The organism is Ochrobactrum sp. P6BSIII (assembly GCF_014138065.1).
Classification (GTDB): Bacteria; Pseudomonadota; Alphaproteobacteria; order Rhizobiales; family Rhizobiaceae; genus Brucella.
Genome location: NZ_JACGXB010000002.1, coordinates 230,686 through 445,656 on the forward strand (window position 1 = coordinate 230,686; position 214,971 = coordinate 445,656).

The window sequence follows — 214,971 nt, forward strand, 5'->3', positions numbered from 1 at the left end:
AGGTCAATTGCCGTCAGCCTTATCGCCAGTGCCGCATCATGCCGTTTCTGACTGATCTGGAAGAGGTGCGCGATACGGCGGATATTGATCGCGAAGCGTTGCTGCGCGCCTTCCGGGATTATCTCGAAGCGCATAATCTGGAAGCCGACTGGGAGAGCATCGCCCGCGCCGGAAACGAAACGCTCGTCAATGCGCTGTCGATCATGTCGCCTTTTGGCCCAGCGGAGAAACAGGCGCTGCTGGAGGCCCCCGATCTCAAGACACGCGCTGCGACGCTGATCGCCATTACGGAAATGGTGCTGGCGAGAGTAAAAGACGACGATTACGGATCGCGCCTGCAATGATCCGGAGGATATGAAATGGTGAATGAAACAACTGATACCGGCAGCATTGATGTGCGCCTTCTTGAGCTGCTGGTCTGCCCGCTGACCAAAGGTCCGCTGGAATATGACGCAGAGCATAGCGAGCTGATTTCACGTAAGGCAAAGCTTGCCTATCCGGTGCGCGGCGGCATTCCGATCATGCTGCCATCCGAAGCACGGACGCTGGTGGACTGACCGTCCCGTTGGTTATTTAATTTCTGCACAGGCCCTGATCTTTTTCATAAGTTTCATGCCTGCTGATTGTTGCCTGCCACGCAACGGGGCTCTATAACCCTCCCGGAACTTTGAAAAACAATTTCGGAAGACGCCCGGTTTTTCGTGATTGTGCATTGAAAAACAGAGGCTTGGCATTATGGCAACCAGAAAACTTCTTCTCCTGCCCGGCGATGGCATCGGTCCCGAGGCCATGGCGGAAGTCCGCAAGATCATCGCTTACCTCAATTCGGACCTCAAGCTCGGCTTTGAAACCGAGGAAGGTCTGGTTGGCGGCTGCGCTTATGACGCGCATGGTCAGGCGATTTCGGATGCCGATATGGAGAAGGCGCTGGCTGCTGATGCCACGCTGTTTGGCGCTGTTGGCGGCCCGAAGTGGGATAGCGTGCCTTATGAAGTGCGCCCGGAAGCTGGTCTTCTGCGTCTGCGTAAGGACATGCAGCTTTACGCAAACTTGCGTCCGGCTATCTGCTACCCGGCGCTCGCACATTCCTCTTCGCTGAAGCCGGAAGTGATCGAAGGCCTCGACATTCTGATTCTGCGCGAATTGACCGGTGGCGTCTACTTCGGCGAGCCGAAGGAAATCATCGATCTCGGCAATGGTCAGAAGCGCGGCATCGACACGCAGGTTTATGACACCTACGAAATCGAACGCATCACCGATGTGGCTTTCGAGCTGGCGCGCACGCGCCGCAACAAGGTCACCTCGATGGAAAAGCGCAATGTGATGAAGTCGGGCGTGCTCTGGAATCAGGTCGTTACGGCACGTCACAAGGAAAAGCATTCCGATGTGGAACTGGAGCATATGCTGGCCGATGCTGGCGGCATGCAGCTCGTTCGCTGGCCGAAGCAGTTCGACGTCATCGTGACCGACAACCTGTTCGGCGACATGCTGTCGGACGTTGCTGCCATGCTGACCGGTTCGCTCGGCATGCTGCCATCGGCTTCGCTTGGCGCAGTCGATGCCAAGACCGGCAAGCGCAAGGCGCTTTACGAGCCGGTACACGGTTCGGCACCGGATATCGCTGGCAAGGGCATTGCTAACCCGATCGCCATGATCGCTTCGCTTGCCATGTGCCTGCGTTATTCGTTCAATCTGGTGGCCGAAGCTGATCGTCTGGAAGCTGCGATTGCCGGTGTTCTCGACGATGGCATCCGCACGGCTGACATCTGGTCGGAAGGCACGACCAAGGTTGGCACCACCGAAATGGGTGATGCGATCCTCGCCAAGTTCAAGGCGCTTTCGGCTTAATCACCAGCCGATAAGATGCTAATTGGAAAGCCCGCTGGACAATACCGGCGGGCTTTTCTTTTCGGAAATAGATGCCCGATTTGAGGCTGTAATTTGCGGATGGACGGATAAGAATGCGTGTCATGTTGTTCACGCTCCCAAACCAAGACAAACTCTACGACGCGCTGCTGGCCCGCGATGTCTCTTATGAGGGCAGGGCCTATGTTGGTGTCGTCTCGACCGGCATTTTTTGCCGCCTGACTTGCCCTGCGCGGAAACCGCGCCGGGAAAACTGCCGCTTTTTCGCTTCCGTTGCTGAATGCATGGCGGATGGCTTCCGCGCCTGCAAAAGGTGTCATCCGCTGCAACCTGCCGCCGAAGCGGAGCCTTCCATCAAGAGGCTGCTTGACGCTTTGGAGGCCGATCCCGAACGCCGCTGGAGCGAGGACGATGTCGCGCGGATGGGGCTTGACCTCTCCACAGTGCGGCGCAGCTTCCGACGGCATTTTGGCATGACATTTCTGGAAATGGCGCGGCAGGAACGCCTGCGCCATGGCTTTCAGGCTTTGGCCGACGGAGGCCGGGTCATCGACGCACAGATCGATGCGGGTTTTGAATCGCCGGAAGCGTTTCGTAGCGCCTTTGCCCGCATTCTCGGTCTTCCACCGGCAAAGTTGCGTGGTGACGGCCTGTTGCGCGCTGATTGGATCAAGTCACCGCTTGGTACGATGATCGCCATTTGCGATGCGAAAAATCTGCATCTGCTGGAATTTGCAGACCGCAAGGCGCTCTCCGCCGAGTTGAAAAAACTCTATGCTACCTGCCGCGGTGATATCGGCATCGGCCGCTTCGGCACGCATGATCTGGTCGAGCGACAGCTGAACGCTTTTTTTGAAGGCAAATCGCCGACGTTCGACTTGCCGATGGTGTTACATGGCAGCGCTTTCACGCAGGCCGTGTGGCGTGAACTTCAGACAATTGGGGCAGGGGAAACGCGCAGCTATAGCGAGCTTGCGCAGGCTATCGACAAGCCGCTCGCCGTCAGGGCGGTTGCGCGTGCCAATGGGGCGAACCAGATCGCCATTATCATCCCGTGTCATCGTGTGATCGGTGCCGATGGCTCTTTGACCGGTTATGGCGGTGGTCTCTGGCGCAAACAGAAACTGATCGAAATTGAAGCGCAATATCGCTGAAATTCTATATGCAGACGCGAAAACGCCGCCCTTTCGGGGCGGCGTTTCACATTGTTGATGTCGCAGAACTAGTCGAGCTTGTGCAGGTCGACGCCTTTGGTTTCCTTGACGAAGATCATGCCGATCACGAAGGTGATGGAAGCGATGACAATCGGGTACCAGAGACCATAGTAAATGTCGCCCTTCGCCGCGCTGAGTGCGAATACACCAGCCGGAAGCAGACCGCCGAACCAACCGTTGCCGATATGATAAGGCAGCGACATGCCGGTGTAGCGGATGCGGGTCGGGAACATTTCCACCAGGATTGCAGCAATCGGACCATAGACCATCGTCACATAGATGACGAGGATGGTCAGGATCGCAATCGTCATGACCCAGTTCACCTTGGCTGGGTCTGCCACCATCTTGAATGCACCTGCATTCGGGATGGTGTAGACGGCCTGATCGGCGCTGACGCCGAGACCTTCGGCTTCAGTCTGGGTCAGGAGCTTCTGCTTCACCAGATCGGCAGCAGGAACCATTGCCTTGTCGCCAGCGCGGACGGCATCAGCATTGAGCTGAAGTTCCGGATTGGCGGTCAGGAAGGCGTCAAGCTTGCTGTCTGGCACCTTTGCAGGATCGCGCACCAGCGGGAAACCAGCCTTCTGGAGAGCGAGGTTCACACCATGCGCCAGTTCAGTCTGCTTGGCGGCAGCACCTGCACCAGCCTGAATGGCGTCGAAGGACGTGATCGTTGCATCGCCGATGGTGACGGTTGCAGGCGTGCCAGCCGCAGCGGTCTGCACGACCTCATAAGGCACCGAGCTTTTTGCGAGGAAGCTGGTCGCGACATCGCAGGAGCTGGTGAACTTGGACGTGCCCGTGGCGTTGAACTGGAAGTTACAATCGCCAGGTGCTGCAGTGACAGTTGCCTTGATGGTCTGTTCAGCCTGTGCCAGAGCCGGATTGGCGGCATTGGTCAGAGCCTTGAACAGCGGAAAGTAGGTCACGGCAGCCAGAAGCAGACCGGCCATGATGATCGGCTTGCGACCGATCTTGTCCGACAGCCAGCCAAAGAAGACGAAACCGCCGGTGCCGAGCAGAAGGGCGATGGCCACCATGATGTTGGCCGACTGGTTTTCCACCTTCAGAACGTTCTGAAGGAAGAACAGCGCATAGAACTGGCCGCAATACCAGACCACGGCCTGACCGGCAGTGAGGCCGAACAGCGCGATAAGCGCGATCTTGGCATTTTTCCACTGGCCGAAAGCTTCGGAAAGCGGCGCCTTCGAGGTCTTGCCTTCTTCTTTCATGCGCTTGAACGCAGGCGACTCGCTCATCTGCATGCGGATCCAGACGGAAATGCCCAGCAGAAGGATCGAGACGAGGAAAGGAATACGCCAGCCCCAGGCTGCGAAGGCTTCCTTGCTCATGACCGTCTGGATGCCGAGAATGACCAGCAGCGATAGGAACAGACCGAGCGTTGCAGTGGTCTGAATCCACGAGGTGAAGAAGCCGCGACGATTATTTGGAGCGTGTTCCGCGACATAAGTGGCCGCACCGCCATATTCGCCGCCAAGCGCGAGACCCTGCAGCATACGCAGCGCGATCAGGATGATCGGAGCCAGAATGCCAAGCGTGGACGAGCCGGGCAGAAGGCCGACCAGAAAGGTCGATGCGCCCATGATGACGATGGTCACGAGGAAGGTATATTTGCGTCCGACGAGATCGCCAAGGCGACCAAAGACAAGCGCACCGAACGGGCGCACCAGAAAGCCCGCTGCAAAAGCCAGCAGGACGAAGATATTGCGCGTTGCTTCTGGATATTCGTTGAAAAAGGCTGCGCCGATAAAGGAAGCGAGCGTTCCGTAAAGATAAAAGTCGTACCATTCAAAAACGGTACCAAGCGACGATGCAAAGATGACTTTGCGTTCTTCGCCCGTCATTTTCTGCGTGCCGACGTCGGCACTTGACGAGACTGCCATTAATCTGTCCTCCCAAACAGAGCCCATGATGGGTAATGTAAGACTGCGCTTCATTCGCCGTACAAATGGAACCAGTCTGATGCGCCAACTTGTCTCCCAACAAGAGGGCGCTCTCCTCACCAAATTATGATGAACCTAAAAAGGAGATTCGGGCAGTAGTCTTTAGTATGAGACAAAAACGACAGCTTGACGCCGGTCATGGTTACTTGCGGCGCAAAAAAATACAGGGCGGGAGCGGTGGAGAATTGACTCCATTTATAAAGCGCGTAAAAGCAATCCCGAACGAAGGAGAAATCGCGTGGATCGCGTTACCGTAGCGTCAGTTTCGTCTGGAACTGCCGGCATCATTGCCGGGGCAGCACGCATGCCTTCGATTACCAAAAAACTCACGGCCATCACTAAAACGACCACGAAAACGGTCTGATTCCCTTGGCCTGCTCGCCCTCTCCCCGGGTCTGGCCCGGGGACGGATAACCCGCGTGGCCTGCGGGGTTCCGGATCTGGAAGCGGAGAGGGACAGGAGACGAAAAATGGGTTTCAAGGTAGCAGTTGTCGGCGCCACCGGTAATGTCGGGCGCGAAATGCTCAATATTCTCGAAGAACGCGGTTTCCCGGCTGATGAAGTTGTTGCGCTCGCATCGCGCCGCAGCCAGGGTACGGAAGTGTCCTATGGCGACAAGACGCTGAAGGTTCGCGCGCTCGACACTTACGATTTCTCCGATACGGACATCTGCCTGATGTCGGCTGGCGGCACGATTTCGCAGGAATGGTCGCCAAAGATCGGCAAGCAGGGCTGCGTCGTCATCGATAATTCGTCGGCCTGGCGCTATGACATGGACGTGCCGCTGATCGTTCCGGAGGTCAATCCGGACGCCATCACGGGTTTCACCAAGAAGAACATCATTGCCAACCCGAACTGCTCGACCGCGCAGCTCGTCGTTGCTCTGAAGCCGCTGCATGACGCTGCCAAGATCAAGCGCGTCGTCGTTTCGACCTACCAGTCGGTTTCCGGCGCGGGCAAGGAAGGCATGGACGAACTGTTCGAACAGTCGCGCGCTGTTTTCGTGGCTGACCCTGTCACGGCGAAGAAGTTCACCAAGCGCATCGCGTTCAACGTGATCCCGCATATCGATGTCTTCATGGAAGACGGCTACACCAAGGAAGAATGGAAGATGGTGGCCGAAACCAAGAAGATGCTTGATCCGAAGATCAAGCTGACGGCAACTGCAGTTCGCGTTCCGGTTTTCATCGGTCACTCGGAAGCTGTGAATATCGAATTCGAAAACCCGCTGTCGCCGGAAGAAGCCCGTGAAATCCTGCGCGAAGCGCCGGGTTGCCAGGTTATCGATAAGCGCGAAGACGGCGGCTACATCACGCCATATGAATCCGCTGGCGAAGACGCGACCTATATCAGCCGTATCCGTGAAGACATCACGGTTGAAAACGGTCTGGCCATGTGGATTGTCTCGGACAATCTGCGCAAGGGCGCAGCGCTCAACACGATCCAGATCGCAGAGCTGCTCGTCGCTCGCGACCTGATCAAGCCGAAGGCACTTGCTGCCTGATAGCCCTGCTATCTTGTGAAATGCGAAAGCGCCGGGAAACCGGCGCTTTTCTTTTAGGGTGATCTGTTAGCGCTCCACGCTGTCGGCCAGATTGCTGCGAATGTCGAGCAGACGGGAGCGCAACTCCTTCAAGTCATCGACCGGCTGACCGAGCGCACAGAAGATCTGATCCGGCACAGTCTCGGCCGCCTTGTGCAATTCGAGGCCTTCTTCGGTGAGCGTGATGCGCACTTGCCGTTCATCCCGTGGGTCGCGGCGGCGCGTGATGCGGCCTGCCGTTTCCAGCCTTTTCAGAAGCGGCGTCAGGGTGCCGGAATCGAGATTGAGCTTCGCGCCAATTTCTGAAACGGTCTGATCGTCCTTTTCCCAAAGCACCAGCATCACCAGAAACTGCGGATAGGTCAGGTCCAGCTTGCTCAGGATTGGCTGGTAGGCGCGCGTCAGGGCGTTCGCGGTCGAATAGATCGCAAAGCAGACCATGTTCGAAAGTTTGAGAAATGAGTCCTGTGTCATGCGCCAATTCCTTCAAACGCCGTTTTCGCGCTTAGCTTTCTTATCATAAGTCATGCGCAATTGCATTGTGCATCACATAATTGTGAGAAATGGTTTCGCAAAATTAGATTGCGCGCAATTTAATTTTCGATAGCTTGTGTTTGAAGATGAATTCAACTGAAGGAGAAACCGAATGCCTATTCTGTACACCACCCAGTCGACAGCAACCGGCGGACGTACCGGCAGCGCCAAGACCGCAGATGGACGCCTCAGTGTTGTGCTCGACACGCCGAAGGAGCTCGGCGGTCAGGGCGGCGAGGGCACCAATCCTGAGCAGCTTTTCGCATCTGGTTATGCAGCATGCTTCCTTGGCGCGTTGAAGTTCGTGGCTTCCAAGGAGAAGGTTGCCATTGCAGCCGACAGCACGGTCACCGCCACTGTCGGTATCGGTCCGCGCGAAGATGGCACCGGTTTCGGCCTTGATGTTGCGCTTGAAGTGGCGCTTCCGGGTGTCGAAAAGGCAAAAGCGGAAGAGCTGGTGCAGGCCGCTCACATCGTTTGCCCCTATTCGCATGCCACGCGCGGCAATATCGACGTGCGTTTGAGCGTCGCCTGACGCCAAACAAAAAGGCGCCCGATGAGGGCGCCTTTTTCAATTGATATCCACCGAGCGTTATTCGGCCTGGGCTTCGATTGCTTCCATGTCGTCGTCCGACAGGCCGAAGTGATGGCCTATCTCGTGAATAAGCACATGGGTGATGATATCGCCCAGCGTTTCCTCATTTTCGGACCAGTAATCGAGAATGGCGCGCCGATAGAGCGTGATGCGGTTCGGACCTTCGCCGGTTTGCAAGCTGAAACGCTCGCCTATGCCACGACCTTCAAAAAGGCCGAGCAGGTCGAACGGCGTATCCAGCCCCATATCTTCGATAATCTGGTCTTCAGGAAAATCGGCGATCTGAATGACAATGTCGCCGCACAACGCGCGAAACTCCTGCGGCAGATGCGCAAGAGCTTCAATCGCGATGGATTCAACTTCGTCCAGCGAGGGCGAGAAACGTCCCGCCCAGTCGCCGCTTTGATCTTCTCGGGCCATTCCAGCCAATCGTGTCCTATTCAATTGCTCAGGCCACCGGGCTTAAAGGCCGCGTAAAACGCAGTGTGTGTCATCAGGCCCAGGGACGCAGTTCGGCGCGCTTGGCTTCGAACGTGTCGATGCTCTTCGCCTTTTCCATGGTCAGGCCGATATCGTCCAGACCGTTGAGCAGGCAGTGGCGCTTGAAATCGTCGAGGTCGAAGGAAATCGTGCCGCCGTCAGGGCCATGGATTTCCTTTGCGTCGAGATCGACCGTGAGGGTGGCGTTGGCGCCGCGCGAAGCGTCGTCCATCAGCTTGTCGAGATCTTCCTGGCTGACCTTGATCGGCAGAATGCCGTTCTTGAAGCAGTTATTGTAGAAGATGTCGGCGAAAGAGGTCGAGATCACGCAACGAATGCCGAAATCGAGCAGAGCCCAAGGGGCGTGCTCGCGCGAGGAGCCGCAACCGAAATTATCGCCAGCGACCAGAATCTGGGCGTTGCGATAGCCGGGCTTGTTCAGAACGAAATCAGGGTTTTCGGAACCGTCTTCGTTGAAGCGCATTTCCGCAAACAGACCCTTGCTCAGGCCCGTGCGCTTGATCGTCTTCAGGTAATCCTTCGGAATGATCATATCCGTGTCGATGTTGACGATCGGCAGGGGAGCGGCGACGCCGGTGAGCTTGGTGAACTTATCCATGTCCTGAACCTGTCGGTTGGCTATTAGCTATATTGCGAACTGGTTTACATCAGCATTGCCGAGAGTCAACGTTTCAGGCCAAAACTGCCCAATAGGTCGCAACCTGCGGCGGATTTATCGAACCATCCAGACCGTTTCAAGGCGGTGCAGATGGTTCGACTGTTGATTGATGCGCATAATCCTGTCGGAAAAGCGCGTCAACCTTTCTGAATCGTGCGCTGCAAATGCCGCATCCGCAATTATTGGACGTTCAATACCACGCCGCCACTCTCGCTGCCGGTCAAACGGCGGGACTTTCCGTCGCTGCCGACAACAATCGTAAAGCGTCTGCGGCGCATCGACATGTTCGGGGAAACGGCAACATCAATCGCCGGGTCGAACTGCAATGTGATCCGCCACAGATCGGGCTTGATGGTTTCCTCAACGCCGATAATGCGAGCGTCGAAGGGCGTGGTGTGAAACATGCCGGAGGTGCGCTGGCCGACACGATAGGGTGCAGTGTCGTCCTGCACGGCAACCGGCGCGGCTTCCGCCTTGCCGCCGGTGGCGGCAAGTGTGTTCCAGTCACGCGTGCCCGACTGGCGGGCCACGAGATCGAGCGCCTTGCCGTGGCTGATGGTAATACCTTCCTCGCTCAAAGCTTGCCGTAAACGGCGAGCCTGATGCTTGAAGTCAATAGTAGTGTGCCCAGCGGTCATAGCTGTGGTCATTGTTTTCGCTCCTGATTGTGAGCGGCGTTTTCATGAACGGGTGCCCGCATTGCCGTTTCTGCCGTCACTGGACAGGAACGTGTAGTCTGAATGCTTTACCGTGGCTTGAAACCTGCGGGCGGCTGGCGCATTCAACCGAAGGCTGGAAAATAGGCGGGCAGCGCCCGGATTTCAAGTCCCTGCTTTGGAGGGATGCTTAACCGGTGTCCGAGGCTTGCACCGTGCCGCGGTTCCGTGCACAAATCGGCTATGAAAACAATCGCTCGTCCTCGTCGTTCCGTTCTGTTTGTCCCGGCTGCCAATCCGCGCGCGCTCGAAAAATCGCTGACGCTCGCAGCCGATTGTGTGATCTATGATCTGGAAGATTCCGTTGCGCCTGAGGCAAAGCAATCCGCGCGCGAGGCTTTGGCTGCGCATTTTTTGGCCCATCCGAAACCAGTCTTCGAGCGGATTATTCGTGTCAATTCCGGCGAGACGCCATGGGGCAAGGATGATGTGGCAGCGGCGGCTGACATGGGCGCCGACGCCATTCTTCTGCCGAAAGTCGAGCGCCCTCAGGACATTATCGATGCAGCGAACCGGCTTGATCGCAAGGATGCCGATCCATCTGTCGGCGTTTGGGCGATGATCGAAACCCCACGCGGCATTCTCAATGCAGATGAGATTGCCATGCTGGGCCATCGCTCGGCAGTGCGGCTCGCCTGTTTCGTTGTCGGCCCGAATGATATTGCGCGCGAAACCGGTGTTCGCCCGCAAGCCGGACGTCCTTATCTTGTGCCATGGCTGATGCAGATCATTCTCGCGGCACGTGCGGGCGGGTTTACCGTGCTTGATGGCGTCTTCAACGATTTCCGCGATCAGGTTGGGTTCGAAGCCGAGTGTTTGCAGGGTGCCGCGATGGGCTTCGACGGCAAGACGCTGATTCATCCAGGCCAGATCGAGGCAGCCAATCGCGCCTTCTCGCCAACGGACGAGGAAGTAGCGCATGCGCGAGCCGTCGTGGCGCTGTTTGCACAACCGGAAAATGCGGATAAGGGCGTTGTGTCACTCGATGGCCATATGGTTGAACGCCTGCATCTGGAAATGGCCGAACGGCTGCTCGCGAAAGCATTTCCAGCAAAAGCGTGATAACAAAGAACTAAAGCGGGCTTGAACGCTTAACAAAGGAAGACTGACTATGAAGCTCTATCGTTTCATCACCGGACCGGATGATTCCGCATTTTGTCATCGTGTTACGGCGGCGCTCAACAAGGGTTGGCAGCTCTATGGCTCGCCGACTTATGCTTTCAACGCGGCAACAGGCGTGATGCAGTGCGGCCAGCCGGTCGTGAAGGAAGTCGACGGCGTTGACTATACGCCGGATATCAAGCTCGGCGAATACTGATGGCTGTCCGCCGCATCGTTGCCAATATCGCCACGGATGACCCGGCTGCGGCCAAGCGGTTCTATGGCGAGGTTCTGGGCCTCGATGTGGTGATGGATCACGGCTGGATCATTACCTATGCAGCCGATGCGCAAGCGCGCGTGCAGATCGCATTCGCGACCGAAGGCGGCTCGGGGACCCCGGTGCCCGATCTCTCCATTGAGGTGGACGATGTGGACGCCACGCTGGAGCGTTGCGTTAAAGCCGGGTTTGCAATCGAATACGGTCCGGCTGACGAGGAATGGGGCATGCGCCGTTTCTTCGTCCGTGATCCCTATGGGCGGCTGGTCAATATTCTCAGCCATATGCAATAAAAAAGGCCGGTTTCCCGGCCTTTTTCTTTAGTTCAATCCGCGCTTTTCAATCATCGCATCCGGTGTCGGCATCTTGCCCCGGAAAGCCTTGTACAGGTCTTCCGGGTCGCGACTGCCGCCAGCGGCATAGATGTGCTGCTTCAGCTTGGCTGCGAGTTCCGGATTGAAGACGTCGCCGGTTTCCTCGAAGGCCGAGAACGCATCCGCATCCAGCACTTCCGACCACATGTAGGAATAGTAACCGGCGGAGTAGCCGTCGCCGGAGAACACATGCGTGAAATGCGGCGTGCGGTGGCGCATGATGATCGCATCAGGCATGGACAGCTTTTCGAGCGTCTTTGCCTCGAAGGAAAGAGGGTCGGCGATTTTCTCATTGCCGGTATGGAAAGCCATATCGACCAGAGCAGACGCGGTGAACTCAACCGTGTTGAAACCGGCATTGAACGAACGCGCTGCCAGAACCTTATCGAGCAGAGCCTTGGGCATTGCTTCACCAGTGCGGTAATGCACGGCATATTTTTCCAGAACGGCAGGCACGGTCAGCCAGTGTTCGTAAAGCTGAGACGGCAGTTCCACGAAGTCGCGTGATACGGCGGTGCCGGAAACGGCAGGCCAGGTCACATCCGACAGAAGTCCGTGCAGCGCATGGCCGAACTCGTGGAACAGCGTGCGGGCATCGTCGAGCGACAGAAGAGCCGGTTCGCCTGCCTTGGGCTTGGCGAAATTCATCACATTGTAGATGATTGGCTTCTGGCCGCCGTCGAGCTTGTGGCTGGATTGCAGCGCGCTCATCCACGCGCCGGAACGCTTCGATGTCCGGGCGAAATAATCGCCGAGGAACAGACCGCGTTCGCTGCCATCCGGGTTGAAAACCTGAAACACGCGCACGTCGGGATGCCATGCGGCAATGCCCTTCTTTTCTTCGAAGCGAACGCCGAAGAGGCGGGTGGCGACATCGAAACAGGCTTCGATGATCTTTTCCAGTTGCAGGTAAGCCTTCAATTCGGCCTCATCGAAGGCAAAGCGTTCGGCACGCAGCTTTTCAGCGTAAAAACGCCAGTCCCATGGCGCGACCTTGTGATTGCTGCCATCGGCGGCGATCAGGCGCTCAAGCTCGGCCTGTTCTTCGGCGGCCTTTGCGCGCGCCTTGTCCCAGACCGGTTCCAGCAGGTCCATGACGGCCTTTGGCGTTTTGGCCATGGTGTCATCCAGCTTGTAGGCTGCGAAATTGGCGTAGCCGAGCAGATGGGCCTTGCGCTCGCGCAGTTCGACCATCTCGCGCACGATCTCACGATTATCGGACTCATTGCCGTTTTCGCCACGCTTCGCCCAGGCATTGAAGGCCTGTTCGCGCAAGGCGCGGTTTTGCGAGAAGGTGAGGAACGGTTCGACGATGGAGCGCGACAGCGTGACGGCATAAGCATCCGGCTTGCCGCGTTCAGCTGCGGCGCTCTGCATCGCGTTTTTCAGAAAATCCGGCAGTCCGGCAAGATCGGCTTCATCAGTGATGAATAGCGCCCAGCTCGACTCGTCTTTCAGCACATTCTGGCCGAAGCGCGCGCCAAGACCGGCCAGCTTTTCGTTGATGCCAGCCAGTTCAGCCTTGCCCGCATCATCGAGCTTTGCGCCGGACCGAACAAAGCCCTTCCAGGTCTTTTCCAGAACGCGTTTGGTTTCCGTGTCGAGATTCAGCATGTTGCGATTGTCGTAGAGCGCGTCGATGCGGGCGAACAATGCCGGGTCCATCATGATGCGCGAATAATGGCGCGACATTTTTGGCGCAATTTCGCGCTCCAGCGCCTGAATTGCATCGTTGCTATGGGCGCCAGCACGCATCCAGAAAATGGCCGACACGTGGTCTAGCGCCTTGCCCGTTAACTGCAGGGCTTTCAGCGTGTTTTCAATCGTCGCTTCGCCAGTTGCCTGGGTGATGGCTTCCACTTCGGCAAGGTCGGATGCAAGCGTTGCATCGAAAGCAGGCGCGAAATCCTCGTCTTTGAATGCGGTGAAATCCGGCAGGCCCAGCGGTCCGTTCCAGTCTGTGAGCGCGTGATTATAGGTGGACTTGTCGGACATCATGTAACTCCGGATCAAAATGAATTCGATCATCCAGACTTAAGGTCTCACTGCCGGGCGGGCAAGGGTGTTCGACCGGCTTTTACGGTTCAGGCTGGAGATGACAACGTTTGTCGCTTTGCCTGCAAAAACCTTTCGACTTCCTCTGTGTGGGGCTTGACTTTAGGGGCGACCAAGCGCACATCACGCTGGCTGTCCGCAATCTCTTTACGGCAGCAATCTTCAACCGGAGTTTTATTCTCTTATGCCCAGCGACAGTCACAGTCGATTGTGTCAGCCGTCAAGGTAGCCGTGTACTGATCGCTTGAGGTCAGCTTGCACGATCTGCCTTTGACGGCGGATCGACGGAAAGGCAAGCTTATGACCGACAACAACTTCTCTCCGGAAGTGCTCGATGTCGCCGACCTCCCGGCGGCTGCAATTGCTGCACGTATCGCCGATATGCATACGGGCGATGCCGTTGAGCTATTGAACGAGCTCGAAGATGATGACGCAATCTCCGTCTTCGGACAGCTCACCCATGAAGATGCCATCCGCCTGCTTGATCAGCCGGAACTGCATCGTACTGCCGAAATTGTAGCGGCGCTTGCGCCGGGGCTTGCGAGCCTCCTTTTGGACGGCATGTCAGCCGACCGCTCGACGGACGTGTTTCAGGAACTCGACGAGAGTGACCGTGCGCGGCTGTTCGCCATTCTGGCCCCGGAAACCAAGACCAATCTGAAAAAACTCATGGGCTACCCGCCGAATACGGCCGGTTCGCTCATGACGACCGAATTCATCGCGGTGCCGTCGAACTGGAATGTGGCCGAGACGCTCGACCACATTCGCAAGGTCGAACGCACGCGCGAAACCGTTTACGCGATCTATGTTGTCGATCCGAAGACGCGCGCTCTGGAGGGCGTGGTCAGCTTGCGCCGCCTGATCATCCGCCAGCCGGAAGAGCCGATTCTGTCGATTGTCCGCGATGAAGAGCCGATCACCATTTCGCCGCTTACCAGCCGCGAAGATGTCGCGCGTCTGTTCCGCAAGCACGACCTTCTGGCCGTGCCTGTCGTGGATGAAAGCCGCCATATCATCGGCATTGTGACCGTTGACGACGTGCTCGACGCCATCACCGAAGATGCCAGTGAAGACGCCTATCGTTTCGGTGGTATGGAGGCGCTGGACAAGCCTTATATGCGCATCGGCTTTGGCGAGATGCTGAAGAAGCGCGCTGGCTGGCTGGGTGTTCTGTTTCTGGGCGAAATGCTGACGGCAAGCGCCATGCAGCATTTCGAAATGGAACTGGAAAAGGCGCTCGTTCTGACGCTGTTCATACCGCTCATCATGTCGTCAGGCGGCAATTCCGGTTCGCAGGCAACCTCGCTGATCATCCGTGCGCTTGCGTTGCAGGAAGTGAAGCTCAAGGATTGGTGGCGCGTTGCGCTGCGCGAACTGCCTACGGGCCTCGCTCTCGGCAGTTTCCTCGGCTTCATCGGCATTGTCCGCATCGCTGTCTGGCAGATGATCGGCATTTATGATTATGGCGAACACTGGATGCTGGTCGCTCTGACGGTTGGCATGGCGCTTGTCTGTATCGTGATGTTCGGTTCTTTAACCGGTTCAATGCTGCCCTTTGCGCTAAAACGGCTTGGATTCGATCCGGCCAGCGCGTCAGCGCCTTTCGTGGCGACATTGGTCGATGTGACGGGTCTGGTCATCTATTTCAGCGTCGCCATCGTCATTCTTTCCGGCACTTTGTTGTGACGCCCAGCGCCGACATGGCGCTGATACTGACAAAAAACTGACAGAATGACGGTGTAAAAACGCCGCTAAACAACGGTTTTTCGCGAGAAATAAGGGGCAGTGTCGCGCTGCCCCTTTCTAAAACGCAAAAAAACCTGTAAGAGCGCCGCATTGATTTTCCGCGCGGGTCTGTTGGCGCGGCTCCCAACTCATATAGAAGTGATCTCCATATGGAATTGCGTAATATCGCTATTATCGCACACGTCGATCATGGCAAAACAACACTGGTCGATGAACTCCTGAAGCAGTCTGGCTCGTTCCGCGACAACCAGCGCGTCGCAGAACGCATGATGGATTCCAACGACATCGAAAAGGAACGCGGGATCACCATTCTCGCCAAGGCGACCTCGGTTGTCTGGAAGAATACCCGTATCAACATCGTCGACACGCCGGGCCACGCCGACTTTGGCGGTGAAGTTGAGCGTATCCTCTCGATGGTGGACGGCGCTATCGTTCTCGTTGACGCCGCTGAAGGCCCGATGCCGCAGACGAAGTTCGTCGTTGGCAAGGCGCTGAAGGTTGGTCTGCGTCCGATCGTAGCGATCAACAAGATTGACCGTCCAGATGGCCGCCATGAAGAAGTCATCAACGAAGTCTTCGACCTTTTCGCCAATCTCGACGCGACCGACGAACAGCTTGACTTCCCGATCCTGTACGGCTCTGGCCGTAACGGCTGGATGGCGCTGAACCCGGAAGGTCCGAAGGACGAAGGTCTGGCTCCGTTGTTCGATCTCGTGCTCAAGCACGTTCCGGCGCCAAAGGTTGCCGAAGGCCCGTTCCGCATGATCGGTACGATCCTCGAAGCTGACCCGTTCCTGGGCCGCATCATCACCGGTCGTATTCATTCGGGCTCGATCAAGTCTAACCAGGCCGTCAAGGTTCTGGGTCAGGACGGTTCGCTGCTCGAAACCGGCCGTATTTCCAAGATCCTCGCATTCCGCGGCATCGAGCGTCAGCCGATTGACGAAGCACAGGCAGGCGACATCGTCGCTATTGCCGGTCTTTCCAAAGGTACCGTCGCCGACACGTTCTGCGATCCTTCGGTCAGCGAGCCTCTGGCAGCTCAGCCAATCGACCCGCCAACCGTGACCATGTCCTTCATCGTCAACGACAGCCCTTATGCGGGCACCGAAGGCGACAAGGTGACGAGCCGCGTTATTCGTGACCGTCTGCTCAAGGAAGCTGAAGGCAACGTTGCGCTCAAGATCGAAGAATCGAACGAAAAAGATTCGTTCTTCGTTTCCGGTCGTGGTGAATTGCAGCTTGCAGTTCTGATCGAAAACATGCGTCGCGAAGGCTTCGAGCTTGGCGTTTCGCGTCCACGCGTCGTCATGAAAGACGGCGAAAACGGCGAAAAGCTTGAGCCGGTCGAAGAAGTCGTCATCGACGTCGATGAAGAATATTCGGGCACCGTTGTTCAGAAGATGTCTGAGCGCAAGGCCGAAATGGTCGAGCTGCGCCCTTCGGGCGGCAACCGCGTTCGTATGGTGTTCTACGCTCCGACCCGTGGCCTGATCGGCTATCAGTCGGAACTGCTGACCGATACGCGCGGCACGGCGATCATGAACCGTCTGTTCCACGACTATCAGCCATATAAGGGCGAAATCTCTGGCCGTAACAACGGCGTTTTGATTTCCAACGACCAGGGTGAAGCTGTTGCTTACGCACTGTTCAACCTGGAAGATCGCGGCCCGATGATCATCGACGCTGGCGTCAAGGTCTATCAGGGCATGCTGATTGGCATCCATAGCCGCGACAACGATCTGGAAGTCAACGTGCTCAAGGGCAAGAAGCTCACCAACATCCGCGCCGCTGGCAAGGATGAAGCTGTGAAGCTCACCCCGCCGATCAAGATGACGCTGGAACGCGCGCTGTCGTGGATTCAGGACGACGAGCTGGTTGAAGTGACGCCGAAGTCGATCCGTCTTCGCAAGCTCTATCTCGACCCGAATGAGCGCAAGCGCTTCGAAAAGAGCGGCAAGGCAAGCGTTGCCTGATTGCTCTCGAAATCAAATAGAAAGCGGCGCCTTCAGGCGCCGTTTTTGTTTGCACGCTTAACGTGAATTTCAACTCTTTCGCCGATCATGTCGTTTGATTGGGGGCGCTGATGATATTCTCGCGTTATGAGCGTTTTGTTCTGACCGTCGTTGCGGCTCTTGGCGCAATCGACCTCATACTCATTGCGGTAAAGGGTATTCGCGTGGACTGGGCAGGCTACTGCATGCTCAGTCTGATCGGCCTTGGCACCATCATGCTTGGCCTGTTCTATCGTTTGGTCAGACATGATGCGCGTATTTCGGAAACGCTCATTCTGACGGCGGGCTTCATATTGTTCACTCTGGTCGGTTCGGTCTTCAACTATATGTTGCTGCCGATCCATTTCCCGCGAATTGACGATTTCTGGGTGAGTGTTGACCAGCTGTTGGGTTATCACTGGCCAAGTCTGGTCCTGTTCTTTTCCGAACGGCCCGGCTTCGCGAAGCTTCTGAAGATCGTTTATTTCACGTCTCTGCCGCAACTGGTCATCGTGGTGCTTCTGCTCGGCTTTACCGGACAATCCCGCAAGCTTGCGCATTTTCTCATCACCGGGATGGTTGGCGCGCTGCTTTGCATGGTGGTATGGGCGTTATTCCCGTCATTCGGAGCATCCGCCGTTTCGACGCTGCCCGCGAATGTCGAGGCAAAGCTTGGTCTTCCCGTTGGCCCGACCTACGCCGCAGAACTTGTTCGTCTTTCGATACAAGGTGTCGACTATCTGTCGCCAGCCAATGTGCTCGGCCTCATAGGCTTTCCATCATTCCATACCGTAATGGCGGTCATGTCGGTGTTCTTCACATGGCAGATCGTGTGGCTGCGCTTGCCCGTACTGGCCCTGAATATGCTGATGGTGCCCGCATTGCTTTTGCACGGCGGACACCATTTGAGCGACTTCCTCGGCGGGGTGGCCGTATTCGCCGTCGCCTGCCTTGCTGCCGGTTATGTTGTCAACGCTCTCCACGACGATAAGGCTGCATCAGCGCCTGCGGAACACGTGCGCGTCGCGCCATGACGATCAGCGCGATAATCGACATGATGTAAGGGATCATGAGGAAAAGCTGGTAGGGCACAGCCTTGCCATAAACCGTTTGCAAGCGAAGCTGAAACGCATCGAACAGCGCGAACAGCAATGCGCCCAGCAACGCGCGGGCAGGCTTCCACGATGCGAAGACGACAAGCGCGATACAGACCCAGCCGCGTCCCTGCATCATGGTCGGGAAGAACGAATTGAACGCCGAAAGCGTCAGAAACGCTCCACCCACCGCCATCAAGGCGCTGCCGAACATGATCGTGAAAATGCGCACGCGGATTGGGTTGATACCCTGCGCTTCCGCAGCATGGGGGTTCTCGCCCGTCATGCGGATGGCAAGGCCAAGCGGCGTGCGGAAAAGCACATAGCCAAGCAGCAGTGCGAGCGGAATGGCCAGCCACGTCAGTGCAGTCTGTGTGCCCAATACCTGCCCGAGGAAAGGCACATCGGCGAGGAAAGACGGATTCACCGGCTGGAATGGCGTGATTGTCGGCGGCGTTGAAGACAGCGGCACCAGCAGGCGGAACAGGAAATAGCTGAGGCTGGAGGCAAACAGCGTGATGCCGAGGCCGACCACGTGCTGCGACAGGCCAAGCGGGACGGTGAGGGCTGCGTGAAGCAGGCCGAACAATGCGCCGGAAGCGGCAGCCGCAAGAACGCCCACCCACAGGTCCGCTCCGTTAAAGACGGTCAGCCAGCCGATCATCGCGCCAAAGGTCATAATGCCTTCGATGCCGAGATTAAGCACGCCTGCGCGTTCGCAATAGAGCGCGCCGAGCGTGCCGAAGATCAGCGGTGTTGCAATGCGCAGGACCGAGACCCAGAGGCCCGCGGAGAGCAGGATATCCATCAACTCGTTCATCGGGCGATCCTGTATTGGGTGAAGAACAAGGCGACGAGCATCGTCAGGAGCGACAGCGCCACGGTCACATCGGCAATGAAGCTCGGAATGCCGATGGCGCGGCTCATGCCGTCTGCGCCGACGAACATGGCGGCGGCAAACAGCGCCGAGAAGATCGCGCCAATCGGGTTCAGATTGGCAAGCATGGCAACAATGATGCCGGAATAGCCGAAGCCGGGTGAAAGGTCGGTCGTGACGTAGCCTTTCACGCCCATGACCTGAATTGCGCCCGCAAGGCCTGCCAGTCCGCCGGAAATGCAGGCAACCTTGATGAGTGTGCGACCGAGCGGAACGCCTGCAAAGCGTGCCGCGCCCGGATTGATACCGGCGGCTTTGGTTTCGAGACCGAACACGGTGCGCTTCTGCACATAGGCGATGATCAGCGCCAGCGCGATGGCAATCAGGATGCCGATATGCAGCCGCATACCCGTCATGATTTTCGGTAGCACGGCAGCATCAGGCACCGGTTCAGACTGCGGCCAGCCAAAGGCCAGCGGGTCTTTCATTGGACCTTCGATCATCATGGAAACGAACAGCACTGCGACAAAGTTGAGAAGCAGGGTTGTCACCACTTCATCAACGCCGAAGCGCAGGCGAAGCCCGAGCGGAATGAGCAGGAAGATCATGCCCGCAATCGCGCCGACAATCAGCAGCAGTGGAATGAGGAGAGGAGCAGGCAGTTGCAATTGCGTGCCCATGGCCACCACCGCCAGTGCGCCCATATAGAACTGCCCTTCGGCGCCGATGTTCCAGAGCTTGGAGCGGAAGGCGACAGCGGCGGCAAGACCGGTCAGCATCAGCGGTGTGGCGCGTGTCAGCGTTTCACTGATCGAAAGCTTGTTGCCAAATGCACCGATGGCGATCTGGCGGAAGGACTCCAGAACCGGTGCACCGGCGGCGGCAATCAACAGGCCTGCCAGCACAAATGCAGTTAGAACCGCGAGGATTGGTGCAGTGGCGACCAACGCCATGGGCCGGGTTTCGCGTCGTTCAATACGCATCAATTCAGCCCCTTCGTGGTATTTGTCTGCCATTCGCCGGCCATCATGAGGCCCAGTCTCTGCGCATTGGCTTCCTCTGCGTCGATGGGTGGGGAGAGGCGGCCTTTAACAATCGCTTGAACACGATCCGCCAAGCCGATGATTTCATCCAGATCTTCAGAAATCAGCAGAACGGCAGCACCCTTGGCGCGTGCTTCCAGAATGCGGGTGTGGATTGCCGCGACAGCACCTTCATCCAGTCCACGTGTCGGCTGCGCTGCAATGAGAATGCGCGGCGCTGTCTCCAGATTGCGGCCCAGAATGAGCTTCTGCATATTGCCGCCAGAAAGGAGGCGAATACGACTGTCCGGCGTGCCGCCGCGCACATCGAAATCCTTGATGATGCGATCAGTGAATTCGCGCGCCGCAGTGCGATTGACGAGAAGGCCGCTCGAGAATTTTGGATCGCGAACGCGCTCCAGAATGGCATTTTCCCACAAGGTCAGGTCGCCAATCGCGCCTTCGGCATTCCGGTCTTCCGGGATGCGCCCGACGCCTTCCGCCACAAAGCGGCGGGGATCGAATTTGGTGACGGTTTGCCCGAACATGACAAGCGCGCCGCTTGCTGGCTGGCTCAGCCCCGAAACCAACCGGCCCAAGGCGGCCTGACCATTGCCGGACACGCCGATGATGCCCAATGTTTCACCGGCACGAACCTGAAAATTCAGTTCCGAAAGACGGGCAATTCCGTCTTCCACAACTGTGACATTGCTGGCTTCCAGCAAGGTCTCACCGGGCGTTGCAGCCGCGCGGGCAGGGCGCGAAACGCGCCGCCCCACCATCAGTTCTGCCAGTTCTTCCTTAGAAGTTTCGGAAGCCTTGCGCTCGGCGACAAGCTTGCCACCGCGCAGCACGATCACCCGGTCGGCAGCCGACATAACTTCATGCAGCTTATGCGAAATGAAGATCAGCGACAGGCCTTGCCGCGCCATTTCCTTGAGTGTCGCGAACAGGCCTTCGGCTTCCTGTGTCGTCAAAACGGCGGTCGGTTCATCGAGGATCAGCACATCCGCATCGTTATAGAGCGCTTTCAGAATTTCCACGCGCTGCTGTTCGCCGACCGAAAGATCGCCAAGCCGCACATCCGGATCGACCTTGAGGCCGAAACGCTCTGCAATCTGCGCGATCTTGGCCCGTGCTGCGCCATGCGAGGATTTGAGCTTCCAGAGGCTTTCGGTGCCGGTGATGATGTTTTCCAGAACCGTGAGGTTGGGTGCGAGCGTGAAATGCTGGTGCACCATGCCAACGCCCGCATCAATGGCCGCACGCGGCTTGCCTTGCGGGATTTCAACGCCTTTCACGAAGACGCGCCCCTCATCCGGCACATAATGGCCGAACAGGATGTTCATCAATGTGGTTTTGCCCGCGCCGTTTTCGCCGAGAAAAGCGAGGATTTCGCCACGCTCCAGCTTCAGCGAAATATCGTCATTCGCGGTCAGCGCACCAAAGCGCTTGGTGATGTTTTGCAGTTCAAGAACTGTCGTTGTCATTGGTTTAACCCCGCAACGGGAAATTTATGCTGCCAGCGACCATCCTCCTCCAGCCGCTGACCGGCGTTCAGAAGAAGCCTGTCAGCGCCCATCGGCGCGATCAGCTGCACAGCGACCGGCATCCCGTCGGCATCTTCTCCGAATGGCAGAGAAAGCGCCGGGAAACCCGAAATATTGGCAAGCGCCGCATAGGGTGCAAACTCGTTCATCTTCCGCCATTGCATGTCCACATCGCTATGGTTCATCGGAAACGAGCCCAATGGCAAGGGCGCTCTGGACAGCATAGGGGTTATCAGCACATCAATATCGCGGAAAATTTGCCAGAGCATATGCGAAGCGCTGACAGCACCGTTCATCGCACGATAGAGTGCGGCCGCGTCTAGCCCGCGTCCTCGCTCTGCAACGGCGCGAGTCAACGGTTCCAGCTTCTCCTGATCGATCGCCAGAAAGTCGATTGCTGCGGCAAGATTGACGGAAATGATCCGGTCGAACGCCCGCGCACTCGAAGCCACAAGCGGGCTTAAATCCTGCGCTGGGATTTCGCGGATTGCATGGCCTTGCGCCTCCAGAAAACGGGCGGCATCGGTCACAGCCTGCATACGTTCCGCGGTAACGGGATAGGCGGCAAGGTCTTCGGTGACAAAGCCGATGCGCAGACGCTCTGGCATTTCCCCAGTGCTCATTGCCGGATCTGGCAGGAAGCCTTCGGTTTTGCCTTCGACGAGCGGAAGCAGCGTCCTGGCATCGCGGATCGAGCGGCACAATGCGAACTCACTGGCAATGCCCGCGAGATAATTGCCGAAATGCGGTCCTGCGGGCATGGCGCCACGGCTCGGTTTCAGGCCGACCAGACCGCAGGTAGCGGCTGGCACGCGGATCGAGCCGCCTGCATCGGTCGCATGCGCAATGCTGACAATTCCGGCTGCGACGGCTGCGGCCGCACCACCGGATGAGCCAGCAGGCGAAAGTGCTTCATCGAATGGGTGGCGGGCCTGAGGGCCGCTTGCCGGTTCGCTGGCGAGCGCAAGGCCAAATTCGGGCACGGTGGTTGTGCCGAAGAAGTTGAGACCCGCTTTGCGCAGGCGGCTGCCAAGCTCGGAATCCATTTGCGGCGATGCGTTTTCGAAAGCGCGCGAGCCAAGCCGGATTGGCAGGCCGGCGCAGGGGCCGCCCAGATCCTTGAACAGCGATGGGACGCCTGCAAAAGGCGCTTTGTCCGCATCGGCGTCAAAGGTTGCGGCATTGGTGCGGCCAAGTTCAAGGTCGAGATATGCGATGGCGCCCAGAGGGCGCCATTTATCTGCGGCTTCAAGGGCGGCATCCATGGCCTCTCGTGCGCTTAAAACGCCTCCGGCAATCGCTTGCGCGAGCGCTGTTGCGTCCTGTTGCTTGCTATCGAATGCCACTTTATGCCGCCCTGTTATGCTGCTGTCTTACTTTGGTTCAGCCGGGTTCGGCTCGACCTTGAAGGTGCCAGCCTTGATCTCGGCGCGGCGCGCCTCCATCTTGGCTTCGGCTTCTGCCGGTGCGACACCCTTGACGTAGACGATGTCGTTGCCGCCTTCCTTCATCAGGCTGAACGGCGTGTAGTCCTTGCCGGTCGGCTGCGCAGCCTTCACATCTGCAATCGCTGCATTAAGGATCGGGCGGAAGTACCACATTGCATTGGCAAAAACCGTATCCGGGTACCGCGGCGTATAGTCGATCAGCGAGCCGATTGCCTTGATGCCACGTTCCTTGGCGGCGTCGGCGGTGCCGATGCGTTCGCCGAACAGAATGTCCGCGCCGGAATCGATTGCTGCGAGACCTGCTTCACGGGCCTTCGGCGGATCGAAGAAGGTGCCGATGAAGGACGCGATGAATTTTGCATCCGGGCGGGTTTCCTTCACGCCTTCCTGGAAGGCGTTGATCAGCATGTTGACTTCCGGGATCGGCACAGCGCCGACCGAGCCGAAGGTGCCCGACTTGCTCATCGAGCCTGCGAGCATGCCTGCAAGATAGGCTGCTTCGAAGTTCCAGGTACCGAACACGCCGAAATTGTCGCCCTGCGGCTTGCCGGAGGAGCCCATGATGAAAGTCGTCTGCGGATAATCGCCTGCAACCTGACGCGCTTCGCGTTCGACGGCATAGGATTCACCGACAATGAGCTTGATGCCCTGTTCGGCATATTCACGCATGGCGCGAGGATAGTCGCTCGCCGAAACGCCTTCGGAGAAGACATATTCGATGATGCCTTCGTCATTGGCCTGCTTCAGCGCTTCGTGCAGGCGCGAGTTCCAGGCGTTTTCAACTGGCGAGGCATGAATGCCTGCAACCTTAAGCTTTTCGTCGGCTGCGAACACGCGGGTGGAAATCGCAGTTGCGCCGAGAGCCGCAGACATTGCAAGAATGTCGCGGCGGGTAAAGTTCGATAGTTTGGCCATTTGGACCCCTCATTAAGGTGGTGTTTGTGCGTGCATTCCATGCGCGACGGATTGCCCTGCGCCCCGATCAGGAGGAGCATGAGCAATGTCTCGTATTTCCGACTTATCTGCCTTTAATTCAAGCGCTTTTATCGGTCGCTTGAAAAACAGGCACTGGTTTGTCGTTACTTCGTGTTTAATCAGCCGATCGGTGCGTAATCGGCCCCATCGACCGAAGACGGACGGCCTTCGAGATTGAGCGCACTGACACGCTGGGGCGTTTCCGCAATGATCTTGCCGCGCTTCACGACCGTCAGGCGGTTTGCCTTGAGGCGCAGCGCTTCCAACGGGTCGCGCGCCTGCAGGACGACGAAGTCTGCATTGCAGCCCTTTTCAAGACCGTAGCCTTCCAGACCGAGCGCTTTGGCCGAATTGACGGTGAGGGAATTGAAGACCTGCTTCTTGCCTTCGATGGACGTCATCTGTGCAACATGGACCGCCATATGCCCCACTTCCAGCATATCGCCGGAGCCCATCGAGTACCATGGGTCCATAACGCAATCATGACCGAAGGCGACGTTGACGCCAGCTGCCATCAGCTCCGGCACGCGGGTCATGCCGCGACGCTTCGGATAGGTGTCGGCGCGGCCCTGCAAGGTGATGTTGATGAGCGGGTTCGGTATGGCGTTCATCTGCGCTTCCGCGATCAGCGGAATGAGTTTGGAAACGTAGTAATTATCCATGGAATGCATGGATGTGAGATGCGAACCGGAGACGCGGCCCTGAAGGCCGAAACGCACAGTCTGGGCGGCCAGCGTTTCCACATGACGCGACATTGGATCGTCGGTTTCGTCGCAGTGAATATCGACCGGCAGGCCGCGTTCGGCTGCAATGCGGCACAGCTCTTCCAGCGATGCAGCGCCGTCAGCCATGGTGCGCTCGAAATGCGGAATGCCGCCGACGATATCGAGGCCCATATCGAGCGAGCGGTTGACAAGATCGACCGCGCCCGGAGAGCGATAATAGCCGTCCTGCGGAAAGGCGACGAGTTGCAGGTCGATGTAAGGCTTTACCTTCTCGCGAACTTCGATCATCGCCTCAGCAGTGAGAAGACGCGGATCGCTAACATCGACATGGCTGCGAATGGCCAGCAGGCCCTGGCTGACGGCCAGGTCGCAATAGCGCAAGGCGCGCTCGACCATGGCTTCAACGGTCAGCATGGGCTTCAGCTCGCCCCAAAGTGCAATCCCTTCCAGAAGCGTGCCGGAACGGTTGAGGCGCGGCAGACCGAGCGACAGGGTTGCATCCATGTGGAAATGCGGGTCGACGAAAGGCGGTGTTACGAGACGGTTGGAAGCGTCGATTTCCTTGGCAGCCTGATGCTCGCCCTTTGACGGTACGATATCGGCAATCTTGCCGTCCTTGACCAGAATGTCCTGCTTCTCGCGACCATCAGGGAGATTAGCGTTTCTCACAATCAAATCGAACATAGGCAGGCCTCTTAAGTCATTGCGGGAAGATCAAGGCTGTTAAAAAAACAGCACATTTCTAAAATGCCTTATACCCTCCGCGCTGTGGGCGCAATGGTGAGCAATGCGTAAGGGGTCGTCATCTACACAGGAACATGATAGGCCGCAAAATCATAGTTGCAGGATTGCCATGTTCACGATCAGTCGCGTCGAAACCTATAGTCAGGAAATCAAGAAAAGTCGGTTTCTGGCCATTGCTGCGCCTGTTGCAAGCGAGCAGGCGGCGAAGGATTTTCTGAGTGAGCATTCGGACCTTGCAGCCAACCATAATTGCTGGGCATGGCGCATGGGGCAGAACTATCGTTTCAGCGATGATGGCGAGCCGAGCGGCACGGCGGGCAAGCCGATCCTGCAAGCGATTGACGGTCAGCAGCTCGACAATATTGCGGTGGTGGTGACGCGTTGGTTCGGCGGTATTCTGCTTGGCAGCGGCGGCTTGATGCGCGCTTATGGCGGCACTGCCGCGACCTGTTTGCGGCAGGCAGAAAAGACCGAGGTGATCCCGATGATCGGCTTTGCCTTCGCCTGCGATTTTTCTGACCATGCGCTTTTGAAGGCACGGCTGACTGCTGTGGACCATGTCGCAATAGCGCAGGAGAATTTTACCGGCAACGGCGTGGAAATAACGGGCGCAATGCCCATTGCAGCACAGGATGATCTCTCGCGGCTTGTAACGGATCTGACGCGCGGCAAATCCGTCATCAAATTTGACGATTAAAAAGCAAAATGGCCGATCACTGGATCGGCCATTTTATCGTTGTTAAAGCAATCCGCCCTTGGACGAATATTGCTGGCGCTTGTTCTCATACATCAAAAGATCGGCGCGCTTGGCAACGGCTTCGAGCGTTTCGCCCGGCGTGGTGGTTGCTGTGCCGATGGATAGGTTGAGCTGCAGCTGTGAATAATACTGGTTGTTGATTTCGACCAGCCGCTTGATGTCTTCCACCATGGCTTCCGCGCCGCGCTCGTCCACATAGGGCAGCACGATTGCGAACTCGTCGCCGCCGATACGTGCGGCATGGCCGGGCAACTTGACGGCTTCGTTCAGCACTTCGCCAATACGGCGCAGCAATCCGTCACCCGACGCATGTCCCCACAGATCATTGGCCGACTTGAGGCCATTCAGATCGATGATGATGATGGAAACGGGCAGGTGGCCCTTGCGCTCCAGCCGGTTGAGTTCATCCACGTAGAATGCGCGGTTGTGCAGTTTGGTCAGCACGTCGTGCTTACCGAGATATTCCAGATAGGCTTCCGCCTTCTTGCGAGCGGTGATGTCCGTCAGCGCAACCTGCACCAGTGACCAGTCGTTTTCATGGCCGGGCAGGACGGAGAATTGCAACAGAACATGGCGTTCGGTGCCATCCAGCGCGTAGTTGATCACTTCGCGACGCTGGAACAGGATGCCGTTCCAAAGGTCAATCAGCTGTTCGCGGAAATGCGCTTCCATTTCACCGCGCAGAATCTGCGGTAGTGATTGCAGCAGTGTCGGCTTGTCGGGAGCCAGGAACAACTCAAGCGTTTCATTGTTGATTTCCAGCACGCGAATTTCGCTCATGCACTGACGCACGAATTCGGGGTGAACATCAGTGAAGACGCGGAAATCGACAATGCCGCGCTGGCGCACATCGTCCATCAGTTCCTTGATACGGCTGAAATCTTCAACCCACAGCGAAACCGGAGAATGCTCGAACAGGCCTTGCGCATGGCGCTTGTGACGATCCTGCTCACGCATCGCGTTTTCGCGAGTCGTCACATCCTCGATCGACAGCAGGACACGGTCCCAGCTATGCTCATGACCGGGCAGAATGCGACCCTTGAGCTGGATATCGATGCGCCGGCCTTCCAGCGAATAGTTGATCGTGTTGCTGTAGAACGTATCGGAACCGTTCCAGAGCTGCACCATCTCATCAATATGTGGCTCCAGCATATCTTCACGGAACACGCGTTCCAGATTGCTGACCAGATGGTCAATGTCGTTCGCTTCAAAGAGCGAGAGGGTTTTGCGATTGACGGCCAGAACCCGGATATGGCTTGTGCAGATGCGAAGACGACTGGTGTCTTCCGTCAGAAAAGCCTTGAGGTCAGTAATGCCTTCTGACCGCCATGTGTCGAACTGCTTGCGAAGACCGCTATAGTCTTCAAGCCAAAGGGAAATAGGAGCCAGATCGAAGATGCTGGCTTTGTCGTTCACGGCGGTCTCGATATTCATTAGGTTCCCGCTTTTAACGCCACGCTTTTGAGTGAGGCGGCAATAAAATATCAGGGGCGCCTTATATTATGAAAGAGTTGTCTAGACCAGCGGCTTTCAAGACACAGCGAAGCAATATTTATGACATCAAATAAGAAAATGCCGTTCCTTTGTGAATGGAGGCGGTTTTGTCTTCTGGCTGACTTTTCGATGGGAAGAGCGCCATCTGCTTAAAAGACGTGCGGTTTGTGCATTGGCGCTTATTGAAATTCACTATCGCCATCACCATTCTGGCTTTTGCGCATTATTCCACGCAAAGCGTGACCAATATCCTTGGCGGTGAGCAAAGTTTTTATGAGGTGTCTTGAATGAAGACCTGGAAACGGATCCATGAAACGTATTGAATTGATCATTGAGAACATCATTCTGGCCTCGCGCTGGCTATTGGTGGTTTTCTATCTGGGCCTTGCCATTGCGCTGGCGATTTATGCTGTATCCTTCGCGGGTAAGCTGTTCGACTTCGCCACCAAAGTCACGTCGCTGAACGACACCGATACGATCCTGAAAATACTGGGGTTGATCGATGCTGCGCTGATTGCCAGCCTTTTGGTGATGGTCGTCATCTCCGGCTATGAGAATTTTGTCAGCCGCTTTGATCAGGCAGGCGACGAGGTGCACTGGCTGGGCACGATCGATGCCGGTTCGCTGAAGATCAAGGTCGCATCGACAATCGTGGCCATCTCGTCGATCCATCTGTTGCAAATATTCCTGAATGCCACGACCTATACATCGAACCAGCTGATGTGGTTCACGATTATCCATCTGGCCTTCGTCGTGTCGGCGCTGTTTCTTGCCTATATCGACAAGCTCACGGCCAAGGACAAGAACAAGGGCGATACGAAAGGCAAGATCGAGCCCAATATCTAACCAGTCCTTGCGGCTATCAAAGAATTGGAAAAGCCCGGCAATGCCGGGCTTTCTATTTTTCTCTGCACTAATAAAGGGAATTTGATCCCAATCAATGAAATCAAGCCGCTGGCATGGGTTGATAGCGCCGGGACGTGTTCCATATCGCCATTGGGATGCGTTGCATTGCCATTCATCAATCACTCAGGAAAGGATGAATCATGTCGGCTAACACCAAGGTTGCGCTCGTTACCGGTGCGGCACAGGGCATCGGTCGGGGTATTGCCCTTCGGCTGGCCAAGGATGGTTTCGATATCGCTCTGGTTGACCTCAAGGCGGACAAGCTCGCCGCTGTCAAAAAAGAGGTTGAAGCTTTGGGCCGCAAGGCGTCGACGTTCTCGGCCGATGTCAGCAAGCGCGACGATGTTTACGCCGCTATCGATCATGCGGAAAAGGAACTGGGCGGCTTTGACGTGATCGTCAACAATGCCGGTATCGCGCAGGTTCAGCCGATTGCGGATGTGAAGCCGGAAGAAGTTGAGCGTATTTTCCGCATCAATGTCGACGGCGTGCTCTGGGGTATTCAGGCTGCGGCCGCCAAGTTCAAGGCGCGCAAGCAGAAGGGCAAGATCATCAACGCCTCGTCCATTGCTGGTCACGACGGCTTTGCCATGCTCGGCGTTTATTCCGCGACGAAATTCGCCGTGCGTGCGCTGACGCAGGCCGCGGCCAAGGAATATGCAAGTGCGGGCATTACCGTGAACGCTTATTGCCCCGGCATCGTCGGCACCGATATGTGGGTGGAAATCGACGAGCGTTTCTCCGAGATTACCGGCGCGCCGAAAGGTGAGACCTACAAGAAATATGTCGACGGCATTGCGCTCGGTCGCGCCCAGACGCCGGATGATGTGGCATCCCTCGTTTCCTTCCTGGCAAGCGCGGATTCCGATTACATCACGGGTCAGGCCATCCTGACGGACGGCGGTATCGTTTATCGCTGATCGCAACGACCGAGGATATCCCGCGCTTGTCTGCGCGGGGTATCTGTCATTTACCAGATTATGGCCTGTGTTAGACTGATCGTCCTCAAAGGAAAGGGCTGACCATGACACGTCTGACGGCAAAGGACTTCCCGCAGGAACTGCTCGAACTTTACGATTACTACGCGCACGGCAAGATCAGCAAACGCGAGTTTCTTGACCGGGCCGCAAAGTTTGCCATCGGTACGATGACGGCAACCGCCATTCTGGCTTCGCTTAGCCCCAATTACGCCATGGCGCAGCAGGTCGAGTTCACCGATCCCGATATTCTGCCTGAATATATCACCTATCCCTCGCCGGAAGGGAACGGCAATGTGCGCGCCTATCTCGTGCGCCCAGCCAAGGTGCAAGGCAAGGTTCCGGCAGTCGTGGTGGTACACGAGAATCGTGGCCTCAATCCCTATATCGAGGATGTGGCGCGTCGCGTTGCAAAGGCTGGCTTCATTGCGCTCGCGCCAGATGGTCTCACATCGGTTGGCGGCTATCCCGGCAATGACGAAAAGGGCCGCGAGTTACAACAGCAGGTTGACCCGACCAAGCTGATGAATGACTTTTTCGCTGCCGTCGATTTCATGATGAAAAGCGATCTGACCACCGGAAAGGTCGGGATCACCGGCTTCTGCTATGGCGGTGGTGTTGCAAATGCGGCTGCGGTCGCATTTCCGGAACTGGCTGCCGCCGTGCCGTTCTATGGTCGCCAGCCGCCGGTTGGCGAGGTTCCGCGCATCAAGGCGCCGCTTCTGCTTCATTATGCAGAGCTGGATAAGGGGATCAATGAAGGCTGGCCCGCTTATGAAGAAGCGTTGAAAAAGAACGGCAAGACCTACGAGGCCTATATCTATCCGGGCGTCAATCACGGCTTCCACAATGATTCCACGCCGCGTTATGACGAGGCTGCGGCCAAGCTTGCCTGGGACAGAACAATAGCCTGGTTCAAGCGCTATCTGGCGTGATCAGGATTTGGACCTGATTGCCTTGACGGCATGGACGATGCCGACAATGACGATCCCGATCAGAATGGCGAGCACGGCCTGCAGGAAAGAGGTTGCGATCCATTCGAGCACACCGGCAAAGCTGCTGCCTTCGGTTGGTAGATGGGCGACGATGTTGTGGATGAATTCCTCGATGCTGTGAATGCCGATTGATGCCAGTCCGTGCACGATAATGCTGCCGCCAACCCAGAGCATGGCGACAGTGCCAACGGTGCTGAGTACCTTGAGCACGACTGGCATGCCCGCAACCAAGCCTTTGCCGAGACGTTTGCCGAAACCGGTATGGGCATTGCGGGCAAGCGCAACACCCATGTCATCGATTTTGACGATAAAGCCGACAACGCCATAGACGGCGAAGGTGATCAGCACTGCGACACAGGCAAGGATTGCTGCTTGTGTGTAGATATTCGAAGGGGGCAGACCTGCGAGTGTGAGGGCCATGATTTCGGCCGACAGGATGAAGTCTGTCCTGATTGCGCCGCTCACGGTCGTTGCTTCAATTTCCTTCGGAGTGGAGGCCTTGGTCTCGGTGTTTTCCTCATCCTTATGGGGAATGAAGAACTCAACCAGCTTTTCAGTGCCTTCGAAGGCAAGATAGGCGCCGCCGATCATCAGAAGCGGCATGATGAGGCCGGGTGCGAAATAGCTGAGGATCAGCGCCAGCGGCAGCAGAAAAATCAGCTTGTTGCGCAGCGATCCTTTGGTGATTTTCCAGATCACCGGCAATTCGCGTTCCGGCTTAAGGCCGACAACATATTTCGGGGTCACTGCCGTATCGTCGATCACAATGCCTGCGGCCTTGGCGCTGGCCTTAGCGGTTTGTCCTGCCACATCATCCAAAGAGGCCGCCGCCATTTTTGCGATTGCTGCCACGTCATCGAGAAGTGCAAACAAGCCGGACGCCATGGAGGGCCTTTCTTTGTCATTGCGATAGAGACTAGAGTGGTTCCGGTCAAAACGGAATCGTGAAACCGCTCTATCTATTTGTTTTTACGCATTGTCCTACGCAAAACCGCTACGCACTTTTGCTGGAAATGCTCTAGCTAAACTTTCTAACGCCCCGGCGTCCATACCCTAATAGTCGGGGCTGTCTATTGTATTCTATCTGGAAACAATCTGTGTATGATTGTCAATATATCCAGATGCATTTCGATCATTATATCTTGCTGCAACACAACAGGAGAGATCGCCATGCTTAATCAGATCAAAGGCCTCCATCACGTCACATCGCTGGCAGCAGATGCCCGTTCGAACAACAAGTTCTTTACGAATGTGCTGGGACTGCGCCGCGTCAAGAAAACCGTGAACTTCGATGATCCGAGTGTTTATCACCTTTATTACGGCGATGAAGTCGGCACACCGGGTACGGTCATGACCTATTTCCCGTTCCCCGGTATCCAGCGCGGTCGCGATGGTACGGGTGAGGTTGGCACGACTGTGTTTGCTGTACCGCAAGGTTCGCTTGGCTTCTGGAAGGATCGCTTCGCGCAGTCTGCCGTAAAGGTCGAATCGGAAGATGAAGCTTTCGGCGAAAAGCGCGTCTTCTTCCGCGGCCCAGACGGTGACAGTTTCGCTCTGGTTGAGGTGAAGGACGATCCACGTGAGCCTTGGGCGCATGAAGGCATCGATGCCGACCATGCCATTCGCGGCTTTCATTCGGTCTCAATGCGTTTGCGTGACGAGGGTGCAACTTCGGAACTGCTCAAATATATGGGCTATCAGAAGCTGGATGCGAAGGACGGCATTACCCGCCTCATCATGCCGGAAGGCAACGGGGCCGGCGTAATCGATCTTCAGACCTTGCCTTCTGTCGGACGCAACCAGCAAGGAGCAGGTTCGGTTCATCACGTCGCCTTCGCGGTTGAAAATCGCGAAAAGCAGCTCGAAGTCCGCAAGGCGCTGATGGATACCGGCTATAATGTCACGCCGGTGATCGATCGCGATTATTTCTGGGCGATCTACTTCCGGACCCCGGGCGGTGTCTTGTTCGAAGTGGCAACCAACGAACCCGGCTTTGATCGCGACGAGGATACCGCACATCTGGGCGAAGCTCTGAAGCTGCCGTCGCAGCACCAGCATCTTCGTGCTTATCTCGAAGAACATCTCGACAAGATTTAAGCACGCTTGAGGAGACCAATAATGACCAATCAGACCTACGTGCACCGGCTGAAGGCCGGTGCGGTCGGAGCGCCGCTGTTCATTGTCTTTCATGGCACGGGCGGTGATGAAAACCAGTTTTTCGGTTTGGCTGAACAGCTTTTGCCGGAGGCGACAATCGTCTCTCCGCGCGGTGACGTGTCGGAATTTGGTGCGGCCCGCTTTTTCCGTCGGACGGGCGAGGGTGTCTACGATATGCAGGATCTTGCCCGCGCTACGGACAAGATGGCCGGGTATATTGCCGCTCTGGTCGAAGAATATAAGCCGTCGGAAGTGATTGCCCTTGGCTATTCCAACGGGGCCAATATCATGGCCAATCTCCTGATCGAGAAGGGCAGGATATTCGACAAGGCGGTGCTTCTGCATCCGCTGATCCCATTTAAACCGGCAGATAATCCGGGTTTGGAAGGCACGCAAATCCTGATAACGGCTGGCCGTATGGACCCCATCTGCCCGCCGGATTTCACAGAGGCGCTGGCGCGCTATTTTGAAAGCCAGAAGGCAGGCGTCAATCTTGTCTGGCATCCGGGCGGACATGAACTGCGCCAGACCGAACTGACCGCTGTTCAGGAATTTCTCGGTTGATATCGATCACCGCCATTCGTCAGGATGGCGGTGATTTTTGCATTCAGGCAACTCCAGATGCCGCACTTGATTTTATCAATATACATTATATGTAAGTGTATATTGAATTTGGAGTTGCCTGATGAATATGGTCACGGACACCAGTCCCGACATGTCGCGCCACCAGATGGAAGATCGCGCAGGCGAAGTCGCCGAATTGCTGCGCACCCTGTCGCATCCAGCCCGTCTGATGCTGGCCTGTGCGCTGGCGGAAAAAGAATATTCGGTTGGCGAACTGGAACAGGGGCTGGGCATTCGTCAACCAACCTTGTCGCAGCAACTCGGTGTGCTGCGCGAATCCGGCATCGTCGAGACCCGGCGTGAAGCCAAGCAGATTTTCTATCGCCTGACGGAAACCAAGGCGGCGCAGCTCATCGAGGCGCTGTATGGTATCTTCTGTCATGACGCGCCGAAGGGAGCTTTGTCATGGTGACCTATCTCCAGTCGCTGGCGGGCGGCATGTTGCTCGGTGCAGCCGCAATTTTCCTTCTGATCTTCAACGGCCGTATCGCTGGTATCAGCGGTATCGTCGGCCGGTTGCTGAACGGAAGCCAAGCCGCGCTCAATGCAACATTCGTTCTTGGCCTCATTCTTGGACCTGTGGTCTATGCCGCGTTTTTCGGAAGCTTTCCTGCCACAACTATTGCCGCTTTCTGGCCGGTCATCATCGTGGCGGGTCTTCTGGTTGGTATCGGAACGCGTATGGGCTCCGGCTGCACATCCGGCCACGGTATCCTCGGCATGGCGCGCTTTTCCAAACGCTCTATCGCCGCGACGATCACCTTTCTGGTTACAGGCGTTGTTGCGGCAACCCTCGCGGGAGTTCTGCTATGAACAGATTTGCTTATTACCGCCTCGCGGCAGCACTTTTTGCAGGCGCACTGTTCGGGTTCGGATTGTCTCTATCGGGCATGATCGACCCGTCACGCGTGCAGGGCTTTCTGAACATAGCCAGCGGTCACTGGGACCCCAGCCTTGCATTCGTGCTCGGCGGCGCGCTGCTGGTTGCCATTCCGGGCGTAATGCTGCAACGCAAGCTGGCAAAGCCGGTACTGGACGACAGTTTTCACCTGCCTGAAAAGACACAGATCGACCGGCCTCTGCTGGTTGGCTCGGCGCTGTTCGGTCTTGGCTGGGGATTGGCGGGGTTCTGCCCCGGACCTGCGGTCTCGGCCTTGTCTATCGGCTTGCCGCAGGTCTGGTTGTTTGTCGCTGCCATGGCGGCAGGCATGATCATTCACGACAAGGTATTGAAGAGCTAAAGCCCGCGCGCGATTACCAGTCGCTGAACTTCGCTCGTGCCTTCATAAATCTGGCAGACGCGCACATCCCGATAGATGCGCTCAACGGGATAATCGGCAAGGTAGCCATAACCGCCGTGAATCTGGATTGCGGCGGAGCAGACTTCCTCCGCCATTTCCGACGCCACAAGCTTGCCCATAGACGCTTCCGTCAGGCAAGGCTTGCCCGCTTCGCGCAAGGCTGCGGCGTGCAGAACCATCTGGCGCGCCGTTTCAATCTTCGTAGCCATATCGGCAAGGCGGAACGCAATGGCCTGATGCTCGGCAATCGGCTTGCCGAACGTGATGCGTTCCTTGGCGTAGTCGCGGGCTGTCTCGAAAGCGGCACGCGCCATGCCGACTGCTTGCGCGGCAATGCCGATGCGCCCGCCTTCAAGATTGGCAAGTGCAATTTTATAGCCTTCGCCTTCCGCTCCCAGCCTGTTTTCCACCGGCACCCGCATATTGGTGAAAGCCAGTGCACAGGTGTCGGACGAATGCTGGCCGAGCTTGTGTTCGACCGACATGACCTCGTAGCCCGGCGTGTCGGTTGGCGCGATAAAGGCCGAAATGCCCTTTTTGCCAGCCGCCGGGTCGGTGACAGCAAAAACAATCACTACACTGCCATTTTTGCCGGAGGTGATGAATTGTTTGGAACCGTCGATCACATAGTGATCGCCGTCAAGCCGCGCGCGGGTTTTCAGGGCCGACGCGTCGGACCCGGCCTGCGGCTCCGTCAATGCAAAACCGCCAATCCATTCACCCGATGCCATCTTGGGCAGGAAGCGGCGCTTCTGGTCTTCTGTTCCGAAACGCAGGATTGGCGCGCAGCCGACCGAGGAATGCACCGAAACGATGGTCGAGCAAGCGCCGTCGCCTGCCGCGATTTCTTCCAGAGCCAGCGCATAAGCCACCATGCCGAGGTCGGAGCCGCCCCATTCTTCCGGCACAAGCATGCCGAGAAAACCTAGTTCGCCCATTTCGGTCAGTTCCGCGCGCGGGAAGGCATGTTCCCGGTCACGCTGGGCAGCACCCGGCGCAAGACGCTCCTGCGCGAAATCGCGGACTGCGTCGCGGATCTGCTCCTGCGTATCGGTCAGAAGCATCACACGATCCTTTCAATGCCGATGGAAGTGGCTTCGCCGCCGCCAAGGCAGATGCCAGCCACGCCGCGCTTCAGACCATGCGTTTCCAGTGCGGCAAGCAGTGTCACCAGAATGCGTGCGCCTGAAGCGCCGATGGGGTGCCCAAGCGCGCAAGCGCCACCATGGATATTGACCTTGTCATGTGGCAGATCGAGATCGCGCATGGCCGCCATGGCGACAACCGCGAAAGCCTCGTTGATCTCGAACAGATCGACATCCTTGAGGTTCCAGCCGATCTTGTCCGAAAGCTTGTTGATTGCACCGATAGGCGCAGTGGCAAAAAGGTTCGGCTTGTCGGCATAGGTCGCATGGCCGACCAGCACCGCGCGTGGCGTGAGGCCGCGTTTTTCCGCTTCCGACGCACGCATCAGCACGAGTGCTGCAGCGCCATCGGAAATCGATGACGAATTGGCCGCTGTTACCGTGCCGCCGTCGCGGAAGGCAGGGCGCAGTGAAGGGATCTTGTCGATCTTCGCCTTGCCGGGCTGTTCATCAACTGAAACCTGAACCTCGGCGCGACCGGATTTCACGGTGACGGGGGTGATCTCTGCCGCAAACAGACCGTCCTTGATAGCCTTCTGGGCACGGGTCAGCGATGCAATGGCGAATTCGTCCTGCGCTTCACGGGTGAACTGGTAGGCTTCTGCACAATCTTCCGCAAAAGTGCCCATCAGGCGGCCCTTGTCATAGGCGTCTTCAAGCCCGTCGAGGAACATATGATCCAGAATCTGGCCATGGCCCATGCGATAGCCGCCACGAGCCTTGGGCAGCAGATAGGGCGCGTTGGTCATGCTTTCCATGCCGCCCGAAACGATTACATCTGCCGAACCAGCCAGCAGAAGATCATGCGCCAGCATGGTTGCCTTCATGCCCGAGCCGCACATTTTGTTGACGGTGGTGGCGCCTGTCGAAAGGGGCAGACCGGCCTTGATCGAAGCCTGACGCGCCGGGGCCTGTCCCTGACCGGCAGGCAGGACACAACCCATGAACACTTCTTCGACGGCTTCCGCGGCTAGACCGGCACCTGCCAGCGCACCGCTGATGGCGGCCGCGCCGAGATCGGTCGCCAGTGCGCCGGAAAAGTCGCCCTGAAAGCCGCCCATAGGCGTGCGGGTTGCGCCGACAATAACAATAGGATCGCTGTTGGACATGATCGTTCCTCGCTTCCTGATGATGTGTTTATTTCGCAGCCATGCGCAGCGCACCGTCGAGACGGATGACTTCGCCGTTGAGCATTTGGTTTTCCGCAATGTGGCGCACGAGTGCTGCATATTCCGCCGGGCGTCCAAGACGCGACGGGAACGGCACCGATGCGCCGAGCGCGTCCTGCACTTCCTGCGGCATGCCTGCCATCATCGGCGTTTCGAAGATGCCAGGCGCAATCGTCATGACACGGATGCCATGGCGCGCCAGTTCACGCGCGACGGGCAGGGTCATGGCTGCAACGCCGCCTTTCGAGGCGGAATAGGCTGCTTGTCCGATCTGGCCGTCAAAGGCGGCAACCGAGGCGGTGTTGATGATCAACCCGCGTTCGCCGCCATCGCCCGGTTCATTCTTCGCCATGGCTTCGGCTGCGAGCCGCAGCATGTTGAACGTGCCGATCAGATTGATCGAAATGGTGCGCGCGAAACTGTCGAATTTGTGCGGGCCTTCGCGGCCCAGTACCTTTTCGCCTGGCGCAACGCCTGCGCAATTGACGAGCGCATCGATACGGCCAAAGGCCTTGAGCGCGGCGGCGATGGCTGCCTGTCCATCCGCTTCGCTCGTAACGTCGGTGCGCTGGAAAAGCGCGGATGCGCCAAGCGCTTTCGCCGCCGCTTCACCGGCCTCAGCATTGACATCGAGAAGTGCGACCTTGCCGCCAGCTTCGACAACCATCTTGGCCACAGCCGCGCCGAGGCCGGAACCTGCGCCGGTGATCAGAAATACCCGATCTTGAATCTGCATAATTTTACCTCAGGCTTTTGTCTGTTGCTGTTTGTCGATTTCCGCCTTGCGCAGCAGAAAGCGCTGGATTTTCCCGCTTGGCGTCTTCGGCAGTTCGCTGACGAAATCGATCTCGCGCGGATAGGCATGGGCCGAAAGCCGCTTCTTCACATGTTGCGCCAGCTCTTCGGCAAGCGCGGGCGTGCCCACATGGCCGGGCGCGAGAATGACGAATGCCTTGACGATTTCCGTGCGCTGCGGATCGGGAACACCGACGACCGCCGCCTCGTTGACCGCCGGGTGCTCAAGCAGGGCGCTTTCCACGTCGAACGGTCCGATGCGATAACCGGATGAGGTGATGACATCATCGGCACGGCCAATGAAGCTGACGGAACCGTCGTCTTCGAATTCCACTGTATCGCCGGTGCGATAATAGCCGTCCGCAATGGCTGGCGTTTCCTGTTTGTAGTAGCCGGAAAACCAGAGCAGTGGCGATTTTGCGATATCGATGGACAGGATACCTGGCTGGTTGGGGCCGAGTTCATGTCCGGCTTCATCCAGAACAGCGACGCGATAGCCCGGCATGGCATAACCCGCCGAACCCTGACGAACTGAATGTTCAAGGCCGTGATGGTTGTTGACCACCATGCCGAGTTCGGTCTGGCCATAATGGTCGTGGATAGGCGCACCGAGATTGGCATCAAACCAGCGGATCACTTCTGGATTAAGTGGCTCACCTGCACTGGAAACCACGCGCAGACGCCCCTTAATGCGGGCGGCCGCTTCCGGGCCTGCTGCCATCAGCAGGCGAAATGCGGTTGGCGAACCGGCCAGACTGGTCACGCCCAGACGTTCGATGATGTTGTAGGTGCTTTCGGCGTTAAAGCCGCCTTCGTAAAGCGTGGTGGCAATGCCAAGTTGCAGTGGACCTGTCACGGCATAGTAAAGCCCGTAAGCCCAGCCCGGATCGGCAATATTCCAGAAGATGTCGTCGGACCGCAAACCCACGGCTTCGCGCATATAGGCGCCGAAAGCGAGCAGCGCGAAAAGCGGAACCGGCACGCCTTTCGGCAGACCAGCTGTCCCGGAGGTGGACATCATCATGAACAGATCATCGCCCTTGCGCATGACGGGCGGGCAATCGGTGGAGGCTGCAGCAAGGGCTGCGCGGAAATCGATATCACCGGCGGGTGCCGTCTCGCCGGGGGCGAGTATCGTTGCGACTTGCGGGCAATTTTCGACTTCATCCAGCTTGCTGCGATTGGCAAGATTGGTGACGACCAGTTTCGAGTCGCTTGTCTTGAGACGATGGTCGATGGCCTTGGGGCCGAAAGCGGTGAAGAGCGGCTGATAAACGGCACCGATGCGCCATGCGCCGAGAATGGTTGCAACCAGTTCCGGTGTGCGATGCAGCAGCCCCGCAACGACATCACCAGCGCTGACGCCAGCGTCCTTCAGCACATTGCCGACCTTTGCGGAGAGATCGCGCAGTTCTTCAAAGGTGAGTTCGGTCAACTGGCCGTCAGCGGAAATCGCGTGCAGCGCTATGCGGTTCTCGCCGACATAACGGTCGCAGCATTCAACGCAGCCATTAAGGCCGGTGTCGGGATTGCCCACGAGCTGTGTGATGGCATGATCGAGTTCAAACTTAGCCACGGCGTCATCATAACGCACACGCTGCGTGACAGCAGACGCTTCAGTCATTCCGGTATTCCTCCCAGACTTCTCACCGCAACGCCAACTCCTCTTGGAACGCTGCTATAGTGAGGTTAATCGCTCAATCATTGCAAACAATGACATTAGAGGTCTTAATTGCTGATCGTTTTTGCAATATAGATCAGTTCATGGAACGCCATAATATCACACCCGGCTTCGTTGAGGACGCTCTGGAAAGCGTGCGTCAGCGGGGCATTGATACAGCGCCATTGATGGCCGCAGTCGGCTTGCCGGACAGGTTGGTCGAGCCGGTCACGAATATCCAATATGGTCGCCTGTGGTGGCTGATTGCCGAGACCATCGATGACGAGTTCTTCGGTCTGGCAGCGCGCCCGATGCGGCCCGGCAGCTTCAATCTGCTCTGTCATGCCGTTCTGCATGCGGGTACTCTGGAGCGCGCCATGCGCCGTGCCTTGCAGTTTCTGAATGTCGTGTTGGATGATCCGCGTGGCGAATTGCGCATACGTGACGGCATGGCGCATGTGGTGCTGACGGATGCGGGCCCGCCACGACCGGCCTTTGCCTATCGCGCGTACTGGCTGATCCTGATGGGCGTGGCTTGCTGGCTGGTGGGGCGGCGCATCCCTTTGCGAACGCTGGACTTTGCCTGCCCGGCACCAGAGGACCGGCAGGATTATCGAAAATTCTTCGGTGCGCCGGTGCTATTCGATCAGCCGACAACGCGGCTGGTCTTCGATTCATCCTATCTTACTCTGCCGATCATTCGCAGCGATGTGGCGCTGGAAAGTTTTCTGCGCGAGGCTCCGGCCAATATCCTGATCCGCTATCGTCACGACCACGATATCTCCTCGCGAGTTCGCGCGCAGTTGAGCCACACTCCCGCGCAGGAATGGCCTTCATTCGAGGAGATGGCCGGTCAACTGAAAATGTCCGCACCGACACTGCGGCGCAGGCTTAAAGCCGAAGGTCAAAGCTTCGGGACAATCAAGGATGAGTTGCGCTTCGTGACGGCCCAGCAGCTTTTGACAGAGGGCAGGCTGACTGTTGCGGAAGTGGCTGCCGAACTCGGCTATAGCGAGCCCAGCGCATTCTATCGCGCCTTTCAGAAATGGATGGGACGCAGCCCCGGCACTTTCCGGAAAATCGAGCCGTCCGAATGAGGACTGGCTGATGCAGGCTTATCAGCATTAACTTTTTTGCGAGCGGAAGCGTTAATATCTGTACCCGGCGGTTCTCCGGTGTTAAAGCACCCGCGCAACAAGAACTGGCGGCCTCCCACCGCGCAAGCAGCTGACGTGCGTGAAAATATCGTATTGACGACAGATTTGCCTTCATTCATGTCGTAATCCGACCGTTTGCTGTTCCAGCCTGGAAACCTTGACAATGACCGAACGTCTTTCTTTCGCCCGTGATCGCATCAATGTTCTTCTTCTCGAAGGCATCAACCAGACCGCCGTCGAGTATTTCAAATCCTCCGGCTACACCAATGTCACGCACCTGCCCAAAGCGCTGGACAAAGCCGATCTGATCGAAGCGATTTCGCACGCGCATATTATCGGCATCCGCTCGCGCACGCAGCTGACCGAAGAGATCTTCGCTGCGGCGAACCGTCTGGTGGCTGTCGGCTGCTTTTCCGTTGGCACCAATCAGGTCGATCTGAAAGCCGCCCGCAAGCGCGGTATCCCGGTTTTCAACGCACCGTTCTCCAACACGCGCTCGGTTGCTGAGCTGGTGATCGGCGAGATCATCATGCTGATGCGCCGCATTTTCTCGCGTTCCGTATCGGCTCATGCCGGCGGCTGGGACAAGACGGCGACGGGCAGCCGTGAAGTGCGTGGCAAGACGCTTGGCATCATCGGCTATGGCAATATCGGCTCGCAGGTCGGCAATCTGGCCGAAAGCCTTGGCATGACCGTTCGCTACTACGATACGTCTGACAAGCTGCAATATGGCAATGTGAAGCCAACGGCGAGCCTTGATGAGCTGCTGAAGATTTCCGATGTCGTCAGCCTGCATGTTCCGTCGAACAAGTCCACGTCCAAGCTGATTACCGAAGCCAAGCTGCGCAAGATGAAGAAGGGCGCCTTCCTCATCAACAACGCACGCGGCACGGTTGTCGATCTGGAGGCGCTGGCCAAGGTTCTTCAGGAAGGCCACCTTGCCGGTGCAGCTATCGACGTTTTCCCGGTCGAGCCTGCATCGAACAATGACAAGTTCGTTTCGCCTATTCAGAATATCGAAAATGTCATTCTGACGCCGCATATTGGCGGTTCGACGGAAGAAGCGCAGGAGCGCATCGGCATCGAAGTCACGCGCAAGCTGATTGAATATTCCGATGTTGGCTCGACGCTTGGCGCTGTGAACTTCCCGCAGGTTCAGCTGCCGCCACGTCCGACCGGCACACGCTTTATGCATGTGCACGAAAACCGTCCGGGCATCCTCAACAGCCTGATGAACATTTTCTCCACGCACGGCATCAACATCGCCAGCCAGTTTTTGCAGACGGACGGCGAAGTCGGTTACCTTGTGATGGAAGCTGACGGTGTGGGCGAAGCCAGCGATGACATTCTGAATGCCATGCGCGAAATCCCCGGCACGATCCGCGCACGCCTGCTGTACTAACAGTCGAGACGCATGTTTAAATTGTATGACGGCATACTCCGGTGTGCCGTCATATTCGTTTCAAGGAACTGTTATATATGCCCGGCAAATAAGGACTTTTTGCCATGCAGTTTTTGAAGACATTTGAGCTTTTTCCCTTTTTCGACACGGTCATTAGCCTGACGGCAGCATTCATTTTTGGCACGCTGATTGGTGCGGAGCGCCAGTATCGCCAGCGCACTGCCGGCCTGCGTACCAATGCTCTGGTGGCGCTCGGCGCTGCCGCTTTCGTCGATCTCGCCGTGCGGATTGCTGGTGCGCCCGAGGCTACGCGTGTCATTTCATATGTCGTTTCGGGTGTCGGTTTTCTCGGCGCGGGCGTCATCATGAAAGAGGGCATGAATGTGCGCGGTCTCAACACCGCGGCAACGCTCTGGTGTTCGGCAGCGGTGGGCGCATTCGCAGGAACCGACATGGTCGCCGAAGCCGCATTGCTCACGGCCTTTATCCTGTTCGGGAATACGCTTCTGCGTCACCTCGTCAATCTCATCAGCCGCATCCCGATCCACGAGCGGGCACTGGAACAGACCTATGAAGTGCGTGTCATCGCTTCACATGAGGGGATGGAAGAAATACGCGAATTGCTGGTCGAAAAGCTGGAAGACGCGAAATATCCTGTCAGCGATGTGGAGATAACCGATCGCAACGCAAAAACGGTCGAGATTCTGGCAACATTGGTCAGCACCTCCATCGAGCCTCATGAAGTTGAGGCAGTGACCGCTTTCATGGAAAAGCAGAACGGCGTTTTCTATGCCGGATGGGAAGGCAGTTCGAAGGACTGACCGAGGCCAAAGCTACTCGTTTACCGGTCGATGCGCGTGGAAAGCACGATGGACGACATGGTGCGTTCCACGCCTTCCAGCGCGCCGATCCTGTCGAGAACCGCATCCAGTTCCTGAATGGACGGTGCTTCTACCACCACAATCATATCGAAATGGCCGCTGACGGAGTGCAGCGTCCGCACCGTCATCATGCCGCGCAACGCGGTTTCAACCTTTGGCGCGAGTTTGGGTAGCGCTGTTACCAGTACGTGCGCTCGCACGAGATCGCGCTCGAATTCCGGTGCGATTCGAACGGTATAGCCCTCGATTACCCCCTGCTTTTCCAGCTTTTCAATGCGGCTTTGCACCGTCGTTCGCGAGACGCCAAGGCGTCTTGCAAGCTCGGCTGTGGAGGCGCGGGCGTTTTCACGGAGGAGGGCGATGAGATTCAGGTCTGCATTTGTCGGCATAGTGCATAATTATTACGGCATAATGTGCAAATAAACAACGTCATATCGTCGGTTCATACGCTTCTTTTTGCGCGAGACTGTGCGATTCTTGTTCATCAAATTGCATTCCAGTGAGACCAGAAAGGCCAAGGGGAAAACATATGAAACAGATCGTTGTCGTCGGCGCAGGTAAAATCGGTGCAACCATTGCCGATCTTCTGGCTTCCACAGGCGAATATGACGTCACCGTTGTCGATCGTTCACAGGCACAGCTCGATGCGCTGGAAGCTGGCGCTGCCGTCAAGACACAGGCGCTCGACATTGAAGACGCAAAGGCGCTTGAAGCTGCCCTTACCGGCAAGTTCGCCGTGCTCAGCGCCGCTCCTTTCCATCTGACCACCCGTATTGCCGAAGCCGCTGCCAAGGCGGGCGTTCATTATCTCGACCTGACCGAAGACGTTGCCAGCACGCGCCGCGTGAAGGAACTCGCGCAGGAAGCCAAGACGGCTTTCATTCCGCAGTGTGGTCTTGCTCCGGGCTTCATCTCCATCGTCGCCTATGATCTGGCCAAGCGTTTCGACAAGCTCGACAGCGTTCGCATGCGCGTTGGCGCTCTGCCGCAGTACCCGTCCAATGCTCTCAACTATAACCTGACCTGGAGCACCGACGGCGTTATCAATGAATATATCGAGCCTTGCGAAGCCATCGTGAATGGCGAGCTGACGGAAGTTCCTGCTCTGGAAGAACGCGAAGAATTCTCGCTCGACGGCGTGACCTATGAAGCGTTCAACACCTCCGGCGGTCTTGGCACGCTGTGCGAAACGCTCGAAGGCAAGGTGCGCACGCTCAACTACCGCACGATCCGCTATCCGGGCCACGTTGCGCTTATGAAGGCGCTTCTGAACGATCTCGGCCTGCGTCATCGCCGCGAAGTCCTCAAGGACATCTTCGAAAACGCGCTGCCGACCACGCTTCAGGACGTCGTCGTGATCTTCGTGACCGTTTCCGGCACCAAGAATGGCCGTCTGGTTCAAGAAACCTACGCAAACAAGGTCTATGCTGCACAGGTCGGCAAGATCGTTCGTTCCGGCATTCAGATCACCACGGCTTCGGCCATTTGTGCGGTGCTCGACATGCTGGCCAAGGGCGATCTGCCGCAGAAAGGCTTCATTCGTCAGGAAGACATCACGCTGGAAGCATTCCTCGCGAACCGCTTCGGCAAGGCCTATGCACAGGACGACCATTCCACGCGTCTGGTTGCCTGATTTATTGGGCTGATGAACTTGGGCCTGTCGCGTTTTGGCGTGACGGGCCCTTTCGTGTATCTGGCTACAGGGGCTTGCCACCAGGGTTATGAGAAACGGGCGAGCACTCGCCTCATGCAACGGCAATCCGGTCGCAGCCGGAATTGCAGAGGACTATGAAACAGGGAAATCATGTTGAAATCAGTTTTGCTGGCCGGTCTGGCCACCGTCGTTATCGCCTTGCCGGTTCAGGCCAAGGAATGGAAGGAAATCCGCATCGCCAGTGAGGGCGCCTATCCTCCGTTCAATTACATGTCGCCTGAAGGCAAGCTCGTCGGCTTCGATCTCGATATCGCCAATGCTCTGTGCGAAGCCATGGAAGCCAAGTGCACGGTCGTCGCCAATGATTGGGATGGCATGATCCCCGGCCTGCAGGCCAACAAGTTCGACGCCGTGATTGCGTCGATGGCCATCACGCCGGAACGCGAACAGCAGGTTGCTTTCACCGAGCGCTATTACACGACCCCGCTTGCAGTCGTCGTGCCGAAGGATTCGGAACTCACCTCGCTTGAGCCATCTGCATTCAGCGGTAAGACCGTTGGTGCGCAGGCTGGCACCACGCAGGGCAATTATGCCGATGACGTGTATGGCAAGGCCGGCGCTGACGTGAAGCTCTATCCGACCGCCGACGAAGCCAATGCCGATCTGGAAAGCGGTCGCGTCGATGCGATTGCAGCCGACAAGTTTCTCGCTGCCGACTGGCTGAAGAAGCAGGGCGCAGATTGCTGCAAGTTCCTGGGCGATATTCCGGGTTCTGAAACGAAAATCGCCGTGGCGCTGCGCAAGGGCGATGACGATCTGCGTGAGCAGTTCAATGCTGCGATCAAGAAAATTCGTGAAAACGGCACCTACGATACAATCCGTCAGAAGTACTTCGATTTCGACATCTATTGATCGCAAAATATCATCGGACGCCGTCAAAACGCCACTTGATGTTGGCGGCGTCCGGTGCTTCAGTCAGACTGAAGCGGATGGGGTTCGCGCGCTGCACTAAATTGCGGATTCCCTCCGGGGGTAACTAAAGCAGTCAACAAAAATAAGCATTTAAGGGGAAACCATCATGCTGAAATCGATCCTTGCCGCTGGCCTTTTTGCCGGTCTTTCCACTGTCGTCGCGGTTCTTCCGGCACAGGCGAAGGAATGGAAGGAAATCCGCATCGCTACGGAAGGCGCATATCCGCCTTTCAACTTCGTCGCTGCTGACGGCTCTCTTCAGGGGCTGGATGTTGAGATTGGAAATGCGCTCTGCGCTGCCATGCAGGCCAAGTGCACCATCGTCGCCAATGACTGGGACGGCATGATCCCCGGCCTGAAGGCGAACAAGTTCGACGCGGTTCTCGCTTCCATGAGCATCACCGAAGAGCGCAAGAAGCAGGTTGCGTTCACGGACAAATATTATTCGACGCCGCTCGCAGTCGCCGTTCCGAAGGATAGCCCGATCAAGTCGGTCGACGTTGAAGCCATGAAGGGCAAAACGCTTGGCGCGCAGGGCTCCACGACGCAGGCGACCTATGCCGAAGACGTTTATGCCAAGGGCGGCGCCGAAGCCAAGCTTTACCCGACTGCCGACGAAGCCAATGCCGACCTCAAGAGCGGTCGTCTGGATGCGGTTGTGTCGGACAAGTTCCCGCTCGTTGATTGGCTCAAGGCTGACGGTGCCGATTGCTGCAAGCTGCTCGGCGACATTCCGGGAACCGAAACCGCAGCGGGCATTGCCGTCCGTCAGGAAGACAACGATCTGCGTGAACAGCTCAATGCAGCGATCAAGAAAATTCGCGATGACGGCACTTATGCTACCATCGTGAAGAAGTATTTCGACTTCGACATTTATTGATCTCTACACGCAGCTAGAGCGGTTCCTATTGTAACGGAATCGTCGGAACCGCTCGCACTTTTGTTGGAAATGCTTAAGTGTTGCTACGAGCAGAAACGCGCCGGCTTAGGGTCGGCGCGTATTGCAATTTGAATGCCGGAAATACCGATGCAAAATCAGGATGTTATCGTTCTAGGAGCCGGCATTGTCGGCGTTTCTGCCGCTCTTCATTTGCAGGCACGCGGGCGCTCCGTCTGTCTGGTCGATAAGGGCGAACCGGGGCAGGGAACGAGCTTCGGCAATGCGGGCCTGATCGAGCGCTCCAGCGTTATTCCCTATTCCTTTCCGCAGGGCTTCGGCAAACTGCTGCGCTACGCCACGAACCTGCGCACCGATGTTCGCTATTCTCCGCTTTATGTTCCGCGCATCGCGCGCTGGCTTTTCCGCTACTGGCGGGAATCATCGCCTGAACGTCTGGAGATTGCCACGCAAGCCATGTTGCCGCTCGTTGAAGCAAGCGTGCATGAGCATGATGCTCTGGTGGCCGATGCAGGCTGCGAAAAACTCATTCGCAAGCAAGGCTGGATGGAAGTTTTCCGCAACCAGTCTGCTTTCGACGCCGCGGTGCGTCGTCTGCCCAATTTGCAGCGCTTCAATCTTGCCTATGACATTCTGGATTCTGGCGCCTTGCGCGCGCGTGAAACCGCATTGGGCGAAGTTGCAGGTGGTATTCATTGGCTCGACCCGAAAACCGTCGTCAATCCGGCTGGGCTTGTGCAGGCTTATACCGATTTGTTTCTTCAGCGCGGTGGCAAATTTGCGCATGGCGAGGCTGCAACGCTGACCCAGAACGGTGATGGCTGGCAGGTTACGACGCAGGAAGGGCCGGTTAAGGCGCGGGATGTCGTCGTGGCGCTTGGACCACAGGCGGCACTCATTTTCCGGCGCTTCGGTTATCCTTTACCCCTTGGCATTAAACGCGGCCATCACCTGCATTTCGCGATGCGGAACAACACGCGGCTGGGCCATACGGTGGTGGACGAGGAAGCGGGTTACGTATTGGCGCCGATGGTGCAGGGCGTGCGCCTGACAACCGGTATCGAGTTTGCATCACCTTTGGCTGCGGCCAATCGCATACAGCTTGGAAAGACGGAAAAGATTGCACGGCGTCTGGTGCCGCAGCTCGGCGAGCCGGTGGATAGCACGCCGTGGCTCGGTCTGCGCCCATGCCTGCCAGACATGCGCCCGGTGATAGGCCCGGCGCCGCGCCACAAGGGACTGTGGTTCGATTTTGGTCACGCCCATCACGGCTTGACGCTGGGACCTGCAAGCGGACGGCTTATTGCGGAAATGATGACGGGCGAGAAAACCTATATCGATCCGAAGCCATATTCGGCAGAGCGCTTCCTGTAATCGTTGAATATTTTGTGACAGGGTTGTCAGAGGCGGTGAAGCGGGGCTATCACTTTACCCCTCACATTATTCCGCGTTTCTGCGGGCCAATTGATCCGGAAAATCCTCGTGAAAAAGAAGTCCTTGGGCCGTACAGGCCTCTCTGTCACCGAAATTTGCCTCGGAACCATGACCTGGGGTGTGCAGAACACCGAAGCTGATGCGCATGAGCAGTTGGATATTGCTGTCGATGCTGGCATCAACTTCATCGATACGGCGGAAGGCTATGCCATTCCGATGAGCGCCGAAAGCTACGGCAAGACCGAGACCTATATCGGGAACTGGTTCAAGGCTTCGGGCAAGCGTGACAAGGTCATTCTCGCCAGCAAGATTGCGGGCGGCGGTCGTCAGGAATGGATTCGCGGTGGTGCGCGCCCAAGTCGCGCCAGCGTGCGCGAAGCGGTTGAGAACAGCCTGAAGCGCCTCCAGACCGATCATATCGATCTTTACCAGATTCACTGGCCGATGCGTTCGCATTACCATTTTGGACAGGGCTGGAATTTCGATTTCAGCAAAAACGATGCGAAGTCGGAATTGCAGCACATGCACGACACTTTGCTCGGCCTCGACGATATGGTTCGCGAAGGCAAGATCCGGCACGTCGGTCTTTCCAACGAAACCGCCTGGGGAACGATGCGCTGGCTGCGTATGGCCGAAGAAGAGGGCCTGCCGCGTATGGCGTCGATCCAGAACGAATATGGGCTTTTACAGCGCCAGTTCGATTTCGACATGGCTGAAGTGTCGCTGGCGGAAGATGTCGGCCTGCTCGCCTATTCGACGTTGGCCGCGGGCGTGCTGACGGGCAAATATCTCGGCGGCAATGTTCCGGCGGGTTCGCGCGCAGCAGTGACCGACGGTGGCCTGTGGCGCGACAATTCCCATTCGGAACCGGTCGTTCGCGCCTATATCGACGTTGCGAAGAAACACGGCCTCGATATTGCGCAGATGGGCATTGCCTTCTCGCTGACCCGTCCGTTCATGACATCGGTCATCATCGGGGCCACGACAGTCGAACAGCTAAAGACGGATATTGCCGCCCATGAGCTGAAATTGTCGGACGAGGTGCTGGCTGATATTGCGGATGTTTATCGCAACAATCCGCGCCCGCTCTGATCGCATTCAATGCTACTGAACGTGAAAAGCCCGTCATTTAATGGCGGGCTTTTTCATGGATTTATCCGGCCAGATAAATCTCGTTTTTGACGATCCACTGGTCGATTGGCGTCATGCTGGAAGAGCTGACGATCACCATACGGTCGAAACGCAGGCTGCGGCCTGTCAGTGCGTCTGAAAGCCGTTTCATCTCGTCGTGCTTTTCGGGCGTATCCGGAACGCCATAGGCGAGAGACACGTGCGGGACGAAACTCGCCAGATCGTCCAGGCCCGAAATGCCGATTGTATCGCGCTTGAAATCCATCAGCGACGGTGTTTTCTCCAGCGCGGCATAGAACGAACGGAAATAGGTTTCCGTTGCCGCTAAGCCTTCGATCCTGACATCCAGCGGCTTGCGCCCCATCGCAAGGCTGAGGATCAACGGCTGCAACTCTTCAGCCGAACGCTGCATATCCGGGATCAATGTTGCATGCGGTTCGAAAATCGGGGTGTCGAAGCGAAGTGCCAGATCGCGAACTATCGTTTCGAGGAACTGCAGGTCGCCCCGCGCCGGGCGCAGCCAGACGGAATGAACTGTCATGAGGTCAGGCACCCTTTGCGCCCTTGGCATTGTCTGTTTTCAGTGGCCGCACACTGCTGCGCAAAATGAGCGGCATATCCAGCACAACCGTCTGCGGCGGTTCGTTGGGTGCATTTTCCCGTTCATCGAGCAAACGAACAATCTCAGCTGAGAGGCGTTCCGCATTCTGGTCGAATGTCGTCAGCCGATACGCACCCCAGCGCGCCTCGGCCACATTGTCGAAGCCGATGATCGAAAGATCATCGGGAATGTTGAGATTATAGACATCGCGTGCGCAGTCCATCAGGCCAAACGCCATCAGATCGTTGACACACAACACGGCCTCGACACGGTCCTTGTCGCCAAGCAGCAGGGAACCGGCAGCAAACCCGCTGTCATAATCGGTCAGTTCACCACGCTGGATGACGACCGGCAGACCGAGACTGTTTGCCTTTGCCACAAAGGCCTGCTCGCGTTCTACAAGGCTGTAACTGCCGACATTGGATGTAATCAGGCCGAGTTTTTTGAAGCCGCGCGCCGCGAAAACATCGACGGCGGTTTCCGCCGCAAGCTTGTTATTGGCGTGGACGTGGTCTGCTCCGGCCTCGGTTCTGCCGACGAGAATGAGCGGCTGGCCGTTACGTTGAGCCAGCTCGACAAAGGAGGAAGACGGCATGCCCGACAGGACCACCGTCGCTTCCGCCCGATAGCGCAAAAGCGCTTCGTGGGCCGCAGAAAGGTTTTCGCCGTGCTGGCCGGTAGGGATCAGCACCGGCACATTGCCGCGCGCAGCAAGACGTCGGGAAAGGGTTGCGATCTGACGTGCCCGGAAAGGGCTGTCGGGATCGGCAGCGATCATGCCGACGATGCGGCTGCGATGGGCGAGCAGGCCACGGGCAAGATCATTGACCTGATAGCCGAGCTTGTCCGCAGCTTTGAGAACTTTCTCGCGGGTGGCAGCTGAAACGCTCGCGCCCGGTGTGAAAGTGCGGGAAACGGCGGAACGCGAGACGCCAGCCTCCTGCGCCACTTTATGCGCGCTGATGAAGCGTGGGCCACCATTGGCATCCTGATCTTGCTGAGCCATTTCTAGCGTCCCACTTTCGAAAGAACATCGGCGCGGAGGAACCGCTCGACAACGAACATGAATGCAATCGACGGCACAAGCAGTATCAGCGCGCTGATCGATGCAATCTGATAATTGCCGCCGGAACTTGCCGTATAGAGCAAGAGCGGCAGGGTGGAAATGTCCGGCGCGCCCACGAAATAGGTGCCGGTAAACTCGTCCAGCGATTCCAGGAAAACAAAGATCGCGCTTGCCAACAGTCCCGGCGCCGCAATTGGCAGTGTGATGTCGAAGAAGGTTTTCAGCGCAGATGCGCCCATGGAACGCGCCGCCTCTTCAAGCTCGCTATCGATGGCCGAGAAAGCAGCGGTTGCAATCCAGACCGCATAAACGAGCCCATGCGTGACATGCACCAGCACAACGCCGATGATCGTGCCGTTGAGGCCAAACGAATAGAACATTTGCGCGATGTTCACATAGACCGGCAGGTTCGGAAAGGCCTGCGGGATCAGAAGCGTCAGCAGGATCAGGCCACGAAACGGCAGTTTCAGCCGTGCCAGCGCATAACCGGCCGGAATGGCCAGACCAAGCGAGACAATTACGGTCAGGATTGCGATGAGGACGCTGGTTCCAAGCGAAGTCAGCGCATTACCGCGTGGCGAAAACACATTGGCCCAGAACGAAAAGCCGTATTGCAGCGGCAGCGTGTGAGGGAAATACCAGCGCTCCGCCACAGCCCACAGGAGGAGGTTGGCCAGCGGGCCAAAGATTGCGAAGGCCAGAAGGCCGAGGATGATACCGCGCGGAATCCAGCGCCAGTCTAAGGTGGTGCTCATTTGCCGTGCTCCTTCATGGTCTGGCGCAGATAGATCCACGCCACCAGACTGGTCATCAGCAGCGAAATCGTGCCGAGCGCGTTGGCGACCCCATAATCGCCATAGGCGTTGATGCGGAAGGCCATATTGGCGGTGATCATGGTGGGTGATTGCGCGTTGATCATCAGCGGTACGGACAATACCGACATCATGGTCACGAAGCTTAGAATAAGGCCCACGAGCAGCGTCTGGCGCACTTGCGGCAAAACGATCTCAATCAGGATGCGCAGGCGTCCTGCACCCAGATTGCGGGCGGATTCGATGGTGCTCCTGTCGAGCGACGCCATGGCGCCTGCCAGAAGCAGGGTGACGAAGGGCGTCTGTTTCCAGACAAATGCAATGGTAATGCCACGCCAGTCGAGAAAGCTCATCGCTTGTAATGGCGTCAGTATGCCGGTTTCGAACAGGAGGCTATTCATCAGACCATTCTTGGCGAGAAAGGTCCGCAATATCTGGCCAACGACGATAAACGGAATAAACAAAGGCCAGCGATAGAGCCACCGCAGCACGGCGACCGCGCGCGGATTGGAACCGAGCGTCAGATAACCGCCAATAGCGATGGAAAGCAGCGCGATCAGCACTGAAGACAGCACGACAATCAGCAGCGTGAACAGAATGTCGCTTGAATAAAGCTCGAATGTCTTGGTGAAATTGCCGAAGCCCCATTCTCCGGAAACATAAAATGCCCCGGTGAGGGCGCCGAAAAGCGGCACGATGAACAATACCACAACGATCGCCAATGCAGGGGCGACCAGCAGCAAACCCGTCAGTCTAGGCGACATTCGAGACCTCATGAAAACGATGGAATACCGGATGCGCCAGAGATGGCGCATCCGGCAATGCGGTTATCAGTTGCCAACCTGACGTTCGTAGGCTTCGAGAATGGCGGTGTTGTACGGAGCAATCGGGAAGGACTTGCCGAACTTGGCCAGATCGTCAGCCGTGATATCGGTGAAAAGCTTGTTCCAGGTGTCGGCATCAAGTTCCGACTTGACGTTGTCGGCGTCGATACCCGGATACCAGTTGAAGCGCTTCACGATGCCCGCAGCCTGAACCTTGGGGCTGGTTGCCAGCGTCACGAACTTTTCGGCCAGTTCCTTATGTGCGCTTTTTTCCGGGATTACATAGTGCATCGGCTGGCCCGGCATGCCCGGCTCCGGCAGAACAAGCTTCATTTCCGGCGGCAACTGGCCATTGGCCTTCCACGAATAGAACATGTCGACCCAGACCGGACCCATGGCAATTTCGCCGCGGCTCAGCATGTCGAGTGTTCCGGCATTGCCCGGCGTCAGGGTTGCATTCTTGGTGAATTCCTTCAGAGACGCGAAAGCCTTGTCCCAGTTCTTGGCTTCGCCTTCTTCGAATGGTCCCTGCTGAAGCTTGTTCGCATCACCGCCATAGGCATAAATCCAGCCCATCACGAAGCTGACGCCCGAAGCGCCGCCCTTGATGCCGTTATAGCCGAACTGCTTCGGATTTTCCTTGGCCCAGGCGACGAGTTCGTCGTAGCTCTTCGGCGGAGTAGCGACAAGCGCCGGATTATAGGCAAGCGCGGTCTGGCTGTTGAACATCGGCATGACATAGCCATCAACATTGGTGCCGAGCGCCATCTTGGCATTGTCGCGGGTTACCAGTTTGCCGGTTTCGATCTTGCCGCGATAATTTTCAAGGAATTTGCCGGTGACCATTGGTCCGACGAATTTTTCATGGACAACAGCAACGTCCGTATCCCACTTTTCGACGCCAGCCTTGGACTGGGCTTCGAAACGCTCGAGAATCTTCTGCGAGCCGGCGTCACCTGGGCCCGTGCCGACAACGCGCACAGTCGTGCCCGGATTTTCCTTCTCGAACAAAGGTCCGAGATACTGGTTGATGTAATCGACCATGTTCTGGTCGCCAGCGGTAAGCACCGTCAGTTCGTCGGCAGATGCAGGGGCAACGGTAAGGCCGAGCACCACTGCTGCTTTCAGGATCGTTCTCATGAAAAACTCCTGTTAAATCCGGATGGACCGGTTTTGTGGATTGCGATTGGGATGTTGGACATCCTGTTGCTTCATCGGGAATTTTAGGCTGCTGCGGGCCGTTTGATGCCCGCAGTACTGACAAAGGCCGAGCCGAAACGCTGCCCGGCAATGCGGTTGCGAGGCTATTTGTCGAAGAGAAAAAGCGCCTGTTCCGGTATGCGAATTTCGACGTCTGATCCCGGCTGATGGCTTTCCTGCGCATCGACCATGATGTGGCGGTCGCCAATACGGACCATGTGTCGCCAGAGGCCGCCGGGATAGCTGGTCTGCTCTACCGTGCCTGCAAGAACGAGTGCGGGTCCATTGCGGTTAGGCGCGGCACCCGGACTTGCGAGCTGCGCGGCTTCGCTGCGGAAATGCGCGGAGGCAATGCCATCGGAAAGATTTCTCCTTCCGGCTGGAATGGTGCTCGCCTTGTTATGTGCGCCCGCCGCGATTTCAATCTTATCCGCTTTGACGGAGACCGGCAGTTCGATCAGGTTTTCCGCGCCCATGAAGGCGGCGACAAAATCAGACGCCGGATGATTATAGACCTCCTCAGGTGCGCCAGCCTGGGCAATCTCGCCGTTGTTGAGAATGACGATCCTGTCCGCCATCACCATGGCTTCTTCGCGATCATGGGTGACGTGCACAGCCGTAATGCCCAAACGGCGTTGCAGGGCACTGATCTCATGGCGCACCGACAGGCGAATACGTGCGTCGAGATTGGAGAGGGGCTCGTCAAGAAGCAGGATATCTGGCTGGATGGCCAAAGCACGGCCAAGCGCGACGCGCTGGCGCTGGCCGCCGGACAGGGCTGTGGGCTTTCTTTCCAGCAGCGCATCGAGGCCGAGCAGACGGGCAACTTCCATCACCTTTTGCTTGATCGTGTCTTTTGCAATGCCACGAATGCGCAAGCCATAACCGATATTTTGCGCAACGGTCATGTGAGGCCATAGTGCATAGGACTGGAACACGAGCGCCATGCCGCGCTTGTCTGGCGGCAACCGGGTTACATCCGCGCCATTGACCTTGATTGCGCCGCTGCTGGGTGTATTGAAGCCTGCGATTGCACGCAGCAAAGTTGTCTTTCCACAACCGGACGATCCGAGCAGAGCGACGAACTCACCCTTGCGGACTGACAGATCAACCCCTTTGAGAACCTCATTATTGCCGTAACGAACGCGCGCGCTCGCCACCTCCAGAAAAGCTGGCATAGGCGTCTCCTCCCCAGGATCGCCGGCTGTTTTTATTTTTTCTGCACAGCCGTGCAATTCAGATTGAAACATCTTTGTGAGACCTCGACAAGCGGCAAAATTGGTTCGAACAGAGAAACAGTTACGACGCGCTGCCCCAACATCGTGGATCGTTGTTTAATGGGGATTTATTACAGCGGTGTGACGCAAGGCGATGATTGTGGACAGCTTTGCATTCTGTCCTTATCGACAGAATGCACCCCCTTAAAGTCAACGGGAAGTAGCCTTTTCATATGAGGATCCGTCGCAACAGGGGATTGCTGAGCCAGCAAAATGCAATGGCGTGCAATAGTGCGGCGTCTCGCAGATTTCTAAAAATTGCGTCAAAACACTGGCTTGCGAACCACGAGTGCAAGAACCAAATCAGCAATCGCGCATAAACTGTCAGGCTTCAATAATTCGGTTGCATAAACTTTCAATTACAACTAATGATTGATTTGCGGCATTCACGCGGTTTTTGAGGGAAGGCCGTTTTGATTTTCTGAAACGCAGGGGGAATACAGGTTTCGAGTCCGTTCAGTTAAACCCGTGGCGCTCCCGATATTTATTCTTTTTTCCGGTTTGATGATTGAGGATAATATGAGCATAGTCATGAAGAATAATTCAATGAATTTATCGACTTATGATCCATCGCCCGTAATCAATTCAATGCAGCTGGCATCGCTGGATGGCGGTGAAAAGCAAAATATAGATTATGGCTTTTCAGACACCGGCGAGAGGACGTATCAGTCGCTCGAAACCATAGCCATCATCGTGCTTGAAATGGTGCGCGGGCTGAAATGGAAGCCCTTTGAAGGGGCTGAGGAAATCATTAACTGTCCAGCAGGGATGACGTTCATCATTCCCGCTCATATGAGCTGCGCAATCGTGTGGCCCAAAAATACGGCTCATCTGACGGTTACGCTTGATGATTCCTTTTTCTCCGCAGAAGAGGGAGAGGAAGCATCTCACAATTGGACACCACTGCATTTTTCCAACAGACAATGCCTGCAACTGGCGCAAATTTTGTGGGGCGAGCTGCAAGTCTCACCGCATGTGAGCGGCGCTTATATGGATGCTTTCCGTACAGTGCTGACGGGTGTGCTGGTGCGCAACGCATCAATCGCCCGAGGCAGTAACAAGCAGCAGTTCGGGCTCAGTAACTATGCCTGTCGCCAGATCGAGAACTATCTCAAGGAACATTATCGCCAGCAGGTGTCCGTACCTGATATGGCGTCATTGATCGGTATTTCAGCGGGCCATTTTGCAACCTGCTTTCGTGCGAGCTTCGGTCTCACACCACATCAATATTTGATGCGGTTGCGGCTGGACGAAGCCGAACGCTGCCTGCGCGAGACCGATATATCCTTGAGCGAGCTTGCCGCTACGCTGGGTTTTTCCAGTCAGAGCCACATGACGACCGCGTTGCGCAAATACCGCCATCTGACACCGGGAGAAGTCCGTCGGCGTAGTTATGCGCAGCGGCGGAAGAATCTGTCCTGAAACATCAACTGACGGACGGACTCGCAGTGGCCCGGCTTCTCGCTGGGCCATATCGCTTTTATGGAGCTGATACTGATTGTTACCGGACGTTGTTAATTAAGCAGAAAGGCGTCAGCTTCCCGCACCGCCATTTGCACTCGACGAAGCGTTACGCCGAACCCATTTCCGCCAGATGTAGATTTCGCTGCGCCGACGAATGCGGCGAACGCGATGAGAATCGTGAGAAAGTACGATCAACCCGAGCGGCAGCATCCAGAAACCGAGCACCGGCAAGAAGCCAAGTGCGCCCCCAGCCACCAGAGAGCCGCCCAAAACGCGCCGCATCATCACCGATTGAGGAATCGGGATTCGCCGACCAAGAATCAAAATGACCTTGCGAGGTGCTTTTTGGTTGGTTTCTTCGTTCACTGGACTAGGTCTCTCCACGGCTGCTCGATATTTTTTACGTCTGAATGTCCCAGAGAATATAGGGTTTCGTGAGGCAGATGCAAAAAGTTGGAAAAAATTCAATTTTGCCCTTTGCAAACCCGAAATCCTTTTGCTATACGCCACCTCGCTGACGCAACGAGCACCTGTTCCCCGGTAGCTCAGTGGTAGAGCAACCGGCTGTTAACCGGTTGGTCGCTGGTTCGAATCCGGCCCGGGGAGCCACTTCAATTTCTGAAGTCGCTAAAATCTCAATCACTTACATTCCACAGATGAAGTTTTGCTTTAGCAACGAAGCAAGACACAGTTGCGCTTTAACAGCTCCGATCTGCCAAAATTCTTCCGTCTTCAAATTGTCATGTGCAGACTGCGAATCGTTCCGGTGCAGTGACGCATTGGAGAGTAACGCTGCTTTTCATGTTCTTTTCGAAATGAATGGCTCAGGGCGGGCGTAGGCGCGCGTTCAGGCGATTTCCTGCTCGCGTTGCTCGCAACCATCATTCACGAACCAGCGGGCTGCGTTGGGGCTGGAGAATGCCTTTGTGCGGAAAAGAGCAGGTCCGGCTTGAGATCCCCCATGCCGACATAAGGATTGGCATGGTTCGCTAGAATCCAAAGACTGATCGTGCCAGTCAGCACATAAAGGACCAGCGCGCGCTTTCCAGCGAGCGGACGGTCGGCATGAACGGCAGCAATCGTGATCGCTGTCAGCAAAGTCAGGAACAGGACGAGATACCACTTGGATTCGTCAATCGATGAGCTGGCGACGGCCAGCCGCTCATTGCGCGCATCCTGAAGTTCGTCAAAATCGTTGACGAGCTGCGAGACAATTGGGCCGGGCAGTCCTGAAAGTGCAATCTTTTGGACGATTGCACGGATTCCCAGAATCGCGTGGTCGACGTCCAATGTAGAAACGGTGTTGTTCTGCTGTCCCCATTCGTCGTCGATGACGATGGTGCGATAGTTCAGCACCGCTGTTTTCAGTTCCGCGTTGTCGAGAACGATTGGGTTCGCCGTGTCCAGCAATCGATGAATGGCGGAACGTTCCTTGCTGACGGAAAAATCGGCGCGAGAATTGAGCGACCAAGCGTCAGCAGCCACAAAGCCCATGGAAAGCGCCCATGCCGTCGCAATCGTGCCGAGAAATGCCGGGGCGGGTATGGAGAAGATATCGTGCTTCGCGTGCCTGCTGAGATATCGTAATGCGCCATAGCCGACGCTATACAGTATAATCGCAAATGCGATGAAAAATAAAAATATGGCATAGGTGGGAAGTTCTATAAGTGTAGTGAGCATTGTTTATTCCTCCGCCATACCCCAGAATAGTGGGACCAATAATAACTGCTGGTTTGGCGCTGGCAATCGAGTGTAAAAACAATGAACAGAAAGGTCGTTGCAGACGACCATTACAAACAAATCTCCGGGGAGAAGCTTCGATGATTTATCCGGTGCAGGACAGCTATGGCAATCGTATCGGCACAATCATGCCCGAAGATGCCGAGAACCCCGAGGAGCGTTGGGTCGCCTATGCGATCCATGACCAGCGTAAGGCTTTTGGCAGCTGGCAGGCCGCACGTGACTGGATCGAACAAAGAGCTGCAAATGACGATAAGAAATAAGCAATATCAGCCGAAATTTTCTCGGATTTTCGGCGGTTAACCTATATTAGCTGTTTTGGATGCATTCGGAACGAGAAAGACTATAGTTTTTTGAAATGGTCTTTTCGCTTGGGAGAGTTTGAATGCTACGGATTGCCGCTCTGAGTGTTTCCTTGCTTGTTCTTTCATTGCCCGCGACGGCGGCATCCAATAAATGCGCCAATGCGCAAGACCAAGCCACGATGACCCAGTGTGCAGGCGATGATTTTTCTGCGGCCGACAAGAAGCTGAATGCCAGCTTCAAGGAAATCCAGAAGCGTCTCGCCGATGATGCAGACGGCAAGAAGCTGTTTGTCAAAGCCCAGCGTGCCTGGATTGCATTCCGCGATGCTGAATGTGATTTCACGACTGCGGATTCATCGGGAGGCACCATCCATTCGATGCTCGTTGCCTCTTGCAAAACCGATCTGACCAAGCAGCGCAACGAACAGTTCCAGAAATATCTGAGCTGTGAAGAGGGTGATATGAGCTGTCCGGTTCCTGCCGCGAACTGATGCTGCGCCATATTTCAGGCGACAACCGGGCGCACAATCCTCCTTGGAAGGATCAGGCGAAATTATAACGATCATAAGCCTGTCTTCCGAATCCAAGGAGGATATGCCGTGAAAACGATGTTTCTAGCACTCGGATTGGTCGCGCTGTCGACCGCTGGCGCATTTGCTGCCGAACCTGCCAAAATGATGGACAGCCCGTCCGGCAAAATGCTGGTCACGCCGAAAGGCATGACGCTTTACACCTTCGACAAGGATATGGGCGGTAAGTCGTCATGCGATGGCCAATGTCTGAAAATGTGGCCTGCATTTCATGCAGAAAAGGCCTCGAAAGCGGACACAGATTTCTCAGTCGTCAAAGCAATGGATGGCAAGGATATGTGGGCCTATAAAGGCATGCCGCTTTATCGTTACCATGAAGACATGAAGAAGGGCGATGCCAAGGGGGATGGCAAGGGCGGCGTGTGGCACGTCGTTAAGTAACGAAGGGCGCTACGGCGCCCTTTTCGGGCCGATGGACCTCATAAAGATCGTCAGTGGATGACGACGGCATAGAGCAAGGCCGCAAAATTAACGAGCATGAAGCCCGTTCCCATATAGGGCATGGCTTTTGAGAAAAAGAGCTGTAGCTTGGCCATAGACCATCTCCGCAATTGAATGATTGCGGTATCCTAAAAGGTATTTAAATCCATGATCTGGCGGGTAGGTTTCCCGTTGTTGCAATTTGTAACGACAAGTTGCTCTCGAGCTGAGCTATCCGCACCGAAACCAAACTGTTCCACTTACCGCAGACTCTGACGGGATCAGTTGCCGGTCGGTGCGGTTCCTCCGGAAACGCCCTTGTCCGGAACAGGCATCTTGTTGCCGTCCGGATTGGTCACCATGGTCAAGGCCGCCAATGCCAGCAGAATGGGCGCAGCAAGGACGACCACTCTCAGCACGACGCAAACGGCGTGTTTAACGCGTCTCCATGGTGAGGCTTGTCTCATGTGCTTATTGTTGCACAGCCTGACCTTTCCAACGAGTTAACAGATCATAAGGTTCTAATATTCTCGCGATCACAATGGCCGCGCGATGATTTGGGGACAGGTGGTGGGCATCTGCGCGCTCTTTTGCATGGCAAAGGAAAACACCAAGGATTTTTTACACAAAGGCCTCGAATCGCTTGACGAAGCGGGCAGGGATCAATATTGGAACTGCGCAGAGCACAACCAATTGATTTGGAAACGCTCTCAGGAAGGCCTCGTGGCGGAGTGGTTACGCAGAGGACTGCAAATCCTTGCACCCCGGTTCGATTCCGGGCGAGGCCTCCATCTCTTTCCAAAAATCACTATAAGCACTTGATACTCAATGATTAATTTATTGAGTGTGGCAATCTGTTCCCCGGGCGTTCTCCCACACCAAATTGAGGTGTGGCAATCTGTTCACTCTGCACCCCCTCCCGTAACGCATGGTTTCTGTCTGAACCGCTGTGCGTGCGAAGCAAGCGGTTAGCGCAATGCTGGGCGGAAGACAGGTGCAAGCCTATTGTTGCTGCGCTTGCGGCTGGGGTTCATTCGTTTGCGGCTGAGGCGTCTGTGTGGGAGCGGGGGCAGGTTCTTCTGCAAGAACTTCATTTGTCTTGGCCTTGATTTCTTCTGCCGTCTGTTGGCTGATCAGACCTTGCGATGCGGCGAAGCCTACGACAATTGCAACGATTGCGCCGACGAGCGCGGCTTTGAGCTTCGGTGACATAAGGTGCTCTCCTGCCAATATGGTTTATGTCCCGCCCGGACTTCTATTATCGACCTTATGCTATAGCCATGTAAAGATTCAATATTGTTGATCGCATCCAAATAGCCTTCGCATGCCGAAATACGACAAGTGCCGTATAGCATAGAAGCCAATTCTGGCGTTTGCTCTACCTGGATTGTGTAACAACGCCGGCATGATCAGATTGTATTTCGGCGTCATGCTGGCGAGACCAGCAGAGGAGGAATGATGAAGACCATAGCATTGTTAGCTGTTGGTGCATTCATGGTGACGGGGACTGCGTTCGCAGCAGTGCCAGCGAATGGAAACATGGACACTCAGACAGTAAAGTCCGAAAAATCTGCTGCTACCATCCTTGCGAGCGGCAAGAACAGGGTAGGATCTTTGGGAGGTTCGGGATCGGGCCTCGCTGGTGGCAAGACCGTTTGGGGCGGGTGAGAAATTTGCCCCGTTTAGGCGGGGCAGACGCTCATTCGTGCTTTGCTGCTACGATCCCATTACATCGCGGCATTTGCCGTACAAACGGCTCGTTACACGGCCACCGAGCGGTGTGTCAGGTCACGTCATCCTGGGCTATAATGCCGCCTTCGCCTTCGAGGATGGCGATGCGTTTGGCTTCCGAAGCCGTGAATTTCAACCGAACGCCAACGCCGCGCTCATCTTCAGGGATAAAGACCGCACCTAAGTCTTCCAGAGCCACTTGCAGCTTGTTGATAACTTCGGCTGAAGGCTTATCGATTTTTCGTTCGAAGTCTTCGATAACCGATGCGTCCACTTTTGACAGCTTCGCAAGATTATCGCGCGAAATCTCAACGAGTGCGCGGCCCGCTCGACATAGTGGTCCTGTGAGCATTCTATCCTCCGTGTCTGTATTTATCGGGATTGAACCGCAAGTCTCGCGCCGAAACAAGTTAGTTTCAGCGCGAAACCGAGCGGTATGAATTCCACTCAGGCAGCAACCACTCAATCCTCTTCGTCGCGATCTGGCGGTGTCTGTGTGCGGGCGAGGTTGCCTTTCGAGAAGGTATAGCCCGTTTCCACTGCATTCAGCCCGAACTTGTTGCGCAGGCGATCAATCGCGGTTTCAGCCACAGCGCGTTTGGTGGCTTGTGTGTCGACCAGATCGGGCGGATCGGCTCGCTCGCTCGATGAAAGCTCGCTGACGCCGATGCCAAGCAGTCGGAATTTGGTTCCGTCCAACTCCTTTTCGAGAAGCTGCAATCCATGACGGAAAATGCGGTCGGCCAGCTGGGTCGGGTCGGAAAGCTGGCGATTGCGGGTGCGTAGCTTGAAGTCCTGTGTTTTGAGCTTGAGCACAACCGTGCGTCCGGCAATTTCGCCAGCCTTCAGGCGACGCGATACTTTTTCGGCAAGCGCGCGCAAAACAGGAACGAGATCAGCAGCTGTCGAAAGATCGGTGTTGAAGGTTGTTTCTGCCGAAACGCTTTTCATATCGTGATCAGGCTCGACACGCCGGCTATCCTGTCCACGCGACAGGCGATACAGACGTTGGCCCATGGTGCCATAGGCCTTCATCAGTGCGCCTTCATCCATGGTCTGAAGCTGACCGATATTGCGGATGCCATCGCTTTCCAGCTTGGCCGCAAATGCCTTGCCGACACCCCAGATCATGCTCACTGGCTTGTCGCGCAGAAAATCCAGCGCCTCGGCTTCGCCGATAACAGAAAAGCCGCGCGGCTTCTCCAAGTCGGAAGCCACCTTGGCGAGATATTTGCAATAGGACAGGCCGATGGACGCGCTGATTCCGATTTCGCTTTCCACGCGTTTGGAAAAGCGCGCCAGAACAACGGCGGGCGGTGCCTTGTGCAATCGTTCGGTGCCACTGAGATCGAGAAACGCTTCGTCAATGGAAAGCGGCTCGACCAGTGGGGTGAGGTCGCGCATCAGTTGACGCACCTCGCGCCCGACGCGGGCATATTTCTCCATATTGGGTTTGATGACGACGGCTTCCGGACAGGCGTCAAGCGCCTTGTACATAGGCATGGCCGAGCGCACGCCATGAATACGCGCAATATAGCAAGCGGTGGAAACGACGCCGCGCTTACCGCCGCCGATAATGAGCGGCTTGTCGCGTAATTCGGGGTTATCGCGCTTTTCCACCGATGCGTAAAAAGCATCGCAGTCGATATGGGCAAGCGTTAGCCTGTATAGTTCCGGGTGTCGTATCAGGCGCGGGCTGCCGCAGGAATAACAGCGGCGCACGGAAGCGCTCTTCTGCAACGACAGGCAGTCGCGGCATAAGCCTTGCTCAGAACTGTTTCCGGCGAAATTCTCGACCATCGTGAATGTGCACAGCATTGTCGTCTGACCAGTTATCATCGGAACGAGGCTGGCCTGATGAACATAAAAGGAACATATCTTCTATATCATCAATCCGGCGCGGCGCCACTGGCAGAGCCGCGCCTAACCGTCATGCTCTTGACATTGGCTGCGATATCACCAAGTTTAGTGTCATGAACAACCATTTGGCCGCCATACTCCATCGGGTTCAACCGATCGCGGGATAAAGGCCCTCGAGCCCTGCCTAGCGCAGATGGGCTCCGGGGGATGGTTCGTCGCTTGTCTCAAGCGAACTCGATAAGCGCTTTCACAAAAACATCCCAATCATCCACTTCGAGCCAAGACGCTCGGAGATATTTATCTTTATAACAGTGAGCTATCGCCATGAGCGTCAAGAATCGCAAGAAGCCTAATATTGTCGTCAGTGACGTTGATTACGAGCGCCTGATGGGGCTGGCCAACAGCGTCCCCGAGCAGCACGAGGAAATCGCCGACGAGCTGATGGCCGAACTTGACCGCGCCAAGGTTGTGCCTGCCAAGCGCCTGCCGCAGAACGTTGTGCATATGGGCTCGGTGGTTGAATTCCGTTCCAATGACGGACATGAGCGCCGCGTGACGCTTGTTTATCCCGGCGAGGCGGACATTGCGCAGGGCAAGATTTCGATTCTGACACCGATTGGCACGGCATTGATCGGCCTTGCGCCCGGTCAGTCGATTTCATGGACCGCACGCGACGGGCGCGCACATGAGTTGAACGTTGTCAGCGTTTCGACAGCCGAAGAGGTGGTCACGGGACCAACTGCTGCCTGAAATCAGGTGTGAAACAGAACGGCGTCTTCGAATCAGTTGGCGCCGCTCTGCAAATGCTGGCCTGCACCACCGGGCAAAAACGAGGCCGCTTTCTGGATAATGGCCGGGTCACGCCCGGTTTCCTCACAGAAGCGCATCAGCGTCGGTTCGTGGCTCAGGAAAAACTGGAGCACACCGGCCAGAAAGCCCGGTTCACGCGCAGCCTGACGGATGGATGAGGCTTCGATGCCCGTCAGTGCCAGAAAGCGGGGCAGCAAATCCTTATCCTGCGCGAGCCATGCCAAAGCTTCAATGGCGAGGCCTTGCGCTTCTGTTTCGTTCATAAGCGTTTTCACCGTCACTCTCCATTTCAAGCGATCCCAACAGCCGCCGCTAAGGCCTGCTATTGTTTTCATATAAGATGCATGCCCTTGTAGCGACAACGGAATTATTTGCCTTTCGTCAATGAAATGAGGTTAAATCAAAGAGTGCACCGAGGGGAATGTCGGCGCGCACTGTCTGGTGTCAGCCAATGCCAGTGGATGAATGAAAAATCGGGCCGGGGAATTGCCCCAGGGAAGTTTCGATGACGAAAAGCGTAATGATCGTCGAAGACAACGAATTGAATATGAAGTTGTTTCGCGATCTTATCGAAGCCAGCGGATACGAAACGATCCGGACACGAAACGGTCTCGAGGCGCTTGATCTCGCACGCGAACACCGGCCAGACCTCATTCTCATGGATATCCAGCTTCCGGAAGTCTCAGGTCTGGAAGTGACCAAGTGGCTGAAAGACGATGAAGAACTGCGCCATATTCCGGTGATTGCCGTCACGGCTTTCGCCATGAAAGGCGATGAGGAGCGCATCCGGCAGGGCGGATGCGAGGCTTATATCTCGAAGCCTATTTCTGTTCCAAGATTTATAGAAACGATAAAGTCTTATCTGGGCGACGCTTAGGCTCGACCAGGCGAGGGGGATCATGACTGCCAGAATTCTCGTCGTCGATGATGTGGCTTCCAATGTGAAGCTCCTGGAAGCGAGGCTGCTTGCTGAATATTATGAAGTCGTCAGTGCCTATAATGGGTTCGATGCCTTCGAGATTTGTCTGGGCGGCCAGATTGATGTCGTCCTGCTCGATGTTCTCATGCCCGGCATGGATGGCTTCGAGGTCTGCCGCAAGCTGAAGGACGACCCGCGCACCTCCAACATTCCTGTCGTTATGGTGACGTCTCTTGACCGCCCGGAAGACAAGATTCGCGGATTGGAGGCAGGTGCAGACGATTTCCTGTCCAAGCCGGTCAACGATCTTCACTTGATGTCCCGCGTGAAAAGCCTCGCCCGCCTGAAGCTGGTGTCGGACGAACTGTTCCAGCGCAGCAACAGCGTGGCCGATGCGGAAGTTGAGGCGCTGCTTTTAGCCAAGGTTTCCGGTTCCGGTCCAAACCGGCAGGACGCCGCGCGTATCCTCATCGTGGATGAGGATGAAACGGCGGCAGCACGTTTGCGCCTGATTTTAAGTGAGACCTATAGAGTCGATATCGCTAATGATGCCAATACCGCTCTGATCAAGGCGATCGAAGCGGATTACGACAGTATCGTCGTTTCGGCGGCTTTCACCTATTACGATCCGCTGCGTTTGTGCTCGCAACTGCGCACCATCGAGCGCACCCGACTGGTGCCCATTATCCTGATCGTGCGGGAAGATGAAGGCGCGCTTGTTGTTCGCGCGCTGGAACTTGGCGTCAACGACTATCTGATGCGCCCGCTGGAAAAGCTGGAGCTTTTTGCGCGGCTGCGCACGCAGATCAAGCGTAAGTGCTACAACGATCTGCTGCGGCAAAGTCTGAACCGCTCCATTACCATGGCCGTTACAGACGACCTCACAGGCCTGCACAATCGCCGCTATCTCGATACGCATATGCCGGTGCTGTATAGCCGCGCAACGGGCCGGGAGCGCCCGCTGACGGTCATTATGATTGACTTCGATTATTTCAAGCGCGTCAACGATCAGTACGGACACGATGCGGGGGACGACGTTTTGCGTGAATTCGCCTCGCGCCTGCGCAAGAATATACGTGGCATGGATTTGATGTGCCGCTATGGCGGTGAGGAGTTCATCGTCGTGCTGCCGGATACTGATTTGCAGGCCGGAGCTGCCGTTGCAGAGCGTATCCGCACCTCTGTGGAGGCTGTGCCCTTTTCGGTCGCCAGCGGACGTCACAAGGTCAATATGACGATCAGTGTCGGTCTGGCAGGCTTGCGCCTGATGGGTGACAGCGTCGAAGCGCTGTTCGACAGAACCGATGCCGCGCTTTATCTCGCAAAAAAGAACGGGCGCAATCGGGTGGTCGCTTCGGCAGCCTGACTGTTTTGATAAAATCAGATCAAAAACAAAAAGCCGTCTCGTGAGAGACGGCTTTTTTGATTCCGGTCACCGCAAGGGCAACACAGGAAACGAATTACTTGATCTTCGTTTCCTTGAAGTCGACGTGCTTGCGCGCAATCGGGTCGTACTTGGTCTTTGTCATCTTTTCCGTCATCGTGCGGCTGTTCTTCTTCGTAACGTAGAAGAAGCCGGTGTCAGCGGTCGACAAAAGCTTGATCTTGATCGTCGTAGCCTTGGCCATATCGAAATACCTGCTCTTTAACTTTGCCGGAGCATCACCTTTTCGGAAACCGGACCCGCTTATCGGGTTCCCATTCTCCGGGGTCATACTCTATGGATGGTAACCGCCAGCGATTCCGGCAATTCACCCGGCAGCGGAAATTCGCCGCATAACTACGGATTGGGGCCGAAAAGTCAAGACCGCTTCTTTCTGAAAAGCAGTCTTCCTGCTGCAAAGATCGCATATGCGGCAAAAAATACCCCAAGCGTCCACGAAAAACCTGCCGGGCCGAAAGCATCCATGCCGACACCGACGGCCTGCGGGCCTGCCAGCATGCCAATTGCATAACAAAACACGAAGGCGGCATTGGCCGAGGCCAACTCGCGGCCAGTCAGTTCTGAGCCGAGATGGGCAAGGCCCACCGTATAAAGGCCAGCCACGACACCGCCCCACAAAAACAGGACGCCCGCCATCAGATACCACTGGTTCATCAGATAGGGCAGCGCGATCATGCCGATGAGACCGGTGACCGCGCAAAACAACAGAAGTTTGCGCCGATCCGGTATCTTGTCGCTGATAATCCCGAGCGGAATTTGCAACAGCACATTGCCGAGGCCGATCATTGTCAGCAGAAGCGCAGCGTCTGCTTCCGGATAGCCGATCCGTGCGCCGAAAACCGGGAACAACGCAAAGCCGCCCGTTTCCACCGCGCCAAAGACGAAGACTGCCATCGTCGCGGTCGGTACCGCGAAAATGAACGGCAGGAAGGGAACATGTTCGCCTTCCTCAAAATCGGGGCTGTCGCGCCAGGCAATCGTCACGGGGATGAGCGCGACCATTATGATCGCGAATCCGACGAAGAACGGTAGGCCACCGGCACTGCCGATTTTCGAGAAAAGCCAAGGCCCAAGCGCAAAGCCGAGCGAAAGCGATGTGGAGTAGATGCCGAGCACCAGCCCTCGTTTTTCAGGCGGCGCCGAGGCATTGATCCAATATTCAGACAGGACGAAGAGCACCGTCAGCGCGAAATGCAGCACGATGCGCAGCGCAAACCACGCCCAGAGCGGCTGGAAAAAATGAAAGCCGAGGAAGGCAACGCCGCCGATGATAAGCATCAGGAAGATGGCCTTGACCACGCCAAGCCTTGCGGCGATTGGGGCGGCGAGCGGGGCCGCGGCGATGGAGGCAAGGCCTGCAACAGCCGTATTGGCGCCGATGAGGCTTGCCGAATGACCACGGCTTTCCAGCAGCACGCTGAGGAGCGGAATGCCCAGCCCGATAGCAGCACCCACCGCACTGATGGTCGCAATGGCGGCTGCAAGCGAACGCCAGTGCATCTGGCCTTCTTGCGGAGGAGCGCCTTTTACACCTGCCGCGCTCGTTTTGGTAGAAGCACGGTCGGTTGCTGGAATTTCTTTATTCATCAGTTCAGATCACTTCACGGACAAAGCGGCCGTGCCGCATACGGTATTGCACCACCGGGAGGGCAGCAGGCAAATCAAGGCGTGTTTCAGCCAGAAGGCTTTTGGCTTCCTTCAATATGATCTGGGTGATGAGAGCGACATCGAGCTTCGCCACATCATCAATCGATACCCAGTCGAGGTTCTCCAGTTCGCCACTTGGTGCAAGCTGTTGTTTGCCGAATTCCGGCAGGCTGTCGCAAAACGCGATGAAGAAGCGGGTATCGAATCGACGGACGTGTTCCGGCGGGGTCACGGCACGGGCGAAATATCGCAGGCTCGACAGCGCAGGCAGCGCGCCCTGACCGAGAAAAGCCCGCCAATCCTGATGGTTGGCCGGAAGCCCCCGCGGCGGTTCAGCGGAAGAATCATCGGCGACCGGATAGGCCACACGCAGTCCTGTTTCCTCGAATGTCTCGCGGATAGCGCATAGTCCGAGCGCGCGGGCGCGGCGCATGGATGGGCGAGAGCCCATACCATCCAGGAGTTTTCGTGTGTCGTCGTGGCTAAGTTCGTTTGCGGCTGCAATCGCGCCGTCAATCGAATCGGCGCGACCGCCAGGAAATACAAATTTCCCCGGCATGAAAGCGAGACTGTGATGACGCTTGCCCATCAGCACACGCGGCGTGCCTGCCGAGCGGTCAATCAGAAGCAGTGAGGCTGCGTCGCGCGGGCGCAGCACCTTCTTCTTTTGTTCAGCCAAGGGAGTGGAAACTGTCACGGTCATGATAGCCGGATCAGGTCACGTCGCCGTAGTCGCCTTCGCCCTTACCCCCGAAACCATGCATGTAAAGCGCCCATTGCAGGCCGATGGTTGCCCCTTTGAGCGGCTGCAGCAGGATCAGCGACAAAATGATCGTCAGCGGCCCCCAGATTGCCATATGCGCCCATAGCGGCAGATTGGTCGTGGCTTCCACGCCCATGAAAGCGCCGACAACAATGTGGCCGACAATCAGGATCGTCAGATAGGCCGGAAGATCGTCAGCGCGCTGTTCGGTGTAATCCTCATCGCATACGGAGCACTTGGCAACCGGCTTGACGAAGGCACGGAAAAGCTGGCCTTCGCCGCAATGCGGGCAGCGGCAGCGGAAACCGCGCCACATGGCCTCGCCAAGCGGACGCTTGGGATGGGCTTTACTGTTGGCTTCGCCACCGAAAACCTGAATGTTCTGCGCGGAATTGGCCTCAAGCGTGCTCATTACCGACCTCTCTTCTTGTGACGCGGGATGCCCAAAGGCTTTCCCTTTCGCCCACGCACCGTCCTGCTTGCCTTGTGATGCGAGCGCGTCGACATCGGCAGGGGATGCGGTTCCGATACCATCTCAAAACGAAGCGCGCCCGCAACGGGGAGCGCCTCGACCAGCCTGACCGTAACCGTATCACCGAGGCGGAAGCCTTTTCCGCTTCGTTCTCCGGCAATCGCATGGTTGGCTTCGTCATATAAATAGTATTCATGACCCAAAGTTGAAATGGGCACCAGCCCATCCGCGCCATATGTCGCAAGGTTCACGAAAAGACCGGCCCGGGTGACGCCCGTTACGCGGCCTTCATACTCGTCACCGAGATGCGAAGCGAGGAAATGGGCGATCAACCGGTCGACGGTTTCACGTTCGGCCAGCATGGCGCGGCGCTCGGTGGAGGAGATCAGCGCCGATATTTCTTCAAGGCGCGCTTCCTCGTCGGTGGTGATGCCATCCTTGCCAAGCCGCAGCGCCTTGATAAGCGCACGATGCACAATAAGGTCGGCATAACGGCGGATCGGCGAGGTGAAATGCGCGTAGCGGCGCAGATGTAGCCCGAAATGTCCGATATTTTCGGGGCTGTAAATGGCCTGGCTCTGGGTGCGCAGCACGACCTGATTGACCAGATCCTGATGATCGGTGTCGTCGACGGCCGCCAGAATACGGTTGAACTGCGCCGGTTGCAGCGGCCCGCCCTTGGCGAGATTAAGGTCAAGCGTGCGCAGAAACTCGCGCAGGCTTTCCTGCTTGGCCAGCGCCGGCTCATCGTGAATACGGAAGATCAAAGGCTGGCGGTGATCTTCCAGCGTTTCAGCTGCCGCGACATTCGCCTGAATCATGAATTCTTCGATGAGCTTATGCGCATCAAGACGCTCAGGCACGATGACCTTGTCCACCTTGCCATCCGGCGTCAGCAGGATTTTCTTTTCAGGCAGATCGAGTTCCAGCGGCTCGCGGGCGTCGCGACCGCGCTTCAACACGGCGTAGGCGGCCCAAAGCGGCTTCAACACGCTATCGAGAATTGGCGCCGTCTTGTCATCCGTTGCGCCGTCAATTGCCGCTTGGGCCTGTGCATAGGCAAGCTTGGCGGCAGAGCGCATCATGATGCGATGGAACTTGTGTGATTTCTTTCGACCGTCAGATGCAAAGACCATGCGCACAGCCAGCGCCGGGCGGTCTTCCAGTTCGCGCAGCGAACAGAGATTGTTGGAGATGCGCTCCGGCAGCATTGGCACAACGCGATCCGGGAAATAAACCGAATTGCCGCGTTTCAAGGCTTCGCGGTCGAGTGCGGAACCGGGCCGAATATAAGCCGCCACGTCGGCAATCGCCACGATGACAATCTGGCCGCCGGGATTTTCCGGATCGGTATCTGGCTCCGCATAGACCGCATCGTCGTGATCCTTGGCGTCCGCCGGATCAATGGTGAGAAGCGGAACTGCGCGCCAGTCTTCCCGACCGTCCAAGGTGGCGGGTTTGGCGTCTTCGGATTCGCGAATGACTTCATCCGGGAAAACATGCGGGATTTCGTGCTCATGAATGGCGATCATCGACAGCGCCTTTTCGCTATCGATGGAACCGACCACCTGCCGGACCTTACCGCGCGGCAATCCCTGACGGCGCGACGAGATCAGCTCGACTTCCACCAGATCGCCGCTTTCGGCATTTTCCAATTGAGCGGGATCAAGCTGCACTTCGGCCTGCTTGCGATCCACAGGCTCCAGCCGCCATTCGCCGTTGCCGAGCTTGCGCACGACGCCCAGCACCGCATTGGCGCGGTGTTCCAACCGCTTCATCACGCGGGCAGTATACTCCGGGCCGTCGCGGTCTTCGTTGCGGAAAATCTTTGCCAGAACGCGGTCACCGACACCGACTGCCGGGCCACCTTCCGATGCCTTGTTGAGCCGTGTGCGGCGCACCAGCACCACCGGCGGCTTGCCATAGGCGGCTTCGTCCCATTCGGTTGGACGGGCCAGCAGCCCGCCATCGTCGTCGCGTCCCGTTACATCCAGTACGGCGACGCTTGGCAGCGATCCGGGACGGGACAGCTTGCGCGCGCGTTTTTCGACCAGACCGTCATCGGCCAGTTCGCGCAGCAGGTCTTTCAGATAAACCCGCGCATCGCCCTTGATATTGAATGCCTTGGCCAGCTCGCGCTTTCCGGCGCGGTCAGGATTCTCCTCGATATATTTGAGGACTTCCTCACGCGTTGGCAAAAACGCATGCGGATCGCCCGCATGCGCCTCCGATTTCGCCTGTGCTGCACGCCGTTCGGTCCGCGCGGATCGACCGGAATCGGGTTTGGAAAAACGACGTGCCAATTGTTACTCCTCTGCCGCTGCGGCCTTCTTAGCCTTCGATGGGGCTTTTGCCTTTGCGGGAGCTTTCTTTGCTGCCGGTTTCTTGGCAGCGGCTTTCTTTTCAGTGCTGGCCGCGGATTTGCGAGCAGGGGCTTTCTTGCCCTTGGACGAGCCGGCCTTTTCGGTGATCAGCGCCAGCGCTTCTTCCAGCGTCACACTTGCCGGGTCCTTGCCCTTCGGCAAAGTCGCATTGACCTTGCCCCAGTTCACATAAGGACCATAGCGTCCGTCACGCACGGTGATGGAACCACCATCCGGATGATCACCAAGCGTTGCCAGTGCTGCCGGTGTAGAACGACCGCGACCACCCTTGGACTGCTTGTCCGCAAGCACCGAAACGGCGCGATTGAGACCGACCGAGAAGACTTCTTCGGCATTTTCCAGATTGGCGAATGTGCCGTCATGGCTGACATAAGGCCCGTAGCGACCGATACCCGCCGAAATCATCTTGCCGGTTTCCGGGTGCTGGCCGACATCACGCGGCAGCGACAGCAAGGCCACAGCCTTTTCATGGTCGACCGTATCCAGCGTCCAGCCCTTTGGCAGGCTGGCGCGCTTGGCTTCCTTGCCTTCGCCGCGCTGGATGTAGGGACCGAAACGGCCCGTCCGCGCGGTGATTTCCTCACCCGTGAACGGATCTTTGCCGAGCGACTTCGGTTCGTCGGCTGCTGCGGCCTCGCCATTGGCTTCACCGCCGAGCTGACGGGTAAATTTGCACTCCGGATAGTTGGAGCAGCCAACAAACGCGCCATACTTGCCGAGTTTCAGCGACAAGACGCCAGTGCCGCAGGTTGGGCACGAACGCGGATCGCTGCCATCTTCGCGGGCCGGGAAGGCCAGCGGAGCCAGTTCTTCGTTCAGCGCATCGAGAACATTGGTAACGCGCAGTTCCTTGATGTCATCGACGGAACCCGAGAAATCGCGCCAGAAATCACGCAGCACGTCCTTCCACGAAAGCTTGCCGTCGGAGATGAGATCGAGCTTTTCTTCAAGGCTCGCCGTGAAGTCATATTCCACATAGCGGTCGAAGAAGCTTTCAAGGAAAGCTGTGACCAGGCGACCCTTCGGCTCCGGGATAAGCTTGCGCTTGTCCATGCTGATATATTCACGGTCGCGCAGCGTGGCGAGCGTTGCGGCATAGGTCGAAGGACGACCGATGCCCAGCTCTTCCATCTTCTTGATCAGCGAGGCTTCCGAATAACGCGGCGGCGGTTCGGTCGAGTGCTGGGTGGCATCGATCTTTTCGCGTGCCAGTGCTTCGCCGCTGCGAATTTCCGGCAGCTTTGCGCTGTCCTCGTCGTCTTCCTCTTCCTCGCGGTGATCCATATAGGCTGCAAGGAAGCCGTCGAACTTCGTCACCGAGCCATTGGCGCGCAGCATAGCCGAGCGCGAGCCGTTGACGGCTTCGATATCCGCCGTGGTACGCTCGATATCGGCAGCCTGCATCTGGCTGGCGATCGCGCGCTTCCAGATCAGCTCATAAAGCCGTGCCTGATCTTCGTCGAGATAACGGCGCACTTCCTTCGGATGACGCGAAAAATCGGTCGGACGAATGGCTTCGTGCGCTTCCTGGGCGTTCTTGGCCTTACTGGAATAATAGCGCGGCTTTTCCGGCACATATTTCGCGCCGAATGTTTCGCCAATGGCCTGACGTGCGGCAGTGATCGCTTCCGGCGCCATCTGCACACCGTCGGTACGCATATAGGTGATGAGACCGGCAGTCTCGCCACCGATATCCACGCCTTCATAAAGACGCTGCGCCACCTGCATGGTGCGCGATGCCGAGAAACCGAGCTGTCCGGAGGCGGCCTGCTGCAAGGTCGAAGTGGTGAAAGGCGGTCCGGGATTGCGCTTGGTCGGCTTGGCTTCGACCGAAATAGCCTTGAAGCTTGCGCCTTCCAGCATGGTGCGGATGCCAGTTGCCTGTTCGCCATTCTTGATGTCGAGCTTGCCGAGCTTTTTGCCGTCCACGGCGGTCAGGCGCGCGGTGAAGCTGTCACTGCGCGGCGTCTTCAAAAGAGCGGCAATGTTCCAGTATTCTTCGCGAATGAACCGCTCGATTTCCGACTCTCGGTCGGCGACGAGACGCAGCGCGACCGACTGTACGCGACCAGCCGAACGTGCGCCGGGCAGCTTGCGCCACAGAACCGGCGACAGCGTGAAGCCAAAGAGATAGTCGAGCGCACGACGCGCAAGATAGGCATCCACCAGCGGCTCATCGATATCGCGCGGATTGGCGATGGCGTCGAGCACGGCCTTCTTGGTGATGGCGTTAAACGCCACGCGCTTGACGGTCTTGCCCTTCAGCGCCTTTTTCTGATTCAGCACTTCCAGCACGTGCCAGGAAATGGCTTCACCTTCGCGATCCGGATCGGTTGCGAGAATGAGGCCGTCGCTGTCTTTCAGCGCTTTGACGATATCTGAAAGTCGCTTGGATGAATTGCTATCCACTTCCCACGACATGGCAAAATCTTCATCCGGACGCACCGAGCCATCCTTGGCTGGCAAATCTCGCACGTGACCAAACGATGCCAGAACCTTATAGTTCGAGCCCAGATATTTATTGATAGTTTTCGCCTTCGCAGGCGATTCGACAACCACGACGTTCATTTAAAACAGCCCAGATTCGCGCCCCGCAGAAGCATTTTGCCTCCCAACCGCGTCACAATAGTTGCCTTCCACATGAACAGAGGGCGGCGTTTGGTCAAGAGGACGAGACAAAAAATCGCTAAATACAACTATAAATAGTGATTGCCAGATATGTAACTTTTGGTAGATTTGCAGCCAAAATTGATCGGAGCGTTCATTCATTTGCATAGTGATTTTCTAATTAAGCTACTTGCTCATTTGTTGGGGGCAGCATGAAGCAACGTCGTGAAGATAATCCTGAAACACTCATTTATATAGAACAGATGCTCGGGGAACTGGGAAAACTGGCGAAGAAGACGGACAATGCCTTATTGGCTTACATGATCCAGATGGCATCGGAAGAGGCCAAGGATTTAATCGAGGGGAGGCGGAATCATTAAAGCCATGCGCGGGGCCAAAGATCACCCTTCGGGGAGAAGGGCGATCTGGTTGCCGGGATAGCGCACAAGGCGCCCGGCCAGATCAAGCTCCAACAAAATGAGCTGGACTTGACTGGCGCCGATGCCGGTATGGCGAACGAGACTATCAATATCGACAGGGCTTGGACCGAGAACATCCACGATGCGGTAACGTTCTTCATCCGTCATGAGCGCTGGCATCTCGTCCAGAGGTTCTTCCATTCGGTTGAGATCGTCAGGCGGCGGAACATCGGCGGCAAAGAGGTCTTTCGGTCGCATGATGGGATTGAGCGCCTCAATGACGTCGTCTACGCCTGTAACCAGTGTTGCGCCCTGTTTTAGAAGTGCATTGGTGCCGCGGGCGCGTGGGTCGAGCGGAGAGCCGGGCACGGCAAAGACCGTGCGGCCCATTTCGCCCGCCATGCGTGCGCTGATGAGCGAACCGGAGCGTTCCGCCGCCTCAACGACGATGAGGCCGAGCGAAAGCCCGGCAATGATACGATTGCGGCGTGGAAAATCGCGAGATCGCGGTTCTGCTCCCATGGGCATTTCCGTAATCAGAGCGCCGTCATGTTCCGGGATTGCGCGATAGAGCGGCAGGTTTTCAGGCGGGTAGGGGCGATCCAGTCCTCCGGCCAGCACGGCGACTGTGCCGCTTGTCATGCTGGCCTTGTGCGCGGCCGCGTCAATGCCCCGCGCCAAGCCGGAAATCACCGCAAAGCCTGCATCCCCGAGATCGCGAGCCAGCTTTTCAGTAAAGCGCGCACCCGTAACAGAAGCATTGCGCGAACCGACGATGGCGATGGGTGGCTTGCGGAACACTTTTTCGCTGCCTTTGATGATCACCAAAGGCGGCGGCGCTTCGCAGTTTTTCAGTTGCTGCGGATAATCTGGTTCGCCCATGCCGACGAGGCGCGCGCCATGACGCTCGATTGCCTCCAGCTCACGCTCGGCATCTTCCATCGGCGTAATGCGAAGCGGTCTGGTGCTGCCGCCGCGAATATTGAAATCGGGCAGTCGCTCCAGTGCATTGGCGGCAGAGCCGCAAAACAGGATAAGATCGCGAAAGGTAACCGCACCGATATTATCGGTGCGAATAAGGCGTAGCCAGTTCAATCTCTGGCGATCTGAGAGGCGAATTCCGGTTTTCGAATTCGCGCCCTCCATCACCCCTTGGCTCCGATACGGCTTTCGGTGCCATTCAGAAGTCGCTTTATATTTGCGTGATGCTTGAAGAAGATGATCACTGTCAGCACGGCGAACAGGCCTGCAATCGCGTGGTCACCTTTGAAATAAAGGCTGATCGGCACGATGACACTGGCGAGAAGGGCGGATAGCGACGAGTAGCGCGTGACGATTGCCGTCACGATCCACACAGCGGCAAAAATCAATGCGCCGGGCCATGCGAGGCCGATCAGGATGCCGAGATAGGTGGCAACACCTTTGCCGCCCTTGAAACCGATCCACACTGGAAAGAGGTGGCCGATAAACGCGCCGAAACCGGCAGCAATCGCGGCTGCTTCGCCATAGCGCGACGCAATCAGCACCGCAAAGGTGCCTTTCAGCGCATCAAGAATGAGCGTCGCGGCGGCGAGCTTCTTGTTACCGGTGCGCAGCACATTGGTCGCGCCGATATTGCCCGAGCCGATGGACCGCACATCGCCCAAGCCCGCCAGTCGGGTCAGGATGAGCCCGAAAGGAATGGAACCGAGGAGATAGCCGAAAATAAGTGTCGCGACGAGCACGAGATTAAAGAAACCGGTTTCGGCCATATAGATTCCCTCTGGCTTTTATTTTTTTCCATGGTCCCGAGGAGCATTCCCCCTCTCGGGACCATGGATTCTTATGCCGAATACACGGTCTTGCCGGCGACTATAGTGCGGACTACGCGCCCCTGGAAGCGGGCGCTTTCAAAACAGCTGTTCTTCGAAAGCGAATGCAGGTCTTCCTCACGCACGATCCACGGCTCGTCGAGATCAACGATAGCAAGATCAGCCGAAGCGCCGGGCTTGAGTGTGCCTGCATCCAGACCGAAAATCTTGGCCGGGGCGGTAGACAGCACTTCAACCAGACGCAGCAGCGGGATGCTGTCATTGTGGTAGAGGCGAAGCGCAGCACCCAGAAGCGTTTCCAGACCGATGGCTCCAGCTTCTGCATCCGAGAAGGGCAGACGCTTGGTGTCGACATCCTGCGGATCATGGGCGGAGACCACAATATCGATCGTGCCGTTCTTGACCGCTTCGACCATGGCAAGCCGGTCCTGTTCGCTGCGCAGCGGCGGCGACAGGCGGAAGAAGGTACGGAACTCACCAATGTCGTTTTCATTGAGCGACAGGTGATTGATCGACACGCCAGCCGTCACCTTAGCACCGAGATCCTTGGCGCGACGCATGGCGTCGGCAGACATGGCGCAGGAAAGCTGCGCCGCGTGATACTTGCTGTTAGTCAGCGCGGCGAGGCGCAGATCGCGCTCCAGCGGAATGACTTCGGCTTCACGCGGGCTTCCCGACAGGCCGAGCCAGCTCGCGAACAGGCCCTCATTCATCACGCCGGTTGCGCCGAGATAAGGATCGCGGGTCTCGCAGGCGATGACCGCGTTGAAATCACGGGCATAGGTCAGCGCACGGCGCATCAGCTGCGTATTGGCAATGGTCTGGCGACCTTCGGTGAAGGCGACAGCGCCCGCATCGCGCAGCAGGCCGATTTCGGTCATTTCTTCGCCGTGCAGACCTTTGGTGATGGCTGCAGCCGGGTGCACATTGACGACGGCTGTATCGCGCGCAGTCCGCTTGACGAATTCCACCAGTGCCACATCGTCGATAACCGGATCGGTATCCGGCATCATGATGATCGAGGTAACACCACCGGCGGCGGCAGCGCGGCTGGCAGAAGCGATGGTTTCGCGATGCTCTGCGCCTGGCTCGCCGATAAACACCCGCGAATCGACCAGACCGGGGAGGACGGCCTTACCGTCCAGATCGATCATCTCCGCACCTTCCGGTGCGCCCTGATTGCGGGCATCCGCTCCAGCGGCAACAATCTTGCCGTCTTGGATCAACACACTGCCGACCTCGTCGAGACCGCGTGACGGATCAACGATGCGCGCATTTTCAAACAGAACCGCGCTCATGCTGCTTCTCCGTTGCTTGGATTCCGGCGCGGATCGAGCAGGGCTTCCATCACGGCCATGCGCACGGCGACGCCCATTTCCACCTGCTGCTGGATGACGCTCTGTGGGCCATCGGCGACATCGGAGGCGATTTCAACGCCGCGGTTCATCGGGCCCGGATGCATGACGAGCGCATCAGGCTTGGCGTGTTTCAGCTTTTCCTTGTCGAGGCCGTAGAAGCGGAAATACTCGCGCACCGAGGGCACGAAAGACCCGGCCATGCGCTCACGCTGCAAGCGCAACATCATGACCACATCGGCGTCTTTCAGGCCTTCTTCCATCGAGTTGAAGACTTCGACGCTCATATCCGCCATGCCGGAAGGCAGAAGCGTGGATGGTGCGACGACGCGAACGCGCGCGCCAAGGGCATTGAGAAGCAGAATATTCGAGCGCGCCACGCGGGAGTGCAGCACATCGCCGCAAATGGCGACAATCAGGTTTTCGATCTGGCCCTTGGCGCGACGGATCGTCAGCGCATCCAGCAGGGCCTGTGTGGGGTGTTCATGCGCACCATCGCCCGCATTGACGACCGAGCAGCCGACTTTCTGGGCGAGCAGGGCGGCAGCACCGGCTGACGCATGGCGGATGACCAGAATATCCGGTTGCATCGCGTTCAGCGTCATCGCCGTATCGATGAGCGTTTCGCCCTTCTTGACCGACGAATTGCCGACCGACATGTTCATCACGTCGGCACCGAGCCGTTTACCGGCCAGTTCGAACGACGATTGCGTTCGCGTCGATGCTTCGAAGAAAAGATTGATTTGCGTGCGACCGCGCAGCACGGACTTTTTCTTCTCTGGCTGCCGGGATACGGCGATTTCCTGATCTGCAAGATCGAGGAGACAGAGAATGTCCAGGGGCGATAGCCCCTTGATGCCAAGCAGGTGGCGGTGAGGGAAAAGCGGAGAGACCGGTTCTTTTATCATGGCAAGTCACCCGTATAGGACCATGAGGGAGGTCCCGCAACCGTCCTTATAACGGCATATGCCGATTCCCCAAGAAAAACCTGTGCCGTCCCAGCAAGAAATTCGGGAAAGGAAGGCAAATTTTTAGCAAATTGGATGCAAGAGGACTAAGTTACCCCCAAACGAACAGCACGGAATGAGCCTTTGAAAACGCACGAAGTCACGAACCAGACGCCATCCATGGCAGGCACCAATGCATATCTGGCCGATCCGCTTCTGATGCAGATCGCGGCTCGTTTTCCGAAAGAGCTTCATAATGAGCTGGAGCAGACAGGGCGTTTCGTGCTTTCGGCAGAAGCGCAGGATCTGGCGCGGCTTGCCAATACGGAACTGCCAAAGCTGCGCACGCATGACCGGCAGGGCAACAGGATCGATCTCGTCGAATACCACCCGGCCTATCACGCGCTGATGCGCCGTTCGATCGCAAATGGCCTGCATTGCTCGATCTGGGAGGATAATCCGGCTGAAACCGGCCGCCGTCATCAGGCCCGCGCCGCGCGTTTCTACCTGACGGCGCAGCTTGAAGCAGGGCACCTTTGCCCACTCACCATGACAAGCGCCTCCCTTGCAGCCGTGATGGGCGCACCGGAGATTTATAATGAATGGTCGCCGGCGGTCCTATCGCGAAAATATGACTTTTCGCAAAAGCCTGCGTTGAGCAAAAACGGTGTCACGCTCGGCATGGGCATGACGGAAAAGCAGGGTGGTACGGATGTGCGTACCAACACCACCCGCGCGACGGTCAATGAGGATGGCACCTATACAATCACCGGGCATAAGTGGTTTATGTCCGCGCCAATGTCGGATGCATTTCTGGTTCTGGCGCAAATTGATGAGCAGCTTTCCTGTTTTCTGGTTTCGCGTCTTGACGCTGAGGGTAAAGGCAACGGCTTTGCTTTCCAGCGCCTCAAGGACAAGCTTGGCAACAAGTCCAATGCCTCTTCGGAAGTCGAATTCGATGGCGCTATCGGCCACCTGATTGGCAATCCGGGCGAGGGCGTTAAAACCATCATGGACATGGTGACGCTGACGCGGCTCGATTGCGCTGTTGCATCCGCAGGCCTGATGCGCTCGGGTCTGGCTGAAGCCGTGCACCATTGTCGCCATCGAGAGGTCTTCGGCAAGCCGCTGATCGTACAGCCTTTGATGAGCCGAGTTCTGGCAGACATGGCGCTGGATGTTGCCGGAGCCACGGCACTTTCGATGCGTCTTGCCCGTGCCTTTGATATGGCCGCCAGCGACCGCGCCGAAGCAGCTTTCGCCCGCTGCATGACGCCGGTGGTCAAATATTGGGTATGCAAGATCGCGCCTGCGCTGCTTTACGAAGCCATGGAATGCCTTGGCGGCAATGGCTATATCGAAGAGGGCAATCTGGCGCGCGCCTATCGCGAAGCGCCGGTCAATGCGATCTGGGAAGGCTCCGGCAATGTCATGGCGCTGGACGTGGCGCGCGTGCTGTCGCGTGCGCCCGGCTTGTTTGACGAAGTGCTGGAATGGATCGGCGGTCAGCTTGGCCCGCGCGGGCAGGGAACCATCGACGTGTTGCGTGCAGCCTTACAGCTGACAGAGACCGATCAGGGCGTTGCGCGACTTCTGACGGAGCAGCTTGCCTATGCGGCTGCTGCGGCAGAGTTGCGCCAGCTCGGCGCTGACGACATCGCCGACGCATTTATCGAAACGCGCCTTGGCGGTCAGTGGCGCAGCACGTATGGCATGCTCGACGCGCGCCATGACGCAATGCGCATTCTCGATCAGCTTTATCCGGCGTCGTAGTCGTCGTCGCCTTCCGACCGCCTGATCAGATGCAGGCGGTCAAGCGCGCCTTGCAGGATGAAGGCAGCGGCTGCCGAATCGATGCGTTCGGCACGCTTGCCGCGTGAAACATCCATACCGATCAAAGCGCGCTCGGCGGCAACGGTGGATAGCCGTTCGTCCCAGAACACGAAAGGCAGGTCGGTGAGCGGCTGCATGGTGCGCACAAAAGCGCGGGTTGCCTGAACACGGGGTCCGGAAGTGCCGTCCATGTTCATTGGCAAGCCGATCACGATCACGCCGACTTTATCCGTCTCTAGCGCCTTCAAAAGTGCTTGCGCATCCAGCGTGAATTTCACGCGCTTGATGACGGGACGTGGATTCGCAAAGGAAAAGCCCAGGTCCGAAACGGCAAGCCCGATGGTCTTGGTGCCAAGATCCAATCCGGCAATCGTCTGTCCGGGCTTGAGCAGTGCCGGAATTTCCTCGATTTCAACGACAGCCATAAGTCCTCATCGGAATTTGAAGTCTCTTCATATTGCTTTCAACTTTATGGGCGTCATATCTGTTCTCAACCCGGAAATCGAGATCGAAGGAGAATCTTCATGAAACTGACCTGGCTCGGCCACGCCGCCTTCCGTATTGAAACTGCACAAGCCGTCATCCTCATCGATCCGTTCCTGAACGGAAATCCCGGTGCAAAAGGCATCGATTTCAAGGAAGCGACCAAGGGCGTCACCCATATTGCATTGACCCACGGTCATGGCGACCATATCGGCGACACCGTTGCCATCGCCAAGGAACATGGCGCAACGGTTATCGCCAATGCCGATCTGGCAAGCTGGCTCGGCACACAGGGCGTCGAGAAGCTGGAGATGGGCAATACCGGTGGCACACAGACGCATGACAGTTTCTCGGTCACTTTTGTCAACGCGCTGCATTCCTCGGCATTTCTGACAGAAAACGGTGTCTCGCAGGCGCTCGGCAACCCGAATGGTCTGGTGTTCCATTTCGAGAACGACCCAACGCTTTATCACATGGGCGATACGGATATTTTCTCCGACATGGCGCTCATCAACGAGCTGCACCAGCCAGAAATCGGCATCGTGCCGGTTGGTGACCGCTTCACCATGGGCGGCGCGGTGGCGGCCTTGGCTTGCCAGCGTTACTTCAATTTCAAGGCCGTACTGCCGTGCCATTACGGCTCGTTCCCAATGATCGACCAGACGGCAGACAAGTTCATTGCTGGCATGGCCGACCATCCGGGCACGAAGGTTCTGGCGGATCCAGCAGGCACCGTTCACAGCTTCTAAACCCCGTTGAAGTGCAAGAAATGTTGCGCTTCAACAATCGCGCCGTTATAGCCGTAGCAAAGAACCTTCAGGGTGGCGGTTCGCCGCCCTGATCTAGCATTTGCGGAGAACAGAATGTCCGTCGATATTTCCACCGTCAAACGCGTCGCGCATCTCGCGCGTATCGCCGTCAGTGAAGACGATGCCGAGCGCATGACCGGTGAACTCAATGCAATTCTGGGCTTTGTCGAGCAATTGAACGAAGTCAATGTCGATGGCGTCGAGCCGATGACCTCGGTGACGCCGATGAATATGCGTCTGCGCGACGACAAGGTGACTGATGGCGGCATTGCTGATGCCGTAGTCGCCAATGCACCGGTCACGGAAGACAATTTCTTCGTCGTTCCCAAGGTCGTGGAGTAAGTCATGGCCATTCGGGTTTCGATCGAGACCCCGTTGCAAGACGATGTGCGCGAGCTGGTGGAACACCTGAACGCGCATATGCTGCCGCTGTCACCACTGGAATTCCAGTTCAAGATGACGGTCGAGCAGATGGCGGAGCCGGACACGACGGTTTTCGTGGCGCGCGATGAAGACGGCAAGGCCGTCGGTTGCGGCGCCTTGAAGATGCACGAAGATGGCACCGGTGAACTAAAGCGTATGTTCACCCGTCCGGAAGTGCGCGGCAAACGCGTGGGTTCCGCTCTCGTTGATGCGATTGTCGGGCTGGCCAATGCGAAGAATGTTTCGCGCCTTGTGCTTGAGACCGGGACTGGCCCCGGTTTTGCCGGTGCCTGGCGGCTTTATGAGAATTCGGGTTTTACGCGCTGCGGTGTGGTTCTGGACTATCCGGACTCCGAATACAGCGCTTTTTTTGAAAAGCGTCTCTTCGAGGCGCACTGACAGGATTTGACGATGAGCGAACTGACCGCACTGACCATTGCCGAAGCGCGCGACAAGCTGAAGGCCAAGGCCATCACCGCGACCGAGCTGACCGATGCCTATCTTGCCGCTATCGACACCGCCAATGAAGCACTCAATGCCTATGTGACGGTTACGCATGATCAGGCGCGTTCCATGGCCAAGGCCTCGGATGAACGCATCGCCAAGGGCGAAGCAGGCACGCTGGAAGGCATTCCGCTTGGTGTGAAGGATCTGTTCGCGACCAAAGGTGTGCATACGCAGGCTTGCTCGCACATTCTCGACGGCTTCAAGCCGGAATATGAATCGACCGTCACCGCCAATCTGTGGGCGGACGGCGCGGTCATGCTGGGCAAGCTCAACATGGACGAATTCGCCATGGGCTCGTCCAATGAAAGCTCCTATTACGGCCCCGTGAAAAACCCTTGGCGCGCCAAGGGCTCGAATGCCGATCTCGTGCCGGGCGGTTCGTCCGGTGGTTCGGCTGCTGCCGTCGCCGCGCAGCTTTGCGCCGGTGCCACCGCAACCGATACCGGCGGCTCGATCCGCCAGCCTGCCGCCTTCACCGGCACGGTTGGTATCAAGCCGACCTATGGCCGCGTATCGCGTTGGGGCACGGTTGCCTTCGCCTCGTCGCTTGATCAGGCTGGTCCGATTGCCCGCGACGTGCGAGACGCCGCTATCCTGCTAAAGTCCATGGCCTCGCTCGACCTCAAGGACACCACCTCGGTCGATCTGCCGGTGCCGGATTACGAAGCAGCTATTGGCAAGTCGCTGAAAGGCATCAAGATCGGTATTCCGCGGGAATATCGCGTCGATGGCATGCCTGGCGAGATCGAAGAATTGTGGCAGAAGGGCATTCAGTATCTGAAGGATGCCGGTGCTGAAATCGTCGATATTTCGCTGCCGCACACGAAATATGCCCTGCCAGCTTATTACATTGTCGCACCGGCGGAAGCTTCGTCCAACCTCGCGCGTTATGACGGCGTGCGCTATGGCCTGCGCGTGCCCGGCAAGGACATCGCCGACATGTACGAGCAGACCCGCGCAGCTGGCTTCGGCAAGGAAGTGAAGCGCCGTATCGTTATTGGCACCTATGTGCTGTCGGCTGGCTATTACGACGCCTATTATCTGCGCGCCCAGAAGGTTCGCACGCTGATCAAGAAAGACTTCGAAGACGTTTTCGCCAAGGGCGTGCACGCTATCCTCACGCCTGCGACGCCGTCGGCTGCATTTGGTCTTGCTGATGAAGACCTCGCCAACGATCCGGTCAAGATGTACCTCAATGACATCTTCACTGTCACGGTGAACATGGCCGGTCTTCCAGGCATCGCCGTACCTGCCGGTATCAACGAGCATGGCCTGCCGCTCGGCCTTCAGCTGATCGGTCGCCCGTTCGAGGAAGAAACGCTGTTTCAGGCAGCCCATGCCATTGAGCAGGCTGCCGGGCGCTTCACCCCGGCCAAATGGTGGTAAAAGTAGATACTTCAATTCGCCGGGGCTTCCCCGGCGAATTTGTTTCCATGGCTGCTCTTGCGGTCAGGGCATGGGAAATTCCTGCAAAGACAGGTCCCTTAAGCGATCAACGTCGTGCAGAGCTGGAAGCTAACTTCCTTGGTTATCTGCATGAAAATGCCGATGGCGTTCTTTTAGCGGAAGCAAACGGGAAAATTCTCGGCTGGGGCGCACGAATTCCCAGCAGCAACTATATTGCCGATCTCTGGATCGATCCGCCGTATCATGGGCAGGGTATCGGTGGGTGCATTCTTGATACGCTGATGGCGCAAATTCTGCTCGACGGTTTCGATGCCGCAACGATCGGTACGCATGCCGATAATCTTCCCGCCATTGGTCTCTACGAGAAAATGGGCTTCCGTATCGAGTGGCGGGGCGAGGAAGCCTCTGTCAGCATGGGGCGCGTCGTTGAAAAAGTGCGCATGCGCGCAACGTTTTAAACCATCGTTGGTTGCCGAACAGTCCCACGCGCCTATCCTTCTAGAAAGAACCAGATTTTAGAAGAGGAGGGCTATCATGTGGATCATGCTGACGGATGTGAGCGGCGAAAAACTCGCAATCAATTTCAACCACGTTCTGTCTTACAATGCCTATGGCACCGGCACCCGCATTCTGACGATGAGTGCGGATCAGACTTTCTTCGTCAAAGAATCGCTGGAAGATATCGAGTCGCGACTGGGTATCGACGCGAAAGCATAAACATCAGTCTTTTCAAATCATTGGAATATCAGGCTCAGATATGAAAAGAGCGGCGGCGGGCCGGAACCAGCGCACCGCTCTATCCATGTTGAGCGTCGTCTAGATGTCGAGTTCTTCCACGAAAGCGGCGCGATCCGTGATGAAGCGGAAGCGGGCTTCCGGCTTGGTGCCCATCAGTTCATCGACCGTATTGCGGGTTTCATCGATATAGTCTTCATCCACCTGCACCCGCAGCAGCGTGCGCTTCTTCGGGTCCATCGTGGTTTCCTTCAACTGCTCGGCACGCATTTCGCCGAGGCCTTTGAAGCGACCGATTTCCACTTTGCCGCGCCCGGTAAACATGGTGCGCATCAGCTCGTCTTTATGAGCTTCGTCGCGCGCATAAGCCGTCTTGCCGCCCTGGCTCAGGCGGTAAAGCGGCGGCACGGCCAGATACAGATGGCCGTTGCGGATCAATTCCGGCATTTCCTGATAGAAGAAGGTGATCAGCAGCGATGCGATATGCGCGCCGTCCACGTCAGCATCGGTCATGATGATCACGCGATCATAGCGCAGATCATCTTCGCGATAATTCTTCCGCGTGCCGCTGCCCAGCGCCTGAATGAGATCGGCAATCTGCTGGTTGGCGGTCAGCTTTTCACGACCCGCACTGGCGACGTTGAGAATCTTGCCCCGCAGCGGCAGGATTGCCTGTGTGGCGCGGTTACGCGCCTGCTTGGCAGAACCGCCTGCCGAGTCACCTTCGACGATGAACAATTCTGCGCCAGCAGCAGCATTTTGCGTGCAATCGGCGAGCTTGCCGGGCAGGCGCAGCTTGCGCGTTGCGCTTTTGCGGACGGTTTCCTTTTCCTGACGACGGCGCAGTCGTTCTTCCGCCCGATCCACGACCCAGTCGAGCAGGCGCGAGGCCTCCTGCGGCGAGGCGGCAAGCCAATGGTCGAACGGATCGCGGATCGCGTTTTCCACGATGCGCTGCGCTTCCACCGTCGCAAGCTTGTCCTTGGTCTGACCGACGAATTCCGGCTCGCGGATAAACACCGACAACATGCCCGCTGCCGACACCATGACGTCATCCGTCGTGATGATCGAAGCCCGCTTGTTATTGGTCAGCTCCGCATAGCCCTTAAGACCGCGCGTCAGCGCGATGCGCAAGCCAGCTTCATGCGTGCCGCCGTCCGCGGTCGGAATCGTATTACAATAAGAATGAACAAAGCCGTCGCCGCCGAACCACGTGACCGCCCATTCGACCGCGCCATGTCCGCCCTGCTTTTCGGTCTTGCCGGCAAAAAGCTCGCGGGTGACCTGATGTTCCTTGCCGAGCGATGCCTGAAGATAATCCTTCAGACCACCGGGAAAGTGGAATACGGCCTTTTCAGGCGTTTCCTTTTTCGGATCGAGCAGCGACGGATCGCAGTTCCAGCGGATTTCAACGCCGCCGAACAGATAGGCCTTCGACCGTGCCATGCGATACAGCCGGTGCGGATCGAAATGAGCCGCCTTGCCGAAAATATCCGGGTCCGGATGAAAGCGAACACGCGTGCCGCGGCGATTGTGTACTTCGCCTGCATCTTCCAGCCCGCCCTGCGGAATACCGCGCGAAAAGCGCTGGCGATAAAGGCGACGGTTGCGCGCGACTTCCACTTCAAGCACGTCGGATAGCGCATTGACCACCGAAACGCCGACGCCGTGCAGGCCGCCCGATGTTTCGTAGGCCTTGCCGTCAAACTTGCCGCCGGCATGCAGCTTGGTCATGATGACTTCGAGCGTGGATTTTCCCGGCACCTGCGGGTGCTCGTCAACCGGAATGCCGCGCCCATTATCAGAAACGGTGATGAAACCTTCGGCATCGAGGCTGACTTCGATGAAGTTTGCATGTCCTGCAACGGCTTCGTCCATCGAGTTATCGATGACTTCCGCGAACAGGTGATGCAGCGCCTTTTCATCGGTGCCGCCGATATACATGCCGGGGCGCAGACGTACCGGCTCCAGCCCTTCGAGAACGCGAATGGACGAGGCGTTGTAATCATCGCCGCCGGATGACACTGGTGGCGCCTTGGTCGTGACCGGCTTTGCGGCCTGTGGAGCAGGTGCGGAAGGCAACGGCGTCGCCACAGGCGGTGCGACGGGTTGAGGCGCGGCGCTCTTTTCCGTACGCCGTTCCACCTGCCGCTCCCGGGCGTTATTCACCACTCTTGAAAAGAGATCGTTGCTGTCGTCCATCTTTGCCCGATAAGCTCTCTGTCAGAATTTCAGGAAGGACCATGCGGCTTGGCGCCTGAGCATGGACCGAAAATATACTGTCTGCGAATCATCTGAATGATGCCATGCGCAGCCATGAAAGGCGAATGAAGTTCGCCTTACGTTCCACTTTCGCACGGCTTTATCAAAGGTTTTCGTGTGATCTCTGGTCGGTTTGCACCAGAAACAAGGCGAAAGTCAAACAAGCGACTGTCCATTCGACAAATAAGGTGGAAACGCATTTGTCATTCGCATAGAGCGGATGAACAAGCATCCATAGCAAACGAGTGAGTGGGGAAATGCAGGGCAGCGCGACAGGCGGCATAGAAGCGCATGTAAAAGGCATGGCCATTATGGTCGTGTCCGTCTTGATGCTGCCGCTGATGGACGCCATCGGCAAATGGTTGGCCATGATGGACAATATGCCCCCGGCAACTGTCACTTTCATGCGCTTTTTCGTACAAAGCCTGCTGATGTTCCTCATTCTTCTTGCAGCAGGTGGTGGTGTGGCGGCACTTCGCACACACCATCTCGCGGGAAACCTCATACGTGGCGTACTGATGGGATTCGGCGGCCTGTGTTTCTTTACAGCGGTCAAATATATGCCGTTGGCTGACGCCATGGCCGTGTTCTTCGCAGAGCCGCTCATCCTCACGCTGCTTTCGGCGATCTTCCTCAAGGAGAAAGTCGGCTGGCGGCGGTTCAGCGCGGTCGGCATCGGCCTCATCGGTACGATGATCGTCATTCAGCCAAGCTTCGAGATTTTCGGCGCAGTCTCGCTGCTGCCGCTGGCGACGGCAGTGACATTCGCGATTTATCTGATCCTGAACCGTAAACTCGGCGCGAAGGAAAGCCCGCTCGTCATGCAGTTTTATGCCGGTATTGGCGGATGGATGTTTGCAGGCCTTGCCATGCTCGTTGGTCCGTCCATGGGGTTCGCGGACCTTAGCTTTGGTCTGCCGCAGAGCTTCCAACCCTGGCTGCTATTGCTGATTCTGGGCACTATCGGCACGGTCAGTCACCTGATGGTCGTGCATGCCTTCAAGCTGGCGCCAGCCTCGATGCTAGCCCCGTTCCAGTATCTAGAAATCGTGAACGCGGTTCTGGTTGGGCTTATCGTCTTCGGTGATTTTCCGACGCCGTCCAAATGGTTCGGCATCGCAATCATCATCGGTTCAGGCTTCTATGTGTTCATGCGCGAGCGCAAGCTGAAGGTCGAAGCCTGACGCTTACTTTATTGCGCGTGGCCCGAAGACGTTTTCAAAGGCCTTGCCAAGCGCCACGTCCATATCGCCCAAGGTTACCGGCAAGCCTAGATCGACGAGGCTGGTGACGCCGTGCTCTGAAATACCGCATGGTACGATGCCGCCGTAGTGGCCGAGATTCGGCTCGACATTGATGGCGATGCCGTGAAAGCTGACCCAGCGACGCAGGCGAATGCCTATGGCGGCAATCTTGTCCTCGCACATATCGCCATTGGCAAGCCGCGGCTTTTCAGGGCGCATCACCCAGACACCGACGCGATCTTCGCGGCGTTCGCCTTTCACGTTGAATTCGGCGAGGCTTTCAATAATCCATTGTTCCAATGCCGCCACGAAAGCGCGTACATCTTCGCGACGGCGCTTCAGGTCCAGCATCACATAGGCCACACGCTGGCCGGGACCGTGATAGGTATATTCGCCACCGCGCCCCGTGTTGAACACTGGCAGGCTGTCGGGCGTCAGCAGATCTTCCGCCCGCGCGCTCGTACCAGCCGTATAAAGGGGAGGGTGCTCCACCAGCCAGACAAGTTCATTCGTCGTGCCTTCACGAATGGCCTGCACCCGCGCTTCCATGAAGGCGAGAGCGTCTTCGTAATCGGTAAGGCCGTCCGCCACCAGCCATTCCACCGGCGGCGCATCAGCGTCCACAGGCAGAAACTGCACATTGAGCGTGTCTCGTTGCGGCTTGGATGAACTATCCATGAGTGGAGCAGTGTTGGTCATGATGGGAGCATATGGCGGTTTTCAGTGACCGTTTCCAGATGTCAAAATGCCTCTGCTCTTCACTGAACCGCGAGCGGCACTTCGGTTTCGCACCGGTTGCGGCCAGACTGTTTGGCCCGATAGAGCGCCTGATCAGCTGCATCGACCAGATGCGTATAATCGGGATGGCCGTTGAAAGTCGCAATGCCGATGGAAAGTGTCACCGTATCCACCGCACCATTGGTCAGGTTGAACTTCTGTTGCTGCACCAGCTCGCGCAGCTCTTCACCGATAGCCAAGGCCCTGTGTTCATCGGTTTCGACAAGCGCGACGAGAAATTCCTCGCCGCCATAGCGGAAGACAAAATCTCCCGGGCGGCAATGCGCCAGTATAGTTTCCGCGACCTGCTGCAATATGGCGTCGCCGCCGCCATGCCCATGGGTGTCATTGATGCGTTTGAAGTGATCGATATCAACCATCAGAATGCTGAGATCGAGGCCCTTCTGCGAAGCCATGCGGATTTCACGCGTCAAAATGGGCGGCAGGAAACGGCGGTTCAGGGCGCGCGTCAGCGGGTCACGACCGGTTTCCATCGTTGCGGCGGCCTGAAACAGTTCCGCCAGCAGAAACTTTGCTTCGCCAATTCTGGTCTGGAACTCCGCCATGATCGCCGCAAGCCCGGCGGGGTCACTTTTGCGGGCTGTATTCAGGTTGGGCAACAGTTCATAATCTATCTGATTGACGGTCTGGCGCAGGCGCTCAAGTGTCGTCGAACCTGAAAACAACATGTCAGCCTTGTGCTGCAGCCAAAGGCCGAAATCCGAGCTGCCGAGCGAGAGCAGGGGGCTGTCGCTGTTCCCATAAAGATTGAACAGTAAGGACTGGCTCCATTCCATCAGGGCAGCGCGCTGTGATTCTCGCTCGAGCGGAATGTCGTGGCTCAGCGTGAAGGCGCGATATGCTTCGTCTGTCTGGGCGCTTTTGCGCGCATCTTTCACGAAGGCCTGACTCATGATCTCGATGGCGATATCGACCGCATTGCTGACATGCACGATCAATCGCGCCAGCGCATCACGCTCCAGAACACTGCCTTTCAACTGCCGAATGATTTCATTCTTCAGCAGTCGCGCGCCTTGCATGACAATGTGGATCGGCACCTGAATGCGGGCGTGAACCTCGCCGATCTTGCGTTGTTCCTGAACGAAAGCCGCGACATCGGTGGGACGGCTTACCAGGAGGTGCACAAGCCAGTCGCTGAGCGAATGTTGCAGGCGGTCATGAACGATGGTCTGGGACAGAAAGGCTGCGGCTTCGCGGTTTTGCATCAGACGGCTGTAGAAAATTTCCACAAAACTCTGCTTGTGCTGCTCGACAAGCTCCGACAAAAGCCGGGATTGGTTGTCGGAAAGATTGGATACGAGCTCTACCCATTCCTCTTCCGTCGCACCAAGGCCTGTTTGAGAACCCCACCGCGTTGCATCATTCAACAAGGCCGCACCACCCATATCCAAAATCTCGCAATATGCTGCGTATTTCCAGCAACCATCGATAACCGGCCAGAGACCGATTAAAATTGGGAGCAAGATTCAGCAGCTTTCCCTAGGCTCTATAAAGCGCGTCGAGCGGAACTCAATGCTTTATGTGGTCGCTGTGCGAATTTTGAAATCCGAGGCAATTTAGGCGTTTGTCGGTGTGATTCTGACCTGTGAGTGCCGAAGAAGCTGCAGCTCCATTGTTGTTGCGCATAAAATTAGCTGGATTCCCGGTTTCATATTTCATCGCAACCTACTGAAATATAATAATATATCTATGCCAGACTTGAAATGCATACCTGTTGCGAACCATATTCAGGGTGCATTCATGTGGGAGACTTCATGATGCATGCACCTGAAAAGGAGAAGCATAATGAAGAGCAACTTCACAAGTTTTTGGTCTGGCAAGGCATTGCTGGCCGGAACGATTGGCGCGACCTTTCTGATCGGCGCCATCGCACCCGCATCGGCTGCACCGATGATGCCTTCGGCACCGGCTGCGTCCAACGAAAACATCCAGCAGGTCCGTGACCATCACTGGAGAGGCCGCGGCGGACATTGGAACGGGTACCGCCCGGGACCGCGTCCGGGCTGGCACGGCGGCGGCTATCGTCCGGGTCCGGGCTATTGGAACGGCCATCGCGGTTATCACGGCTATCGCCACGGTTATCGCCGTCACAGCGACGGCTGGTGGTATCCGCTGGCGGCCTTCGGTGCAGGCGCGATCATTGGCGGCGCTATTGCTGCTCCACCACCACCGCCTCCGCCGGTCTATCGTGCACCGGTTTATAATAGCGGCTCGCATATTCAGTGGTGCTATGACCGCTACCGGTCTTACCGCAGCTCGGACAATACGTTCCAGCCCTATAACGGTCCGCGCCAGCAGTGCTATTCGCCGTATCGTTGATAGATTCGGCCTGAATGAACAGAAAGCCGCCTTTCGAGGCGGCTTTTCTTTTGCAAAAAGGGCTAGAAACCATCAGCTTGCGCTGATTGATACGCCTCTCGTTTCGCTACGGCGCTGAATTACGTGCAGTTGACATGATTTTTTGAATTTATGTTGGAGAAACGTGATTTTATGGTGTTGACCATTCGAAAACTCGCCCTTATGTTCCGCCGCACTTCCAGGGACGATTTGTTCCTCAGGGAGCGCGTAGCTCAGCCGGTAGAGCAACTGACTTTTAATCAGTAGGTCCAGGGTTCGAATCCCTGCGCGCTCACCACTTTTCAAAAACTTAGCCATAAAATTGAAAAGCCGATTTTACACTTGGCCGGTTTTTTTACAGTCTATGCCTGACGTGATCTCATCATCATCATCATCGCTCTATTAAACACAAAGAAACGCCAGAGGCGGCTTATGACGCCTCGTCCTCGATGGCTGTCCGCGCGATCTGTTGGGAACCACTGTTGATCTGTTGTGCAGCAAGGAAGCCCAGCCAGACGGCAATCAGGCATATAATCACCGAAATACCGATATTGAGAAGCGCCTTGCCGGGCTGGCCAGCTCTCAGAAGATCCAGCGTTTGCAGACTGAAGGACGAGAAGGTGGTGAAGCCGCCGCACACCCCGACCATGAAGGCCAAGCGCCAGATTTCCGGCACGGCAAAGCGTCCGTGTTCGAGCGTCAGCGTTCCGAAAAAGGAAATCGCGAATGAGCCGACAATATTAATGACGATTGTGCCCCAAGGCAGGTCACGGCTGACTGGTAGCATCAAAAGGGCGAGCCAATAACGCGCCACGCTTCCAATCGCTCCGCCGAGCGCTACCATGATGGTTGCTTGCATAATTCACCTGTCAAAATTGCGGAACGTAAACACTTGCTGGATAAAGCCGGGCAGGGGATATCCCGCGACCTCAATGGCTTCAACCATCGACGCATTGCGTTCCGATTGTCAATTCGATCAGGAGTCATCAGCCAGAAGCGGCGGTTTCGGGAGAACCCCATTCCCATCATGCATGGTGTTTATATAGAAAAGGGGTGTCTCACGTCAACGATCCTGTCCCATCCGACAGCCTTTACAGGCGCGCAACCCTGTTTCGCAAAGCGTCGCTGACGCGATAAATTGCAGAAGCTGGTGCGGGCAGGGTACGCCGCATGAACGCGACTTTCTTCAGATAGCGGTCAATCTTCCACGTGGCCCAGGTACCACCGCGAAAATAAGCGACATCGCCAGCTTTTAGTGTCCGGTGCTTTCCGTCGGCGTCGGTTACATGCACCTCGCCTTCGAGAATATAGACTGTTTCATCCCAGCCGAAGTACCAACGGAATTCGCCTGCGGTGCAATCCCAGATCGCGGTGAAGGCCGCGCGGTCGCCACTGGCGGACTGTTCACACGAACGCGCCTGCGGCGATCCTTCCAATATCCAGTCTGGGTTGATTGGCGCTGGCTTAAGCTCCATGTCGAAGGCACTGTTGGCGACAAGCGCTGGCCTTACCGGCGTGGTAAAGATGTTAGGCTTAAAAACATTCGGCATTGTACGCGCAACCGCCATAACGGCTGTTGCCAGCATGAACTTCCAGGCCATGAAATCCCCCAAGCGATGTTGGCCTGTGTTTAATTGCAAATCGTCGGAAAAGTATTAACTCGCGCGCGAAAATTGTCTCGAATACAACCGGAAACTTCGGCGTTAGCTTGATCTCGCAGTGCCGAGCATGCTTCAATTTTATTGAACGCAATGTGATTGCTAAACAATGAAAATGAAACAAGACCTGTGATAAGTGTGATCGCGAACCTCCTGAGAGCAGGGGGCATTGTCAGATCGATTCCGATAAGAGGCGCGCGAGCTATGAGCCAGACGAAGCTATTTTCCCCTTTGGAAGTTGGCGGTTTGCATCTGAAAAACCGCATTGTTATTGCCCCAATGTGCCAGTATTCCGCTGAAGACGGCAAAACGACAGACTGGCACCTGATGCATCTGGGCAATCTGGCCCAATCCGGAGCGGGGCTGTTGACGATTGAAGCGACGGCCGTCAGCCCCGAGGGCAGGATCAGCTATGCGGATGTCGGCCTTTATTCCGATGAAACGGAAGCGGCGCTGGAACGGACACTCGATGGCGTTCGTCGCTGGTCGACGATGCCTATCGCCATTCAGCTGGCTCATGCGGGCAGAAAGGCATCCACCGATCTGCCGTGGAAAGGCGGGCGTCAGATTGCGCCAACGCACGAAAATGGCTGGCAGACCATCGCGCCGTCTGCGTTTGCATTCAATTCTGCCGACAACGTTCCGACACAAATGGACAAGGACGAGCTGAAGCGTATCCGCGAAGCATTTGTAGATGCTGCCAAGCGTTCCGCGAGGCTGGGTCTGGACGCGATCCAGATTCACGGAGCGCATGGGTATCTTTTGCATCAATTCCTGTCGCCACTGTCGAACAAGCGTGATGACGAATATGGTGGCTCGTTGGAAAACCGTATGCGTTTCCCATTGGAAGTTTTCGACGCAGTTCGCGCTGTCTTTCCGGCAGATCGTCCAGTCACCGTGCGGCTTTCCGGAACGGATTGGGTCGAAGGCGGCTGGGATGTCGAACAGACCGTGGCGTTGTCGCAGGCTCTGGCCGCACGAGGCTGCGCGGCAATTCACGTGTCGAGCGGCGGACTTGATGCAGCTCAGAAAATTCCGGTTGGGCCGAGCTATCAGGTGCCGTTGGCGCGCGCCGTCAAAGCGGCTGTCAATATTCCGGTTGTGGCTGTGGGTCTCATTACAGATTACGAGCAGGCGGAAGCCATTTTGTCCACCGGTGATGCGGATATGATCGGACTAGCGCGCACGGTTCTCTACGATCCGCGCTGGCCGTGGCATGCCGCAGCCCATTTTGGAGAGACGATTGAAGCTGCGCCACAATTCTTGCGGTCACAGCCACGCCAGTTTCGCAATCTCTTTACGCAGATGAACTGAAAACACGCCGAGAAGGGTTTTGAGGGCAGCCATTGGCTGCCCTCAGGATCGCATCTAAATTGCATAACGTATATTATGGAACTTAAAAATGCCTAGCGGTCAAACCAAGTTGATTAGTTGAACCACGGATAATTTGCCCGGGTTTCATCGGTCATATCAGGATCAGTGTAGACGTCGATGCGTTTGATCAGGTCACCATCAAATTCATAGACCGTGCTGAACCGACCAGCATTCCAGGTTTTGCCGTTCTGCATCTGGCCCTGTGTCATACCTTCAACGCACACCAACGGACCATCAACGATGAAGCGTCGATGCTCTACAGGATGGCTCATCGCGACAACATGCTGTGACATGTTCTGAAAGAACTGTACCAGCTGCGCCTTGCCATGCACGGTTCCCCATTTCGGAAACGAGAACTGGACGTCATCAGTCAACAAGGCCAGCGCGTCACCTCGTGCGTCGCTGACGTCCAGGAACCTTTGCGCCAGTCGAATATAATCGTCTCTTGTGCGTTGCTGGTTCTCGGTCGCTTCCGTCATCATCACGCTGCCTCGACAAGCGCGTCGATTTGAACACGGGCGCGATCCATTGCAGCCTGCGCGGCCTGAGGGCCAAAGGCCGTGCCTTCTATCCGGATATGTTCGACGTCACTCAATCCAATGACGTCGAAAAGATGCCGGACATAGCGGGATTGGAAATCGACTTGCTCAAGAGTGCCTTCAGAAAATGCGCCGCCGCTCGTCGTCACGAGATAGATTTTCTTGTTGCTGAGCAAACCTTGCGGTCCATGTTCGCTGAACTTCACCGTCACACCGGGCCAGATTACATGATCGAACCATGCCTTCAACTGCGTCGATGGCGCATAGTTGATCATCGATGAACCGACGATCACAATATCGGCTTCGAGTAATTCAACGACGAGCGCTTCAGCAAGTTCAACGGCTTTATCTTCCGTCGCATTGCGCTCTTCCGGCGATAGCATCCTGCCGCGCACATAGGCCGGGCCGATATGTGGCAGCGGCTCTGCAGCAAGATCACGACATGTAATATCGTGGCCATCTTTGAGTGCCAGTTTATCAGCAAGATCTCTGGAAAATCTCGTTGATAGCGCCCCTTCTCCGTTTGGACTTGATGTGATGAGAAGAATATTCTTCATGAAATTTGCAATCCTGTCTGTATATGATCAAAAATGACTTCTCTGTTCGTGAGTGCAAATTAGAAAGATGCTACCAATGCTGCAAGAAGGCACAGGAATGACACTCGGTTACACGGATTTACCTGACCCCAGTGCCGTGAGATGCCGTTCGGCACATGAAATGATTGAACGCATGTCCGACAAATGGTCATTGCATGTCATCGGTACGCTGCGCAAAGGCCCTTGCCGCTTCAACGAAATTCGCCGTGCTATCGATGGCGTCTCCCAGCGCATGTTGACGCTCACATTGCGGGGGCTTGAACGTGACGGTCTCATCACTCGCACTGTCTTTCCGAGCGTACCGCCGCGTGTTGATTATGAACTGACCGAACTGGGCTTCAGTTTGCTGGATATCGTCGCGAGGTTGATCGGTTGGGCGGACAAAAATCAATCGGTAATTGCCGAAGCGCGCCAACGCTACGACGAGGCGAACACCACCGATCTTCCACCCAGGCCTAAAAGTTCCCACCGGTAATCTGACGGATTTTAAGGCAGCGATCTGGACGTTATCCCCAGCCATTTCCGTGGTGAAAATTTAGGCGAATCGATCCTCAATTTCATTGCCCCCAAACTGACAATCCAAGCGCTCAACTCCCGGAATTTACGGCGATTTTTGACAAAAAAATACGCTTGATCAATCCATGTAAATTGCATGAAAATTAGAGTTTCCGTACCCGTTTTCAGGCATATAAGTTGCTCCCCATTTTTTGATTATTTGTATTAATTCAATGTGTTGCTAAGTTCGCTTGCATGTGATGCGCTTATCCATAAGATGCAGGCCATTTCATTAATTTCAAAGGAGGGGTTCATAAATGTATCGGAAATTTCTACTGACAGGCGTGTGTCTTCTGGCGCTCGCAGGTGCGGCATCTGCCGAGACCGTGCTCAATCGCGGTAACGATACAGATCCGGCAACGCTTGACCATCACCGTACATCCAGCGTTGCCGAAGGCAACGTATTGCGCGACCTCTATGACGGTCTGACCATTCAGGATGCGGACGGCAAGGCAATTCCCGGTGTCGCCAAATCGTGGGATATTTCCGAAGACGGTACGGTCTATACGTTCCATCTGCGCGATAACGCCAAATGGTCGAATGGCGACCCGGTCACAGCGGGTGATTTTCAGTTCACTTTCCGTCGTCTGATGGACCCGAAGACGGCAGCCGGTTATGCCAGCATGCTGTTCATCATCAAGAATGCGGAAGACATTGCAGGCGGCAAAAAGCCGGTTGATCAGCTGGGCGTCGAGGCTGTTGACGATCACACGCTGAAGATCAGCCTCAACTCCCCTGCTCCATATTTTCTTGAGCTTCTGACACACCAGACCGGCTTTCCGTTGAATGAGAAAAGCGTGGAGGCCAATGGCGACAAGTTCACCACACCCGGCAAGATAGTGACCAATGGCGCCTATATGCTCGAAAGCTTCACGCCGAACGACAAGATCGTCATGAAGAAGAACCCGTATTATTACGAGGCCGATCAGGTCAAGATCGATACGGTCAACTGGATTCCCTTTGAAGACCGCGCCAGCTGCATGCGTCGCTTCGAGGCCAAGGAAGTGCAAGTCTGTTCCGACGTTCCCGCCGAACAGATGGACTATGTGAAGAAAAATCTCGCCAAGGAATTCCGCATGGCGCCTTATCTCGGCGTCTATTACCTGCCGGTCAAAGGCAAGTCAGCCGACAGCAAGCTGAAAGATATTAAGGTCCGTCAGGCGATCTCTCTGGCCATCGACCGCGAATTTCTGGCCGATCAGGTCTGGCAAGGAACCATGCTGCCCGGCTATTCCATGGTGCCGCCCGGTATTGCCAATTACGTAAAGGACGCGCCGAAGCTCGATTATTCCGACGACATGCTGGAGCGCGAGGACAAGGCCAAGGAGCTTCTGAAGGAAGCAGGCGTTGAGCCCAACACGCTTTCGATCGAGTTGCTCTACAACACGTCCGAGAACAACAAGAACACCATGGCAGCTATTGCCGACATGCTGGGCAATATCGGTGTGAAGGCTTCGCTTAACGAGACCGAAGGTGCCACTTACTTCAACTTCATGCGCGATGACGGTCCGTTCGATATCGCGCGTGCCGGCTGGATCGGCGATTACAACGATCCGCAGAACTTCCTGTTCATCAGCCAGGGCAATGTCAGCTTCAACTATTCCAAGTGGAAGAATGCTGACTATGACGCGCTGATGGCCAAGGCCGAAAAGACCACCGATCTGGGAGAACGCGCCAAGGTTCTGGGCGAAGCCGAAAAAATCCAGCTCGACGAAGTGGGCAATATTCCAATCCTCTATTATTCGTCGCGTGCGCTCGTTTCCGATAATGTCGCCGGTTGGAACGACAATCTGATGGATAGCCACAAGACGCGCTGGCTGTCACTCAAACAGTAATTTCAGACAGGGCTGCGCTTGACGGCGCGGCCCTATTTTTGTGCGGAGGAGGGCTAGACACCCCTCTCCCGCCAGCGTTTCCGTTTTCGTTCGGCAACAGATGCAAACGGAAAAAATATTAGAAAACAATAATCTAAAAGCCCTTAGTGGGATTTGCCCGGCGGCTCTGTGCTGTCAGGCAAAGAAGGGACAAAGACATGCTGGGCTACACGCTCCGACGATTGGGTAGTGCGATACCCACGATCTTCATTATCGTCACGCTGACATTCTTCCTGATCCGGCTTGCACCCGGCGGTCCATTCGACCTCGAACGCCCCCTCGATCCGCTGATCCTCGCGAACCTCAAGCGCGCCTATAATATGGATGCGCCGCTCTGGCAGCAGTATCTGATGTATCTTGGCAATCTCGTGCAGGGCGATCTTGGCCCGAGCTTCACGCGACGCGATTTTTCCGTAAATGACCTGTTTGCCTCCGGTTTGCCGGTATCTATCATGCTTGGCACGCTGGGCCTGACGCTGGCTGCCATCATCGGCACGTTTCTCGGTACGCTTGCCGCGCTGAAGCAGAATTCGGCTGTTGATTATTTCGTGGTCGCGCTGGCGACCTTCGGCATCACCACGCCCAATTTCGTTGTCGCCCCGCTTTTGAGCCTGTTGTTCGGCGTCATTTTGGGCTGGGTCCCTGCGGGCGGCTGGTCATCGGCCAATATTACCTATTGGATATTGCCGGTGCTGACGCTCGCTCTGCCGCAAGTGGGCGTCATTGCGCGTTTGGTGCGAGGTGCCACCATTGAAGCGCTGCGCGCCAATCATGTTCGCACTGCCCGCGCCTATGGTCTGCCAGCCCGTGTTGTGGTTGGCGTGCACGCATTGCGCGCCGCGATGCTGCCCGCTGTTTCCTATCTCGGCCCAACCGCCGCAGCCCTCCTCACTGGCTCAGTCGTGGTCGAAACGATCTTCGGCATTCCGGGTATTGGCCGATATTTCGTGCAAGGCGCCCTCAGCCGCGACTACACGCTCGTGATGGGCACGGTGGTCGTGATTTCGATCTTCATCGTGGTGTTCAACCTGATTGTTGATCTTCTCTATGCGTGGCTTGATCCGAGGGTTCGCTATGACTGATCTGACCGTACCAACGGAAACCGCCGAATTGAGCATGCCAAGCCGCTCGCTCTGGCAGGATGCATGGCTGCGCCTGCGCAAAAACAAGGCCGCGGTCGCCAGCGCCATCGTGCTCGCGGTTTTGGCTCTTGCAGGCATTTTCGGGCCGATGCTGAGCCCGCATCCCTATGACAAAATCTATCCGCAGTTCGTGCGCGTTGCGCCGAGCCTCGAAGCCTATCCGCGAGCGGATACAATCCTGCCGGGCCTTGAACGTGAGATGGCGCACGCGCGATTGAAAGCTTCCGCTGAGCCTGAATTGAGCGGCAACAACATTGTTGTCGATTTCACGGCGCAGCGCCCGACCGACGACCGTGTTCTGCGTTATTTCCAGCGCTCCGACCTGTTCAGCAGTCCGAAGGTGGAACTGGCCGCCGATGGTATGAGCGGCAAGCTGACGCTCAATGTGACACGCAATTACTTTGTGCTCGGCACGGATAATCTCGGTCGCGATCTCATGACGCGTATCTTCATCGGCGTGCGCATGTCTCTGGCCATCGGCTTGCTGGCCTCGGCGATGTCGCTCGTGCTAGGCGTGTCTTTCGGCGCAGTCTCGGGCTATCTTGGCGGGCGCATCGACAACGTCATGATGCGTGTTGTCGATATTCTCTACTCGCTGCCCTTTATCTTCTTCGTGATCTTGATGCTGGTCTTCTTCGGGCGGTCAATATTCATTATCTTTATCGCCATCGGCGCGACGGAATGGCTGGATATGGCTCGCATCGTGCGCGGTCAGACATTGAGCCTCAAACGGCAGGAATTTGTGCAGGCGGCAGAAGCGCTTGGCGCGACACGGCGCGGGGTCATTACGCGCCATATCATTCCAAATGCGCTTGGCCCGGTGATCGTCTTCGTCACATTGCTGGTGCCGAAGGCAATTCTGCTGGAAAGCCTCCTCTCCTTCCTCGGCCTTGGCGTGCAAGACCCCCTCACCTCACTCGGCCTCCTTATTTCGGAAGGTGCCCAGAACATGCGCGGCGCAAGCTGGCAGTTGATCTGGCCCGCCGCAACATTGACCATCATTCTGTTTGCGCTGAACTTTTTGGGCGATGGCCTGCGCGACAGTCTTGACCCGAAGGATCGCTGAGATGACGAAGGAAACCATTCTGAGCGTTCGCGATCTGCGCGTGACCTTCGATACGCATGACGGTCCGGTTCCCGCCGTTCGCGGGATCAATCTCGACGTCAAGGCCGGTGAAACCGTGGCGATCGTCGGAGAGTCCGGCTCCGGTAAAAGCCAGACGACCATGGCGCTTATGGGTCTATTGGCCCGCAACGGCAAGGCAACGGGACAGGCGCTCTATCGCGGCCAAGACCTGATCGGCATGTCTGACAAGGCGCTGAACAATATCCGTGGCGCCAAGATCACCATGATCTTTCAGGAGCCGATGACCTCGCTCGATCCGCTCTATCGCATCGGCGACCAACTGGCCGAGCCGCTCCGCTATCACCGCGGCATGAGCAAGAAGCAGGCGCGTCCGCGTATTCTGGAACTGCTGAAACTCGTCGGCATTCCAGAGCCGGAACGCCGCATAGACAGTTACCCTTACGAGCTGTCAGGTGGTCAGCGTCAGCGTGTGATGATCGCCATGGCGCTTGCCAATGAGCCGGATATCCTGATCGCCGATGAGCCGACCACGGCGCTCGATGTCACCATTCAGGCGCAGATACTCGATCTCTTGGCCGATCTGCAACAACGTCTCGGCATGGCGGTTGTGTTCATCACCCATGATCTGGGGATTGTACGCCGTTTTGCCGACCGGGTTTATGTGATGCGCTCTGGCGAAGTGGTCGAGAGCAATGAAACGGAGACCCTTTTTACCGCGCCGCAGCATCCTTACACGCGGATGTTGCTGGATGCGGAACCAGAAGGCGAAAAGCTGCCGCCACCGGATGAAGCGCCTGTCTTGGTCCGCGCCGATAATGTGAAGGTCAACTTCCTGATCCATAAGCCATGGCTCGGTGCGGCCAACTATATGACTGCCGTAAACAATGTCTCGCTGACACTCAAGGAAGGTCAGACCATTGGCATTGTGGGAGAATCCGGTTCGGGTAAATCCACGCTGGGGCGTGCCATCCTGCGGCTTCTCGATTCCGAAGGCCGTATCGCCTATCTTGGCAAGGAGTTGCCGCGCGACCCGCAAGCCATGCGTCCCAAACGTAGGGAGCTGCAACTGGTCTTTCAGGACCCGTTTGGTTCTCTCAGCCCGCGCATGACAGTGGGGCGTATCATCACCGAGGGATTGCTGATCCACGAACCGCAGCTTTCCGCCAAGGAGCGTGACCGTCGCGCGCAGGAAGCGCTGAAAGAGGTTGGGCTGGACCCGTCCATGCGTAATCGCTACCCGCACGAGTTTTCGGGCGGGCAGCGCCAGCGCATTGCCATTGCCCGCACAATGATCCTGAAGCCGCGCGTTATCGTGCTGGATGAACCGACAAGCGCGCTCGACCGCTCCGTGCAGAAGCAGATCGTCGCGCTCTTGCGCGATCTGCAAAAAGAACACGGCCTCTCCTACCTGTTCATCAGCCACGATATGGCAGTGGTTCGCGCTGTGTCGGATTATTTGATTGTGATGCGCAACGGCAGGATCGTCGAGCAAGGCGATACCGAGCAGATATTCGATCATCCTCGCGAGGATTATACCAAAGCCTTGATGGCGGCGGCACTCAGCGAGGAGCGCTTCGGCACGGCTGGCTGACGAAATACAAACCAACATTGCAAATAATAGGAACGGGGCCTCGGCCCCGTTTTTTATTGCCATTTCTCTTCCTGTTCATCTCGGGCGAAGAGATTCTTCGCTAAAAGTACAAAATTGCGATCAATAGATTAAGAGCAAATCATAGCGATTTTACAATAATATTTAAACTGACCAATGTGTCATATTCCTAATATTATAAGATAAGTTTCGATTTTGAAGTATTAGGAATAAAAAAACTATAATTACATCTCGAATATATGCGGGGGACAATTATTAAAAATTGAGAGGGAATTATGCGACATATCGATCCAATCGTTCGATTATTATCCGCGACTATCTTTCTATTTCCATCATCATCTTTTGCGCAGCAGGCCCAGCCAACCCAGGCATTCAAGTCAGATGCGGAATATATGGCAAACTGGGGCCTGCCGATGATCAACGCAGCGCCAGCCTATCAGCGAGGGTTTACAGGCAAAGGCATTACCGTGGCGGTGCTCGACACGGGCATTGATATCTACCATCCGGAGTTTGCTGGAAAAGTGCATCCGTGGTCGAAAAACTTCGGCACGTTCATGGGTGAACGGGATGTGCGGGATATCCAGAAAAACGGCGCGATCCTTGGACATGGCAGCCATGTCAGCGGTATCATCGCCGCAGCTCGAAACGGCACCGGGATGCATGGCGTTGCCTATGATTCCCAAATCCTGGCCTTGAGGGCCATCGTGCCTGACCGACAATATGATGCGATCAACAGGGCTCTACGCTATGCGTCCAAGACGGGTGTCAAGGTTCTGAACGGGAGCTACGGCCCATACGTATTCCCTACCCCCAACAACAATCCAAACTACCAGCAATTAAGCTATCAGCCGATCCTGTATGGCGGCTATCTCAATAATGATTATGAAGCGCTGAAGGTTGCCGCCAAGGCCGATATCGTCATGGTTTTCGCGGCAGGCAATGATTACAAGGTCCAGCCAGTTTCGTCAGCGCATCCAAGCGGCAGCGCGCTGTTTCCAGCGATAACACCGCAGAACACGGCAATCGGCAAATATAAATTCGTCGATGGTCGCCGAAGCGATCTGAACTTGAACAATCCCAATACCTACCACCTGTTGGCGCCGAATGATCCTGCCGTTGCCAATCTCGATTTTTCGGATTTGAAAGGCTCCATCATTGCCGTTGTCTCGGTCGGTCCGAACAAGCAAATCGCCAGCTATAGCAATCGCTGCGGTATTGCTGCGGAATGGTGCATGGCGGCTCCGGGCGGCGATAACGGAGGCGCGGTTTACTCGACCTATCCCGGTGGAGGCTATCAATATATGCAAGGCACATCCATGGCTTCGCCGCATGTGGCGGGCGCGGCTGCGGTTGTGCGGCAAGCCTTTCCCTATATGAATGCGCGGCAGACTATCGAAACCCTGCTGACGACTGCCACCAATATCGGCCCAACCGAGATTTACGGTCAGGGATTGTTGAACCTGGGCGCTGCCATCAATGGACCGATGAAATTCCGTTATGCGGAAGGTTTCGACGTCGATACGCAGGGCTATGCATCAACATGGTCCAACCCGATTTCCGGCATTGGTGGTTTGACCAAGCGCGGCGCAGGCGAATTGCGCCTTACCGGTGACAACAGCTTTACCGGCGATTCAGCCGTCGTCGGCGGCACGCTGATTTTTGACGGCGACAATGCCACGTCTGTTCGTGTGGCCGAGGCAGGACGATTAAGTGGCGTTGGCAGCGTCAATTCCGTGACCAATGAAACCGGTGGTGTTGTGGCCCCAGGCGAGAACGGAATTGGTACATTGACCGTCAAAGGCAATTATATTGGCAAAGGCGGCACGGTCGAGATTGCCACCGGGCTCGGTGCCGATAACAACCGGACCAGCCATCTTGTTATCATGGGTGACAGTTCCGGCAGCAGCCAGCTGCGGCTCGTTTCCTATGGTCAGTCGAGTGCGCAGATTGCAGACGACACCAGGATTATCGAGGTTGCAGGCAATCCCGCAGGCACATTCGCGCTGGCAGGCGACTATACAACGGAGAATGGTGAAGCGGCGGTTGTTGGCGGTGTCTATGCCTATGAGATTACGGCGGCTGCCGACCAGCCAGCTGAAGCCCCCTCACCTGCGGAGCCTGACGCGCGCTCTTCTGCGACAACGGCGAACAGCGTGGCACTATCGGGCGATGGTGGCTTTTATCTCCGCAATACGGTTGCGGGTGGCGAGACGCGTTACAATCCCTCCATGCCTATCTATGAAGGCTATGCGCGTAACTTGCAGGCGTTGAACCAGATGCCAAGCTTGCAGCAGCGTGTGGGCAATCGATACTGGAACGATAATACGTTGCCGAGCGAGGATGTTAAGGACGGTCATGCGACGCCCGGGCAGGATGCCGCCATCGACAAGCATGGTGTCTGGGGGCGCATTGAAGGGACGCACAGCAAATTTGCGGCGGGCGGTTCCACCGCCAGCGTGACGCAGGACATTGGCGTTTTCGTGATGCAGGCCGGTATCGATGCGTTGTTTCAGGAAAGCCAATCCGGTCGCCTGATCGGCAGCTTCACGGCGCAATATGGCAAAGCCAGCAGCGATATTTCGTCTTTCAGTGGCGATGGCACCATCGATACCGATGGATGGGGATTGGGTGGCGCACTCACCTGGTATGGCAATAATGGCTATTACCTCGACGGACAGCTTCAGTTGACCTGGTATGACAGCAAACTGGTTTCCGATACGCTCGAAAAGTCGCTGGCCGATGGCAATAAGGGCTTTGGCTATGGCCTTAGCCTCGAAGGCGGACGCCGGATTGAAGTCAACGAGCATTGGTCGATCACGCCACAGGCGCAACTTATCTGGTCGTCGGTGGATTTCGACAGCTTCCATGATGTTGCGGGCGTGCCCGTCGATCTGCGCAATGGTGACAGTCTCAATGCCCGCATCGGGCTGGCGGCGGAATATCGCAATGCATGGCGCGATGGTTACAACCGGCTGACCCAGACCAATCTTTATCTCGCCGCCAATCTCTACCAGGAGTTCATGGACGATTATAAGATCAGGGCTGGCGGCGTTGATTTCAAAAGCGAAAACGACAAAACCTGGGGCGGTATCGGCGCTGGCGGAACCTATGCCTGGGCTGGTGGCAAATATGCGGTTTTTGGCGAAGGCATGGTCAAGACCAGCTTCGAGGATTTCGGCGATAATTACAGCCTCAAGGGATCGCTCGGTTTCAAGGTGAACTGGTAATCTGACGGCGTGACATTCGGAAGGCCCCGCAAGGGGCCTTCTGCGCGGTAAGGCGATTTGAAAGCAGAATTCGGGACGTTTCCATGCCGCTTTGTGCTAAAAAACCTTATGAGAGATTTGTTCGATCAGCTTGAACCTGTTGAGATTCTTGCGCCCGGTGCAGTGCTTTTGCACGGATTCGCTTTGCTGGATGAAGAAGCCATTCTGAAATCCGTGGCGGAGGTAAGTGCAGCCGCGCCATTTCGGCATATGGTGACGCCCGGCGGTTATCGCATGTCGGTCGCCATGACCAATTGTGGACAGGCAGGCTGGGTAACCGACAAAAGCGGTTATCGATACAGCCCAGAAGACCCTGAAACCGGGAAACCATGGCCTGCAATGCCGGAGGCCTTTCGCAATCTCGCCGAAAACGCTGCACAACAGGCCGGATATGCTGATTTTTCTCCCGATGCTTGCCTGATCAACCGATACGAGCCCGGAGCAAAACTCTCCTTGCATCAGGACAAGGACGAGCGTGATTTCACCAATCCGATCGTGTCCGTTTCGCTCGGGCTTCCGGCGACCTTCCAGTTTGGCGGACTGAAGCGTAACGACCCGATCACCAAATATGCATTGCATCATGGCGACGTGGTTGTCTGGGGTGGCCCGTCGCGGCTATTCCATCACGGTATATTGGCGTTGAAAGATGGCGAACACGACAAGGTTGGTCGTGTTCGCCTCAATCTAACTTTCCGAAAGGCGCTGTGAGCCTTAGAGCATTTCCAGCAAAAGTGCGTAGCGGTTTTGCGTAGGATAATGCGTCAAATAGATAGAGCGGTTCCACGATTCCGTTTTAACCGGAACTGCTCTAGTTCAAGGCCTGCTGGCGCGTTTCGACATTGATCAGAAACGCGATAACACCCGCCAGCGCAAGAAGTCCGGCAAACATGGCCACAGCCACGTTGAAGCTTTGACTGATGACGATAGCCAGAGCTGATGGCGCCAAAAGACCGCCGAGGCGCGCCATGGCACCTGCCGCTCCCATACCGCTTGCACGCAATGCCGTGGGATAAAGCTCCGGCGTGAAGGCATAAAGTGCGCCCCATGTGCCCAACAGCGCGAAGCTCATGATGAGGATCGACGCACCAACCACAGCCGAACTATCCGCAATCGTGAACAGGGCGCAGGCCGCAGCGCTGATGAACAGGAAGCTGATCAGTGTCTTGCGACGCCCCCATGTTTCAACGCCATAGGCGGCGAGTGCGTAGCCCGGCAATTGCGCCAACGCTACCACGACCAGAAAGCCGTAGCCGCGCACGAAGCCGAAACCGTCTCCCGCGAGCTTTGCCGGTATCCAGGTAAAGATGCCGTAATAGGAAACGGAAACGAGAAACCAGATTGCCAGTGTTGCGAGCGTGCGCTGACGCAGTTGTGGCGACAACAACCGTTCGTCGGTCACGAGCAGCGGTGCTTCGAGACGAGCCTTCGGCGGCAATTCGGGCTTGCCATTGCGGCGCAGCACGCGGTTCATAACCGCTTTCGCTTCATCGGCGCGACCGGATTTCAGAAGATGCATCGGCGATTCCGGCACCCAAAGGCGCAGCCAGATACCGATGAGCGCGGGCGCTGCAGTGACGACGAAAATATAGCGCCACGCGTCCTCGACACCGGCAAGACTTGCAGCCCATGCGGCAAGCGCGATGACGACAGTGCCCACTGCCCAGAAACCTTCGAGCATGACCAACCAGCGACCCCGGTTCTTCGACGGAAGGAACTCGGCCATCATGGCATAATCGACAGGTAGCGTTCCGCCGACGGCTATACCGGTCAGAAAACGCAAGACCAGCAAAACTTCGAAGCCGGGCGCGAAGGCCGACAACAGACCGAACACGGCATCGCAGGCGACCGTGACGAGCAAAACGCGGCGGCGGCCGTATCGATCTGCGAGCCTGCCGAAAACGGCAGCGCCGACCAACATGCCGAAGAAGAAAAGCGTGCCGGTCTGCAAGGCCTGCGGTACGGTCAATCCGAAAGTCTTCGCAATGGAGGCAGCCGTAAAGCCGACTGCCAGAACCTGCATGGCGTCCGCGGCCCAGACGAGGCCGAAAACGCCGAGCAGACCACGCTGGAATGCGCCCGTCCCCGCCTGATCGAGCGATTGTTCGATGGTGATCTTCATGCCGTTTTATGTCCCTCTCCGGCCGAATAAATTCCGTGCATTTACAGCGCCGCGCATATGGGCGTGTCAATCGCTGTTTTCTGAAACTGCACCGTCTTTTGTCTGCAAATAGGTCCACAAGCTTTCGGCACGCGGTGAAAGCGGAGCGTCGTGACGATATATGCGAATTTCCGTTGTCAGATCCCAGTGTGGGTCGACCGAAGCCGGAACCATATCGCCGCGGCTGATCTCCTCGCGCACCAGACTTTCCGGCAGCCAAGCCATGCCCCACCCGGCCTGAACCATGGCCTTGAGGCCGATGGACATGGTGTTTTCATGAACGACCTTGCGCGCGAAGTTTGGCCCGGACATAAATTTCTGCGCCAAAGCCGCACCGAAGAACGAAAAGTCGCCATAGCTAAGATAGGGCAGCGGTGCGCCAGTCTCGATAGCCCGATCCAGCAAGGGGCCATCGTCGGAGGGCAGCGAGACCGGGATGAGCCGCTCCGTGCCCAGAACGATGGACGGAAAGCGTTCTCGGTCGATCAGGATCGGTACCGAGGGATGCGCATAGGTCAGGAAGAAATCGACTTCGCCTTCGGTCAGTGTGGCAATATTGTCTTCAAACCCGCCGCGATCCGGCGCGAGATGCGAATGAATATTGCCGATGGCAGCGTCGATCCCCTTCAGCCATTGCGGGAAGAATGTCACGGTCAAAGTATGCAGGGCGGAAAACTTCAACGCTGGGTTCTGTCCCTGCCGGTTTGGCTGCAGACTTTTGCGCGTGGCGTAAAACTGCCTGACCGTGTCCTCGGCGACAGAGAGAAACGTCTTTCCCTCACGGGTCAGTTGGGCGGGAAAAGTAGCGCGGTTGACGAGCGTCACTCCCAACCAGACTTCAAGCTGCTTGATACGCCGCGAAAACGCCGACTGCGTAACGTGACGCGTCTCTGCGGCTCGAGAGAAGCTCGATGTCGAAGCGAGCGCGATGAAGTCTTCCAGCCATTTCAGTTCCATGGGTGATCCTAGGGGAGTAGGGGAATAAGGCAGTAAGGGAATAGGTGAAACAGGGGATAACATCGTATGTTCGCGCGCTGAACATACTGCCTTACTCCCTTATTCCCCTACTCCCATCAGCCTTATGCATTTTCTGCATAGTTATTGCAAAACATAGCATTGGCCAGTCAAATTCTTTTTTCCTACCGTCCTCTCGATCAAGAAATGCACATGCCGAGGACGTATTTTGGCCAGAGTAATTTATTTGAACGGAGCCTTCGTTGACGAAAGCGAAGCGAAGGTTTCGGTGTTCGACCGCGGCTTTTTGTTTGGCGACGGAATCTACGAAGTCAGTGCCGTGATCGATGGCCGTCTGGTCGATAATGAACTCCATCTCGCCCGGCTGGAGCGCTCGGTCAAAGAGATCGATATCGCCCTGCCCGTCTCGCTCGACGATATTCGCAAGGCGCAGATCGAGCTGATCCGCCGCAATACACTGCATGAAGGCGTGGTCTATATGCAGGTGACGCGTGGTGAGGCTGACCGCGATTTCGTCTATGCAAGCGACATCAAGCCAAATCTGGTGATGTTCACGCAGGCCAAAAATCTGGCCAACGCACCCTCTGTCTTGAATGGCGTTCGCGTCGACGTCACACCGGATACGCGCTGGGCGCGCCGGGATATCAAAACCGTCATGCTGCTGGCGCAGGTGCTGGCCAAGAAGCAGGCAAAGATCAAAGGCTTTCATGAAGTCTGGCTGGTGGAAGACGGTTTCGTCACCGAAGGCGCATCATCAACCGCCTTCATCATCTCGCACGACAATGTGCTGGTCGCACGTCCCAATTCAAACGCCATCTTGCCCGGCTGCACCCGCCGGGCGGTGCTGAAAATCGCTGAAGAGCAGAACCTCAAAATCGAGGAACGGCTGTTCACGGTGGAAGAAGCCAAGGCCGCGAAAGAGGCCTTTCTCACGAGCGCATCGAGCTTCGTGACGCCGATCATCGGCATTCAGGATCAAACCATCGGCGATGGCAAGCCGGGTCCGCATACACGCCGTTTGCAGGAAATCTACATGGATCTCGCCCGCACGGGCGCAGAAGCAGTTCTCTAACCCAAAAGAAAGCAAGAGGGGAATATGACAATAAAAAACCTTTTAAAGACAGCAGCCTATAGCGCCGTGTTCGCGAGCGTCGCCGCAGTGGCGGGCGCAGGCAGCGCATCCGCCGCAACCGAAGGCTATGGCGATTGCCCGCTGATCGGCGACAAGGGATCGGCCACGATCACCCCGGCTGTACCGGGGCAATTCACGGTCATCATCAACCTGCCTGCCCTTGGCCAGTTCAACGGTGACACGCCGGAAACAATCAAGGACGGTTATGAATTCTGCATGGCCGTCAACATCGCGCACCGCCTCGGCCTTGAAAAGGTGAAGCTGGTCAACGCTTCGTTCGACTCCATCGTGGCTGGTCAGAACAAGGATTATGACATCGCGCTAGCGCTGATCTCCGTCACCGAACCGCGCAAGAAGGTGGTGGATTTCTCCACGCCTTACATGTCTTCCGCTTATGGTGTTGCAGCCCGCGCCGACAAGCCGGTGAAGGAAGCCGAAATGAAGACAGTGAAGGTCGGCACGCAAGCCGGTACGACGCTGGTTCCGTTCGCGCAGGAAACGCTGAATGTCGCACATCTCGACGTTTTTGATGACACCGCATCGATGTTCACTGCCCTTGCTGCTGGCAAGGTCAATGCCGTGATGACCGATCTTTCGATCGTTCTCGGTCAGGTGAAAAACTCCAATGGCAAGCTGGCCGTTGTCGGTCAATATGAATCCGGCGGCCAGACCGCAGGCATTTATCCGAAGGGTTCGGAAAGCAAGAAGGTCATCGATCAGTTGATCGCCGACATGGAAAAGGATGGAACCCTGAAGAAGCTGGAAACAGCCTATCTTCTGCCATCGTGGGGCACTTCGCCATCCGACGTTCCTGTCTGGAAGCCATGATCTGACGATTTTCCGGGCTGCGGTTAGCATGGCTGCCGCAGCCCGGACTCCCGATTTTGACACCGTGGCAGCAGCATCCATAACAGGCGCGCAGCCACCTTGCCTCAGCGAGAATATTTATGTCCCAACCGGCACCGGCTGCCAGCGTCGAGCGCGCGCGGCAATGGCGCAGTCGTAACAAGGTCCGTACCCATAGCGGTCGATCCTTGTTCGCATTCGCCTTTTCGTTCATCACCCTTCTGGCCTCAATTCAGACGGTCTATAGCGTAACCAGCTATACGATCGCACAGGGCTGGCTTTCGACGCCCGTTCTCACCATCGGATGGGCGCTGCTGTTGGCTCCGCTCGCCGTTCTATGGTTTGCATGGCGCAGTGTGCAGCTTTCCAGTCAGGCCGGGAAAAGCGCTGACATCTACAAGGGTCGGGAATTGGGCGCACGCGCATCCGATGTGTCCTGGCAGGCGATCTCCTATGCCGTTGCGGTGCTGATCATCTGTGCCGGCGCATGGTTCATGATCGTCAATGACGCTGCGGTCAGCCGCACCTTCTTCGACGTCAATCTGATTGCGAAGTCGTCAGGCACGGTGCTCAAGGCCTTTGGCACCAACATCATCATCTTCTTTGTCGCCGCTATTCTGATCCTGATCTGGGCGCTGGTGATTGCGATTGCCCGCACGCTTCCGGGCAAGGCTGGCAAGCCGATCCGGCTGCTTGCGACCTTCTACAGCGATCTGTTTCGCGGCCTGCCTGCGATTATCACGATCTATCTCATCGGTTTCGGCCTGCCCTTGACCGGTCTGCCGATCCTGAAAGATCTGTCTTCCAACGCCTATGCGATCATTGCACTGACGCTGACTTATGGCGCCTATACGTCTGAGGTCTATCGTGCAGGCATCGAAAGCGTCCATCCAAGCCAGATCGCGGCAGCACGCTCGCTCGGCCTGTCCTATGCCCGCACCATGCGTTATGTCGTCGTTCCGCTGGCTGTGCGCGGCATCATTCCGCCACTGATGAATAACTGCATCAGCTTGCAGAAAGACACGGCGCTTGTGGCGATCATCGGCACCATCGACGCCTTCAACCAGTCGAAGATCATCGCCGCCAACTATTTCAACCTGTCGGCTGTCACAACGGTCGCCATCCTGTTCATCCTGATCACCATTCCGCAGGCCCGTTTTGTCGATCGTCTGATCGAACGGGATCGTCGGAAAATGCGTTCGAGCATGTGAGGAGTACGGATATGGCACTCGTTGAAATCGACAAGGCAATCAAACGCTATGGGTCGCTGGAGGTTCTGTCCGGCATCAGTCTCGACATTGAAGAACATCAGGTCGTCTGCCTGATTGGTCCTTCCGGCTGCGGCAAGTCCACGCTTCTGCGCTGCATCAATCGGCTCGAAACCATCGATGAAGGCGAAATTCGCCTGCATGGCGACCGCGTGACCGGTCCGGGCGTTGATCTCGATGTTCTGCGCCGCGAAATCGGCATTGTGTTTCAGGGATATAACCTGTTCCCACATATGACCGTGATGGAGAACGTCACGCTGGGTCCGACCAAGGTGCTGGGCATGCCTGCCAGAGAAGCGCAGGAAAAAGGCCTCGCACTTCTGGCGCGTATCGGGCTTGATCATAAGGCGAAGGAATATCCAGACCGGCTTTCCGGCGGACAGCAACAGCGCGTCGCCATCGTGCGCGCCCTGATGATGGACCCGACACTGCTGCTGCTGGATGAAATCACCTCGGCGCTTGATCCGGAACTGGTGTCGGAAGTGCTCGATATCGTGCGCGATCTGGCGACCAAAGGCATGACCATGGTGTTGGCCACCCACGAAATGGGCTTTGCACGCGAGGTTGCAGACAAGGTCTGTTTCCTGCAAAACGGCAAGGTCTATGAGGAAGGACCGCCTTCGCAAATCTTCGGCAATCCGCAGGGCGAGCGCACGCAAGCCTTTCTCAAACGTATTATCGAAGCCGGACGCCTCTGACACTCGAATCTTTTGAACACGGAACTCTGAAATGACTGCAACCGCGCGCGACTTCGGCATCATCTGTGGCATCATGCCGACCGGCAGCAAGAATGCCATTACCGATGTGCCGGGCGTGCGGGTCGGTCACCATACTCTGCGCGATGGCGACATCAACACAGGTGTAACCGCCATTCTCCCCCATGATGGCAATCTCTATCGGCGCAAGGTTCTGGCCGCCTGTGATGTCATCAACGGGTTTGGCAAAAGCACAGGCTTGGTTCAGATTGAAGAACTCGGCACGCTGGAAACACCGATCCTGCTGACGAACACTTTTGGCGTTGGCACCTGTGCCAACGCTCTCATCCGCGAGGCGATTGCGAGTAACCCTGATATTGGCCGCACAACGGCTACCGTCAATCCGGTGGTATTGGAATGCAATGACGGCCCGCTGAACGACATTCAGGCTATGGCGGTGACAGAAGATCATGCGCGTCTTGCATTGGGTGCGGCTGGCGAAGATGTTGTCCAGGGCAATGTGGGCGCTGGAACCGGCATGAGCTGTTTCGGCTTCAAGGGCGGTATCGGTACATCGTCCCGACAGTTCGAACTGGATGGCAAAACCTATCATCTCGGCATTCTGGCACTGACCAATTTCGGGCGTGCTGGCGATCTCGTCTTGCCTGACGGACGCCGCCCCTCGCCCAAGGCCGAAGCGCAGCCTGAAAAAGGTTCGGTCATTCTCGTACTTGCAACCGATGTGCCTATGGAGCACCGGCAACTGAAACGCGTCACGCGCCGTTGCGGTGCTGGTCTGGCGCGACTGGGTGCATTCTGGGGTCACGGCAGTGGCGATATCGCTGTCGGCTTTTCAACGGCAGTAACATTCGATCACGACGAACAGCGCGATTTCGTTGCAATAGCTGCCCTCAATGAGGATCGGATTGATACGCTGTTTCGCGCGGCGACTGAAGCAACACAGGAAGCTGTGCTGAATTCCATGTGCGCAGCCGAAGCCATGCGTGGTCGCGCCGCCCGCCGACGCTCTTTGGCCGATTGGCTTGTCGCAAACAACGCATAATAACAATAGCTTCCGTCATATCAGAACAGTTTGACCGAATGAAACAGGGGCACATAGTTGGTGTTGTCAAAGAGATTAAAATTTCATATTTCTAATATGTTACTTTAAAAATAATACTTAACGCCAATTATTGAGAATTGTTTTGGACCCTATTTTACCTATCCTTATTCCTGCACTCGTAACTGTGATCGGCACTCTGATTACGACTCTCCCAAGCATTATTTCCAGTATAGCCAAATTTTTTAGCTAGCAAATTTAAATATTTTGGCGTCAATTTACATTGGCGCCAATCTATAATAATTATGATTTGCATTTTTATTATTTATAATTGATTTTTTGAGGAAATATCCAAATTTTCAAAATTCGACTCTGTGCGGTTTTGTTGTTTTTTCCTTTTAGCGCTGGATGTGTTGCTGTCGGACCGGATTATCATCCTCCTCTTATCAACACGCCTCGTGCGTGGAATAGTAAAGCTGATACAGCCGCCCCACAACTTGCAGACTGGTGGAAAAACCTCGGCGATCCAATGCTGGATCGGCTGATTGCTGACGGCATTGATAGCAGTCCAGATGTTGCGACAGCAAAAGCGAAGGTGCGTCAGGCGCGCGCGAACTTTGCATCCATAGATGGCGTTTTTTATCCGCGTATCGATGGAAATGGTGGTTTCAAGCGTACTGGCGGCAATTCAAATAATACAGGCAGCAGCTCGAATTTCGAATTATCTCCTGCATGGGAGCTTGACCTTTTCGGTGCAAACAGGCGCGGTGCGGAGGCTGCTTATTACGCGACAGAATCCGCCCATGAGCAATTGCGGGCAGCACTCGTCAGCTTGATTGGTGAGATCGCAACCAGCTACGTGCAATTGCGTGGCATACAGGCCCAGATCGCCATCGCAGAACGCAACGTGGCTTCGCAACGCCGAACCGTCGCATTGACCCGTACGCAGCTGGCAGCGGGAAATATATCGCAAGTCGATCTTCTCAGCGCGCAAACTCAGGTGGCAACCACGGAGGCCGGGATTCCAACGTTGCAGATCAGCTATGCTGAGAACCTGAACAAACTGTCTACCCTCACCGGGCGCTCATCAATAGCGCTAGCCGCTATACTTGATAAGCCCCGCTCTCTGCCCTCCGCGCCCCGCAAGATATCGGCCGGATTGCCCGCACACATCTTGTTGAGCCGCCCCGATATACGGGCAGCTGAACGGGACTATGCGAAGGCGACAGCAGTGATAGGTCAAAAACAGGCCGCGCTTTATCCGAGTATTTCCCTCACTGGTAGCATTCATACAGAGGGCGCAAATTTCGGCGATCTTGCCAAGCTGTCCACCATAGGCTGGTCGTTTGGTCCAAGCCTCAAGATTCCTGTTTTCTATGGCGGCAGGCTCCTTGCAGATGTCGATGCTGCGCGGGCCGAGCGTGATGTGGCGTTCATCAACTACCGAAGCAAGGTTCTCACAGGCTTGAGCGAAGTCGAAAACGCAAGTGTTGCATTCAACCAAAATCGCCTGCGCATTGCACAACTACAAAAGATTGTCAGCAATAGTCGCCAGATCAACGAGCTGACGCTTGAGCAGTTCAAATCAGGATCGAAGAATTTCCTCGATGTTCTCACCGCGCAACGTGAGCTGATGAATCAGGAAAACACCCTCGCGCAGGCGCGTACAGACATCATCGTGGATTACGTTTCCTTGCAAAAGGCGCTCGGTGGCGGCTGGAACGGCCGGGTCGACGTCGACACACCGGAAATCGTGGACCTCCATACCGGTCCCCACCTTGTAAAGCCCCTCCCATCGCTCTCGCCGCTCGACCGTCTCAAGAGGCAACAATGAACTCGTTGAAATCTGCACCACAGCGGCGTTTTCGCAAGCGTTGGCTGACACTTCTTGCCGTATCGGTGCTGACTGGTGGTCTGTTGCTCCAGCAATGGTCGAAGCAAGAACCGCTTCCTGAAATGACGACCGTGCAGCGCGGCGACATTGAGAGTTCCGTGCTGGCATCTGGCACGTTGCGACCTAAAAATCTGGTCGCCATCGGGGCTCAGGCCACGGGTCGAATACTTTCCCTCAAAGTGAAACCCGGCCAGCACGTCAAAGAGGGTGACGTCGTCGCGCTCATCGATGCGACCAACCAGCAGAACGAACTCGACAAGGCCGAAGCGACTCTACGCCAGAACGAAGCGACCCGAGAGCAGAACCTTGCTGATCTGGAACTGGCAAAATTGAATCTCGTTCGCAATCAGACCATGATCGGCAAAAATGCTGTTGCGCGCTCCGAATATGACAAAGCCGTTGCGGAGATGAAAAAGCAACAGGCGCAGCTTGCCAATACGGAGGCGAGCATCGCCGCATCCAAAGTTGGCGTGCGTATCGCAGAAACCAATCTGGCTTATACGCGCATTACAGCCCCTATTGATGGCACCATTCTCTCGACCGTGGCGCAGGAAGGCCAGAACGTCAACGCGCAGCAAACGGTTCCGACAATCGCCATCCTTGGTCAAGTGGACACGATGACGGTGGAAGCGGACATTTCGGAAGCCGATATTACCCAGGTTCATAGCGGCTTGCCGATCTATTTCACCATTTCCGGTCGAAATTCGAAACGTTTTGAGACGCAACTTGAGAGCATAGAGCCTGCGCCGGATTCCGTCGTCAGCGATAAGAGCTTCGGTTTTAGCAGCGGCTTATCCGCATCGAGCGGCATCACGGCGTCCGCCGTTTATTACAAAGGCAAATTCAGTATTCCGAACGCGAACGGTTTGCTTCGCACCTATATGACGGCGGAAATTCATATCGTTCTGGCAAAAGTCAAAAACGTGTTGCTCGCGCCGGTTTCGGCGCTGAAATTACAAGGCGATACTGACCCGGACGCTCCGGGAGTGGCAACCGTCCGCGTGCTGACCGGGCATGGAACGCTGGAAGAGCGCACAGTGGAAAGGGGTATTACGGACAAGATCAATACCGAAATTCGCTCGGGCTTGCAGGAGGGAGACAAGATCGTCACCGACAATCAAGACACTAAAGAGACGGATACCGGTGATTGATATGAGCGATATGCCGCTGATCCTGTTGAAAAATGTTTCGCGTCACTATCCGTCGGGTGATGGTTTCACCACAGTGCTACGCAATGTTGATCTCACCATTGAGCGCGGTGAGATGGTGGCGATTGTCGGCGCCTCCGGTTCCGGAAAATCCACGCTGATGAATATTCTCGGTTGCCTGGACCGCCCCTCGGAAGGGCAATATCTGATTTCCGGGCGCGCGACTGCGGAACTCACACCAGACGAACTGGCACAGCTTCGACGCGAGCATTTTGGCTTCATCTTCCAGCGTTACCATCTGATGAACGAGCTGGACGCTGTCGGCAATGTGGAAATACCCGCCATCTATGCAGGACAAGCGCACGACGAACGGCGCGAGAGCGCCCATGGAATCCTGTACCGTCTCGGCATGGGCGACCGCACCCATCATCGCCCAAACCAGCTTTCGGGAGGCCAGCAACAGCGTGTTTCGATAGCGCGCGCACTCATCAACGATGCCGATGTTATTCTTGCAGACGAACCGACCGGTGCACTCGACAGCCACAGCGGTGAGGAAGTGCTCGGAATTCTTCAGGAACCGAACCGCGAAGGCCGTACAATCATCATTGTCACGCATGATCGCGCCGTCGCTGCGCGGGCGAACCGCATCATCGAGATACGGGACGGAGAAATCATTGCCGACGCCTCTCGTGAGGACGGCTATAGCGTTGCGAGGAGCCACTCCCCAATGGCATCCTCCATGCAGAAACTTAAATCATTCAGCGGCATACGTGATCGCTTTAAAGAAGCTTTCGCGATGGCGCTGCGTTCCATGAATGCGCATCGCATGCGCACATTCCTCACAATGTTGGGAATCATCATTGGTACGGCGTCCGTCGTCTGCGTGACCGCGCTTGGCCAAGGCTCACAGCAGCGCATTCTCGAGCAGATCAGCAGCCTTGGCACAAACACGCTCTATATCGGACCGGGCAGCGGATATGGCGATCTGAAGGCCGCGCTTGTCACCACACTGAGCGTCGACGATTCAAACGAACTCGCCAAGCTTCCCTATGTCGTCGCTGCAACGCCCGAAAGCACTACAGCTGGAACGGTTCGTGTCGGAAACAAGGAAGTCAGCATCACGGTCAACGGTGTCAGTGAGCAATATTTCGCGACGCGGAAAAGCAAACTGATCGAAGGACGCTACTTCGACAAAAAAGGTCTCGATAATCTCGCCCAAGATGCCGTGATTGATACGAATGCCCAGAAGGGGCTTTTCCCGAACGAACAGGGATCCGTTGTCGGCAAGATCTTGTTCCTGAAACAGATCCCCGTGCGCATCGTCGGTGTAACCAAGGCCGACGACCAGGGCATGGCAGGCTCCAGCCGGCTGGAACTGTTCCTGCCCTATACAACGGTTCAGACACGCATGACCGGTACGCGTACACTGCAATCGATCGCCGTCCGCATTCGGGATACGATGGACCCGGCAGTAGCGGAAGAAATGGTGAAGGCTTTTCTGACAAGGCGTCATGGCAAAGAGGATTTCTTTATCTTCAACAGCGACACGCTGCAAAAAACCATTCAGGCGACAACTGCGATGCTAGCCCTGCTCGTCGCAAGCATTGCAGGAATATCGCTGTTCGTCGGGGGAATCGGCGTGATGAACATCATGCTGGTCGCAGTCTCGGAGAGAATCAACGAGATCGGTGTGCGCATGGCCGTCGGGGCGCGACAGAGCGATATCCTGCAACAATTCCTCATCGAATCCATACTCGTCTGTCTGATCGGCGGCGTATTGGGTGTGCTTATCGCGGGTGGATTCGGCCTGCTGTTTGCGCAATTCAGCACGAAAATACAGCTCATCTACTCGCCAATATCCATTGTGGTAGCGCTGCTTTGCTCAAGCCTTATCGGCATCGGCTTCGGTTTTATGCCCGCCCGCAACGCCTCCCGACTCGATCCTGTGGTAGCGTTAGCCCGTGACTGACCTGTCTCGTTGTTTCGGATTCACGGTCAGCACTCTTTAAGGGAAGAATAAAATTTAACAACCATTGCGCGCCATATAAATCCTAATAAACTAGATCATTATTTATATATAAGCATCTGAATCTATATAATTATATTTTTCTTCTTGCGTGACCGCACAGAGCGCAATCCGGTGAACTGCGGAGCGACACCTGTCAGAATTTTCTGGCCGACGGCGAATTTATGAAGGAGGTTGTTAACCTTCATTTTTTATTACTTGGGCTCATTCAGGCGACAGTATCTATGGTTCAGGTATCATGCGTAATTTGAGAGAAAATTTCCCCCATTCGAACGGAAATCGTACAGAGAACGCTTCGGACCCAAAGCCCCAGCGCAGCCCGTCGGATGCGCATAATCCGACAGATGACGGTGCCTGGAAAATTCATTTTTCCTTGGGCGAGAATGTCCGTTTCACCCGCACGCCGGAAGTGGAGCTGATGCGCCGTCGCGGCGAAGATTTGCCGGACGTCAATGCGCCCCGTTCGCAAGTTCAGCCCGTCACAGAAGCGCCGGAAGCTATCGTGGAGAAGGTGGCTGAAGCCCAGCCGATGGCCGTCGCCGCACTGCAGCAGAGCGTTTCGCTCGGTATGGTGCAGCCGCCCGTGGTTCCTGTGCCGCCCGCTCTGCCGGTCATGCCTGCTGCAGTAGCCGCACCTGCGGTTTATGTTGCGCCAGAGCCTGTGGTCGTCCAGACAGTTGTTGCGCCGGTGGCAGAGGTTACGACTTCTGCGTTCGCCTATATTTCCGACTTTGCCTTCTGGGAAGGTTGCGATGTTGAGGCAAGTCTTGCGCCGACGGTGCCGGTTATTGCCGCTGCGCCTGCCGCTCCACAAAAACCTGCACCGACCGTTGAATCCATTCTGGCGCAGTTCCGCATTCGTGAATGGAACAGCCAGCCGGAAGAAGCACCAGTTGCAGCCGTAGCACCGCAGCCCGTGGCAGAAGTCCCGGCTCCTCAGCCCGTTGCGACACCAGAGCCTGTCGCTGCGGCGCCCGTTGCTCCAGTCATTGCTCTCGTGGCAAAGGCAAAGGCCATCGCTCCGAAGAAGGTAGAAGCTGCGCCTCAGATTGCTGAGGTTGCAGAAGTTTCGGGTGAAGCGACTGAAGACGATGTCGTACTTGCAGTTGTGGAAGCCGAAGAGCACAGCGTCGAAGAAATCGAAGTGCCTGCCCCTGTCGTTGCCGCGCCTGCTCCGGCAAAGGCTGCGCCGTCGATTGCTCTTTATCAGCCTCAGCCCCTCCCCCGTGCTGAAGCGCCGGTCATACATGGCGAATATGAATTCCCGCCACGTGATCTATTGCAGATGCCGCCTGCGCTTGACGGCAATGTCATTACGCAGGAAATGCTGGAACGCAGCGCAGGCCTGCTGGAAAGTGTGTTGGAAGATTTTGGCGTGCGCGGCGAAATCATCCATGTGCGCCCCGGTCCGGTCGTCACGCTCTATGAGTTCGAGCCTGCTCCAGGTGTGAAGTCCTCGCGCGTCATCGGTCTTGCTGACGATATCGCCCGCTCCATGTCGGCGCTCTCTGCTCGCGTTGCCGTCGTGCCCGGTCGCAATGTCATCGGTATAGAACTGCCGAATGCCAATCGTGAGACGGTCTATCTGCGTGAGATGATCGACTCCCGCACCTTCGAAGCATCGAATTATCGCCTGCCGCTTTGCCTCGGCAAAGGCATCGGTGGCGAGCCGATCATTGCTGAACTGGCCAAGATGCCTCACCTGCTCGTGGCTGGCACCACAGGTTCGGGCAAGTCGGTTGCGATCAACACCATGATCCTGTCGCTACTCTATCGGTTCAAGCCGGAAGAATGCCGTCTGATCATGGTCGACCCGAAGATGCTGGAACTGTCGATCTATGATGGTATTCCGCACCTGCTTACTCCGGTCGTGACCGACCCGAAAAAGGCTGTCGTTGCCTTGAAGTGGGCTGTGCGCGAGATGGAAGAGCGCTATCGCAAGATGGCCCGCCTCGGCGTGCGCAATATCGAAGGTTTCAATGCCCGTGCGGCTTCCGCCAAGGGCAAGGGCGAAACCGTCATGTGCACCGTGCAGGCAGGTTTCGACAAGGAAACTGGCGAGCCCACCTATATTCAGGAAGAACTCGACCTGACGCCTATGCCTTACATCGTGGTCATCATCGACGAGATGGCCGACCTGATGATGGTTGCAGGCAAGGATATCGAAGGCGCTGTGCAGCGCCTGGCGCAGATGGCACGCGCTGCTGGTATTCACCTGATCATGGCAACCCAGCGTCCAAGCGTCGATGTCATCACCGGCACGATCAAGGCGAACTTCCCGACCCGCATTTCCTTCCAGGTCACGTCGAAAATCGACAGCCGCACCATTCTTGGTGAAATGGGCGCCGAACAGCTTCTCGGCCAGGGCGACATGCTGCATATGGCCGGTGGCGGTCGCATCGTCCGCGTCCACGGACCATTCGTTTCGGACGAGGAAGTTGAACAGGTCGTCAATCATCTGAAGGAACAGGGCCGCCCGGATTATCTGGCAACCGTGACCGAAGATGAGGAAGCCGAAGAAGAAACCGCAGATGCCGCCGTCTTCGACGCGACGTCTATGGGGTCTGAAGATGGTGACGACGTCTACGATCAGGCGGTCAAGGTGGTGCTGCGCGACAAGAAGTGCTCCACCTCCTACATCCAGCGCCGTCTCGGCATCGGCTACAACCGCGCAGCCTCGCTCGTCGAGCGCATGGAAAAGGAAGGGCTAGTCGGTCCGGCAAACCATGTCGGCAAGCGTGAAATCCTGACCGGGAATCGCGACTGATTTAATCGATATAACTACTTAAAAGGCCGGTTTTCGAAAGCAAATCGGCCTTTTTGCAACCAATCTCAAGCAGTTGAGTGCTGTTGCAAGAATGTCCTTGTCAATATGTTAATTATGATTAATACTTTGGATATTCGTACATTCTTGATGACCGGCCGGGGTAGCCCCGGATGCTACTCTGTGCCCAAAAAAACAGGGAGAATGGTTGATGAAGAGCATTATCATCGGGCCTACCGACAAGGATCGTACAGTCACGCAGCAGATACTGCATCGCATTCATGAGCAAATGCCGAAGCCCTCGGAAGACAAGACACAGGTTTGCAATGTTTTACGCCGTTCGAAGGGCGGCTATTCGCATCGTCGGCACAAGATTCACAAGCTTGCCTGATTTTGCATCATGAATTGAATATTATGTCGGTTTGCTATCAGCGCCACTCGCCATTCCCGGCCTGCTGGCGCTGTTATTTTATCCAGCCCAAACTTTCTAAATCCACATGACTGGTTTATGAGAGAGCATTGCTCTAGTGGTCTGCTTCCAACATTTGCATCCCGCGGTTCAAGCGCTGAACAAATGTTGTAATCATAAAGACCACTAGCAAGTATATGTATCTAGTGGATTTTTCGAATTTGACGTTTGAAACAGCATATATGTCAGTCGGGATTCAAACGTCAAATTCAATCCACTAACATCAATAAATTCAGGAATGTGCGATGACCACCGAAGCCGATGGAAACGATCAGAAGAAAAAGTCCGGTTTCTTTCTCGGTTTCATGGCGGTACTGGCCAGCCTGTTTTTCGCGCTGTTTGTCGGCCTTGGCATCTGGCAGATTGAGCGCCTGCAATGGAAGCTCGACCTGATCGCTCGCGTGGATGCTCGCGTCCATGCTGAACCCGTGGCAGCACCCGGCAAGGACGACTGGGCCAATATCAATCAGAAGGACGATGAATATCGTCATGTCACCATCACCGGCACCTATCTGAACGATAAGGAAGTGCTGGTGCATGCGCTGACAGAGCGTGGAGCCGGCTATTGGGTACTGACGCCGCTGCGCACTGCGGATGGTTCGCTGACCTATATCAATCGCGGTTTTGTGCCGAGCGACAAGCGCGATCTATCAGCCCGCCCTGAAACACAGATCGCTGGCGAAACAACGGTGACTGGTCTTCTGCGTATGCCGGAGCCAGATGGTTTTTTCCTGCGGCCCAACGACCCGGCAAAAAATAGCTGGAACTCTCGTGATGTCGCAGCTTTCGCAGCGAAGGAGAACCTCGGCACTGTCGCCCCCTATTTCATCGATGCGGATGCCAAGTCCAATCCCGGCAATCAACCGGTTGGCGGGCTGACGGTCGTATCCTTCCGCAACAGCCACCTGTCCTATGCAATCACCTGGTTTGCGCTCGCAGCCATGGTTGCCGGGGCTGCGGTGTTCGTCTGGCGTTACGAGCGCAAATCCAAATCTTAAGCATGCAAGGCGTGGCCAAGCGCCTTCATGCTTGCCTCGGCAAAGCCCTCGCCCAAGGTCGGATGTGCATGGATTGTCCCTGCAATGTCCTCGAGACGTGCGCCCATTTCAACGGCTTGCGCAAAGGCTGATGACAGCTCGGAAATACCAACACCAACCGCCTGAATGCCCAGAATGACATGATTGTCCGCGCGGGCCACCACACGAATAAAGCCGTCTTCCCGTTCAACCGTCATGGCACGGCCATTGGCCTGAAATGGGAAAATGCCAATCTGCGTGTTGTGACCTGCCTTGCGTGCCTCATCGGGCAGCAGGCCCACGGTCACGATTTCCGGATCGGTGAAGCAGACCGCCGGAATGCAGCGCTTGTCCCAGGCCTGCTTGCCGCCTGCGATGATCTCGGCAACCATCTCACCCTGCGCCATGGCGCGATGCGCCAGCATCGGTTCTCCCGTGACATCGCCGATTGCATAGACACCACGCATTGATGTGCGGCAGCGATCATCGATGCGGATGAAACGCCCATCCATATCGAGCCGGATTTCACTCAAGCCCCAACCATCGGTCTGCGGTTTGCGTCCGACCGTCACCAGCACCTTGTCAGCTTCGATGCGCTTGGTGGCGCCGTCAACCGCCAGCACTTCCAGTGCCTTTCCGTCTCCGGTCAGACCCTTGGCCGATGTGCCGGTCAACACCTCCACGCCAAGCGCCTTCAGGCGTGCCATGACAGGCCGCGTTAGCTCCGCATCATATTGCGGCAGGATACGGTCGGTCGCCTCGACGACAGTGACTTTGGAACCGAGCTTCGCATAGGCCGTGCCGATTTCGAGCCCGATATAACCACCGCCCACCACAGCCAGTTTTTCCGGTATGGCACCCAGTGACAGGGCTTCCGTGGACGAAATGATATTGCCACCGAAGGGCAGCGCCTCGATTTCAACCGGCACGGAGCCGGTGGCGATAACTATATTTTCCGCATGAATGGTCTGGCGGCCTGTATCTGTATCGACCAGCACCGTCTTGCCGTCCATGAACCGCGCCTGCCCTTGAAACATGCGCACACGCGACCGTTTCAACAGCCCGGCCACACCACTATTCAGTCGATTGACGATACCGTCTTTCCATTCAAGTGTTTTGACAAAGTCTATGGCTGGATTTTGCGCGGTAATGCCAAGCGCGCCCTTGGTGGCAAAGGCGGTCAGACGATGGAATTCATCTGCGGCGTGGATCAGCGCCTTGGACGGAATGCAACCGACATTGAGGCAGGTGCCACCGAGACGCTTACGCTCCACGAGCACGGTATCAATGCCGAGCTGTCCCGCCCGAATGCCGCAGACATAGCCGCCGGGACCACCACCGATGATCAGAAGTTTGCAGTTAATCTCACTCATAAGTTCAGCCTTCCACAAAGATCATCGCAGGCGTTTCGATGAGGCTTTTCAGCTTCTGCACAAAGACAGCCGCGTCCCAACCGTCGATCACCCGATGATCGAAGCTGCATGAAAGGTTCATCATCTTGCGTGGCACGAACTGGGTTCCGTCCCACATCGGGCGCACGGCAATCTTGTTGATGCCGACAATCGCGACTTCCGGCCGATTGATAATCGGTGTCGTGGCAATTGCGCCAAGCGGTCCAAGCGACGTGATGGTGATGGTGGAACCGCTCAGCTCTTCCCGCTTTGCCGTTCCATTGCGGGCGGCATCGGTCACACGCGACAACTCGGAAGCCGCCGCAAAGACGGTCATGCTTTCGGCGTGACGCACCACGGGGACGATCAAGCCATTCGATGTCTGCGTGGCAATGCCCACATGCACACCGCCGAATTGACGGATGATATCGGCTTCATCGTCGAAATGGGCATTCAGGCCCGGCTGTTCTTTCACTGCCTTGACGATGGCGCGAATAACGAATGGCAGCAGCGTCAGGCGCGGACGCCCTTCCTTCTTCTCATTGTTGAGGCCGCTGCGCAGCTCTTCAAGCTGCGTGACGTCGACTTCCTCAACAATGGTGATATGCGGAATATGGCGTTTTGTTTCCGCCATGCGCTCGGCAATCTTGCGCCGAAGTCCTATCACCTTGATCTCGTTGATAGATGTATCGGCAGCATAGCCGGACAGAGCCGTTGCAGCACCGCTTTCGGTCTCGAAGAACGCGTCCAGATCTTCATGTGTGATGCGCCCGGCAGGTCCGGTTCCGCGAACACGCCTGAGATCAACGCCCGCATCGCGCGCGCGCAGCCGAACCGACGGCGTGGCCAGAGGCTTTTCACCTTCCGCCCGCACGGGGCCAGCGCCCGCAAAAGCCCGGGTCGAAGATTCATGCTTGGGTGCTGCCGGCTTCGGTGGAACGGGCGTCTGCAACAAGACCGGCACTTCCGGTGCCTGCGGCTTTGGCGCTTCGATCGCTATCGGTGTATGCGCGGGCTCTTCAGCCTTTACTTCCTCGGCTGCGCCGGATGCGCCCTCGATTTCAAGCCGCACCAGTTCGGAACCGACGGCGATTTTTTCACCCACTTCGCCATTGATCGCGATGACTTTGCCCGCGCGCGACGACGGGATTTCCACCGTCGCCTTGTCGGTCATGACAGCGGCCAGAAGATCATCCTCGCGAATGATATCGCCAACCTTCACATGCCATTCGACTAGCTCGGCCTCGGCAACGCCTTCGCCAACATCGGGGAGTTTGATTGTAAAATGAGCCATGTTGTCTCCCCTCACGCTTCCATGATCGACACGAGTGCGCGACCGACACGATCAGGACCGGGAAAATAGGCCCATTCCTGTGCATGCGGATAAGGCGTGTCCCAACCCGTCACGCGGATGACTGGCGCTTCGAGGTGATAGAAGCAGTCACGCTGCACGAGCGCGGCAAGTTCCGCACCATAACCGCAGGTCAGCGTTGCTTCATGCACGATGACGCAACGGCCAGTCTTACGCACTGAAGCCATGATGGTCTCGGTATCGAGCGGCAAAAGGGTGCGCAGATCGATAATCTCGGCATCAACGCCGGTTTCTTCCGCGGCGGCCAGCGCCACATGCACCATCGTGCCATAGGCCAGAACCGTCACGGCGCTGCCTTCACGGCGAATAGCGGCCTTTCCAAGCGGAACCGTGTAATAGCCTTCCGGGACTTCGCCGAGATCGTGCTTTTTCCAGGACGTGACCGGCTTGTCGTGATGGCCATCAAAGGGGCCGTTATAAAGCCGCTTCGGCTCGAATATGATCACCGGATCGGGATCTTCAATCGCTGCAAGCAGCAAGCCCTTGGCGTCCGCTGGCGTGGACGGCATCACCGTCTTCAAGCCCGACACGTGGGTGAAAAGCGCTTCCGGGCTTTGGCTGTGCGTCTGCCCGCCATAAATACCGCCGCCGGATGGCATTCGGATCACGATGGGGCATGTGAACTCGCCCGCCGAGCGATAGCGCAGACGAGCGGCTTCGGAGACGATCTGGTCATAGGCCGGATAGACATAATCGGCGAACTGCACTTCAATGCAGGGGCGCAAGCCGTAAGCGGCCATGCCGATTGCGGTGCCAACAATGCCAAGCTCGCTGATTGGCGCATCGAAACAGCGCTCTTTGCCGTACTTCTTCTGCAAACCGGCGGTGCAGCGAAACACGCCGCCGAAATAGCCGACATCCTCACCGAACACGACCACATTATTGTCGCGCTCCATGGCAATGTCGTGGGCGTTCTGGATCGCCTCGATCATGGTCATTCTGGGCATAGTCATCTTGGTCATGGATCAGAACCCCGCTTCCTGACGCTGGCGAACAAGATGCGGCGGCGTTTCAGCGTAGACATCCTCGAACATGTCGCGCATGGAAGGCTTGCGCCCGTCATGCAGGGTGCCGATGGCTTCCGCCTCGCGCTGCGCGCTGACGACAAGGTCCATCACTTCCGCTTCCGCCTGCTTGTGGCGGTCTTCCGACCAGACGCCGCGCAGGATCAGATAGTTCTTCAGGCGCAAGATCGGATCGCCAAGCGGCCACGCATCGCTTTCCGCCTTGGGGCGATAGGCGGAAGGATCATCCGAAGTGGAATGCCCGCCAGCGCGATAGGTCACATATTCGATGATTGTGGGACCGAGATTGCGCCGTGCGCGCTCCACCGCCCATTTCGCCACGGCGTGAACGGCCAGATAATCATTGCCGTCAACGCGCAGCGACGGAATGCCGAAGCCATGCCCACGGGCCGCGAAAGTGCCGGAGCCGCCGCGCGCAATGCCCTGAAATGTCGAAATCGCCCACTGGTTGTTGACGATATTCATCACCACTGGCGCCTTGTAGGTCGAGGCGAACACGAGCGCGGCGTGAAAATCACTTTCGGCTGTCGAGCCGTCGCCAATCCATGCAGCCGCGATCTTGGTATCGTGGCTTATTGCAGAGGCCATCGCCCAACCGACAGCCTGCGTATATTGCGTCGCAAGGTTACCGGAAATCGTGAAAAAGCCGTGCTCTTTCGAGGAATACATCACCGGAAGCTGGCGGCCTTTCAGCGGGTCCTGCTCATTGGAGAAAATCTGGTTCATCATGGTGACGAGCGGATAATCATCGGCGATCAAGAGCCCCGCCTGCCGATAGGTCGGGAAATTCATATCACCCTTGCGCAGCGCCTTTCTGAAAGCGCAGCTCACAGCCTCTTCGCCCAGATGTTGCATATAGAACGACGTCTTGCCTTGACGCTGCGCCATCATCATGCGCGCATCATAGGCCCGCAGGATCATCATGTGTCGCAGGCCGTCTTTCAGCTCGTCATCGGTAAGCGTTCCGGCCCACGGACCGACCGCCTCACCTTCCCGGTTCAACACACGAATAATGCTGAAAGCGAGATCGCGCATCGCTTCCGGCTTTTCGTCTATTTCCGGTCTTCTGACACTGCCCGCGCGAGGGATTTTGACATGGGAGAAATCCGGCGCATCGCCGGGCCGCCATTCCGGTTCAGGAACATGCAGGGATAGTACGACATCGTCGCTCATGCGGGCATACCTCGCAATGGGCCAAGCAACTGGCCTGGCAAAACTGGCATTGAATGTCGAACGGGTGGAATTCTGTTTGGTTCCGGTGGACAGGCTTCTTCGAAATCCGGTTTCCGGATGGCCTTTCAAACACAGATTGACCGCATTCCTCCCATGCGACGTGAAGCCGGTTTTCCTCCTCCGATTTCACTGTCATTCAGGGTGATACGGCTCTCAAAATAAAGCAAGATTATTTTTCTATCACTAGCGCCATTTAAAAACGGAAAGCACCGTTTAAACATGGAAGTCTCGTTAATGCCGTCAAAGAAATTTACTTAATTATCTGATTTTAGTATCATATTTTTTGCAATGAATATGCGACCCTTACGCAAGATTATTACTTTCAGACAGACTGCAAAGGAGTACTAAATGGTACTGTACAAGCCAAGTCAGTTCATTTGTGGAAGTTTGATACAGCAAAAATAAAATTTAAAAACTCGGAAAGCAGCTGACGACGCTTCGCAATGACGGGACGATTCCGCTTGCCTTCACGCCTCGAAGCACTGAAGCTGGCGCCAGTGAGCGGGGTAATTAATATGATTGCCAGAGCAATTTCAGATATGCACAACGAAAGCTATGAGACACAACGCCTGATCATTCGCTGCTGCCGCGTTCTGGATGCGTCTTTATTGAGCGCGTTGATGAGTCCCGAGATCAGCAAGTGGGTTGCTTCCTGGCCTTTTCCCCTGACACCCGATCAATGCGAAAAAATACTCCTGGCGAACCGCGCCGCAGCAAAAGAGGGAAAGGCTTTTCCCGGTATTGTCATCGAGAAACATACAGGGACGATCATTGGTTGGATAAAAATCGCAGCCGAAGACAACCCTGGTCGGAGCTTCGAACTTGGTTACTGGATCGGTGAAAATTTTCAAGGCAATGGTTATGGCTTTGAAGCAGCGAGCGGCGCTCTTGATTTCGCATTCTCGAAACTGAATGCGACAAGTGTCAGGGCTGGAGCGCAGCTAGCCAATGCAGCGTCACATGAACTGCTTCGCAAGCTTGGTATGACGGAAGATGGTGAAACCGACGTCTGGGCTCCGTCACGAAAGCGGTTCGAAAAATGCAAATACTGGAAGCTGGATCGAGTGGAATAATATGAAGTGCACCGCTCAATAACGATAAGCGGTGCACTCGAATTTCATCCTAGCGGATGGCCTTGCCGTCATCGTTAAAGCGATGTGTCTTGTCCGCTTCCGGCGACACGAAGATGATGTCATCTTCCGTGTAATGGTGCTCGCCGAACAGGCGGACAGTGATGAGACCTGCCCCCTCGGTTTCGACATAAAGGATGGTATCGGCGCCGAGATGCTCGGCGTGGATGACCTTGCCTTTCCATTTGCCGCTTTCGCGGCTGACGCCAAGATGTTCTGGGCGAATGCCGATGATCGTCGCACCCGTTTCACCGATACGGTCGGCGTCGATGAAATTCATCTGTGGTGAGCCGATGAAGCCTGCCACGAACAGATTATCAGGCTTGTTATATAGCTCCATTGGCGAACCAATCTGTTCGATACGGCCTGCATTCAGCACCACGATACGGTCGGCAAGCGTCATTGCCTCCACCTGATCGTGGGTGACGTAGATCATCGTTGCCTTCAGCTCGCGATGCAGCTTGGCAATTTCCAGACGCGTCTGCACGCGCAAGGCGGCGTCGAGGTTGGACAAGGGTTCGTCAAACAAGAACAGTTCCGGGTCACGCACAAGTGCGCGACCGATGGCGACGCGCTGGCGCTGGCCGCCCGACAGTTCCGCCGGACGTCTCGCCAGATAAGGATCAAGCGACAGCATGGACGAAGCGCGCGTAACGCGGCTTTCAATCTGCTCCTTCGGAGCACCAGATTGTTTCAGACCAAGGCCCATATTGTCCTTCACGGTCAGATGCGGATAAAGCGCATAAGACTGGAACACCATCGCAATGCCGCGCTTTGACGGCGGCGTCACAGTCACATCCTTGTCGTTGATCAGCACCTGACCCGAAGACACATCTTCCAGACCAGCAATCGAACGCAGCAGCGTGGACTTACCGCAACCGGAAGGCCCCACGAAAATGATGAACTCGCCGTCGCGAACTTCCAGATTGATATCCTTCAGAACAGCCTGCGAACCGTAGCTCTTATTTATCGACTTGAGTAGCAGCGATCCCACAGTCAAAAATCCCTTACAGTTTTACCGGCTGGCCAAGACGCACGCTTTCGTCAGCGGCGAGACAGATACGCAGCGATTGCAACGCATCGTCCATATGGCGGTTGAGATCGATATCCTCGCGAATGGCTTTCAGCATGTAAGCCTGTTCGCGTTCACACAATTCCTGATGGCCCGGCTCATCGGACATGGAAAGATCCGTATCCGGCTTCAGGAACTTCCCGTCCGCACCGCGTTCAGCGCGATGGATGCGAATGGTCGAGGTTTTTGTGTGCGCATCTACGTCGTCAGACTTGGTCACAGCCTCGTTCATGACGATGGAAACGCAGCCATTTGGCGAGATAACATCCTTCACGAAGAAGGCGGTTTCAGACATCATCGGACCCCAGCCCGCTTCATACCAGCCAATCGTGCCGTCATCGAACAACACCTGCAGATGACCGTAATTATACATATCCGGCTTGATCTCATTGGAAAGACGCAGGCCCATGCCGCGCACTTCCACCGGCTTTGCATCGGTGATCTGGCACATGACATCGACATAATGCACGCCGCAATCGACAATCGGCGATGTGGTGTTCATCAGGTTCTTATGCGTTTCCCAGGTCGCGCCGCTGGACTGCTGGTTCAGGTTCATGCGGAAAACGTAAGGACCGCCGAGCTGTCGCGCTTCAGAAATCAGCCGCATCCAGGACGGATGATGGCGCAAGATATAACCGATGACGAGCTTGCGTCCGTTGGCCCGCGCACAGTCGATGACCCGGCGTGCGTCTTCCACGGTCGTTGCCAGCGGCTTTTCGACAAAGACATGCGCGCCCTGCTCCATTGCAGCCACGGCATAATCGGCATGGCTTTCCGAATAAGTGGCGATGCATGCCATATCCGGTTTCAGTTCAGCCAAAGCCTCGTGAAAGGATGGATGAATTTCATAGCCTGCCAGCTCGTCTGGCACCGCAACCTTGGTCCGGTTGACCAGACCAACGACTTCAAAGCCCGGATTGCGATGATAGGCCAGCGCATGGCTGCGGCCCATATTGCCAAGACCTGCCGAAAGCACGCGTACCGGGGCGATCGGGGCCGGAGCGATTTGGGCCGGGGCGGTTGTTGTATCTGAACTCATTTTACAGCTCCGGCTGTGATGCCGCGGATCAGTTGCCGCGAGAAAATGACGTAGAGGACGAGGATCGGGAACATGGCCAGCGAAAGCGCCGACAGAACCGCATTCCAGTTGGTGACGAACTGACCGATGAACAGCTGCGAACCCAGTGTCACCGTCTTGGTGGCTTCGCTTGGCGCGAGGATCAGCGGGAACCAGAGATCGTTCCAGATCGGGATCATGGTGAAGACGGCAACCGTTGCCATGGCTGGACGGATCAGCGGCAGCACCAGCTTGAAGAAGATCGCATATTCCGACATGCCGTCTATTCGCCCGGCATTCTTCAAATCGTCGGACACGGTTCGCATGAATTCGGACAGGATGAAGATCGCAAGCGGCAAGCCTTGGGCTGTATAGACGAGGATCAGCGAGGTCAGACTGTTGACCAGTCCCACCGCGACCATGCCCTGCAACAATGCAACCGTACCAAGACGGATCGGGATCATGATGCCGATGGCCAGATAAAGCCCCATCAGCGTGTTACCCTTGAAGCGATATTCCGACAGCGCAAAGGCTGCCATTGCGCCAAACAGGATGACAAAGAAGATGCTCGCCACTGTAACGATGGCGCTGTTCTGGAAATAGGTCAGGAACGAGCCCTGCTTCAGCACCGTCTCATAACCGATGAGGCTAAAGCTTTCCGGTGTCGGAAACTGCAGCGGCGTGCGGAAAATCGCATTGCGGTCCTTGAAGGAATTGATCAGCGTCAGCGCCACCGGAAAGACGGCGACAAGCATATAGATGATCAGCGCCGCATGAACGAATGTTGTGCGGAGGGGCGAAGTGCGTGCTTTCGACATGATTTCTCGCTCCTCAGAACTGATAGCGGCGCATGCGACGCTGGATGCCGAACAGATAGAGCGACACACCGGCGAGGATGATGAGGAACATCACGGCCGCGATGGTGGCGCCCATGGACGGATTGCCTAGCTGAAGCTGGAAGCCGAAGAAGGTGCGGTACAGGAACGTGCCCAGAATATCGGTCGCCTTGTCTGGCCCCGCGAGTGCGCCCTGCATCGAATAAACAAGGTCGAACGCGTTAAAATTGGCAACGAAGGTCATGACCGAGATCAGGCCAATCGACGGCAGGATAAGCGGCAGCTTGATCTTCCAGAACTGGCTCCAGCCCGTAATGCCGTCGCATTCGGCAGCTTCGATGATTTCATCGGGAATGTTGAGCAGCGCCGCATAGATCAGCATCATCGGAATACCGACGAACTGCCAGACCGAGACGAGCGACACCGTCACAAGTGCGGTTTCGGCCTTGCCGAGCCATGGTCCAAAGGCCCATTTCATGCCCACCAGATCCATCATCCATGGTGCAACGCCCCAGATCGGTGACAGGATCAGCTTCCAGATGAAGCCGACAATCACGAAGGACAGTAGCGTCGGCAGAAAGATCGCGGTGCGGTAGAAGGCTGCGAAACGCAGTCTCGGCAGCGACAGCATGGCCGCCAGCAAAATGCCGATCGGATTTTGAACCAGCATGTGAATACAGAAGAATATAACGTTGTTCTTCAAAGCATTCCAGAAATCGCGTGACCAGTTGGCATCGCCGAAAAGCGTCTGGAAATTGGCAAATCCGACAAAGACGCGCTGCCCGTCAACGACATTGAAAAACGCTTGCCGCAATGTCTCGATCAGCGGAAGCACCATGACGGCGGTATAAACCAGCACGCAAGGCAGCAGAAACACAAGAATGTGCCACCGCCTCGGGCGTTTTTGCTCAATGATTGGCAGGTTGGCAGACTGGCTCATCAACACTCGCTGTTCTTCGGCTTATGCGGTTCTTACGAACTTTCTATCGCCGTGAGACTGACACGGATCGCGCATCGCGCGAAAGAAAAACTGCCCGCAAGACTATCCGGTAGGTCTGTTCGGCATCGAAAATGCACACGGGCGGCCCTGCGCTGTCGCAAAGCCGCCCGTGCACTATCGCTTTACTTGGCTGGCTTGTACCAGCTGTCCAGGCCTTCCTGCAGCTTCTTGGCGGCATCTTCCGGCGTTACGGTGCCGTTGATAACGTTAGCCGACTGAACCCAGGTTTCGTTTTCCAGGTTCGGCGTGCCACGCGACAGGATCTGGTAGGTCGAGCGGATGGTCGGCTTGCACTTTTCGCGCCAGGATACGAATTCCTGCGCCAGCGGATCGGACATCTTCACTGCCGTCGAGTTCAAGCTGAAGAAGCCCGGCAGCGCATTGGCGTAGATTTCCGCAAATTCCGGCGAAGCGACCCAGTTGAGGAACACCTTGGCCTGTTCGGCATTCTTGCTCGAAGCGTTGAGGCCAAGACCGATATCGTTATGATCCGAGATGTAGCAGCTGTCGCCGGCATTCTTCACCGGCGGCGGGAATGCGCCCATCTTGAACTGCGCCTGCGTGTTGAACAGGCCAATTTCCCACGAACCAGCCGGATAGATCGCGGCGCGGCCCAGCGTGAAGAGGTTCTGGCTGTCCGGGTAGGTCTGCGCTTCGAAACCGTCGCCCAGATAATCCTTCCACTTGGCGAGAACCTTGAACGGCTCAACCCACGGTTCGTCGGTCAGTTTTTCCGTACCGGCGATAAGCGCCTTGCGGCCTTCTTCACCCTTCCAATAGGTCGGGCCGATATTCTGGTAGCCCATGGTTGCGGCTTCCCACATATCCTTGGTGCCCATGGCCATCGGGATATAGGTGCCGTCAGCCTTGATCTTGTCGAGCATCGCGAAGAACTCGGCTTCGGTCGCCGGTGCCTTCAGGCCAAGCTTGTCAAAGGCTTCCTGATTATAGATGAAGCCGTGAATAACCGAAGCCATCGGCACGCAGAAAGCCTTCTTGCCGTCGTCGGTGGTCCATGCGGACTTGGCGACGTCGGAGAAGTTCTTCATGCCTTCGAGGTCGGTGAGATCGGCAAGTTTGCCCTTGTTGAACAGTTCCAGCGAGGTGTCGAAAGGACGGCACGAAATAAGATCGCCGCCCGAACCAGCATCCAGCTTGGCATTGAGAGCGGCGTTATATTCCGTCGGCGCGCTTGGCGCGAAATTGATCTTGATGCCAGGATTCTTGGCTTCAAAGGCTGGAATGATCTTTTCCTGCCAGATCTGCAGATCGTCGTTACGCCAGCTTTCAACTGTCAGCGTGACGTCCTGAGCCAATGCGGCAGAACCCGACGCCAGCAACGTCGAACCCAGCAGCATGAATTTCAAGGTATTGCGAACCATTTGACCTTCTCCCGTTTTTTTGAACGCAGACGCACAAAAGAGGCGAGATACGCCTGTCCATTGCGATACACCACGTTGATGACGATGGCTCATCACGGTCCGGGATAAGTGCCGGCTACGCCGGTCTTTGCTCCATCCCATTTCCGCGCGGCCCTCGCCTGTCAACAAGCTTTGGCGACCCCTGGCGGCATTGCGCTCCCCTTTGAGTGAATTTAATGCCAAAAACGTACCAATTGTCCAGCGAAGTTTACGAAATTCTCGCATAAAAATTGGAAGCAAGATAATTTACCTTATTTTATCAACACATTAATCAATTTTTCTCCGCTTCGCTGAATCTGCTTGGTTAATGGTATTTTTTTGGTATCTTCAAGTTGGAGGTATCTTCATGGCAGAGTTTTTCATTGGCGTGGATGGCGGCGGCACCGGATGTCGCGCTGTAGTGGCAGATGGCAACGGTGCGATTCTGGGAACGGGACGCAGCGGATCGGCCAATATTGTCACCGATCCGCATACTTCGCTCGTCAATGTACGCGCAGCCATCGACAATGCCTTTGCCGATGCCGGGCTGGACCAGTGCCATTACGGTGAAAGCCACGCGGTCCTCGGCCTTGCTGGCGGCAATGTCGTAGGCGCCGGACTGCCGATTGAAGGCGGCCTCCCCTTTGCCCATGCCAATGTCGAGTTCGACGGCCTCATCGCATTGCAAGGTGCGCTTGGTGATCAGGACGGCATCGTTGCCATTCTTGGCACCGGCACGGCCTATATCGTCCGCCAGCAGGACCGGATACATTCGGTCGGCGGGTGGGGTTTTCCGCTCAGCGATCTTGGCAGCGGTGCGCGGCTTGGCCAAAGCCTGCTGCAAGAATGCCTGCTGGTGCATGACGGCATTCACCCCCGCAGCCGTCTGACAACGGATGTTCTCGACGAGTTCAGCAATAATCCCGACAATCTGGTTGAATTTGCCTGGACGGCGAAGCCCGGTGATTTCGGCAAATATGCCCCACGTGTTTTCCAATATGCAGCCAATGGCGATGAGACTGCGCGTATGCTTCTGGAGCGTTCCGCAGGCTATGTCAGTGAAACGCTGGATATGTTAATCGCGCAAGGTGCGGAGCGGATCAGTCTGTTGGGTGGCATGGCGCCGCTTTATGTGGAGTGGCTCCCGGCCAGCCATCAGAAGCTCATTGTTCCACCGGCAGCCGATGCCTTGACCGGAGCCTTGCAACTCGCGCTCAAGCGCTATGGCCACAAGATGAATGAGGCGCATGCATGAGCGGCAATTTCAGCGCCTTCCTACCCAAGAATCTTCAGGGCACTGGCCCCTCTTCAGGCGCGGGACCGCTCTACATGCAGTTGCGCCAGTCGCTGGAAGCCGCGATTCGTGCCGGTCATCTGGCTGACGGAGAGGCCCTACCACCTGAACGCGACATTGCAGAATATGCCAATATCAGCCGGGTGACCGTGCGCAAGGCAGTGGATGATCTCGTCAAATCGGGACTGCTGGTGCGCCGCCATGGCTCTGGCACCTTTGTCGTTCGCCCCAGCGAGCGTGTGCAGCAGTCGCTTTCCATGCTGACGTCTTTTACCGAAGACATGGCGCGGCGCGGCATTGCCACCCAATCCAAATGGCTGGAGCGCGGTCTCTATTATCCGTCGCCCGAGGAAATGATGAAGCTTGGCGTTTCATCGGAAACCCGCGTTGCCCGGCTTGGCCGTTTGCGTATGGCAAGCGATCTGCCGCTGGCTATCGAACGCGCCACCTTGTCGAGTGAAGTTTTGCCAGACCCCAATGCCGTACAGGGCTCGCTCTATGCTGAACTGGGACGGACCGGCTTTCGCCCGGTTCGCGCGGTGCAGCGCATATCCGCCTGCAACATCAAGGATCCCGATGCGCGGATACTTGGCGTCAAGGCTGGCGATGCAGGATTGTCTATCGAGCGGATTTCCTATCTCGCGTCAGGCCGTGCGGTGGAATTCACCAAATCGCTTTATCGTGGCGACGCCTATGATTTCGTGGCGGAACTCTCGATACCATCGGCCTAACGCCAACATCAGCCATTAAAAAACGGCCCGTTTCCGGGCCGTTTTCTTTTGTCTAATGATGCTTCGTGCCTTGGCGCGCCAGATCTGCAGTCGGATCGGCTGCAAGACGCTTGCGGGCACGGTCATCCATCAGCTCGTACCACATGGCATTGAGCACAGCGAAAGCTGCGGCGAGCGGCAGGCCCAGAAGCCAGGAAAAATACCACATATTGCTTTCCTTTCTTGGATTGAAAGGCGCGGACGGACAAGGCCGCCCGCAGCCCAATCAATAAGCGTGGTTGCTCTCGTCCTCGATCATTTCCTTTTCCACCTTGCCCCACAGCACTCTGTAGACCCAGGAGGTGTAGGCAACGATGATCGGCAGGAAGATCAGGGTCACGACCAGCATGATGAACAGCGTCATATGACTGGAAGACGAGTCCCAAACCGTCAGGCTTGCCCGAGGATCGAGCGAAGACGGTAGAATGAACGGGAACATCGAGACGCCGACCGACGAAATGATGCCGAAGATCGTGAGCTTGCCGAGCAGAAGTGGAGCGACTTCACGACCGCCACGCAGTGTCAGAAACACTGCAATCGCGCCCAGAATGCCAAGCGCCGGAGCGATCAGCAGGATCGGATAGTTCGCATAGTTGCTGAACCATGCGCTGTGATCCAGTTCCACCGTCTTGCGCAGCGGATTGGACGGTCCATCGGTGACGATGGCGCTCGTAATCCGGTAGCCGGACACCCAGAACCAGCTGGCAACGCCCGCCAGAGCATAAAGAACGAGCGTCAGAAGTGCAGCGATGCTGCCATAACGCCGTGCTCTCTGCTGTATTTCTCCCGATGTTTTCAGGACCAGCCAGGAGGCGCCATGCATGGAAAGCATGGTCACCGACAACACGCCGCAAATGAGTGCAAACGGGTTGAGCAGGCCGAAGAAGGTGCCTTCATAGAAGATCTGGAGATCATCGGCCAAACGGAAGGGTACGCCCTGCAGCACGTTGCCGACGGCGACGCCAAAAATCAGCGCAGGTACAAAACCGCCGATGAACAGGGCAATGTCCCACCCCCGACGCCAAGCCCTGCCCTCACGCTTCGAGCGGTATTTGAAACCGACTGGGCGCAGAATGAGGGCAAAGAGGATGACGAACATCGCCAGATAGAAGCCGGAGAAGGACACGGCATAAAGCGGTGGCCAGGCAGCGAAAATAGCGCCGCCGCCCAGAACCAGCCAGACCTGATTGCCTTCCCAGACCGGGCCGATCGTGTTGATGATAACGCGGCGCTCCACATCCGTTTTGCCGACGAGCGGCATCAGGATATCCACGCCCAGATCAAACCCGTCCATCGCGGCAAAGCCGATCAGCAGCACGCCGAGCAGTACCCACCAGATGATGCGAAGGGTTTCATAGTCCAACAATTCGCTGAGTATCATGGTCCTTACTCCGCAGGCGCAATGCTGGCAGGTGCAAGCATGGCTTCAGGTTTGCTGTCGGGTTCCGGTCCGGCTTTGATCGCGCGTATCATCAGGCCCATTTCGATGATGAACAGGACCGTGTAGATCGCGACAAAGCCGATGATGGTAAGCAGAACCGTCGATGCACCGAGATTGGAGACACCGACCGCTGTCGGCAGAATACCCTCGATAATCCAGGGCTGACGTCCGAATTCAGCGACAATCCAGCCCATTTCTGCGGCAATCCATGGCAGCGGAATTGCAAAGACTGCAACTTTCAGCAGGAAGCGATGCTGATCAAGCTTGCGCCGCGCCGACAGTACAAAGAACGTACCTGTCAGCAGGATCAGGAAGAACCCGATAGCCACCATGATGCGGAATGCCCAGAACAGCGGAAGGACACCCGGAACGGTATCGTTCGCGGCCTTGGCGATCTGCTCGTCGGTAGCCGTGCGCGGATCGTCCACATAGCGCTTCAGAAGGAGCGCATAGCCCAGCCACTGGCTGTTATCGGCGAAAACGTCCTTCACATCCTGCGGTACGGCACTGGTGTCGCCAGCGGCGCGGATTTTCTGCAACGCATCATAAGCGACGATACCGTTGCGGATATGGTTCTCCGCATTCTCGACCAGATCATTGATGCCCTGGATCGGCGTGGTTAGCGAACGCGTGCCGATCAGCCCCATAACCCACGGAATATGCACAGCGAAATGGGTTTCGCGTGCTTCCTGGTTCGGAAAGCCGAAGACCGTGAACGAGGCAGGTGCAGGCTCTGTTTCCCACATTGCTTCGATAGCGGCGATCTTCATCTTCTGGTGTTCATTGGCCAGATAACCGCTTTCATCACCAAGAACGACGACCGAAAGCGATGCGGCCAGACCGAAAGAAGCGGCAACCGTCATCGAACGCTTGGCGAGTTCCACCGAGCGGCCTTTCAGCAGATACCAGGCGGAAACGCCCAGAACGAATATTGAGGCCGTTGCGTAACCTGCCGAAACCGTATGCACAAATTTGGCCTGCGCCACCGGATTCATCAGAACCGCGAAGAAATCGGTGATTTCCATACGCATGGTTTCAGGGTTGAACGCTGATCCGACAGGGTTCTGCATCCAGCCATTGGCGATGAGAATCCACAGAGCGGAAAAATTCGAACCCGCCGCAACCGCATAGGTCGCGATCAGGTGGCCGACCTTGGAAAGACGGTCCCAACCGAAGAAGAACAGACCAACGAAGGTCGCCTCAAGGAAGAAGGCCATCAGGCCCTCAATGGCGAGCGGGGCACCGAAAATATCGCCCACATAATGGCTGTAATAGCTCCAGTTCATGCCGAACTGGAATTCCATCACAATACCCGTCGCGACACCGATCGCGAAGTTGATGCCAAACAGAGTACCCCAGAATTTCGTCATCTGTCGCCAGATGAGTCGCCCCGTCATCACATAAACGGTTTCCATGATGGCCAGCAGCACGGAAAGACCCAACGTCAGAGGTACGAAGAGGAAGTGATAAAGTGCCGTGATTGCAAACTGCAATCGCGACAGGGAGACAATATCGAGTTCCATCTTTTTCAGCCGGAAATTCCCGGCCCTCCTAGAGCATTCGCGACCGGGAGATTTCACCGGAATCGCAAAATGCGACCAAAACGATATAATGTTGCACGCCGCATAAATTGGCAGACGCGACGCGCCTTCGCGTAACGGACACCGTCATGACATTGTCCGTTTGAAAAGAAGAGCGGATGAAAAGCCGCCCGTCGTTTCCATTCTCGATTGTTGGCAAAGCCCCGATATCTGGACCCTGCCCGCCCGGTCACCTCATAGATTCGAGGATTTCACCGAAGCGCTGGTCACTCATGCGCACAGACTCAACTAGAGCGCCTTGATTTAAAACAATGATGCGGTCGCAAATCCGCGCTTCGCGCTGGATATGTGTCGCAACCAACAGGGTATGTCCGCCTGCCTGCGTCCGAAGCCGCGTCAACACGTCTTCAGCAACGGCCCCATCCAACCCTTCGGTCGGTTCATCGAGAAGCCACAAGGACGATTCGCTTAAGAACAGTCGCGCCAATGCAAGACGTCGCGCCTGCCCGCCGGACAATCCAAAACCACCCTCGCCCAGCATCGTGTCGAGGCCTGCTGGCAAGGTTTCTACGAACTCTCCGAGACCGGCTGTGTGCAAAGCCTGCATCAGTGTTGTGTCGTCTGCATCCGGCCTGGCCAGTCGCAGATTGTCGCGAAGACTGTCCTGAAAAAGTTCGGTGCGCTGGGTCAGCAAACTGCTGGCCAGCACGTCCGCACTGCCATCCATCGCCGGGATTTCACCTGCGAGCAGGTTGAACAGGGTCGACTTGCCCGCGCCGCTGGTTCCGACAATGGCAACACGTTCGCCCGCTTCGACCGTGAGGTTGATGGTTTTCAAGGCATCGATGGCCGCGTCTTCGTGGCGGACAGATAGATTACGAAGCTCCACAGCAATGCCATCCGGTGGCGTGGGCAGACCTGTAATCGACGCTCCCTCACACAATTGCGGCCCAACCCGCCGTGCAGCCAGAATGGTGCGCCCCAGTTCCATCGCACCACGCCGCAGCGCCACGAATGGTTCCATTGCGCCGAGAATAACAAGCATAGCCAGTGCGGCGACCGGCGCGCCGATTGTCCCGGACTGAACAAGCCAGCCAGCGCCAATCAGGCCGCCAGCCAGAAGTCCGGCATGTGCCACACCGAGGCCAGCGCCGGTCCGGATCTCAACGCGATTGAGCGTACGGTCAGCCGCAGCGACATAACGATCTGCCCGGACGAGCGCATCGTTTTGCGCCTGCATCCGCCCCGCCATGAGCAATTCCGTCTGGCCCGCAACCAGATCGACCGCGCGGGCGCGCAGTGCTTCCGTGCCCTTGGCGCGCCTGCGCATCGGCATTTCCGAACGCCGCGCAGCAAATAGAGGCAGGCTCAAGCCGACGATCAAAAGCACAAGTGCAACGGCAAGCCCGAATAACGGATGCATCAGTGCCAGCGCAAGACCTGCCACCAATGCGGTTGCAAGTGCAGCATCTATCGGCACGACGACACGCAGATAGAGCGAATCCAGTGCATCGATATCCGCAGTCAGACGGAATAGAAGCCGTGCTGGTCGCTTTAAAAGTGCATTGGCTGCGGCGGGTCTCGCCCAGCTGCGAAACAGCTTTTCGCGTAATGCCGCCAGAATGGCGAGCGTTGCATCATGGGTGACAAGACGTTCGAGATAACGTGCACCCGTCCGCACAATTGCCAGGAACCGGATACCCGCTGCCGGTGCAAAGACATCGAACACAATAGCTGTAGCTACACTCAAGCCTGCAATGGCCGTTGCTGTGATGAACCAGCCAGAGAGGCCAAGCAGTGCTATACCAGCCAGAACAGTGACCGTCGCGGCTGCAATGCCTGCATAGAGAGCAGCACCCTTGGTTCTGAAAAACAGGCGCAGGATTGGGCGGAGCGCTTGCAGACCGTTCATTCGGCTGCCCTCCTCTGCCAAAGCGGATCAGTATCCTGACAAGAGTCCAAGCGTATGATGCGATCCATCCTGCGCGCCAGTCCCTCATCATGGGTGGCGACAATCAGGGTCTTGCCCTTGGCCAGCCGCAACAGACTGTCGGCAATATGCCTGGCTGTCTCACTGTCGAGATGGGCCGTTGGCTCGTCGGCCAGAATAATATCGGCCTTAGGATCGACCGCGATGCGAGCCAGCGCGAGCCGCAAGGCTTCACCGCCCGAAAGCCCGGCCCCGTTTTCCCCGATAACACCATTGCCGGTGATGCCAGCAACATGCGCGAGCGCCATATCGTCGATGATCGCGGCAGTTGATCTGGCAGCGGCTTCACGCCCGAGCGTGATATTGTGCCGTGCCGAGCCTGCAAAAATATGGGGCCTTTGACCGACCCAGCTCATACGCTGGCGCGAGACCGTCGCATTTTCGGGCGTCATGCTCGTGCCGCCGAACCGTATTGCGCCTGTTTGCGGCGCTGCCAGTCCAGCGATCAACGCCAGAATGGTGGACTTACCATAACCGCTCGGCGCAAGCAGCGCGACATGCTCCCCCGCCTCGATTGTCAGGTTGAAATCTGTCAAAACCGAAGGACCTGCCGGATATTGAAAGCCGACATCGCGTAGTTGAACAGAGGGGGCCGATTCTTCCAGTCCACCCGCCGTGGCGCTGCTGTTGCCGACAACAGGCATGGAATGGCGACTGAGCTTTTCCAGCGCATCGATGGCGGCTTCGCCCGATGCACGGTCATGCCAGACGGCGGAAAGGTCACGCAGCGGCTCAAAGAAAGCAGGCGACAGAAGCAGGATAAACAGGCCTTCGCCGAGCGTCAGTTTGTGTCCCCAGGCACCGAACTGCAATGTGCCAAGCAGGTGGAAGCCGATATAGACGGCCACCATGGCTACACCAAGCGCTGCAAAAAGCTCCAGCACGGCAGAAGACAGGAATGCAATCCGCAGGACTTTCATTGTCTTCGTGCGCAGGGTCTCGGCATTTTCACGCAGCCGCGTGGCGGTGGCATCGACGGCATGAAAACTGCGGATCGTGGTCAAGCCGCGCAGGCGGTCCAGCAGAAAACCATTCATCCCGCCAAGCGCTACAAGCTGCTTCTCACTCGCGGCTTTCGCGCGCCAGCCAATCAGCGCCATGAAAATCGGGATCAAAGGTGCGGCAACGAGCAAAACCAGTGCCGCTGCCCATGAAAACCAGAAGACGGCCAGCAGGATCGCCAGCGGCACCAGCATGACCCGAATGCGCACCGGCACAAAACGCGACAGATAGGGCACGACCATCTCAGCCTGTTCGGCGAGAATGCTTGCAGCCTCGCCTGACGATGGCCGCGCTGTGTCGAGTGGAGAACGGCTGGAAAGCGCTGTGACAGCCCGTTCACGCAAAGCTGTCAGTTCGGCGCGGGCGGCATCGAATGCCTTGGCTGCGCCAGCACTGTCAATCAGGCTGCGCAGGCATCCCAGCACGAATATGCCCAGTGCTGCATAATAAATTCTGTTGTCGAAACCCGTATCGGCGAGACATCCGATGGCATAGGCGATCAGTCCCGCCTGCGGCAGCCATAGAAGTGCTGCCAGTGCCTGAAGATTTGCCCCCCGCCGAAGCATGGCCGGAACTGGCCGGCGCTCAGAACGACGCTTGGAAGGACTTGAGCGGCGCTTGCCGCCTGTCGCCTCTCCGTCGTCTGGCGTTAGCTTTTCCGCCAGTTGCTCCGTTTGGGGGACATCAGATGTCAATCTCGCTTAGGCTCCTTCTTGGCCGATGTTCGCCCACGTCCCAAAGCCACGATCCTGTCGGTGGTTTCGAGGAAACGGGTTACCTTGGCGCCAAGCGCCAGCAGGCTTGTCAGACGGTCCGTATCGAGCTTCTTGACGTCGTCGTACCAGTTGGTCAGCCGCTCGATCAGGCTGTACATGTCTTTCATGCGCTCCTGCGCATAACGATCACCGTCGTCCTGCGGTGCTTCCATCAGCACTTCGCGCAAAACGGACAGGGTTGGGTCAATCTCGCGCTTCTTGCGCTCTTCAGCGAGTGTGCGCAGAATTTGCCAGACATCATCCGGCGTCGTGAAGAAATCGCGACGGTCGCCGGGAATGTGCTTCAAGAGCACGAGGTTCCAGCCCTGCAGTTCGCGTATGCCCATGGAGACATTCGAGCGTGACACACCAAGCGCGTCGACGATCTCGTCAGCGCACATGGGTTGAGGCGACAGATAAAGCAGCGCGTAAATCTGCCCTACCGTGCGGTTGATGCCCCAACGGCTGCCCATCTCTCCAAAGTGGAGCACGAACGACTGAACGATTGGCGACAATTCCAAAATTCTCTCTCCCGTATTTTCTGAACTTTCAGAAATTACTGAAATCCAGATAATCTAAATGATGAAAACCTTCAATCCGCCTGACCATTGATGCGCCGCATCTGGACAATTGGCCGCAGCCCACAGCACTCCTCCAAATGCCATCGGCCGCTCCTTCCGGACCAAACAGGCCGCAGGCAATACGCTTCAGATTCGGGAAAGAGCGAATATCGTGACCGAACAAGAGGATATGAGTCTTTAAGCGAACCCGAAAAAGCTCAGTCCGTTCGTCCGAAAAACGATGGCGGCCCTTCCTGGAAGAAGCCGCTGATTTTCCCCGTTCTGCACTGCGGAAAAGCCTAAAACGCCCCTTCCGCACCCTCAAGCATGATGTCTGCCGGCCTCAATCGGGGTCGGAAGATGAAGGCAGCTCCTTGCTGTCCTGCGTTGTGTCGCGATGGATCACAGCGCGGCTGAGCAGCATGAGCGTCACCGGCGTTGTGATGACCACAAAGACGGTAATCAATACTTCATGCAGAATCGGCTTCGATTGCAAGATGGAGAAAAATATGATCGAAGCGATCAAGATTCCCCCAGCCCCAAAAGAAGAGCCGATGGTCGGTGCGTGAATGCGTTCGTAAAAGGTCTTGAAACGCACCAGGCCAATGCATCCGACGAGCGTCAGGAAAGCACCGGCGACGAGAAAAAACGAAATGAGAATGGCGGCCCAAAGCGGGATTTCGGCTGCATGGATCATTCGATCACCTCCCCGCGCATCAGGAATTTCGCAAGTGCGACGGTGGCAACGAAACCAAGCAACGCGATGATCAGCGCAGCCTCGAAATAGATATCGCTGCCGGTGCGAATGCCGAAGGTGATCAGCAGCAGCAGCGCGTTGAGATAAAGGGCGTCGGTGGCGAGCACGCGGTCCTGAGCCCGTGGGCCAACCAGCAGGCGATAAACAGCGCAACCCATGGCGGCGATCAGCATCAATTGCGCGGCGAGCAGAGACCAGAAGATGACAACGGCACTCATGCGGATTTCTCCTTCTCGACGACGTCTCCTGCCCCGAAAATCGTAATCAGCGGCTTTTCATATTTTTGCTTGATCAGATCGCGCCAGACCTGCGCTTCTTCAAGGTCGAGTACGTGAATGGTCAGTTCGCGGCGCGCGCTGTGGTGATCCACCCAGGCCGTGCCGGGCGTTGCGGTCACCACACAGGCGAGTACCGCCAGCGCGGTGCGATTTTCCAGCTCCAGCGGGATAACCACAAAACCGGGGCGGCGCTTTCTTCCAGAAAGGATGATGCGCGCCACAGTGATGTTCGAACTCAGAATATCAAGGCTGAACGTGACGAAAAGCCGGAGCATCGCCGGGATCGAGCGAATATGATTTTTCTGTGGTTGGAGCGCCGTCATGATCTGGCAGGCGAACAGCGCGATGACCACGCCAAGAATGAGCTGCGCGGGGGTAAAGCCGTTCAGCAGCAGCCAGAACAGAAGCAGCGACACGAACAACAGCGGATATGGCAGGATTTTTCTCATTCTACCTCCGCCGCTTGCGTGCCCGTCTTCTTGGTCGTGTTATGCTCAACCTTGGGCGCCTTGAGAACACTATCGATATAATCGGATGGATGGTGTAGCGAACGTGCCGTTTCGTCCATGTAGCGCATGGCGGGACCAGCTGCGATTGTCAGCGCAAGACAAAGTGCCAGCAGCCCGGCAATCGGCACCACTTCGCGCACCAGAACGCGCGGCACATTGCCTTCGAGCGACGCCCAGAAAGTGCGGATACCGGTACGTGTCATGGCAATCAACGCCGAAAGACCGGACAGCAGGATCAGCGCAATCAGCGCCCAGCTTGCCGGACTGACCGGCATCGCCAGTTGCGGCGTTGGTCCATCGCCGTTGAACACCGCAGCCAGGATCAAGAACTTGGCGATAAAGCCCGAGAACGGTGGCAGGCCGATCAGCAAAATGGCGCATATCGCAAAGAACGTACCGAGGATGGCAAGAGTGGCAGGCAGGACCGCGCCCACCTCTTCCTCTTCTTCTTCCTCTTCGTCATCGCCATAGGCTTCCATCGTCACCGCGAGAACGTTGGCGGCGGCATCCTGTCCGCGCTCGACAAGTTCGATCAGCAGGAAGAATGCAGCGATCGTGAGCGTGGAACTGACCATATAGAACAATGCAGCTCCAGCCATGGCGGTGTTACCACTACCGATGGCAGCCAACAGCGTGCCCGAGGAAACGAGAATGCTGTAGCTCGCAAGCCTGCCCATGGCCTGCGATGCAACCACGCCGATCAGGCCGAAAGCGAGCGTGATCATGCCGCCGAAATAGAGCCAGTCATTGCCAAAACCGTAGGACGAGCCAGCGCCAATGCCGAACATCAGCGGCGACAGGCGCAACAGCACATAAATGCCAACCTTGCTCATGATCGCGAAGATCGCGGCAACAGGCGCTGCGGCCGCCGTATAGGTCGGCGCAAGCCAGAAATTGAGCGGCCACATGCCCGCTTTGATCAGGAACGCCACACCGAGAACCGCAGCACCGGCTTCAAGCAACATACGATCTTCAGGCGCAACCTGTGTGATCCGCTGCGCGAGGTCAGCCATGTTCAGCGTGCCGGTAACACCGTAGATCAGGCTCACGCCGATCAGGAAGAGCGAAGACGCCACCAGATTGACTGCGATGTAATGGAGACCCGCCTTAACGCGTGCCGGACCGGAGCCGTACAGCGCCAGACCATAGGAGGCGGCGAGCATGACCTCGAAGAAAACGAACAGGTTGAACAGGTCGCCCGTCAGGAATGCGCCGTTCAAGCCCATCAGCAAGAGCTGGAAGATCGTATGGAAATGCGGGCTTGCCTTGTGCCAATGCGCCAGCGCAAAGCTGAGTGCGGCCATGCCGAGCAGGCTCGCCAGAAGCAGCATCATTGCCGCCAGCCTGTCGAGCACCAGCACGATGCCAAAAGGCGCGGGCCAGTTGCCGATGAGATAAACAATTGCTTCGGGCGCTTTTTCGCTGGCCATAGCCACAAGCGTGCAGGCAATGCCGATCAGGCCAAGTGTCGAGAGCGAATTGATCGCCATCTTCAGCTTGCGGCTGCGTTCGTCGATCAACAGCAGAACCGCTGCCGTTACCAGCGGCAGAAGGATCGGAGCAACGATGAGGTGTGATTTCCAATCCATCATCAGTTCTCCTTGCCGTCGACATGGTCGGTGCGTGTCAGACCGCGCGAAGCGAGCAGCACGACAAGGAAGAGCGCCGTCATGGCGAAGCCGATAACGATTGCCGTCAGCACAAGCGCCTGCGGCACCGGATCGGTATATTGAGCGGCCTGTACGTCCAGACCGGAGTCCAGAACCGGCGGCGCATTGGAACGCAGCCGTCCCATCGAGAAGATGAACAGATTAACCGCATAGGAGATCAGCGACAGGCCGATCGCCACCTGGAACGTGCGCGGGCGCAGCACCAGCCAGACGCCGGACGCCATCAGCACACCGATTGCGAGAGCAAGAACCAGCTCCATCAGTTCTCCTCCTTCGCAGTCGCTGCGGCGAGCTTCTCGACGCGATGTTTACGGATCGATTGGTGCGCCAGTGCAATCAGGACGATAACGGTTGCACCCACGACGAGCGTGAAAACACCGAAATCAAACAGCAAGGCGCTCGCCAACGGCATTTTCCCCACATACGGTATCTCCGCATATTGGAAGAATGTGGTCAGGAACGGATAGCCGAACAGCCACGCGCCGGAGCCGGTTGCCGCAGCGCTCAACAAGCCAATGCCGATCCAGCGCAGCGGCAGAATGCGCAGCCTGTCTTCCACCCAACGCGTTCCGGCAGCCAGATATTGCAGGATGAAGGCAATCGCCAGCGCAACACCGGCCGCAAAACCACCGCCCGGCAGATCGTGCCCGCGCAGGAACAGATGCATGGCCAGAACGATGATGACCGGGAACAGCCATTGCATGATGACTGACGGCACAGCCAGATAATCGTTCAGCGTTTCACCCGCCTTGCGATCTGGCATGGCTTCATCGTAGGCGTCCTGAATCTTCTGTTGTGCGGTCGAGCCGGTGGAATCCGGCGCGGGACGGAAACGACGCAGCAGTGCGAAGACTGTCAGGCCGACAATCCCGAGGACGGCAATTTCACCGAACGTATCGAAGGCGCGGAAATCAACCAGAATGACATTGACGACATTTTTGCCACCGCCGCCCGAATAGGCGTTCTGCAGGAAATAATCGCCAATGCTATTGGGTGACGGGCGCGTCATCATCGCATAGGCAATGATTGAAACGCCGACACCACTGGCAACCGCCAGCAAAAGATCGCGATAACGGCGGATGCGCGGGCCGATCTTCACCGGAATCGGATCGGGATCTTCCCAACGCTTCGGCAGCCAGCGCAAGCCGAGCAACAACAGAACCGTGGTGACGATTTCCACCAGAAGCTGGGTCACCGCAAGATCAGGCGCCGACAACCAGACGAATGTGATGCAGGTGATAAGCCCTGCCCCGCCAAGCAGGATAAGAGCAGCCAGACGGTGATACTTGGCCTGATAGGCCGCACCGATGGCGCAGGCGCAACCAAGCGCCCAGAGGCCCGCGAAAATCGGATCGACCGGCTGCGCGCCCAAAGTACCGGAGCGCAAACTGCCCTCGATCAGCGGCCAGCCGGCGACCACAACAGCTATGGCAACGATGATGCGCAACTGCGGCTGCAAACGACGCGTACTCAGGAAATTTTCTGCCTTACGTGCCCAGTTCCAAGACAGCGTCACCAGAACGCGCTCGAAAATGCGCTGCCCTTGCAGATGGCGGAATACCGGCGGTCCATCCTCACTGGTGGCCAGATAGTTCTTCAGGCACCAGTGCAGCAACACGCCGCCAATCATCGCTGCAATACTCATCATCAGCGGCAAATTGAAACCATGCCAGACCGAGAGGCTATATTCCGGCGTCGCATCGCCAAGCACAGAGCGAACCGCCGAATGCAGGAATGGACCAATGGACAGGCCGGGAACAATACCGATCAGAAGGCAGAGTAGCACGAGAAGCTCGATGGGACGACGCATCCAGTGCGGCGGTTCGTGCGGCTCGCGCGGCAGATCATGCGGCGGCGGACCGAAAAAGGTCGAGTAGATAAAGCGGATCGAATAGGCCACCGTGAAAATGCTGGCAAGCGTCGCCACATAGGGCGTGATCGAGTCCAGCCACGATGCAAGATGCGTTTCGACCGCTTCGGCAAAGAACATTTCCTTGGAAATGAAGCCGTTCAGCAGCGGGACGCCCGCCATGGCCGCGCTCGCCACCATGGCAAGTGTTGCCGTATAGGGCATTAATCGGAACAATCCGCTCAGGCGGCGCATATCGCGCGTGCCCGTTTCATGATCGATAATGCCCGCCGCCATGAAAAGCGACGCCTTGAAGATGGCATGGTTGACCATGTGGAAGATCGCGGCCACTGCCGCAAGCGGACTTCCAAGGCTCAAAAGCGCGGTGATAAGGCCCAGATTGCTGATCGTCGAATAGGCGAGCAGCCCTTTAAGATCTTGCTGAAACACGGCAAAAAAGCTTGCCAGCAACAGCGTGATCAGGCCAGCCGAACCCAAAATCCAGAACCATTCCTCGGTTCCGGCCAGCACTGGCCACAGGCGGGCGAGCAAAAACACACCGGCCTTCACCATCGTCGCCGAATGGAGATAGGCCGAAACAGGTGTCGGCGCCGCCATCGCATTCGGCAGCCAGAAATGGAACGGAAACTGCGCGCTTTTGGTGAAAGCAGCGAGCAGGATCAAAACGAGCGCAACCGTATAAAGGGGATGGGTGCGAACCTCATTGCCTGCTGCCAGAACCACATCGAGATCATAGCTGCCGACGATATGGCCGAGCAGCAGCATACCTGCCAGCAAGCAGAAGCCGCCAATGCCTGTGACTGTCAGCGCCATACGCGCGCCATCGCGCGCACTGGCATTGTGATACCAGTAGCCGATGAGCAGGAACGAGAAGATACTCGTCAGCTCCCAGAAGACGGCAAGCAGAATGATATTGCCGGACAGAACGACGCCGAGCATCGAACCCATAAACGACAGCAGGAATGAGAAGAAACGCGGCACCGGATCGTCCGGCGACATGTAATAGCGCGCGTAGATCACGACCAGAAGGCCAATGCCGGTGATCAGCATGGCGAACAGCCATGCGAAGCCATCCATGCGCAGCGTTACATTGAGACCATAGGCGGGTAGCCATTCAACTGTGCCGCGCAGAACCTTTCCGTCCGAGACAATCGGATAAAGGCTCGCCGTAAGAATGAAGGCGACGAGAGCGATGGCTGCCGTGAACCAACCGGAACCGCTTCGGTCGGCGCCCCTGAAGAGACCCGTGATGACGCTGCCAATAAAAGGAAGAAGGACAAGCAGGAAAAGCATTCTGCCGTCCATCGTCATGCGCCCAAGGCCTCCCATCCGCTCTTACGTTTTATAATCACACACATCTTGTCCGAAAGCTGTTCACACTTTCCGGGATGCGCTCCATTTTATCTTAATTTCCGGGCGCAAAACCGTCAGGCACTTTGCAGGAAATATAGGGTCAACTGATCCAGCGCATGCGCAGCTCAGGCAAGCAGCAACTGAAATGCTCCGGTCAGATGTTGTGAGGAATCATATATTCCAATGTCGTTATTATGACCGGCCTGACAATATATTGGCAATAGCATTCGATTGTTTATATGGGACAAATCAGAGACTTATCGCAATTTTCTGACTTTTTTACCGCAGAAACCGATGCGAATCTCTTTCATTCGCCACAGGTTCACCCTTGCAACCTTACCTTGAAGGGCAGCTTGCCGCGAAATTCTTGCAGGCGAATGACATGAGCAGGCATTCTTACCCGGGAGATTCTTTTCAGGTTCAGCCTTCGAGCAGAGCGTCGACCAGCTTGGCGACCTGAACGCGGATATCCGGAACGGCGGTCGATTCCCAAAAGACGCCCTTTGTGATCGGACCAATCGCAAAGAATGAGCCTGATGGCTCGCCGCGCGCATTGATCAACTGGAAATCCTTGGTCACATCGAGACCGAGATCAAGCGCATCCGGCTTGGCCAGCCCATGCTCCATCAAACCAAGCAATGCCGGGTTGCGGGTCGTTGAGAACCGGGGATTACCGCCGCGGCAGTCGATAATTGTCGCAATTTTCACCTTATGAAACAAACCGCTATGGCGCTCGCGATAGCGGATTGTCATGTCTGTTTCGTTTTCCTGCACTGAAAGCAGCCGCCCGGCCGCAATCTCCAACTGTCCAGAAGCACGCGCCGCGTCAATGCGATCAGCGACAGCGGGCGCCATGCGATGCCGATGCGTGTCCCACCAGGGCCGCAAATGGCGGAGAAAACTTTCGCGTTGTGCCAGCGGCAGCCGTGTCCATATCTGCTGGGTGTGGGGCCGCAGTGCATCCATGACGGCGCGCCAGTTCGAACCCGAGCTTTCGGCTTCCTGCATAAGTGAACGAACGCGACGCAGCAGACCGACAATACCGGAAGCGACAAACAATGAATCTGTGTCGACTTCGAAAGGCTCCGCAGGCGCGTGACGGGCGGGCACCAGTCCGCGCCGCGATATTGCGTGTATCTGCCCCCGATGCCCGCGATCGAGCAACGACAACACACTGTCGACCATGGACAGTCCAGTCCCGAAGATCGCCACCGGCGCGTCCGCTGGAATGTCGAAATAGCCTTTGCTGGACCAGTATTCAGCGACATTCGCACCGGAAACGGCGATTGCCGTTTCATTGCCGGTCGCGACAATGATCGCCTCTGCCGACACAACCTCGCCTGACTCCGCGACAACAGCAGGCCTGCCGCCTTCGAGAACGACATCGACAATCTCGCGTGGGTCGACAACCAGTCTCGCTGTCTCGCCAGAGCGATATCCTTCCACAAGCTCGTTCAGATAATCACGATAGAGCCTGCGTGGTGCGAAAGACTGCGGCTGCCACTCATTGGCGATGGGCGCGTTTGCTGCCGTTTGCCGGGCCTGCAGCCAGTTCAGGAAATGATTGGGATTGCCGGGAAAGGCGCTCATATTGTTGGCGCGAACATTGAGAAGATGACTGGGGTTCTCCGTGGAATAGGCGATTCCCCTGCCAATCTGGCCCGAGCGTTCGAAAATGCGAACCGTCGTGTCGCGGGAGCGTTCCAGCAATTGCGCCGCAAGAATGACGCCGCTCGCGCCGCCGCCGATAATGACAAAAGACTTCAAACTATCGTGACCTATCCCTGTTCGCGATGGTTTCGACCTTTGAACGGCTTCCATCGTCCTTCCCAAAATCACACTAATTTAATAAGATTCCAACATCGTACCCAAGAAGTAAACCCCGCTTTCGCAGGGAATTTCCCTTCAACGCTCAGGCTCCCATCCGCTTTGTCTGGCCAATATGGAAACAATGGCGGCTTCACAATCCCTATTTGTTGACAGTGTGTCGCTGAAAAACGGGCTGGCGTTGAACGGTTTTACCCCAATATCTTGGGGCACGTCATGAATGTAACTTCTGGACATTCTGCATCGAAAGATGTGTCAGGAAGTTCACAATCTACTGCAACATCAGGATTAGAACGAATGAACAATAGTCATCTCGCATCCATCAAGAAGCGTCGCACCCAGTATGCTCTAGGCAAGAACCTCCCGCTCGCCAAGGAACAGGTTGCAGAACTGATCCGTGAAGCCGTCAAGCACACGCCTTCGTCGTTCAACTCCCAGAGCTCGCGTGCAGTCATCCTGTTTGGCGCTGAAAGCGACAAGCTGTGGAACATTGCCAAGGAAGAGCTGCGCAAGATCGTTCCTGCCGACGCATTTGCACAGTCGGAAGCCAAACTTAACAGCTTTGCAGCCGGTGCTGGCACGGTTCTGTTCTTTGAAGACCAGAACGTGGTGAAGGGCCTTCAGGAACAGTTCGCGCTTTATGCCGACAACTTCCCGGTCTGGTCGGAACAGTCGGGCGGCATGGCTCAGCATTCGGTCTGGACTGCCCTCTCCGACGCCGGTATCGGCGCGAGCCTGCAGCACTACAACCCGCTGATCGACGCAGAAGTCGCCAAGACCTGGGATATTCCGTCGTCGTGGAAGCTGCGCGCCCAGATGCCGTTTGGTTCCAACGAACAGCCTTTCGGCGAAAAAGCCTTCATGGATGATGGTGATCGCTTCAAGGTATTTGGCTGATCCCGAATTTAAAAAACTGAGATGAGGCCGGAGATTTTCTCCGGCCTTTTCTTTTTTGCGGGCACAATATTACCTGATCAGCGCAGTCTATATTGTGAACCTTCCCTAAATAGGAATCTAATAGCGCGGCGCCAGAGCGAGTCGCGGATATCCGGCTTCTCAGACTACGAGGCGCATTTTCTATGCATGGTCCGGCCCGAATGATGGCCGTGACCGAAGGGGAAGTTGCATGACCACCGGAATCCTGTCCTTCAATCATCGTCACCATGGCGATACCGTCTCCAGAACGACCATCCAGTCTGGCTTTGCGCAGCGTCTGTTGCGCAGCACAATTCCCGCCGCGCTGGCCTTTGGCCTGTTGCTGTCGGCAGCGCCGAAATCGGTACAAGCCGCCACGCCAGCCGATACGCTGGTCATCGCCATGGGTATTGATGACGTCATTTCGCTCGATCCCGCGGAGGTTTTCGAAATCACCACGTCGGAAGTGCTCACCAGTACCTATGAGCGTCTGGTGACGACGGACACCAAGGATCCGACCAAGATCATCCCACAGATCGCCGAAAGCTGGACGTTCTCGGACGATGGCCGCTCGATCACGTTCAAGATTCGCAAAGGCCTGAAATTCGCCTCTGGCAATCCGTTGACGGCGCAAGATGCAGCCTATTCGCTGCAACGCGCGATCAAGCTCGACAAAAGCCCAGCGTTCATTCTCAGCCAGTTCGGCCTGACACGCGACAACGCCGATCAGAATATCGTTGCTCCCGATGACGAAACACTGGTCTTCACGACTGGAAAAGCGTTTGCGCCAAGCTTCGTTTTGAACTGCCTGACCTCCAGCGTTGCGTCCATCGTGGACAGCAAGCTGGTCAAAGAGCACGAGCAGAAGGCCGAAAAGACCGACGCTTATCCTTACGATACCGATTTTGGCTATGAATGGCTGAAGACCGGCTATGCGGGGTCTGGCCCATTCGCTTTGAAGCAGTGGCGCGCCAATGAAGTGCTGCTTCTCGAACGCAACGAGAATTATGCCGACGCCAAGCCCGCTATGAAGCGGGTCATCTATCGTCACGTGAAGGAAGGCAGTTCGCAGCGTCTGCTCTTGCAAGCAGGCGATATCGATATTGCTCGCAATCTGGAACCCGGCGATCTGGAAACGCTGAGCAAGGACGACAAGTATCACGTTCTCGCAGCGCCAAAGGGCCGTGTTTATTATCTCGTTGCGAACCAGAATGTGCCCGAACTGGCCAAGCCGGAAGTGCGCCAGGCAATCAAATATCTCATCGATTACAACACCATCGAATCCCAGCTCATCAAGGGTATTGGCCGCACGCATCAATCCTTCCTGCCAACCGGCATGTTCGGCGCGGTGGATGACAAGCCTTTCACCTATGACGTCGACAAGGCCAAGGAACTATTGGCCAAAGCCGGTCTGAAAGACGGCTTCAAGGTGACACTCGATGTCCGCAACACGCAGCCCGGCGTCGGTATTGCCGAGAACATCCAGCAGACCATGAGCAAGGCTGGTATCGACGTGGAAATTCTGCAAGGCGACGGCAAGCTGACAACGACCAAGGTGCGCGCACGCAAGCATCAGCTCGCACTCGGCATCTGGGGCCCGGATTATTGGGACCCGCATACCAATGCCGTGACCTTCACCAACAATCCGAACAATGGGGAAGACGTCTCCATGCGCACCAACGCCTGGCAAGCGCATTGGGAGATCCCTGAACTGACGGCGGAAACCATGGCTGCCGCCGAAGAGCGCGACACGGCCAAGCGTGAGGCCATGTATCATGATCTTCAGAAGAAGTTTCAGGAGACCAGCCCGTTCGCAATCCTTTATCAGCAGATCGAAACAGCTGTGACCGGCGCGAATGTGCATGGTTTCAACATGGTCGCCGACGCCAACTACGTTCAAACGGTGACGAAGGACTAATCAAAAAGACCGGGCATCCTGCGATGCCCGGTCTTCTCTTTTAAACCACTGCGAATTCTTATTTCTGATCGTCGAAACTGAATGGTGGCAATTGCACAAGCGCTGACTTCAGTGCTTCGGACCAGCTTTCCGATACCGTCTGGTAATAGGGATCCGTTGCCTCAAAGCGCCGCTGCATGCCCGTCTTGAGGCTGTCGGTTTCGTAAATCTGCATGTCCAGCGGAAGCCCGACGGAGAGATTGGCCTTCAGCGTGGAATCGAACGAGACGAGCAGCAGCTTCACCGCTTCCTCGAAGCTCATATCCTGCTGATAGGCGCGCACCAGAATGGGCTTGCCATATTTGTTCTCGCCAATCTGGAAGAATGGCGTATCGACCGAGCTTTCGATGAAGTTGCCTTCCGGATAGATATAGAACAGGCGCGGCTGGCCGCCCTTGATCTGCCCACCCAGAATGAAAGACGCGCCGAATGCATCGGCCGCCTTCTGGCCACCGGTCGCGGAATTCTGGATCACTTCCTTGACCGTATCACCGATCAGCCGCGCAACCTGAAACATGGACGGAGCATCGAATACCGACGGGTGTCTGTCGGCAGGCGCCTTCATTCGCTCTTCCAGAAGGCTGGCGACGGATTGGGTCGTGGCAAGATTGCCAGCCGAAAGCAGGACGATGACGCGGTCGCCGGGCTTCGACCAGCTCCGCATCTTGGAAAAAGTGGAAATATTATCGAGCCCCGCATTCGTCCGGGTGTCGGACATGAACACAAGGCCACGATCAGTTTTCATTCCAACGCAGTAGGTCATCAGCAGTATCCGGCAGGCAATATCATCGTTCTTGTCCGATCACTGCCCTACATTGATGTGAACCGCAAGGCTTTCAGCCGTTCCACCGAGCCTAACCCCCGAAATTGGGGCTGCATCGCGATAGTCGAGCCCCGTCGCCAGACGCACATAACGGTCATTCGGGCAGATATTGTTGGCCGCATCGAATCCAACCCAACCAAGCCCATCGATATGTGCTTCCGCCCAGGCATGACTGGCCGTCTGGTCTTCCACCCCCTCCATCATGAGATAGCCGGAGACATAACGCGCGGGAATACCGAGAAGCCGCGCAACCGACAGGAAGATGTGGCTGTGGTCCTGACAGACACCTTTACCTGCACCCAGCGCCGTTTCCGCATCAGTGAAAACGCTGGTCGTGCCAGGCACATAGGCCACGTTCGCATGGACGCGGTTCATCAGATCGTGCAATAGCGCAAGCCGTTCCATCCCGGTTGAAAGTTCGCCTGCCAAAGCGCGAATGCCCTCACCCGGCAGCGTCAATTCTGTTTCGCGCTCGAACAGCCACAATGGCGCATAGCCATAGACCGGACCGAGCACGCCAGCACGGTCTTCAACCTCGACACTGCCGCTGGCGGTGATGATAATCTCGCTGATATTGCGATGGTGCTGCACCAGATCGGTCTTGTTGCCAAAACCGTCAATATAAGAGACTTCCGGCTCGCCGCCTTCGATCTTCACTTCCCAGTGCTTCACGACCTGTCCCGGCACGGTCGGCGGCCGCAAACGCAAACGCTGCACCGCATAGGGCACCGGATGTTCATAAGCATAATGCGAAACGTGCCGGATTTTAAGATGCAAGCGAGGACCTCAATAGAAATTATAGGTTTCAGCGATCTCGTTGCCGAGCCGGTTGTTGCACTTGATGAAGTCCGTCAGGAATTCATGCAGTCCCACATCGAAGATGGCACTTATGTCCTGATTTTGCAGTGTCGAAAAAATCTTCTCCCCTGTTTCATGACAGGTGGCATTGTTGCCGTAGTCCTTGGACAGGAAATCCAGATGCTCGTTGATACTGCGATAGCAATAGTTCAGCGAGCGCGGCATGCGCCCGTTCAGGATCAGATAGTCAGCCACATGGGCAGGACGATAATCGCCCTCATAAACCCAGCGATAGGAGCGATGCGCCGAAACCGAGCGCAGGATCGATTCCCACTGATAATTATCAAGTGTCGTGCCGACATAGGATATGGCTGGCAAAAGCACATAATATTTCACGTCGAGAATGCGCGCCGTATTGTCGGCGCGCTCTATGAAAGTGCCCAAGCCCGCAAAATCGAAAATCTCGTTGCGCAGCATGGTGCCGTGAAAAGCACCACGGATCAGTGCAGTTTCGCGTTTGATCTGGTCGAGAAGCGGCGGCAGGTCGCTTTCCTTCAAAGGCTTGCTCAGCGACTTTTTCAAAAGCATCCATGCTTCATTGACGCTTTCCCATGCTTCACGCGTCAGCGCGGTGCGCACCATGCGCCCATTGGAACGCGCTGTCTCAAAACACGACATCACGCTCGATGGATTGCTGGTGTCCCGCAACAGGAAATCAGCAACATTTGCAGCATTGTATGCATCATATTTGGCGGAAAAGGCCTGACTCGCGCCCGCCGACACCACCACGGAAGACCATTCCTCCGGTGCATCGGACGTCTTGGTCAGCGCCATGCGCAATCCGGCATCCACCAGGCGGGCCATGTTTTCCGCCCGTTCGATGTAGCGGAACATCCAGAAAAGCCCGTTTGCCGTGCGGCCTAAAAGCATGAAATCATTCCCCTTGTTGAGCCTTTTCGGCTCCGTCTTCGCGCTCCGGTCTTGATGCCGGGTTCCACGCATACAAAATCGTATTCACGTAACGTCTAGTCGTCCAGAACCCAGGTATCCTTGGTGCCGCCACCCTGACTGGAGTTCACAACGAGTGATCCCTCCTTCAACGCCACTCGGGTCAAGCCGCCGGGCGTGATGCGGATACGATCGGAAACCAGCACGAAGGGACGTAGATCGACATGGCGCGGCGCCAGACCCTTTTCCGTAAAGATCGGGGTCGTGGAAAGCGCCAGCGTCGGCTGTGCGATATAGTTGCGCGGACGGGCCTTGAGCTTCTTCGAAAAGGCTTCCCGTTCCGCCTTGGTGGAAGCAGGCCCGACCAGCATGCCGTAACCGCCAGAACCATGCACCTCCTTGACGACGAGATCGGCAAGATTGTCGAGCACATAGGCCAGACTGTCCGGTTCCGAACAGCGCCATGTCGGCACGTTTTCGAGGATCGCCTTGCGTCCCGTATAGAACTCGACGATTTCCGGCATGTAGGAATAGATCGCCTTGTCGTCCGCGATGCCGGTGCCCGGCGCATTGGCAATGGTGATATTGCCCGCGCGATAGACATCCATGATGCCGGCAACCCCGAGCGTCGAATCCGGACGGAACGTCAGTGGGTCGAGATAAGCGTCGTCCACGCGACGGTAAAGCACGTCGATGGCGCGATAGCCCTGCGTGGTGCGCATCGCCACGCGCCCGTCGACGACCCGCAGATCGCTTCCTTCCACCAGCTCGACACCCATCTGGTCGGCCAGAAACGCATGTTCGAAATAGGCGGAATTATAAATGCCGGGCGTCAGCACCGCGACGGTCGGCACGCCCTGTGTGCCGGGAGGTGCAACACTGGCCAGCGACTGGCGCAGAAGTTGCGGATAGTTCTCGACCGGACGCACCTTGACGTTCTGGAACAGCTCCGGGAAAAGCTGCATCATCGTTTCGCGATTTTCCAGCATATAGGAAACGCCGGATGGCGTGCGGGCATTGTCCTCCAGCACATAGAACTGGTTCTCCGCCGTGCGCACGATATCGACGCCGATAATATGCGTATAGACATTACCGGGCGGACGAAAACCGATCATTTCAGGCAGAAATGCCTCGTTCTTGGTGATCAGCTCCTTGGGGATGCGCCCTGCCCTGATGATTTCCTGCCGATGATAAATATCGTCAAGAAAGGCATTGAGCGCCATGACGCGCTGTTCGATGCCCTGCGACAGACGTCGCCATTCCTGACCGGAAATAATCCGCGGGATAATATCGAAGGGAATAAGCCGCTCTGCGGCTTCCTGATCGCCATAGACCGCAAAGGTGATACCGGTCTTGCGAAAGACGCTTTCAGCATCATGAGACTTCTGCAAAAGCTTGCCAGAATCCTGGCCGTCGAGCCACTGTTTGAGAAATTCGTAAGGTGGGCGGACATTCCCGCCATGGTTGAGCATTTCGTCAAATGGCTTCACTTAGTACCCCTTTTTTCGCTATTATTCGGCGCGGTTTCAGGGAAAAGCAAGCGTTGAAATCATATAAAAGTGCAAAGCAGGGTTGCGCAATTCGTCGTGATGACAACAGACGAAAGGCAATGTAGAATCCCGTCCAAATCGGGAATCGCTGGGCGATTTTTCTTAGCTAGGACGATGCGCCTTAACGATGGCAGGGTCGGTTTCGATGCGGCCTGCACCGATCAAATCCAAACAATACGGGATAGCGGGAAAGACCGCCTGCAAGGTCATTGCGATGGATGCTGGCTTGCCCGGCAAGTTCAAAATGAAACTCTTGCCGCGACTGCCTGCCGTCTGGCGCGAAAGAATGGCCGTCGGCGTCTGTTCCAGACTGACGCGACGCATCAACTCGCCAAAACCCGGCAATTCCTTGTGCAGCACAGCGTGCATCGCTTCCGTTGTCTCATCGCGCGGGCTCGGGCCTGTGCCGCCGGTGGTCAGGATCAGATCACAAGCCTCGTCGTCGCAAAGCGCAATCAGCGTATCGCGTACCGACGCCATCCCGTCGGGAATGACGCGCTTTATCGTTTCATATGGCGTGACGATTGCGCTCTTCAGCCATGCTTCGATGGCAGGACCGCTCAGATCCTCATATTCGCCGCGACTTGCACGGTCAGAAACGGTAACAACGCCGATTTTCAAGGTCTTATCCTCACATCCGGTAAGCCGAAACGCTTATAACGTCCGACGACCGCAATGTGAAGGCCGCCTTATCGGTTTAGGCTCAGCTTTGTTGAATCAAGTTAGCGCTCTAACATTTTGTTTTTACGCGTATCTTCTCTCAAAACCGTTTCACAGTTCTTCGGTTGTGCTCTATCATCGCCGCTTATGCGTATATTGCTTGTCGAAGACAATCTGACCCTCGCGAGCTGGCTTGCCAAAAGCCTGCAACAGTCGAATTACAACGTCGATACGGTTCACGATGCCGCCGACGCTGAACAGGCTTTGGCTTTCACGGAATATAATCTCGTCATTCTTGATCTCGGCCTGCCGGACAAGACCGGGCTGGATGTGCTGGAGCAGATACGCAAACGCGGTAATGAAGTGCCGGTCATTATACTCACCGCCAATGCGAGCCTCGATGGTCGTATTCGCGGGCTGGACGCCGGAGCAGACGATTATCTTGCAAAGCCCTTCGAACTAAGCGAGCTGGAAGCGCGTATTCGTGCGCATCTGCGCCGGGCAAGCCAGCGCACTGCACCGGTCGTCACTTGCGGCTTGCTGCGCTTCGACACCAATACCCGGCTGTTTTCGGTGGGAGAGGATGCGCTGCCGCTGGCACCCAAGGAACATGCGGTGCTGGAACAGCTGCTGCGCCGGATTGGAACCACCGTCAGCAAGGCGACACTGGTTCAGGGCATCTATGATTTTGACAGCGAGACGGACGAAAATGCCATCGAAATCTACATTCACCGATTGCGCAAAAAAATCGAAGGCAGCAAGGCGGAAATCGTGACATTACGCGGCCTTGGCTATCTTCTGCGTGACGCAGGCTGATATGGCTCGCCTTTTCTCCAGACTGTCCCAAAGTCTTCGCGCCCAGCTTGTCTCGTGGATTGTTGTGCCGCTGATCGTTGTGGCGGCCCTCAATCTCTGGACTGCGTGGCGCTCCTCGGAAAATATCGCAGGCATCGTCTCCGACCGGATGCTGACAGCTTCGGCCCGTGCAATTGGCGAAGCGACCGCCGCGTCGCACGATGCCATTGATGCCGTGATACCGCCGGTCGCTCTGGAAATGTTTTCGACAGGCTACGGAGACCGCGTTTATTATCGCGTCGAAACGTCGGATGGCCGCCTTCTGGCTGGTTATCCCGATCTGCCGAAGCCCGCGATAATCACCAACTATGATCCGCAGCATTATCTGGGGACCTATCGTGACCACGCATTGCGGCTCGTGGTTTTGCGCCACCCCGTTGCCGCTTCTTCGAACCTGCCGCAAGCTATCGATGTCATCGTCGGTGTGACCATGGCTGGTTACGATGCCATGCAGCGCGATCTCTGGCTGCATTCGGTATGGCAGCAATCCCTGCTCATCATCGCAGCGGGCGCTTTATCCCTGCTGGGGCTGCGTTTCGTGTTGCGCCCGCTCATCCGGCTGCGCAACGAAGTGCGCAATCGCAAATCGGAGCTGGAGGCCTTCGATCCTCAGACCGTGCAGACGGAATTGCGACCGCTGGTCACCGCGCTCAACCAATATATGGAGCGAGTACGCAAGCAGATGTCGGCGCAGCGCCGGTTTATCCAGAACGCTGCGCATCAGCTTCGAACCCCGATTGCCACGCTGACGACGCAGGCGAGTTTTGCCGTGCGCACGACCAGTGAGGATGATCGAAATGAAGTGCTCGTCAGCCTCAAAAGCACGGCCATGCAACTCTCCCGCCTCGCCGCGCAATTGTTGACGCTATCGCGTGCGGAGCCCGGCAGCAGGCGCCCGCGCGCCGACCGGATCGATCTGGCCGAAGCCGGAAAGCAGGTGCTGGAAAGCCTTGCCGGAAAGGCCTTCGACCGCAATATCGATCTTGGCTTCGATCTGAAAACGGAGAATGCAACGGTCTCAGGCGATGGCACGATGCTGCGCGAAATGATCGTCAATCTGGTGGACAATGCCCTCAGCTACACACCACAAGGCGGCATGGTGACCTTGAGCATCGATGGCCAGAATGGTCAGGTTCGTATCATGGTCGAAGATAACGGCCCCGGCATTGCGGTTGCGGAGCGCGAACATGTGTTCGAGCGCTTCTATCGTGTGCCGGGAACGGTTGCTGAAGGAAGCGGTCTCGGCCTTGCCATCGTACGGGAAGTTGCCGATGCGGCGGATGGCGATGTGCAGCTTCAGGAAACGAAAGGCGGCGGGCTTACGGTCATTGTGACCTTGCCCGCCGCCTGATTTAAGAGCATTTCCAGCAAAAGTGCGAAGCGGTTTTGCGTAGGATAATGCGTGAAAACAAACGGATAGAGCGGTTCCGACGGAACCGCTCTATCAATTCTCAGTTTTTGTTATCACCTGCCCTGTTCGGACAGAGCCTGCGGACGCCACTTGACGAGATGGTTTTCGATCAGCGTGATGATGTATTCGACCACCAGTGCCAGCACGGCCAGAATGACCATGGCGGAGAAAACGCCATTGGCATTGAACGAGCCCTGCGCCGTCGAAATCATCAGGCCAACGCCCTTCTTGGCGCCCAGAAATTCACCAACCACAGCACCGACAAGCGCGAAGCCGAAGCTGACATGCAGGCTGGCCAGAATCCAGCTCATGGCCGAGGGGATAATGACCGAGCGGGTGATCTGCGACGGCGAAGCGCCGAGAATCTGCGCATTGGCGATCAAGGCGCGATCCGCTTCGCGGACACCCTGAAACGCATTGGCGAAGACCACGAAGAACACCATGACCACGGCGAGTGCGACCTTGGAGGCCATGCCGAGACCGAGCGCGATGATGAAGATCGAGCCGAGAACAACACGCGGGATCGAGTTGGCGATCTTGATATAGATCGAAAACACATCGGCCAGAAACTTGTTACGACCGAGAATGATGCCGCAGATGACACCGCCGACAGCACCGATGAGGAAGCCGAGTACGGTTTCTTCAAGCGTCACGATGATCTGCTCGGAAAGCGGACCCTGCGATGTGCCTTCCGTGATCCAGATCCATATCTGGTCAGCGATGCCCGACGGGCTGGCAAAGAAGAACGGATCGATAAAGCCCGTGCGTGCGCCCAGTTCCCAGCCGCCAAGGACCGCGAACAGAATGGCGAGGCGAACGAGAATAACGACGGCGCGACGCTGGCGCGACTTGGCGCGGAAGGTCGCTTCCGTGCGGGCGAGTTCCGCAGCGCTGCCATTGGCCTGAGCGCCCGCGGGAGAAGCAAGAGTTTGTGCGGTCATGTCGGTTCCTCCCGGTTTTATTTGCCGCTTGCCAGCGCGCGCTGCTGGCCGATCTGCACTTCTTCACGCAGGTCGTCCCAGATCACTTTTGCGATTTCGACGAATTTGTCGTCGTAACGAATGTCTTCCATGACGCGCGGGCGGGGAATGTCGATATTATAGACGCTCTTGACCGTGGCCGGTCCGGCGGTCAGCACGTAAACCTTGTCGGCAAGCGCGATGGCTTCTTCGAGGTCGTGGGTAACGAAAATCACCGATGCACCCGATTGCTGCCAGAGATCAAGCAACTCACCCTGCATCAGCGTGCGGGTTTGAATGTCGAGCGCGCTGAACGGCTCGTCCATGAGCAGGATTTTCGGCTCATTGATGAAGGTCTGGGCCAGCGCCACGCGCTTGCGCATACCGCCAGAAAGCTGATGCGGATAGTGCTTTTCAAAGCGCGCAAGACCAACGCGGGCAATCCAGCTGCGCGCCTTTTCATAGGCTTCTTCCTTGCCCATGCCGCGATAGCGCGGGCCGGCGCTCACATTGTCGATGACATTGAGCCAGGGAAACAGCGCATCCGCCTGAAACACAAAGCCGATATCGGGGCTGATGCCCTCGATGGGCTGTCCCATCAGGCGCACTTCACCGGCGCTCGGCTTGGCAAGACCGGTCACGAGATTGAGCGTTGTGGACTTGCCGCAACCCGTGGGGCCGACGACGCAGGCAAACTCACCCTTGCCGACATGCATGGTGAAATCGCGCAGTGCCGTCATCATCTTGCCGTCGGGCGTGACGAAGCGTCGGGTCACATTGTTGAGTTCGATTGCGGGCGCGCCATTACCGGCTTCGTCGCGCGCAATGGTTTTCGGGGCTTCCATCAGCATAGGTTCCTCGCGGATGTGCGGCACCGCTCGCGCGCAATACTTGTTACTGCGCGCCTGCAATGCTGTTGAATGTGTTTGGGTCGGCGGGACTGACGTTCATTTGCGAACGCCAGCCGGGGGCCCGCTTACTTCGCGGCGTCGAGCGTCGCGTTAGCCTTGTCGACAAATTCCGTCGTATAGGTCTTCGACAGGTCGATCTGCTTTTCCTGCAACGGCTTCTTGAAGGTTGCGAGCACCTTCAGAACGGTTTCCGGACCATCCTTCGGCATACGGCCATCCGGCGTGTACTGCGCCTTGCCTTCAGCCAGACCCTTCACATAAAGGTTCTTGTCGCCGACATAGTAATCTTTCGGCATCTGATCGGCGATTTCTTCGGCGCTGTGCGAAGCGATGTAACGCATGGTCTTGACCAGAGCATTAGTCAGCTTCTGCGCTTCTTCCTTATGGGTTTCGAGCCAGGCCGACTGCACATAGAAGGATGCTGCCGGGTAAGGTCCGCCAAGCGCTTCGGCGGTCTTTTCCGGCGTGCGCATATCGACCAGAACCTTGGCTTCACCAGTCTTGAGCATGGTGGCAATCGTCGGCTCGGTGGTCATACCGGCCTGAATAGCGTCCTGCTTGATGGCTGCGATGAAGGTATTGCCCGCGCCAACCGGCAGCAGCGTGTAATCGCCCTGCTTCAGCCCGTTGCGCACGGCCAGATACTGCGTCAGGAAGTCTGTGGAAGAGCCAAGGCCCGTCACGCCCAGCGTGTGGCCCTTGAAATCGGCAGGCGACTTGATCTGGTCGGCATATTTCGTCGAAACCAGTTCCACTTCGCCCGGTGCCTGGCTGAACTGCACGATGGACTGGATGAACTTGCCCTTCGACTGAAGATCGATGGTGTGGTCGTAGAAGCCAACCACGGCCTGCGCGGCTCCGGCAAGCAACTCGTTCTCGGCGTCCACGCCTGCGCGGCTGTTGATCAGCTCGACGTCGAGACCTTCATCCTTGAAGTAACCAAGCTTTTCGGTCAGTACAGCTGGCAGATAAATCTGCTTTTCCATGCCGCCGACAATAACCGTCAGTTTTTCGGCATGCGCAGCACCGGCGCCGAGCGCCATGACACCGCTCAAAAGCGCAGCGCGCCAAACAAGCCGAAGCGAATTCGTTGAAATTTTCATATAGGCTCCTCCAAGGAATGCTTCAGTCCGGCAAAAGCCGAACCCTCCTCCTGATATGCAGCCGATTCCTCTAATCGGTCGAGAATGGTTACAGCAGCCAAGCTTTCAATCAGCTTTCAATAAACTTGCAGCCTATTTTATGGCTTCGGAATATAGAGCAACAACCTCTACACGGCCTACACACGGCGTTTTGAAACAATAGTTGCTTGACGCAGCCGCCAAACCTCTATCATCGTCGTTACTTAACATCGCCACTTTTTCAGCCTCTCGCGGCAACCTATTGAAATCATGATCATCAAGCGCAACGATCTCATTTTTGCGGTACGCACCACCGCCGCATCGCTGATCGCGCTTTATATCGCCTTCCTTATGAATATGGACGACCCGAAATGGGCCGCCATGACGGTATGGATCGTCGCTCAAAGCAGCCGCGCAATGAGCGTTTCCAAGAGCATCTACCGCCTGATGGGCACGGCAATCGGCGTTGTGGTGGCCGTATTGCTCACAGCAATCTTCATCCAGACGCCAACCTTGTTTCTGCTGGTCCTTGCAAGCTGGATCGGCCTTTGCACCGCTCTTTCGACGGGCTTGCGCAACTTTCGCTCCTATGGCGCGGTACTCGCTGGCTATACGGCGGCCATCGTTGCCATCGACTCGCTGTCCGATCCGGAAAATGTGTTTGAAATCGCCGTATCCCGGTTGATCTACATCGCACTCGGCATCGTCACTGAAGCAATCATTACCTGGCTGTTCAGTACCGACAATCCCTTCGAGGAGGCCCGCGCGCAGCTTGGAAAGTTCATGCGACAGACGGCAAAACTCTGCGCGGAAATGCTCGGCGGGGAAGCTGGAACCGGCGCGCTCCAAACCGCCTATCGCAATGCCATCGCCTTCGATACCGCCATTGAATACAAGGCCGCGAGTTCTGTCACCGTCAGGCGCAGCGTGGGCTATCTCCGTCAGGCCATGGTCGTCACGCTGCAACAGGCATCGGCTGTTCGCGCCATATTGGAAATGCCGCCGCAAACCACCCGTGACGATCCTTTGCTGCTGGAAGCACGAGACGCCATGGCGCGGATTGCGGATGGCGACGAAAGCGTCGATCTGGAAGCCCTTCGCGAAAAGATCATCCGGACGGCGGAAGCAGAAACGGCCGGTAATGCCGAACTCGCATCCGGGCGGCTGATGTTTTTGTACCGCTTGCGCAGCATGCTCGGTTTTCAGGAACAGGCTTTGGGTATCGAGGCCGAACTCGACACAACCCATCCAAAAGCCAACCGTGTTCGCCTGTCCTACCATGTCGACCACACGGCGGCGGTGATCAACGGTATTCGCGCATTCGTGGCTCTGGTCGCGGCATCGGCGATCTGGATCTTTACCGCATGGCCGTCCGGTGCGGGTTTCGTCATTGTCGTTGGTGTGGTCAACGCCCTTTTCGCAACCAGACCAAATCCAGTTGCCAGCGGCACGGAATTTCTGAAGGGTTCCGCCATCGCTGCGGTCGTCGCGGCGATCATGAATTTCGGCGTTTTGCCAGTCATATGGGGCTTCCTGCCCTTTACGATCGTCATTGCTCCAGTGCTGATCTGCGCCGGGCTTGCCATGCGCAATCCTTCGACAATTGCCAAAGGCTCGGCATTCGCAATCTTTTTCTGGGATTTGATCGGACCCGATAACTTCACGCGGGTCGACGCCACCTCATTTCTGAACGGCGTGATCGCGCTTCTTCTCGGCATCGGCATCGGAACGCTTGTTTTCTCGCTGCTCTTCCCGCCGAGCACCCATGCTGCGCAGCGCCGCATGAAACGCGCCATGCGCGACAGCCTGAAGAAAATCGGGGCTTCGCCGCGCTCAATTTCCATCGAGGCATGGATCAGCCAGAGCGCTGACCGCATCTCGCGTCTGCTGGTGACGGAGACTTCGGCTGCGTCACCCGAAGCGCATCAGGATTTGCGCGGCATGCTGGCCGTCTTGAATCTCGGCTCGGCAGCGCTGGAGCTTGCGCAATTGACAGACCATCCGGTGCCGGATGTGCGCATAGCTGTTCAGAATATGCTTCGGACGCTGGCTGTTTTCGAGCCCGCATCGTTGATCGAAACCACTAAGGCTAGTGCAGGCCGGATTCTGGCCTTATCGGAGACCGCCAGCAGCGCGGAAAAAGACCGATTGCTGCATGCAGCAGCGCTCATGCAAGCCATGGCCATGACAACGGAAGCAAATATAGCGTTTCTACGCTGAGCCCTATCCCACAAAAGCAGGCGCCAGTAAGAGATGCATTATTGAGTAAAACAATACTTATTCTTGTAATAAATATTCCAAAAAATCCAAATATTTTAGAAGACGTAAACGATTGGCGGTTACGATCTCCGGTCATATGCTATAGTTAGCTTCAGCAGACTGAGAAGTTTCCGAACACAGACGCGCGTGGATCGCCTCCACCGGTCACATTGCGGAATGCATGGGAATGCCTTTTTCGAGGGACTATTACTTTGGGCGGTTCAAGGCCGACGAGCTGGCAAGGTTGCAGCAAGCCTATATTCAGACTTGCACGGCTATTGGCTGCTGTCCTGTTACCTCGCCCCTGAAGGACGAATTGGTCCGTGAAATCATCCAGATTTACGAGTGCGGCGTCTTCCAACCGGAAAAGATCGCCGAACTCATGAAGCAGATCGAGAGCGTCAAGCACCGTGCGGAAACGAGCCCGACGCTTGATCAGTTCCCCGTCATACACTCCAAGACCGCCTAGGCTCAGTTTACGTGGCTGACGGTCTGACGCTTGGGCTACTCACTCCGCCGCATCTGCCAGATAGCCGAATTGCTGTACATTTTGTGGAGCAGTTACACCCGGCAACAGGCGGTCATCGTCAATCGGCTCACCAAGCTGCGTCGTCACCGGAATGACCCCTGCCCAGATCGGCAACGCGTAATCCGGCTCATCATCCTTCGGCGGACCGGAGCGAACCTTCGCCGACGCTTCGTTCAGCTCCAGTTCCAGAAGCATGGTCGCCTTCAGTTCCTTGGCCATCATCGGACGCAGCCCTTCCCAGCGGTCAGGAAACAGCCCGTTCACGAAGTTGCGCAAGTGCCGTTCCTTCGCCGTGACATCCGTAATCTTCTTCGCAGTGCCGAAAGCCATCACGGAACGATAGTTACAGGAATGGTGAAAAGCAGAACGCGCCAGAACGAACCCGTCCAGGGTTGCGAAGCTGACACAGACTTCCGCTTCCTCGCAAGCTTCCAGCATGCGGCTTGCCGATGAGCCATGCCAGTAGATGAAATTACCTTCCCGCCATACCAGCGTCGGCGACACATAGGGCGTGCCATTGAAGACATAAGCCACATGGGCAAGCGGCTGCGCATCAATGATCGCATGCACGCTGTCCGCATCATAATGGCCGCGATCATGCAGGCGTTTCACTCTGGCTCTTTCTGTGGGGGCATTCGTCATGCTGGTCATTCCCGTCTGCATTTGGACTTTCAATGCACGCAAAATGCCGCCATAGTGGTATGTTGAAAATAACCACTTAAAAGATATAGACCCATGCCACTTATCGCATCGATACCGGAGTTCGGCATTGACCGGACAAGCGATATTCCGCTCGCCGTGCAGTTGGCAGAACAGATAAGGCAGGCCGTTCTCACCGGAAGGCTGAAGCCTGAAAGCCGTCTGCCCTCGACGCGCGCCTTTGCAGAAGAGTTGGGTGTGTCTCGCGCCACGGCGCTGGCAGCCTACGACCAGTTGATCGCGGAGGGGTATCTGGAAGGCAAGCATGGTTCAGGCACACGCATAGCCGCTCAATTGCCGGAAGTGACACTGAAAACCGGGCCAGCCGCCACTTTCAAAACAGCAAAAATCATAACCAAGACAGCGCGTCTCCCGCAGCCTTTTCAGCAAGGCGTGTTCGACAGCGATCATTTTCCCCATGCGGAATGGGGCAAGCTGCTTGGACGCATCTGGCGCAACCCTGACACCAGCCTGCTGAACGGGCACGATCCTTTCGGCTATTTGCCGCTGCGCGCCGCCCTCGCCCGCCACCTGCACGAATGGCGCGGCATGGCTGTTGACCCCGCGCAAATTCTGATTACTGGCGGCAGCACCGACGCGTTTTCTCTGCTCCGTGAAGCCATGTTCGCACCGGGCGACAAAATCTGGATGGAAGAGCCGGGCTATTCTCCCGCCCGAAACATTCTTGGCGGGCAGGGAATTGACGTCATCTCGGTGCCTGTCGATGGCAATGGTCTAGATGTGACAGCGGGACGGCAAGCCGCCATGCATGCACGCGCGGCATTTGTAACGCCTGCCCGCCATCATCCCACAGGCGTAACCATGCCGCTGGCCCGGCGGCTTGATCTTATCGCCTGGGCTCGCGAGAGCGACGCGTTCATCATCGAAGACGACTATGACAGTGAGCACCGCTATATCGGCCAGCCGCTTCCGGCCCTGATGTCGCTCGACCGCGACCGCATTCTCTATATAGGCAGTTTCTCGAAAGTGTTCTCGCCCGTCTTGCGGCTCGGCTTCCTGATTGTGCCTCCACAACTGACAGACAAGTTTCGCACACTTCGACAAGAGCTTTTGCCGCCGCCGTCGCTTCTCGCTCAACCGACGCTGGCGCAATTCATCGAAACCGGCGCCTTCGCCCAGCACATCCGGAGAATGCGTCGTCTCTATGCGTCCCGTCGCAACAAGCTCATCGCGGCATTGTCGCCCGGTGAACCGGCACTTTTCAGGATCGAAGCGCCGCCTGCGGGCCTGACCCTGCTGCTCGCGCTTTCCGACAACCAAAATGATGTGGCACTTGTAGAAAAACTTGCAGAATCCGGGATTAACGTTCAACCGCTCTCCCCGCTCTACAGGTTTTTCCTGCCGCGACAGGGACTTCTCCTCGGTTTCTCAGGTTTTGATGAAGCCCATCTGGAGAAATCTGCAACAGCATTGATAAAAGTCCTCGAAAGCTCAATTTGAACCGCGTGCGTTAGCACTTTCGTAAACTTTGGATTCAGTTTTTGCCGCTACTCTAAACAAAGCAATGACTCGGAAGAGCGTTGCAGCCCATTTGTTTTGAGTACGGGTGCCCATGCGTTCTTCGCCTTCGCGTTTTTTGGTCGTGTCTGCCATTGCGCTCGCTTGCGCCGCCCTGTCGGGCTGCACATCGAGTTCCGGCATCGACAGCATCATGCTCCAGCCGAAACCCTCGGCGGAGATGACCAGTTCTGTTGTGAGGCCAGTTCCGCCCGCAGCCGTAACCGAAACGGCAAGCGCGCCGCGTGCACAGCCGCTTCCCCCGCAAGAAGAAGTGCTCGCCTGGGCCGGACCTGTTCCTGATGGCGGACCGTTCAAGGTTCAACCGCCTGCACCCGTTGCGCCGCAACCGCGCGCGCCCTTGCAGGAGCGCCCCGTCGCGCAGATACCAGCCCCAGCTCCGCAAGCGGCAGCGCCGCGTGTACCTGCACCGCAGGTCGCGGCCTATCCGGCAGTGCGTCTGGAACCGCAAGCCCGTACGGCACAGGACCGCTCCAGAATTTATAGCCACCGCTTCCGTGATGCAAAGCCGATCAATTTTGGCCGTGCGTCACCGCGCAAGCTCGCAGTTCACGGCGTTGACGTCTCGCGCTGGCAGGGCGATATCGACTGGCCAAAGCTGCGCACGCAAGGCGCGAACTTTGCCTATATCAAGGCGACCGATGGTGGCGACCATCTCGACCCGATGTTCCGCAAAAACTGGCGTGAGGCCAAGGAAGCTGGAATCAAGCGCGGCGCTTATCACTTTTTCTACTGGTGCCGTGTCGCCAGCGAGCAGGCCGATTGGTTCATCCGCAATGTGCCGAAGGATCCTGATGCGCTACCGCCGGTGATCGACGTGGAATGGAATGGTGATTCCGCCTGCCGCCGCCGTCCTTCGCCGCAACAGGTGCGCGAGAAGATGCAAGTCTTCATGGACAAGCTTGAGCGCCACTACGGCAAGCGCCCGGTCATCTATACCGCACCGGATTTCTATGACGACAATCTGAGAGGCGCGTTCAACGACTATCCGTTCTGGTTGCGCGCTGTCGCCCAGCACCCATCCAAGGTCTATCCGGGCCGCCCATGGCTGTTCTGGCAATATTCCGGATCGGGTCTGTCTCAGGGCGTGAGCAACAAGATCGACCTGAACGTGTTCCATGGTTCGGAAGCCGAATGGCATCGCTGGCTCGACAGAGTCGGCAGCTGAGTTCGCTTCATCCCAAACAAAAACCCCGGAACTTCCATTCCGGGGTTTTCTTTATTCAGCGGCACTCACTTCTTGCCGATATTTTCCAGATCATACGGCGTTGACTGGTAAATCTCATTGATCCAGTTGCCGAACAGGAGATGCGCGTGGCCGCGCCAGCGATTTTGCGGCGGGCGCGTGGCATCATCTTCCGGGAAATAATTCGCAGGCACCTTCGTTTCTGGCTCGCCCTGGATATCGCGGAAATATTCGTCAGCCAGCGACGTGGTGTCATATTCGACATGGTTGAACATATGCAGCGCGCGATGGTTTGGATCTTCCAGCAGACAAAGGCCGGATTCAGCGCTATCGACGAGAACATTCAAACCACTATTCTGCGGAATGTCCTCCTTGCGCACTTCCGTCCAGCGTGAAACCGGAATGGTGAAATCATCCGAGAAACCGCGCAGATAGGGCGATGCTGGCGCAAGATTCTGCTGGCTGTAGACGCCCGATGCCTTGGCCGGCAGTTCATACTTGCCCATGCCATGGAAATGATGAACGGCGGCCTGCGCCGACCAGCAGATGTTCAGCGAGCGATGCACATGGGTCTGCGTCCAGTCGAAAACACGCTGCAACTCATCCCAATAGGTTACGTCTTCGAAGTTCAAGCGTTCCACCGGCGCACCGGTGATCACGAATCCATCGAAGCGCTCGTCACGCACATCTTCCCACGGGCGGTAGAAAGACAGCATGTGATCGGCGGAGGTATGGCGCGCGACGTGATTGGTTATGCGCACCAGTGTCAGTTCCACCTGAAGCGGCGTCGCGCCCAGCAGGCGTGCGATCTGCGTTTCCGTGGTCGCCTTGTTGGGCATAAGATTGAGCAGGCCGATGCGCAAGGGCCGTATGTCCTGACGCACGGCATCCGCCTCGCGCATGACCATAACGCCCTCGGCCTGGAGAACACTGGTTGCTGGCAGATCGTCAGGAATTTTTATCGGCATGATCGCGTCGGTCCCTAGTTCTGTCAGGTAGACGCGAGTGGCTTTATCCGCATAGTTGCCGGTTTGGCCACATCCTCCCTTGTCAGGGAGTACCACCTTGCCCGGAGCGGCAGGTTGGCGTTGGGCGTCTCCCCAACTCTTGATGTATTCGCACTTCTACTCAAACGCGGACGTTATGGCAATAGCTTTACGTGCAAGCGATGCTGACTGGAACAAATGTCCGCTTTCTGCGTTATTCGAAGTGCCCGCATACTGTCTCAGGCTATCGTTTCGGTTTGAGGGCAACAGGGAGGGAGAAAATGAGCAATATCATATTCTGGACGGGAATCTTGCTTCTGCCGATTTTGGTGGGAACAGCATTCGCCTATCTGCGCCATTATCATCACGAAGACGACTTCTGATTTAGAACCAGAAGCCGTCTGCCGTTCTGAATGTTTCATGCGCTTTCGCGCACGATCTTTATTGTGTCGCTGAAACCAGTGAAAAAGCCACGCCTTTCGGATCAAGACACTGGATGATCCACTCGCCATTCGGCACTTCGGTCGGCCCGAATGTAACCTTGCCACCCTGCGATTTGACGCGTTCGGCAGCGGCGTTCGTTCCATCCACCATGAAGTAAAAGCCCCAGCCCTGCGGCACATTCGGCGGAGCCGTCATGATGCCGCCTGTATCCGCACCGTTTACGCTGAAGATCTTGTATTTGCCCATACCGCCCATATCGAAATCGCGTGCGAGCTTCCAGCCAAACACTTTCTCATAGAAGCCAAAGACTTCCTCGCCGTTCTTGGCATAAAGCTCATGCCAACCGGGATGACCCACCTTGCGCGAACCAAAATCGGCTGGTGGTTCTGGCGGGTCTTTCGGCTCGAAAAGCGCAAAGACTGAACCCTGCGGGTCCGCCACGATGGCAAACCGCCCAACGGTTGGAATATCATAAGCCGATTGAAGGATCTTACCGCCCGCGGCGATAACCTTCTCAGACATTGCGTCCACATCGGCCACACCGATATAACCGAGCCAGCCGGGCTTTGCGCCGCAATCTCCGCTTGGCATATCGGACAGCGCCATCATACCGGCGACTGCACAACCGGGCGCTTCCAGCAGGGTATAATTCACACCGGGGACGCCCGAATCCTTGGTATTCCAACCGACGACCTTGCCGTAAAAATTTGCGGCCTCAGTGGCATCTTCGGTCATGAGTTCGTACCAGACGAACGGTGATGCTCCGTTATTCATTGTCATTCCTCCCAGAATTTGAATTCAGCGTTCAGCTACAGCAGCTGTGCTTTGCCGCTGGCGCAGCATATTCATCGTGGCGTTTCACGAAGTGCATCGTGCTGTCTTCGTTACGCCCTTTCGGTGCACGGTCGAGGATCATCAGCGTGCTGATCCACTCCTCGATGCCACGCGCATAGCTGGAATATGTATGGTAGATCGTGCCGTCATCAGTCTTGATGAAGGCACTCATGCCGGGCAGTTCGTCATGCGCCTGCTCTGGCGCCAGCCTGTCGAAATTGTAGAAAACGCGCCCTTCTTCGATCTCGGCCTTGTCGAACGACACATGGAAGTCAAAATTGAAATCGCCGCCATAAGATGACACCCATGGGAAATGCCAGCCCATGCGCCGCTTATAGTCTTCCAGCTTTGCAAGAGGCCCACGCGATACAGCGACAAGCGTGACATCATGATTGTTGAGATGCGCCAGCGCACCGTCGAGATTATCTGCCAGGAAAGAACAGCCAACGCAGCCCTGCTCCCATTCCGGCCCGAACATGAAATGATAGACGACCAGCTGACTGCGTCCGTCAAAAAGCTCTGCCAGTGTTCGACGCCCAGCCGGGGTGTCGAAGACATAGTCTTTCTCCACCTTGACCCAGGGCAGCGCCCGTCTTTCCTGATTGACGCGATCGCGAAGATGCGTCGCTTCCTTTTCTCTGGCCAAAAGCGCGCGACGCGCCTCAAGCCAGACTTCGCGGGATACGACTTCATTCATGATGCAAGTCCTCCTCCGCCCCCCGGATGGTAAAACGCCCAGTTTATATCGGGATATTTGCTTGACGATTTACATTGATATCAATATTAATGGATCATGTCAAACGTCCCTGAAGTCCCTTTCGAAACAACCCTTTTGGTCAGAGACACCTGCCTCTGCCTGCATGTCCAGCGAGCGGCTCGTGCGCTTGCGCGGCGTTTTGACGAAGCTCTTCGTCCGGTTGGCATGACGAATGGGCAATTCTCCCTGATGATGTCGCTCAACCGGCCTGCGCCACCGCCGATGAAACCAGTGGCTGAATTGCTGGCAATGGATCAGACCACCCTCACCGCAGCGCTGAAGCCCCTGCAAAGACAGGGCTGGGTGGAAATACTGGTCAATCCTGCCGACCGCCGCGAGCGCCTGCTGCAACTGACACCGGATGGCAAGGCAGCCTTGGCTGCCGCAGTTCCCATCTGGACCTCCACGCATGCGGAAATTGAAAAGAACCTCTCGCAAGGCAATGGCGATCAAATCCGAAGCGATCTGATTGCGCTTTCGTTCTAGGATTTCACGCCACAGCCTGAATGATATGCGCCTGAATTTTGGCAGAAACTTCACCGCTGCCATGCTTTTCGGAAAGCACCTCGGTCACATAGTCCGTCGCTGGGGTGAGTCCGCCTGCATTTCTGGCTTCAATTTCCTGACGAAGCAAAGTTCCGTGACAGTAAGCAACGGCAGGGATGCGCGGTGACGAGGCACAGCTTTGCTCGGCGCGTGTCTCGGTCGTGATACTCGAGAAGCCTGCCTCCTCAAGTTCCCTGCGGATAAGCGCCGTGTCGTGATAGCCATGCGGTGTCCGCGCCAGAAAACGTGGTGGATCCTGCGGAAATATCTCGGCAAGCGCACGCGTTACGTCATCCGCGAAGATGTTCTCCTCGATACGATCCCAGACGCTGAACAGAAGCCGTCCACCAGGTTTCAGGACGCGCCGCGCTTCCCGGTAACCGGCAATCCGGTCGGGGAAAAACATCGCACCAAACTGGCAGCAGACCACATCAAAACGCGCAGCTTCAAACGGCAATGCCAAAGCATCGGCCTGCCGCCATTCAATCCGGCTGTCGGGCAGCTGCCGCGAGGCCGCAAAAGCAATCATCGGCTGGTTCAGATCACTTGCGATATAATGGGCGCCGCTGCCCAGTCTCGGTGCCAAAGCACGCGTGACTGCACCGGTACCGGCACAGGTTTCCAGAATGTTTGCGGGGGAAAGACTGACCACACGTTGGGCCATATCAGCAGCGTAACGCTCGAAAATTAACGGCACCATATAGCGCTCGTAATTTTCCGGAATGGAACCGGCGAACACTTTATCGGCTTCCAGCATCTCAGTCGCCTGCATCCTATAGACGGAGGGCGATTATATCACAGAGCAGCCGATCTGAAATCAGCGATGATTCTTCATAACGAATGACATTTTTCGACATCTATTCAATACTATATCAGAAATATCTAATAATTTAATCGAGATGCATCTTCTGTATGAATTCATACAGCACAACGGCCTGATTGTGTTCCTCATCCTTAGCGCCGTAGAGTAATGTCAGCGGCGCATCACCGGCTTTGGCAACCAGTGCTTTGAGGTCCGACAACTTATCTTGCAGTTCGGCATAATAGCGCTTTTGAAACTCGTCCCACTTTGCCGGATCATGATTGAACCATTTGCGAAGATCGGTGGACGGGGCAATATCTTTTGCCCAGAGATCGATGGCGGCCTTTTCCTTGGTCATGCCGCGCGGCCAGACACGATCGACCAGAACCCGATAACCATCGTCGCTTGACGGCGCTTCATAGATCCGTTTGAGGCGAATATCGGTCATGTTGAAATCTCCGCATCGTCGCTACCACCTGGTGTTTTAGCGTAGCGACGCGGAATAGGCGACAACAGAAGCGCCGCGCGGGGGCGCAGCACTTCTGTGTTTCGCAAGGTTACGCGGCCTTGCCGAGCATACCGTGCGGATCAAGCACAAACTTCTTCGCCACGCCCTGGTCGAAGCTCTCATAACCAGCGGCTGCGTCTTCAAGCGAAATGACTTCCGCATTGACGATTTCAGCGATGTTCAGACGGCCGTGCAGGATCGCCTGCATCAACTGCCGGTTATATTTCAGAACCGGCGTCTGCCCCGTATGGAACGACTGCGCTTTGGCCCAGCCGAGCCCGAAGCGAAGCGACAGGCTGCCCTGCTTGGCCGCACCATCCACCGCACCCGGATCTTCCGTCACGTAGAGCCCCGGAATGCCAACCGAACCGGCAGGACGCGTGATTTCCATCATCTGATTCAGCACGATAGCAGGCTGTTCGCCGCCGCTATGGCCTCTAGCCTCGAAGCCCACCGCGTCAATGGCACTGTCCACCTCATTGCTGCCGGTGACTTCCGCAATCATGTCGCCCAGACGGTCGCTGGCGGAAAGATCAATCGGCTCAAAACCGACCTTGCGGGCATGGTCCAGACGTTCCTTGTTGAAGTCTCCGACCATCACGACGGCAGCGCCAAGAATACGCGCCGAGGCTGCGGCTGCCAGCCCGACTGGTCCGGCACCGGCCACATAGACCACCGAGCCTACACCAACACCCGCCTTGACCGCGCCGTGAAAGCCGGTCGGCAGAATATCCGACAACATGGTGAGATCGCGGATCTTCTCCATCGCCCGGTCACGATCCGGGAATTTCAGCAGATTGAAATCGGCGTAAGGCACCATGACGTAGCGGGCCTGCCCGCCGATCCAGCCCCCCATATCGACATAACCATACGCACCGCCAGCGCGTGATGGATTGACAGTCAGACAGACGCCGGTGTCCTGCTCCTTGCAGCAACGGCAGCGGCCGCAGGCAACATTGAACGGCACGGAAACGATGTCGCCGACTTCGAGCATCTCGACATCGGAACCCTTCTCAATGACTTCGCCGGTAATCTCATGGCCAAGCACAAGCCCGGGCATCGCCGTCGTGCGTCCGCGCACCATATGCTGGTCCGACCCGCATATATTGGTCGAGATGACTTTCAGAATGACACCGTGACCCAGTTTCCTCCCATCGGGTGCAGACAGCACCGGATCTTCGATGTCACGTACTTCGACTTTTCCGGGTCGCATATAGACGACGCCACGGTTCCTGCTCATGTCTACCTCCTCCAGGTTGGACAACAAACGAAGATGTCAGAAAGTGAAAACGTAACGGCGATAGGCGCAAGGCTCAGTCTCAATCGCGACACGTCTCATTCAATTTGCACGCCAAAAGCACGCTTGTCGGATGCGCCGGAACAGCCGTCATAATTACGGGTGATGATGATTGAACATTGTATATATTAGCAAAGCAACTTGACTCTGGGTTGTGCGCAAGCTTCACATGGCGCAGATTCTTTCCGCTCTTCCAAGGGACAGTGGTCGGGCACCGAAATCGCAAGGAGAGGCAAATGCTTAACGGTTTCAAACGGCAGCAGGGTCGTGCGCTTTGGGCACAGGTTTTCCTGACGCTAGCTGCAATCACTGGTTTGACCGCAGGGCTTGCCATGGCGCCCGCTCCGTCGAACGCCGCTGAAACGCGTCGTATCGAAATCACCGAAGACAGCGATTATTTCGGCTTCGACTTGCGGACCCAGAAGAACGTGACACTGGACCAATGCAAGAGCACCTGTCTCGGTGACAATGCCTGCCGAGCCTTCACCTATAATCCGAAGGTCAAATGGTGCTTCCTCAAGACCGATTTCAACAAGCTCAATCCTTCGGTCGGCTCCATTGCCGGTAAGGTTGTATCGGGTGCAACCAAAGACACAGCCAAGGCCGACATCGGCGCGCCACCAGCCGTTACATTCTTCGCGGATAATCTTGTCGATGAAGCCCGCCGTTTCCGCACCACTATTCTGGCTGCGGACAGTAACGAAGGCCTCAGCACGCTGAAGGCCGAAGCTGCCTCCGCACTCGCCAATAGCGACCCGCGCACGGCAATGGAGAAATTTGCTGCCGCAGCCGGCGCTTCGCCTGACGACAGCACGCTCTGGACCGGTCTGGCTCTCGCCACTTTGGCAACAGAACCTTCCAACAGCGAAGAAACCGCCAAGTTCAAGCGCGACGCCACATCGGCAGCATGGAACGGCTATCAGACCTCGCGCAGCAAGGCCGCGCGCGCCAATGCACTGAATGCGATGGCGGAGGCGCTTGACCGTCGCGAATTGTCCCGCCCTGCCCTTCAGGCCTATGATGCGAGCCTCAATCTGGTTAATTCGGCTTCGGTCCGCGCCGCCTATGAAGACCTAAAGGCCCGCAAGGGTTTCCGCATCGTCGACCACAGTGTCGATAACGACAATGCATCGCCGCGCATCTGCGCGCAGTTTTCCGAAGAACTGGTCAAAAGCGGCACCGACTATTCCAGCTTCGTGACATTGGACAGCGCCGCACCCAAGGCTATTGAGGCCAAGGATCGCCAGATCTGCGTCGAAGGTCTGGAACATGGCCGCACCTACAGCGTCACCTTCCGCGCCGGTTTACCCGCTGCTATTGGCGAGACGCTGCCAGCACCGGTAACCCTGTCCGTCTATGTGCAGGACCGTGCTCCATCGGTGCGCTTTACCGGCGACAGCTTTGTGCTGCCTGCCAAGGCGCGTCGCGGCATTCCACTGGTCAGTGTCAATATGAGCGCGGCCAAAGTGAAGCTCTATCGCATCGGCGACCGTTCGCTGGCGCAGCTTTTGTCCGGCTACCAGTTTCTGCGTCAGCTCGACGGCTATGACGTCAGCACGATTTCTGACCAGATGGGCGCTCCCGTCTGGGAAGGCCAAATCGACACTGCCGCCGCAGAGCTGAACAAGGAAGTCACCACCAGTTTCCCGATTGATGAAGCCCTGCCGCAGCGGAAGCCCGGCGTCTACGTGCTGACCGCTGAGCCGATCAAGGCAAGCGGCGAAAGCTATGACACCAAGGCGACCCAGTGGTTCGTTGTGTCGGATATCGGGCTTTCGACCTATACGGGTCAGGACGGCATCAATGTCTTCGCGCGTTCGCTCGAAACGGCGGAGCCGCTTTCCGGCGTCAAGCTGACATTGCTGGCTCGCAACAACGAAGTGTTGGGCGAAGCGACAACCGATAGCGACGGTCGCGCCACCTTTACCGCAGGTCTCACGCGCGGCACCGATGGCATGGTTCCTGCGGTGCTGATGGCCAATCAGGGTGAAGATGATTTTGTCTTCCTTGATATGGCGCGTGCAGGCTTTGATCTTTCTGATCGCGGTGTCACCGGGCGCGCAGCGCCCAAGGCGCTCGACGTTTATGCCTGGACCGAACGCGGCATCTATCGCGCAGGCGAAGTAGTCCATGCCGCAGCGCTTGCCCGAGATGATGCGTCGCTCGCCGTCGACAACCTGCCGCTGACCTTCATCTTTACGCGCCCAGACGGCGTGGAAGATCGTCGCCTTGTGTCGGACAGCAGCAAGGCAGGCGGACATTCCGTCGATCTGACATTGGCCGCCAATGCCATGCGCGGCACATGGAACCTGAATATCTACACCGACCCCAAGCAGCCGGCGGTCGCCTCGCAAATGTTCCTGGTTGAAGATTTCGTGCCAGACCGCATTGAGTTCGACCTGACATCGGACAAGCCGGAAATCGCCAGTGGCGAAGCTGCCAATGTGACCGTCGATGGCCGCTTCCTCTATGGCGCACCGGCCGCCGGATTGGCGCTCGAAGGCGAAGTCACGCTTTCGACCAAGCGCGACTGGGACCGTTTCAAAGGCTATTATTTCGGTCTGGCCGATGAAGGTCAGGGCGAAGCCACCCGCCTTCCGCTGGATCAGTTGCCCAAGGTTGGCGACGATGGCAAGGCGACCTTCCCGGTCGTGATCGATGACCTGCCATCCACCACCCGTCTTATCAATGCAGCCGTCACCGTCCGCATGCGCGAAAGCGGTGGTCGTGCTGTGGAACGCAAGCTCGACCTTGCCGTTCGTCCGCAAGGATCGATGATCGGCATCAGACCGGATTTCTCCGGTGACGAAGTACCGCAAGGCGGCACCGCGAAATTCAGCTTCATCGCTTCGGATGCCAACGGTAACCGCACGAACCTTGACGGTGCCGTCTGGTCGCTTGTGAAGGTTGAGCGCAATTACCAATGGTATCGCAGCGGCAATAGCTGGAACTACGAGCCAGTCACCTTCACCAAGTCGGTTGCAACCGGCAAGATAGACCTCAAGGCTGATGCGGAAGCGAGCATCACCCAGCCGGTCGACTGGGGTCGATATCGCCTTGAAATCGAGACGGGCGACGCTTCCGGTCCGGCTTCAAGCTACGAATTCGACGCGGGCTGGTATGTGGCCGCGACCTCGACGGAAACGCCGGATGGCCTCGAAATCGCGCTCGACAAGGATCATTACGCAGCCGGTGAAACCGCGAAGCTGAAAATCAGCCCGCGTTTTGCCGGGGAGCTGTTGATCACCATCGGCGCGGAAAAGCTGCTGACGACCATCAGCGAGAGCGTATCGGCTGACGGTGCAACCATCGACATTCCAGTCGGCGAAAACTGGGGCGCTGGTGCTTACGTCACCGCAACGCTTTTCCGCCCGGGCAGCGCGCAGGAAAGCCGCATGCCCGCCCGCGCCATTGGCCTCAAATGGCTGAAGGTTGACCCAGCCGACAAACAACTGGCCGTCAAGCTGACGCCGCCGGAGAAAATCACCCCGCGCAGCACGCTCTCGGTTCCCGTTTCGGTGGAAAATGCAGGCGGCGAGCAGGCCTATGTCATGGTTGCCGCTGTCGATGTCGGCATACTGAACCTGACACGTTATCAGGCTCCGAACCCGGAAAACTGGTTCTTTGGCCAGCGCCAGCTCGGCCTTGAACTGCGCGACATGTATGGACGCCTTATCGATGGTTCGCTTGGCACCACCGGCAAGCTGCGCACCGGCGGTGACGGCGGCAACATGGCTGCGGAAGGCAGCCCGCCGACCGAAAAGCTTGTTGCACTCTTCTCCGGCCCTGTCGAGCTGGATAGCGATGGCAAGGCAAATGTTGATTTCGATATCCCGCAGTTCAACGGAACCGCCCGCGTTATGGCCGTGGCATGGACAAGCAAGGCCGTTGGTCACGCATCCAGCGATGTGATCGTGCGCGATCCGGTTGTCATTACGGCTGGCCTGCCGCGCTTCATGGCGCCGGGAGATCAGGCGACACTGCGCCTCGATATCGCCAATACGGACGCGCCTGACGGAAATTATCGTCTGAGTGTCGAAACCAGCGATAATCTCGGCACGGAAATCGGCTCTTATCCTGACACGCTAGCGCTTGCCGGTGGCAAACGCCAATCCGTCGCTGTGCCGCTCAACGCGCAGAAAACGGGACAGGGCAATATTACGATACGCCTTGCAAATGATGCCGGGCTGTCCATCGAACAGAATCTGTCACTACCGGTGCGCCCGGTTGATCTGCCAGTCACGACACGTCAGGTGGTCAGCCTTCCGGCCAATGGCGGTAGCCTCAAGATCGATGGCGGCCTGCTCTCGGAAAGCCTGCTCGACGGTGCTTTTGTCAGCGTCGGTATCACCCGCAGCGCGGCGTTCGACGTGCCGTCGCTTCTGATGGCGCTCGACCGCTATCCATATGGTTGCGCCGAGCAGACGACGAGCCGCGCCCTGCCCCTGCTTTACTTGAGCGAAATGGCGGCAGGCTCCGAAGCAAGCGCCGGACTTGGCGATCAGGATGAACTCAAGAAGCGTGTGCAGGACGCTATCTATCGTGTGCTGAGCTATCAGTCCTCGTCCGGCTCGTTCGGCCTGTGGGGACCAGGTTCCGGTGATCTGTGGCTTGATGCCTATGTCACCGACTTCCTCACCCGTGCCCGCGAAAAGGGCTATGTGGTTCCACAGGAGGCCCTGCTCTCGGCCCTGTCCAATCTGCAAAATGCGCTCGGCTACACGATCGACGCCAAGGATCGCGGCAACGAGATCGCCTACTCGCTCTATGTGCTGGCGCGCAACAAGAAGGCCTCGGTCGGTGATCTGCGTTATTACGCGGATACCCAGCTCGATAACTTCACAAGCCCGATGGCGATTGCCCAACTGGCCGCAGGTCTGGCGCTTTATGGCGACCAACAGCGTTCAGACCGGGTGTTCAACGTCGCTCTCAACCGCGCAAGCACCAACACAGCATACGACTATAATCGCTCCGATTATGGTTCGCGGCTGCGTGATGGTGCGGCCATGCTGGCGCTTGCGGCAGAAAGCAAGCCTGCACCGAAAGTGCTGCCTTCGCTCGTCACGCTGGTTGGTTACGAGCGCGATCAGACGAAATATCTCAGCACACAGGATCAGGCCTGGATGCTGCTTGCCGCCCGTGGTCTCAAGGAGAACAATGCGGCGATCAATCTCGACATCAACGGCACCGCCCATGAAGGTGCTTTCTCCGAACGGGTCAACGGCAATGCGCTCGAAGCCCAGCCGCTTGTCGTGACGAACCGCGGCAGTGATGCCGTGGATGCCGTGGTGACAGCCGTTGCACCGCCCGCACAATCGCTGCCCGCCGGTGGCGAAGGCTTCAACATTGAGCGCGCCTATTACACGCTCGACGGACAGGAAGCCAACATCACGGGCATCAACCAGAACGAGCGTTTTGTGGTGGTGTTGAAGATCGACGATCTGCAACAATGGCAGTCGCGTCTGCTGGTCACCGATCTTCTGCCTGCGGGTCTGGAGATCGACAATCCAGGTCTGGTTTCCAGTGCCGATCTCGGCAATTTCCCTTGGCTCGAAAGCACAGAGGCTGCGCATCTCGAATTCCGTGATGATCGTTTTGTCGCAGCATTCGACCGTTCGGCAGGCGAGAAAAAACAGATCGTGCTTGCTTATGTCGTGCGCGCGGTAACACCAGGGCTTTACACCCATCCGGCAGCCACGGTGGAAGACATGTATCGTCCGCAATATTCCGCCCGCACGGCAACCGGAATGATGGAGGTTGCTGCGCCGTAACCTTTTCGGTGGGGCCACGATCAACACATGAAACGGCGATGGAAAATAGCGATTGGCGGTGCCGCACTTCTCGGCATCGCCGCTCTTGCGACGGTCAGCCTTGACTGGCTTGACCGCGCTTTTCCTCCTCCCTTGCCTGAACGTCTGACGATATCCACGGAAGTGATGGATCGCGATGGCGAATTGTTGCGCGCTTATGCGACACCAGACGGCTATTGGCGTCTCAACACGCGCATTGAAGATGTCGATCCGAAATTCGTGAAAATGCTGATCGCCTATGAGGATAAGCGTTTCTACGATCACAGCGGTATCGATCTTTGGGCCTTAGCGCGTGCAGCGGTGCAGCTTGCTGGTAACCAGCGTATTGTGTCTGGTGGCTCTACCCTCTCGATGCAGCTCGCCCGGCTGATAGAACCACGCGAAAGCCGCAGCTTCGGCTCCAAATTCCGTCAGCTTGCCCGTGCCGTGCAGATTGAGCGCCGTCTGAGTAAAGACCAGATATTGGAGCGCTATCTGACGCTCGCCCCCTATGGCGGCAATCTGGAAGGCGTGCGCTCGGCATCGCTTGCCTATTTCGGCAAGGAACCACTGAGGCTCAGCACATCAGAAGCCGCAATGTTGGTCGCTTTGCCGCAATTGCCAGAACGTCGCCGCCCGGACCGCGCCGCGAGCACTGCACGCGCAGCGCGTGATCGCGTTTTGACGCGAATGGTTCAGGCCGATGTCCTGACCACCGACGAAGCCGAACGGGGCAAACGTGAGACAATCTCCGCCACCCGTCATGCTCTGCCAGCACTTGCTGCTCACTTTGCTGATCTGGCGCTCAAAAAAGCACCGACCGAAGCGCGACACAAGCTGACCTTGAAGAAATCCGTCCAGCGTGGGCTTGAAGCTTCGGCCCGAGAAGCCGCATCAAAACTGGGACCGAAAGTGTCGGTGGCGATGGTGCTGGCCGATAGCCGCAACGGCAATATTCTCGGCGAAGTGGGATCGGCGAATTATTTCGATGGCAGACGGCAAGGCTGGATCGACATGACGCGTGCCGTGCGTTCACCCGGATCGACGCTCAAGCCGTTTATCTATGGGCTTGCCTTCGAACAGGGCATGATCGCGCAGGAAACCATTATCGAAGACCGCCCGCAGGACTTTGCCGGTTATCGACCGCGCAATTTCGATATGAGCTATCAGGGCGATGTCAGCATCCGACAAGCGCTGCAAATGTCGCTGAATGTCCCAACTGTCAGCCTGTTGGACGCCATTGGTCCTGCCCGTTTGACCACGCGGTTCCGGCAGGCGGGCATCAATCTGCAACTGCCGAAGAACGAAGCGCCCGGTCTCGCTATCGGGCTCGGCGGCGCCGGGATCAGCCTGCGCGATCTGGTGCAGCTTTATACCGGGCTTGCCAATGGCGGACGTGGCGCCGCCTTGCGTGACGGAACCGAAACGGCTGAGCCGACACAACCCTCCGGCCCCATTCTCACCGAACAGGCGTCATGGCAGATCGGAGATATTCTGGCAGGTGTCGTGCCGCCACAAGGTGCACCGCGCCGCGGCCTCGCCTACAAGACCGGCACATCCTATGGATATCGCGATGCGTGGTCTGTCGGCTATGACGGACGTTATGTTCTCGGCGTCTGGGTTGGACGCGCCGATGGCGGCTCCGTGCCGGGCCTTGCCGGTTATGCATCTGCCGCACCGATCCTGTTCGATGCATTCGTCAAGTCGGGCGTGGTCTCAGTGCCATTGCCGCGCGCGCCAGCCGGAGCATTCCGAACAGCACGTGCCGACCTGCCGGTAACGCAAACGCGTTTTTCATCGGCCAGCGATCCGCTCCCGGTGTTGAAGGCATCCACGGAACCCGCACCGCGCATTATCTTTCCGCCGGATGGCGCACATGTGGACTTGAAGGCGCTAACTGAAACCGCCTCGCCGCTCGTGCTAAAATTGCAGGGTGGCCGCGCACCGTTTCGATGGCTCGCCAACGGCAAGCCCGTCGCAGAATCTGAACGCCGCCGCACCGCCACCTGGCAACCGGACGGTACGGGCTATTCAACCCTGACCGTCATCGATGCCGCAGGCCGTGCGGCAAGCGTCAAGATTTTCGTTGAGTAATGTCTATTGCGCGGCTTCCGAAATGGGCTCGCTCATCACGGCTTTCTTTTCCAGCGACATGACCTTCAGATTGCCGGAAAACAATATGCCGGAGATCGGCAAAACCGGTTCAGCTGGCAGTTCATCCTGACGAACACTGTCTTTCGGAACGTGCAGCTTGTGTTCCACATCGCTATCCGCACTGGAAAGCGTCAACGCCACGTTGCCCCGCGCATCAAGCAGACTGGCACCATAGAGAAACTCGAAGCTAAGCATTGAGGCGAGGAACTTGTACGTTCCATCACGCACGCCGCCTTTCATCATGGCAGCGCGGTGCAACTCATCGCCGATGCGCACATCAAGCGGTGACGTGCGTGGATCACAGACATAGCCAACCGCCAGCAACTGGCCATTATCAACCTCAAAGCGCATTCGGTCAGTGCCAAGGTCAATTGCCGAAATCGAAAAGCGACGATTGCTATATTCCACCGGCGTCCGTCCCAGCCGCTTGCATAGCTGCACACCGCTGAGCGCGCGCGCATTGGCGAAGTGGTCAGGATCGATGGCAAAGGGAAGCGCCTTCGGGCGATGGGCGGTGGACAGCGCCGGTTCCAGCACATCGGCAATCAGATTGGCAACGATAGTTGTACTGATAGGACGCGCATAATGCCCCTGATCGAGATAGAAAGACGGGTTGGTCACGGCATCGCGGCCATATTGCTGCATCAGCATGCGCGAAACATCGGCGCAGATCGTGCCATACCATTGCGAGATATAATTGATGCCCGCGTCGATGGACGGAACCGAGTTCAGGAACGACCCGTTGCGCGCGCCGAAAACAAGCGTTGCGATCCGCAGATTTGGATTACGCTCCAGCGCGTAGCGAATGATCCCCTCATAGAACCGCGCCCAATGCCGGAAGGGCCTGCGCTCGTCGCCATAAACGAACGCATCATTGATCGCATATTCGATCAGCAGCAATTCGCAGTCTTCAAGCTGCTCGAAAATCTTCAGCTGGTAGAGCCCGAATGCGCTCGTCGTACCACCGACAGCGAGATCGGCCACGATATCCAGCTCCACCCCGCGACGCGCCATGGTCGAAAGCAGGGTCGGCAGATAGCCGGGCAGCATGACGGTGTTGGAACCGCCAATGATTACAGTCTTGAGTTTCATTTCGTCACCGTTGCGGCCTGGCCTGCCGGGGTCAGAGCCCCGCAACGCCAGACGCCGTAAGTTCCCTCATCCCAATCGAAATAATAAGCGGCCGCGATCTGGCCGCTATCCATCATCTGACGGAAGCGTTCCCGCGCCTTCTCGACCAGTTGCTGGCGATTATTGTCATCTGCCGGGCAGGCCTTGGATTTGTTGGCAAAGCCCCATTCGGTAATCCAGCATGGCTTTCCATCGGCACCGCCGCAGAAAGAAAGCGCCTTGTTGACATGTTTGGCGCGCGCGGCACGCGTCCCGCTGCTACCGGGATAAATGTGGATGCCATAGCCATCAGCCACGGTATCGAGACCATGTTTTTTCAGAAGATCGGTGAAGGCTTCCGGATCGACCGTATCGATCCCGCGCCGATCCGCATCGGCAAAGGGGATGTCCGACAGCCCCGCCGAAACCACCTTGGCGTTTGCGTTGAGCTTGGTCTTCACCAGTTCAGTACGAACAGCGCGCAGCAATTCGACATATTTCTCCGCGCCCTTCTCCACGAGGGGCAGTTCTCCCATTTCACTCAACGAGCGAGCAGTCTTCGTCTTTTCGCTCGGCAAAATAGCCAGATCGCCATTATAGGCACCCCAGTTGATTTCATTGCCGGTTTCGACGCCGATCAGCTTCACGCCAAGCGCATCGATCTTTTGAAGCGCATCACCAATCGCTGTCTGGAAACGTTTCGGATCAATGTCCGATAGCCGGTACATGTCCCAGATCCGGCCTCGCCCTGAACGGGGCTTGGTGCCTTCCGGATAAAAATCCACATTGTTCAGCGAGACTTCCAGCAAGACGGCCAGCTTCTTTTCATGCGCAACCCGCACCGCATCGATGCTCTGTTCGATGGGCCGCGTCAGTGAAAGCCGCACAGCGACGACGCCATTCTTCACCATCTGGTCGAAAATCTGTTCGCGCTCTGCGGCGGGCAACCAGGCCATGTTGACCCGGTTGACGCCGAAACGCGTATCGGCCAGAGCACCGTTCGGCATTATGCCAAGCAGGACAACACCCAAACGCGCTGCGATTGCCCGTTTCCTGCCCCCGGTGCTCATGACCGTCAGTTTCATCGTATGCCGATATCCTTCAACGCGCCGTTGAAATTGGCTTCGCATTCCGAATAGCGATTGATAGCGGCAGGTACGTCTATCTTCGAAAGGAAGTCGCGCAGAAAAGCCTTCTTCTGCGGTTCACGATTCCAGACGCTGGCATCGATATGCGGAAAGCCGACAAAGCCCAGCATTTCACGCATACGATCATCAACGGCGATCATCAGCCCCGGAATGCCGGACTGCATGCCGATAATCGTGCCGTGGAAGCGGCGGCTCAGGCCGAAATCCTGACTGGAAATCCAGCTTCGCCATTTGTGCGTATCGAAGAACACCAGCAACTCGTTCTTGCGCTGCCATTTTTCCATATGCTTGTAATCGACGGGTGCAGTGATACGGCTTGCCGCCTGATCATAGGCTTCGGAATGGTCTTCGCCGGCCATGTTCATATTGTAGACGATCACTTCGTCCTGAATGACATAGCTTGCGACACTGTCCTTTTCGAGCAGTGCATGCGCATCCACAATCGTATCGGCAACGCTGCCCAGATAGCCGCCGAAGGAGATTTTCTGCGCGTCAGCGAGGCTTGGATCGGCAAGACGGCTCAGCGAGCGTTTCATCTGATCCGGCGCGTAATAGAGCGATGGACAGCCGGTCGGACGGACATATTTCATGCCCGCATCCTTGAGGAATTCCGCCGTGAAATGACCACGCGTCAGGAAGAAGCTCTCCTTGCGGCGCAGAATTTCAAGGAAGCGGCGTGTGCCTTCCGGCAGCTCTTCCTTCAGATTTTCCTTTTTCTGAATGCCGATGCCCATGACGACAATCGGCATGTTCAGCTTTTCGAAGACGAAGGATTCAGTCGTTGCCGCATAGCCCGGACGCAAGAGATTGGCCGAGGCGAATAGGCACAGATCAAAGCTCTCATTGAGCTTCGCATAGGTGTCCGGCGAATTGAGGCTGTTGGCGAGATGCCAGAACGGAACATAGGTCACGTCGTGGCCGCGCACGGCGTTGGCAGCGCCCTCGCCGATGAGATAATTGCCCGTATTGGCAATCTTCTTGACCTGATCGATCACATCCTTCTTCGTGCGGATAGGTTCGAAATAGGGGCGATGCTTCACGCTCGCCCCGGAAACGCTTTCGACGGTCCGCATCAAATATGACGGAATGCCGGTAATCATTATGCGCATGATGATCCATCTTCGCTGGAGTTATGAGAGGGCTTCTTGGATCGGGAGTTATCCAATGCCGATTTCTGAAAGGGCGCTTCGGAAATTGCGTTCGCGGTCCGAATATTTTTCGATCACGTCGGGGATGTTCATCGCCGCAATATGATCGCTCACAAATGCGCGCCGGTCGTTGGCGGCGTTGAGATCGCGGGCGTCGATCTTTGGCAGACCGGAGAAATTCAGCATTTCGCGCATGCGATCATCGACGGCCACCATCAGGCTCGGCACACCGGCCTGCATGGAAATGACATTGCCGTGGAAGCGGCGACCGAAGGAGAAATCCATGGTCGAGCACCAGGCGCGCCATTGATTGGTGTCGAGAAAAGCGTGAACGCTGATCTTCTTCTTGAGATCGCCGGATCCTTTATAGGTGAGCGGCCCGACCAGCTCGCCCGTCGTTGAATCGTAGGCGCGACCATTGGTGTCAGGCTCAAGCTGCATGTCGAAATGCAGAAGCTCATCCTGCACGACATAGGCCGAGCGTCCATCATCGGAGCTCAGCGCATTCATGTCGCCGATGGTTTCCAGCTCGGCGCCCATATAGCCGGTAAAGACGGTGCGGCCCTCGCCCACCTTCACATCCGGCAGGCGGCTGATCGCCTTGCGCATATTGTCGGGACGGAAATAGAGCGAAGGGCAGCCAACCGGGCGGACATAGGAAAAGCCCTGATCACGCAGAAAACCGGCAGCGTTTTCGCCGCGCGTGAGGAAATAATGCTCACGGGATTTAAGCACGTCCAGAAGCTTCTTCGTACCGGCCGGCAGACCGTCTTCGCCTTCAATATCCGGGCGGTTCTGGATGCCGATGCCGAGCATCACCACCGGCATGTCCAGTTTGGACAAAACCAGAGCTTCCGCATCCGCAGACAGGCCCTTGCGCAGAAGATTGGCGCAGGTAAACACGCAGATGTCGAATTCCTTGTTGATCTCTTCCAGACCCGCACCATTATTGACGCAGTTATAGAGATGCCAGAACGGAATATGCTTTGCTGATGGCAGAAGGGCAGTCATTGCGCCCTCTCCGATCAGATAATTACCCGTATTACTGATGTTCTTCAGTTCCTGGATAAAGTTTTCCTTGGATTCCGGTACGCGTTGTTTTTCCGAATAATAAACCTGCGCTTTTTCCGCGCGCTGGATAAGGCGGGTCAAATGGCTTGGGATGCCCGTGACTAGAATTCGTGGGTTGGCTGGGCGGCTCATAGGTCGACCTTTCTGGTATAATCAGGCAACTGCGCGGCCGGGGAGAACGGCAATCGCGCTGGCATCGTCTGCAACGTCCGGCTGGGAAGACCGGGATTTCGGATAGACAGGGCTGATTTCATTGGCCCAATCCGTGAAGTCGGAGAATGCTGCGCTCCATGTGCGGTGCGCTGCCGAGGCAAGAGCGCCTTCAGCCGTGCGCATCAGCGCATCATTGTCCTGCGCAAGAATGGTCAGGATGCGCGTCATGTCGGCAACGATCTGTGCATCATTGCCATTGCGGATCAGGATGCCGTCGCGGCCATGATTGATAAGTTCATCAACCGCACCAACCGCTGTTGCCACCGGCACACAGCCAAGCTGCTGTGCTTCGGCAATCATCAATGGCGCACCTTCCCAACGAGAAGGCATCAAAAGCACATCGGCCCAGGCAAGATGGTTCGCGATATCCTTGCCGTCAAAGACCGGGGGCGACACACGGACACCTGCTTCCTGCAGCTTCGTCAACCAGGATGCGCTCGGATCATCAGAGAGAATCTCCCCACCAATCGCCTGCGCATCGAAGGAGATACCCTGCTCTCTGAGCTTCATGATCGCGTCATGCAGCCGGTCGATGCCTTTCTGGCGGTCGAGGCGGCCCATATAAAGGATGCGCATTGGTCGGCCTTTTCGGCCTTCCTTGCGGGCAGCCGTCACCTGCGCGCGCTGCTTTGCATCGATGGAGAAGCTTGCTCCGTTCGGCACCGAGAAGACTTTCTCGAACGGTACGCCAAAACTGTGCAGATAGATTTTCAGCTGATCTGAACAGGTGAGAAACGCATCATAGGCATGTTCGAAAGCGATGGCTGCATAGGGTTGTCCAGCCTGACGGCGGAAGACCGTTTCGTCCACCACATGGAGATAACAGGCCGTGCGCGTTCCTTCGGATCGCAGCTTGCCCATAAGCGGATGCGCCGCCATGACGTGGTTGTTCACGACGAGATCGAAGCCCGAAAGCTGACCGCGCAATATGCTCCAGTCGAGCGGATGATCCTCGGTGATGAAATCCTGCCCAAGGAAGCGATTTGTATCGCCCCAGGCCGGAATGCCATCCTTCCAGAAATGGAGATAATCAAAGGACTGGTCGAACTCGTCCAGCACATCCATACGTTCATTGCCGAGAACAAAGAGATGGGTTTCAAAACCCTGATTCTTCAGTTCACGACCTGCGGCATAGGCCACCTTTTCCGCGCCGCCAAACGATGCATTCGGCACCAGAACGGCAGCCGTTTTTTTCTTCGCGGTATTATGTGCGAGCGGCAGGACAGGCCCACCACCAAGCTCGTCGCGCAGCACCTGATACATTTCCGACAAAGCGGGCAAGCGGCGCGGACGCCACGTCCAGCGCATGGCCGCGCTCTGCTTCAGCGGGCTTGTGGCGATCGACGTGACCAGATTCAGCATGGATTGCTCCGGTCGCGACAAGGCGCGACGCTGGCGTACCCGCGGGAACGGAAAGCGCACTTTCATGCGCGCCGATGTGGGCCACAATTGCTGTGTGCCCAGCGATGCGAACCAATTGAGCGCATCGTTTTCGATGATCTCGCGGATCAGCCGGGTCGACACGAAAATCAGATCGGCATGCGGTTGCCGTGTGCCGGACGGCATGATTTCGGTATCAATCCGCCGCTCGTTTTCAACATTCGTCAGTTCTACGAAAACGATGTTGGCCTGCTCAGAGAGCTTTTCCAGTCGCGACAGAATGTTCGGGAACAGACGCGAGCGCGCCAGCAATTTCAGGGTCTCGGTGTTGGATGAAGCGAGAAAGGGCGGGAAGTGGAAATTGTCGGGTTCCGACACACTGCCCCAGAACGCCCGGATCGCATCGTCAAACTTGAGATCAGTCGCGCCAAGGCTCGGGTCAGTGAAGAAACTGACCGTCCCCTCGCCTGCGCGAATGACGCCATAGCGCGGGCATTCCTCGTGCTCGAAACCGACCAATGTCGGGCGACGGAACAGCGCCTTATGTCGCTTGCGCAGAAAGTTGATCGAACCGGAACGGTCGCGATTGGCTTCCTTGAAGCGGCTTTCAGCACGCAGACGATATTCGAAGCCGGTGTCATGGCACGGCGTACCGACAAAGCCAGCTTCAATGGCTGAAAGCCAGAATTCCCAGTCTTCAAAACCGTTCTGGCGGTCATCATCGAAGCGGACACCGCTGCGGAATACATCCGCTGAAATCATCGAGCCGGTATCGCAAATATTGTCCGTGATACAGTGGATGAGACGCGAATAGCTGTCGCCATAATGGGCGCGCCAGTTAACCGAGAACGTGTCGATATTCGTGTAGACCCAGCCCGCATTCGACGCGAGAAGCTTACGATAAAGCGTATCGATGGTGTGCGGCTGCACACGGTTGTCGGCATCGACAAAGTAGACCGCTTTCACGTCCGGCATCTCTTCGAGAATATAATCGACAGCGCGGTTACGCGCCCCGCCCGGCCCTGCATTTTCGCCGAAGATCACATGGATATTCGGATGCGCTGCGGAATAGAGCGCCAGGCTGTCGAACACTTCGCGTCGCGGATCACCGTCCACCGACACCACGATCTGCGTGCGGAACACGGTCTGCGATGTGAGGATCGATTCCAGCGCTTCAAGCGCCAGCGCCGCATGTCCGTAGAGCGGCATGGCGACGACGATCAAATCCTTCGATCTATCGTACATTCGCGGCCTCTTTCAGTCCCTCTTGGGCGGGACTGGTTTCGACATGCTTGACGAGGCGGAAGTTGAACACTTTCAACCAGGAGAAATCGACTGACTCTCCGGCGGCCCTGCTCAACACAACCAGATCCATGGTACGGTCGATTGGCTCTTCGAGCATGAAGTTGATGTCGATGGGGCGATTGGGCGCCACTTCCGACCAGCCGCTGAACAGAACCTGCGAACGTCGCCTGTCCATGGAAGCCAGCGCGCCGATTTCTTCCTGCGCATCGGACGCCAGATTGACAAGCAGCAGACCGACCGCACAGGGCTGGCCTTCCGGATGATCAATCACAGCACGGGCTGAAATCCGCACGGTTCCCGGTGCAACCACGCGGCGGATAGCCGCCGCGGTGATGCCCTCTTCAAGCGGGTGGCAACCGATGGCGTCTTCATGCTCCAGAAAACGAACCGTCGGGAAATCCGGCGTGAGCGGCGTTACCGACACATTGGTGACGTTGCGCAGCAGCTCTATCGGCAGACGATAATCATCCACCTTGCGACCGTTAATCATCGAGGTCGGCACGATGGCATTTGGCAGCGATGCCGGACGCACGCCCGGCAGACCGGTAAAGATTCTCAGTGCCAGCGGGCGCATGTCGAGATCGGCGTGCGGAATGCGGGCACGCGCAGCGTAGCGCTCATTGGCGATCACATTGCCCAGCGACAATTCCGGCGGAACACCGCCCGTCGCCGAAATACGCAGCCGCAAGGTGCGATGGCTGCCGTCGCAGGCTTTTGGGAGCGAGAAGAAATTCCACTCCGAATGCAGCGTGCCATAAGGCACCAGCCATTCGGCAATGCCCTCGCCATTTTCGAGATAATCCAGCGTGACAATCAGCTGACCATTGCGGTTGGCGGGCAGATCGCGGAAATGCAGCGCAAAGCCCGACACGGCATAGCTCGAAACCGGAAAAAGCTGCTCGATTTCAGATTCGCGCAGCAGGCGCGCAAAGCCTTCATCCTTCGGGTCCACCAAAGGCGCGTGGCTGAATATCTCGGTCGACGAATCCCAATTGCGCGCATGAAAGGCATCTTCGATGGCGCGATAATTTTCGAACATCGTTTCGCGTTCGCGGCGCAGCATGGCAAGTTCCGCGTGCACCTTGCTGACATGCCCGACAAGGCGGTCCAGACTGCTTTCCAGCAACTGGGTCACCAGCATGGGCACGGTTTCCGGCCCGGCCTCATCAACGCGCACGACCGGCACTTCCGGTATGGTGCGCATGCGATAAAGCTGCTGCAGGATCGTGTTCAGTTCGTGTGCGCCTTCATCAGAAGCGGCTACCGCAATGAGCGGAAATGTATTCGCCAGACGCAGACGCTTGCCGTCGCCTTCAACGAAAGCAGTCACGTCGCCCAGAGAAGTCGCTTCCAGCGCTTCACGATCACGCATCGAAGCAATGGCATAGCGGCGGTTCTTCCGCCCCGAGATCGCAGGAAGTGGTGTGCTCAACATAATCGTCCATTGTCTGATGGCCGATTGGGAGGTTCGGCCTACAAGTACAATGAGAAAATACAGACCATGTATTGTCAACAGTGATATAGCGTCAACTATATGATAATATTGCGAATAATTGAAAATGGTTTAATTCAAAATTTGAAACAATATGCAGATATATTCACTATACCTCGTAAACACGCAGAATTGCGGGCTATTATATTATAATACAGGCACTTGAATGCCCGATTGTCGCCACATACTGCTCATCGGACATTCAATACTGCATCGATCAACGTTTTTTGCTGACGTAAACATTCCGACAACCGAAAGCGATTTTCGATGGTTCGCCGCGCCGCCGCCCGCATCTGGAGGCAGGCATCGGGGTCGGCGAGAACGTCCAGCACCGTTTGAGCCAGCACATCCGTGTCATAAAATGGAACAAGCAGGCCGTTCTGACCGGCGCGGATCACCTCGCGCACTGGCGGCGTGTCGGAGCCGATGATCAGCGCGCCGCACGCCATTGCCTCGATCACCGACCAGGACAGCACGAACGGATAGGTCAGATAGATATGCGCCGTCGATATCTGGTAAAGCTTGCGCAAATCCGCATGCGGGATGGAGCCCAGAAACACCACCCTGTCGGGCGGCAGCTCGTGATCGCGCAAAAGATGCTCCCGCCAGGACCCGCCACCGGGTGGAGGCGTGCCATAACTGACACCGTCTCCGCCGACGAAGACGAAGATGGCATCCTTGTTCTGGCGGATGACTTTCGCCGCCGCTTCCAGCACTTGCGGAAAGCCCCGATAGGGTTCGAGATCGCGCGCCACAAAGGTGATCACGCGCGATTCTCCAGCCTTCAAAACACGACCATCCGGCAGCTGTAAGGATGCGTGACGGTCCGGATAGAAAACCTTCGTGTCGACGCCCTCATGCACGACGGCGATGCGATTCTGCGCCGCCTTCGGATAAAGGCTCTTCTGCCAGTGTGTTGGACTAAAACCGCCATCCATGCTTTCGAGCGTTACGAGCTGCGCCATATTTCTAAGCCGCAGTCGCTTACGCATCTCAACATCAGGCTTGTCATCGGGCGCAAAGCCGACATCCGCACCATGCGCCCGATAGAAAAATTCGCAATAGCCAAGCGCCGGCGTCGAGGGCAGCACGTCCTTGACGAACATCATGCTGCCCCAGCCGATATGACCTATGACTATGTCCGGCGGTTGACCGTGCCGCGCCATCGATTCAAGCGTTTCGGCGACACGGTAACCGATCCGGGTATGATGATCCGGAACCTCGAGATATCTGGCCATCGCACCATCGGTGCGAGGACCAGATTCAACTCTGTGGCGAATGACACGGACCGCAGGGAGGCGACGGTCCACCGTCTCGCAAATCAGGCTTACATCATGTCCGCTTTCAGCCAGATGCCCGGCCAAAGCAGCGAACTGCCCAAATCCACGTCTGTGCACAAAAGCTATATGCATGTCACAAAACGTGTAGGTTTTTTGGTCGATATTCGTCGATCAACATCAAATGCCGTACCGTGCGGCGTTGCCCCACAGCAATTCCAGCCTGTGTAAAGTCTGGTATGCGATTTCGAGATTTCGAAGATCATCGTCATCGCGAGCAAGGATATGATGATAGTCCCTGCTGGCGTTTCTCAGGTTCAGACAAAGGCGTTCGCCCTTGTCTGTCAGACGAATGCGTGCCGACCGCTTGTCTCGCTGCGAGGCAACACGATCAACATAACCGCCATCGGTAAGCTGTTTTAAATAATAGGAAATGTTGGACCCGACATAGTGCCCGCGATCCAGTAGTTCACCCACAGTGAGCTCGACATCGCCAATCGCCATCAGAACAAGCGTCTGTGCCGGGCCAATGTCCTCTACCCCCAACTTGGTCAGCTCCGTCTTCAGGAGGCTCACAAAGCGGCGGTTCACTCGTTCAATCATCCGGGCCAGTTCGAAATGAGTAACTACGACTGTATGGACCGGGTTTCTGCGTTCCTGTTTCTCGGCGGTTACTTCAGGAAAATCAACGGATGAGTATCCGTCAATTGATGTTTCGACTTCCACTCCCTCGTGCAGAAGTTTTTGCATCTTTTACTCTCCATTTTCAATTTTACTTCAAATTTTGAAGAAATTTTCAATTAGATTTTCTTGTCTCCTTTCGCATTTCCCCGCCGTAATAACTTTTTTCCGTCACATTCTAAGCGGTATTACTTGAATAATACTGATAGATGGGTGACTCTCTTTAGGGATATCCACGACCTGTGACCATACCAAGGCAGACCGCGTATGAACGATACTGGCCAAAAGAACCTAAATGGCAAGAGCCCCGCCGGCAAAAAAGCCACCGATGAAGTGGGGATTTCGCCGAAAAGCCTAATTTACAGGGCCCGGCGCGTCTTCCTGTCGGGACTGCTTTATGCGGTGCTTTTGAGTGCCTGTATCAATTTGCTACAACTGACCGTACCGCTCTACATGTTGCAGGTTCATGACCGCGTCCTGAACAGCCGCAGTCTCGACACGCTGACCATGCTGACGATTCTCGCTGTCGGAGCGATGATTGTTTTCGGCGTTCTGGAGTTCATCCGGGCGCTATCATTTCAGGCCATGGGCACCGCGCTGGTGCGCCGTCTTAACCTGGCCGTGTTGACCGCCGCCGTTCAGGCCTCGGTCGATCAGGGGCTGCCGAAAGCGACGCAGACCCTGCGCGACCTGACAGAACTGCGCGGCTTTCTGACCTCACCCGCCATCAATGCGCCGCTTGATGCGGCATGGTCGCCGATCTTTCTCGGCGTATTATTTCTGCTGCATCCGATGCTCGGTGTTATCGGCGTCATTGCGGTCGTCATTCTGGTTGCCTGCGGCCTGTTGACCGACCTCCTGACCCGCAATCTCATTCAGGAAGCCAATCAGGCCAATATCGAAGCGGTGACCAAAATCGGCAGCAGCCTGCGCCATGCCGAAGTCATCGAAGCCATGGGCATGCTGCCTGCCCTCGCCCGTCGCTGGCGCACCGTGCAGATGCAGGCGCTTGAGGTTCTCGACCTTGGCGGCACCCGCGTCAAAGCCCTGTCGTCTATTGCGCGCACGGCGCGTTTTATCATCCAGATTGCATCGCTCGGCATCGGTACGCTGCTTGCCATGCAGCAGGAAATCTCGCCCGGCGCGATGATCGCGACCAGTATCATCATCGGTCGCCTGCTGATGCCATTCGACCGCATCGTGGAGAACTGGCGTCAATGGGTCAGCGCGATAGCGAGCTGGAAGCGTGTTCAGTCTCTGCTGTCCGAAAACCTTGCCGTGCGCCAGACCATGCCGACCCCGCGCCCCAATGGCGATCTGGTTATCGACAAGCTGATTTATGCTGCTCCCGGCGTGGAAGTTCCAATCATCAAGGGCATTTCCTTCTCGATTTCGCCCGGTGAAGTGCTCGGCGTTGTCGGCCCCTCGGCGGCAGGTAAATCCACGCTTGCGCGCCTGCTGATCGGCATCGTCAAGCCCACCTCAGGCGGCGTCTTCCTCGACGGCAATAATGTCTATCTCTGGGAGCGCGGCTCGTTTGGTGAAATCGCCGGTTACCTGCCGCAGTCGGTCTCGCTGCTCGACGGGACTATCAAGGACAATATTGCGCGCATGGGCGACAGCGATCCGCACCGCGTGCTGGAAGCGGCGCGCCTTGCCGACGTGCATGAAATGATCGGGCGCATGCCGCTCGGTTACGACACACCGGTCGGCGACGGACGGCTGACGCTTTCGGGCGGCCAGCGCCAGCGCATCGGGCTTGCGCGCTGCCTCTATAATCGCCCGCGCCTGATCGTACTCGACGAACCCAATTCCAATCTCGATGCCATCGGCGAACGCGCCCTGATGCGCGCCATCGAACACGCACGCGATGATGGCGCCATCGTCATCATGATCGCACATCGCCCAACTATCATGCAGGTTGCCGACAAGCTGCTGGTGCTTGAAAACGGCCGCATCACGCAATTCGGTCCGCGCACCGACGTTGTGGCGTCGCTGACGCCGGGCAACAATAATCCGCAGGCAGGAGCCGTGAACTCATGACCGGAAAATCCGTCATTCCCCGCCGCGTTTCGAATCTGCTCGCGCCGCGTGCAGAATCATCCGACCACAAGGCGCTCACCCGCTTCGGCAGCGTCAAACCAGAATGGGCTTATGATCTGGAGCGCGAAGACAACCAGTCTCCGCTGCGCCGCCTGATCATCGCCGGACTGGCCACCATTGGTGTTGCCTTTGGCGGCTTCTTCGCCTGGGCCTATTCCGCTGAACTTGGTAGTGCCGCCGTTGCCAATGGAACCGTCATCGTCGATTCGAAACGCAAGACCATCAGCCATCTGGAAGGCGGCATCCTCGACCGGCTGCTGGTGCAGGAAGGCGATCTGGTCAAGGTCGGTCAACCGCTTCTCCGTCTCGATGCCACCAAGGCGCGCTCGCAACTGCAATCGCTTGAAAGCCGCCGGATCGGCCTGATCGCCAAACTGGCGCGTCTGAGAGCGGAACAGGCTGGCGAACACCAAATCACCTTCCCGGATAAATTCGAGGAAGGCGGCGAGAATGCAAAAAATGCCATTCGCGCCGAGCAGATATTCTTCGAGAAGCGACAGACGCAAAAGCGAAGCAAGATCGACATTCAGCAGAAAACCATCGAGCAATATACCGAGCAGGCCAAGGCCTCCACGGCACAGATCGCTGCGACCGACCGCCAGATCGCATTGATCGAAGAGCAGCGCAAGGCAATCGCCAGCCTTGTCGAGAAAGGCTTTGCTCAGAAATCCAAACTGACCGAAATCGAGACCCGGCTAAGCCAGCTTGCGGGTGATCGCGGCGAATATACCGGTGACAAGGCCAAGGCCGAGCAGGCCAAGGCGGGCGCAGAATTCGCCCTGTCCGGCATTGAAAGCGACCTCCAATCAGAAATCGCCGGTGAGATCACCACCAGTCAGGTTGAGCTTTCCGACGCGGAAGAACAGATCATCGCCGCGAAAGACGTGATGCGCCGCGTTGAGGTGCTTGCTCCACAGGAAGGCATCATCGCCAATATTCGCCTGCGCACACCGGGTGGTGTCATCTCCCCCGCCGAAGCTATCATGGATATCGTTCCTGAAAACGAGCCGCTTGTGGTGGAAATGAAAGTCAGCCCCAACGATATCGACAGTGTCGCAGTTGGGTCGAATGCGCAGATCAAGCTGACTGCCTATAATCAGCGCTCCATGGCGCCTTTCGACGGCAAACTGACCTATATCGCCGCCGACCAGACCATCGATGACAAGACCAACACGGCCTATTTCGTAGCCCGTGCCGAAATAAATCCGGATTCGCTTGCCGCCAATCCAACGGCCCGTATGTATCCGGGCATGCCTGCGGAAGTCATCATCGTGCATAAGGAACGTCGCGCGATCGACTATATCGTTTCGCCGATCACCGACAGCCTAAACCGCGCCTTCCGTGAAGATTAGAACCTGGTCGCTCGAAGTTTCGAGCGACCAGCAAGCAAGATGTTCCAGAATGGAATTGCCTGGGTTTCTTCCCTGACTGAATCTGGTTCTGGGGAGATTCAAGCTTGGATTTCCATTCGCCGGAGAACGGCGTTTCGCAGTATTCCCTAAAGAAAGATCAGTTTTTCGCATTTTTGAGGCGCCGCGCATTAAAAACGATGCGCGGCGTCATCGCTTTGAAAAATAGGCATTTTCTTGACAATTACGTGACGTTTCAAATTTTGAAGCAATTTGCGCTTAAATATAATCCAAATATAAATTATTATTGATACAAAAGTAATTTCAAAAGAAGTTCACTAAATCGGAATATAAATTTTTCGTAATAAATTGTTACACGCTATTCTTATAATTATACCATTTTCCAATGTTGTATTTATCTAAGATACGTATCAGACTACTACGAGCATAATGGTCGGAGCATTCCGGCTTGTGAAACCCAACGGAACACAAGGAGAAGCAGATGGCCACTCTAGAAGGCGGCGCCTACGACGACGTGTTGTTCGGCTCCCGCTTTGACGATTTCATCCGTGCCCATGGCGGTGATGATCTCGTCTTCGGAGGGGATGGCAATGACACCATCTTCGGTGGGAATGGCAGCGACATTCTTTTCGGCGGTACAGGCGATGACGTCCTGTTCGGCGAGAATGGCAATGACATTCTTTACGGCAATGAAGGAAACGACATCCTGAGCGGCGGCAATGGCAGCGACGTGCTGTTTGGCGGCAATGGAGATGACATTCTCCAGGGCGGCAACGGCAATGACCTGCTCTATGGCGGCGCTCACAACGATATCCTGTATGGCGGCAACGGTAACGACATCCTTGATGGCGGCGCCGGTGACGACATCCTTATCGGTGGTAACGGGAGCGATACGTTCCTCTTCAATGGTGGCGGCGGAAACGACGTCATTCTCGACTTCAATCCTGGCGAGGATATCCTTCAGATTCAGAAGGGCATCAATGGCCTCGACATTTCGTCCGCGGACGATCTTGCCGATCGCGTCACGCAGGTTGGTGGCAATGTCGTTGTCGATCTCGGCAATGGCGACACCGTTACCCTCGTGAACACCAGTGCCGACGACGTACAGTCGCATCCCGACCAGTACTTCACTGTTCACTGATTGAACCAATAATGGCGTGCCCGGCAGCCTCCCGCCGGGCACGTTTTTGATTTTGAAGCGTATTCCGAAAAGTGACTGCCAGTTTTCGGATCAGAATGCGGGCTCTTTGTTGATTTTCCTGCATCCGACAAGAATGAAAGGGTATTCGCATTGAACCTCGACCATTCGGCGGAAATTGCAAGCGGCACCGGAGCAAGCGATATCGGAACGCGCGATATCAGGGAAAGCAAGCCCGACAATCTCTCCATCTGCCGTCTTTGCGCCGACGTTGCTGTGATCGCCTGGGATATTCCAAGCCCGGCACGCCAGTCGACCAAATGCGCGCTTGAAATGCCTGTCCAGCCGGTACCGCTGCTGAGCGTCGGCATTCCGCTGGAAAGTGGCGGTACACGCATGTTCTGGGCTATGCGCACCGGCACCGAACCTGTTGAATTTGCGCTTTCTGCGGGCTCCCTCGGCCCCACGGTTCAGTCCATTCTCTATCCGGCCAATGAGCTTGCATCCTTTGATAGCGAACGCATGCTGTCAGACCTGACCTTGCCGGGGCATATCAAGCTGCTTTCGACCATTTTGACCACATGGCGCAGCGCTTTCCGCCTGTCGCGCAATCAGACTTTTGCAGCGCTTGTTCGCGACATCACGCTGGCGCTGACACCTGAGCCGCGCGAAATCCAGAACTGCGGCCAGCCGGTTGCCGGGCATCATCTGCTGGAGACTGCTGTCGATCCGATGCTGGGCGAAATTTCAGCCATCTATGGCGTCAGCAATGGAAGCGTCATCGTTATCCCTCCGCGCTTCACGGTCGGCCAGCAGTCGCACAAGGCGTGGCAGCCCTGCCATCTTCTGGTTGAATCTCCGCAAGCCCTGCCCTCATCGTTCCTGTTCGTGCTGACCGGACAGAAGGGCGTTGCGATCCGTAAATTATCCGATGGTCCCTCGGAACCGATGGATTTCGGCAAATGGTGGACGAAATGGCAGGGCAATGCCGATCTGCGCGAATTTCTGGTCAGCCAGCTCGCCAAACTCGATCCAAGCGGCCCGGCCGTAGCCATTGACCTGCAAAGCCGTTCGCCTCTTCCTGTGCGCCAGATCACACAATCCGCAAGCCATAACCCGGCGGCGGAAATCGACCTTGCGCTTGCGCTGGATAACGGGTTGATCGTCGGTGGCTGGTATCACGATCCATCGGCGATGCTCGGCGATATCGAATATCTGCCTGCCAATGGCAGTGCTATTTCACTGAAAGCCCATTTCCACAAATTTCCCGGCAAGATCGCCAAGCGCGAAGATGCGCCACAGGCCGATGTGACGGGATTTGTCGCGTGGCTGCCTGCGGCCAAGAACCTTGGCCCGCTTCTGCAACCGCGTTTCCAGATGCGGCTCACATCCGGAGCAACCGCGCCATTGGTCCCTGCCGCGCAGCCATTCGAACCGGCAGAGCAGCGTAAGCGGATCTTGCGCGCCGTGCCGCCACAGCATGCACGCCCGAAAGTGTTTGAGACCATTCTCGCTCCCGCTCTGACCGAAGTGGAAAAGAAGCTGGGCGCGACCGTGCGCATTTCAGAGATCAAGGATTTCGGCACCACGCCCGCCAACCCGGTCGCGTCGATCGTCATCCCGCTTTATCGCAATCTCGATTTCCTGCGCTTCCAGTTTTCATCACTGGCAACCGATCCCTGGATCGTCGCCAATGCAGAACTCATTTTCGTTCTCGATTCGCCGGAAATACACGACGACACCGAGCATATGCTGGGTGGCCTGCATATCTTGCATGACCTGCCGTTTCGCCTTGTCATCATGAACCGCAATGGCGGTTATGCCCGCGCCTGCAATGCGGGGGCAAGCGTTGCAACAGGTACGGCCATTGTGATGCTGAATTCCGACGTCGTGCCGGAAAAGCACGGTTGGCTGCAAGAATTGCTGCAACCGCTCTTCGACAACAAGCGGCTCGGCGCTATTGGCCCCCGACTTCTGTTTGAAGACGGCTCGCTCCAGCACGCAGGCCTCTATTTTGCCCGTGACCGCCACGGCGTCTGGCTCAACCATCATTACTACAAGGGCATGCCCGGCAGCTATGCGCCTGCCCTTGTAGGACGCGATGTTCCCGGCGTTACAGGCGCCTGCCTGATAACGCGCAAGGACATCTTCGATCTGGTCGGTGGTTATACTGAAGACTATGTGATCGGTGACTATGAAGACAGTGATCTCTGCCTGAAAATCCGCCAGCTTGGCTTTCAGGTTTACTACGACCCTGCCGTCGCGCTGTATCATTTCGAGCGCCGCTCGATCCGCCGTAGCGCTGATTATATGCGCGGCCTTGCCAGCCAATATAATTCCTGGATGCACACCCAGCGCTGGGACGAAGACATCACCGACCTGATGGCTCCGCCAGAGGATGAGGCGCAGACCGCGCCGTCGTCCAATGTGATCGTTGCCAAATATGAAAGGAGCGTCGCTTGACCGACGTGGTAGCGCTGAAACAGCCTGAAACCAAACTTCCAATTCCCGAAGAACAGATCGGCTGGCTGACACGCGCCGTCTTGAAGAACCGCTTCCTGCCCTCACCCGACCCCAACAGCGTGTTTGTGGGCGACGGCGATTTCCGGGCCGTTGGTGCGGAGTTTCTCGGCCATTTCATCCGCAAAGGCGGCCTCAAGCCGGATGCGCGCGTTCTCGATATCGGATCAGGCATCGGACGCATGGCTGTTCCGCTGACCCAGTATCTCGACCCTGCCAAGGGTCGTTATGCGGGCATTGATCCGGTGGCTGGTGGCACGAACTGGTGCCGTCAGCACATCAGCGCGCTTTATCCGAACTTCCAGTTTCAGCACATTGATATAGCCCATGCGCTCTACAATCCGCGTGGCGCGGTCGACGGGCATCACCTCGTCCTGCCGTTTCCGGACAAGAGTGTCGACTTTGTCATCATGACGTCGGTGGTGACGCATCTCGCCGCTGACGAAGTCAAAGTCTATCTGCGGGAAATTGCCCGTGTGCTGGCGCCGGGCGGCAAACTGTTCATGACCGCCTTTGTCGTCGATGACATTGCCGCGCGTGACCGCCATGGCAAACGCGACCCGCGTCTCAGTTTCGAACGCAGCGGTGCAGGCCCGTGCTGGTATGTGCCGGAGCTGCCGCCACTCGCGGCCGTCGGCTTTGAGAATGGCTTTCTGGATCGCGCCCTTGCGGGCGTCGGCCTGACACTGGAACTGAAATCATTCGGCCACTGGCGCGGGATCGCATCCGACCACTATCAGGATCTGTTCATTGCGACACGTGGAGGCGCTGTCTGATGGCCCAACGCGTGCTCGTCGCTGCCCATAATCACCCCTCCCTGCATCCCGGCGGGACGGAAATATTCGCGCATGACCTGTTCCGTGCCTATCAGCGTGCGGGTTGCGAAGCATTATTCCTCGGAGCCACCAATAAGGTTCACCGTCAGGAACGCCCGGGAACGAGCTTTCAGAGCATCGGCAATGGCGGCGATGAAATCCTGCTCTGGTCTGGTCATTTCGACCGTTTCAACATGAGCCAGGTCGATCTCTACGGCATAGTGCCGGACATTGTGGAACTACTGAAGGATTTCCGCCCGGATGTGGTGCATCTTCACCACCTGCTGCTGCTCGGTGCGGAATTTCCGCATATTGTCCGCCGCACATTGCCCGATTGCCGTATCGTCCTGACGTTGCATGACTATTACCCGATCTGTCACCATGACGGTCTGATGGTGCGCACAACGGGCAAGGAACTTTGCTACGGCGCCAGCCCGGATCGCTGCCATGCCTGTTTCAAGGACATAGCGCTCGACAAATTCGTGCTGCGCGAGCGCCACATCAAGTCATTGCTGAGCGCGGTTGACGCCTTCGTGTCTCCAAGCGAATTCCTGAAACAGCGTTATGTTGACTGGGGTCTGTCGGAAGAACTGATCAGCGTCATTCCAAACGGCCAACCGGAACGCCCTGCCATCGACACCCCACGTCGCGAAAGAACCAAGCCTGTGTTCGGTTATTTCGGCAATCTGAACCCGTGGAAGGGCGCGACTGTTCTGCTCCGGGCAGCGCAGCAGCTGATCAACGAGGGCTTCGACTTCGAATTGCGCGTGCATGGCGCGGCACCCTTTCAAAGCGAAAGCTTTGTCAGCGAGATCGACCAGCTTTTCTCTGAAACCGCCCCTTTCGTGCAACGGCGTGGCGCTTATCGGCGTGAAGATATCGCGCAACTGATCCGTACCGTCGATTGCGCCATCATGCCATCGATCTGGTGGGAGAATGCGCCCCTCGTCATTCAGGAAGCACAGGGACAGGATTGCCCTGTCATCTGCTCCAGTATCGGCGGCATGGCTGAAATGATTACGGACGGCGTAAACGGCCTGACCGTTCCGCCCAATGATCCGCAGGCGCTGGCGGAAGCCATGCGCCGCATGGCGGAAAACCCGGAGCTGCGTCAGTCACTCAGCGACAATGCACGCCATCCGGACACCATCCACACGACGGCTTCGCACTATCTCGATCTGATCGGGACATTGCGTACGGCCCGTGTCGAGGCAGCATAAGAGGTACAATTATGAACATCGCGACCAAAGTTCCAACCGAAGGGGCAGCAAAACCGGCAGCAGCACAGGCTGCATCCGCCGCACCTCAGAGGACCGAAGCCATGAAAGGACGCGTTGACGCCATCGAGGAAGGCCGCCTTTACGGCTGGGCGTTCGATCCCGGAGCGCCCACGGAACGGCTTTTGATCCGCGTTCTGCTCGATGACAAGCCCATCGCGGAAGCACCGGCGGACAAGGAACGTCCCGACCTGAAGCGCAACGGCATTGGCGATGGCTTGCACGCTTTCGAAGTGATGCTGCCGCAATTCGCCGCCGCTCGCGCCGGTGAACTTGTTGTCGTCGCAGCCAATGCGGCAGGCAATGAGCAGAAACTGCGTGTACCGAAACCCGACGAACAGGCCGCTGAAGCGCTGATTGCTGCGCCGATGACGCGCATTCTCGACAAGCTCGACATGTTGATGGCCGCGCAACGCCAGTTGCAGGTCAACCAGCGTTCGCTGCAACGCGTGGCTCCGGTGCTTGATAGTTCAGGCAATGCCGCACCTGCCGAAATGGCAGACATAACCGCATCCGTGGATGGCTTGCGCACCGATCTGCATCAGCGCATGACAGAACTCGACGTGCATATCATGCGCATGGACGGTGTGGTCGCCGGGCTTGAAAAGCGCATGGACGACGTGCGCAAACGGGCCGGTGGCGACGTGAAAATGTTGTTCATGCTCATGTACGTTATGGCCGGTTTCGTTGCAGGCGCTATCCTGACGCTTTTCATGATGCGCTGAGGGGAAACCCATGACGCAAGACGAAAGACCCGCCACACAGCAACCGGCAGCAAAACCTGCCCGGCTATCAGAACGCCCGCCCATGATGATGGAAGGCGAGATGGTCGTCGGCTGTGTGGTCGAGGAAACGCTTCTGCTTGTGCTCGGCATCGGCAATGCGAGCGGCGATCAGGTCACGGCCTTTCTGAACGGCGATCCCGCGCTTAGCGTCAAGGTGAACCTCGTTACCTGGCCGCTGAAAGAGCCGTCTCCCGCTGGCACTCATGGATTTGTGGCCATCGTGCCAACGGGCATTTTGCGCCGCGGCATCCTCAAGACGGTGATGTTCCAGCATAAGGCCAAGGTGGCGCGCTATAATTTCGCATCGCGCGCTGCGCCCGTCGCCGATTTCGTCGCCATGATCGGCGACCTTGCCGGGCCAAGCCTGCCAACCGTCATCGATGAACTGGTAGAAGGGCTGATTTCCGGTCCTATCGGGCGCAAGAAGCTTGCCGCAATCACCGTTCTGTTGCAGGTCGGCGCGCGCTCCGATGGCTGCATTGAGCTGATTGGCGGCAGCGACGAAGGTGAAATCTTCGTTCAGGGCTGGGCGCAGGATCTGACGCCCGCCGTCACGCGACTTCTCATCAGCGGTAAAAACTCTTCGCTGGCAGAATGTTCGATCAGCGTTTTCGCACGCCCTGATCTCAACGATCAAGCGTCGGGTTTTGCCGGTTTGCTGCTCGCCAATGAGCCAGTTGAACCGAACGATATCGAACGCCTGTTATTTCGCGGGCGACGCGGCTGGCGCTTCACGGAAGTCTATGATCGCAGGCTGCTGGCCGGATCGCGTGAGACGCCGGGGCATATTCGCGCCATCCTGCCGCGAGTGCGCAGTTCGACGGATATCCTGCTCCGGCTACGCTCTGCAGCCAATCGCTTCGACGGCGGCGAGACCGTCTCTGGCCTGCCCTTCCCGGTGCGGCTCGGCATCGACAATGTTTTTCGCGTTGAGGGCAGCGGCATTCTGGTTTCTGGCTGGCTGCTCGATCCCGACAGCCATGTGGAAAGCGTCAAGCTGCGCCGCCATCGCGGCGAGATACAGGTCGACGGCACATGGACCCGCTATGACCGGCCGGATGTAACCCACGAGTTCGACAACCAGCCGCCCTTCAATGCCGGTCTCGACCCCAACCGTCATGCGCATGGTTTCGTAGCCTTTGCGCCCGAACTTGCGGGCGACAGTACGTCACCCTTCTATATCGAGCTTGCCATCAGCGATGGACGCCGCGCCTTTCATCCGCTGACGCCGACCCGTGTGACATCACGCGATGCGATTGTCCGGCAGATACGCGCAACCGACCCCAATGCCTGGGCGCTGCGCCACATTGTCGATCAACAGCTTGTTCCCCTGCTGAGCGGCGTCAGTCGTCCAGCACCTGAAGTGTTCGGCGTGGTCGATCTCGGCCCGTTCGAAGATGCGGTAAACCACGCCGCCAATCTGGCGATCATCATCGGCGTCGATGAACGGGTAGAAGAGATAGAGCCTCTGCTGGCCCTGCTCGCACTCGATCCCGAAACCCGCATCGCGCCGATTGTCGTGGCGGCGGCAACGGAAATCATCGACCGCATCGGGGTGCAAGTTCGAAGGCTCGCCGACTTCTATCGTCTGCGTATCCGGCTTGTCTCGGCAAGCGGTTCTGAAGACCTTTACGATGCGCTGGAAGTTGGTGCGCGCGCCGTCACGACTGACAAGGTGGTGTTTCTGGCAGGCTCGCTTTTGCCGCGACGCGCCGGCTGGCTGAACAAGCTCGTCACGGCCTACGACGCACATCACGACTGCGTTTTGTCTCCAACGCTCGTTTACGAAGACGACTCCATACGCTGGGCCGGAACCTGGGTTGCCGGGCCGCAATCCGACAGAGCCCTCATCAGCCGCTATGCCGGTTATCCAATGGATTCCGTTTCCGGCATGTCACTCACAGAAGTCGCCACGGCGACCTTCGAATGCTGCATCCTGCCGCGTGATGCACTGTTTTCGGTTGGCGGTTTCACACGCGGCTATCTCGGCACGCATGAAAAAGGCCTCGATCTCGGCTTGAAACTCAAACAGTCCGGTCTGCGCTCCTACTGGCTGCCATCGGCGCAGATGCTCGGATCCGACGATGTATCGGTCACTGACAGAGCATCAACCATCGCATTGATCGAGCGGATCGACCGTCAGGTCTTTGATGCACGCTGGTCGAAGATTCTTGCTGGCAGGCGCAGCGCACCGATTGAGGAACCCGCATGAGCGATAAACTCCGCGTTCTGGTCATCTCGCACGCCCACCCGTCGATCTCGCTGGGCGGGGGTGAAATCGCATCCTATAACCTGCACAAGGGTTTGAATGCCATTCCCGGCGTGCAATCGGTCTATCTGGCCCGCGCCGGACACCCCATCCCGCGCCACGGTACCACGGCATTGATGAGCATGCGCCGCGCCAGCGACGAAATCCTGTTTCACGCCGACGAATATGATCACTTCTACCTGTCGAACAAGAACACGGACGAAATCCGCCGAGATCTCCTGCGCTTCGTGCGCGATTTTGATCCGGATATTGTGCATTTCCATCATGTGATGGGGCTCGGGCTGGAAACGCTTTATGCAATCCGCGAGACCTTGCCGGATCGCATCATTCTGGTCACGTTCCACGAATTCCTGTCGATCTGCAACAATGACGGCCAGATGGTGAAAGCCGGAACCTCGAAGCTCTGTAACGAGGCCTCACCCATTGATTGCCACGCCTGCTTTCCGCAGGTTCCGCCAGCACGGTTCCTCAAGCGTGAGCGCTTTGTGCGTGGAATGCTGGAGCTGGCCGATGCCTTCATCTCGCCAAGCCAGTTTCTGGCAAACCGCTATCACGAATGGGGGCTGAACCCCGACAAGATGGCTGTCATCGAGAACGGCATCGCCATCCGCGAGGTTACGCCTCCGCGCGAACTGACCGGCCCGAACCCGCGCCGCAGCCGCTTTGCCTTTTTCGGCCAAATCAATCCGTTCAAGGGCATCGACGTATTGGTTGACGCGGTATCGCGTGTGCCGGAGCAGGTGTGGGGTGAAGATTCCCGCCTGATGATTTTCGGTGGCAATCTGGAAAAGCAGCCACCTGCCTTTCAGGAGCGGATGCAGAAGCTGATCGAAGAGGCCGGTCCCCGCGTGCGTTTTTATGGCGCTTATCAGAATGCGGAAATGCCGCGTCTCATGCAGTCGGTCGACTGGGTGGTGATGCCGTCCATCTGGTGGGAAAACTCACCGATCGTCATCCAGGAAGCCTTGCATCACCGCCGCCCGGTGATCTGCTCCAATATTGGCGGCATGGCCGAGAAAATTCGCGATGGCGAAGACGGGCTGCATTTCCGTGTTCGCAGCGCTGAAGATCTGGCCGACCGTTTCACAGAAGTTCTAAGCGAACCGAGTATCTGGGATCGACTTCACAATTCCGTCCGTCGTCCTGTACACTATGTTGATTGCGCCAAAGAGCATCTCGACCTTTACAACCGATTGCGCGAGGCAAAGCCTCGCAAACCGAAGCCGGCAGTGAGTGAAACTGTCCTCTCTCAGGCAAGCTGAGCCTGGCTTACCTGGAATCATTGTCTTACGCATTTCCGAACGCAAAACCGTTTCACACTTTTGCTGGAAATGCTCTTATTAAAGGAAAACCGAATGGCCCGTGCCCCCCGCGCCCTCGTGATGATTCCCGCTGGAGAAGTGTATGACCACGACAATGTGCGCTGGTATCGTCACACCGACGTGCAGGGCAGCATCAATCACTATCACAATATTGGCGATGCCTTTGTGTTCGAGTCATCGCTCAAGCTGATGAACTATGAAAAGGCGTCCGAGCTTCCCATAACCGCTTATTCGCCGGAAAAGATCGACCAGCTGCGCGAGGATTATGACTATGTCATTCTGCGCGGCTCGAACTATGTGAACAAGGACATGAACTGGCGCGAGAGCATCGCCGTCTTGCAACGCTTGAAGCTCCCGGTCATCGCCTTTGGCATTGGTGCACAGGCCCCCTCCAAGGGCGCGCTGGAACTTTCAGAAGAAACCAAGGCCGTGCTACGCATCATCGCGGATTCGACCGTCTCCATTGGCGTGCGCGGTGCATATACGGCGCAGGTGCTGAACGATATTGGCATTCGCAATGTGCGCATCATCGGCTGCCCCACGGCCTTTCGCCGCAACAACCAGCATTTGCGCATCAAGCTGCCGCCGCTCGACAGCGTAGAGAAGGTTGGCGTCACGGTGCGCCGTGAGGTTTCACCTGCCTATGCACAGGACATCGAGCAATATCTTACCCGTCACCGCGACCTCATCAAGGCAATGGCGCGGCGCTTCGACGTCACGCTGATGGCGCAAGGCGAGATTGATGAGAAAAAGATGGTGTTCGGCACGCCCGAACAGAAGGAAGATGCCATCGCCGCTCTGAAGGCACATCGCTGGACCGCCGATTGGTATTTCGACGAAGAAATTGAAAATCTCTACCGGAACAAGATGTTCTATTCCGATGTTGTGGCCGATTATGAGAACCTCGTGCGCCAGCAACAGCTGGTGCTCGGTTATCGCCTGCACGGCAATCTGATGGCGCTCGCCAATGGCGTGCCGTCGATCTATTTCACTTATGACAGCCGCACGGCCGAATTTGCCGAGACCTACAAAATTCCAAGCTATGACGTTTTCAGCGACAAGCCGTTCCGTCTGGAAGATTACTGGGATCAGTCGCTGTTCGACAAATATAACCGCGCATGGTTCGAAACCTATGCGGAGATGAAGCAGTTCCTCGACGAAAACGGTATCGACAACAAGATGACCGATACCGGCCTGCCAGTGGAAACGCTCAAAGTCGCCTGATCCTTGATTATTTCGAGCGTCTTGCCTTCACCGCCGATGGTTTGGGACTGTCGGCGGCAGTGGGCTTATCCTTCTGCTCTTCGGCAAGCAGTGACCATGCGGCAATGAACATGGCAGCTATTAACGGCCCGATGACGAAGCCATTGATACCGACCAGCGAAATGCCGCCAACCGTCGAGATCAACACCACATAATCCGGCATGCGCGTGCCCTTGCCGACCAGCGGCGGGCGCAGCAAATTATCCACGAGACCGATAACCAGCGTTCCGATCAGAACGAGAATGACACCCTTGCCCCAGTCTCCGCTGACAAAGAACCACACGGCGGCAGGCACCCAGACAAGCGCCGCACCAACCGCTGGCAGCATGGAGAAGAAGGTCATCATCACGCCCCACAACAGGGCTGCCTCAATCCCCAACAGCCAAAAGGCAATGCCGCCGATAGCGCCCTGAATGATCGCGATGATGATATTGCCCTTGACCGTCGCGCGGATGACGGCGGTGAATTTTTCCAGAAACTGGCGCGTATAGTCGTCGCTCAGCGGAATAGCCTGCCGGATTCTGCGTCCAAGGTCCGCACCATCGCGGAACAGGAAGAACAGCAGGTAGAGCATGATGCCGAAGCCGATGAAAAATTGCAGCGTGTTCTGGCCGAAGCTGACGAGACGACCAGCGAAAAGCTGGCTGCCTTGCAAAATTGTCGCTGAAATACGTGACCGCCATTCGGCGAAGCTGCCAAGCTCGAAGCGTTTGAGCCAGTCTTCCAGCGAATCCGGCAGCACGGAAAGAATGCTGGTGATGTAGCTGTTAAGGTCAAATTCGCGGCTGCTCAGCCGTTGGTAAAGGGAGTTTCCCTCCTGAACCAGCGAGCTGAAAATGATCAACACCGGAATGATGACCAGACAAATACACATCAGCACCGACAGGAAGGCTGCAAGATTGCGCCGCCCGCGCAGAAGCCGCACAAGATATTGCTGAACGGGATAGAAGATGACGGCGAGAATAACCGCCCACAGGACCGCAGTGTAATAAGGGATAAGCAGCCAGGCGAAGGCGATCGTGACGAGCGCCAGAAGAATATAGAAACTAACGCGCTGGACGGACATATTCACTCACCGACATTGTCTTGGGAGTCGACCCTGCCCAAAATCTGCTTTTTATTCAATAGCGTATTTCCGGCAGAGCCTTGAGAGGCTTTACCGGAAACAGCTAAAAACAGGAACATCTGGCCCTATTAAGATGTCAGGCTGCGGCTCGAATGGAAGATGTCGCCGCTTGCGGCAAAACACGTGCAATGACGCTGAGAAGATCGCTTTTCGACACGACGCCGACCACAAATCTGTTCTCGTCCACGATCACAGCCACATGGGTGAGACCATCGGTCAGAACTGGAAGCAGGCTCAATGCAGCATCATCCGGCCCAGCCGTAATGGCCGGAATCACATGATCCTTGAGGCTTTCGCCCGGCTGGATCAATTCACGCAGGCCAACCATGCCAGTCAAACGCCCATCGGAACCCGTCACAGGCAAGGTCAGGATACGATGGCGCAACAGCAGATTACGCGCCTGATCGGCGGAATCGGTTTCACCAATGCTGATAACATCGCGCGACATGATGTCGGCGCAGGTGAGATCACCATGGGCGCGGATCGATGCCTGCAACTCAACCTGTCGCAACAACCGGCCAAGGTCGTTGCGGTCGATGTCGTAGCTCTCATCCAGCGTGTTCAGTGCCTCGTCGATATCCTCTTCCCGGATGCCCGTTCGCACTGAAGGAGGCAAGTCCTTGGTCTCGTGCAGGCTCACTGGTACAGCCGCCGCATTATGCGGATATTTCCGCCGGGCAAGCTTGTGGAACAGGATACCCACTCCCACCAGCAGACAGGAATTGAACCCGACCGGCACGAGCGGAAACCACAGGCCCCAGCTTGCGACCGCCTGACCGCCCAGCACAGCCGTCAGCGCAGCAGCGCCGCCGGGTGGATGCAGGCTGCGGGTTACGGACATGGCGGCGATTGCAAGCGCAACGCCAAGCCCGATAGCAAGAGCCGGGTCGCTGACATAGCGAGCGACAATCAAGCCTACCAGCGCTGAAATCGTGTTACCGCCGATGATCGACCATGGTTGCGCCAGCGGACTGTTCGGCACGGCAAATAGCAGCACCGCCGATGCGCCGATGGGCGCAACGATCAACGGCAGATGCGGGCCGTTGCCCAGCAGAAGACCCGAGACAAAACCGGTGAGAGCGATGCCAACCAGCGCCCCAATGCAGGCAATCGCGCGCTCGCGCAGCGTCGCACCCGCAAGAAGCGGATTAAACAACCGGAATCGCGACACAGGCGACCCGTTATGGTCAGGAGATTTCTGTCGGGTCATGTCACACTACAGCCAGAAGCGGCCTGTCTATTCCAAGCTTTCCCGGGAACTGCAACAGCTCCCGCTATTGATGAGCGTGAGTATCCTGTCTCCGACATATGCGAACAAGAAAGCAAATCCGCATGTATCGGAGGGGAAAAGAAAATTCTTCCGCTATTGAAAGCTTATCAAGAATATCGGTCTCACCAGCATTTCCGTTCCCAATAGCATAAGCCCGACGAGAAACCAGAGGCGAAACCGTTCCGGACTTATTTTCTGGCGAAAAACCTGCCCAAGTGCCATGCCTGCCAGCGCTGGCAGGACGGCAGCGAGCGAAATGAGGAGAATATCACCGCTATAAGCCTGACGCGACGAAAGCCCGATGGCCAACGCAATGGTCGACACTGTAAACGATAATCCCAATGCCTGCACCAGATCGTCTTTCTTAAGCCCCAGCGCCTGAAGATAGGGAACAGCGGGAATGACGAACACGCCGGTCGCACCGGCGATCAAGCCAGTCAGAAGACCGATCAGCGGCGAGAGCCAGACTTCGTGCCGAGCCGCTACGTGCCATTGCCGGGCCAGCAGCGTATACCCCGCATAAACGACCAGACATGCGCCGAGCAGCGCGGTGGTCAGGCTCGTCTCGCCGTCGACCAGCATGAAGGTGCCGATCCACGTTCCGGCGATGATTGCCACAATCATGGCCCAAAGGCGCAGAGCCAGCGCACGAAAACTCGGCCCGGCCAGAAGCTGCCAGACATTCGTAATGAATGACGGGACGATAAGCAGGCTTGCCGCTGTTAGTGGTGAGATCAGTGCCCCCAACACACCCATGGCAACAGTTGGCAATCCCATGCCGGTCAGGCCTTTGACGAAGCCAGCGCCGAGGAAAGTGAGGGTAATCGTGACGATAAGTGCAACTGATTGGGTCATGCTTTCGCTATAGAGAAATCCCCGTATTGCGAAATGCGGAAGTTCCATATTCTGCCTTCGGCTTTACCGAAGGCAGAATATGGGCGATAAATAAGCATGCGTTTCGACCTTACAGACCTTCGCCTTTTCATCGCCGTTGCCGACGCCGGAAGCATTACGCACGGCGCTGCGGAAGTGGGGCTCGCCCTGCCCTCCGCAAGCGAACGCCTGCGCGATATGGAAACCATTGGCGAGGTCAAGCTTCTCGAACGCGGCAGACGTGGTGTTTCGCTCACTGCGGCCGGGGAAGCGCTTGCGCATCATGCGCGCATCGTGCTGCGCCAGATGACCGACATGCATACCGATCTGATTACCCATGCCAAGGGCATGCGTTCAACCGTGCGCGTGGCGGCCAATACCGCCTCTGTAACCGAATACCTTCCCGCGCGCCTTGCCCGGTTTATGGCCGACAATCCGCAAATCGATGTCGAGCTGAAAGAACGGCAGAGCGCGGAAATCGCAAGGTCTGTTTCCGGCGGTTTTGTTGAGATCGGCATATTGTCGGACGCTGTCGACACCGCCGGATTGGTTCTCCTCCCCTTCACCATAGACAGGCTGGTTCTCATTGCGGGACAAGACCATCCCCTCGCCGCCAGAAAATCGACCTGCCTTGCCGATGTCCTGCACGAACCGTTTATCGGGCTCTATTCAGGCGCACTTTACGATCACATCGAAGCCCATGCGGCACGTCTGGGCGTCACGCTGAAGACGCGCACGCGGCTGCGTACATTTGAGAGCATCTGCCCGATGGTCGCCGCAGGCGTCGGTCTGGCAATCATTCCGGAACTGGTTGCGCATCGTATGACGACGACAACCAGCATCGCGCCAATCCCTCTAACGGATGCATGGGCCACACGGCACCTGTCGCTTTGCATACGTTCGCTGGATGAGCTGACCTCATCGGCGCGTGCGCTGATCGACCATCTGTCAGAAGAGAGCCCGCTGGACAGCGAGAAACTCCCCGACGATTTAATCTCTACCAGATCGCTCTAGGCCGTGCACTCATAAATAGGCTAGCTATTTGAATGGATTAGTTATTGAAAGGCCTCGGATTTGGAGGTCTTTGATGTCACGTCGCCGCTAT

General features: G+C 56.7%; 191 protein-coding genes, 3 tRNA genes and 2 riboswitches (1 of these 196 only partly in view). Of the genes, 93 read left to right on the forward strand and 101 right to left on the reverse strand.

Annotated features, from left to right (window positions below; genetic code table 11):
* From FHW00_RS03405 to FHW00_RS03420, 4 genes are all read left to right on the forward strand, one after another.
* Positions 1-344, forward strand: partial view of an LON peptidase substrate-binding domain-containing protein gene (locus FHW00_RS03405; protein WP_078337074.1) — the final stretch only. The gene continues 355 nt to the left of window position 1, outside the view; only the last 344 of its 699 coding nucleotides appear in the window; its start codon lies off the left edge, out of view; it ends in the stop codon at positions 342-344.
* Between the two features lie 15 nt (positions 345-359).
* Entirely contained in the window at positions 360-557 is a 198-nt protein-coding gene (locus tag FHW00_RS03410) for a Trm112 family protein (RefSeq protein WP_210276438.1), read from the forward strand.
* A gap of 178 nt (positions 558-735) precedes the next feature.
* The gene (leuB, locus tag FHW00_RS03415; RefSeq protein WP_078336896.1) at positions 736-1,848 is read left to right on the forward strand and encodes a 3-isopropylmalate dehydrogenase; all 1,113 of its coding nucleotides are present in this window, start codon (positions 736-738) and stop codon (positions 1,846-1,848) included.
* A 122-nt stretch (positions 1,849-1,970) separates the two neighbouring features.
* Complete coding sequence (locus tag FHW00_RS03420) at positions 1,971-3,020, forward strand: bifunctional transcriptional activator/DNA repair enzyme AdaA (protein ID WP_078337076.1); 1,050 nt, start codon at positions 1,971-1,973, stop codon at positions 3,018-3,020.
* Between the two features lie 68 nt (positions 3,021-3,088).
* On the opposite strand, the gene FHW00_RS03425 is transcribed toward FHW00_RS03420, so the two are convergent.
* Positions 3,089-4,984, reverse strand: coding sequence for an MFS transporter (locus FHW00_RS03425; protein ID WP_078336897.1), 1,896 nt, complete (start codon positions 4,982-4,984; stop codon positions 3,089-3,091).
* Positions 4,985-5,514: 530 nt separating this feature from the next.
* Here FHW00_RS03425 and FHW00_RS03430 point away from each other — a divergent pair.
* Positions 5,515-6,549 (forward strand): aspartate-semialdehyde dehydrogenase, encoded by a 1,035-nt coding sequence (locus FHW00_RS03430; protein ID WP_078336898.1) that lies wholly within the window; start codon positions 5,515-5,517, stop codon positions 6,547-6,549.
* Positions 6,550-6,615: 66 nt separating this feature from the next.
* Here FHW00_RS03430 and FHW00_RS03435 read toward each other — a convergent pair whose 3' ends face one another.
* The gene (locus FHW00_RS03435) at positions 6,616-7,062 is read right to left on the reverse strand and encodes a MarR family winged helix-turn-helix transcriptional regulator (RefSeq protein WP_078336899.1); all 447 of its coding nucleotides are present in this window, start codon (positions 7,060-7,062) and stop codon (positions 6,616-6,618) included.
* Positions 7,063-7,234: 172 nt separating this feature from the next.
* Here FHW00_RS03435 and FHW00_RS03440 point away from each other — a divergent pair, with 172 nt between their 5' ends.
* Positions 7,235-7,657 (forward strand): organic hydroperoxide resistance protein, encoded by a 423-nt coding sequence (locus FHW00_RS03440; protein ID WP_078336900.1) that lies wholly within the window; start codon positions 7,235-7,237, stop codon positions 7,655-7,657.
* Between the two features lie 57 nt (positions 7,658-7,714).
* On the opposite strand, the gene FHW00_RS03445 is transcribed toward FHW00_RS03440, so the two are convergent.
* The 3 genes from FHW00_RS03445 to FHW00_RS03455 form a co-directional block, all read right to left on the reverse strand.
* Positions 7,715-8,137, reverse strand: a complete 423-nt coding sequence (locus tag FHW00_RS03445; RefSeq protein ID WP_078336901.1) for a metallopeptidase family protein — start codon at positions 8,135-8,137, stop codon at positions 7,715-7,717.
* A 73-nt stretch (positions 8,138-8,210) separates the two neighbouring features.
* Positions 8,211-8,816, reverse strand: coding sequence for a 3-isopropylmalate dehydratase small subunit (leuD, locus tag FHW00_RS03450; RefSeq protein WP_078336902.1), 606 nt, complete (start codon positions 8,814-8,816; stop codon positions 8,211-8,213).
* A 239-nt stretch (positions 8,817-9,055) separates the two neighbouring features.
* Positions 9,056-9,526, reverse strand: coding sequence for a glyoxalase superfamily protein (locus FHW00_RS03455; protein ID WP_078336903.1), 471 nt, complete (start codon positions 9,524-9,526; stop codon positions 9,056-9,058).
* 192 nt (positions 9,527-9,718) lie between these two features.
* Between FHW00_RS03455 and FHW00_RS03460 the strand changes: the two genes are divergently transcribed.
* The 3 genes from FHW00_RS03460 to FHW00_RS03470 are packed head-to-tail and all read left to right on the forward strand — an operon-like array spanning position 9,719 to position 11,263.
* Entirely contained in the window at positions 9,719-10,654 is a 936-nt protein-coding gene (locus FHW00_RS03460) for an HpcH/HpaI aldolase/citrate lyase family protein (protein ID WP_445557848.1), read from the forward strand.
* A 49-nt stretch (positions 10,655-10,703) separates the two neighbouring features.
* Positions 10,704-10,910, forward strand: coding sequence for a DUF1737 domain-containing protein (locus tag FHW00_RS03465; RefSeq protein ID WP_078336905.1), 207 nt, complete (start codon positions 10,704-10,706; stop codon positions 10,908-10,910).
* Positions 10,910-11,263, forward strand: coding sequence for a VOC family protein (locus tag FHW00_RS03470; RefSeq protein ID WP_078336906.1), 354 nt, complete (start codon positions 10,910-10,912; stop codon positions 11,261-11,263). The genes FHW00_RS03465 and FHW00_RS03470 overlap by 1 nt, the downstream gene beginning before the upstream one ends.
* Before the next feature lie 27 nt (positions 11,264-11,290).
* Here the strand turns inward: FHW00_RS03470 and FHW00_RS03475 are convergent, their stop codons facing one another.
* Positions 11,291-13,339, reverse strand: a complete 2,049-nt coding sequence (locus tag FHW00_RS03475; protein WP_078337077.1) for a M3 family metallopeptidase — start codon at positions 13,337-13,339, stop codon at positions 11,291-11,293.
* A 360-nt stretch (positions 13,340-13,699) separates the two neighbouring features.
* On the opposite strand from FHW00_RS03475, the gene mgtE reads away from it, so the two are divergent.
* The 3 genes from mgtE (at position 13,700) to FHW00_RS03490 (ending at position 18,173) form a co-directional block, all read left to right on the forward strand.
* Positions 13,700-15,085 carry a magnesium transporter gene (gene mgtE / locus FHW00_RS03480; protein WP_078336907.1) on the forward strand — a complete coding sequence of 462 codons (1,386 nt, stop codon included), beginning with the start codon at positions 13,700-13,702 and terminating at the stop codon, positions 15,083-15,085.
* Positions 15,086-15,294: 209 nt separating this feature from the next.
* A complete protein-coding gene (gene typA, locus FHW00_RS03485) occupies positions 15,295-17,121 on the forward strand; it encodes a translational GTPase TypA (protein ID WP_078336908.1) in 1,827 nt (608 codons plus the stop codon).
* Positions 17,122-17,231: 110 nt separating this feature from the next.
* Positions 17,232-18,173, forward strand: a complete 942-nt coding sequence (locus FHW00_RS03490; RefSeq protein WP_078336909.1) for a phosphatase PAP2 family protein — start codon at positions 17,232-17,234, stop codon at positions 18,171-18,173.
* On the opposite strand, the gene FHW00_RS03495 is transcribed toward FHW00_RS03490, so the two are convergent.
* From FHW00_RS03495 to FHW00_RS03520, 6 genes are all read right to left on the reverse strand, one after another.
* A complete protein-coding gene (locus tag FHW00_RS03495) occupies positions 18,109-19,053 on the reverse strand; it encodes an ABC transporter permease (RefSeq protein ID WP_078336910.1) in 945 nt (314 codons plus the stop codon). The genes FHW00_RS03490 and FHW00_RS03495 overlap by 65 nt on opposite strands.
* Positions 19,050-20,093 carry an ABC transporter permease gene (locus FHW00_RS03500; RefSeq protein ID WP_078336911.1) on the reverse strand — a complete coding sequence of 348 codons (1,044 nt, stop codon included), beginning with the start codon at positions 20,091-20,093 and terminating at the stop codon, positions 19,050-19,052. The genes FHW00_RS03495 and FHW00_RS03500 overlap by 4 nt, the downstream gene beginning before the upstream one ends.
* Entirely contained in the window at positions 20,093-21,622 is a 1,530-nt protein-coding gene (locus FHW00_RS03505) for an ABC transporter ATP-binding protein (protein ID WP_078336912.1), read from the reverse strand. The genes FHW00_RS03500 and FHW00_RS03505 overlap by 1 nt, the downstream gene beginning before the upstream one ends.
* The gene (locus tag FHW00_RS03510; RefSeq protein ID WP_078336913.1) at positions 21,619-23,028 is read right to left on the reverse strand and encodes an amidase; all 1,410 of its coding nucleotides are present in this window, start codon (positions 23,026-23,028) and stop codon (positions 21,619-21,621) included. The genes FHW00_RS03505 and FHW00_RS03510 overlap by 4 nt, the downstream gene beginning before the upstream one ends.
* A gap of 27 nt (positions 23,029-23,055) precedes the next feature.
* Entirely contained in the window at positions 23,056-24,045 is a 990-nt protein-coding gene (locus tag FHW00_RS03515; RefSeq protein WP_113533437.1) for a BMP family protein, read from the reverse strand.
* 179 nt (positions 24,046-24,224) lie between these two features.
* The gene (locus FHW00_RS03520; RefSeq protein ID WP_078336914.1) at positions 24,225-25,514 is read right to left on the reverse strand and encodes an amidohydrolase family protein; all 1,290 of its coding nucleotides are present in this window, start codon (positions 25,512-25,514) and stop codon (positions 24,225-24,227) included.
* A 169-nt stretch (positions 25,515-25,683) separates the two neighbouring features.
* Between FHW00_RS03520 and FHW00_RS03525 the strand changes: the two genes are divergently transcribed.
* Complete coding sequence (locus FHW00_RS03525; RefSeq protein ID WP_078336915.1) at positions 25,684-26,271, forward strand: IMPACT family protein; 588 nt, start codon at positions 25,684-25,686, stop codon at positions 26,269-26,271.
* 42 nt (positions 26,272-26,313) lie between these two features.
* On the opposite strand, the gene FHW00_RS03530 is transcribed toward FHW00_RS03525, so the two are convergent.
* Positions 26,314-27,765, reverse strand: a complete 1,452-nt coding sequence (locus FHW00_RS03530) for a sensor domain-containing diguanylate cyclase (RefSeq protein WP_078336916.1) — start codon at positions 27,763-27,765, stop codon at positions 26,314-26,316.
* A 369-nt stretch (positions 27,766-28,134) separates the two neighbouring features.
* On the opposite strand from FHW00_RS03530, the gene FHW00_RS03535 reads away from it, so the two are divergent.
* Entirely contained in the window at positions 28,135-28,671 is a 537-nt protein-coding gene (locus FHW00_RS03535; RefSeq protein WP_078336917.1) for a TIGR00645 family protein, read from the forward strand.
* Here FHW00_RS03535 and FHW00_RS03540 read toward each other — a convergent pair.
* Positions 28,668-28,847 (reverse strand): hypothetical protein, encoded by a 180-nt coding sequence (locus tag FHW00_RS03540; protein WP_139364320.1) that lies wholly within the window; start codon positions 28,845-28,847, stop codon positions 28,668-28,670. The two genes, FHW00_RS03535 and FHW00_RS03540, sit on opposite strands and share 4 nt — an antisense overlap.
* A gap of 24 nt (positions 28,848-28,871) precedes the next feature.
* Here FHW00_RS03540 and FHW00_RS03545 point away from each other — a divergent pair, with 24 nt between their 5' ends.
* Both FHW00_RS03545 and yghX read left to right on the forward strand, forming a co-directional pair.
* Complete coding sequence (locus FHW00_RS03545) at positions 28,872-29,651, forward strand: acetoin reductase (RefSeq protein ID WP_113533438.1); 780 nt, start codon at positions 28,872-28,874, stop codon at positions 29,649-29,651.
* Positions 29,652-29,755: 104 nt separating this feature from the next.
* Positions 29,756-30,643, forward strand: a complete 888-nt coding sequence (yghX, locus tag FHW00_RS03550; RefSeq protein WP_078336918.1) for a YghX family hydrolase — start codon at positions 29,756-29,758, stop codon at positions 30,641-30,643.
* Here the strand turns inward: yghX and FHW00_RS03555 are convergent, their stop codons facing one another.
* Entirely contained in the window at positions 30,644-31,588 is a 945-nt protein-coding gene (locus tag FHW00_RS03555) for a DUF808 domain-containing protein (protein WP_078336919.1), read from the reverse strand. It abuts the gene before it with no gap.
* A 285-nt stretch (positions 31,589-31,873) separates the two neighbouring features.
* Between FHW00_RS03555 and FHW00_RS03560 the strand changes: the two genes are divergently transcribed.
* From FHW00_RS03560 to FHW00_RS03580, 5 genes are all read left to right on the forward strand, one after another.
* Positions 31,874-32,800: a VOC family protein gene (locus FHW00_RS03560; RefSeq protein ID WP_078336920.1), complete on the forward strand. Its 927-nt coding sequence runs from the start codon at positions 31,874-31,876 to the stop codon at positions 32,798-32,800.
* 21 nt (positions 32,801-32,821) lie between these two features.
* Positions 32,822-33,424 carry an alpha/beta hydrolase gene (locus FHW00_RS03565; protein WP_078336921.1) on the forward strand — a complete coding sequence of 201 codons (603 nt, stop codon included), beginning with the start codon at positions 32,822-32,824 and terminating at the stop codon, positions 33,422-33,424.
* A 127-nt stretch (positions 33,425-33,551) separates the two neighbouring features.
* Entirely contained in the window at positions 33,552-33,896 is a 345-nt protein-coding gene (gene bigR / locus FHW00_RS03570) for a sulfite-sensing transcriptional repressor BigR (RefSeq protein ID WP_445557858.1), read from the forward strand.
* Positions 33,890-34,297, forward strand: coding sequence for a YeeE/YedE family protein (locus FHW00_RS03575; RefSeq protein WP_078336923.1), 408 nt, complete (start codon positions 33,890-33,892; stop codon positions 34,295-34,297). Before bigR ends, FHW00_RS03575 begins: the two co-directional genes overlap by 7 nt.
* Positions 34,294-34,725 (forward strand): YeeE/YedE family protein, encoded by a 432-nt coding sequence (locus FHW00_RS03580; RefSeq protein WP_078336924.1) that lies wholly within the window; start codon positions 34,294-34,296, stop codon positions 34,723-34,725. Before FHW00_RS03575 ends, FHW00_RS03580 begins: the two co-directional genes overlap by 4 nt.
* Here FHW00_RS03580 and FHW00_RS03585 read toward each other — a convergent pair.
* Genes FHW00_RS03585 through FHW00_RS03600 form a run of 4 tightly spaced genes read right to left on the reverse strand, consistent with a single transcriptional unit; the run spans position 34,722 to position 39,518 of the window.
* Positions 34,722-35,849 carry an acyl-CoA dehydrogenase family protein gene (locus FHW00_RS03585; RefSeq protein WP_078336925.1) on the reverse strand — a complete coding sequence of 376 codons (1,128 nt, stop codon included), beginning with the start codon at positions 35,847-35,849 and terminating at the stop codon, positions 34,722-34,724. The genes FHW00_RS03580 and FHW00_RS03585 overlap by 4 nt on opposite strands.
* On the reverse strand, positions 35,849-37,039 hold the full coding sequence (locus FHW00_RS03590; RefSeq protein WP_078336926.1) for an acetyl-CoA C-acyltransferase: 1,191 nt from the start codon (positions 37,037-37,039) through the stop codon (positions 35,849-35,851). The genes FHW00_RS03585 and FHW00_RS03590 overlap by 1 nt, the downstream gene beginning before the upstream one ends.
* 28 nt (positions 37,040-37,067) lie before the next feature.
* A complete protein-coding gene (locus tag FHW00_RS03595) occupies positions 37,068-37,835 on the reverse strand; it encodes a 3-hydroxyacyl-CoA dehydrogenase (protein ID WP_078336927.1) in 768 nt (255 codons plus the stop codon).
* Between the two features lie 9 nt (positions 37,836-37,844).
* Complete coding sequence (locus FHW00_RS03600; protein ID WP_078336928.1) at positions 37,845-39,518, reverse strand: acyl-CoA synthetase; 1,674 nt, start codon at positions 39,516-39,518, stop codon at positions 37,845-37,847.
* A gap of 140 nt (positions 39,519-39,658) precedes the next feature.
* Between FHW00_RS03600 and FHW00_RS03605 the strand changes: the two genes are divergently transcribed.
* The 3 genes from FHW00_RS03605 to FHW00_RS03615 all read left to right on the forward strand — a co-directional run bounded on the left by FHW00_RS03605 (position 39,659) and on the right by FHW00_RS03615 (position 42,934).
* Positions 39,659-40,651, forward strand: coding sequence for an AraC family transcriptional regulator (locus FHW00_RS03605; RefSeq protein ID WP_078336929.1), 993 nt, complete (start codon positions 39,659-39,661; stop codon positions 40,649-40,651).
* A gap of 223 nt (positions 40,652-40,874) precedes the next feature.
* A complete protein-coding gene (gene serA, locus FHW00_RS03610) occupies positions 40,875-42,113 on the forward strand; it encodes a phosphoglycerate dehydrogenase (RefSeq protein ID WP_078336930.1) in 1,239 nt (412 codons plus the stop codon).
* 104 nt (positions 42,114-42,217) lie between these two features.
* Positions 42,218-42,934 carry an MgtC/SapB family protein gene (locus FHW00_RS03615; RefSeq protein ID WP_078336931.1) on the forward strand — a complete coding sequence of 239 codons (717 nt, stop codon included), beginning with the start codon at positions 42,218-42,220 and terminating at the stop codon, positions 42,932-42,934.
* A 20-nt stretch (positions 42,935-42,954) separates the two neighbouring features.
* Here the strand turns inward: FHW00_RS03615 and FHW00_RS03620 are convergent, their stop codons facing one another.
* The gene (locus FHW00_RS03620) at positions 42,955-43,383 is read right to left on the reverse strand and encodes an Lrp/AsnC family transcriptional regulator (protein WP_078336932.1); all 429 of its coding nucleotides are present in this window, start codon (positions 43,381-43,383) and stop codon (positions 42,955-42,957) included.
* A 140-nt stretch (positions 43,384-43,523) separates the two neighbouring features.
* Here FHW00_RS03620 and FHW00_RS03625 point away from each other — a divergent pair, with 140 nt between their 5' ends.
* From FHW00_RS03625 to FHW00_RS03645, 5 genes are all read left to right on the forward strand, one after another.
* Positions 43,524-44,627, forward strand: coding sequence for a saccharopine dehydrogenase family protein (locus FHW00_RS03625; RefSeq protein ID WP_078336933.1), 1,104 nt, complete (start codon positions 43,524-43,526; stop codon positions 44,625-44,627).
* A gap of 171 nt (positions 44,628-44,798) precedes the next feature.
* On the forward strand, positions 44,799-45,560 hold the full coding sequence (locus FHW00_RS03630) for an ABC transporter substrate-binding protein (protein ID WP_078336934.1): 762 nt from the start codon (positions 44,799-44,801) through the stop codon (positions 45,558-45,560).
* A 178-nt stretch (positions 45,561-45,738) separates the two neighbouring features.
* On the forward strand, positions 45,739-46,500 hold the full coding sequence (locus tag FHW00_RS03635) for an ABC transporter substrate-binding protein (RefSeq protein ID WP_374843064.1): 762 nt from the start codon (positions 45,739-45,741) through the stop codon (positions 46,498-46,500).
* Between the two features lie 141 nt (positions 46,501-46,641).
* The gene (locus FHW00_RS03640) at positions 46,642-47,892 is read left to right on the forward strand and encodes an NAD(P)/FAD-dependent oxidoreductase (RefSeq protein WP_078337078.1); all 1,251 of its coding nucleotides are present in this window, start codon (positions 46,642-46,644) and stop codon (positions 47,890-47,892) included.
* A gap of 108 nt (positions 47,893-48,000) precedes the next feature.
* On the forward strand, positions 48,001-49,044 hold the full coding sequence (locus FHW00_RS03645; protein WP_078336936.1) for an aldo/keto reductase: 1,044 nt from the start codon (positions 48,001-48,003) through the stop codon (positions 49,042-49,044).
* A 61-nt stretch (positions 49,045-49,105) separates the two neighbouring features.
* Here FHW00_RS03645 and FHW00_RS03650 read toward each other — a convergent pair whose 3' ends face one another.
* The 6 genes from FHW00_RS03650 to FHW00_RS03675 form a co-directional block, all read right to left on the reverse strand.
* A complete protein-coding gene (locus FHW00_RS03650) occupies positions 49,106-49,624 on the reverse strand; it encodes a 2'-5' RNA ligase family protein (protein ID WP_078337079.1) in 519 nt (172 codons plus the stop codon).
* Between the two features lie 4 nt (positions 49,625-49,628).
* Positions 49,629-50,690, reverse strand: coding sequence for a LacI family DNA-binding transcriptional regulator (locus FHW00_RS03655; protein ID WP_078336937.1), 1,062 nt, complete (start codon positions 50,688-50,690; stop codon positions 49,629-49,631).
* Positions 50,691-50,692: 2 nt separating this feature from the next.
* Complete coding sequence (locus FHW00_RS03660; protein ID WP_078336938.1) at positions 50,693-51,505, reverse strand: ABC transporter permease; 813 nt, start codon at positions 51,503-51,505, stop codon at positions 50,693-50,695.
* On the reverse strand, positions 51,502-52,326 hold the full coding sequence (locus FHW00_RS03665) for an ABC transporter permease (RefSeq protein ID WP_078336939.1): 825 nt from the start codon (positions 52,324-52,326) through the stop codon (positions 51,502-51,504). The genes FHW00_RS03660 and FHW00_RS03665 overlap by 4 nt, the downstream gene beginning before the upstream one ends.
* Positions 52,327-52,392: 66 nt before the next feature.
* The gene (locus FHW00_RS03670) at positions 52,393-53,526 is read right to left on the reverse strand and encodes an ABC transporter substrate-binding protein (protein WP_078336940.1); all 1,134 of its coding nucleotides are present in this window, start codon (positions 53,524-53,526) and stop codon (positions 52,393-52,395) included.
* Positions 53,527-53,690: 164 nt separating this feature from the next.
* The gene (locus FHW00_RS03675) at positions 53,691-54,764 is read right to left on the reverse strand and encodes an ABC transporter ATP-binding protein (RefSeq protein ID WP_078336941.1); all 1,074 of its coding nucleotides are present in this window, start codon (positions 54,762-54,764) and stop codon (positions 53,691-53,693) included.
* A 630-nt stretch (positions 54,765-55,394) separates the two neighbouring features.
* On the opposite strand from FHW00_RS03675, the gene FHW00_RS03680 reads away from it, so the two are divergent.
* Positions 55,395-56,285 (forward strand): helix-turn-helix domain-containing protein, encoded by an 891-nt coding sequence (locus FHW00_RS03680; RefSeq protein WP_445557849.1) that lies wholly within the window; start codon positions 55,395-55,397, stop codon positions 56,283-56,285.
* A gap of 111 nt (positions 56,286-56,396) precedes the next feature.
* Here the strand turns inward: FHW00_RS03680 and FHW00_RS03685 are convergent, their stop codons facing one another.
* Entirely contained in the window at positions 56,397-56,612 is a 216-nt protein-coding gene (locus FHW00_RS03685; protein WP_445557859.1) for a hypothetical protein, read from the reverse strand.
* Positions 56,613-56,861: 249 nt separating this feature from the next.
* Between FHW00_RS03685 and FHW00_RS03690 the strand changes: the two genes are divergently transcribed.
* Positions 56,862-56,936, forward strand: a tRNA-Asn gene (locus FHW00_RS03690).
* 276 nt (positions 56,937-57,212) lie between these two features.
* Here the strand turns inward: FHW00_RS03690 and FHW00_RS03695 are convergent.
* Positions 57,213-58,007, reverse strand: coding sequence for a bestrophin-like domain (locus FHW00_RS03695; protein ID WP_078336943.1), 795 nt, complete (start codon positions 58,005-58,007; stop codon positions 57,213-57,215).
* A 140-nt stretch (positions 58,008-58,147) separates the two neighbouring features.
* On the opposite strand from FHW00_RS03695, the gene FHW00_RS03700 reads away from it, so the two are divergent.
* The 3 genes from FHW00_RS03700 to FHW00_RS03710 all read left to right on the forward strand — a co-directional run bounded on the left by FHW00_RS03700 (position 58,148) and on the right by FHW00_RS03710 (position 59,343).
* Complete coding sequence (locus tag FHW00_RS03700; protein WP_078336944.1) at positions 58,148-58,330, forward strand: hypothetical protein; 183 nt, start codon at positions 58,148-58,150, stop codon at positions 58,328-58,330.
* A gap of 122 nt (positions 58,331-58,452) precedes the next feature.
* Positions 58,453-58,863: a lysozyme inhibitor LprI family protein gene (locus FHW00_RS03705; protein WP_078336945.1), complete on the forward strand. Its 411-nt coding sequence runs from the start codon at positions 58,453-58,455 to the stop codon at positions 58,861-58,863.
* Positions 58,864-58,971: 108 nt separating this feature from the next.
* Entirely contained in the window at positions 58,972-59,343 is a 372-nt protein-coding gene (locus tag FHW00_RS03710; protein ID WP_078336946.1) for a COG4315 family predicted lipoprotein, read from the forward strand.
* A gap of 320 nt (positions 59,344-59,663) precedes the next feature.
* Here FHW00_RS03710 and FHW00_RS24500 read toward each other — a convergent pair whose 3' ends face one another.
* Entirely contained in the window at positions 59,664-59,792 is a 129-nt protein-coding gene (locus FHW00_RS24500) for a hypothetical protein (protein WP_440631675.1), read from the reverse strand.
* Positions 59,793-60,099: 307 nt separating this feature from the next.
* On the opposite strand from FHW00_RS24500, the gene FHW00_RS03715 reads away from it, so the two are divergent.
* Positions 60,100-60,173 (forward strand) — tRNA-Cys (locus FHW00_RS03715).
* A gap of 211 nt (positions 60,174-60,384) precedes the next feature.
* Here the strand turns inward: FHW00_RS03715 and FHW00_RS03720 are convergent.
* The 3 genes from FHW00_RS03720 to FHW00_RS03730 form a co-directional block, all read right to left on the reverse strand.
* A complete protein-coding gene (locus FHW00_RS03720; RefSeq protein ID WP_078336947.1) occupies positions 60,385-60,594 on the reverse strand; it encodes a hypothetical protein in 210 nt (69 codons plus the stop codon).
* 571 nt (positions 60,595-61,165) lie between these two features.
* Complete coding sequence (locus FHW00_RS03725) at positions 61,166-61,465, reverse strand: hypothetical protein (protein WP_078336949.1); 300 nt, start codon at positions 61,463-61,465, stop codon at positions 61,166-61,168.
* A 110-nt stretch (positions 61,466-61,575) separates the two neighbouring features.
* Positions 61,576-62,913, reverse strand: coding sequence for a DNA polymerase IV (locus FHW00_RS03730; RefSeq protein ID WP_113533513.1), 1,338 nt, complete (start codon positions 62,911-62,913; stop codon positions 61,576-61,578).
* A 384-nt stretch (positions 62,914-63,297) separates the two neighbouring features.
* Between FHW00_RS03730 and rnk the strand changes: the two genes are divergently transcribed.
* Complete coding sequence (gene rnk, locus FHW00_RS03735; RefSeq protein WP_078336950.1) at positions 63,298-63,723, forward strand: nucleoside diphosphate kinase regulator; 426 nt, start codon at positions 63,298-63,300, stop codon at positions 63,721-63,723.
* A gap of 32 nt (positions 63,724-63,755) precedes the next feature.
* Here rnk and FHW00_RS03740 read toward each other — a convergent pair whose 3' ends face one another.
* A complete protein-coding gene (locus FHW00_RS03740) occupies positions 63,756-64,058 on the reverse strand; it encodes a DUF3572 domain-containing protein (RefSeq protein WP_078336951.1) in 303 nt (100 codons plus the stop codon).
* A 230-nt stretch (positions 64,059-64,288) separates the two neighbouring features.
* Here FHW00_RS03740 and FHW00_RS03745 point away from each other — a divergent pair, with 230 nt between their 5' ends.
* Together FHW00_RS03745 and FHW00_RS03750 are read left to right on the forward strand one after the other, a co-directional pair.
* The gene (locus FHW00_RS03745) at positions 64,289-64,660 is read left to right on the forward strand and encodes a response regulator (RefSeq protein ID WP_007878616.1); all 372 of its coding nucleotides are present in this window, start codon (positions 64,289-64,291) and stop codon (positions 64,658-64,660) included.
* A 22-nt stretch (positions 64,661-64,682) separates the two neighbouring features.
* Complete coding sequence (locus FHW00_RS03750) at positions 64,683-66,068, forward strand: PleD family two-component system response regulator (RefSeq protein ID WP_078336952.1); 1,386 nt, start codon at positions 64,683-64,685, stop codon at positions 66,066-66,068.
* Between the two features lie 94 nt (positions 66,069-66,162).
* Here FHW00_RS03750 and rpmG read toward each other — a convergent pair whose 3' ends face one another.
* The 6 genes from rpmG to topA form a co-directional block, all read right to left on the reverse strand.
* Positions 66,163-66,330, reverse strand: a complete 168-nt coding sequence (gene rpmG, locus FHW00_RS03755; RefSeq protein ID WP_007878621.1) for a 50S ribosomal protein L33 — start codon at positions 66,328-66,330, stop codon at positions 66,163-66,165.
* Between the two features lie 173 nt (positions 66,331-66,503).
* Positions 66,504-67,646, reverse strand: coding sequence for an MFS transporter (locus tag FHW00_RS03760; RefSeq protein WP_078337081.1), 1,143 nt, complete (start codon positions 67,644-67,646; stop codon positions 66,504-66,506).
* A gap of 91 nt (positions 67,647-67,737) precedes the next feature.
* Positions 67,738-68,496, reverse strand: coding sequence for an NUDIX hydrolase (locus FHW00_RS03765; protein ID WP_078336953.1), 759 nt, complete (start codon positions 68,494-68,496; stop codon positions 67,738-67,740).
* A gap of 10 nt (positions 68,497-68,506) precedes the next feature.
* Positions 68,507-68,968, reverse strand: coding sequence for a DUF983 domain-containing protein (locus FHW00_RS03770; protein ID WP_078336954.1), 462 nt, complete (start codon positions 68,966-68,968; stop codon positions 68,507-68,509).
* Complete coding sequence (gene rnr, locus FHW00_RS03775) at positions 68,968-71,331, reverse strand: ribonuclease R (protein ID WP_078336955.1); 2,364 nt, start codon at positions 71,329-71,331, stop codon at positions 68,968-68,970. Before rnr ends, FHW00_RS03770 begins: the two co-directional genes overlap by 1 nt.
* A 3-nt stretch (positions 71,332-71,334) precedes the next feature.
* Positions 71,335-73,980, reverse strand: a complete 2,646-nt coding sequence (gene topA, locus FHW00_RS03780; protein ID WP_078336956.1) for a type I DNA topoisomerase — start codon at positions 73,978-73,980, stop codon at positions 71,335-71,337.
* Between the two features lie 251 nt (positions 73,981-74,231).
* Here topA and FHW00_RS03785 point away from each other — a divergent pair, with 251 nt between their 5' ends.
* A complete protein-coding gene (locus tag FHW00_RS03785; protein ID WP_176168279.1) occupies positions 74,232-74,399 on the forward strand; it encodes a hypothetical protein in 168 nt (55 codons plus the stop codon).
* A gap of 21 nt (positions 74,400-74,420) precedes the next feature.
* On the opposite strand, the gene dprA is transcribed toward FHW00_RS03785, so the two are convergent.
* From dprA to FHW00_RS03805, 4 genes are all read right to left on the reverse strand, one after another.
* Positions 74,421-75,587: a DNA-processing protein DprA gene (gene dprA, locus FHW00_RS03790; protein ID WP_078336957.1), complete on the reverse strand. Its 1,167-nt coding sequence runs from the start codon at positions 75,585-75,587 to the stop codon at positions 74,421-74,423.
* Positions 75,584-76,189 (reverse strand): glycerol-3-phosphate 1-O-acyltransferase PlsY, encoded by a 606-nt coding sequence (gene plsY, locus FHW00_RS03795; RefSeq protein WP_078336958.1) that lies wholly within the window; start codon positions 76,187-76,189, stop codon positions 75,584-75,586. Before plsY ends, dprA begins: the two co-directional genes overlap by 4 nt.
* A 71-nt stretch (positions 76,190-76,260) precedes the next feature.
* The gene (locus FHW00_RS03800; protein ID WP_078336959.1) at positions 76,261-77,547 is read right to left on the reverse strand and encodes a dihydroorotase; all 1,287 of its coding nucleotides are present in this window, start codon (positions 77,545-77,547) and stop codon (positions 76,261-76,263) included.
* Entirely contained in the window at positions 77,544-78,512 is a 969-nt protein-coding gene (locus FHW00_RS03805) for an aspartate carbamoyltransferase catalytic subunit (protein WP_078336960.1), read from the reverse strand. The genes FHW00_RS03800 and FHW00_RS03805 overlap by 4 nt, the downstream gene beginning before the upstream one ends.
* A gap of 183 nt (positions 78,513-78,695) precedes the next feature.
* On the opposite strand from FHW00_RS03805, the gene FHW00_RS03810 reads away from it, so the two are divergent.
* Positions 78,696-80,324, forward strand: a complete 1,629-nt coding sequence (locus tag FHW00_RS03810; protein WP_078336961.1) for an acyl-CoA dehydrogenase family protein — start codon at positions 78,696-78,698, stop codon at positions 80,322-80,324.
* Here FHW00_RS03810 and ruvX read toward each other — a convergent pair.
* The gene (gene ruvX, locus FHW00_RS03815) at positions 80,309-80,809 is read right to left on the reverse strand and encodes a Holliday junction resolvase RuvX (RefSeq protein WP_078336962.1); all 501 of its coding nucleotides are present in this window, start codon (positions 80,807-80,809) and stop codon (positions 80,309-80,311) included. The genes FHW00_RS03810 and ruvX overlap by 16 nt on opposite strands.
* A gap of 99 nt (positions 80,810-80,908) precedes the next feature.
* Between ruvX and FHW00_RS03820 the strand changes: the two genes are divergently transcribed.
* The 6 genes from FHW00_RS03820 (at position 80,909) to FHW00_RS03845 (ending at position 84,730) form a co-directional block, all read left to right on the forward strand.
* The gene (locus FHW00_RS03820; protein ID WP_078336963.1) at positions 80,909-81,616 is read left to right on the forward strand and encodes a metal-dependent hydrolase; all 708 of its coding nucleotides are present in this window, start codon (positions 80,909-80,911) and stop codon (positions 81,614-81,616) included.
* A 114-nt stretch (positions 81,617-81,730) separates the two neighbouring features.
* Complete coding sequence (gene gatC, locus FHW00_RS03825; protein ID WP_078336964.1) at positions 81,731-82,018, forward strand: Asp-tRNA(Asn)/Glu-tRNA(Gln) amidotransferase subunit GatC; 288 nt, start codon at positions 81,731-81,733, stop codon at positions 82,016-82,018.
* 3 nt (positions 82,019-82,021) lie between these two features.
* Positions 82,022-82,498: a GNAT family N-acetyltransferase gene (locus FHW00_RS03830; RefSeq protein ID WP_078336965.1), complete on the forward strand. Its 477-nt coding sequence runs from the start codon at positions 82,022-82,024 to the stop codon at positions 82,496-82,498.
* 12 nt (positions 82,499-82,510) lie between these two features.
* Positions 82,511-83,992, forward strand: a complete 1,482-nt coding sequence (gene gatA, locus FHW00_RS03835) for an Asp-tRNA(Asn)/Glu-tRNA(Gln) amidotransferase subunit GatA (RefSeq protein ID WP_078336966.1) — start codon at positions 82,511-82,513, stop codon at positions 83,990-83,992.
* A gap of 47 nt (positions 83,993-84,039) precedes the next feature.
* Complete coding sequence (locus tag FHW00_RS03840; RefSeq protein WP_445557850.1) at positions 84,040-84,471, forward strand: GNAT family N-acetyltransferase; 432 nt, start codon at positions 84,040-84,042, stop codon at positions 84,469-84,471.
* Between the two features lie 76 nt (positions 84,472-84,547).
* On the forward strand, positions 84,548-84,730 hold the full coding sequence (locus FHW00_RS03845; RefSeq protein WP_078336968.1) for a hypothetical protein: 183 nt from the start codon (positions 84,548-84,550) through the stop codon (positions 84,728-84,730).
* Between the two features lie 99 nt (positions 84,731-84,829).
* Here FHW00_RS03845 and parE read toward each other — a convergent pair whose 3' ends face one another.
* Positions 84,830-86,950 carry a DNA topoisomerase IV subunit B gene (parE, locus tag FHW00_RS03850; protein ID WP_078336969.1) on the reverse strand — a complete coding sequence of 707 codons (2,121 nt, stop codon included), beginning with the start codon at positions 86,948-86,950 and terminating at the stop codon, positions 84,830-84,832.
* A gap of 317 nt (positions 86,951-87,267) precedes the next feature.
* Here parE and FHW00_RS03855 point away from each other — a divergent pair, with 317 nt between their 5' ends.
* Positions 87,268-88,194, forward strand: a complete 927-nt coding sequence (locus tag FHW00_RS03855) for a DMT family transporter (protein ID WP_078336970.1) — start codon at positions 87,268-87,270, stop codon at positions 88,192-88,194.
* Between the two features lie 3 nt (positions 88,195-88,197).
* Here FHW00_RS03855 and lipB read toward each other — a convergent pair whose 3' ends face one another.
* Positions 88,198-88,932 (reverse strand): lipoyl(octanoyl) transferase LipB, encoded by a 735-nt coding sequence (gene lipB / locus FHW00_RS03860; RefSeq protein WP_445557860.1) that lies wholly within the window; start codon positions 88,930-88,932, stop codon positions 88,198-88,200.
* A gap of 80 nt (positions 88,933-89,012) precedes the next feature.
* Positions 89,013-90,515 (reverse strand): GGDEF domain-containing protein, encoded by a 1,503-nt coding sequence (locus tag FHW00_RS03865; RefSeq protein WP_445557851.1) that lies wholly within the window; start codon positions 90,513-90,515, stop codon positions 89,013-89,015.
* Positions 90,516-90,837: 322 nt separating this feature from the next.
* Here FHW00_RS03865 and FHW00_RS03870 point away from each other — a divergent pair, with 322 nt between their 5' ends.
* Together FHW00_RS03870 and FHW00_RS03875 are read left to right on the forward strand one after the other, a co-directional pair.
* Positions 90,838-91,371, forward strand: a complete 534-nt coding sequence (locus FHW00_RS03870) for a BA14K family protein (protein WP_078336973.1) — start codon at positions 90,838-90,840, stop codon at positions 91,369-91,371.
* Positions 91,372-91,611: 240 nt separating this feature from the next.
* A tRNA-Lys gene (locus FHW00_RS03875) sits at positions 91,612-91,687 on the forward strand.
* A 132-nt stretch (positions 91,688-91,819) separates the two neighbouring features.
* On the opposite strand, the gene crcB is transcribed toward FHW00_RS03875, so the two are convergent.
* Positions 91,820-92,248, reverse strand: coding sequence for a fluoride efflux transporter CrcB (gene crcB, locus FHW00_RS03880; protein ID WP_078336974.1), 429 nt, complete (start codon positions 92,246-92,248; stop codon positions 91,820-91,822).
* A 111-nt stretch (positions 92,249-92,359) separates the two neighbouring features.
* Positions 92,360-92,422, reverse strand: a riboswitch (Fluoride riboswitch).
* A gap of 58 nt (positions 92,423-92,480) precedes the next feature.
* Positions 92,481-92,990 carry a cupin domain-containing protein gene (locus FHW00_RS03885; protein WP_078336975.1) on the reverse strand — a complete coding sequence of 170 codons (510 nt, stop codon included), beginning with the start codon at positions 92,988-92,990 and terminating at the stop codon, positions 92,481-92,483.
* 261 nt (positions 92,991-93,251) lie between these two features.
* Here FHW00_RS03885 and FHW00_RS03890 point away from each other — a divergent pair, with 261 nt between their 5' ends.
* Positions 93,252-94,361, forward strand: a complete 1,110-nt coding sequence (locus FHW00_RS03890) for an NADH:flavin oxidoreductase/NADH oxidase (protein ID WP_078336976.1) — start codon at positions 93,252-93,254, stop codon at positions 94,359-94,361.
* Positions 94,362-94,474: 113 nt separating this feature from the next.
* Here the strand turns inward: FHW00_RS03890 and FHW00_RS03895 are convergent, their stop codons facing one another.
* Positions 94,475-94,903 (reverse strand): nuclear transport factor 2 family protein, encoded by a 429-nt coding sequence (locus FHW00_RS03895; protein WP_078336977.1) that lies wholly within the window; start codon positions 94,901-94,903, stop codon positions 94,475-94,477.
* On the reverse strand, positions 94,903-95,517 hold the full coding sequence (locus tag FHW00_RS03900; protein ID WP_078336978.1) for an FMN-dependent NADH-azoreductase: 615 nt from the start codon (positions 95,515-95,517) through the stop codon (positions 94,903-94,905). The genes FHW00_RS03895 and FHW00_RS03900 overlap by 1 nt, the downstream gene beginning before the upstream one ends.
* Before the next feature lie 76 nt (positions 95,518-95,593).
* Here FHW00_RS03900 and FHW00_RS03905 point away from each other — a divergent pair, with 76 nt between their 5' ends.
* The 7 genes from FHW00_RS03905 (at position 95,594) to alkB (ending at position 105,797) form a co-directional block, all read left to right on the forward strand.
* Positions 95,594-96,031, forward strand: coding sequence for a winged helix-turn-helix transcriptional regulator (locus tag FHW00_RS03905; RefSeq protein WP_445557852.1), 438 nt, complete (start codon positions 95,594-95,596; stop codon positions 96,029-96,031).
* 337 nt (positions 96,032-96,368) lie between these two features.
* Positions 96,369-97,946 carry a peptide ABC transporter substrate-binding protein gene (locus FHW00_RS03910; protein ID WP_078336979.1) on the forward strand — a complete coding sequence of 526 codons (1,578 nt, stop codon included), beginning with the start codon at positions 96,369-96,371 and terminating at the stop codon, positions 97,944-97,946.
* A 197-nt stretch (positions 97,947-98,143) separates the two neighbouring features.
* The gene (locus FHW00_RS03915) at positions 98,144-99,067 is read left to right on the forward strand and encodes an ABC transporter permease (RefSeq protein ID WP_078336980.1); all 924 of its coding nucleotides are present in this window, start codon (positions 98,144-98,146) and stop codon (positions 99,065-99,067) included.
* Positions 99,060-100,193, forward strand: a complete 1,134-nt coding sequence (locus FHW00_RS03920; RefSeq protein ID WP_078336981.1) for an ABC transporter permease — start codon at positions 99,060-99,062, stop codon at positions 100,191-100,193. The genes FHW00_RS03915 and FHW00_RS03920 overlap by 8 nt, the downstream gene beginning before the upstream one ends.
* A 1-nt stretch (position 100,194) precedes the next feature.
* A complete protein-coding gene (locus FHW00_RS03925; protein WP_078336982.1) occupies positions 100,195-101,805 on the forward strand; it encodes an ABC transporter ATP-binding protein in 1,611 nt (536 codons plus the stop codon).
* A 410-nt stretch (positions 101,806-102,215) separates the two neighbouring features.
* The gene (locus tag FHW00_RS03930; RefSeq protein ID WP_176168280.1) at positions 102,216-105,050 is read left to right on the forward strand and encodes an autotransporter outer membrane beta-barrel domain-containing protein; all 2,835 of its coding nucleotides are present in this window, start codon (positions 102,216-102,218) and stop codon (positions 105,048-105,050) included.
* Positions 105,051-105,158: 108 nt separating this feature from the next.
* Positions 105,159-105,797, forward strand: coding sequence for a DNA oxidative demethylase AlkB (gene alkB / locus FHW00_RS03935; protein ID WP_078336984.1), 639 nt, complete (start codon positions 105,159-105,161; stop codon positions 105,795-105,797).
* Between the two features lie 100 nt (positions 105,798-105,897).
* Here the strand turns inward: alkB and FHW00_RS03940 are convergent, their stop codons facing one another.
* Entirely contained in the window at positions 105,898-107,208 is a 1,311-nt protein-coding gene (locus FHW00_RS03940) for an MFS transporter (protein ID WP_078336985.1), read from the reverse strand.
* Positions 107,209-107,274: 66 nt separating this feature from the next.
* Positions 107,275-108,204 (reverse strand): LysR family transcriptional regulator, encoded by a 930-nt coding sequence (locus tag FHW00_RS03945; protein WP_078336986.1) that lies wholly within the window; start codon positions 108,202-108,204, stop codon positions 107,275-107,277.
* Between the two features lie 226 nt (positions 108,205-108,430).
* Here FHW00_RS03945 and FHW00_RS03950 point away from each other — a divergent pair, with 226 nt between their 5' ends.
* The 11 genes from FHW00_RS03950 (at position 108,431) to FHW00_RS04000 (ending at position 122,522) form a co-directional block, all read left to right on the forward strand.
* On the forward strand, positions 108,431-109,294 hold the full coding sequence (locus FHW00_RS03950; RefSeq protein ID WP_078336987.1) for a D-amino-acid transaminase: 864 nt from the start codon (positions 108,431-108,433) through the stop codon (positions 109,292-109,294).
* 24 nt (positions 109,295-109,318) lie between these two features.
* On the forward strand, positions 109,319-110,182 hold the full coding sequence (locus tag FHW00_RS03955) for an ABC transporter substrate-binding protein (protein ID WP_078336988.1): 864 nt from the start codon (positions 109,319-109,321) through the stop codon (positions 110,180-110,182).
* Positions 110,183-110,301: 119 nt separating this feature from the next.
* The gene (locus FHW00_RS03960; RefSeq protein WP_078336989.1) at positions 110,302-111,411 is read left to right on the forward strand and encodes an amino acid ABC transporter permease; all 1,110 of its coding nucleotides are present in this window, start codon (positions 110,302-110,304) and stop codon (positions 111,409-111,411) included.
* 11 nt (positions 111,412-111,422) lie between these two features.
* Positions 111,423-112,166 carry an amino acid ABC transporter ATP-binding protein gene (locus FHW00_RS03965; protein WP_078336990.1) on the forward strand — a complete coding sequence of 248 codons (744 nt, stop codon included), beginning with the start codon at positions 111,423-111,425 and terminating at the stop codon, positions 112,164-112,166.
* Between the two features lie 31 nt (positions 112,167-112,197).
* The gene (locus FHW00_RS03970; protein ID WP_078336991.1) at positions 112,198-113,226 is read left to right on the forward strand and encodes a DmpA family aminopeptidase; all 1,029 of its coding nucleotides are present in this window, start codon (positions 112,198-112,200) and stop codon (positions 113,224-113,226) included.
* A 382-nt stretch (positions 113,227-113,608) separates the two neighbouring features.
* Positions 113,609-115,057, forward strand: coding sequence for an efflux transporter outer membrane subunit (locus FHW00_RS03975; protein WP_078337083.1), 1,449 nt, complete (start codon positions 113,609-113,611; stop codon positions 115,055-115,057).
* A gap of 83 nt (positions 115,058-115,140) precedes the next feature.
* Complete coding sequence (locus tag FHW00_RS03980; RefSeq protein WP_445557853.1) at positions 115,141-116,268, forward strand: efflux RND transporter periplasmic adaptor subunit; 1,128 nt, start codon at positions 115,141-115,143, stop codon at positions 116,266-116,268.
* Between the two features lies 1 nt (position 116,269).
* A complete protein-coding gene (locus FHW00_RS03985) occupies positions 116,270-118,234 on the forward strand; it encodes a MacB family efflux pump subunit (protein ID WP_078336992.1) in 1,965 nt (654 codons plus the stop codon).
* A 586-nt stretch (positions 118,235-118,820) separates the two neighbouring features.
* A complete protein-coding gene (locus FHW00_RS03990; protein WP_445557861.1) occupies positions 118,821-121,058 on the forward strand; it encodes a DNA translocase FtsK in 2,238 nt (745 codons plus the stop codon).
* Between the two features lie 208 nt (positions 121,059-121,266).
* On the forward strand, positions 121,267-121,446 hold the full coding sequence (locus FHW00_RS03995; RefSeq protein WP_078336994.1) for a hypothetical protein: 180 nt from the start codon (positions 121,267-121,269) through the stop codon (positions 121,444-121,446).
* Between the two features lie 323 nt (positions 121,447-121,769).
* Positions 121,770-122,522 carry an SURF1 family protein gene (locus tag FHW00_RS04000; protein WP_445557854.1) on the forward strand — a complete coding sequence of 251 codons (753 nt, stop codon included), beginning with the start codon at positions 121,770-121,772 and terminating at the stop codon, positions 122,520-122,522.
* On the opposite strand, the gene lpdA is transcribed toward FHW00_RS04000, so the two are convergent.
* From lpdA to FHW00_RS04020, 4 genes are read right to left on the reverse strand one after another with little or no spacing between them, the layout of a single operon-like run.
* A complete protein-coding gene (gene lpdA, locus FHW00_RS04005) occupies positions 122,519-123,913 on the reverse strand; it encodes a dihydrolipoyl dehydrogenase (RefSeq protein WP_078336995.1) in 1,395 nt (464 codons plus the stop codon). The two genes, FHW00_RS04000 and lpdA, sit on opposite strands and share 4 nt — an antisense overlap.
* Positions 123,914-123,917: 4 nt before the next feature.
* Positions 123,918-125,225, reverse strand: a complete 1,308-nt coding sequence (locus FHW00_RS04010; protein ID WP_078336996.1) for a dihydrolipoamide acetyltransferase family protein — start codon at positions 125,223-125,225, stop codon at positions 123,918-123,920.
* A gap of 11 nt (positions 125,226-125,236) precedes the next feature.
* Entirely contained in the window at positions 125,237-126,250 is a 1,014-nt protein-coding gene (locus tag FHW00_RS04015) for an alpha-ketoacid dehydrogenase subunit beta (protein ID WP_078337086.1), read from the reverse strand.
* Between the two features lie 18 nt (positions 126,251-126,268).
* Positions 126,269-127,501, reverse strand: coding sequence for a 3-methyl-2-oxobutanoate dehydrogenase (2-methylpropanoyl-transferring) subunit alpha (locus FHW00_RS04020; protein WP_078337087.1), 1,233 nt, complete (start codon positions 127,499-127,501; stop codon positions 126,269-126,271).
* A 503-nt stretch (positions 127,502-128,004) separates the two neighbouring features.
* Between FHW00_RS04020 and FHW00_RS04025 the strand changes: the two genes are divergently transcribed.
* Positions 128,005-128,634: a GNAT family N-acetyltransferase gene (locus FHW00_RS04025; RefSeq protein WP_078336997.1), complete on the forward strand. Its 630-nt coding sequence runs from the start codon at positions 128,005-128,007 to the stop codon at positions 128,632-128,634.
* 49 nt (positions 128,635-128,683) lie between these two features.
* Here FHW00_RS04025 and FHW00_RS04030 read toward each other — a convergent pair whose 3' ends face one another.
* From FHW00_RS04030 to FHW00_RS04050, 5 genes are all read right to left on the reverse strand, one after another.
* The gene (locus FHW00_RS04030) at positions 128,684-129,685 is read right to left on the reverse strand and encodes an ABC transporter ATP-binding protein (protein ID WP_078336998.1); all 1,002 of its coding nucleotides are present in this window, start codon (positions 129,683-129,685) and stop codon (positions 128,684-128,686) included.
* 13 nt (positions 129,686-129,698) lie between these two features.
* Positions 129,699-130,802 carry a Gfo/Idh/MocA family protein gene (locus FHW00_RS04035; RefSeq protein WP_078336999.1) on the reverse strand — a complete coding sequence of 368 codons (1,104 nt, stop codon included), beginning with the start codon at positions 130,800-130,802 and terminating at the stop codon, positions 129,699-129,701.
* Positions 130,799-131,638 (reverse strand): carbohydrate ABC transporter permease, encoded by an 840-nt coding sequence (locus tag FHW00_RS04040; protein WP_078337000.1) that lies wholly within the window; start codon positions 131,636-131,638, stop codon positions 130,799-130,801. Before FHW00_RS04040 ends, FHW00_RS04035 begins: the two co-directional genes overlap by 4 nt.
* A 13-nt stretch (positions 131,639-131,651) precedes the next feature.
* Positions 131,652-132,596, reverse strand: coding sequence for a carbohydrate ABC transporter permease (locus FHW00_RS04045; protein ID WP_078337001.1), 945 nt, complete (start codon positions 132,594-132,596; stop codon positions 131,652-131,654).
* A gap of 182 nt (positions 132,597-132,778) precedes the next feature.
* Positions 132,779-134,038, reverse strand: a complete 1,260-nt coding sequence (locus FHW00_RS04050) for an ABC transporter substrate-binding protein (protein ID WP_078337002.1) — start codon at positions 134,036-134,038, stop codon at positions 132,779-132,781.
* Positions 134,039-134,423: 385 nt separating this feature from the next.
* Between FHW00_RS04050 and FHW00_RS04055 the strand changes: the two genes are divergently transcribed.
* Entirely contained in the window at positions 134,424-135,311 is an 888-nt protein-coding gene (locus tag FHW00_RS04055) for an N-acetylglucosamine kinase (RefSeq protein ID WP_078337003.1), read from the forward strand.
* On the forward strand, positions 135,308-136,081 hold the full coding sequence (locus FHW00_RS04060) for a GntR family transcriptional regulator (RefSeq protein WP_078337004.1): 774 nt from the start codon (positions 135,308-135,310) through the stop codon (positions 136,079-136,081). The genes FHW00_RS04055 and FHW00_RS04060 overlap by 4 nt, the downstream gene beginning before the upstream one ends.
* A 52-nt stretch (positions 136,082-136,133) precedes the next feature.
* On the opposite strand, the gene cydX is transcribed toward FHW00_RS04060, so the two are convergent.
* The 13 genes from cydX to FHW00_RS04125 all read right to left on the reverse strand — a co-directional run bounded on the left by cydX (position 136,134) and on the right by FHW00_RS04125 (position 151,613).
* The gene (gene cydX / locus FHW00_RS04065; RefSeq protein ID WP_078337005.1) at positions 136,134-136,289 is read right to left on the reverse strand and encodes a cytochrome bd-I oxidase subunit CydX; all 156 of its coding nucleotides are present in this window, start codon (positions 136,287-136,289) and stop codon (positions 136,134-136,136) included.
* Between the two features lie 57 nt (positions 136,290-136,346).
* Positions 136,347-137,501, reverse strand: a complete 1,155-nt coding sequence (gene cydB / locus FHW00_RS04070) for a cytochrome d ubiquinol oxidase subunit II (protein ID WP_113533456.1) — start codon at positions 137,499-137,501, stop codon at positions 136,347-136,349.
* A 5-nt stretch (positions 137,502-137,506) separates the two neighbouring features.
* The gene (locus tag FHW00_RS04075) at positions 137,507-139,084 is read right to left on the reverse strand and encodes a cytochrome ubiquinol oxidase subunit I (protein ID WP_078337006.1); all 1,578 of its coding nucleotides are present in this window, start codon (positions 139,082-139,084) and stop codon (positions 137,507-137,509) included.
* A 247-nt stretch (positions 139,085-139,331) separates the two neighbouring features.
* Positions 139,332-141,014 (reverse strand): thiol reductant ABC exporter subunit CydC, encoded by a 1,683-nt coding sequence (gene cydC, locus FHW00_RS04080; protein WP_078337007.1) that lies wholly within the window; start codon positions 141,012-141,014, stop codon positions 139,332-139,334.
* Entirely contained in the window at positions 141,011-142,789 is a 1,779-nt protein-coding gene (gene cydD / locus FHW00_RS04085) for a thiol reductant ABC exporter subunit CydD (RefSeq protein WP_078337008.1), read from the reverse strand. The genes cydC and cydD overlap by 4 nt, the downstream gene beginning before the upstream one ends.
* Positions 142,786-143,370: a GbsR/MarR family transcriptional regulator gene (locus FHW00_RS04090; RefSeq protein ID WP_171058827.1), complete on the reverse strand. Its 585-nt coding sequence runs from the start codon at positions 143,368-143,370 to the stop codon at positions 142,786-142,788. Before FHW00_RS04090 ends, cydD begins: the two co-directional genes overlap by 4 nt.
* A gap of 382 nt (positions 143,371-143,752) precedes the next feature.
* Positions 143,753-144,106 (reverse strand): monovalent cation/H(+) antiporter subunit G, encoded by a 354-nt coding sequence (gene mnhG / locus FHW00_RS04095; RefSeq protein WP_078337010.1) that lies wholly within the window; start codon positions 144,104-144,106, stop codon positions 143,753-143,755.
* The gene (locus FHW00_RS04100) at positions 144,103-144,384 is read right to left on the reverse strand and encodes a K+/H+ antiporter subunit F (RefSeq protein WP_078337011.1); all 282 of its coding nucleotides are present in this window, start codon (positions 144,382-144,384) and stop codon (positions 144,103-144,105) included. The genes mnhG and FHW00_RS04100 overlap by 4 nt, the downstream gene beginning before the upstream one ends.
* The gene (locus tag FHW00_RS04105; protein ID WP_078337012.1) at positions 144,381-144,893 is read right to left on the reverse strand and encodes a Na+/H+ antiporter subunit E; all 513 of its coding nucleotides are present in this window, start codon (positions 144,891-144,893) and stop codon (positions 144,381-144,383) included. Before FHW00_RS04105 ends, FHW00_RS04100 begins: the two co-directional genes overlap by 4 nt.
* Positions 144,890-146,542 carry a monovalent cation/H+ antiporter subunit D gene (locus FHW00_RS04110; protein ID WP_078337013.1) on the reverse strand — a complete coding sequence of 551 codons (1,653 nt, stop codon included), beginning with the start codon at positions 146,540-146,542 and terminating at the stop codon, positions 144,890-144,892. The genes FHW00_RS04105 and FHW00_RS04110 overlap by 4 nt, the downstream gene beginning before the upstream one ends.
* A 2-nt stretch (positions 146,543-146,544) precedes the next feature.
* On the reverse strand, positions 146,545-146,883 hold the full coding sequence (locus tag FHW00_RS04115; protein ID WP_078337014.1) for a Na+/H+ antiporter subunit C: 339 nt from the start codon (positions 146,881-146,883) through the stop codon (positions 146,545-146,547).
* Complete coding sequence (locus FHW00_RS04120; protein WP_078337015.1) at positions 146,883-149,804, reverse strand: monovalent cation/H+ antiporter subunit A; 2,922 nt, start codon at positions 149,802-149,804, stop codon at positions 146,883-146,885. Before FHW00_RS04120 ends, FHW00_RS04115 begins: the two co-directional genes overlap by 1 nt.
* A gap of 462 nt (positions 149,805-150,266) precedes the next feature.
* On the reverse strand, positions 150,267-151,613 hold the full coding sequence (locus tag FHW00_RS04125; protein WP_078337016.1) for an FAD/NAD(P)-binding protein: 1,347 nt from the start codon (positions 151,611-151,613) through the stop codon (positions 150,267-150,269).
* A 357-nt stretch (positions 151,614-151,970) separates the two neighbouring features.
* On the opposite strand from FHW00_RS04125, the gene FHW00_RS04130 reads away from it, so the two are divergent.
* Together FHW00_RS04130 and FHW00_RS04135 are read left to right on the forward strand one after the other, a co-directional pair.
* Positions 151,971-152,570, forward strand: a complete 600-nt coding sequence (locus FHW00_RS04130) for a nitroreductase family protein (protein WP_078337017.1) — start codon at positions 151,971-151,973, stop codon at positions 152,568-152,570.
* Between the two features lie 229 nt (positions 152,571-152,799).
* On the forward strand, positions 152,800-154,506 hold the full coding sequence (locus FHW00_RS04135) for an ABC transporter substrate-binding protein (protein WP_078337018.1): 1,707 nt from the start codon (positions 152,800-152,802) through the stop codon (positions 154,504-154,506).
* 58 nt (positions 154,507-154,564) lie between these two features.
* On the opposite strand, the gene FHW00_RS04140 is transcribed toward FHW00_RS04135, so the two are convergent.
* From FHW00_RS04140 to mog, 5 genes are all read right to left on the reverse strand, one after another.
* Positions 154,565-155,308 carry a proteasome-type protease gene (locus tag FHW00_RS04140; RefSeq protein WP_078337019.1) on the reverse strand — a complete coding sequence of 248 codons (744 nt, stop codon included), beginning with the start codon at positions 155,306-155,308 and terminating at the stop codon, positions 154,565-154,567.
* A gap of 39 nt (positions 155,309-155,347) precedes the next feature.
* Positions 155,348-156,145 (reverse strand): transglutaminase-like domain-containing protein, encoded by a 798-nt coding sequence (locus FHW00_RS04145; protein WP_113533462.1) that lies wholly within the window; start codon positions 156,143-156,145, stop codon positions 155,348-155,350.
* Between the two features lie 9 nt (positions 156,146-156,154).
* Positions 156,155-157,096 carry an alpha-E domain-containing protein gene (locus FHW00_RS04150; RefSeq protein ID WP_078337020.1) on the reverse strand — a complete coding sequence of 314 codons (942 nt, stop codon included), beginning with the start codon at positions 157,094-157,096 and terminating at the stop codon, positions 156,155-156,157.
* A gap of 95 nt (positions 157,097-157,191) precedes the next feature.
* A complete protein-coding gene (locus FHW00_RS04155) occupies positions 157,192-158,604 on the reverse strand; it encodes a circularly permuted type 2 ATP-grasp protein (protein WP_078337021.1) in 1,413 nt (470 codons plus the stop codon).
* A gap of 162 nt (positions 158,605-158,766) precedes the next feature.
* Positions 158,767-159,285: a molybdopterin adenylyltransferase gene (gene mog / locus FHW00_RS04160; RefSeq protein WP_078337022.1), complete on the reverse strand. Its 519-nt coding sequence runs from the start codon at positions 159,283-159,285 to the stop codon at positions 158,767-158,769.
* A 186-nt stretch (positions 159,286-159,471) separates the two neighbouring features.
* Between mog and FHW00_RS04165 the strand changes: the two genes are divergently transcribed.
* The gene (locus tag FHW00_RS04165; RefSeq protein WP_078337023.1) at positions 159,472-160,140 is read left to right on the forward strand and encodes a response regulator; all 669 of its coding nucleotides are present in this window, start codon (positions 159,472-159,474) and stop codon (positions 160,138-160,140) included.
* Position 160,141: 1 nt separating this feature from the next.
* On the forward strand, positions 160,142-161,530 hold the full coding sequence (locus FHW00_RS04170) for a sensor histidine kinase (RefSeq protein ID WP_078337088.1): 1,389 nt from the start codon (positions 160,142-160,144) through the stop codon (positions 161,528-161,530).
* A 113-nt stretch (positions 161,531-161,643) separates the two neighbouring features.
* Here FHW00_RS04170 and FHW00_RS04175 read toward each other — a convergent pair whose 3' ends face one another.
* From FHW00_RS04175 to FHW00_RS04185, 3 genes are all read right to left on the reverse strand, one after another.
* Positions 161,644-162,531, reverse strand: a complete 888-nt coding sequence (locus FHW00_RS04175; protein ID WP_078337024.1) for an ABC transporter permease — start codon at positions 162,529-162,531, stop codon at positions 161,644-161,646.
* 17 nt (positions 162,532-162,548) lie between these two features.
* Entirely contained in the window at positions 162,549-163,400 is an 852-nt protein-coding gene (locus FHW00_RS04180) for an ABC transporter ATP-binding protein (protein WP_078337025.1), read from the reverse strand.
* A gap of 125 nt (positions 163,401-163,525) precedes the next feature.
* Positions 163,526-164,563 (reverse strand): ABC transporter substrate-binding protein, encoded by a 1,038-nt coding sequence (locus tag FHW00_RS04185; RefSeq protein WP_078337026.1) that lies wholly within the window; start codon positions 164,561-164,563, stop codon positions 163,526-163,528.
* Between the two features lie 288 nt (positions 164,564-164,851).
* Between FHW00_RS04185 and FHW00_RS04190 the strand changes: the two genes are divergently transcribed.
* Entirely contained in the window at positions 164,852-166,801 is a 1,950-nt protein-coding gene (locus FHW00_RS04190) for an FUSC family protein (RefSeq protein ID WP_078337027.1), read from the forward strand.
* Positions 166,802-167,027: 226 nt separating this feature from the next.
* Positions 167,028-167,309, forward strand: a complete 282-nt coding sequence (locus FHW00_RS04195; RefSeq protein WP_078337028.1) for a hypothetical protein — start codon at positions 167,028-167,030, stop codon at positions 167,307-167,309.
* Positions 167,310-167,348: 39 nt separating this feature from the next.
* On the opposite strand, the gene FHW00_RS04200 is transcribed toward FHW00_RS04195, so the two are convergent.
* Positions 167,349-168,011, reverse strand: a complete 663-nt coding sequence (locus tag FHW00_RS04200; protein WP_078337089.1) for a pyridoxamine 5'-phosphate oxidase family protein — start codon at positions 168,009-168,011, stop codon at positions 167,349-167,351.
* A gap of 93 nt (positions 168,012-168,104) precedes the next feature.
* On the opposite strand from FHW00_RS04200, the gene pdxR reads away from it, so the two are divergent.
* Positions 168,105-169,529 (forward strand): MocR-like pyridoxine biosynthesis transcription factor PdxR, encoded by a 1,425-nt coding sequence (gene pdxR / locus FHW00_RS04205; RefSeq protein ID WP_078337029.1) that lies wholly within the window; start codon positions 168,105-168,107, stop codon positions 169,527-169,529.
* 112 nt (positions 169,530-169,641) lie between these two features.
* Positions 169,642-170,775, forward strand: a complete 1,134-nt coding sequence (locus FHW00_RS04210) for a glycoside hydrolase family 25 protein (protein WP_182514635.1) — start codon at positions 169,642-169,644, stop codon at positions 170,773-170,775.
* Between the two features lie 65 nt (positions 170,776-170,840).
* On the opposite strand, the gene metA is transcribed toward FHW00_RS04210, so the two are convergent.
* The 3 genes from metA to FHW00_RS04225 all read right to left on the reverse strand — a co-directional run bounded on the left by metA (position 170,841) and on the right by FHW00_RS04225 (position 173,757).
* Positions 170,841-171,761 (reverse strand): homoserine O-acetyltransferase MetA, encoded by a 921-nt coding sequence (gene metA, locus FHW00_RS04215; RefSeq protein WP_078337030.1) that lies wholly within the window; start codon positions 171,759-171,761, stop codon positions 170,841-170,843.
* A gap of 41 nt (positions 171,762-171,802) precedes the next feature.
* Positions 171,803-171,912, reverse strand: a riboswitch (SAM-I-IV-variant riboswitch).
* A gap of 308 nt (positions 171,913-172,220) precedes the next feature.
* Positions 172,221-172,997: a VOC family protein gene (locus FHW00_RS04220; protein ID WP_078337031.1), complete on the reverse strand. Its 777-nt coding sequence runs from the start codon at positions 172,995-172,997 to the stop codon at positions 172,221-172,223.
* 31 nt (positions 172,998-173,028) lie between these two features.
* On the reverse strand, positions 173,029-173,757 hold the full coding sequence (locus FHW00_RS04225; RefSeq protein WP_176168283.1) for a DUF899 domain-containing protein: 729 nt from the start codon (positions 173,755-173,757) through the stop codon (positions 173,029-173,031).
* A gap of 93 nt (positions 173,758-173,850) precedes the next feature.
* Here FHW00_RS04225 and FHW00_RS04230 point away from each other — a divergent pair, with 93 nt between their 5' ends.
* Positions 173,851-174,300 (forward strand): MarR family winged helix-turn-helix transcriptional regulator, encoded by a 450-nt coding sequence (locus FHW00_RS04230; RefSeq protein WP_078337033.1) that lies wholly within the window; start codon positions 173,851-173,853, stop codon positions 174,298-174,300.
* Positions 174,301-174,304: 4 nt separating this feature from the next.
* Here FHW00_RS04230 and FHW00_RS04235 read toward each other — a convergent pair whose 3' ends face one another.
* The 3 genes from FHW00_RS04235 to fdhA all read right to left on the reverse strand — a co-directional run bounded on the left by FHW00_RS04235 (position 174,305) and on the right by fdhA (position 176,910).
* Positions 174,305-175,117 carry a class I SAM-dependent methyltransferase gene (locus FHW00_RS04235; protein ID WP_078337034.1) on the reverse strand — a complete coding sequence of 271 codons (813 nt, stop codon included), beginning with the start codon at positions 175,115-175,117 and terminating at the stop codon, positions 174,305-174,307.
* 133 nt (positions 175,118-175,250) lie between these two features.
* On the reverse strand, positions 175,251-175,610 hold the full coding sequence (locus tag FHW00_RS04240) for a DUF488 domain-containing protein (RefSeq protein ID WP_078337035.1): 360 nt from the start codon (positions 175,608-175,610) through the stop codon (positions 175,251-175,253).
* Between the two features lie 109 nt (positions 175,611-175,719).
* The gene (gene fdhA, locus FHW00_RS04245) at positions 175,720-176,910 is read right to left on the reverse strand and encodes a formaldehyde dehydrogenase, glutathione-independent (RefSeq protein ID WP_113533470.1); all 1,191 of its coding nucleotides are present in this window, start codon (positions 176,908-176,910) and stop codon (positions 175,720-175,722) included.
* Positions 176,911-177,299: 389 nt separating this feature from the next.
* On the opposite strand from fdhA, the gene FHW00_RS04250 reads away from it, so the two are divergent.
* Both FHW00_RS04250 and pbpC read left to right on the forward strand, forming a co-directional pair.
* Positions 177,300-182,738 carry an alpha-2-macroglobulin family protein gene (locus tag FHW00_RS04250; RefSeq protein WP_113533516.1) on the forward strand — a complete coding sequence of 1,813 codons (5,439 nt, stop codon included), beginning with the start codon at positions 177,300-177,302 and terminating at the stop codon, positions 182,736-182,738.
* 27 nt (positions 182,739-182,765) lie between these two features.
* Positions 182,766-184,850 carry a penicillin-binding protein 1C gene (gene pbpC, locus FHW00_RS04255; protein ID WP_078337036.1) on the forward strand — a complete coding sequence of 695 codons (2,085 nt, stop codon included), beginning with the start codon at positions 182,766-182,768 and terminating at the stop codon, positions 184,848-184,850.
* Between the two features lie 3 nt (positions 184,851-184,853).
* Here the strand turns inward: pbpC and FHW00_RS04260 are convergent, their stop codons facing one another.
* From FHW00_RS04260 to FHW00_RS04295, 8 genes are all read right to left on the reverse strand, one after another.
* A complete protein-coding gene (locus tag FHW00_RS04260; RefSeq protein WP_078337037.1) occupies positions 184,854-186,002 on the reverse strand; it encodes an SGNH/GDSL hydrolase family protein in 1,149 nt (382 codons plus the stop codon).
* Complete coding sequence (locus FHW00_RS04265) at positions 185,999-187,105, reverse strand: glycosyl hydrolase (protein ID WP_078337038.1); 1,107 nt, start codon at positions 187,103-187,105, stop codon at positions 185,999-186,001. Before FHW00_RS04265 ends, FHW00_RS04260 begins: the two co-directional genes overlap by 4 nt.
* On the reverse strand, positions 187,102-188,277 hold the full coding sequence (locus tag FHW00_RS04270; RefSeq protein ID WP_078337039.1) for a polysaccharide pyruvyl transferase family protein: 1,176 nt from the start codon (positions 188,275-188,277) through the stop codon (positions 187,102-187,104). The genes FHW00_RS04265 and FHW00_RS04270 overlap by 4 nt, the downstream gene beginning before the upstream one ends.
* Before the next feature lie 48 nt (positions 188,278-188,325).
* A complete protein-coding gene (locus FHW00_RS04275) occupies positions 188,326-189,519 on the reverse strand; it encodes a polysaccharide pyruvyl transferase family protein (RefSeq protein ID WP_078337040.1) in 1,194 nt (397 codons plus the stop codon).
* A 21-nt stretch (positions 189,520-189,540) separates the two neighbouring features.
* Positions 189,541-192,225, reverse strand: coding sequence for a glycosyltransferase (locus tag FHW00_RS04280; protein ID WP_078337041.1), 2,685 nt, complete (start codon positions 192,223-192,225; stop codon positions 189,541-189,543).
* Positions 192,215-193,720: a DUF6212 domain-containing protein gene (locus FHW00_RS04285; protein WP_078337042.1), complete on the reverse strand. Its 1,506-nt coding sequence runs from the start codon at positions 193,718-193,720 to the stop codon at positions 192,215-192,217. Before FHW00_RS04285 ends, FHW00_RS04280 begins: the two co-directional genes overlap by 11 nt.
* A 248-nt stretch (positions 193,721-193,968) precedes the next feature.
* Positions 193,969-195,189 (reverse strand): glycosyltransferase family 4 protein, encoded by a 1,221-nt coding sequence (locus tag FHW00_RS04290; protein WP_078337043.1) that lies wholly within the window; start codon positions 195,187-195,189, stop codon positions 193,969-193,971.
* A 45-nt stretch (positions 195,190-195,234) separates the two neighbouring features.
* Positions 195,235-195,804: a MarR family winged helix-turn-helix transcriptional regulator gene (locus FHW00_RS04295; protein WP_078337044.1), complete on the reverse strand. Its 570-nt coding sequence runs from the start codon at positions 195,802-195,804 to the stop codon at positions 195,235-195,237.
* A 198-nt stretch (positions 195,805-196,002) separates the two neighbouring features.
* Between FHW00_RS04295 and FHW00_RS04300 the strand changes: the two genes are divergently transcribed.
* The 10 genes from FHW00_RS04300 to FHW00_RS04345 all read left to right on the forward strand — a co-directional run bounded on the left by FHW00_RS04300 (position 196,003) and on the right by FHW00_RS04345 (position 210,558).
* Positions 196,003-197,778, forward strand: a complete 1,776-nt coding sequence (locus FHW00_RS04300; RefSeq protein ID WP_078337045.1) for a type I secretion system permease/ATPase — start codon at positions 196,003-196,005, stop codon at positions 197,776-197,778.
* Positions 197,775-199,190 (forward strand): HlyD family type I secretion periplasmic adaptor subunit, encoded by a 1,416-nt coding sequence (locus FHW00_RS04305; protein WP_078337046.1) that lies wholly within the window; start codon positions 197,775-197,777, stop codon positions 199,188-199,190. Before FHW00_RS04300 ends, FHW00_RS04305 begins: the two co-directional genes overlap by 4 nt.
* 499 nt (positions 199,191-199,689) lie before the next feature.
* The gene (locus FHW00_RS04310) at positions 199,690-200,349 is read left to right on the forward strand and encodes a calcium-binding protein (RefSeq protein WP_078337048.1); all 660 of its coding nucleotides are present in this window, start codon (positions 199,690-199,692) and stop codon (positions 200,347-200,349) included.
* Positions 200,350-200,499: 150 nt separating this feature from the next.
* Complete coding sequence (locus FHW00_RS04315; RefSeq protein ID WP_210276444.1) at positions 200,500-202,809, forward strand: glycosyltransferase family 2 protein; 2,310 nt, start codon at positions 200,500-200,502, stop codon at positions 202,807-202,809.
* On the forward strand, positions 202,806-203,642 hold the full coding sequence (locus FHW00_RS04320; protein WP_078337049.1) for a class I SAM-dependent methyltransferase: 837 nt from the start codon (positions 202,806-202,808) through the stop codon (positions 203,640-203,642). The genes FHW00_RS04315 and FHW00_RS04320 overlap by 4 nt, the downstream gene beginning before the upstream one ends.
* A complete protein-coding gene (locus tag FHW00_RS04325) occupies positions 203,642-204,901 on the forward strand; it encodes a glycosyltransferase family 4 protein (RefSeq protein WP_078337050.1) in 1,260 nt (419 codons plus the stop codon). The genes FHW00_RS04320 and FHW00_RS04325 overlap by 1 nt, the downstream gene beginning before the upstream one ends.
* An 11-nt stretch (positions 204,902-204,912) precedes the next feature.
* Positions 204,913-205,683 carry a hypothetical protein gene (locus FHW00_RS04330; protein ID WP_078337051.1) on the forward strand — a complete coding sequence of 257 codons (771 nt, stop codon included), beginning with the start codon at positions 204,913-204,915 and terminating at the stop codon, positions 205,681-205,683.
* Positions 205,684-205,693: 10 nt separating this feature from the next.
* Entirely contained in the window at positions 205,694-207,955 is a 2,262-nt protein-coding gene (locus FHW00_RS04335; protein WP_078337052.1) for a glycosyltransferase family 2 protein, read from the forward strand.
* Positions 207,952-209,274 (forward strand): glycosyltransferase family 4 protein, encoded by a 1,323-nt coding sequence (locus FHW00_RS04340; protein WP_078337053.1) that lies wholly within the window; start codon positions 207,952-207,954, stop codon positions 209,272-209,274. Before FHW00_RS04335 ends, FHW00_RS04340 begins: the two co-directional genes overlap by 4 nt.
* Before the next feature lie 93 nt (positions 209,275-209,367).
* Positions 209,368-210,558 carry a polysaccharide pyruvyl transferase family protein gene (locus FHW00_RS04345; RefSeq protein WP_078337054.1) on the forward strand — a complete coding sequence of 397 codons (1,191 nt, stop codon included), beginning with the start codon at positions 209,368-209,370 and terminating at the stop codon, positions 210,556-210,558.
* A gap of 7 nt (positions 210,559-210,565) precedes the next feature.
* Here FHW00_RS04345 and FHW00_RS04350 read toward each other — a convergent pair whose 3' ends face one another.
* The 3 genes from FHW00_RS04350 to FHW00_RS04360 all read right to left on the reverse strand — a co-directional run bounded on the left by FHW00_RS04350 (position 210,566) and on the right by FHW00_RS04360 (position 213,848).
* Positions 210,566-211,663 carry an AI-2E family transporter gene (locus FHW00_RS04350; protein WP_078337055.1) on the reverse strand — a complete coding sequence of 366 codons (1,098 nt, stop codon included), beginning with the start codon at positions 211,661-211,663 and terminating at the stop codon, positions 210,566-210,568.
* 136 nt (positions 211,664-211,799) lie between these two features.
* Positions 211,800-212,933 carry an HPP family protein gene (locus FHW00_RS04355; RefSeq protein ID WP_078337056.1) on the reverse strand — a complete coding sequence of 378 codons (1,134 nt, stop codon included), beginning with the start codon at positions 212,931-212,933 and terminating at the stop codon, positions 211,800-211,802.
* 153 nt (positions 212,934-213,086) lie between these two features.
* Entirely contained in the window at positions 213,087-213,848 is a 762-nt protein-coding gene (locus FHW00_RS04360; RefSeq protein WP_078337091.1) for a sulfite exporter TauE/SafE family protein, read from the reverse strand.
* 96 nt (positions 213,849-213,944) lie between these two features.
* Between FHW00_RS04360 and FHW00_RS04365 the strand changes: the two genes are divergently transcribed.
* Positions 213,945-214,880, forward strand: coding sequence for a LysR family transcriptional regulator (locus FHW00_RS04365; RefSeq protein ID WP_078337057.1), 936 nt, complete (start codon positions 213,945-213,947; stop codon positions 214,878-214,880).
* Positions 214,881-214,971: the final 91 nt, after the last annotated feature.

Excerpts from the sequence above, each read along its gene's own strand:
- FHW00_RS03410 (WP_210276438.1), top strand. The coding sequence starts at position 360 with ATGGTGAATGAAACAACTGATACCGGCAGCATTGATGTGCGCCTTCTT.
- leuB (WP_078336896.1), top strand. The coding sequence starts at position 736 with ATGGCAACCAGAAAACTTCTTCTCCTGCCCGGCGATGGCATCGGTCCC.
- FHW00_RS03420 (WP_078337076.1), top strand. The coding sequence starts at position 1,971 with ATGTTGTTCACGCTCCCAAACCAAGACAAACTCTACGACGCGCTGCTG.
- FHW00_RS03425 (WP_078336897.1), bottom strand. The coding sequence starts at position 4,984 with ATGGCAGTCTCGTCAAGTGCCGACGTCGGCACGCAGAAAATGACGGGC.
- FHW00_RS03430 (WP_078336898.1), top strand. The coding sequence starts at position 5,515 with ATGGGTTTCAAGGTAGCAGTTGTCGGCGCCACCGGTAATGTCGGGCGC.
- FHW00_RS03435 (WP_078336899.1), bottom strand. The coding sequence starts at position 7,062 with ATGACACAGGACTCATTTCTCAAACTTTCGAACATGGTCTGCTTTGCG.
- FHW00_RS03440 (WP_078336900.1), top strand. The coding sequence starts at position 7,235 with ATGCCTATTCTGTACACCACCCAGTCGACAGCAACCGGCGGACGTACC.
- FHW00_RS03445 (WP_078336901.1), bottom strand. The coding sequence starts at position 8,137 with ATGGCCCGAGAAGATCAAAGCGGCGACTGGGCGGGACGTTTCTCGCCC.
- leuD (WP_078336902.1), bottom strand. The coding sequence starts at position 8,816 with ATGGATAAGTTCACCAAGCTCACCGGCGTCGCCGCTCCCCTGCCGATC.
- FHW00_RS03455 (WP_078336903.1), bottom strand. The coding sequence starts at position 9,526 with ATGACCACAGCTATGACCGCTGGGCACACTACTATTGACTTCAAGCAT.
- FHW00_RS03460 (WP_445557848.1), top strand. The coding sequence starts at position 9,719 with ATGCTTAACCGGTGTCCGAGGCTTGCACCGTGCCGCGGTTCCGTGCAC.
- FHW00_RS03465 (WP_078336905.1), top strand. The coding sequence starts at position 10,704 with ATGAAGCTCTATCGTTTCATCACCGGACCGGATGATTCCGCATTTTGT.
- FHW00_RS03470 (WP_078336906.1), top strand. The coding sequence starts at position 10,910 with ATGGCTGTCCGCCGCATCGTTGCCAATATCGCCACGGATGACCCGGCT.
- FHW00_RS03475 (WP_078337077.1), bottom strand. The coding sequence starts at position 13,339 with ATGTCCGACAAGTCCACCTATAATCACGCGCTCACAGACTGGAACGGA.
- mgtE (WP_078336907.1), top strand. The coding sequence starts at position 13,700 with ATGACCGACAACAACTTCTCTCCGGAAGTGCTCGATGTCGCCGACCTC.
- typA (WP_078336908.1), top strand. The coding sequence starts at position 15,295 with ATGGAATTGCGTAATATCGCTATTATCGCACACGTCGATCATGGCAAA.
- FHW00_RS03490 (WP_078336909.1), top strand. The coding sequence starts at position 17,232 with ATGATATTCTCGCGTTATGAGCGTTTTGTTCTGACCGTCGTTGCGGCT.
- FHW00_RS03495 (WP_078336910.1), bottom strand. The coding sequence starts at position 19,053 with ATGAACGAGTTGATGGATATCCTGCTCTCCGCGGGCCTCTGGGTCTCG.
- FHW00_RS03500 (WP_078336911.1), bottom strand. The coding sequence starts at position 20,093 with ATGCGTATTGAACGACGCGAAACCCGGCCCATGGCGTTGGTCGCCACT.
- FHW00_RS03505 (WP_078336912.1), bottom strand. The coding sequence starts at position 21,622 with ATGACAACGACAGTTCTTGAACTGCAAAACATCACCAAGCGCTTTGGT.
- FHW00_RS03515 (WP_113533437.1), bottom strand. The coding sequence starts at position 24,045 with ATGGCCAAACTATCGAACTTTACCCGCCGCGACATTCTTGCAATGTCT.
- FHW00_RS03520 (WP_078336914.1), bottom strand. The coding sequence starts at position 25,514 with ATGTTCGATTTGATTGTGAGAAACGCTAATCTCCCTGATGGTCGCGAG.
- FHW00_RS03525 (WP_078336915.1), top strand. The coding sequence starts at position 25,684 with ATGTTCACGATCAGTCGCGTCGAAACCTATAGTCAGGAAATCAAGAAA.
- FHW00_RS03530 (WP_078336916.1), bottom strand. The coding sequence starts at position 27,765 with ATGAATATCGAGACCGCCGTGAACGACAAAGCCAGCATCTTCGATCTG.
- FHW00_RS03535 (WP_078336917.1), top strand. The coding sequence starts at position 28,135 with ATGAAACGTATTGAATTGATCATTGAGAACATCATTCTGGCCTCGCGC.
- FHW00_RS03540 (WP_139364320.1), bottom strand. The coding sequence starts at position 28,847 with ATGAATGGCAATGCAACGCATCCCAATGGCGATATGGAACACGTCCCG.
- FHW00_RS03545 (WP_113533438.1), top strand. The coding sequence starts at position 28,872 with ATGTCGGCTAACACCAAGGTTGCGCTCGTTACCGGTGCGGCACAGGGC.
- yghX (WP_078336918.1), top strand. The coding sequence starts at position 29,756 with ATGACACGTCTGACGGCAAAGGACTTCCCGCAGGAACTGCTCGAACTT.
- FHW00_RS03555 (WP_078336919.1), bottom strand. The coding sequence starts at position 31,588 with ATGGCGTCCGGCTTGTTTGCACTTCTCGATGACGTGGCAGCAATCGCA.
- FHW00_RS03560 (WP_078336920.1), top strand. The coding sequence starts at position 31,874 with ATGCTTAATCAGATCAAAGGCCTCCATCACGTCACATCGCTGGCAGCA.
- FHW00_RS03565 (WP_078336921.1), top strand. The coding sequence starts at position 32,822 with ATGACCAATCAGACCTACGTGCACCGGCTGAAGGCCGGTGCGGTCGGA.
- bigR (WP_445557858.1), top strand. The coding sequence starts at position 33,552 with ATGGTCACGGACACCAGTCCCGACATGTCGCGCCACCAGATGGAAGAT.
- FHW00_RS03575 (WP_078336923.1), top strand. The coding sequence starts at position 33,890 with ATGGTGACCTATCTCCAGTCGCTGGCGGGCGGCATGTTGCTCGGTGCA.
- FHW00_RS03580 (WP_078336924.1), top strand. The coding sequence starts at position 34,294 with ATGAACAGATTTGCTTATTACCGCCTCGCGGCAGCACTTTTTGCAGGC.
- FHW00_RS03585 (WP_078336925.1), bottom strand. The coding sequence starts at position 35,849 with ATGCTTCTGACCGATACGCAGGAGCAGATCCGCGACGCAGTCCGCGAT.
- FHW00_RS03590 (WP_078336926.1), bottom strand. The coding sequence starts at position 37,039 with ATGTCCAACAGCGATCCTATTGTTATTGTCGGCGCAACCCGCACGCCT.
- FHW00_RS03595 (WP_078336927.1), bottom strand. The coding sequence starts at position 37,835 with ATGCAGATTCAAGATCGGGTATTTCTGATCACCGGCGCAGGTTCCGGC.
- FHW00_RS03600 (WP_078336928.1), bottom strand. The coding sequence starts at position 39,518 with ATGACTGAAGCGTCTGCTGTCACGCAGCGTGTGCGTTATGATGACGCC.
- FHW00_RS03605 (WP_078336929.1), top strand. The coding sequence starts at position 39,659 with ATGGAACGCCATAATATCACACCCGGCTTCGTTGAGGACGCTCTGGAA.
- serA (WP_078336930.1), top strand. The coding sequence starts at position 40,875 with ATGACCGAACGTCTTTCTTTCGCCCGTGATCGCATCAATGTTCTTCTT.
- FHW00_RS03615 (WP_078336931.1), top strand. The coding sequence starts at position 42,218 with ATGCAGTTTTTGAAGACATTTGAGCTTTTTCCCTTTTTCGACACGGTC.
- FHW00_RS03620 (WP_078336932.1), bottom strand. The coding sequence starts at position 43,383 with ATGCCGACAAATGCAGACCTGAATCTCATCGCCCTCCTCCGTGAAAAC.
- FHW00_RS03625 (WP_078336933.1), top strand. The coding sequence starts at position 43,524 with ATGAAACAGATCGTTGTCGTCGGCGCAGGTAAAATCGGTGCAACCATT.
- FHW00_RS03630 (WP_078336934.1), top strand. The coding sequence starts at position 44,799 with ATGTTGAAATCAGTTTTGCTGGCCGGTCTGGCCACCGTCGTTATCGCC.
- FHW00_RS03650 (WP_078337079.1), bottom strand. The coding sequence starts at position 49,624 with ATGACAGTTCATTCCGTCTGGCTGCGCCCGGCGCGGGGCGACCTGCAG.
- FHW00_RS03655 (WP_078336937.1), bottom strand. The coding sequence starts at position 50,690 with ATGGCTCAGCAAGATCAGGATGCCAATGGTGGCCCACGCTTCATCAGC.
- FHW00_RS03660 (WP_078336938.1), bottom strand. The coding sequence starts at position 51,505 with ATGAGCACCACCTTAGACTGGCGCTGGATTCCGCGCGGTATCATCCTC.
- FHW00_RS03665 (WP_078336939.1), bottom strand. The coding sequence starts at position 52,326 with ATGTCGCCTAGACTGACGGGTTTGCTGCTGGTCGCCCCTGCATTGGCG.
- FHW00_RS03670 (WP_078336940.1), bottom strand. The coding sequence starts at position 53,526 with ATGAGAACGATCCTGAAAGCAGCAGTGGTGCTCGGCCTTACCGTTGCC.
- FHW00_RS03675 (WP_078336941.1), bottom strand. The coding sequence starts at position 54,764 with ATGCCAGCTTTTCTGGAGGTGGCGAGCGCGCGCGTTCGTTACGGCAAT.
- FHW00_RS03680 (WP_445557849.1), top strand. The coding sequence starts at position 55,395 with ATGAAGAATAATTCAATGAATTTATCGACTTATGATCCATCGCCCGTA.
- FHW00_RS03685 (WP_445557859.1), bottom strand. The coding sequence starts at position 56,612 with ATGATGCGGCGCGTTTTGGGCGGCTCTCTGGTGGCTGGGGGCGCACTT.
- FHW00_RS03695 (WP_078336943.1), bottom strand. The coding sequence starts at position 58,007 with ATGCTCACTACACTTATAGAACTTCCCACCTATGCCATATTTTTATTT.
- FHW00_RS03700 (WP_078336944.1), top strand. The coding sequence starts at position 58,148 with ATGATTTATCCGGTGCAGGACAGCTATGGCAATCGTATCGGCACAATC.
- FHW00_RS03705 (WP_078336945.1), top strand. The coding sequence starts at position 58,453 with ATGCTACGGATTGCCGCTCTGAGTGTTTCCTTGCTTGTTCTTTCATTG.
- FHW00_RS03720 (WP_078336947.1), bottom strand. The coding sequence starts at position 60,594 with ATGTCACCGAAGCTCAAAGCCGCGCTCGTCGGCGCAATCGTTGCAATT.
- FHW00_RS03725 (WP_078336949.1), bottom strand. The coding sequence starts at position 61,465 with ATGCTCACAGGACCACTATGTCGAGCGGGCCGCGCACTCGTTGAGATT.
- FHW00_RS03730 (WP_113533513.1), bottom strand. The coding sequence starts at position 62,913 with ATGGTCGAGAATTTCGCCGGAAACAGTTCTGAGCAAGGCTTATGCCGC.
- rnk (WP_078336950.1), top strand. The coding sequence starts at position 63,298 with ATGAGCGTCAAGAATCGCAAGAAGCCTAATATTGTCGTCAGTGACGTT.
- FHW00_RS03745 (WP_007878616.1), top strand. The coding sequence starts at position 64,289 with ATGACGAAAAGCGTAATGATCGTCGAAGACAACGAATTGAATATGAAG.
- FHW00_RS03750 (WP_078336952.1), top strand. The coding sequence starts at position 64,683 with ATGACTGCCAGAATTCTCGTCGTCGATGATGTGGCTTCCAATGTGAAG.
- rpmG (WP_007878621.1), bottom strand. The coding sequence starts at position 66,330 with ATGGCCAAGGCTACGACGATCAAGATCAAGCTTTTGTCGACCGCTGAC.
- FHW00_RS03760 (WP_078337081.1), bottom strand. The coding sequence starts at position 67,646 with ATGCACTGGCGTTCGCTTGCAGCCGCCATTGCGACCATCAGTGCGGTG.
- FHW00_RS03765 (WP_078336953.1), bottom strand. The coding sequence starts at position 68,496 with ATGACCGTGACAGTTTCCACTCCCTTGGCTGAACAAAAGAAGAAGGTG.
- FHW00_RS03770 (WP_078336954.1), bottom strand. The coding sequence starts at position 68,968 with ATGAGCACGCTTGAGGCCAATTCCGCGCAGAACATTCAGGTTTTCGGT.
- topA (WP_078336956.1), bottom strand. The coding sequence starts at position 73,980 with ATGAACGTCGTGGTTGTCGAATCGCCTGCGAAGGCGAAAACTATCAAT.
- FHW00_RS03785 (WP_176168279.1), top strand. The coding sequence starts at position 74,232 with ATGAAGCAACGTCGTGAAGATAATCCTGAAACACTCATTTATATAGAA.
- plsY (WP_078336958.1), bottom strand. The coding sequence starts at position 76,189 with ATGGCCGAAACCGGTTTCTTTAATCTCGTGCTCGTCGCGACACTTATT.
- FHW00_RS03800 (WP_078336959.1), bottom strand. The coding sequence starts at position 77,547 with ATGAGCGCGGTTCTGTTTGAAAATGCGCGCATCGTTGATCCGTCACGC.
- FHW00_RS03805 (WP_078336960.1), bottom strand. The coding sequence starts at position 78,512 with ATGATAAAAGAACCGGTCTCTCCGCTTTTCCCTCACCGCCACCTGCTT.
- ruvX (WP_078336962.1), bottom strand. The coding sequence starts at position 80,809 with ATGGCTGTCGTTGAAATCGAGGAAATTCCGGCACTGCTCAAGCCCGGA.
- FHW00_RS03820 (WP_078336963.1), top strand. The coding sequence starts at position 80,909 with ATGAAACTGACCTGGCTCGGCCACGCCGCCTTCCGTATTGAAACTGCA.
- gatC (WP_078336964.1), top strand. The coding sequence starts at position 81,731 with ATGTCCGTCGATATTTCCACCGTCAAACGCGTCGCGCATCTCGCGCGT.
- FHW00_RS03830 (WP_078336965.1), top strand. The coding sequence starts at position 82,022 with ATGGCCATTCGGGTTTCGATCGAGACCCCGTTGCAAGACGATGTGCGC.
- gatA (WP_078336966.1), top strand. The coding sequence starts at position 82,511 with ATGAGCGAACTGACCGCACTGACCATTGCCGAAGCGCGCGACAAGCTG.
- FHW00_RS03840 (WP_445557850.1), top strand. The coding sequence starts at position 84,040 with ATGGCTGCTCTTGCGGTCAGGGCATGGGAAATTCCTGCAAAGACAGGT.
- FHW00_RS03845 (WP_078336968.1), top strand. The coding sequence starts at position 84,548 with ATGTGGATCATGCTGACGGATGTGAGCGGCGAAAAACTCGCAATCAAT.
- parE (WP_078336969.1), bottom strand. The coding sequence starts at position 86,950 with ATGGACGACAGCAACGATCTCTTTTCAAGAGTGGTGAATAACGCCCGG.
- FHW00_RS03855 (WP_078336970.1), top strand. The coding sequence starts at position 87,268 with ATGCAGGGCAGCGCGACAGGCGGCATAGAAGCGCATGTAAAAGGCATG.
- lipB (WP_445557860.1), bottom strand. The coding sequence starts at position 88,932 with ATGGATAGTTCATCCAAGCCGCAACGAGACACGCTCAATGTGCAGTTT.
- FHW00_RS03870 (WP_078336973.1), top strand. The coding sequence starts at position 90,838 with ATGAAGAGCAACTTCACAAGTTTTTGGTCTGGCAAGGCATTGCTGGCC.
- crcB (WP_078336974.1), bottom strand. The coding sequence starts at position 92,248 with ATGCAAGCAACCATCATGGTAGCGCTCGGCGGAGCGATTGGAAGCGTG.
- FHW00_RS03885 (WP_078336975.1), bottom strand. The coding sequence starts at position 92,990 with ATGGCCTGGAAGTTCATGCTGGCAACAGCCGTTATGGCGGTTGCGCGT.
- FHW00_RS03890 (WP_078336976.1), top strand. The coding sequence starts at position 93,252 with ATGAGCCAGACGAAGCTATTTTCCCCTTTGGAAGTTGGCGGTTTGCAT.
- FHW00_RS03895 (WP_078336977.1), bottom strand. The coding sequence starts at position 94,903 with ATGATGACGGAAGCGACCGAGAACCAGCAACGCACAAGAGACGATTAT.
- FHW00_RS03900 (WP_078336978.1), bottom strand. The coding sequence starts at position 95,517 with ATGAAGAATATTCTTCTCATCACATCAAGTCCAAACGGAGAAGGGGCG.
- FHW00_RS03905 (WP_445557852.1), top strand. The coding sequence starts at position 95,594 with ATGCTGCAAGAAGGCACAGGAATGACACTCGGTTACACGGATTTACCT.
- FHW00_RS03910 (WP_078336979.1), top strand. The coding sequence starts at position 96,369 with ATGTATCGGAAATTTCTACTGACAGGCGTGTGTCTTCTGGCGCTCGCA.
- FHW00_RS03915 (WP_078336980.1), top strand. The coding sequence starts at position 98,144 with ATGCTGGGCTACACGCTCCGACGATTGGGTAGTGCGATACCCACGATC.
- FHW00_RS03920 (WP_078336981.1), top strand. The coding sequence starts at position 99,060 with ATGACTGATCTGACCGTACCAACGGAAACCGCCGAATTGAGCATGCCA.
- FHW00_RS03925 (WP_078336982.1), top strand. The coding sequence starts at position 100,195 with ATGACGAAGGAAACCATTCTGAGCGTTCGCGATCTGCGCGTGACCTTC.
- FHW00_RS03930 (WP_176168280.1), top strand. The coding sequence starts at position 102,216 with ATGGCAAACTGGGGCCTGCCGATGATCAACGCAGCGCCAGCCTATCAG.
- alkB (WP_078336984.1), top strand. The coding sequence starts at position 105,159 with ATGAGAGATTTGTTCGATCAGCTTGAACCTGTTGAGATTCTTGCGCCC.
- FHW00_RS03940 (WP_078336985.1), bottom strand. The coding sequence starts at position 107,208 with ATGAAGATCACCATCGAACAATCGCTCGATCAGGCGGGGACGGGCGCA.
- FHW00_RS03945 (WP_078336986.1), bottom strand. The coding sequence starts at position 108,204 with ATGGAACTGAAATGGCTGGAAGACTTCATCGCGCTCGCTTCGACATCG.
- FHW00_RS03955 (WP_078336988.1), top strand. The coding sequence starts at position 109,319 with ATGACAATAAAAAACCTTTTAAAGACAGCAGCCTATAGCGCCGTGTTC.
- FHW00_RS03960 (WP_078336989.1), top strand. The coding sequence starts at position 110,302 with ATGTCCCAACCGGCACCGGCTGCCAGCGTCGAGCGCGCGCGGCAATGG.
- FHW00_RS03965 (WP_078336990.1), top strand. The coding sequence starts at position 111,423 with ATGGCACTCGTTGAAATCGACAAGGCAATCAAACGCTATGGGTCGCTG.
- FHW00_RS03970 (WP_078336991.1), top strand. The coding sequence starts at position 112,198 with ATGACTGCAACCGCGCGCGACTTCGGCATCATCTGTGGCATCATGCCG.
- FHW00_RS03985 (WP_078336992.1), top strand. The coding sequence starts at position 116,270 with ATGAGCGATATGCCGCTGATCCTGTTGAAAAATGTTTCGCGTCACTAT.
- FHW00_RS03990 (WP_445557861.1), top strand. The coding sequence starts at position 118,821 with ATGGCCGTCGCCGCACTGCAGCAGAGCGTTTCGCTCGGTATGGTGCAG.
- FHW00_RS03995 (WP_078336994.1), top strand. The coding sequence starts at position 121,267 with ATGAAGAGCATTATCATCGGGCCTACCGACAAGGATCGTACAGTCACG.
- FHW00_RS04000 (WP_445557854.1), top strand. The coding sequence starts at position 121,770 with ATGACCACCGAAGCCGATGGAAACGATCAGAAGAAAAAGTCCGGTTTC.
- lpdA (WP_078336995.1), bottom strand. The coding sequence starts at position 123,913 with ATGAGTGAGATTAACTGCAAACTTCTGATCATCGGTGGTGGTCCCGGC.
- FHW00_RS04010 (WP_078336996.1), bottom strand. The coding sequence starts at position 125,225 with ATGGCTCATTTTACAATCAAACTCCCCGATGTTGGCGAAGGCGTTGCC.
- FHW00_RS04015 (WP_078337086.1), bottom strand. The coding sequence starts at position 126,250 with ATGCCCAGAATGACCATGATCGAGGCGATCCAGAACGCCCACGACATT.
- FHW00_RS04020 (WP_078337087.1), bottom strand. The coding sequence starts at position 127,501 with ATGAGCGACGATGTCGTACTATCCCTGCATGTTCCTGAACCGGAATGG.
- FHW00_RS04025 (WP_078336997.1), top strand. The coding sequence starts at position 128,005 with ATGACGGGACGATTCCGCTTGCCTTCACGCCTCGAAGCACTGAAGCTG.
- FHW00_RS04035 (WP_078336999.1), bottom strand. The coding sequence starts at position 130,802 with ATGAGTTCAGATACAACAACCGCCCCGGCCCAAATCGCTCCGGCCCCG.
- FHW00_RS04040 (WP_078337000.1), bottom strand. The coding sequence starts at position 131,638 with ATGTCGAAAGCACGCACTTCGCCCCTCCGCACAACATTCGTTCATGCG.
- FHW00_RS04045 (WP_078337001.1), bottom strand. The coding sequence starts at position 132,596 with ATGAGCCAGTCTGCCAACCTGCCAATCATTGAGCAAAAACGCCCGAGG.
- FHW00_RS04050 (WP_078337002.1), bottom strand. The coding sequence starts at position 134,038 with ATGGTTCGCAATACCTTGAAATTCATGCTGCTGGGTTCGACGTTGCTG.
- FHW00_RS04055 (WP_078337003.1), top strand. The coding sequence starts at position 134,424 with ATGGCAGAGTTTTTCATTGGCGTGGATGGCGGCGGCACCGGATGTCGC.
- FHW00_RS04060 (WP_078337004.1), top strand. The coding sequence starts at position 135,308 with ATGAGCGGCAATTTCAGCGCCTTCCTACCCAAGAATCTTCAGGGCACT.
- cydX (WP_078337005.1), bottom strand. The coding sequence starts at position 136,289 with ATGTGGTATTTTTCCTGGCTTCTGGGCCTGCCGCTCGCCGCAGCTTTC.
- cydB (WP_113533456.1), bottom strand. The coding sequence starts at position 137,501 with ATGATACTCAGCGAATTGTTGGACTATGAAACCCTTCGCATCATCTGG.
- FHW00_RS04075 (WP_078337006.1), bottom strand. The coding sequence starts at position 139,084 with ATGGAACTCGATATTGTCTCCCTGTCGCGATTGCAGTTTGCAATCACG.
- cydC (WP_078337007.1), bottom strand. The coding sequence starts at position 141,014 with ATGAACGGTCTGCAAGCGCTCCGCCCAATCCTGCGCCTGTTTTTCAGA.
- mnhG (WP_078337010.1), bottom strand. The coding sequence starts at position 144,106 with ATGATCCATGCAGCCGAAATCCCGCTTTGGGCCGCCATTCTCATTTCG.
- FHW00_RS04100 (WP_078337011.1), bottom strand. The coding sequence starts at position 144,384 with ATGAGTGCCGTTGTCATCTTCTGGTCTCTGCTCGCCGCGCAATTGATG.
- FHW00_RS04105 (WP_078337012.1), bottom strand. The coding sequence starts at position 144,893 with ATGAGAAAAATCCTGCCATATCCGCTGTTGTTCGTGTCGCTGCTTCTG.
- FHW00_RS04110 (WP_078337013.1), bottom strand. The coding sequence starts at position 146,542 with ATGGATTGGAAATCACACCTCATCGTTGCTCCGATCCTTCTGCCGCTG.
- FHW00_RS04115 (WP_078337014.1), bottom strand. The coding sequence starts at position 146,883 with ATGGAGCTGGTTCTTGCTCTCGCAATCGGTGTGCTGATGGCGTCCGGC.
- FHW00_RS04120 (WP_078337015.1), bottom strand. The coding sequence starts at position 149,804 with ATGACGATGGACGGCAGAATGCTTTTCCTGCTTGTCCTTCTTCCTTTT.
- FHW00_RS04130 (WP_078337017.1), top strand. The coding sequence starts at position 151,971 with ATGAACAATAGTCATCTCGCATCCATCAAGAAGCGTCGCACCCAGTAT.
- FHW00_RS04135 (WP_078337018.1), top strand. The coding sequence starts at position 152,800 with ATGACCACCGGAATCCTGTCCTTCAATCATCGTCACCATGGCGATACC.
- FHW00_RS04140 (WP_078337019.1), bottom strand. The coding sequence starts at position 155,308 with ATGACCTACTGCGTTGGAATGAAAACTGATCGTGGCCTTGTGTTCATG.
- FHW00_RS04150 (WP_078337020.1), bottom strand. The coding sequence starts at position 157,096 with ATGCTTTTAGGCCGCACGGCAAACGGGCTTTTCTGGATGTTCCGCTAC.
- FHW00_RS04165 (WP_078337023.1), top strand. The coding sequence starts at position 159,472 with ATGCGTATATTGCTTGTCGAAGACAATCTGACCCTCGCGAGCTGGCTT.
- FHW00_RS04170 (WP_078337088.1), top strand. The coding sequence starts at position 160,142 with ATGGCTCGCCTTTTCTCCAGACTGTCCCAAAGTCTTCGCGCCCAGCTT.
- FHW00_RS04175 (WP_078337024.1), bottom strand. The coding sequence starts at position 162,531 with ATGACCGCACAAACTCTTGCTTCTCCCGCGGGCGCTCAGGCCAATGGC.
- FHW00_RS04180 (WP_078337025.1), bottom strand. The coding sequence starts at position 163,400 with ATGCTGATGGAAGCCCCGAAAACCATTGCGCGCGACGAAGCCGGTAAT.
- FHW00_RS04185 (WP_078337026.1), bottom strand. The coding sequence starts at position 164,563 with ATGAAAATTTCAACGAATTCGCTTCGGCTTGTTTGGCGCGCTGCGCTT.
- FHW00_RS04190 (WP_078337027.1), top strand. The coding sequence starts at position 164,852 with ATGATCATCAAGCGCAACGATCTCATTTTTGCGGTACGCACCACCGCC.
- FHW00_RS04195 (WP_078337028.1), top strand. The coding sequence starts at position 167,028 with ATGCCTTTTTCGAGGGACTATTACTTTGGGCGGTTCAAGGCCGACGAG.
- FHW00_RS04200 (WP_078337089.1), bottom strand. The coding sequence starts at position 168,011 with ATGACGAATGCCCCCACAGAAAGAGCCAGAGTGAAACGCCTGCATGAT.
- pdxR (WP_078337029.1), top strand. The coding sequence starts at position 168,105 with ATGCCACTTATCGCATCGATACCGGAGTTCGGCATTGACCGGACAAGC.
- FHW00_RS04210 (WP_182514635.1), top strand. The coding sequence starts at position 169,642 with ATGCGTTCTTCGCCTTCGCGTTTTTTGGTCGTGTCTGCCATTGCGCTC.
- metA (WP_078337030.1), bottom strand. The coding sequence starts at position 171,761 with ATGCCGATAAAAATTCCTGACGATCTGCCAGCAACCAGTGTTCTCCAG.
- FHW00_RS04220 (WP_078337031.1), bottom strand. The coding sequence starts at position 172,997 with ATGAATAACGGAGCATCACCGTTCGTCTGGTACGAACTCATGACCGAA.
- FHW00_RS04230 (WP_078337033.1), top strand. The coding sequence starts at position 173,851 with ATGTCAAACGTCCCTGAAGTCCCTTTCGAAACAACCCTTTTGGTCAGA.
- FHW00_RS04235 (WP_078337034.1), bottom strand. The coding sequence starts at position 175,117 with ATGCTGGAAGCCGATAAAGTGTTCGCCGGTTCCATTCCGGAAAATTAC.
- FHW00_RS04240 (WP_078337035.1), bottom strand. The coding sequence starts at position 175,610 with ATGACCGATATTCGCCTCAAACGGATCTATGAAGCGCCGTCAAGCGAC.
- fdhA (WP_113533470.1), bottom strand. The coding sequence starts at position 176,910 with ATGAGCAGGAACCGTGGCGTCGTCTATATGCGACCCGGAAAAGTCGAA.
- FHW00_RS04250 (WP_113533516.1), top strand. The coding sequence starts at position 177,300 with ATGGCGCCCGCTCCGTCGAACGCCGCTGAAACGCGTCGTATCGAAATC.
- pbpC (WP_078337036.1), top strand. The coding sequence starts at position 182,766 with ATGAAACGGCGATGGAAAATAGCGATTGGCGGTGCCGCACTTCTCGGC.
- FHW00_RS04260 (WP_078337037.1), bottom strand. The coding sequence starts at position 186,002 with ATGAAACTCAAGACTGTAATCATTGGCGGTTCCAACACCGTCATGCTG.
- FHW00_RS04265 (WP_078337038.1), bottom strand. The coding sequence starts at position 187,105 with ATGAAACTGACGGTCATGAGCACCGGGGGCAGGAAACGGGCAATCGCA.
- FHW00_RS04270 (WP_078337039.1), bottom strand. The coding sequence starts at position 188,277 with ATGCGCATAATGATTACCGGCATTCCGTCATATTTGATGCGGACCGTC.
- FHW00_RS04275 (WP_078337040.1), bottom strand. The coding sequence starts at position 189,519 with ATGAGCCGCCCAGCCAACCCACGAATTCTAGTCACGGGCATCCCAAGC.
- FHW00_RS04280 (WP_078337041.1), bottom strand. The coding sequence starts at position 192,225 with ATGTACGATAGATCGAAGGATTTGATCGTCGTCGCCATGCCGCTCTAC.
- FHW00_RS04285 (WP_078337042.1), bottom strand. The coding sequence starts at position 193,720 with ATGTTGAGCACACCACTTCCTGCGATCTCGGGGCGGAAGAACCGCCGC.
- FHW00_RS04290 (WP_078337043.1), bottom strand. The coding sequence starts at position 195,189 with ATGCATATAGCTTTTGTGCACAGACGTGGATTTGGGCAGTTCGCTGCT.
- FHW00_RS04295 (WP_078337044.1), bottom strand. The coding sequence starts at position 195,804 with ATGCAAAAACTTCTGCACGAGGGAGTGGAAGTCGAAACATCAATTGAC.
- FHW00_RS04300 (WP_078337045.1), top strand. The coding sequence starts at position 196,003 with ATGAACGATACTGGCCAAAAGAACCTAAATGGCAAGAGCCCCGCCGGC.
- FHW00_RS04305 (WP_078337046.1), top strand. The coding sequence starts at position 197,775 with ATGACCGGAAAATCCGTCATTCCCCGCCGCGTTTCGAATCTGCTCGCG.
- FHW00_RS04310 (WP_078337048.1), top strand. The coding sequence starts at position 199,690 with ATGGCCACTCTAGAAGGCGGCGCCTACGACGACGTGTTGTTCGGCTCC.
- FHW00_RS04325 (WP_078337050.1), top strand. The coding sequence starts at position 203,642 with ATGGCCCAACGCGTGCTCGTCGCTGCCCATAATCACCCCTCCCTGCAT.
- FHW00_RS04330 (WP_078337051.1), top strand. The coding sequence starts at position 204,913 with ATGAACATCGCGACCAAAGTTCCAACCGAAGGGGCAGCAAAACCGGCA.
- FHW00_RS04335 (WP_078337052.1), top strand. The coding sequence starts at position 205,694 with ATGACGCAAGACGAAAGACCCGCCACACAGCAACCGGCAGCAAAACCT.
- FHW00_RS04340 (WP_078337053.1), top strand. The coding sequence starts at position 207,952 with ATGAGCGATAAACTCCGCGTTCTGGTCATCTCGCACGCCCACCCGTCG.
- FHW00_RS04345 (WP_078337054.1), top strand. The coding sequence starts at position 209,368 with ATGGCCCGTGCCCCCCGCGCCCTCGTGATGATTCCCGCTGGAGAAGTG.
- FHW00_RS04350 (WP_078337055.1), bottom strand. The coding sequence starts at position 211,663 with ATGTCCGTCCAGCGCGTTAGTTTCTATATTCTTCTGGCGCTCGTCACG.
- FHW00_RS04355 (WP_078337056.1), bottom strand. The coding sequence starts at position 212,933 with ATGACCCGACAGAAATCTCCTGACCATAACGGGTCGCCTGTGTCGCGA.
- FHW00_RS04360 (WP_078337091.1), bottom strand. The coding sequence starts at position 213,848 with ATGACCCAATCAGTTGCACTTATCGTCACGATTACCCTCACTTTCCTC.
- FHW00_RS04365 (WP_078337057.1), top strand. The coding sequence starts at position 213,945 with ATGCGTTTCGACCTTACAGACCTTCGCCTTTTCATCGCCGTTGCCGAC.